Source organism: Mesorhizobium sp. WSM4820 (genome assembly GCF_055811075.1).
The window spans coordinates 57,343-282,906 of record NZ_JBVVQN010000002.1 but is presented as its reverse complement, the minus strand read 5'-3'; the positions used below and the strand labels follow the sequence as shown (position 1 = coordinate 282,906).

At 63.0% G+C, this 225,564-nt stretch carries 214 protein-coding genes, 1 tRNA gene, 4 pseudogenes and 1 riboswitch (2 of these 220 cut by a window edge); of the genes and pseudogenes, 98 read left to right on the top strand and 121 right to left on the bottom strand.

From position 1 onward, the window contains the following. Positions 1-845, top strand: the 3' portion of a protein-coding gene (locus AC0L2R_RS04735) for an ABC transporter permease (protein ID WP_077374661.1). Its footprint begins 151 nt before the window's first position; the window shows 845 of its 996 coding nt (coding positions 152-996); its start codon lies off the left edge, out of view; its stop codon occupies positions 843-845. Between the two features lie 89 nt (positions 846-934). Here AC0L2R_RS04735 and phnN read toward each other — a convergent pair whose 3' ends face one another. The 9 genes from phnN to AC0L2R_RS04690 form a co-directional block, all read right to left on the bottom strand. Continuing rightward, positions 935-1,627 carry a phosphonate metabolism protein/1,5-bisphosphokinase (PRPP-forming) PhnN gene (gene phnN / locus AC0L2R_RS04730; protein WP_473507888.1) on the bottom strand — a complete coding sequence of 231 codons (693 nt, stop codon included), beginning with the start codon at positions 1,625-1,627 and terminating at the stop codon, positions 935-937. Beyond that, a complete protein-coding gene (locus AC0L2R_RS04725) occupies positions 1,624-2,763 on the bottom strand; it encodes an alpha-D-ribose 1-methylphosphonate 5-triphosphate diphosphatase (protein WP_287220439.1) in 1,140 nt (379 codons plus the stop codon). The genes phnN and AC0L2R_RS04725 overlap by 4 nt, the downstream gene beginning before the upstream one ends. A gap of 90 nt (positions 2,764-2,853) precedes the next feature. Beyond that, positions 2,854-3,561, bottom strand: coding sequence for a DUF1045 domain-containing protein (locus tag AC0L2R_RS04720; RefSeq protein ID WP_473507887.1), 708 nt, complete (start codon positions 3,559-3,561; stop codon positions 2,854-2,856). A 151-nt stretch (positions 3,562-3,712) separates the two neighbouring features. Further along, positions 3,713-4,525, bottom strand: a complete 813-nt coding sequence (iolB, locus tag AC0L2R_RS04715) for a 5-deoxy-glucuronate isomerase (RefSeq protein WP_473507886.1) — start codon at positions 4,523-4,525, stop codon at positions 3,713-3,715. A 6-nt stretch (positions 4,526-4,531) separates the two neighbouring features. Beyond that, positions 4,532-4,750, bottom strand: a complete 219-nt coding sequence (locus AC0L2R_RS04710; protein WP_473507885.1) for a DUF3329 domain-containing protein — start codon at positions 4,748-4,750, stop codon at positions 4,532-4,534. A gap of 48 nt (positions 4,751-4,798) precedes the next feature. Next, positions 4,799-5,716 (bottom strand): myo-inosose-2 dehydratase, encoded by a 918-nt coding sequence (gene iolE / locus AC0L2R_RS04705; protein ID WP_473507884.1) that lies wholly within the window; start codon positions 5,714-5,716, stop codon positions 4,799-4,801. A 68-nt stretch (positions 5,717-5,784) separates the two neighbouring features. Continuing rightward, positions 5,785-7,635, bottom strand: coding sequence for a 3D-(3,5/4)-trihydroxycyclohexane-1,2-dione acylhydrolase (decyclizing) (iolD, locus tag AC0L2R_RS04700; protein ID WP_473507883.1), 1,851 nt, complete (start codon positions 7,633-7,635; stop codon positions 5,785-5,787). Positions 7,636-7,670: 35 nt separating this feature from the next. Then, positions 7,671-9,605, bottom strand: a complete 1,935-nt coding sequence (locus tag AC0L2R_RS04695; protein WP_473507882.1) for a bifunctional 5-dehydro-2-deoxygluconokinase/5-dehydro-2-deoxyphosphogluconate aldolase — start codon at positions 9,603-9,605, stop codon at positions 7,671-7,673. A gap of 130 nt (positions 9,606-9,735) precedes the next feature. Then, positions 9,736-10,581 (bottom strand): MurR/RpiR family transcriptional regulator, encoded by an 846-nt coding sequence (locus tag AC0L2R_RS04690; RefSeq protein WP_473507881.1) that lies wholly within the window; start codon positions 10,579-10,581, stop codon positions 9,736-9,738. Between the two features lie 154 nt (positions 10,582-10,735). Between AC0L2R_RS04690 and AC0L2R_RS04685 the strand changes: the two genes are divergently transcribed. Further along, the gene (locus AC0L2R_RS04685; RefSeq protein WP_473507880.1) at positions 10,736-11,845 is read left to right on the top strand and encodes a Gfo/Idh/MocA family protein; all 1,110 of its coding nucleotides are present in this window, start codon (positions 10,736-10,738) and stop codon (positions 11,843-11,845) included. 174 nt (positions 11,846-12,019) lie between these two features. On the opposite strand, the gene AC0L2R_RS04680 is transcribed toward AC0L2R_RS04685, so the two are convergent. From AC0L2R_RS04680 to AC0L2R_RS04640, 9 genes are all read right to left on the bottom strand, one after another. Next, a complete protein-coding gene (locus AC0L2R_RS04680) occupies positions 12,020-13,111 on the bottom strand; it encodes a 3-deoxy-7-phosphoheptulonate synthase (protein WP_473507879.1) in 1,092 nt (363 codons plus the stop codon). A gap of 299 nt (positions 13,112-13,410) precedes the next feature. After that, on the bottom strand, positions 13,411-13,833 hold the full coding sequence (locus AC0L2R_RS04675; RefSeq protein ID WP_473507878.1) for a PIN domain-containing protein: 423 nt from the start codon (positions 13,831-13,833) through the stop codon (positions 13,411-13,413). After that, positions 13,830-14,114 carry a type II toxin-antitoxin system prevent-host-death family antitoxin gene (locus AC0L2R_RS04670; RefSeq protein WP_473507877.1) on the bottom strand — a complete coding sequence of 95 codons (285 nt, stop codon included), beginning with the start codon at positions 14,112-14,114 and terminating at the stop codon, positions 13,830-13,832. The genes AC0L2R_RS04675 and AC0L2R_RS04670 overlap by 4 nt, the downstream gene beginning before the upstream one ends. Before the next feature lie 99 nt (positions 14,115-14,213). Further along, complete coding sequence (locus AC0L2R_RS04665; protein WP_473507876.1) at positions 14,214-15,008, bottom strand: SDR family oxidoreductase; 795 nt, start codon at positions 15,006-15,008, stop codon at positions 14,214-14,216. 23 nt (positions 15,009-15,031) lie between these two features. Next, the gene (iolG, locus tag AC0L2R_RS04660) at positions 15,032-16,033 is read right to left on the bottom strand and encodes an inositol 2-dehydrogenase (RefSeq protein WP_473507875.1); all 1,002 of its coding nucleotides are present in this window, start codon (positions 16,031-16,033) and stop codon (positions 15,032-15,034) included. A 125-nt stretch (positions 16,034-16,158) separates the two neighbouring features. Continuing rightward, on the bottom strand, positions 16,159-16,926 hold the full coding sequence (locus tag AC0L2R_RS04655; protein ID WP_287071025.1) for an ATP-binding cassette domain-containing protein: 768 nt from the start codon (positions 16,924-16,926) through the stop codon (positions 16,159-16,161). Positions 16,927-16,928: 2 nt separating this feature from the next. Continuing rightward, complete coding sequence (locus AC0L2R_RS04650; protein WP_128168852.1) at positions 16,929-18,005, bottom strand: ABC transporter permease; 1,077 nt, start codon at positions 18,003-18,005, stop codon at positions 16,929-16,931. 153 nt (positions 18,006-18,158) lie between these two features. Further along, on the bottom strand, positions 18,159-19,100 hold the full coding sequence (locus tag AC0L2R_RS04645) for a sugar ABC transporter substrate-binding protein (protein ID WP_077374705.1): 942 nt from the start codon (positions 19,098-19,100) through the stop codon (positions 18,159-18,161). Between the two features lie 370 nt (positions 19,101-19,470). Further along, positions 19,471-20,502, bottom strand: coding sequence for a LacI family DNA-binding transcriptional regulator (locus tag AC0L2R_RS04640; protein WP_473507874.1), 1,032 nt, complete (start codon positions 20,500-20,502; stop codon positions 19,471-19,473). Between the two features lie 165 nt (positions 20,503-20,667). On the opposite strand from AC0L2R_RS04640, the gene AC0L2R_RS04635 reads away from it, so the two are divergent. The 3 genes from AC0L2R_RS04635 to AC0L2R_RS04625 are packed head-to-tail and all read left to right on the top strand — an operon-like array spanning position 20,668 to position 23,382. Then, positions 20,668-21,777 (top strand): fatty acid desaturase family protein, encoded by a 1,110-nt coding sequence (locus tag AC0L2R_RS04635; RefSeq protein WP_287298818.1) that lies wholly within the window; start codon positions 20,668-20,670, stop codon positions 21,775-21,777. Positions 21,778-21,832: 55 nt separating this feature from the next. Continuing rightward, positions 21,833-22,147: a MocE family 2Fe-2S type ferredoxin gene (locus tag AC0L2R_RS04630; protein ID WP_023796929.1), complete on the top strand. Its 315-nt coding sequence runs from the start codon at positions 21,833-21,835 to the stop codon at positions 22,145-22,147. A 5-nt stretch (positions 22,148-22,152) separates the two neighbouring features. Continuing rightward, positions 22,153-23,382, top strand: coding sequence for an NAD(P)/FAD-dependent oxidoreductase (locus tag AC0L2R_RS04625; RefSeq protein ID WP_473507873.1), 1,230 nt, complete (start codon positions 22,153-22,155; stop codon positions 23,380-23,382). A 256-nt stretch (positions 23,383-23,638) separates the two neighbouring features. On the opposite strand, the gene AC0L2R_RS04620 is transcribed toward AC0L2R_RS04625, so the two are convergent. From AC0L2R_RS04620 to hslV, 5 genes are all read right to left on the bottom strand, one after another. Further along, on the bottom strand, positions 23,639-24,598 hold the full coding sequence (locus AC0L2R_RS04620) for a DUF1402 family protein (protein WP_473507872.1): 960 nt from the start codon (positions 24,596-24,598) through the stop codon (positions 23,639-23,641). 245 nt (positions 24,599-24,843) lie between these two features. Further along, positions 24,844-26,157 (bottom strand): ATP-dependent protease ATPase subunit HslU, encoded by a 1,314-nt coding sequence (hslU, locus tag AC0L2R_RS04615; RefSeq protein WP_023796926.1) that lies wholly within the window; start codon positions 26,155-26,157, stop codon positions 24,844-24,846. 4 nt (positions 26,158-26,161) lie between these two features. Next, entirely contained in the window at positions 26,162-26,761 is a 600-nt protein-coding gene (locus tag AC0L2R_RS04610; RefSeq protein WP_023796925.1) for a DUF2585 domain-containing protein, read from the bottom strand. A 40-nt stretch (positions 26,762-26,801) separates the two neighbouring features. Beyond that, on the bottom strand, positions 26,802-27,332 hold the full coding sequence (locus AC0L2R_RS04605; RefSeq protein WP_473508069.1) for a GNAT family N-acetyltransferase: 531 nt from the start codon (positions 27,330-27,332) through the stop codon (positions 26,802-26,804). Between the two features lie 73 nt (positions 27,333-27,405). Beyond that, positions 27,406-27,957: an ATP-dependent protease subunit HslV gene (gene hslV, locus AC0L2R_RS04600; RefSeq protein ID WP_023796923.1), complete on the bottom strand. Its 552-nt coding sequence runs from the start codon at positions 27,955-27,957 to the stop codon at positions 27,406-27,408. Between the two features lie 238 nt (positions 27,958-28,195). Between hslV and hisB the strand changes: the two genes are divergently transcribed. The 9 genes from hisB to coaA all read left to right on the top strand — a co-directional run bounded on the left by hisB (position 28,196) and on the right by coaA (position 34,000). Beyond that, a complete protein-coding gene (gene hisB / locus AC0L2R_RS04595; RefSeq protein ID WP_091592962.1) occupies positions 28,196-28,795 on the top strand; it encodes an imidazoleglycerol-phosphate dehydratase HisB in 600 nt (199 codons plus the stop codon). 3 nt (positions 28,796-28,798) lie between these two features. Continuing rightward, entirely contained in the window at positions 28,799-29,275 is a 477-nt protein-coding gene (locus AC0L2R_RS04590) for a DUF2628 domain-containing protein (RefSeq protein WP_473507871.1), read from the top strand. Position 29,276: 1 nt separating this feature from the next. Continuing rightward, positions 29,277-29,927: an imidazole glycerol phosphate synthase subunit HisH gene (hisH, locus tag AC0L2R_RS04585; protein WP_128168855.1), complete on the top strand. Its 651-nt coding sequence runs from the start codon at positions 29,277-29,279 to the stop codon at positions 29,925-29,927. Between the two features lie 3 nt (positions 29,928-29,930). Further along, the gene (locus AC0L2R_RS04580; RefSeq protein ID WP_023796919.1) at positions 29,931-30,221 is read left to right on the top strand and encodes a DUF1330 domain-containing protein; all 291 of its coding nucleotides are present in this window, start codon (positions 29,931-29,933) and stop codon (positions 30,219-30,221) included. A 3-nt stretch (positions 30,222-30,224) separates the two neighbouring features. Next, positions 30,225-30,974 carry a 1-(5-phosphoribosyl)-5-[(5-phosphoribosylamino)methylideneamino]imidazole-4-carboxamide isomerase gene (hisA, locus tag AC0L2R_RS04575; protein ID WP_473507870.1) on the top strand — a complete coding sequence of 250 codons (750 nt, stop codon included), beginning with the start codon at positions 30,225-30,227 and terminating at the stop codon, positions 30,972-30,974. Next, positions 30,971-31,807: an arginase family protein gene (locus tag AC0L2R_RS04570; protein ID WP_473492736.1), complete on the top strand. Its 837-nt coding sequence runs from the start codon at positions 30,971-30,973 to the stop codon at positions 31,805-31,807. The genes hisA and AC0L2R_RS04570 overlap by 4 nt, the downstream gene beginning before the upstream one ends. Continuing rightward, positions 31,804-32,598 carry an imidazole glycerol phosphate synthase subunit HisF gene (hisF, locus tag AC0L2R_RS04565; RefSeq protein WP_473508068.1) on the top strand — a complete coding sequence of 265 codons (795 nt, stop codon included), beginning with the start codon at positions 31,804-31,806 and terminating at the stop codon, positions 32,596-32,598. Before AC0L2R_RS04570 ends, hisF begins: the two co-directional genes overlap by 4 nt. A 91-nt stretch (positions 32,599-32,689) precedes the next feature. Beyond that, positions 32,690-33,016: a phosphoribosyl-ATP diphosphatase gene (locus AC0L2R_RS04560; RefSeq protein ID WP_023796915.1), complete on the top strand. Its 327-nt coding sequence runs from the start codon at positions 32,690-32,692 to the stop codon at positions 33,014-33,016. Between the two features lie 24 nt (positions 33,017-33,040). After that, entirely contained in the window at positions 33,041-34,000 is a 960-nt protein-coding gene (coaA, locus tag AC0L2R_RS04555; RefSeq protein ID WP_128244588.1) for a type I pantothenate kinase, read from the top strand. 127 nt (positions 34,001-34,127) lie between these two features. Here the strand turns inward: coaA and AC0L2R_RS04550 are convergent, their stop codons facing one another. From AC0L2R_RS04550 to AC0L2R_RS04535, 4 genes are all read right to left on the bottom strand, one after another. Further along, on the bottom strand, positions 34,128-34,745 hold the full coding sequence (locus AC0L2R_RS04550; protein ID WP_473507869.1) for an alpha-ketoglutarate-dependent dioxygenase AlkB: 618 nt from the start codon (positions 34,743-34,745) through the stop codon (positions 34,128-34,130). A 112-nt stretch (positions 34,746-34,857) separates the two neighbouring features. After that, positions 34,858-35,337: a peptidoglycan-binding protein LysM gene (lysM, locus tag AC0L2R_RS04545; protein ID WP_473507868.1), complete on the bottom strand. Its 480-nt coding sequence runs from the start codon at positions 35,335-35,337 to the stop codon at positions 34,858-34,860. A 180-nt stretch (positions 35,338-35,517) separates the two neighbouring features. After that, entirely contained in the window at positions 35,518-35,955 is a 438-nt protein-coding gene (gene arfB, locus AC0L2R_RS04540; RefSeq protein WP_023796911.1) for an alternative ribosome rescue aminoacyl-tRNA hydrolase ArfB, read from the bottom strand. A gap of 139 nt (positions 35,956-36,094) precedes the next feature. Further along, the gene (locus tag AC0L2R_RS04535) at positions 36,095-37,705 is read right to left on the bottom strand and encodes a phosphoenolpyruvate carboxykinase (RefSeq protein ID WP_473507867.1); all 1,611 of its coding nucleotides are present in this window, start codon (positions 37,703-37,705) and stop codon (positions 36,095-36,097) included. Positions 37,706-38,048: 343 nt separating this feature from the next. On the opposite strand from AC0L2R_RS04535, the gene AC0L2R_RS04530 reads away from it, so the two are divergent. The 13 genes from AC0L2R_RS04530 (at position 38,049) to AC0L2R_RS04470 (ending at position 56,368) form a co-directional block, all read left to right on the top strand. Further along, complete coding sequence (locus tag AC0L2R_RS04530) at positions 38,049-38,750, top strand: response regulator transcription factor (RefSeq protein ID WP_023796909.1); 702 nt, start codon at positions 38,049-38,051, stop codon at positions 38,748-38,750. A gap of 140 nt (positions 38,751-38,890) precedes the next feature. Continuing rightward, positions 38,891-40,672: a stimulus-sensing domain-containing protein gene (locus tag AC0L2R_RS04525; RefSeq protein ID WP_473507866.1), complete on the top strand. Its 1,782-nt coding sequence runs from the start codon at positions 38,891-38,893 to the stop codon at positions 40,670-40,672. Positions 40,673-40,887: 215 nt separating this feature from the next. Further along, a complete protein-coding gene (locus tag AC0L2R_RS04520) occupies positions 40,888-41,349 on the top strand; it encodes an HPr kinase/phosphorylase (protein ID WP_473507865.1) in 462 nt (153 codons plus the stop codon). 162 nt (positions 41,350-41,511) lie between these two features. Next, on the top strand, positions 41,512-41,913 hold the full coding sequence (locus tag AC0L2R_RS04515; RefSeq protein WP_027152037.1) for a PTS sugar transporter subunit IIA: 402 nt from the start codon (positions 41,512-41,514) through the stop codon (positions 41,911-41,913). Next, complete coding sequence (locus AC0L2R_RS04510; protein WP_023796904.1) at positions 41,910-42,206, top strand: HPr family phosphocarrier protein; 297 nt, start codon at positions 41,910-41,912, stop codon at positions 42,204-42,206. Before AC0L2R_RS04515 ends, AC0L2R_RS04510 begins: the two co-directional genes overlap by 4 nt. Positions 42,207-42,395: 189 nt before the next feature. Beyond that, on the top strand, positions 42,396-43,796 hold the full coding sequence (gene ahcY / locus AC0L2R_RS04505; RefSeq protein WP_128168861.1) for an adenosylhomocysteinase: 1,401 nt from the start codon (positions 42,396-42,398) through the stop codon (positions 43,794-43,796). Positions 43,797-43,983: 187 nt separating this feature from the next. Continuing rightward, a complete protein-coding gene (locus AC0L2R_RS04500; protein ID WP_473507864.1) occupies positions 43,984-46,563 on the top strand; it encodes a sensor histidine kinase in 2,580 nt (859 codons plus the stop codon). An 8-nt stretch (positions 46,564-46,571) separates the two neighbouring features. Then, positions 46,572-48,083: a tRNA (adenosine(37)-N6)-threonylcarbamoyltransferase complex ATPase subunit type 1 TsaE gene (gene tsaE / locus AC0L2R_RS04495; protein WP_473507863.1), complete on the top strand. Its 1,512-nt coding sequence runs from the start codon at positions 46,572-46,574 to the stop codon at positions 48,081-48,083. Further along, on the top strand, positions 48,080-48,850 hold the full coding sequence (locus AC0L2R_RS04490; RefSeq protein ID WP_473507862.1) for a nucleotidyltransferase family protein: 771 nt from the start codon (positions 48,080-48,082) through the stop codon (positions 48,848-48,850). The genes tsaE and AC0L2R_RS04490 overlap by 4 nt, the downstream gene beginning before the upstream one ends. Then, the gene (addB, locus tag AC0L2R_RS04485) at positions 48,847-51,966 is read left to right on the top strand and encodes a double-strand break repair protein AddB (RefSeq protein WP_473507861.1); all 3,120 of its coding nucleotides are present in this window, start codon (positions 48,847-48,849) and stop codon (positions 51,964-51,966) included. Before AC0L2R_RS04490 ends, addB begins: the two co-directional genes overlap by 4 nt. After that, a complete protein-coding gene (gene addA / locus AC0L2R_RS04480; RefSeq protein ID WP_473507860.1) occupies positions 51,963-55,472 on the top strand; it encodes a double-strand break repair helicase AddA in 3,510 nt (1,169 codons plus the stop codon). Before addB ends, addA begins: the two co-directional genes overlap by 4 nt. A gap of 74 nt (positions 55,473-55,546) precedes the next feature. Continuing rightward, positions 55,547-55,870 carry a thioredoxin gene (trxA, locus tag AC0L2R_RS04475; protein WP_091592579.1) on the top strand — a complete coding sequence of 108 codons (324 nt, stop codon included), beginning with the start codon at positions 55,547-55,549 and terminating at the stop codon, positions 55,868-55,870. Positions 55,871-56,086: 216 nt separating this feature from the next. Beyond that, positions 56,087-56,368 (top strand): cupin domain-containing protein, encoded by a 282-nt coding sequence (locus AC0L2R_RS04470; RefSeq protein ID WP_023796896.1) that lies wholly within the window; start codon positions 56,087-56,089, stop codon positions 56,366-56,368. Positions 56,369-56,406: 38 nt separating this feature from the next. Here AC0L2R_RS04470 and AC0L2R_RS04465 read toward each other — a convergent pair whose 3' ends face one another. The 6 genes from AC0L2R_RS04465 to AC0L2R_RS04440 form a co-directional block, all read right to left on the bottom strand. Next, the gene (locus AC0L2R_RS04465; RefSeq protein WP_128182661.1) at positions 56,407-56,826 is read right to left on the bottom strand and encodes a VOC family protein; all 420 of its coding nucleotides are present in this window, start codon (positions 56,824-56,826) and stop codon (positions 56,407-56,409) included. A gap of 59 nt (positions 56,827-56,885) precedes the next feature. Next, the gene (locus AC0L2R_RS04460) at positions 56,886-58,211 is read right to left on the bottom strand and encodes a bifunctional folylpolyglutamate synthase/dihydrofolate synthase (protein WP_473507859.1); all 1,326 of its coding nucleotides are present in this window, start codon (positions 58,209-58,211) and stop codon (positions 56,886-56,888) included. 231 nt (positions 58,212-58,442) lie between these two features. Continuing rightward, the gene (gene accD / locus AC0L2R_RS04455) at positions 58,443-59,369 is read right to left on the bottom strand and encodes an acetyl-CoA carboxylase, carboxyltransferase subunit beta (protein ID WP_473507858.1); all 927 of its coding nucleotides are present in this window, start codon (positions 59,367-59,369) and stop codon (positions 58,443-58,445) included. A gap of 95 nt (positions 59,370-59,464) precedes the next feature. Next, a complete protein-coding gene (trpA, locus tag AC0L2R_RS04450; RefSeq protein ID WP_287220514.1) occupies positions 59,465-60,304 on the bottom strand; it encodes a tryptophan synthase subunit alpha in 840 nt (279 codons plus the stop codon). Between the two features lie 2 nt (positions 60,305-60,306). Next, positions 60,307-61,557, bottom strand: coding sequence for a tryptophan synthase subunit beta (gene trpB / locus AC0L2R_RS04445; RefSeq protein WP_473507857.1), 1,251 nt, complete (start codon positions 61,555-61,557; stop codon positions 60,307-60,309). Between the two features lie 33 nt (positions 61,558-61,590). Further along, on the bottom strand, positions 61,591-62,250 hold the full coding sequence (locus AC0L2R_RS04440) for a phosphoribosylanthranilate isomerase (RefSeq protein ID WP_473508067.1): 660 nt from the start codon (positions 62,248-62,250) through the stop codon (positions 61,591-61,593). Positions 62,251-62,390: 140 nt separating this feature from the next. On the opposite strand from AC0L2R_RS04440, the gene AC0L2R_RS04435 reads away from it, so the two are divergent. Further along, the gene (locus AC0L2R_RS04435; RefSeq protein ID WP_023796889.1) at positions 62,391-62,609 is read left to right on the top strand and encodes a hypothetical protein; all 219 of its coding nucleotides are present in this window, start codon (positions 62,391-62,393) and stop codon (positions 62,607-62,609) included. 9 nt (positions 62,610-62,618) lie between these two features. Here AC0L2R_RS04435 and AC0L2R_RS04430 read toward each other — a convergent pair whose 3' ends face one another. The 4 genes from AC0L2R_RS04430 to AC0L2R_RS04415 all read right to left on the bottom strand — a co-directional run bounded on the left by AC0L2R_RS04430 (position 62,619) and on the right by AC0L2R_RS04415 (position 65,992). Beyond that, complete coding sequence (locus tag AC0L2R_RS04430; RefSeq protein WP_027152023.1) at positions 62,619-63,377, bottom strand: M48 family metallopeptidase; 759 nt, start codon at positions 63,375-63,377, stop codon at positions 62,619-62,621. A gap of 104 nt (positions 63,378-63,481) precedes the next feature. After that, positions 63,482-63,952, bottom strand: coding sequence for a DUF2852 domain-containing protein (locus AC0L2R_RS04425; RefSeq protein ID WP_023796888.1), 471 nt, complete (start codon positions 63,950-63,952; stop codon positions 63,482-63,484). Between the two features lie 117 nt (positions 63,953-64,069). Beyond that, on the bottom strand, positions 64,070-65,212 hold the full coding sequence (locus AC0L2R_RS04420) for a benzoate/H(+) symporter BenE family transporter (protein WP_473507856.1): 1,143 nt from the start codon (positions 65,210-65,212) through the stop codon (positions 64,070-64,072). Positions 65,213-65,215: 3 nt separating this feature from the next. Beyond that, complete coding sequence (locus tag AC0L2R_RS04415) at positions 65,216-65,992, bottom strand: alpha/beta hydrolase (RefSeq protein ID WP_473507855.1); 777 nt, start codon at positions 65,990-65,992, stop codon at positions 65,216-65,218. 211 nt (positions 65,993-66,203) lie between these two features. On the opposite strand from AC0L2R_RS04415, the gene infC reads away from it, so the two are divergent. The 8 genes from infC (at position 66,204) to pheT (ending at position 73,056) form a co-directional block, all read left to right on the top strand. Further along, the gene (gene infC / locus AC0L2R_RS04410; protein WP_077374810.1) at positions 66,204-66,740 is read left to right on the top strand and encodes a translation initiation factor IF-3; all 537 of its coding nucleotides are present in this window, start codon (positions 66,204-66,206) and stop codon (positions 66,738-66,740) included. A 140-nt stretch (positions 66,741-66,880) separates the two neighbouring features. Continuing rightward, positions 66,881-67,525 (top strand): methyltransferase family protein, encoded by a 645-nt coding sequence (locus AC0L2R_RS04405; RefSeq protein ID WP_091592968.1) that lies wholly within the window; start codon positions 66,881-66,883, stop codon positions 67,523-67,525. A 51-nt stretch (positions 67,526-67,576) separates the two neighbouring features. Continuing rightward, positions 67,577-68,233: a methyltransferase family protein gene (locus AC0L2R_RS04400; RefSeq protein WP_128244572.1), complete on the top strand. Its 657-nt coding sequence runs from the start codon at positions 67,577-67,579 to the stop codon at positions 68,231-68,233. A 175-nt stretch (positions 68,234-68,408) separates the two neighbouring features. Next, positions 68,409-68,612 (top strand): 50S ribosomal protein L35, encoded by a 204-nt coding sequence (gene rpmI / locus AC0L2R_RS04395; protein ID WP_006201248.1) that lies wholly within the window; start codon positions 68,409-68,411, stop codon positions 68,610-68,612. Between the two features lie 37 nt (positions 68,613-68,649). Continuing rightward, the gene (gene rplT, locus AC0L2R_RS04390; RefSeq protein ID WP_023796882.1) at positions 68,650-69,051 is read left to right on the top strand and encodes a 50S ribosomal protein L20; all 402 of its coding nucleotides are present in this window, start codon (positions 68,650-68,652) and stop codon (positions 69,049-69,051) included. A 95-nt stretch (positions 69,052-69,146) separates the two neighbouring features. Then, positions 69,147-70,232: a phenylalanine--tRNA ligase subunit alpha gene (gene pheS, locus AC0L2R_RS04385; protein ID WP_473507854.1), complete on the top strand. Its 1,086-nt coding sequence runs from the start codon at positions 69,147-69,149 to the stop codon at positions 70,230-70,232. Further along, complete coding sequence (locus tag AC0L2R_RS04380) at positions 70,229-70,651, top strand: GFA family protein (RefSeq protein ID WP_027152017.1); 423 nt, start codon at positions 70,229-70,231, stop codon at positions 70,649-70,651. The genes pheS and AC0L2R_RS04380 overlap by 4 nt, the downstream gene beginning before the upstream one ends. Next, on the top strand, positions 70,648-73,056 hold the full coding sequence (pheT, locus tag AC0L2R_RS04375; protein ID WP_473507853.1) for a phenylalanine--tRNA ligase subunit beta: 2,409 nt from the start codon (positions 70,648-70,650) through the stop codon (positions 73,054-73,056). Before AC0L2R_RS04380 ends, pheT begins: the two co-directional genes overlap by 4 nt. 255 nt (positions 73,057-73,311) lie before the next feature. Here the strand turns inward: pheT and AC0L2R_RS04370 are convergent, their stop codons facing one another. Continuing rightward, entirely contained in the window at positions 73,312-74,307 is a 996-nt protein-coding gene (locus AC0L2R_RS04370) for an aldo/keto reductase (RefSeq protein WP_473507852.1), read from the bottom strand. A 96-nt stretch (positions 74,308-74,403) separates the two neighbouring features. On the opposite strand from AC0L2R_RS04370, the gene AC0L2R_RS04365 reads away from it, so the two are divergent. The 3 genes from AC0L2R_RS04365 (at position 74,404) to AC0L2R_RS04355 (ending at position 78,212) form a co-directional block, all read left to right on the top strand. Beyond that, complete coding sequence (locus tag AC0L2R_RS04365) at positions 74,404-75,324, top strand: LysR family transcriptional regulator (RefSeq protein WP_473507851.1); 921 nt, start codon at positions 74,404-74,406, stop codon at positions 75,322-75,324. Positions 75,325-75,530: 206 nt separating this feature from the next. Next, the gene (locus AC0L2R_RS04360) at positions 75,531-76,517 is read left to right on the top strand and encodes a Gfo/Idh/MocA family protein (RefSeq protein ID WP_473507850.1); all 987 of its coding nucleotides are present in this window, start codon (positions 75,531-75,533) and stop codon (positions 76,515-76,517) included. Positions 76,518-76,553: 36 nt separating this feature from the next. Further along, entirely contained in the window at positions 76,554-78,212 is a 1,659-nt protein-coding gene (locus AC0L2R_RS04355) for an FAD-binding dehydrogenase (RefSeq protein ID WP_473507849.1), read from the top strand. Between the two features lie 5 nt (positions 78,213-78,217). On the opposite strand, the gene AC0L2R_RS04350 is transcribed toward AC0L2R_RS04355, so the two are convergent. The 7 genes from AC0L2R_RS04350 to bcoG form a co-directional block, all read right to left on the bottom strand. Continuing rightward, on the bottom strand, positions 78,218-79,159 hold the full coding sequence (locus AC0L2R_RS04350; protein ID WP_473507848.1) for an alpha/beta hydrolase: 942 nt from the start codon (positions 79,157-79,159) through the stop codon (positions 78,218-78,220). Positions 79,160-79,375: 216 nt separating this feature from the next. Further along, a complete protein-coding gene (locus tag AC0L2R_RS04345; RefSeq protein WP_473507847.1) occupies positions 79,376-80,158 on the bottom strand; it encodes a carnitinyl-CoA dehydratase in 783 nt (260 codons plus the stop codon). 1 nt (position 80,159) lies between these two features. Beyond that, entirely contained in the window at positions 80,160-82,229 is a 2,070-nt protein-coding gene (locus AC0L2R_RS04340; RefSeq protein WP_473507846.1) for an acetate--CoA ligase family protein, read from the bottom strand. 3 nt (positions 82,230-82,232) lie between these two features. Continuing rightward, a complete protein-coding gene (locus AC0L2R_RS04335; protein ID WP_473507845.1) occupies positions 82,233-83,396 on the bottom strand; it encodes an acyl-CoA dehydrogenase family protein in 1,164 nt (387 codons plus the stop codon). Between the two features lie 4 nt (positions 83,397-83,400). Further along, positions 83,401-84,474, bottom strand: coding sequence for a carnitine 3-dehydrogenase (locus tag AC0L2R_RS04330; RefSeq protein WP_473507844.1), 1,074 nt, complete (start codon positions 84,472-84,474; stop codon positions 83,401-83,403). Next, the gene (locus tag AC0L2R_RS04325) at positions 84,471-85,100 is read right to left on the bottom strand and encodes an HD domain-containing protein (RefSeq protein ID WP_473507843.1); all 630 of its coding nucleotides are present in this window, start codon (positions 85,098-85,100) and stop codon (positions 84,471-84,473) included. Before AC0L2R_RS04325 ends, AC0L2R_RS04330 begins: the two co-directional genes overlap by 4 nt. A 28-nt stretch (positions 85,101-85,128) precedes the next feature. Beyond that, on the bottom strand, positions 85,129-86,040 hold the full coding sequence (gene bcoG, locus AC0L2R_RS04320; protein ID WP_473507842.1) for a 3-dehydrocarnitine:acetyl-CoA trimethylamine transferase BcoG: 912 nt from the start codon (positions 86,038-86,040) through the stop codon (positions 85,129-85,131). A gap of 111 nt (positions 86,041-86,151) precedes the next feature. On the opposite strand from bcoG, the gene AC0L2R_RS04315 reads away from it, so the two are divergent. Next, positions 86,152-87,132, top strand: coding sequence for a GlxA family transcriptional regulator (locus AC0L2R_RS04315; protein WP_091592622.1), 981 nt, complete (start codon positions 86,152-86,154; stop codon positions 87,130-87,132). Positions 87,133-87,138: 6 nt separating this feature from the next. On the opposite strand, the gene AC0L2R_RS04310 is transcribed toward AC0L2R_RS04315, so the two are convergent. After that, the gene (locus AC0L2R_RS04310) at positions 87,139-87,345 is read right to left on the bottom strand and encodes a hypothetical protein (RefSeq protein ID WP_023796867.1); all 207 of its coding nucleotides are present in this window, start codon (positions 87,343-87,345) and stop codon (positions 87,139-87,141) included. 185 nt (positions 87,346-87,530) lie between these two features. Beyond that, entirely contained in the window at positions 87,531-88,856 is a 1,326-nt protein-coding gene (gene xylA, locus AC0L2R_RS04305) for a xylose isomerase (RefSeq protein WP_473507841.1), read from the bottom strand. 113 nt (positions 88,857-88,969) lie between these two features. Between xylA and AC0L2R_RS04300 the strand changes: the two genes are divergently transcribed. Beyond that, the gene (locus AC0L2R_RS04300; protein ID WP_023796865.1) at positions 88,970-89,332 is read left to right on the top strand and encodes a nuclear transport factor 2 family protein; all 363 of its coding nucleotides are present in this window, start codon (positions 88,970-88,972) and stop codon (positions 89,330-89,332) included. Positions 89,333-89,361: 29 nt separating this feature from the next. Here AC0L2R_RS04300 and xylB read toward each other — a convergent pair whose 3' ends face one another. From xylB to AC0L2R_RS04285, 3 genes are all read right to left on the bottom strand, one after another. Next, a complete protein-coding gene (gene xylB / locus AC0L2R_RS04295) occupies positions 89,362-90,816 on the bottom strand; it encodes a xylulokinase (RefSeq protein WP_473507840.1) in 1,455 nt (484 codons plus the stop codon). An 81-nt stretch (positions 90,817-90,897) separates the two neighbouring features. After that, positions 90,898-92,220, bottom strand: a complete 1,323-nt coding sequence (locus AC0L2R_RS04290) for a tetratricopeptide repeat protein (RefSeq protein ID WP_473507839.1) — start codon at positions 92,218-92,220, stop codon at positions 90,898-90,900. Positions 92,221-92,229: 9 nt separating this feature from the next. Continuing rightward, on the bottom strand, positions 92,230-92,853 hold the full coding sequence (locus AC0L2R_RS04285; protein ID WP_077375225.1) for a LysE family translocator: 624 nt from the start codon (positions 92,851-92,853) through the stop codon (positions 92,230-92,232). Positions 92,854-93,041: 188 nt separating this feature from the next. Between AC0L2R_RS04285 and AC0L2R_RS04280 the strand changes: the two genes are divergently transcribed. The 5 genes from AC0L2R_RS04280 to AC0L2R_RS04260 all read left to right on the top strand — a co-directional run bounded on the left by AC0L2R_RS04280 (position 93,042) and on the right by AC0L2R_RS04260 (position 97,267). After that, the gene (locus AC0L2R_RS04280) at positions 93,042-93,809 is read left to right on the top strand and encodes a L,D-transpeptidase (RefSeq protein WP_473507838.1); all 768 of its coding nucleotides are present in this window, start codon (positions 93,042-93,044) and stop codon (positions 93,807-93,809) included. Between the two features lie 119 nt (positions 93,810-93,928). After that, a complete protein-coding gene (locus AC0L2R_RS04275) occupies positions 93,929-95,095 on the top strand; it encodes a diphosphate--fructose-6-phosphate 1-phosphotransferase (RefSeq protein ID WP_473507837.1) in 1,167 nt (388 codons plus the stop codon). 13 nt (positions 95,096-95,108) lie between these two features. Then, positions 95,109-95,828: an MBL fold metallo-hydrolase gene (locus AC0L2R_RS04270; RefSeq protein WP_473507836.1), complete on the top strand. Its 720-nt coding sequence runs from the start codon at positions 95,109-95,111 to the stop codon at positions 95,826-95,828. 84 nt (positions 95,829-95,912) lie between these two features. After that, positions 95,913-96,524 (top strand): molybdopterin-dependent oxidoreductase, encoded by a 612-nt coding sequence (locus tag AC0L2R_RS04265; protein WP_473507835.1) that lies wholly within the window; start codon positions 95,913-95,915, stop codon positions 96,522-96,524. Next, positions 96,521-97,267, top strand: a complete 747-nt coding sequence (locus AC0L2R_RS04260; RefSeq protein ID WP_473507834.1) for an FAD-binding oxidoreductase — start codon at positions 96,521-96,523, stop codon at positions 97,265-97,267. The genes AC0L2R_RS04265 and AC0L2R_RS04260 overlap by 4 nt, the downstream gene beginning before the upstream one ends. A 113-nt stretch (positions 97,268-97,380) precedes the next feature. Here the strand turns inward: AC0L2R_RS04260 and AC0L2R_RS04255 are convergent, their stop codons facing one another. Continuing rightward, on the bottom strand, positions 97,381-98,496 hold the full coding sequence (locus tag AC0L2R_RS04255) for an FAD-binding oxidoreductase (RefSeq protein WP_473508066.1): 1,116 nt from the start codon (positions 98,494-98,496) through the stop codon (positions 97,381-97,383). Between the two features lie 23 nt (positions 98,497-98,519). After that, entirely contained in the window at positions 98,520-99,767 is a 1,248-nt protein-coding gene (locus tag AC0L2R_RS04250; RefSeq protein ID WP_473507833.1) for an aromatic ring-hydroxylating oxygenase subunit alpha, read from the bottom strand. A gap of 113 nt (positions 99,768-99,880) precedes the next feature. After that, positions 99,881-100,083, bottom strand: a riboswitch (cobalamin riboswitch). 507 nt (positions 100,084-100,590) lie between these two features. Between AC0L2R_RS04250 and AC0L2R_RS04245 the strand changes: the two genes are divergently transcribed. The 3 genes from AC0L2R_RS04245 to AC0L2R_RS04235 all read left to right on the top strand — a co-directional run bounded on the left by AC0L2R_RS04245 (position 100,591) and on the right by AC0L2R_RS04235 (position 101,400). Continuing rightward, positions 100,591-100,797 (top strand): DUF680 domain-containing protein, encoded by a 207-nt coding sequence (locus AC0L2R_RS04245; RefSeq protein ID WP_473507832.1) that lies wholly within the window; start codon positions 100,591-100,593, stop codon positions 100,795-100,797. Positions 100,798-100,864: 67 nt separating this feature from the next. After that, the gene (locus tag AC0L2R_RS04240) at positions 100,865-101,089 is read left to right on the top strand and encodes a DUF680 domain-containing protein (RefSeq protein WP_473507831.1); all 225 of its coding nucleotides are present in this window, start codon (positions 100,865-100,867) and stop codon (positions 101,087-101,089) included. Positions 101,090-101,163: 74 nt separating this feature from the next. After that, entirely contained in the window at positions 101,164-101,400 is a 237-nt protein-coding gene (locus tag AC0L2R_RS04235) for a DUF680 domain-containing protein (RefSeq protein ID WP_023796852.1), read from the top strand. Between the two features lie 190 nt (positions 101,401-101,590). On the opposite strand, the gene AC0L2R_RS04230 is transcribed toward AC0L2R_RS04235, so the two are convergent. The 5 genes from AC0L2R_RS04230 to AC0L2R_RS04210 form a co-directional block, all read right to left on the bottom strand. Next, positions 101,591-102,703: an ABC transporter ATP-binding protein gene (locus AC0L2R_RS04230; protein ID WP_023796851.1), complete on the bottom strand. Its 1,113-nt coding sequence runs from the start codon at positions 102,701-102,703 to the stop codon at positions 101,591-101,593. Between the two features lie 25 nt (positions 102,704-102,728). Next, positions 102,729-104,393, bottom strand: coding sequence for a beta-galactosidase BglA (bglA, locus tag AC0L2R_RS04225; RefSeq protein ID WP_473507830.1), 1,665 nt, complete (start codon positions 104,391-104,393; stop codon positions 102,729-102,731). 4 nt (positions 104,394-104,397) lie between these two features. Next, entirely contained in the window at positions 104,398-105,552 is a 1,155-nt protein-coding gene (locus AC0L2R_RS04220; protein ID WP_473507829.1) for a carbohydrate ABC transporter permease, read from the bottom strand. A gap of 1 nt (position 105,553) precedes the next feature. Then, positions 105,554-106,567 (bottom strand): carbohydrate ABC transporter permease, encoded by a 1,014-nt coding sequence (locus tag AC0L2R_RS04215; RefSeq protein ID WP_023796848.1) that lies wholly within the window; start codon positions 106,565-106,567, stop codon positions 105,554-105,556. Between the two features lie 230 nt (positions 106,568-106,797). Continuing rightward, the gene (locus AC0L2R_RS04210; RefSeq protein WP_091592647.1) at positions 106,798-108,153 is read right to left on the bottom strand and encodes an ABC transporter substrate-binding protein; all 1,356 of its coding nucleotides are present in this window, start codon (positions 108,151-108,153) and stop codon (positions 106,798-106,800) included. A 361-nt stretch (positions 108,154-108,514) separates the two neighbouring features. Here AC0L2R_RS04210 and AC0L2R_RS04205 point away from each other — a divergent pair, with 361 nt between their 5' ends. The 3 genes from AC0L2R_RS04205 to AC0L2R_RS04195 all read left to right on the top strand — a co-directional run bounded on the left by AC0L2R_RS04205 (position 108,515) and on the right by AC0L2R_RS04195 (position 111,087). Next, on the top strand, positions 108,515-109,537 hold the full coding sequence (locus tag AC0L2R_RS04205) for a substrate-binding domain-containing protein (protein ID WP_473507828.1): 1,023 nt from the start codon (positions 108,515-108,517) through the stop codon (positions 109,535-109,537). Positions 109,538-109,888: 351 nt separating this feature from the next. Further along, positions 109,889-110,311, top strand: coding sequence for a GFA family protein (locus AC0L2R_RS04200; RefSeq protein ID WP_031254029.1), 423 nt, complete (start codon positions 109,889-109,891; stop codon positions 110,309-110,311). 311 nt (positions 110,312-110,622) lie between these two features. Continuing rightward, positions 110,623-111,087 (top strand): imm11 family protein, encoded by a 465-nt coding sequence (locus AC0L2R_RS04195; RefSeq protein ID WP_473507827.1) that lies wholly within the window; start codon positions 110,623-110,625, stop codon positions 111,085-111,087. A gap of 161 nt (positions 111,088-111,248) precedes the next feature. Here AC0L2R_RS04195 and AC0L2R_RS04190 read toward each other — a convergent pair whose 3' ends face one another. From AC0L2R_RS04190 to puuE, 13 genes are all read right to left on the bottom strand, one after another. Next, a complete protein-coding gene (locus AC0L2R_RS04190) occupies positions 111,249-112,736 on the bottom strand; it encodes a S8 family serine peptidase (protein WP_473507826.1) in 1,488 nt (495 codons plus the stop codon). Then, positions 112,726-113,391 carry a hypothetical protein gene (locus AC0L2R_RS04185; RefSeq protein WP_023796841.1) on the bottom strand — a complete coding sequence of 222 codons (666 nt, stop codon included), beginning with the start codon at positions 113,389-113,391 and terminating at the stop codon, positions 112,726-112,728. The genes AC0L2R_RS04190 and AC0L2R_RS04185 overlap by 11 nt, the downstream gene beginning before the upstream one ends. After that, positions 113,388-113,954: a sigma-70 family RNA polymerase sigma factor gene (locus tag AC0L2R_RS04180; protein WP_473507825.1), complete on the bottom strand. Its 567-nt coding sequence runs from the start codon at positions 113,952-113,954 to the stop codon at positions 113,388-113,390. Before AC0L2R_RS04180 ends, AC0L2R_RS04185 begins: the two co-directional genes overlap by 4 nt. Before the next feature lie 326 nt (positions 113,955-114,280). Next, the gene (locus AC0L2R_RS04175; protein WP_473507824.1) at positions 114,281-115,120 is read right to left on the bottom strand and encodes an alkaline phosphatase family protein; all 840 of its coding nucleotides are present in this window, start codon (positions 115,118-115,120) and stop codon (positions 114,281-114,283) included. Between the two features lie 8 nt (positions 115,121-115,128). Beyond that, positions 115,129-116,781: an ABC transporter ATP-binding protein gene (locus AC0L2R_RS04170; RefSeq protein ID WP_473507823.1), complete on the bottom strand. Its 1,653-nt coding sequence runs from the start codon at positions 116,779-116,781 to the stop codon at positions 115,129-115,131. Next, positions 116,781-117,605 (bottom strand): ABC transporter permease, encoded by an 825-nt coding sequence (locus tag AC0L2R_RS04165; RefSeq protein WP_128244537.1) that lies wholly within the window; start codon positions 117,603-117,605, stop codon positions 116,781-116,783. The genes AC0L2R_RS04170 and AC0L2R_RS04165 overlap by 1 nt, the downstream gene beginning before the upstream one ends. Positions 117,606-117,616: 11 nt before the next feature. Then, entirely contained in the window at positions 117,617-118,576 is a 960-nt protein-coding gene (locus tag AC0L2R_RS04160; RefSeq protein ID WP_023796836.1) for an ABC transporter permease, read from the bottom strand. A gap of 16 nt (positions 118,577-118,592) precedes the next feature. Continuing rightward, complete coding sequence (locus tag AC0L2R_RS04155) at positions 118,593-120,182, bottom strand: ABC transporter substrate-binding protein (protein WP_473507822.1); 1,590 nt, start codon at positions 120,180-120,182, stop codon at positions 118,593-118,595. Positions 120,183-120,338: 156 nt separating this feature from the next. Continuing rightward, entirely contained in the window at positions 120,339-122,324 is a 1,986-nt protein-coding gene (locus AC0L2R_RS04150) for a CocE/NonD family hydrolase (protein ID WP_473507821.1), read from the bottom strand. 84 nt (positions 122,325-122,408) lie between these two features. Beyond that, the gene (locus AC0L2R_RS04145) at positions 122,409-123,002 is read right to left on the bottom strand and encodes a nucleoside deaminase (protein WP_473507820.1); all 594 of its coding nucleotides are present in this window, start codon (positions 123,000-123,002) and stop codon (positions 122,409-122,411) included. Continuing rightward, positions 123,002-123,505: an ureidoglycolate lyase gene (locus tag AC0L2R_RS04140; RefSeq protein ID WP_023796832.1), complete on the bottom strand. Its 504-nt coding sequence runs from the start codon at positions 123,503-123,505 to the stop codon at positions 123,002-123,004. Before AC0L2R_RS04140 ends, AC0L2R_RS04145 begins: the two co-directional genes overlap by 1 nt. After that, a complete protein-coding gene (locus tag AC0L2R_RS04135) occupies positions 123,502-124,365 on the bottom strand; it encodes a bifunctional allantoicase/(S)-ureidoglycine aminohydrolase (RefSeq protein ID WP_473507819.1) in 864 nt (287 codons plus the stop codon). Before AC0L2R_RS04135 ends, AC0L2R_RS04140 begins: the two co-directional genes overlap by 4 nt. 29 nt (positions 124,366-124,394) lie before the next feature. After that, positions 124,395-125,828 carry an allantoinase PuuE gene (puuE, locus tag AC0L2R_RS04130; protein ID WP_473507818.1) on the bottom strand — a complete coding sequence of 478 codons (1,434 nt, stop codon included), beginning with the start codon at positions 125,826-125,828 and terminating at the stop codon, positions 124,395-124,397. Positions 125,829-126,021: 193 nt separating this feature from the next. Between puuE and uraH the strand changes: the two genes are divergently transcribed. The 4 genes from uraH (at position 126,022) to xdhC (ending at position 131,296) form a co-directional block, all read left to right on the top strand. Continuing rightward, positions 126,022-126,396: a hydroxyisourate hydrolase gene (gene uraH / locus AC0L2R_RS04125; RefSeq protein WP_091592675.1), complete on the top strand. Its 375-nt coding sequence runs from the start codon at positions 126,022-126,024 to the stop codon at positions 126,394-126,396. A gap of 3 nt (positions 126,397-126,399) precedes the next feature. Further along, positions 126,400-127,881 carry a xanthine dehydrogenase small subunit gene (gene xdhA / locus AC0L2R_RS04120; protein WP_473507817.1) on the top strand — a complete coding sequence of 494 codons (1,482 nt, stop codon included), beginning with the start codon at positions 126,400-126,402 and terminating at the stop codon, positions 127,879-127,881. Then, entirely contained in the window at positions 127,881-130,229 is a 2,349-nt protein-coding gene (gene xdhB / locus AC0L2R_RS04115) for a xanthine dehydrogenase molybdopterin binding subunit (protein ID WP_473507816.1), read from the top strand. Before xdhA ends, xdhB begins: the two co-directional genes overlap by 1 nt. Positions 130,230-130,306: 77 nt before the next feature. After that, on the top strand, positions 130,307-131,296 hold the full coding sequence (xdhC, locus tag AC0L2R_RS04110) for a xanthine dehydrogenase accessory protein XdhC (RefSeq protein WP_473507815.1): 990 nt from the start codon (positions 130,307-130,309) through the stop codon (positions 131,294-131,296). A gap of 21 nt (positions 131,297-131,317) precedes the next feature. On the opposite strand, the gene AC0L2R_RS04105 is transcribed toward xdhC, so the two are convergent. Further along, a complete protein-coding gene (locus AC0L2R_RS04105; RefSeq protein ID WP_473507814.1) occupies positions 131,318-132,238 on the bottom strand; it encodes a LysR family transcriptional regulator in 921 nt (306 codons plus the stop codon). Positions 132,239-132,579: 341 nt separating this feature from the next. Here AC0L2R_RS04105 and AC0L2R_RS04100 point away from each other — a divergent pair, with 341 nt between their 5' ends. From AC0L2R_RS04100 to AC0L2R_RS04085, 4 genes are all read left to right on the top strand, one after another. Further along, entirely contained in the window at positions 132,580-133,797 is a 1,218-nt protein-coding gene (locus AC0L2R_RS04100) for a urate hydroxylase PuuD (RefSeq protein WP_473507813.1), read from the top strand. A gap of 2 nt (positions 133,798-133,799) precedes the next feature. Continuing rightward, entirely contained in the window at positions 133,800-135,113 is a 1,314-nt protein-coding gene (gene guaD / locus AC0L2R_RS04095; protein ID WP_473507812.1) for a guanine deaminase, read from the top strand. 74 nt (positions 135,114-135,187) lie between these two features. Continuing rightward, positions 135,188-135,691 (top strand): heme-degrading domain-containing protein, encoded by a 504-nt coding sequence (locus tag AC0L2R_RS04090; protein WP_473507811.1) that lies wholly within the window; start codon positions 135,188-135,190, stop codon positions 135,689-135,691. Beyond that, a complete protein-coding gene (locus AC0L2R_RS04085) occupies positions 135,688-136,953 on the top strand; it encodes a glycerate kinase type-2 family protein (RefSeq protein ID WP_473507810.1) in 1,266 nt (421 codons plus the stop codon). Before AC0L2R_RS04090 ends, AC0L2R_RS04085 begins: the two co-directional genes overlap by 4 nt. Positions 136,954-136,956: 3 nt before the next feature. Here AC0L2R_RS04085 and AC0L2R_RS04080 read toward each other — a convergent pair whose 3' ends face one another. From AC0L2R_RS04080 to AC0L2R_RS04060, 5 genes are all read right to left on the bottom strand, one after another. After that, entirely contained in the window at positions 136,957-137,679 is a 723-nt protein-coding gene (locus tag AC0L2R_RS04080) for a UdgX family uracil-DNA binding protein (protein WP_473508065.1), read from the bottom strand. 86 nt (positions 137,680-137,765) lie between these two features. Beyond that, a complete protein-coding gene (locus tag AC0L2R_RS04075; RefSeq protein ID WP_473507809.1) occupies positions 137,766-139,187 on the bottom strand; it encodes a glutamine synthetase family protein in 1,422 nt (473 codons plus the stop codon). Positions 139,188-139,200: 13 nt separating this feature from the next. Continuing rightward, positions 139,201-140,583, bottom strand: coding sequence for an aspartate aminotransferase family protein (locus tag AC0L2R_RS04070; protein WP_473507808.1), 1,383 nt, complete (start codon positions 140,581-140,583; stop codon positions 139,201-139,203). A gap of 150 nt (positions 140,584-140,733) precedes the next feature. Next, the gene (locus tag AC0L2R_RS04065; protein WP_473476429.1) at positions 140,734-141,708 is read right to left on the bottom strand and encodes a WD40 repeat domain-containing protein; all 975 of its coding nucleotides are present in this window, start codon (positions 141,706-141,708) and stop codon (positions 140,734-140,736) included. Between the two features lie 153 nt (positions 141,709-141,861). After that, positions 141,862-142,905, bottom strand: a complete 1,044-nt coding sequence (locus AC0L2R_RS04060; protein ID WP_473476426.1) for a CobW family GTP-binding protein — start codon at positions 142,903-142,905, stop codon at positions 141,862-141,864. 197 nt (positions 142,906-143,102) lie between these two features. Here AC0L2R_RS04060 and AC0L2R_RS04055 point away from each other — a divergent pair, with 197 nt between their 5' ends. Both AC0L2R_RS04055 and AC0L2R_RS04050 read left to right on the top strand, forming a co-directional pair. Further along, positions 143,103-143,834 carry an intradiol ring-cleavage dioxygenase gene (locus tag AC0L2R_RS04055; RefSeq protein WP_473507807.1) on the top strand — a complete coding sequence of 244 codons (732 nt, stop codon included), beginning with the start codon at positions 143,103-143,105 and terminating at the stop codon, positions 143,832-143,834. A 218-nt stretch (positions 143,835-144,052) separates the two neighbouring features. After that, on the top strand, positions 144,053-144,523 hold the full coding sequence (locus tag AC0L2R_RS04050; RefSeq protein ID WP_023796815.1) for a MarR family winged helix-turn-helix transcriptional regulator: 471 nt from the start codon (positions 144,053-144,055) through the stop codon (positions 144,521-144,523). Between the two features lie 16 nt (positions 144,524-144,539). On the opposite strand, the gene AC0L2R_RS04045 is transcribed toward AC0L2R_RS04050, so the two are convergent. Continuing rightward, entirely contained in the window at positions 144,540-145,418 is an 879-nt protein-coding gene (locus tag AC0L2R_RS04045) for an AraC family transcriptional regulator (RefSeq protein WP_473507806.1), read from the bottom strand. A 35-nt stretch (positions 145,419-145,453) separates the two neighbouring features. Between AC0L2R_RS04045 and AC0L2R_RS04040 the strand changes: the two genes are divergently transcribed. The 5 genes and pseudogenes from AC0L2R_RS04040 to AC0L2R_RS04020 all read left to right on the top strand — a co-directional run bounded on the left by AC0L2R_RS04040 (position 145,454) and on the right by AC0L2R_RS04020 (position 148,623). Then, the gene (locus tag AC0L2R_RS04040; RefSeq protein ID WP_473507805.1) at positions 145,454-145,861 is read left to right on the top strand and encodes a DUF2000 family protein; all 408 of its coding nucleotides are present in this window, start codon (positions 145,454-145,456) and stop codon (positions 145,859-145,861) included. A 50-nt stretch (positions 145,862-145,911) separates the two neighbouring features. Next, a pseudogene (locus AC0L2R_RS04035) lies at positions 145,912-146,019 on the top strand (EamA/RhaT family transporter); the annotation flags it as partial. Between the two features lie 123 nt (positions 146,020-146,142). Continuing rightward, positions 146,143-147,165 (top strand): LacI family DNA-binding transcriptional regulator, encoded by a 1,023-nt coding sequence (locus AC0L2R_RS04030; protein ID WP_077375012.1) that lies wholly within the window; start codon positions 146,143-146,145, stop codon positions 147,163-147,165. Next, positions 147,162-148,145 carry a 2-hydroxyacid dehydrogenase gene (locus tag AC0L2R_RS04025; RefSeq protein WP_473507804.1) on the top strand — a complete coding sequence of 328 codons (984 nt, stop codon included), beginning with the start codon at positions 147,162-147,164 and terminating at the stop codon, positions 148,143-148,145. The genes AC0L2R_RS04030 and AC0L2R_RS04025 overlap by 4 nt, the downstream gene beginning before the upstream one ends. Positions 148,146-148,227: 82 nt before the next feature. Further along, positions 148,228-148,623 carry a hypothetical protein gene (locus AC0L2R_RS04020; RefSeq protein ID WP_473507803.1) on the top strand — a complete coding sequence of 132 codons (396 nt, stop codon included), beginning with the start codon at positions 148,228-148,230 and terminating at the stop codon, positions 148,621-148,623. A gap of 17 nt (positions 148,624-148,640) precedes the next feature. On the opposite strand, the gene AC0L2R_RS04015 is transcribed toward AC0L2R_RS04020, so the two are convergent. Then, positions 148,641-149,414 carry a gamma-glutamyl-gamma-aminobutyrate hydrolase family protein gene (locus tag AC0L2R_RS04015; protein WP_473507802.1) on the bottom strand — a complete coding sequence of 258 codons (774 nt, stop codon included), beginning with the start codon at positions 149,412-149,414 and terminating at the stop codon, positions 148,641-148,643. 288 nt (positions 149,415-149,702) lie between these two features. On the opposite strand from AC0L2R_RS04015, the gene AC0L2R_RS04010 reads away from it, so the two are divergent. Further along, positions 149,703-150,812, top strand: a complete 1,110-nt coding sequence (locus tag AC0L2R_RS04010) for a TRAP transporter substrate-binding protein (protein WP_473507801.1) — start codon at positions 149,703-149,705, stop codon at positions 150,810-150,812. A gap of 60 nt (positions 150,813-150,872) precedes the next feature. Here the strand turns inward: AC0L2R_RS04010 and AC0L2R_RS04005 are convergent, their stop codons facing one another. From AC0L2R_RS04005 to AC0L2R_RS03990, 4 genes are all read right to left on the bottom strand, one after another. Further along, complete coding sequence (locus tag AC0L2R_RS04005; protein ID WP_473507800.1) at positions 150,873-151,895, bottom strand: zinc-dependent alcohol dehydrogenase family protein; 1,023 nt, start codon at positions 151,893-151,895, stop codon at positions 150,873-150,875. Between the two features lie 19 nt (positions 151,896-151,914). After that, the gene (locus AC0L2R_RS04000; RefSeq protein WP_473508064.1) at positions 151,915-153,684 is read right to left on the bottom strand and encodes a TRAP transporter large permease; all 1,770 of its coding nucleotides are present in this window, start codon (positions 153,682-153,684) and stop codon (positions 151,915-151,917) included. Beyond that, the gene (locus tag AC0L2R_RS03995; RefSeq protein WP_287239047.1) at positions 153,684-154,268 is read right to left on the bottom strand and encodes a TRAP transporter small permease subunit; all 585 of its coding nucleotides are present in this window, start codon (positions 154,266-154,268) and stop codon (positions 153,684-153,686) included. Before AC0L2R_RS03995 ends, AC0L2R_RS04000 begins: the two co-directional genes overlap by 1 nt. Before the next feature lie 273 nt (positions 154,269-154,541). Then, positions 154,542-155,447 carry a branched-chain amino acid ABC transporter permease gene (locus AC0L2R_RS03990; protein ID WP_473507799.1) on the bottom strand — a complete coding sequence of 302 codons (906 nt, stop codon included), beginning with the start codon at positions 155,445-155,447 and terminating at the stop codon, positions 154,542-154,544. 100 nt (positions 155,448-155,547) lie between these two features. Here AC0L2R_RS03990 and AC0L2R_RS03985 point away from each other — a divergent pair, with 100 nt between their 5' ends. From AC0L2R_RS03985 to AC0L2R_RS03940, 10 genes are all read left to right on the top strand, one after another. Continuing rightward, positions 155,548-156,156, top strand: a complete 609-nt coding sequence (locus AC0L2R_RS03985) for a CGNR zinc finger domain-containing protein (protein ID WP_473507798.1) — start codon at positions 155,548-155,550, stop codon at positions 156,154-156,156. Further along, on the top strand, positions 156,149-156,688 hold the full coding sequence (locus AC0L2R_RS03980; RefSeq protein WP_473507797.1) for a hypothetical protein: 540 nt from the start codon (positions 156,149-156,151) through the stop codon (positions 156,686-156,688). The genes AC0L2R_RS03985 and AC0L2R_RS03980 overlap by 8 nt, the downstream gene beginning before the upstream one ends. 236 nt (positions 156,689-156,924) lie before the next feature. Further along, a complete protein-coding gene (locus tag AC0L2R_RS03975) occupies positions 156,925-160,404 on the top strand; it encodes an indolepyruvate ferredoxin oxidoreductase family protein (RefSeq protein WP_473507796.1) in 3,480 nt (1,159 codons plus the stop codon). Between the two features lie 110 nt (positions 160,405-160,514). Continuing rightward, positions 160,515-162,824: a putative bifunctional diguanylate cyclase/phosphodiesterase gene (locus AC0L2R_RS03970; protein ID WP_473508063.1), complete on the top strand. Its 2,310-nt coding sequence runs from the start codon at positions 160,515-160,517 to the stop codon at positions 162,822-162,824. A 154-nt stretch (positions 162,825-162,978) separates the two neighbouring features. Continuing rightward, positions 162,979-163,749, top strand: coding sequence for an N-acyl amino acid synthase FeeM domain-containing protein (locus AC0L2R_RS03965; protein ID WP_473507795.1), 771 nt, complete (start codon positions 162,979-162,981; stop codon positions 163,747-163,749). 128 nt (positions 163,750-163,877) lie between these two features. Further along, a complete protein-coding gene (locus AC0L2R_RS03960) occupies positions 163,878-164,027 on the top strand; it encodes a DUF3096 domain-containing protein (RefSeq protein WP_023796799.1) in 150 nt (49 codons plus the stop codon). 200 nt (positions 164,028-164,227) lie between these two features. After that, positions 164,228-164,452: an aa3-type cytochrome c oxidase subunit IV gene (locus AC0L2R_RS03955; RefSeq protein WP_091592720.1), complete on the top strand. Its 225-nt coding sequence runs from the start codon at positions 164,228-164,230 to the stop codon at positions 164,450-164,452. Between the two features lie 86 nt (positions 164,453-164,538). Beyond that, positions 164,539-165,810 carry a Re/Si-specific NAD(P)(+) transhydrogenase subunit alpha gene (locus AC0L2R_RS03950; RefSeq protein ID WP_473507794.1) on the top strand — a complete coding sequence of 424 codons (1,272 nt, stop codon included), beginning with the start codon at positions 164,539-164,541 and terminating at the stop codon, positions 165,808-165,810. Then, positions 165,810-166,235, top strand: coding sequence for an NAD(P) transhydrogenase subunit alpha part 2 (locus tag AC0L2R_RS03945; protein WP_029347614.1), 426 nt, complete (start codon positions 165,810-165,812; stop codon positions 166,233-166,235). Before AC0L2R_RS03950 ends, AC0L2R_RS03945 begins: the two co-directional genes overlap by 1 nt. 6 nt (positions 166,236-166,241) lie before the next feature. Beyond that, positions 166,242-167,639, top strand: a complete 1,398-nt coding sequence (locus tag AC0L2R_RS03940) for an NAD(P)(+) transhydrogenase (Re/Si-specific) subunit beta (protein WP_473507793.1) — start codon at positions 166,242-166,244, stop codon at positions 167,637-167,639. A gap of 83 nt (positions 167,640-167,722) precedes the next feature. Here AC0L2R_RS03940 and AC0L2R_RS03935 read toward each other — a convergent pair whose 3' ends face one another. Both AC0L2R_RS03935 and AC0L2R_RS03930 read right to left on the bottom strand, forming a co-directional pair. Continuing rightward, positions 167,723-168,142, bottom strand: a complete 420-nt coding sequence (locus AC0L2R_RS03935; protein WP_473507792.1) for a DUF1284 domain-containing protein — start codon at positions 168,140-168,142, stop codon at positions 167,723-167,725. Continuing rightward, positions 168,139-168,717 (bottom strand): biotin transporter BioY, encoded by a 579-nt coding sequence (locus AC0L2R_RS03930; RefSeq protein ID WP_473507791.1) that lies wholly within the window; start codon positions 168,715-168,717, stop codon positions 168,139-168,141. The genes AC0L2R_RS03935 and AC0L2R_RS03930 overlap by 4 nt, the downstream gene beginning before the upstream one ends. A 350-nt stretch (positions 168,718-169,067) precedes the next feature. Between AC0L2R_RS03930 and AC0L2R_RS03925 the strand changes: the two genes are divergently transcribed. Continuing rightward, positions 169,068-170,627, top strand: a complete 1,560-nt coding sequence (locus AC0L2R_RS03925; protein WP_473507790.1) for a hypothetical protein — start codon at positions 169,068-169,070, stop codon at positions 170,625-170,627. A gap of 20 nt (positions 170,628-170,647) precedes the next feature. Continuing rightward, a complete protein-coding gene (locus tag AC0L2R_RS03920) occupies positions 170,648-172,303 on the top strand; it encodes a DUF4166 domain-containing protein (protein WP_473507789.1) in 1,656 nt (551 codons plus the stop codon). A gap of 312 nt (positions 172,304-172,615) precedes the next feature. Here AC0L2R_RS03920 and AC0L2R_RS03915 read toward each other — a convergent pair whose 3' ends face one another. Then, positions 172,616-173,533, bottom strand: coding sequence for a hypothetical protein (locus AC0L2R_RS03915; RefSeq protein ID WP_287329539.1), 918 nt, complete (start codon positions 173,531-173,533; stop codon positions 172,616-172,618). Between the two features lie 245 nt (positions 173,534-173,778). Beyond that, positions 173,779-176,250, bottom strand: coding sequence for a DNA topoisomerase (ATP-hydrolyzing) subunit B (gene gyrB / locus AC0L2R_RS03910; protein ID WP_091592734.1), 2,472 nt, complete (start codon positions 176,248-176,250; stop codon positions 173,779-173,781). A 346-nt stretch (positions 176,251-176,596) separates the two neighbouring features. Between gyrB and AC0L2R_RS03905 the strand changes: the two genes are divergently transcribed. Further along, positions 176,597-177,967 (top strand): cytochrome P450, encoded by a 1,371-nt coding sequence (locus AC0L2R_RS03905; RefSeq protein ID WP_128172918.1) that lies wholly within the window; start codon positions 176,597-176,599, stop codon positions 177,965-177,967. Positions 177,968-177,980: 13 nt separating this feature from the next. Here AC0L2R_RS03905 and AC0L2R_RS03900 read toward each other — a convergent pair whose 3' ends face one another. The 7 genes and pseudogenes from AC0L2R_RS03900 to AC0L2R_RS03870 form a co-directional block, all read right to left on the bottom strand. Next, positions 177,981-178,955, bottom strand: coding sequence for a complex I NDUFA9 subunit family protein (locus AC0L2R_RS03900; protein ID WP_473507788.1), 975 nt, complete (start codon positions 178,953-178,955; stop codon positions 177,981-177,983). A gap of 117 nt (positions 178,956-179,072) precedes the next feature. Then, positions 179,073-179,525 carry a DoxX family protein gene (locus tag AC0L2R_RS03895; RefSeq protein WP_023796785.1) on the bottom strand — a complete coding sequence of 151 codons (453 nt, stop codon included), beginning with the start codon at positions 179,523-179,525 and terminating at the stop codon, positions 179,073-179,075. 233 nt (positions 179,526-179,758) lie between these two features. Further along, positions 179,759-180,760, bottom strand: coding sequence for an Ldh family oxidoreductase (locus tag AC0L2R_RS03890; RefSeq protein WP_473495400.1), 1,002 nt, complete (start codon positions 180,758-180,760; stop codon positions 179,759-179,761). Between the two features lie 165 nt (positions 180,761-180,925). After that, positions 180,926-181,735, bottom strand: coding sequence for an ABC transporter permease (locus AC0L2R_RS03885; RefSeq protein ID WP_473507787.1), 810 nt, complete (start codon positions 181,733-181,735; stop codon positions 180,926-180,928). Next, positions 181,735-182,401, bottom strand: a pseudogene (locus tag AC0L2R_RS03880) (ABC transporter permease). Before AC0L2R_RS03880 ends, AC0L2R_RS03885 begins: the two are co-directional and overlap by 1 nt. A 216-nt stretch (positions 182,402-182,617) precedes the next feature. Beyond that, on the bottom strand, positions 182,618-183,412 hold the full coding sequence (locus AC0L2R_RS03875; RefSeq protein WP_128168366.1) for a transporter substrate-binding domain-containing protein: 795 nt from the start codon (positions 183,410-183,412) through the stop codon (positions 182,618-182,620). A gap of 48 nt (positions 183,413-183,460) precedes the next feature. Continuing rightward, entirely contained in the window at positions 183,461-184,273 is an 813-nt protein-coding gene (locus tag AC0L2R_RS03870) for an ABC transporter ATP-binding protein (RefSeq protein ID WP_473508062.1), read from the bottom strand. A gap of 218 nt (positions 184,274-184,491) precedes the next feature. Between AC0L2R_RS03870 and AC0L2R_RS03865 the strand changes: the two genes are divergently transcribed. From AC0L2R_RS03865 to AC0L2R_RS03855, 3 genes are all read left to right on the top strand, one after another. After that, positions 184,492-185,340: a dimethylarginine dimethylaminohydrolase family protein gene (locus AC0L2R_RS03865; protein WP_473508061.1), complete on the top strand. Its 849-nt coding sequence runs from the start codon at positions 184,492-184,494 to the stop codon at positions 185,338-185,340. Further along, positions 185,337-186,917 carry a 5-guanidino-2-oxopentanoate decarboxylase gene (locus AC0L2R_RS03860; protein WP_473507786.1) on the top strand — a complete coding sequence of 527 codons (1,581 nt, stop codon included), beginning with the start codon at positions 185,337-185,339 and terminating at the stop codon, positions 186,915-186,917. The genes AC0L2R_RS03865 and AC0L2R_RS03860 overlap by 4 nt, the downstream gene beginning before the upstream one ends. A gap of 164 nt (positions 186,918-187,081) precedes the next feature. After that, positions 187,082-187,789: an SDR family NAD(P)-dependent oxidoreductase gene (locus AC0L2R_RS03855; RefSeq protein ID WP_027151506.1), complete on the top strand. Its 708-nt coding sequence runs from the start codon at positions 187,082-187,084 to the stop codon at positions 187,787-187,789. 149 nt (positions 187,790-187,938) lie between these two features. Here AC0L2R_RS03855 and rpsA read toward each other — a convergent pair whose 3' ends face one another. From rpsA to aroA, 4 genes are all read right to left on the bottom strand, one after another. After that, entirely contained in the window at positions 187,939-189,636 is a 1,698-nt protein-coding gene (rpsA, locus tag AC0L2R_RS03850) for a 30S ribosomal protein S1 (RefSeq protein WP_027151507.1), read from the bottom strand. A gap of 204 nt (positions 189,637-189,840) precedes the next feature. Then, positions 189,841-190,506 carry a (d)CMP kinase gene (gene cmk, locus AC0L2R_RS03845; RefSeq protein WP_473507785.1) on the bottom strand — a complete coding sequence of 222 codons (666 nt, stop codon included), beginning with the start codon at positions 190,504-190,506 and terminating at the stop codon, positions 189,841-189,843. 56 nt (positions 190,507-190,562) lie between these two features. Further along, the gene (locus AC0L2R_RS03840) at positions 190,563-190,922 is read right to left on the bottom strand and encodes a hypothetical protein (RefSeq protein ID WP_473507784.1); all 360 of its coding nucleotides are present in this window, start codon (positions 190,920-190,922) and stop codon (positions 190,563-190,565) included. 9 nt (positions 190,923-190,931) lie between these two features. Continuing rightward, positions 190,932-192,290: a 3-phosphoshikimate 1-carboxyvinyltransferase gene (aroA, locus tag AC0L2R_RS03835; RefSeq protein ID WP_473507783.1), complete on the bottom strand. Its 1,359-nt coding sequence runs from the start codon at positions 192,288-192,290 to the stop codon at positions 190,932-190,934. 196 nt (positions 192,291-192,486) lie between these two features. Between aroA and AC0L2R_RS03830 the strand changes: the two genes are divergently transcribed. Further along, complete coding sequence (locus AC0L2R_RS03830; protein WP_027151510.1) at positions 192,487-192,873, top strand: TIGR02300 family protein; 387 nt, start codon at positions 192,487-192,489, stop codon at positions 192,871-192,873. Between the two features lie 169 nt (positions 192,874-193,042). Beyond that, positions 193,043-193,118: transfer RNA gene (locus AC0L2R_RS03825), tRNA-Ala, on the top strand. A 1,110-nt stretch (positions 193,119-194,228) separates the two neighbouring features. Here AC0L2R_RS03825 and AC0L2R_RS03820 read toward each other — a convergent pair. The 12 genes from AC0L2R_RS03820 to AC0L2R_RS03765 all read right to left on the bottom strand — a co-directional run bounded on the left by AC0L2R_RS03820 (position 194,229) and on the right by AC0L2R_RS03765 (position 203,543). Then, complete coding sequence (locus tag AC0L2R_RS03820; RefSeq protein ID WP_287220681.1) at positions 194,229-194,675, bottom strand: potassium channel family protein; 447 nt, start codon at positions 194,673-194,675, stop codon at positions 194,229-194,231. Positions 194,676-195,596: 921 nt separating this feature from the next. Next, positions 195,597-196,019: a hypothetical protein gene (locus tag AC0L2R_RS03815; protein WP_091598150.1), complete on the bottom strand. Its 423-nt coding sequence runs from the start codon at positions 196,017-196,019 to the stop codon at positions 195,597-195,599. 210 nt (positions 196,020-196,229) lie between these two features. Then, the gene (locus AC0L2R_RS03810) at positions 196,230-196,544 is read right to left on the bottom strand and encodes a hypothetical protein (protein WP_473507353.1); all 315 of its coding nucleotides are present in this window, start codon (positions 196,542-196,544) and stop codon (positions 196,230-196,232) included. 81 nt (positions 196,545-196,625) lie between these two features. Further along, positions 196,626-196,976 carry an ATP-dependent DNA ligase gene (locus AC0L2R_RS03805; protein WP_473507782.1) on the bottom strand — a complete coding sequence of 117 codons (351 nt, stop codon included), beginning with the start codon at positions 196,974-196,976 and terminating at the stop codon, positions 196,626-196,628. Between the two features lie 1,480 nt (positions 196,977-198,456). Beyond that, positions 198,457-198,636 carry a hypothetical protein gene (locus tag AC0L2R_RS03800; protein ID WP_473507781.1) on the bottom strand — a complete coding sequence of 60 codons (180 nt, stop codon included), beginning with the start codon at positions 198,634-198,636 and terminating at the stop codon, positions 198,457-198,459. 298 nt (positions 198,637-198,934) lie between these two features. Further along, positions 198,935-199,348 carry a hypothetical protein gene (locus tag AC0L2R_RS03795; protein WP_473507780.1) on the bottom strand — a complete coding sequence of 138 codons (414 nt, stop codon included), beginning with the start codon at positions 199,346-199,348 and terminating at the stop codon, positions 198,935-198,937. A gap of 442 nt (positions 199,349-199,790) precedes the next feature. Next, positions 199,791-200,003: a hypothetical protein gene (locus AC0L2R_RS03790; RefSeq protein ID WP_473507779.1), complete on the bottom strand. Its 213-nt coding sequence runs from the start codon at positions 200,001-200,003 to the stop codon at positions 199,791-199,793. A 634-nt stretch (positions 200,004-200,637) separates the two neighbouring features. Next, positions 200,638-201,147 (bottom strand): hypothetical protein, encoded by a 510-nt coding sequence (locus AC0L2R_RS03785; protein WP_473507778.1) that lies wholly within the window; start codon positions 201,145-201,147, stop codon positions 200,638-200,640. Continuing rightward, the gene (locus AC0L2R_RS03780) at positions 201,128-201,592 is read right to left on the bottom strand and encodes a hypothetical protein (RefSeq protein ID WP_473507777.1); all 465 of its coding nucleotides are present in this window, start codon (positions 201,590-201,592) and stop codon (positions 201,128-201,130) included. Before AC0L2R_RS03780 ends, AC0L2R_RS03785 begins: the two co-directional genes overlap by 20 nt. Positions 201,593-201,986: 394 nt before the next feature. Further along, the gene (locus AC0L2R_RS03775; protein ID WP_473507776.1) at positions 201,987-202,460 is read right to left on the bottom strand and encodes a hypothetical protein; all 474 of its coding nucleotides are present in this window, start codon (positions 202,458-202,460) and stop codon (positions 201,987-201,989) included. Positions 202,461-202,910: 450 nt separating this feature from the next. Further along, positions 202,911-203,132 carry a KTSC domain-containing protein gene (locus tag AC0L2R_RS03770; RefSeq protein ID WP_287055059.1) on the bottom strand — a complete coding sequence of 74 codons (222 nt, stop codon included), beginning with the start codon at positions 203,130-203,132 and terminating at the stop codon, positions 202,911-202,913. A gap of 195 nt (positions 203,133-203,327) precedes the next feature. Next, a complete protein-coding gene (locus tag AC0L2R_RS03765; RefSeq protein WP_473508084.1) occupies positions 203,328-203,543 on the bottom strand; it encodes a hypothetical protein in 216 nt (71 codons plus the stop codon). Between AC0L2R_RS03765 and AC0L2R_RS03760 the strand changes: the two genes are divergently transcribed. Beyond that, complete coding sequence (locus AC0L2R_RS03760) at positions 203,517-203,873, top strand: DNA-3-methyladenine glycosylase (protein WP_473508060.1); 357 nt, start codon at positions 203,517-203,519, stop codon at positions 203,871-203,873. The two genes, AC0L2R_RS03765 and AC0L2R_RS03760, sit on opposite strands and share 27 nt — an antisense overlap. Here the strand turns inward: AC0L2R_RS03760 and AC0L2R_RS03755 are convergent. Next, positions 203,790-204,035 carry a hypothetical protein gene (locus AC0L2R_RS03755; RefSeq protein ID WP_473508083.1) on the bottom strand — a complete coding sequence of 82 codons (246 nt, stop codon included), beginning with the start codon at positions 204,033-204,035 and terminating at the stop codon, positions 203,790-203,792. The two genes, AC0L2R_RS03760 and AC0L2R_RS03755, sit on opposite strands and share 84 nt — an antisense overlap. Positions 204,036-204,159: 124 nt before the next feature. Here AC0L2R_RS03755 and AC0L2R_RS03750 point away from each other — a divergent pair, with 124 nt between their 5' ends. Then, a complete protein-coding gene (locus AC0L2R_RS03750) occupies positions 204,160-204,474 on the top strand; it encodes a hypothetical protein (RefSeq protein ID WP_473507775.1) in 315 nt (104 codons plus the stop codon). 122 nt (positions 204,475-204,596) lie between these two features. On the opposite strand, the gene AC0L2R_RS03745 is transcribed toward AC0L2R_RS03750, so the two are convergent. From AC0L2R_RS03745 to AC0L2R_RS03695, 11 genes are all read right to left on the bottom strand, one after another. Beyond that, positions 204,597-205,157 (bottom strand): DUF1003 domain-containing protein, encoded by a 561-nt coding sequence (locus AC0L2R_RS03745; protein ID WP_473490667.1) that lies wholly within the window; start codon positions 205,155-205,157, stop codon positions 204,597-204,599. Positions 205,158-205,658: 501 nt separating this feature from the next. After that, positions 205,659-206,384, bottom strand: a complete 726-nt coding sequence (locus tag AC0L2R_RS03740) for an SGNH/GDSL hydrolase family protein (protein ID WP_473507774.1) — start codon at positions 206,382-206,384, stop codon at positions 205,659-205,661. Between the two features lie 81 nt (positions 206,385-206,465). Next, on the bottom strand, positions 206,466-207,209 hold the full coding sequence (locus AC0L2R_RS03735) for a hypothetical protein (protein ID WP_473507773.1): 744 nt from the start codon (positions 207,207-207,209) through the stop codon (positions 206,466-206,468). After that, entirely contained in the window at positions 207,209-208,126 is a 918-nt protein-coding gene (locus AC0L2R_RS03730; protein WP_473507772.1) for a hypothetical protein, read from the bottom strand. Before AC0L2R_RS03730 ends, AC0L2R_RS03735 begins: the two co-directional genes overlap by 1 nt. Continuing rightward, positions 208,123-208,518: a phage holin family protein gene (locus AC0L2R_RS03725; RefSeq protein WP_473507771.1), complete on the bottom strand. Its 396-nt coding sequence runs from the start codon at positions 208,516-208,518 to the stop codon at positions 208,123-208,125. Before AC0L2R_RS03725 ends, AC0L2R_RS03730 begins: the two co-directional genes overlap by 4 nt. Continuing rightward, a complete protein-coding gene (locus tag AC0L2R_RS03720; protein ID WP_473507770.1) occupies positions 208,508-209,050 on the bottom strand; it encodes a hypothetical protein in 543 nt (180 codons plus the stop codon). The genes AC0L2R_RS03725 and AC0L2R_RS03720 overlap by 11 nt, the downstream gene beginning before the upstream one ends. 874 nt (positions 209,051-209,924) lie before the next feature. Next, positions 209,925-210,410, bottom strand: coding sequence for a hypothetical protein (locus tag AC0L2R_RS03715; protein ID WP_473507769.1), 486 nt, complete (start codon positions 210,408-210,410; stop codon positions 209,925-209,927). A 300-nt stretch (positions 210,411-210,710) separates the two neighbouring features. Next, positions 210,711-210,986, bottom strand: a complete 276-nt coding sequence (locus tag AC0L2R_RS03710) for a hypothetical protein (RefSeq protein WP_473507768.1) — start codon at positions 210,984-210,986, stop codon at positions 210,711-210,713. 419 nt (positions 210,987-211,405) lie between these two features. Further along, the gene (locus AC0L2R_RS03705) at positions 211,406-211,705 is read right to left on the bottom strand and encodes a DUF1236 domain-containing protein (protein WP_473490661.1); all 300 of its coding nucleotides are present in this window, start codon (positions 211,703-211,705) and stop codon (positions 211,406-211,408) included. Positions 211,706-212,171: 466 nt separating this feature from the next. Then, entirely contained in the window at positions 212,172-212,456 is a 285-nt protein-coding gene (locus AC0L2R_RS03700) for a DUF982 domain-containing protein (protein ID WP_287217585.1), read from the bottom strand. 690 nt (positions 212,457-213,146) lie between these two features. Then, positions 213,147-213,314, bottom strand: a complete 168-nt coding sequence (locus tag AC0L2R_RS03695) for a hypothetical protein (RefSeq protein WP_287055084.1) — start codon at positions 213,312-213,314, stop codon at positions 213,147-213,149. 997 nt (positions 213,315-214,311) lie between these two features. Between AC0L2R_RS03695 and AC0L2R_RS03690 the strand changes: the two genes are divergently transcribed. The 10 genes and pseudogenes from AC0L2R_RS03690 to AC0L2R_RS03645 all read left to right on the top strand — a co-directional run. Further along, a complete protein-coding gene (locus tag AC0L2R_RS03690) occupies positions 214,312-214,911 on the top strand; it encodes an ANTAR domain-containing response regulator (RefSeq protein ID WP_023796771.1) in 600 nt (199 codons plus the stop codon). A gap of 2 nt (positions 214,912-214,913) precedes the next feature. Continuing rightward, positions 214,914-216,152, top strand: a complete 1,239-nt coding sequence (locus tag AC0L2R_RS03685; RefSeq protein WP_473507767.1) for a CmpA/NrtA family ABC transporter substrate-binding protein — start codon at positions 214,914-214,916, stop codon at positions 216,150-216,152. A gap of 359 nt (positions 216,153-216,511) precedes the next feature. Further along, complete coding sequence (locus tag AC0L2R_RS03680) at positions 216,512-217,828, top strand: CmpA/NrtA family ABC transporter substrate-binding protein (protein WP_287226764.1); 1,317 nt, start codon at positions 216,512-216,514, stop codon at positions 217,826-217,828. 60 nt (positions 217,829-217,888) lie between these two features. Next, entirely contained in the window at positions 217,889-218,785 is an 897-nt protein-coding gene (ntrB, locus tag AC0L2R_RS03675; RefSeq protein WP_128172929.1) for a nitrate ABC transporter permease, read from the top strand. Positions 218,786-218,796: 11 nt separating this feature from the next. After that, positions 218,797-219,585, top strand: a pseudogene (locus tag AC0L2R_RS03670) (ABC transporter ATP-binding protein); the annotation flags it as partial. A gap of 406 nt (positions 219,586-219,991) precedes the next feature. Further along, complete coding sequence (locus AC0L2R_RS03665) at positions 219,992-220,183, top strand: hypothetical protein (protein ID WP_236392143.1); 192 nt, start codon at positions 219,992-219,994, stop codon at positions 220,181-220,183. Positions 220,184-220,298: 115 nt separating this feature from the next. Next, the gene (locus tag AC0L2R_RS03660; protein ID WP_473508059.1) at positions 220,299-221,540 is read left to right on the top strand and encodes an MFS transporter; all 1,242 of its coding nucleotides are present in this window, start codon (positions 220,299-220,301) and stop codon (positions 221,538-221,540) included. Positions 221,541-221,559: 19 nt separating this feature from the next. Continuing rightward, entirely contained in the window at positions 221,560-224,010 is a 2,451-nt protein-coding gene (gene nirB / locus AC0L2R_RS03655; RefSeq protein WP_473507766.1) for a nitrite reductase large subunit NirB, read from the top strand. Further along, the gene (gene nirD, locus AC0L2R_RS03650; protein ID WP_208602492.1) at positions 224,010-224,345 is read left to right on the top strand and encodes a nitrite reductase small subunit NirD; all 336 of its coding nucleotides are present in this window, start codon (positions 224,010-224,012) and stop codon (positions 224,343-224,345) included. Before nirB ends, nirD begins: the two co-directional genes overlap by 1 nt. A 3-nt stretch (positions 224,346-224,348) precedes the next feature. Then, positions 224,349-225,564: pseudogene (locus tag AC0L2R_RS03645) on the top strand (nitrate reductase) (it continues 1,375 nt past the right edge of the window).

Sequence of the window (225,564 nt, the reverse complement as noted above, 5' to 3'; positions counted from 1 at the left end):
TCGTCATCATCACCGGCGGCATCGAATTGTCGGTCGGCTCGGTGGTCGCGCTGCTCGGCGTCCTGTTTGTCGATTTCATTGCCACGCGCGGCATGGCATGGCCGGTCGCGCTCCCGCTGATCCTCGTGCTCGGCGGCATCATCGGGCTGGCACATGGCTGGCTGATCACGCGGCTCAAATTGCAGCCTTTCGTGGTGACGCTGTGCGGCCTGTTGATCTATCGCGGCGTGGCGCGGTTCTACACAGCCGACGGCACGGCGGGCTTTGCCTTCGGGCAGAATTTCCCGGAGCTCGAATTCCTGACCGCCGGACGATCCTATGGCGTGCCGAACAGCTTCATCGCGCTGATCGTCATCGCCATCGTGATGTGGGTGGTGCTGCACCGTTCGGTGTTCGGCCGCTACCTCTACGCCATCGGCAAGAACGAGGAGGCGGCGAAATATTCGGGCATCCGCACCGGCCGCGTCGTCATGGCGGCCTATGTCATCTGCGGTGTGCTGACGGCGCTGTCGGCGATCTATTTCGCGATGTACACGCGCTCGATCTCGCCGGCCAGCCACGGCCAGTTCTACGAACTCTACGCCATTGCCGCAGCCGTGCTCGGCGGCTTCTCGCTGCGTGGCGGCGAAGGCTCGCTGATCGGCGTGATCCTGGGCACGGTTCTGCTGCAGGAACTGCAAAACCTCGTCAACCTGCTCGGCATCCCGTCCTCGCTCAATTTCGCGGTGATGGGCGGCGTGATCTTGATCGGCGTGCTGGTCGACCAGCAATGGGGCGTGTACCGGGAGCGGCGGCTGATGCTGGAGGCAACCCGCAAGGGCGCGGCCGGCGCGGCAGCGGAGTAGCGGCTCCGCCTCTCCCTTCTCCCCTTGTGGGAGAAGGTGGCCGAGCGAAGCTCGGTCGGATGAGGGGTGTTCCAGGGAACGCCGACGTCTCACTCCGTCCAACACCCCTCTTCCGTCTCGGCGCTGCGCGCCGATCCACCTTCTCCCACACGGGGAGAAGGTAAGGTGCGGTCGGAGAACGCCATCGCCTTGCGCAGCACGTCGACAAAACGCTCGCCGGCCGCCTCGCGCGGGCCGCTATTGTCGATCGAGGTCACGCCTGGCCCGGACAACGCCACATTGGCGCTGCGCGCCAGCCGCGCCAGCACTTCGCCGCGCGACTCGCGGCCGCGCATCGCCAGTCGTTCGGCCAGGATCTGCGGCGGTGCGGTGATCTCGACGACAGCCAGATTGGCATAGCGATCGCGCAGCGCCGGGATGATGGCGCGGGAGACATTGGCGATGGCGACGCGGCCATTGGCCACCGACCGGTCGACTTCAGCCGGGATGCCGTAGCGCAAGCCATGCGCCTCCCAGGCGATGGCGAAGGCGCCATCCGCTTCCGCCTCGACGAAGGCCGCATCGGCCAGCGTGTCGTGATCCTCGCTTGCCGTGTCGCTCGGCCGGGTGATGACCCGGCGCACGAACTCCAGCCGGGCCTCGTCGGCAAACAGCGACCGGGCATAGCCGATCACCGTGTCCTTGCCGGCGCCGCTCGGCCCGACGACGGCGACGAACACGCCGTCGCGGATCGGAAACGCCGCGGCGGACAATTCACGCTCGATCGACGCCGACGCCATCACGCGACCCGACGTCCCTGCCGCCAGACCGTGCGGACAACCGGGACATGGTCGTCGAGACGGACGCGAACCAGATCGGCGCGCCGGCCCTGCTCGATAACACCACGGTCGGCAAGGCCGACTGCCTCGGCCGGGTTCTTCGAGACCATCGCCACCGCCTGCGGCAGGGAGATGCCGTCGACAACGTCGCCGAGGAAAAACGCCGACTGGATCAGGCTGAAGGGGATGTAGTCGGACGACAATATGTCGAGCAAGCCTTCGCCGGCGAGTGTCCGGGCCGAAACATTGCCCGAATGCGAGGCGCCGCGCATGACGTTCGGGGCACCCATCAGCACCCCGAGCCCGGCCGCCTTCGAAGCTTTTGCGGCCTCTTTGGTGGTCGGGAATTCGGCGACGCGGACGCCTTGTTCGATCGCCTCGTCGACATGGCCGGTCGTGGCGTCGTCATGGCTGGCCAGCACGATGCCGCGCTGATGGCAGGCGGCAGCGATGAAGGCGCGGTTCGCCCCCGAATTCGTCGCCGACTCCGCCATCCGCTTCTCACAAAATTGCTGGAATTCGCGGTCCGTCAGCTTCAGCTTGCGCTGGTAGTAATAGGCATAGGTTTCCAAATCGACGAACTGGCGCTGTCCCGGCGCATGGTCCATCAGCGACGCCAGCTTGATCCTGTCGTCGCCGTCGAAATGCGCGAAGGCTGCGAGGCAGTCCGGCGCCGAAACCTCGCAGCGCAGATGGATGAAATGGTCGGCCCGCAGCCGGTCCTGCTGGACGCTGTCCTCGATCGCATCGGCCAGCTTGCGCATGTCGGCCGAATTCATGTCGGCATCGTCGTCCATGCCGACGCGCAAGGCATCGAGTACGGTGGTGATGCCGGCGGTCGCCACCTGCGCGTCGTGGGCGAGAACGGCGGCGATCGGGTTCCAGCGCACCTTCGGCCGCGGCGCGTAGTGACCCTCCAGGTGGTCGGTATGAAGCTCGACCAGCCCGGGAATGATGAAATCGCCGGCCATGTCCTCGCCGTTCCGGCCGGCGCCGGCATCGATCCCGGCGATCAAGCCGTCGCGCAGCACGATCGAGCCTTCGACGATCTCGTCGGCAAGCACGATGCGGGCATTGTTGAGAACGGTCTCGACGGTCATTTCAGGCAGTCCTTGGAGCATTTGCAGCCAATTGAATCAGCCGATTGGGATGAGTTGGCGTCGCACAAAAGCGGTTGAACAAATTGTATTTCAGGCGGTTTTTCTCGCCGGGCGGCGCCCGAGCGCGTGATGGGAGAGCACCATGAACGGGGCGCCAGGTTCGGTTTCGACAAACAGGGTCAGCGCGTCCACCGGCACCGGCCGCTGCAGGACTCCCGCAAACAGGCTGTCGATTGCTGCGCGAAGACGAGGGCTTTCCTGTGACGAGGCCCGGCCGGACAGCGTCATATGAAAACGGAAGGTCTCGAAGACATAGGGGTAACCCCACTGGCAGAGATTGCGGAATTCAGCCGGCTTCAGCGAGTCAGGGCTGCGCCGTTCGATCTCAGCCTCGCTCAGCGGTGCGCGAAAACGGTCGAAGTCGCGCACGACGTCGTCGGCGAAGCGGTTGAGCGCCGGCAGCGGACCTTCCGGCACCAGCGCGAAGAAGCCGTCGATCTGGCTGACGTCCAGCCGTGGGATCGTCACCACCGGCGTCGTTTCGGCGAAATCGTCCAGTGCCGCGCGAAGCGCGGCTTCCGTTTCGTTCGAAGCCAGCCGGAAGGGCGCCTTCAGCGTCGCATGAAAGCCGTAGCGGCGCGCCGAAGCGGTATGGAAGGCGACTTCCGCCGCCGACAGTTCGCCCACGGCCTCGACCGGCCTCGTGGCAGCGCCGAATGGGTCACGGCCGAGCCAATTGGCGGCGATCCGCGCCAGCGGTTCGTCCTGCCGGGGGGTGAAATAGATAGCGTAGCGCATCGAAAGTCCTCGTCAACTCCCGCTGCCATAGGCGATTTGCATGACGAAATGACGAAGCTGATGATCGCTCCTGATAACAAACTTGTTCAGGCGGGTCATTAGCCGACGATTTTTTCGCCTTGGGCCAGTTGCGACCCGGACGGGCAGCGCCTCAGGCCTTCATCAGCCATTCGTGCTCGGGCGCGTTGTGGAATTTCCACGTCCGCTTCGGCCCGGCCATGACGTTGAGGTAGTAGAGATCGTAACCATGGCAGGCGGCGCAAGGGTGATAACCCTTGGGCACCAGCACGACATCGCCATCCTCTATCGCCATCGCCTCGTCGAGCGAACGAGCCCCGTTCCGGTCGGCATCGGTGTAGACGCGCTGGAAGGCAAAGCCCTGCGGCGGATTGAGGCGGTGGTAATAGGTCTCCTCGAGATAGGACTCGGCCGGTAGATTGTCCTGGTCATGCTTGTGCGGCGGATAGCTCGACGTATGGCCGCCGGGCGTGATGACCTCGACCACCAGCAATGAATCGGCCGGCTTGCCTTCCGGCAGGATGTTGGTGACATAGCGCGTGTTGGTGCCCTTGCCGCGAACCTCCTGGCCGAGATCCTTCGGCGCAATGACGCGAACCGGCAGGCCGCCGCCAAGCCCTGGCGCCGAGCAGACCGCGAGTTCGAGACCGGTGTCGGCAGTCACCGACCAGTCAGAGCCCTGCGGCACATAGACCGACCACGGCTTGCCTTCGAAGGGCGACATGCGTTCGCCGAGCAGGCCGAGATCGTTGCCGCCGGCCTTGGCTTTGCCCTTGCCGGTGACGAACACCAGGCAGACTTCACGGTCCGCGGTTTGTCCGGAGACGGTCTCGCCGGGCCGCAATCGATGCAGATCGAAACCGACATAGGTCCAGCCGGCGTTTTGCGGCGTCACATGGGCGACGCGGCCATGGCCCCTATCGGCTTTAACGAGCAGTTTCGACATCCGGGCTCATTCCTTTGGTTCGGTGTCGGCCGAATCCTTGCCGCCGTCGGCCGGCTTGTAGAGATAGAAGAACTGCCAGACGGCATAGCCGCCGAAGCCGAGCGCGATCGTGCCCCAGAACGGCGCGCCGGTGGCAAACTCGACCACGGCCCAGCCCAGGCAGACGGCGACGATGGCAACGCGCCGCCACAGCGGCCGGAAGAACGGATGCTCGGAGTCCTTCATCGGATCAGCTCCCGCATCGGATCACCCCGTTGCCGGGAATAGACTCGGTCAAGCATTGGGGAAGCCCTGCGTTTCAACCGTGTAGCCGGCGTCCGTCATCACCCGCATCAATTCCTTGTAGCCGACTTGCGCCATCTTGAGCGGCGGATTCTTCTTGGGATCCTGCTCGGCCTCGACCACGAACCAGCCTTCATAGCCGTAGTTCGCCAGCCTTTCCACAATGGCACCAAAATCCAGCGACCCGTCGCCCGGCACCGTGAAGGCGCCAAGCGCCACGGCATCGAGGAAGGATTGCTTCTGGCGATCGAGCTTTTCGATCACCTCCATGCGAACGTCCTTGACATGGACATGATTGATGCGCCGGTGATGGTTGTCGATGGCGCGCAGCACGTCACCGCCGGCAAAGGCCAGATGGCCGGCGTCGAGCAGCAGTGGAATGCCTTCTCCCGAATGGCGCATGAACGCGTCGAGCTCCGGCTCGGTCTCGACGACCGCCGCCATATGATGGTGGTAGGAGAGCGGCATGCCTTGATCGGCGCACCATTCGCCGAACTGCGTGAGGCGCCTCGCATAGGCCTTCATCTCGTCGTCCGAAAGCCTCGGCTTGGTGGCGAGCGGCTTTGAGCGGTCACCCTGGATGGAGCGGCCAACCTCGCCATAGACGATGCAGGGCGCGTCCACCGCCTTGAACAGATCGATCATCGGCTGGATGCGATCCTTGTTCCTGGCCATGTCTTCGTCGACCAGCGTACCGGAGAACCAGCCGCCGCAGAGCGTCACGTCGGCCTTCTTCAGGATCGGCAGCATGATTTTCGGATCACTGGGAAAACGGCGGCCCATTTCCATGCCGGTGAAGCCCGCCGAGCGCGATTGCGCCAAGCACTCCTCCAGCGACACGTCATCGCTGAGTTCCGCAAGATCGTCGTTCCACCATGCAATGGGGGACATGCCCAGTTTGGCTTTCAAGTCGTCACTCCAATGTCAGTTCGGGTCCTCCCCACAAGGGGGGAGGTAGGGGCTTGGCAGCGCCGACATCAATCACCAACACTCTGCATCCGCCGCTTTTCTTCATAGGCTTTGCGTGCGGCGTTGACCTGCGGCCGCGAAGAAACTTCCGGCACGGCGACATCCCACCAATGGCCGCCGACATCGGTCGACACCAGTGGGTCGGTGTCGATGACCAGTACCGTCGTCTTGCTATTGTTTTTCGCTTTTGCCAGCGCCGTTTCCAACCCGGCGATCGACGAAACTTTCTCGGCGATGGCGCCGAGGCTTGCCGCATGCGCCGCGAAGTCGATGTCGGGCATAATCTCGTGGCGGGCGTCCTTCAGCAGATTGTTGAAGTTGGCGCCGCCGGTTGCCATCTGCAGCCGGTTGATGCAGCCGTAGCCCCTGTTGTCGAGCAGCACGATGGTCAGCTTGAGGCCGAGCATGACCGACGTTGCGATCTCTGAATTGAGCATCAGATAGGAGCCGTCGCCGATCATGACGACGACCTCTTGGTCGGGCTTGGCCATCTTGACGCCGAGCCCGCCAGCGATCTCGTAGCCCATGGTCGAGAAGCCGTATTCGGCGTGGTAGGAGCCGGGCGCGCCCGCCTGCCAGAGCTTGTGCAATTCGCCGGGCAGGCCGCCGGCGGCATGAAGCAATATCACGTCGGAGCCCATGGCGCGCTGCACGGCGCCGATCACCTGCGCATCCGACGGGTAGGCGGCATTGGTCGAGGCCGTCACCTTGCCGGATTCGGCCTGCCATTCTTTCTTCCCCCCGGCCGCATTGTCGGTCCAGGCAGCCGGCGCCTGCCAGCCATTCAGCGCCGCGCCGAGCTCGGCCAGCCCTTCCGCCGCATCGGCTACCAGCGGCAACGCCTGGTGCTTGCCCGCGTCGAAAGGCTGGACGTTCAGCCCGATGATGGTCTTGCCGGAATTCTTGAACAGCGCCCACGAGCCGGTGGTGAAATCCTGCAGCCTGGTGCCGACGGCGAGCACGACATCGGCTTCTTCGGCCAGCCTATTGGCCGCCAAAGTGCCGGTGACGCCGACCGCCGCCATGTTGAGCGGATGATCGTCCGGCAGCGAGGATTTGCCGCCCTGCGTCTCGCAGACCGGGATGCCGGCGCCTTGCACCAGCTTCGCCAATTCGCCGGAAGCCTGCGAATAGAGCACGCCGCCGCCGGCAATCACCAAGGGCTTTGTTGCCGCCTTCAGCGCCGCCACGGCGGCCGCCAATTCCCCACGGTCCGGACGCAGCCGGCGCTGATGCCAGACCCGTTCGGCAAAGAAGCTCTCGGGGTAATCAAAGGCCTCGGCCTGCACGTCCTGGCAGAGCGCCAAGGTCACCGGTCCGCATTCGGCCGGATCGGTCAGCACCTGCATCGCACGGTTGAGCGCCGGGATGATCTGCTCGGGCCGGGTGATGCGATCGAAATAGCGCGACACCGGCCGGAAGCAGTCATTGACCGTCGCCGTTCCGTCGGAGAAATCCTCTGCCTGCTGCAGCACGGGATCGGGGATACGATTGGCGAAGACGTCGCCGGGGAGAAACAGGACGGGCAACCGGTTTACATGCGCAAGTGCCGCCGCCGTCACCATGTTGAGCGCGCCGGGGCCGATCGAACTGGTCGCCGCCATGAACCGGCGGCGGAAATTGGCCTTGGCATAGGCAATCGCCGCATGCGCCATGGCCTGTTCGTTGTGGGCGCGAAAAGTCGGCAATTCGTCGCGCACCTGATAAAGCGCCTCGCCGATGCCGGCGACATTGCCGTGGCCGAAGATCGCCCAGACGCCGCCGAAGATCGGCATTTTCCTGCCGTCGATCTCGGTCATCTGGCAGCCGAGAAAGCGGGTCAGCGCCTGCGCCATCGTCAGGCGGATTGTCTTGGTCATGTTGTTTTCCTCCGCAGTCCTTGTGCCGCGCCTTCTTACGCTGCTTTGCGGCCGCGCGCGGCAAGCCATGCCTCGGTCAGCCCCTCGAAGCGCGACGCCATGTCGGCCACCGCCTCCTCGTCCGACATCTTGCCGGCAAGCCATTGTTCGGCCGCGTTGATGAAGATGGTGCGACCGACGGCGAAGCCCTTGACGATGGGCGCCTTGGCGGTGGCGGCAAAGGCCGCTTCCAGCTCGTCCTGCGGCGCTTCGAGGCCGAGCAGCACAACCCCGCGGCACCACGGATCGTTCTTCAGGATCACCGCTTCGATCTTCGCCCAGGCCCCGGCTGAGGCCTGCGGTTCAAGCTTCCACCAGTCGGGCTTGATATCAAGCGAATAGAGTTCCTCCAGCGCCCGCGGGATCGTCGTGTCGTCGAGCTCGCCGTGCTTGCCGGCGATGATTTCGATGAGAAGTTCTCTGCCTACTTTCCGCGCGGCCCCGAACAGGCTTTTGAGCTTCTGCTGCTGCTCGGTCTTCAGCGCCTCCGGGTCGTCGGGGTGGTAGAAGCACAGGCACTTGATGCAATGGTCGACCGGCCACTCAATCAGTTGCGAGCCGATATCCTGCGAGAATTCGAAACGAAGCGGCCGCGATCCGGGCAATTCGACTGGCCGGCCAAGCCAGGCGAAAGGGCGGCGGGCGAATTCGAACATCGCCTCGCGGCCGTATTTTTCGTCGAGCAGCATGCCATAGCCGGCGCGGCCGGCGGCAACCTTTGCCGCCGCCTTGACCGTCAGCACCTTGAAATCATGGATGCGCGACGGGTCGGCGCCTGCCTTCGCGGCGACATCGTCAAGCTGGATGCGGTGATCGCAGGCCAGCGCCATCAGCGAGGGTATGTCGCGTCGGCGCGTCGTCGCCCAATGGATATGGTTGATCGCCTCGTCCTTGCGCAGCGCCAGGTGCCTGCTGCCGTTCTTCAGGAAGAACTGCAATTCCTCGAAGGTCGGGTATTCCGGTGCACAGAGCAGCCGCGAAACGGCGAAGGCGCCGCAGGCGTTGGCCCAGGTCGCTGCCGTCTCCAGGCTTTCGCCGCCGAGCCAGCCGCGCAAAAAACCCGACATAAAGGCATCGCCGGCGCCGAGCACATTGTAGACCTCGATCGGAAAACCCTTGCCAACGATCCCGTCCTCGAGGTCGTCGCTGATCGGCCCGTCATAGACGATGCAGCCCATGGCGCCGCGCTTCAAGACGATCGTGGCCTTGGACAGCGAGCGGATCGTCTTCAACGCGCTCAGGCACTCATCGGCACCGGAGGCGATCATGATCTCTTCTTCGGTGCCGACGATCAGGTCGCAGTCGGGCAGCACTGTCTTCAGCTGGGCGGAGACCCGGTCGGATTTCACATAGCGCTCGAAGCCTTCGGCATGGCCGGCAAGGCCCCACAGATTAGGGCGGTAGTCGATGTCGAACACCACTTTGCCGCCCGTGGCCTTGATGGCACGGATCGCCTTGCGTTGCGCGGCGTCGCTGTTGGGCCGCGAAAAATGCGTGCCGGTGACGACGATCGCGCGTGCCGAAGCGATGAACGTCTCATCGATGTCGTCTTCCGAAAGCGCCATGTCGGCGCAGTCGGTGCGATAGAAGATCATCGGCGACACGCCCTCGTCCTCGACAGACAGCAGCACCAGCGCGGTCAGCCGGTCCGGATCGGTCCTGAGGCCGTCAACCGAAACCCCTTCGCGCGTCAACTGCTCGCGGATGAAGCGGCCCATCTGCTCGTCGCCGACGCGGGTGAGCAGCGCCGAGCGCAGGCCGAGCCTCGCCGTGCCGACCGAGATGTTGGCCGGACAGCCGCCGACCGACTTGGCAAAGGAGGTGATGTCCTCCAGGCGCGAGCCGATCTGCTGGCCATAAAGATCGACCGAGGCGCGGCCGATGGTGATGACGTCGAGCGGCGCATGTTTCGCGTCCACGGCTTCGCTCATTCGAACCTCCCATCAGCCTTGTTGTCTTGGGTAACACGCGCGAGCGGCAGCGTGGCGCCGGCAATATGAAATAATAATTCCAATCGATAGTCAATATGGAACGCGCGTTCCTTTGCTGAAAAGTAGCCTGTCAGGCCCTGCGCTTCCCGCCGGAGTCGCGCCGCTTTTCGCCAACCGCAACGGTCAGCGCCATGGCCAGCGCCATCGTCGCCGACAGCGAGCGGAAGCCGGCGAAATCGGCCTCGGCGACCTCGAACCAGACTTTGGCGAACTGGGCGAGCGGGGAAAAGGAACTGTCGGTGATCGCTACGATCGGAACGCCTTGCTCCGAGATGAGGCGCGCCTCCTCGATTGCCGCCGGGGCATAGGGCGAGAAACTGATGGCGATGACGGCATCCCTGGGCGAAGCAAAGCTGATCATCTCGGCGTTGAGGCCGGCGGCTGATTCGATCAGCTGGTTGCGGATCTTGAGCTTGCCCAGCGCATAGGCGATGTAGGAGGCGACCGGATAGGAGCGGCGCTTGGCCAGCACATAAATCGTCTCCGCGTTCGCCAGCAAGGCGATGGCAGCTTCGAAATGGTCTTCGTTCAACCTGCCTGAAATATCGTTGAGCGAGGTACTCGCCGCGGCGACGAAGCCGTTGAAAATCGCCCGGTGACCGGCGCCTTCCTCGGCCTTGGCGCGCAATGCCGCGAGCCTTTCATCATAGGACGAATTGCGCTCGCGCAGGCGCTCGCGAAACACCAGTTGCAGGCTGGTGAAGCCGTCGAAGCCGAGCTGCTGGGCGAAGCGGATCAAGGTCGAAGGCTGGACGCCGGCGGAGGCGGCGATGCTGGCGGCGGTGCCGAAGGCAATATCGTCGGGATTGTCGAGCGCATAGGCGGCGATCTGCGCGATGCGCTTGGGCAGGCTCTGGCGCCGTTCCAGGATCGTCGTACGCAGCGTCTCGAAATCGCGGGGCACCCGTTCGTCCATCGTCGCTCCGCCCAGGTCCATCAGTCGATGCCGTGTGATGCCCCATCATAGCGAGCCTGTGCAAGAAGGCCATAAAAAATGAGCCATGCGTTCCATTTCTGGAAAAAATGGACTAATTCATCCACGCAACCTTTCTGGCAGTGGAGACAAGGAAATGGTCGGAGTCGGTCTTATCGGCACGGGGTTCATGGGCAAGTGCCATTCCATCGCCTGGAACGCGGTCGGCACCATCTTTCCCGACGTGGCCAAGCCAAGGCTGGTCCATCTCGGCGAGGTCGATGACGACCTTGCCAAGCGCCGGGCAACTGAGTTCGGCTTCGCCAAGGGCTCCGGCGACTGGCGCGCCGTCGTCGATGACCCGGACGTCGATATCGTCTCGCTGACCACGCCGAACCAGTTCCACCCGGAGATGGCCATCGCCGTCCTCGAAGCCGGCAAGCATCTGTGGTGCGAAAAACCGATGGCGCCGAGTTTTTCCGAGGCGCAAGCCATGGCGGCCGCGGCCAAAAAGTCCGGCAAGGTGGCCGCGCTCGGCTACAACTACATCCAGAATCCGGTCATCCGCCATATCGGTGCGCTGCTCGACGAAAAGATCATCGGTGAAATCAATCATCTGCGCATCGAGATGGACGAGGATTTCATGGCCGACCCGGAGGCGCTGTTCTTCTGGAAGCACGAGGCGGCGTCCGGTTACGGCGCGCTCGACGATTTCGCCGTGCATCCGTTGTCGCTGGTCTCGGTGCTGTTCGGCCGCGTCGCCCGCGTCATGTGCGACATGGCAAAACCCTATGCCGATCGCCGCGTCGCATCAGGCGGGCGTCGCGCGGTCGAGACCTACGACATCGCCAGCGTGCTGATGCATCTCGAAAACGGCATTGCCGGCACACTGCTGGTCAACCGTTCGGCTTGGGGCCGCAAGGGCCGGATCGCCATTCAGATCTTCGGCTCGAAGGGCTCGATCCTGTACGACCAGGAGCGGATGAACGAGTTCCAGCTTTACGTGACAGCCGACCGCCCGACCGAGCAAGGCTATCGCACCATCCTGGTGGCGCCGCACCACAAGCCCTACGACGCCTTCCTGCCGGCGCCCGGCCACGGCCTCGGTTTCAACGACCTCAAGATCATCGAATGCCGCGAGCTTTTGACGCGGCTGGCCGGCAAGCCGGCGCGGATCATCGATTTCGACGAAGGCCTCGAGATCGAGCGCACGGTGCATGCCATGGCGCGCTCGTTCGAGGAGCAGCGCTGGGTGGATGTGAGGTAACGACCCGCAATCCGAGCCTCGACGCCACCCATGCCAGAGCAAGGGAGAGCTTGTGTTGGAGAGCGCCAACTGTCGATATTGACGCAGCCCCTCATTGCCCATGAGGGGCGGCGCCGGCCTTTCAAAGCCAAGCAGCAAGGTAGCAACCGCCCGCAACATTCCGTGCCAACCGCCTCAGGCGGCTCCCGGACGGCTGGCGATCAGGGCGCGTCGCGCTGACCGGCGCCGCTCGACGGCGTCGGCAAGGCCGTGCAGCACCGTCTCGGTGGTTGTCCAGTCGATGCAGCCGTCGGTGATGCTCTGGCCATAGACGAGCGGCTTGCCAGGCATGACCTCCTGCCGGCCGGCGACGAGGTTGCTCTCGATCATGACGCCGATGATGCGTTCGTCGCCTGCCGCGACCTGGCCCGCCACGTCAGCCGCTACCTTCGGCTGATTCTCTGGCTTCTTGTTGCTGTTGGCGTGGCTGACATCGATCATCAGCCGGGGCGCGACACCGATCCGGGCGAGTTCCGCACTGGCGGCGGCGACGCTTGCCGCGTCATAATTGGGCTGAATGCCGCCGCGCAGGATGACGTGGCAGTCCTGGTTGCCGGTCGTCGTCGCGATGGCGCTGCGCCCGCCCTTCGTCACCGCCATGAAATGGTGCGGCTGGGCGGCGGACTTCACCGCCTCGGCGGCGATCCGCAAATTGCCGTCGGTGCCGTTCTTGAAGCCGACCGGGCAGGACAAGCCGGATGCGAGTTCGCGATGGATCTGGCTCTCTGTCGTGCGCGCACCGATCGCGCCCCAGGCGACGAGGTCGGCAATGTATTGCGGCGTGGCCATGTCGAGGAATTCGGTCGCCGCCGGCAGGCCGAGATTGTTGACGGCGGAGAGCACGTTGCGCGCCATCCGCAGGCCCTTGTCGATGTCGAAGCTGCCGTCCAGGTCGGGATCGTTGATCAGGCCCTTCCAGCCGACCGTCGTGCGCGGTTTCTCGAAATAGACGCGCATCACGATCTCCAGCCGGTCCGACAGGCTCTCGCGCAGCGATGCCAGGCGGCTGGCATAGTCCACGGCAGCGGCCGGATCGTGGATCGAACAGGGGCCGACGACGACGACCAGCCGATCGTCAGCGCCGGTCAGCACGGCGTGGATAGCGTTGCGTGACGCGGCAACGGTGCGCGTCGCCGTCAGCGTGCGCGGTATCTCCCGCATCACGTCGTCCGGCGTACTCAGCTCTCGGATTTCCTTGACCCGAAGATCATCTGTGGTGGTCAACACGGCTTTCTGCTCCTGGTTGGGAGACCTGCCGGCTGAAACAAAAAAGCCGCCAGGTCTGGCGGCTGTTCGGATGTTGTTGCTGCAATCTTCAGATCGAGCGCAATCCTCCCGCCGCCAGCGAGCTGCCATAGCTAAAGTACCAGAACGAGGCGGTCAGGTGGATCATGCCAGCCCTATAGCCGAAGCCAAGGTGCTTGTCACGCGTCCAGGCGAGATTGGGGAACAGGTCTTCTCCGTCCTGAAGCGCACCCCCTCCTTGCTTCGGGTCGCCTAAGGCCCAACACACTGCGCCAAGCGGTTCATGCAGTCCAGGGATTGAAGAGTTCGATTTCAAAGCCTTCGAAATCGTTGGTATTGCGCGTTGCCAAGGTGAGCTCCTGCGCGATCGCGGTGGCGGCAATCAGGCCGTCCATCGACGACAGACCGCGACCGCGGCGCTTCGCAAGGCCCATCAGGTCTCCCCAGGCCAGCGCAACCGGTTCGTCCACAGGAAGAACCCGCTGTTCGAAACGCTGCGGCAGGTCTTGAGCGAGCCATTGGGCCAATGCCTCGCGTTTCCGGCCCTCATCCATGAGGGCGACGCCGCGTCGGATATCGGCGATCGACACGACGCTGATGAATGAGCGGTCCTCATCAAGTCCGTCCAGCCAGTCCAGAACGCGTGCGTTCGGCGCCGGCCTTGTCACCTCGGACAGGACATTCGTATCGAGCAGTAGCCTCACAGCGGCAGATCACGCGGTTCGTCGCGCTGACGCTCAAGGTTGAGATCGGTGCCGCGCAGCGGCGACTCCAGCAGGAACTCAGCAAGCGTACCCTTGCGTACGGTCTTTCGCTGCCATTCCTCGACCGAGACCACAACCACGCTTGGTTTGCCGTTTCTGGTGATCGTCTGCGGCGAAGACTGCGCACGCTCGATAACCTCCGAGAGCCGGGCTTTTGCCCCAGCGACTGTCCAGTTGCTATCCTCTTTGGGCTCAGACAGAATTTCGACCTCCGTGACCATTCTGACCATCGTGACTATATGGGAATGGTGATACGGCGGCAACAGGGAAGGAGAGCGGTTTTCAGAGCCCGGGTGCCTTGGTGAGTTTGGTCGAACCGATCATTCCGGCGAAGACCCTGCAATGGTTTGGTCGTAGTCGACCAGCGAGCCGGTCATGACGCCGGACTGCGGGCCGATCATATAGCTGATCAGCCGGGCAAGCTGCGCCGGCTTCACCAACTGGCCCATCGGCTGCGCGGCCTCGGCCTTTTCCAGCCAGTCGTCCGGCGCGTCGTGCCATTTCTTCTGCACGATCGCCTCGCCCTCGGTATCCATCCAGCCCGGCAGCACGGCGTTGCAGCGGATGCGATTGCTGCGGTAGGCATTGGCGACATTCTTGGTCAGCGTCGCCAGTGCGCCCTTGCTCGACGAGTAGGGCGCCAGGAACGACTGGCCGCAATGCGCCGACATCGAAAGCACGTTGACGATCGAGCCAGGCGCCTTGCGGTCGAGCAGATGCGCCACCACACCCTGCATCAGGAAGAAGGGGCCGCGCACATTGGTCTGGAAGATCTGGTCAAAAAGATCCTCGGAGGTCTCGACCAGTGAGCCGCGGGCCGAGGTGGCGGCGGCGTTGACCAGCGCATTGACGGTGCCGAAATGAGCGATCGCCGTTTCCACGACCCGCTTGCAGTCGGCCACCACTGAGACGTCGGCGCTGATGAAGATGGCGTCGACGCCGTCTTTCGCAAGTGCGGCGACCGCCTTGTCGCCCTTCTCCCTGGAACGGCCGACCAACGCCAGGGCGCGGCAGCCCTCGTCGGCCAGCACCTCGGCGACGGCGAAGCCGATGCCTTGCGCGCCGCCGGTGACGATGGCGCGTGTTTCTGAATTGCGACCGGCGGAACCGTTCATCGCCTTGCTCCTGTGCTTGATGGTCAGACTGTCTTGTCGAGGCGGACGGTCTTGCCTTCCCTCGCCGATTTCAGCGCCGCGTCCGCCAGCCGCAGCGCGACCAGCCCGTCCGCACCGCTTGGCGCCGCCTTGTTGCCTGACGTCGCCGCCGCGATGAAGGCGGCGATCTCGTTGGCATAGGCGTCGAGGTAGCGGGTCATGAAGAAGTCGTGCAGCGGCGGGCGCGTATAGCCCTTTTCATTGGCCAGCTCGATCGACACCGGCCGCTGGTTCTCGGCCGCAACCATGCCTTTCGAGCCATGCACCTCGATACGCTGGTCGTAGCCGTAAGTGGCGCGTCGCGAATTGGAGATGATGCACTGCTTGCCGGAGGCGGTTTCGAGGATGACGCTGACGCTGTCGAAGTCGCCGGCCTCGCCGATCTTCTTGTCGACCAGCACCGAGGCGTGGGCGCTGACCGCCACCGGCTCCTCGCCGAGCAGGAAGCGCGCCATATCGAAATCATGGATGGTCATGTCGCGGAAGATGCCGCCCGAGCGGCCGATATAGTCGAGCGGCGGCGGGCCGGGATCGCGCGAGGTGATGGTCACCATCTCGACCGTGCCGATGGCGCCGTCGTCGATCGCCTTGCGCACGGCGGCGAAATGCGGATCGAAGCGGCGGTTGAAGCCGACCATCAAAGTGGCGCCGGCCTTGTCGACCACGGCCAGGCATTCTTCCACTCGGTCGGCGTCGAGGTCGATCGGCTTCTCGCAGAAGATCGCCTTGCCGGCCTTGGCGAACCGCTCGATCAGATCGGCATGGGTGTCGGTCGGCGTGCAGATGATGACCGCATCGATATCCCCGGCTTTTTCGATGGCCTCGATGCTGCGCACTTCGGCGCCATAGGCCGACGCCAGATCGGTCGCCGCCTTCTCGAATGCATCGGAAACTGCGACCAGCCTGGCCTGTGGATTGGAACCCACGGCGCGGGCGTGGACCTTGCCGATGCGGCCGGCGCCGAGAAGAGCGAAGCGGAGAGACATGGAAATTTCCTTTGTGATGGTTCGAAATGGAAGTGCGTCTTTACTGCACCGTTCAGGGCAAGGCGCAGTAGATTTTCTTATTGCAGCTGATCGGCGACGGGCCGATGACCCGCCGCGCATCCGCCTTAAGCCGCAAGTTCCGCCTCCCCGGTCTTGGAGCCGGTAATGTAGGAGACGATGTCATTGCCGTCGGTGTCCTGCTTGCGCAGGTTGGCGACGATGCGGCCGCGCCGGAAGACAACGATGCGGTCGCAAAGGTCGAACACCTGTCGCATGTTGTGGCTGATCAGGATCAGCGGCTCGCCATTGGCCTTCAGCGTGCGGATGATGTTTTCGACCTGCATCGTCTCCTGCACACCAAGCGCTGCCGTCGGCTCATCCATGATGATGAGCTTGGACGCGAAAGTCGCGGTTCTGGCGATTGCCACGCACTGGCGCTGGCCGCCCGACATGTGGCGGATGGTATTGGAAAGATTGGGAATCTTCACCGCCGTGCGGATCAGCGCTGCCTCGGTCGCCTTGCGCATGAACTTGCGATCGAGGATCGAGAAAGGCCCGAGATTGAACAGCACCTTTTCGCGGCCGAGAAACAGGTTCGACGGCACGTCGAGATCGTCGGCAAGCGCCAGGTTCTGGAACACGGTCTCGATGCCCGCCTCGCGCGCCGCGATCGGTCCGGCGAAGTTGACTTCCTTGCCGTCGAACCAGATCTTGCCGCTGGTGCGCTGCTCGACGGCGGTGATCTGGCGCACGAAGGTCGATTTGCCGGCGCCATTGTCACCCATGATGGCGACATGCTCGCCCTTGCGCAGTTCGAAATTGGCGCTTTCGAGCGCATGCACGCCGCCATAGTATTTGGTCAGGTTTTCGGTCTTCAGGACGATGTCTGACATGGTCAAGCCCTCATTGCCCGCAGGCGCTGGCGCCACTGGTCGAGAACGACTGCGCCGATGATAATCACGCCCTTGACCATCTCCTGGTAGTAGGCGTCGAGGCGCAGGAAGGTGAAGCCGGAGATGATGACGCCGAAGATCAGCGCACCGATCACCGTGCCGATGATCGAGCCGCGCCCGCCCGACAGCGAGACGCCGCCGATGACCGCCATGGCGATCGCGTCCAGTTCGTACATCACGCCCATGCCGGCCTGAGCAGTGAGGTTCTTGGAGCTCAGCACCACGGCGGCCAGCGCGGCGAGGATGCCGGCAATGACGAAGACGAGGATCTTGTGGTTCTTGACATTTATGCCGGACATGCGCGCGGCGTCCTCGTTGGAGCCGATGGCATAACAGTGCTTGCCGTATCTGGTGTATGACAGGATCAGCTGGAACAAAATCGCCAGCGATATGAAGATGATGACCGGCATCAGCCCCTTGCCGATGGCGGCGAAACTCTCGGTGGGAAACGAGATCGGCTGCCCCTTGGACCACCATTTGGCGACGCCGCGCGCGGTGACCATCATGCCGAGCGTGGCGATGAACGGCGGAATGCGGGTGTAGGCGACCAGCGTGCCGTTGATCAGGCCCGCCAGCAGGCCGCAGCCGATCGCGACAAGCACCGGCACGATCACCGGCAGGTCGGTCCAGCCCTGCTCGATGAACATCGCCTTGGGGTTCGGGTTGCCGTTGACCGTCGCCACCTGGGCGAAGCTCATGGCGATCATCGCCGTGGCGCCGACGATCGAACCAGAGGAGAGGTCGATGCCGCCGGAAATGATCACCTGCGTCACGCCGATGGCGATGATGCCGACGATCGACACCTGCAGGATGATGATCTGCAGGCGCGCCTCGTTGAAGATCGTATCGACATTGGCGCGGGTGTTGAACAGGAAGCTGTCGCCAAGAAAGACGCGGCCTATCAGCTCGAAGGCGCCGACCAGGATGATGAGCGCCAGGAAAACGTTGAATTCGGCAGGCCATGTCCGCTTTTTCGCATCATAGCTCAGTCCGCCGACGCCATGGGTTGTCTGTGTCAACTCTTGCTTCCTCCATCAGCCGTAGTCGCCCTCCCGCGGCCTGTTTCGGCGACGAGGGGAAAGAGGAGCGGCGTTTTTTGTTTTTCCAACATCGGATTCTCAAAACGGTCCGATGCTCTGCCGCCGCTCCCTATCGAAAAACGGTCCTCTGCCTCAGTTCTTCTGCAGGAACTTGTCGATGTTTGCCGGCGTGACCAGCTGGAAGGGGATATAGACCTTCTGCTCGACCGCCTCGCCCTTGGAAAGCTTGAGCGCCGCGTCCAGCGCCCCGGCGCCTTGGCCGGCCGCGTCCTGGAACACGGTGACGTCGAGATCGCCCGCCTGCATCGCGGCAAGCGCGTCCTGGGTGGCGTCCACGCCGCCGACGACAACCGACTTCATGTCGATGTTGGCAGCTTTCATGGCCTGGATGGCGCCGATGGCGCTCTCGTCATTGTTGGCGATCACGCCATCGAACGGCGCGCCGGTCGACAGCCAGTTGGTCATCAGGTTCTGTGCTTCCTCGCGTTTCCAGTTCGACGTCTGCTTGTCGATGATCTTGATGAAGCTGCATTCGGGAGTGGCGATCACATCGTCAATGTCCTTGGTGCGCTGCACCGCGGCCTGGTTCGACAGTTCGCCCATGATCACGTAGACATTGGCCTCGGTCTTGCCGGCTTCTTTGAACAGGCGGCAGACTTCCTGGGTCTCGAGAGTGCCTGACTCAACCTCGTTCGAGGCAACGAAAGCCTGGTTGTCCGGCAGCGTGTCGACATTGACCGGCTCGCGGTTGACATAGACCAGCGGAACGTTGGCCGCAGCGGCGGCATCCGACATTGCCTGGGTGGCCGAGGTGTCGACTGGATTGACGACAATCGCGTCGACGCCCGAGGCGACGAAGTTCTTGATCTGGTCGAGTTGCTTGGCGACGTCGTTCTGCGCGTCCTCGACCTGCAGTTCGACGCCTTCCATGCCTTTGGCCTGCTCGATCATGCCGTTGCGCAGCACGGTGAGAAAATTGTCGTCGAACAGCGCCATCGACACGCCGATTTTGGCAGCGAGGGCGGACGAGCTCATCAGCGCCAGGAATGCGGCGCCCAACAGCAGCTTTTTCATTCTATTTCTCCTCCACAGAATTGGTGTCCGGCTGCACCGATCTACCCGGAATCCCCGATCTCCCCGGGAATCTCTCCCGATTGCTTCTCCGTTTCCGATGGCGATTTCCGCGTTGGCTGGGGAGGCCAAGCCCTCCGTTGAAACGCATGTCCGGAACGAAAGAACCAAAATACCTAGTGGGTGAAATATTTATTCCATTCTTCGGGCGGGCGTCAAGGAGAATCCGAAAGCGGCTGCCGGATTTTTCGGACAACGCGGCTGAGGGCCGGCAAACCTTCTGCAAGAATCCATCAGGCTGATGGTTCACATCACTGCCGACGCCCCGATCTAAACAGGATGTCTTGGCTGAGCCCAGATGTTCTGCCCGAGCCTAGATGTTTTCCGGCAGATAGATGTCGAAGGGCAGGAAGGTCTGGCCCGGCGCATTGGCGGCGCCTGCCTCGATGGCATGCACCATCAGCCCGACAAGTTCGCGGCATAGTGCTGCCAGCGGCGTCGAAATCACCATGGTCAGGATGTTGTCGGCGAGCGCCGCGCGCGATTCGGCGTTGATCTCGTTGCAGACGACCACTGGCATGTTTGCCGGCTTGGCCGCCCGTAGCGCGGAAACCGCGCCTTCCATGCCGCCGCCAGCGACATAGCAGCCGGCCAGATCCGGGTACCGCGCCAGAAGATCGATCATTGCATCATGGGTCACCTGGTTGGCTTCCAGGTTGACCAGCGTCTCCATCACGGTGAATTCCGGCGCATGCTCGCGGAAAAACGATCTGAAGCCGATCTCGCGCAGCTCATGGCCATGGAAGCGATGGCTGCCGACGAAAAGGGCGACCTTGCCGGGCTTCCTCGCCGCTCTGGCGATCATCCAGGCCGCGGTACGACCGACCTTGCGGTTGTCGAGGCCGACATAGCCCTCGCGGATGCCGGCTGCAAAGTCGGATAGCAGGGAGAAGACGGGTTGCCCCCTCGCCTTCAGGGTCTCGACGGCCGCCGTCAGCGTTGGATGGTCCGGACCGACAAGGGCGACTGCCCTGGATTTCGCCGCCAGCTTGCGCATCTGCGCGGCGATCTCGTCCGGGGCCAGCGAACTGGCGAAATCGATGGTTGCGACGCCGCGGAAGCGCTGCGACTGCGAAACAGCCAGTTCGATCTCCCGGGCGAAATCGCTGTAGAAAACATCATTGCCCCTCAGCAGCAGAAAGCCGAGCCGGTATTCCGGCAGTTCCTGGCGCATCCGCTGCTTGATCAGCCCGGCGGCGTGGTAGCCGATGCTGGTGGCGGCCTCATAGACGCGGCGCGCGGTTTCCTCGCGCACCGGCAGGCGATTGTTCAGCACCCGATCGACAGTGGCGACGCTGACCCCCGAAATACGCGCCAGATCGGTGATGGTCGGCCGTTTTGCCATACGCTTCCTGCCTGATTGCCTGTCATAGGCTATACATCATTCTGATGGGAAATGATAGAAACTATCTTCATGATGTTGAGCCTATCACGGCTTGGCGTTATTTTAGGGCATAAGCACCTGTGGCAGAGGCACCCGTTTCGACGGATGCCGACGGAGGCAGCCTCAATGGAAGCGACACTATCCGCAATGCCGTCCCGGCGAGACTACAGCCTGCTCGGCCGCGACGCGAAACGCGCCGTCGAGACCGGGCTGGCGGCGGCCGAATGGTATCATACCGACGTGCCCCGCAAGCAGATGAAGGAGCTGATGCAGCGCTCCGATGGGCCGGCGATCCGCGACACCATCATCTGGCTCTCCGCCCTGGTCCTGAGCGGCGCCGGCGGCGCCTGGTTCTGGGGCACATGGTGGTGCGTGCCGTTCTTCTTCGTCTATGGCGTGCTCTACGGCTCTTCCACCGATTCACGCTGGCACGAATGCGGCCACGGCACCGCCTTCAGGACGCAGTGGATGAATGATGCGGTCTATCAGATCGCCTGCTTCATGATCATGCGCAACCCGGTGACCTGGCGCTGGAGCCATACGCGGCATCACACTGACACGATCATCGTCGGCCGCGATCCGGAGATCGCGGTAATGCGCCCGCCGGACCTGTTGCGCGTCGTGCTCAATTTCTTCGGCATTGTCGATGCCTGGCATGCCATGAGCGACATGGTGCGCAATGCGGCCGGCATCATCAGCCCGGCGGAAAAGACCTTCATTCCCGAGCAGGAGCAGCCAAAGGCGATCCGCATTGCCCGCATCTGGACCGCGATCTATGCGGCGACAATCGCGCTGGCACTTTATAGCGGCTCGTTCCTGCCCTTGATGCTGGTCGGTCTGCCCAGGCTTTACGGCGCCTGGCATCACGTCATGACCGGCCTGCTGCAGCATGGCGGCCTCGCCGAAAATGTCATCGACCACCGCCTCAACAGCCGCACGGTCCACATGAACCCGATCAGCCGCTTCATCTACTGGAACATGAACTACCATGTCGAGCACCACATGTTCCCGATGGTGCCCTATCACGCGCTGCCGAGGCTGCATGAGCTAATCAAGCACGACCTGCCGGCGCCGACGCCATCGATCCTGGCGGGCTATCGCGAGATGGTGCCTGCCTTCCTGCGCCAGCTGCGCAATGAAGACTATTTTCTCAAGCGCGAACTGCCGCCGACTGCCAAGCCTTATCGCGAGGAATTCCACAACGATAACGACGCCGTCGCGGCAGCAGCCGAATGATTTGCGCGCCTGTGCCGGGGCATGTTGACCAAGAAAAATTCTGCCGGGAGGACCAATGAGCGACTGGGTCGAGGCCTGTGGTGCCGATGACATCGACGAAGAGGACGTGATGCGGTTCGACCATGACGGCCGCACCTTCGCCATTTATCGCAGTCCCGACGACGAATATTTCGCGACGGACGGCCTTTGCACGCATGAGAAGGTGCATCTGGCCGACGGGCTGGTGATGGACGACATCATCGAATGCCCGAAGCACAATGGCCGCTTCAACTACAAGACTGGTGCAGCCAGGGGCGCGCCGGTCTGCGTCAATCTCAGGACCTATCCGGTCAAACTCGACGCCGGCAAAATCCTCATTCAGATCGGGTGACGGTGATGGCGAAAGGAATGCTCATCATCGGCGCCGGCGAATGCGGCGGGCGGGCTGCCCTGGCGCTGCGCGATCTCGGGTATGATGGCCCGGTGACGCTGGTCGGCGACGAGCCGCATCTGCCCTATGAGCGGCCGCCGCTGTCGAAGGACGCGATGGCCGGCGATGCGCCGGTGATCAAGGCGATCGCCAGCGACAAAATCCTGGCCGAGAGATCGATAAGGCACATCCATTCGGTTCAGGCGGTGGCGATCGACCGCGCTGCGCATGGTGTGCGCCTGTCGGACGGCTCGGCGCTGCTATACGACAAGCTGCTGCTGGCGACCGGTTCCCTGCCGCGCAGACTGCCAATGCCGGGCCTCGGGCCGCGTTGTGCCTATCTCCGGACCTTCAACGACGCGCTGGCAATTCGAGCCCATCTCCGCGCCGGAAACCGCATCGCCATCATTGGCGGCGGCTTCATCGGTCTTGAGCTCGCCGCCGCAGCACGCAGACTGGGCGCAGTTGTCACCGTCATCGAGGCGCAGCCGCGCATCCTGATGCGCGGCGTGCCGGCCGAGATCGCCAAGATCGTCCACGAGGCGCATGAAGCTGAAGGCGTCAAAATCCTGTGCGGCGACGCAATCGCCGCGATTGCCGATGACGGCGCCGAGGTGAGCATCGCGCTTGCCGGCGGGCAGGACATCGTCGCCGACCTGGCGGTGATCGGCATCGGCGCTGTGCCGGTGACCGGACTTGCCGCAGAAGCGGGCCTAACGATCGACAACGGCATAGCCGTCAATGCCGAGCTTCGCACCAGCGATCCGGATATCTTTGCCGCCGGCGATTGCTGCTCGTTTCCGCTTGCCGTCTATGGCGGCCGGCGCGTGCGGCTGGAGGCCTGGCGCAACGCGCAGGAGCAGGGCGCGCTGGCGGCCAGCAACATGCTTGGCGCCGGTGAGGCCCACTCGGCTGTGCCATGGTTCTGGTCGGATCAGTACGGCCTGACCTTGCAGATATCTGGGCTGTCGGACGAGGGCAGCAAGGTCGTGCGCCGCGACCTCGACGACGGCGCCTTCATCCTGTTTCACCTGGCGCAAGACGGCAGGCTGGTCGCAGCGAGCGGCATCGGTCCGGGCAATTCTGTCGCCCGCGACATCAGGCTGGCCGAGATGCTGATCGCAAAAAGGGCGAAGCCGGCGCCTGAGGCGCTCGGTTCGCAAATGATCAAGCTGAAGTCGCTGCTGGCGGCGTGAGCCTGGTGCGTGCCGATTGTCGAAAGCCGGCGCCGCCCCTCATTGCCCTGCCGGGCATTTCTCCCCGTAAACGGGGAGAAAGAAGCTGGCCGCAACCCTGGCGTTCTTTTTGCAACCCTGGGCGATTGGGGAAATCCTTTGCGAAGGCGTCCTTCTCCCCGTCGCTATACGGGGAGAAGTGCCCGGCAGGGCGATGAGGGGCAGCGCAAACGGCGAAGAGGCGACTTCGAGCTCAAAGTCCAGATATCAACACCCACTAAAACAGCGCGTTGAGCTCCGGCAGTTTGTCGTTGACCAGCCAGCCATAGTAATTTTCCTCGGGCAGCTTCTCCGGTTCGCCCGCGGCGCGGCGCCTGTCGTTTTCGGCCTTCAGCGCATGCGCACGCTGTTCCGGATTGCCGACATTGTAGAGGGTCGATGTGATGCCGGGATTGCCCGATATGTCGAAGCCGGCAATGCTCTGATAGGCATCGATCGATTTCCGGATCGTCGCCGCGACATAGTCCAAGGTCAGGTCCGGATCCATGATGGTCTTGTAGACCGCGTTCGGATCGCCGACGTCGAGCTTCGGCAGGCCGGACACCTGGTGCACGAGATCGCTCATCTGCAAGGCGGTCAGCGGATTGAGCTGGCCCAGGCCAAAGGTCTGGCCGGCATAATAGGGCTGGAAGAAAGTCGCGCCGAAGCGGTCGTCGGGGAAGCTTGTCCCCCCGACAGTCTTGCCGCGAAAGGAAAGGTTCCACACCTGCTCGCGGCATTCCCAGAGCTCGTAACTATCCGATTTGCCGACGCAGTCCTGGAATTGCGGCCGTTGCACGAAATCGGTGATGTCCTCGCCTTCATAGGCGAAGGACAGCTTGCTCGACAGATAGGAGATCGCCTTGACGTAGTAGGTCTGCAGCCGGTCGTAGGCGTCGACATTGTAGGTGTGCTCGCCGACGATGGCGCCGACGATATGCATAGGATCGATGCCATAGGTCGCTGCTGCCTGCTCGATCTTGCCGCGAAGACCGGCGTCGTGCTGCAGCAGCGCATAGACCTTGCGGTATTTCGACTGGAAGGTGGTGTTGGTGGCCTGGGTGCGCCGGCTTGAGGCGCCCGGTATGTTGGGCTGCTCGACATGACTGTTGCCCGGCGGCACCATCGTCGCCGCTTCGGCGGCGAACATGGCTGTCGCCAGCGTCAGCCCGAGAGTGACGAGGATCGTTTTTTTCATGCGCCGCCGCCTGCAACAACGCATGACCCTCGGAACCGATTCTCGGGGGTCATGCGCAGAACCAACTGTACAGCGTCCTTTGCGCATCCAAAAAGCTGCGCGGCGCTGGTGTTGCCGGCAAACTAGGTAAAGCTGCAACGGGAGTCGAGAGCCCCGTCGCCCGGCAAGACAAAAGCTGGCCAGATGCTTCCATTTGGCCACACGTGCCGGCTCCGCCGGTCCGACTCTTGCGGATGGATTGCCTGCTACAGGATGAATCGCGACAGATCCGTGTTTCTCGACAGATCGCCGACATGCTTCTCCACATAGGCGGCGTCGACTGTCACCGACGTGCCGTGGCGGTCCGGCGCGTCATATGAGATCTCGTCCAGCACCCGCTCCATCACCGTCTGCAGTCGCCTGGCGCCGATGTTCTCGACGCTGGCGTTGAGATCGACGGCGATGCCGGCCAGTGAATCGATGGCGTCGTCGGTGAAGACGAGATCGACGCCCTCGGTCTTCATCAGCGCGATGTACTGCTTGATCAGGCTGGCCTCGGTCTCGGTCAGGATGCGGACGAAATCGTCCTTCTCCAGCGCACGCAGCTCGACGCGGATCGGCAGACGGCCCTGCAGTTCGGGCAGCAGATCGGATGGCTTGGCAACGTGGAACGCGCCCGATGCGATGAACAGGATGTGATCCGTCTTCACCGGTCCGTATTTGGTCGCGACCGTGGTGCCTTCGACAAGCGGCAGCAGGTCGCGCTGCACGCCTTCGCGGGAAACACCGGCGCCCATGCCGCCTTCGCGTGAGGCGATCTTGTCGATCTCATCGAGGAAGACGATGCCGTCGTTTTCGGTCGATTCGAGCGCCCTGCGCACCACCTCGTCCTGGTCGAGCAGCTTGTCGGACTCGTCGCCGACCAGCACCGCGTAGGATTCCTTCACCGTCGTCTTGCGGGTCTTGGTCTTCTGGCCGCCCATCGCTTTCGACAGCATGTCGTTGATGTTCAACACGCCGATATTGGCGCCCGGCATGCCGGGGATCTCGAAGCCGGGCATGCCGCCGGTGCCGGTATCGCTCACTTCGATCTCGATCTCCTTGTCGTCGAGCTCGCCGTCGCGCAGCTTTTTGCGGAAACTGTCGCGCGTCGCCGGGCTCGCCGTCTTGCCGACGAGCGCCTCCAGCACGCGTTCCTCGGCATTGATATGGGCCCGCGCCTTGACGTCCTCGCGCATCTTCTCGCGCACCAGGCCGATGGCGATCTCGACCAGGTCGCGGATGATCTGCTCGACGTCGCGGCCGACATAGCCGACCTCGGTGAACTTGGTCGCCTCGACCTTGACGAACGGCGCACCGGCAAGGCGCGCCAGGCGGCGCGAGATCTCGGTCTTGCCGACGCCGGTTGGGCCGATCATCAGGATGTTCTTCGGCATCACCTCTTCACGCATCTGGCCTTCGAGCTGCTGGCGGCGCCAGCGGTTGCGCAAGGCGATGGCCACGGCGCGCTTGGCGTCCTTCTGGCCGATGATGAAGCGATCGAGTTCCGAAACGATTTCGCGGGGCGAGAATGTGGTCATATCGCTAAATTCCACTTTGCCACTGCCGGATGGACTCGAACGGATGCAGCAGCATGATCACGTTGAGTGTCAGATTGTCCCTGATGATGTAGCCGACACCGAATTCGAAGATGAGAGCGAGCGTCACGATCACCCATATAGGAAGCCTGCGCGCCATCACAAATCCCAGCACCATCGCCAGCGTGTCCGCCACCGAATTGATGATGCTGTCGCCGTAATAGTCGAGCGAGATCGTGCCGGCGCGGTAGCGCTCGATGATCAACGGGCTGTTCTCGAGAAGCTCCCAGCCGCCCTCGATGACGACGGCAAAAGCCAGCCTGAGCCCGATCGGCGAGCGCGGGAACAGAGCCCACGCCAGCGCGTAGAACAGGAAGCCGTGGATGAGGTGCGAGAATGTGTACCAGTCGGAAATATGCTGGGAATTCTCCGAGCTCTGCACGATGCCGTGCCACAGCTTGACATAGCCGCATTCGCAGATCGGCGTTCGGCCCATGCCGTAAAGGGCTCCAGCCTGGAATATAATCAGGCCGAGGACGAGCAGAAGTCCCATCCGCCAGCTGTCTTCATAGGCCGAGACGGTCTTGTCGGCGCCGCTTGTACTCATGCTGTTACTGCCCCTCTTCGGCGCCTTATTCGGCGTCACCCTATTCGATATTGCCCGCTTGGGCGTCGCCCTCTTCGGTGTCAATTGCCATCAGCACGGCGTCGCCATATTCCGATTGCCTGCGATCGATAGCTCTGAACCCGGCCTTTTGATAGGCACGGATCGCTCGTCCGTTGGATGGATCCGGGTCGATGATGACACGCGGTGCCCCTTCCTCGAACAGCTGTTCCACGAACTGCCGGACAATTGCCGAGCCGTGGCCGCGTCCGACAAGCTCGGGCCTGCCGATCGACAGATCGATGCCGAGCGTGCCGAAAGGCTGGTCGCTGTAGGGGTGGCCGTCCTCCAGATGCGGATCGTAGCTCTGCATGTAGCCGATCGGCTCGCCGTCGAGCTCGATGATCAGCGGCTCGACGGAAATGCTGTCGATGTGCTCGCGGATCTGGGCGATCTCCGTCTCGGGATCGTCCCACCACTCCGCGACATGCGGCTCGGCCAGCCAGGCCGCGATCATCGGCAGGTCCGCCTCGGTCACCGGTCGAAAATCATATCTATTTTCTCGTTTGGCCATGATCTCATGCGAACCGAAGGTCAGCGAAGCAAAAACCGGTTTCCACTCTTCGGGATCATGGCCAGCGGCCGGCTCAGCCGGCATCGAGGATTTCGATGACAAAATTGTTGTTGGTGTAGACGCAAATGTCGGATGCGATCTGCATCGCCTTGCGGGCGATTTCTTCGGCATCCTTGTCGGTGTCCATCAGCGCGCGCGCCGCGGCCAGCGCATAATTGCCGCCCGAGCCGATCGCCATGACGCCATGTTCGGGTTCGAGCACGTCGCCGGTGCCGGTCAGCGCCAGCGAGACCGACTTGTCGGCAACCAGCATCATCGCTTCCAGCCGGCGCAGATAGCGGTCGGTGCGCCAGTCCTTGGCGAGTTCGACGCAGGCCCGCGTCAATTGCTCCGGATATTGTTCGAGCTTGGCCTCCAGCCGCTCCAGAAGCGTGAAGGCGTCAGCGGTGGCGCCGGCGAAACCGGCAATGACATTGCCGCTTTTGCCGATTCGGCGCACCTTCTTGGCGTTGCCTTTCATGATCGTCTGGCCAAGGCTGACCTGGCCATCACCGGCGATCACCACCTTGCCGCCCCTGCGCACGGTCAGGATCGTCGTGGCGTGCATGGTCAGTTCGTTCGACATCTCTGCTCCGATCAGCACCGGTCCCGACAAGGCGATTGGCGCATAACGAGTGACTTGATCGACCCTATGTATGCATAGGTCCGACGATTGCCAACCGGTCATCGGCCAGGCTCGATACTGCTTGGCACGGCAACTGGCAATCACCGGATCATGCTGCTAGAAGGCTCTCGTTTTCAAGCATGTGGACGCTTTCAAGCATGTGGACGCTTGAACGCCGGAACTCTGGACAAGGATGAGCATGCCGCCCCGTTCCGCCAACGCAAGCCGCAAGACCAGGGAAACCGACATCTCCGTATCGGTCCAGGTCGACGGCTCGGGAAAATCCGATATTTCGACGGGCGTCGGCTTCTTCGACCACATGCTGGACCAGCTGTCGCGCCATTCGCTGATCGACATGACGGTCAAGGCCAAGGGCGACCTCCACATAGACGACCACCACACGGTCGAGGACACTGGCATCGCGCTCGGTCAGGCGCTGGCCAAGGCACTAGGCGAGCGGCGCGGCATCATGCGCTATGCCTCGATCGATCTCGCCATGGACGAGACGCTGACGCGCGCGGCAATCGACGTTTCCGGTCGGCCTTTCCTTGTCTGGAACGTTGTGTTCTCGTCGCCGAAGATCGGCACGTTCGACACCGAACTGGTGCGCGAATTCTTCCAGGCCCTGGCGCAAAATGCCGGCATCACGCTGCATGTCACCAACCACTACGGCGCCAACAATCACCACATCGCCGAGACCTGCTTCAAGGCGGTGGCGCGTGCGCTGCGTTTCGCGCTTGAAAGCGACCCGCGCCAGCCTGACGCGGTTCCTTCCACCAAGGGATCTCTGAAGGGATAGGCCATGGCCGTCTATGTCGTGATGGAACCGCCGGGCCGCGGCGAAAAGCCTGACACAACGGCCTTTGTCCGTGATGGATTTTCCTGGCTCGGCTTCCTCGTGCCGCCGCTGTGGCTGCTCTGGCACCGGTTGTGGATCGAGGCAGCACTGGCGTTTGTCGGTATGGCTCTGCTTTCGATGCTTGCCGAAGGGCTGAGCCTTGGGCTGGCCGGCCCGCTGCTGTCGCTGCTGGTGTCGCTCTATGTCGGGCTGGAAGGGCAGGCGTTGCGGATCGCCGCGCTGCGCCGTCGTGGCTGGCACGAATGGGGCGTCGTCGAGGCCGACAGGCTCGACGATGCCGATACGCGCTATGTGCTGGAAGCCGAAGCGCGTGCGGATGAGTCAGCGCCAGTGCCGCGCATCGTTCCGGACGCTGCCCATGCCCGGCCGGCACACACAGGCTTGGTGCTCGGACTGACGCACACGCCGGGAAGACCCTGACATGCGGGTCGCGATCATCGATTATGGCTCGGGCAACCTGCGCTCTGCCACCAAGGCCTTCGAGCGCGCCGCGCACGAGGCCGGCATCGCCGCCGCCATCGACCTGACCGCCGATGCCGAGCGTGTCAGAACCGCCGACCGCATCGTCCTGCCCGGCGTCGGCGCCTATGCCGATTGCGCGGCCGGGCTGCGCGCCGTGGCCGGCATGTGGGAAGCGGTCGAGGAGGTCGCGATCGTCAAGCGGCGGCCGTTCCTCGGCATCTGCGTCGGCATGCAGCTGATGTCGGAGCGGGGCCTGGAAAAGACTGTCACAAAAGGCTTTGGCTGGATCGCCGGCGACGTCAAGGAGATCACCCCGGCCGATCCTGCGCTAAAAATCCCGCAGATCGGCTGGAACACGATCGAGCTCACGCGCAAGCATCCGCTGTTTTCCGGTATTCCGACAGGCAGCAAGGGGCTGCACGCCTATTTCGTTCATTCCTACCATCTCGACGCGCAGAAGCCGGACGAGGTGCTGGCGATCGCCGACTATGGTGGTCCGGTTACAGCTGCTGTTATCAGCGACAATCTCGCCGGCACGCAGTTTCATCCCGAAAAGAGCCAGGCGCTTGGCCTGGCGCTGATCACCAATTTCCTGCGCTGGAGGCCCTAAGAAATGAGCAAGAAAGGCTACTGGATGGCGATGGTCGATGTCCGCGATCCCGAGGGCTACAAGCAGTATATCGAGGCGAACGCGGCGGCTTTTGCGAAATATGGCGCGAAGTTTCCCGTGCGGGCGGGGCGTTATGCGAACCCGGAAGGGCCGACAGGCAACCGCCACGTCCTGGTCGAGTTCGAGTCCTACGACAAGGCGATAGAATGCTACGAATCGCCTGAATACCGGGAGGCATTGAAGTACAGGCTTGCCGCCTCGACCGGTCACTTCGTCATTGTTGAAGGCGCCTGAACGGTGATCCTGTTCCCGGCCATCGACCTCAAGGACGGCAAGTGCGTGCGCCTGAAGCACGGCGATATGGCGACCGCGACGATTTACAATGACGACCCGGCCGCGCAGGCCAGGGCTTTCGAGCAACAAGGCTTTGAATGGCTGCATGTCGTCGACCTCAACGGCGCCTTCAAGGGCCAGAGCGTCAACGGCGCGGCGGTCGGCGCCATTCTCAAGGCAACGAAGAACCCGGTGCAGCTCGGCGGCGGCATCCGCACCCTGGCGCAGGTCGAGGACTGGCTCGATCGCGGCCTGGCCCGCATCATTCTCGGCACGGTGGCGGTGCGCGATCCGGATCTGGTCAGGCAGGCCTGCAAGGCATTCCCGGGCAAGATCGCCGTCGGCATCGACGCCAAAGGCGGCAAGGTGGCGGTCGAGGGCTGGGCCGAGGCCTCTAGTCTCGGCGTCATCGAACTGGCGAAGAAGTTCGAGGGCGCCGGCGTTGCCGCCATCGTCTACACCGACATCGACCGCGACGGTGTGCTGACCGGCATCAACTGGGACGCCACCATCGATCTTGCCGACGCCGTGTCCATCCCGGTCATCGCCTCCGGCGGGCTGGCCTCGATCGCCGACATCGTGCGCATGACGATGCCCGATGCGCAAAAGCTCGAAGGCGCCATCTCAGGGCGTGCACTTTATGACGGACGTATCGACCCGGCCGAGGCATTGGCGATCCTGGCGGCCGGACCGGAGAAGGCGAGGGCGCGATGAAACTCTCGATCATCCTCGCACCCTATGACAGCGGCCTTTACCATGCCGGCTTTGGCCAGGGCCCCGACGCCATCATTGCCGGCGGCCTTGTCGACGAACTTGCCCTGCGCGGCCATGATGTCATCGTCGAGGACATCGGCGAGGTCGGCGATGCCCAGAGACGCGAAATCGCGACAGGTTTCGCGGTTTGTCGGGCAGTCGCCACCAAGGTCGACATGGCGCGCGACGATGAGCGTTTTCCCATCGTGCTCGCCGGAAATTGCCTGACCGCCGCCGGTGCGGTGGCTGGCGACGCCGCTGATTCGATCATCTGGATCGATCAGCATGGCGATCTCAACACGCCCGAGACGTCCGCCTACGGCTTTCTCGACGGCATGGCGCTGGCGACGACGCTGGGGCTCTGCTGGCGGCCGATGACGTCAGCGATTCCCGGCTTCCAGGCGATCGACCCGTCGCGGTGCATGCTGGTCGACGCGCGCGACCTCGATCCAGATGAAAGGCGGCTTCTCGAGACGTTGCCGATCATTCGCGCCCAGTGGACCGATGCACTCGACAATGTCGGAAAGCTCAAGGCGGCCGGCGCGGCCCAAGTGCATTTGCATCTTGATCTGGATGTTCACGATCCGGATGTGCTGCAAGTGAACCGCTATGCGCTGCCGGGAGGTCCAAATCCGGAGCAGCTGCGGCAACTGGTTTGCGGGCTGGCCAAGTCGATCCCAATCGTCGGCATCACCCTGTCCGCCTATGATCCTGCCTTTGACGCCAAAGGCGAGGTTCCGCCTGTCGTTGGGCAATTGCTTGGCGATTTTCTTGCCGCGCATGCGAGGATCTGATGCTGAAAGCCCGCGTCATCCCCTGTCTCGACGTCAAGAACGGCCGCGTCGTCAAAGGCGTCAATTTCGTCGACCTGATCGATGCCGGCGATCCGGTCGAAGCGGCCAAGGCCTATGATGCCGCCGGCGCCGACGAGCTCTGCTTCCTCGACATCACCGCCTCGTCCGAAAATCGCGAGACCATCTTCGACATCGTCGCCCGCACCGCCGAGCAATGCTTCATGCCGCTGACCGTCGGCGGCGGCGTGCGCCAGGTCGGCGACATAAGAAAGCTGCTTTTGGCCGGTGCCGACAAAGTGTCGATCAACACGGCGGCAGTGAGGAATCCCGATTTCATCGCCGAGGCGGCCGACAAGTTCGGCAACCAGTGCATCGTCGTCGCCATCGATGCCAAGATAGTGTCAGGCGAAGGCGAGGCCGACCGCTGGGAGATTTTCACCCATGGCGGCCGCGAGAAGACCGGCATCGACGCGGTCGAATTCGCTCAGCAGATGGTCGATCGCGGCGCCGGCGAGATCCTGCTGACGTCGATGGACCGCGACGGCACCAAGGCCGGCTACGACATCGCGCTCACCCGCGCGGTCGCCGACGCCGTGCGTGCGCCGGTCATCGCCTCCGGCGGCGTCGGCACGCTCGATCACTTGGTCGAGGGCATTCGCGACGGCCATGCCGGCGCGGTGCTGGCGGCATCGATTTTCCATTTCGGTACGTACAGCATTGCTGAAGCCAAGTCGCACATGGCCCGCGCCGGCCTGCCGATGCGACTGGACTCGTCAGGGGATCGGCTCTAAAGCATGATCCCGAACCGAAGGTCCGCGCCAGCCAAAAAGGGGGAACCGGTTTCGGAAAAGATCATGCTTAAACAAGCAGATAGATGGCGCCATGGCTGAGTTTTCGCTCTCCGATCTGGAGACAATCATCAGGGAACGCGCGCATTCCGGCGATCCGGATTCGTGGACGGCAAAGCTGTTCGCGCGCGGCATCGACAAGGCGGCGCAGAAGCTCGGCGAAGAGGCGGTCGAAACGGTGATCGCGGCCGTTGGCGGTGACAGGCAAGCCCTCGTTTCGGAAAGCGCCGATCTCATCTATCATTGGCTCGTCGTTCTGGGTGTCGCCGGCGTTCCGCTTGCCGATGTCCTGACCGAACTCGAGCGCCGCACCGGTCGCTCGGGCATCGCCGAAAAGGCGTCTCGGCAGGACCGGGGCTGATCGCTGCGGAGGGCAGGAAACTCGATGGACCAGCTCGCCCCCACCGAGAAATATTCGCCCTTCCGTTTTTTCTCGGCGGAAGAATGGTCGCAGTTCCGCGCCGACACGCCGATGACGCTCGGCGAGGACGAGATCCGTCGCCTGCGTTCGCTCAACGACCCGGTCGACCTCGAAGAGGTCAAGCGCATCTATCTTTCGCTATCTCGGCTGTTGTCGGCCCATGTCGAGGCCAGCCAACTGCTGTTCAGGCAGCGCCAGGCCTTCTTCAACGCGGGGGATGTCGTCAAGACGCCCTTCATCATCGGCATTGCCGGCTCCGTCGCGGTCGGCAAATCGACCACGGCGCGCGTTCTCAAGGAATTGCTGGCGCGCTGGCCGTCGAGCCCCAAGGTCGATCTGATCACCACCGACGGCTTCCTGCTTCCCAACGAAATCCTGCGCCGCAACAATTTGATGGAGCGCAAGGGCTTTCCCGACAGCTACGATGTCGGCGCCCTGCTGCGTTTCCTGTCGGGCATCAAATCGGGGCAGCGCAATGTCCGCGCGCCAGTCTATTCGCACCTGACCTACGACGTCGTTCCCGGCGCGTTCCAGACCATCGACCGGCCGGACATATTGATCTTCGAAGGCATCAACGTCCTCCAGCCGGGCAAGCTGCCAAAGGACGGCAAGATCGTGCCTTTCCTGTCGGATTTCTTCGACTTCGCCATCTATATCGATGCCGAAGAGGAGCTGATCCATCAATGGTACATCGCCCGCTTCATGCGGCTGCGCGAGACCGCCTTCCGCGATCCGGACTCCTTCTTCCACCGCTATTCGCAACTTTCGCAAGCAGCGGCCCGCGCCATCGCCGAAGGCCTGTGGGCCAACATCAACCTGAAGAATCTGCGCGAGAACATTCTGCCGACGCGAGCCCGCGCCGATCTCATCCTGCGCAAGGGCGCCAATCATCTGGTCGAGGAAGTGGCGCTCAGGAAGCTGTAACGAAGCGGTTAACGGCGCTTTAGGCAGTGCCCGCTATCGTTCGATTGCAAATTCCAGAGCATTTGTCGGGAGCAGCCGGTGATCAATATGCCTGCATTGCGCCGGCCACCGCTTTTGCGCGACAGCATTAGCCAGGATAGGTCACCCGCCGCAGCGTCAGATTGATCCGCCCGCCGTTCCTGAGCAGTGCCGAGGTCGACGCATAGATACGGTCGACGCCGTGGAAACACAGGCGGCCTTCGCCGCCAAGCACGACGACGTCGCCGCTTTTCAGCCTGAACGATTTGGTGCCGCCTTCGCGCGTGCTCTGGCCGACCCTGAACAGGCAATCGTCGCCCAGTGAAACGGAGACGACCGGCGCGGAGAAATCGATCTCGTCGCGGTCCTGATGAAGGCCCATCTTCGCGTCGGGCGAATAGAAATTGACCAGGCAGGCCTCCGGCGGATGGGGATAGGCAGACACCTCGCGCCACAGCTCCAGCAGCACGTCCGGGATCGGCGGCCAGGGCGTTCCGGTTACCGGGTGCGTCGGCTGGTAGCGATAGCCGTGCTGCTTGTCGGTGATCCAGCCGAGCGAACCGCAATTGGTCATACGCACGCTCATCTCCTTGCCGGTGCGCGGCATCGCCGGCACGAACAGCGGCGCTTCCTGCACGACCTGCCTCACATCCTCGACGAGCGCTTCCTGCACGGCGCGGGACAGATAGAGGGGCATGTGGCGGACGCCTTTGGGCAGAACGAGCATGGTCGTTTGATCCGTTGGTCTGCAAACGACCAGAATGCCACCATCACACGAAAACGGCGACCCGAAAGCCGCCGCCATTGTCGATTGCTGTTGCCGATCTGGCCCGATCTGGTCAGGCCTGGTCGAGATCCGGGATGCGCAGGACCTGCCCTGGATAGATCTTGTCCGGGTCGGTCAGCATCGGCTTGTTGGCCTCGAAAATGACCGTGTTCTTCGTACCCTTGCCCTTGCCATAGCTCTTTTCGGCGATCTTCCAGAGATTGTCGCCTTTCTTGACCGTGTAGAAGGTCGGTTGCTTGGCCGGGGCTGCAGGCGTGCCGGCCTCGGGCGCGGCGACCTGCAATTCATCCGCCTGCACCTTGGACACGCCGAGCGTGTTGCCGACGGCGATGATGGCTTTTTCGAAGATCGACTGGTCCTTGACCACGCCTTTCAGCACAGCCGTGTCGCCCTTGACGTCGACTTCCACATTGTCGGTGCCGAGCGCGTGCGAATCGAGTTCCTTCTTCAGCGTATCGGCGGTTGGCTCCGGCTCATCGTCGCCGAAGCCGAGCTTCTTGCCGACGCCCTTGACGAAATCAAACATGCCCATCTGCGGTCTCCTTGCTGTGGCGAATACCGAACTTGCCACCTGCAACCTCGAATTGGAAGCGGTCTCGACTGCGATCGACGTCGCGCCTGCCGCATCGGCCCAGAACTCGGAATCGATTTTTCGAAAAGCACCATGCGTGGCTGCCCGAGCGCGCACCTTGTGCGTCCGGGTGGACGCGCGTCAATCGTCGTCCACCCGACCGCGCAGCTTCTTGATCGTGCCGCGCCCAGCCTTGGTCTTCAGCCGCCTTTCGACCGCGCCTTTCGACGGCCTCGTCTTCTTGCGCGGCGGCGGCGGCGGTTCGGCGGCCTTGGCAACCAGTTCCGCAAGCCGCGCCCGGGCGTCCGCCCGGTTCTGCTCTTGCGTGCGGAACCGTCCGGCCTCGATGACGATGACGCCGTCCTTGGTGGCGCGCTGGCCGGCCAGCCTTATGGTTCGCTCGCGGACGCGCTCCGACAGGCCAGGCGCATTCGCCGCATCGAAGCGCAATTGCACCGCCGTCGCCACCTTGTTGACGTTCTGGCCGCCGGGGCCGGACGAGCGGATAAAGTCCTCGTGCAGGTCATCCGGATGGATCACCGCATCGTCGGCAATGATGATCTTGTCGTCGGCGTTCATGCCGCAGTCATGGCGCGGCGAACGAAAAAAGAAAAGGCCCCCCGGGTCGGGCCTTCCCGATCCCGGCCCGGGCGTTCCCGATCCCCAGGTGGGGCCCTTGCCTGATCCCGGTCGCGGGTCGGGCATCCAGATGCGGCGACTATTCCGCGGCTTCGCGCATGCGCGGCGCGGCGCCGAGCACGATGGCGTCGACATGCGGTTCGAATTTTTCGAAATTGACGGCGAACATGCCGACCAGCCTCGCCGCCTGCAGGTCATAGGCTGAGGTATCGGCCCATGTCGATCTTGGATCGAGAATGGCACGGTCGACGCCCGCGACCGCCACCGGCACCTCGAAACCAAAATTGGCGTCGGTCCGGTAATCGGCCCCTTTCAGCGAGCCGTCGAGCGCCGCGGCGAGCAGCGCCCGCGTTGCCTTGATCGGCATCCGCTTGCCGGTGCCGTAGGCGCCGCCGGTCCAGCCGGTGTTGACCAGCCAGCAATCGACACTGTGATGGGCGATCAGCTCGCGAAGCAGATTGCCGTATTCCGACGGATGGCGCGGCATGAACGGTGCGCCGAAACAGGTCGAAAACGTCGCTTCGGGTTCGGTGACGCCCTTTTCGGTCCCGGCCACCTTGGCGGTGTAGCCGGAGAGGAAATGATACATCGCCTGCGCCGGGGTCAGCCGGGCGATCGGCGGCATCACGCCGAATGCGTCGGCGGTCAGCATGATGATGTTTTTCGGGTGACCGGCGCGGCCCGTCTTGCTGGCGTTGGGGATGAAGTGGAGCGGATAGGCGCAGCGCGTGTTTTCAGTGAGATTGCCGTCGTTGAAATCCGGCACGCGGCCCGCGTCGAGCACCACATTCTCCAGCACCGTGCCGAAGCGTTGGGTGGTGGCGAAGATCTCCGGCTCGGCTACGGCCGAGAGCTTTATCGTCTTGGCATAGCAGCCGCCTTCGAAGTTGAAGATGCCATGCGGACCCCAGCCGTGCTCGTCGTCGCCGACCAGCGTGCGCGACGGATCGGCCGACAGCGTCGTCTTGCCGGTTCCCGAGAGGCCGAAGAAGATCGCCGCGTCTCCGCCGGCGCCTTCATTGGCCGAGCAATGCATCGGCATCACGCCCTTCGCCGGCAACAGATAGTTGAGCACGGTGAACACCGATTTTTTCATTTCGCCGGCATAGGAGGTGCCGCCGATCAGCACGATCATGCGCGTCAGATCGACGGCGATCACCGTTCCGGTTCGGGTGCCGTGGCGGACGGGATCGGCACGGAACGACGGCAGGTCGATGATCGTCAACTCGGGCACAAAATTCTCGAGCTCGGCGGCTTCCGGGCGAATGAGCAGATTGCGGATGAACAAGGAGTGCCAGGCAAGCTCCGTGACGACCCGGGTCGTCAGCTTCAAGCCCTCATCGGCGCCGCCGACCAGGTCCTGCACATAAAGATCCTTGTCCGCCGCGTGGGCGCGAAAATCGGCGAGCAGCGTGTCGAACTGGGCCGGCGAGATCGCCTTGTTGTTGTCCCACCAGACATGCGGCCCGGTGGTCTCGTCGCGGACGACGAATTTGTCCTTGGGCGAGCGGCCGGTGTGCTGCCCGGTCTCGGCGACCAGCGCGCCATGCGCGGTAAGCCGGGCCTCGCCGCGGCGGATCGCTTCCTCGTAAAGGACGGCCTCGCCGAAATTATAGCGCACCGCGCCGGTGGTTTTCAGGCCGATCCGGTCGATCGCCCATGCGGGATTGCGTTTGCCGGCTTCCGACATGAGGGGTTCCTTCTTCGATTGCAGCATCCTGGCCGGCGAACTTCCGGAGCCCCCAACGATGGAGACTGTAACGGTCAGAACCAGAAAAGCCAAATGATATCAAATATTTAATCGATTTAAATAATTTGAAAGTTGTTTAAATCGTTTATATGTGCGAAAAATCAGGCGGGTGCCCAAAGGATTGGCGGTCTGTATCGGTCCAATCCATGTTGAGGTGAGATTGTGGCCGCCGGCATGCCGCTCGTGACAGCGGACGAAGCCTGTGCCACATTTTGTACCTAATTTGTCCTGCAAAGCCCCTTCTCGACCAAAGAAGGGACAGCTCATGAGGGAGCCACTTGAAATGGCAACAATCGCGCTTGTCGACGACGACCGCAACATTCTGACTTCGGTGTCGATCGCCCTCGAATCGGAGGGGTATCGCGTCGAAACCTATACGGATGGGGCGTCGGCGCTGGAAGGTCTGGCGGCGCGCCCGCCGAATCTCGCCATCCTCGACATCAAGATGCCGCGCATGGACGGCATGGAGCTTCTGCGCCGGATGCGCCAGAAATCCGACCTGCCGGTGATCTTCCTGACCTCCAAGGACGACGAGATCGATGAGCTTTTCGGCCTCAAGATGGGCGCCGACGACTTTATCCGCAAACCCTTCTCGCAGCGTCTTCTGGTCGAGCGGGTTCGCGCCGTGCTGCGCCGTGCCAGCGCCCGCGAGGCGTCGGCCAAGACGCCCAACCAGCAGGCCCGCTCGCTTGAGCGTGGCCAGCTTGTCATGGATCAGGAGCGCCACACTTGTACCTGGAAAGGCGAGCCGGTGACGCTTACCGTCACCGAATTCCTGATCCTGCATTCTCTGGCCCAACGCCCCGGTGTGGTAAAAAGCCGTGATGCGCTGATGGATTCGGCCTATGATGAGCAGGTCTATGTCGATGACCGCACCATCGACAGTCACATCAAGCGGCTTCGCAAGAAGTTCAAGGCCGTCGATGATGACTTCGAGATGATCGAAACCCTTTACGGAGTCGGATATCGGTTTCGCGAAGCGTAATAGGCAATAGGCAGTAGGGAATAGTCGGTAGTCAGTTTTGAATGGTGCGAACGGCCACTTAGCATCGCCGCGACCTCAGCCAACCATTTCTCTATTCCCTACTGCCTACTCACTAATTACTAAGCGGGGGCTGCTATTCGATGGCAGTGGACGTAGAGCGAGTGAGACGGACGAGCGCCCGGCGCCCGTCGCGGATTCTGCCCGCATTCCTGTCGAGGATCACGGTGCCGATGCGCCGCTTCCTCGGCCACCATATCTTTTCCAGCCTGACGCGGCGCATTCTCTTCCTCAACCTCGCCGGCCTGGCCGTCCTGGTCACCGGCATTCTCTACCTCAACACGTTTCGCGACGGGCTCATCGATGCCCGCGTCGAGAGCCTGATGACCCAGGGCGAGATCATCGCCGGCGCGATCGCGGCATCGGCGACGGTCGAGACCGATTCGATCAGCATCGATCCGGAAAAGCTGCTTGAACTGCAGGCCGGCGAAAGCCTGGGCCCCGGCTCCGATCAGCTCGACAATCTGGACTTTCCGATCAATCCTGAGCGCGTCGCGCCGGTGCTCAGGCGCTTGATTTCGCCGACGCGGACGCGCGCCCGGATCTATGACCGCGACGCCAATCTTCTGCTCGATTCGCGCCACCTCTATTCGCGCGGCCAGATCCTTCGCTACGATCTGCCGCCGACCGACAAGGAAGAGCCCGATCTTCTCGAGCGAATCCAGAAATTCGTCTTCGACTTCTTCCGCAACACCGCGCTGCCGGTCTACCATGAGCAGCCGGGCGGCAACGGCGCTGCATTTCCGGAGGTGGTCAAGGCGCTTACCGGCAGCCCGTCGACCATCGTCCGGATCTCCGAACAGGGCGAGCAGATTGTTTCGGTCGCCGTGCCGATCCAGCGCTTCCGCGCCGTCCTCGGCGTGCTGATGCTGTCGACGGAAGGCGGCGACATCGACAAGATCGTAGCGGCCGAGCGCAAGGCGATCCTGCGCGTCTTCGGCATTGCCGCCCTTGTCACCGCCATCCTGTCGATGCTGCTTGCTTCGACCATCGCCAACCCGCTGCGCCGGCTGTCGGCGGCGGCGGTCAGGGTGCGGCGCGGCGTCAAGAATCGCGAGGAAATCCCGGACTTCTCCGATCGGCAGGACGAGATCGGCAATCTGTCGATCGCCGTGCGCGACATGACCAATGCGCTCTACGCCCGCATCGAGGCGATCGAAAGTTTCGCGGCCGACGTCTCGCACGAATTGAAGAACCCGCTGACCTCGCTGCGCAGCGCGGTAGAGACCCTGCCTCTGGCCAAGAACGAGGCGTCGCGCGCCCGGCTGATGGAGATCATCCAGCACGACGTCCGGCGGCTGGACCGTCTCATCACCGACATTTCCGATGCCTCCCGTCTTGACGCCGAGCTCGCGCGCGAAGACGCAGGAACCGTGGATCTCAAGAAATTCATCACCGATCTGGTCGACGTTTCGCGCACGGCCACGCGCAACAAGAAGACGGTCGACATCGAGTTCAAGGTCGCCAAACTGCCGCAGGGCGTCAAAGGCTATTTCGTCGCCGGCCATGACCTGAGGATCGGCCAGGTCATCACCAACCTGATCGAGAATGCCCGCTCCTTTGTTCCTGAGGAGCGCGGCCACATCACCATATCGTTGGCGCGCGCCGGCAAGGTCAACATCATCACCGTCGACGACAATGGTCCCGGTATAAGGGCCGACAACATCGACCGCATCTTCGAGCGCTTCTACACCGACCGGCCGGCCGGCGAGGCGTTCGGCCAGAACTCGGGTCTTGGCCTGTCGATCAGCAGGCAGATCGTCGAAGCCCATGGCGGCACGCTGACCGCCGAGAACATCCCGGGCACCAAACCCGGCGAGATCAAGGGCGCGCGTTTCGTCGTGACACTGCCGGCGGAAGGCTGACGCATGATCCCGAAAAGTGGGAACCGGTTTTCGGACAAGATCATGCGTGAACCAAAAAGCATGATCCCGAAAAGTGGGAACCGGTTTTGGGACAAGATCATGCGTGAACCAAAAAGCATGATCCCGAAAAGTGGGAACCGGTTTTCGGACAAGATCATGCGTGAACCAAAAAGCATGATCCCGAAAAGTGGCGACCGGTTTCCGGACAGGAACTCATGCGTGAGCCGACTGTGAAGGCTGAGAACATTCACGGCACGGCGATCCTGATCGGCGAGCGTGGTGTCCTCATCACGGGACCGTCCGGGTCGGGCAAGACGACGCTGGCGTTCGCCCTCATCGATCATTGCCGCCAACGTGGATTGTTTTCGCGGCTGATCGGTGACGACAGGCTACTCGCGGCCGATCACGCGGGGCGGCTGGTCTGCCGGGTGCCCGCTCCCATCGCCGGCCTCGCCGAGGTGCCCGGATTCGGCCCGCGGCCATTGTCGTTCGAGCCCGGCGGCGTCATCGACCTTTGCGTCCGGCTGGTCCCGGCAAGCGAAATGGACCGCTTCCAGGAAGATGCCAGCGAGTTCATCGCGGGCTGTCCGGTGCCGCGTATTGATCTCGCCGAACGCAATGTTCCGGCGGCCCTGCCGGCCGTGATGGCGCGGCTGCCAATTGCGCCTTTCGTATGATGCGATTTCGAATTGTTGCTGCAATGCGTCAAAATGGCCTGCGCCTGTGCAATTTTGGGCTTGTCAACGCGCCTCGCGTCGACAAGATAGCGCTCCCGCCGCCTGAAAAGGCCGGCGAGCATGAAACGCCTGTGAAGCGGCGATGACGGGAGCCACCAAAGAATGATCGGACTCGTGCTTGTAACGCACGGTCAACTGGCCGCCGAATTCCGCCATGCCGTGGAACATGTCGTCGGGCCACAAGACAGTTTCGAGACCGTCGCGATCGGCGCCGATGACGATATGGAGCAGCGCCGCAGCGACATCATCGATGCCGTTGCCCGTGTCGACACGGGAGCGGGCGTCATCGTCTTGACAGACATGTTCGGCGGCACGCCGTCCAATCTTGCAATTTCGGTGATGGAATCCGGTCGCACCGAGGTCATTGCCGGCATGAACCTGCCGATGCTGATCAAGCTGTCCAGCATTCGCAAGGGCGACAATATGAGCGCAGCGCTGGACGAGGCGCAGGCGGCCGGCCGCAAATACATCAATGTCGCCAGCCAGCTTCTGAGCAGCAAATGAGCGCGCTGTCGGCCAACAAGGGTGACATCGTCCGGGAATTTCCAATCGTCAACCAGCGTGGCCTGCATGCCCGCGCCTCGGCAAAATTCGTTCAGGTTGCCAGCGGCTTCGACGCCTCCGTCCAGGTCGAGAAGGACGGCGTCACGGTTGGTGGCACCTCGATCATGGGCCTCATGATGCTGGCGGCAAGCCCTGGCTATTCGATCCGCGTCACCGCCAGCGGCCCGGAGGCCGAGCAGGTGATCGACGCGCTGGAGCAACTGGTCGCCTCCCGCTTCGGCGAAGAGTCCTGACGCCTGGAGCGCGTCGCGGCTGAACCCGATTTCGCGCCGGCGCCTCTGAGGACATGCACGGATAAAGATTTCTTTATATCCCATTGTCGTCCGACCGACGATCTGCTAGTCAGGCCGGCAACTCGCGCCCTTCGACACGCCTTCCGGCGCGGGCGCATCCCGAAGACAATTCTTGATCGGAGCACTGCCATGACGGGTAGCAATGACTATGTGGTCGCCGACATCTCGCTTGCCGGCTGGGGCCGCAAGGAGATCGAGATCGCCGAAACCGAAATGCCGGGCCTGATGGCCTGCCGCGAAGAATTTGGCAAGGCGCAGCCGCTCAAGGGCGCGCGCATCACCGGCTCGCTGCACATGACCATCCAGACGGCGGTGCTGATCGAAACGCTGAAGGCGCTCGGCGCCGAGATCCGCTGGGCCTCCTGCAACATCTTTTCGACCCAGGACCATGCGGCCGCGGCCATCGCCGAGGCCGGCATTCCGGTCTTCGCGGTCAAGGGCGAGTCGCTCGAGGACTACTGGGTCTACACCGACAAGATATTCCAGTGGGCCGATGGCGGCACCTCCAACATGATCCTCGATGATGGCGGCGATGCCACCATGTACATCCTGATCGGCGCGCGCGCCGAAGCCGGCGAGGATGTGCTCTCCAATCCAGGCAGCGAGGAGGAAGAAATCCTGTTTGCCCAGATCAAGAAGCGGATGGCGGCATCGCCCGGCTTCTTCGCCAAGCAGAAGGAGGCGATCCGCGGCGTCACCGAAGAGACCACGACCGGCGTCAACCGGCTCTATCAGTTGCAGAAGAAGGGCCTGCTGCCGTTCCCGGCGATCAACGTCAACGACAGCGTGACCAAGTCGAAATTCGACAATAAATATGGCTGCAAGGAATCGCTGGTCGACGGCATTCGCCGCGGCACCGACACGATGATGGCCGGCAAGGTTGCGGTCGTCTGCGGCTATGGCGACGTCGGCAAGGGCTCTTCGGCGTCGCTCAAGGGCGCCGGCGCCCGCGTCAAGGTCACCGAGGTCGATCCGATCTGCGCATTGCAGGCGGCAATGGATGGCTTCGAAGTCGTCACCCTCGAAGATGCCGCCCCGACCGCCGACATCATCATCACCACCACCGGCAACAAGGATGTCGTCACCATCGACCATATGCGGGCGATGAAGGACATGGTGATCGTCGGCAATATCGGCCACTTCGACAACGAGATCCAGGTGGCGTCGCTGCGCAATCTGAAGTGGACCAACATCAAGCCGCAGGTCGACATGATCACCTTCCCGGACGGCAAGCGGATGATCCTTTTGTCGGAAGGCCGCCTGCTCAATCTCGGCAACGCCACCGGCCACCCGAGCTTCGTCATGTCGGCGTCCTTCACCAACCAGGTGCTGGCCCAGATCGAGCTGTACAGCAAGCCCGGCCAGTATCAGAACCAGGTCTATGTCCTGCCGAAGCATCTCGATGAAAAGGTCGCGCGCCTGCATCTCGACAAGCTCGGCGCCCGGCTTACCGAACTGTCCGGCGAACAGGCCGCCTATATCGGCGTGACCCCGCAGGGACCGTTCAAGCCGGAACACTACCGCTATTAACCACAGCGGAAATTACCACTAGATATTGAGGCCGGGCGATTGACTTTCGCCCGGCTTTATTTTTGCGCCGATTGATTCTTCACGCCGATTCGCGCAAGCGCTATGGTGCTGATTCGCGGGCCCAGGGACGAGGGCCGAAGCCCGCATCAGGGCGGTCTTGCATTCAGGCGGCGAAGAGGACCAGGACATGCCGGGGGATTACCCGCCTTGCGCGGGACAGGCCGTTTCCGGCGGCCACAACGATATGGTGACCACGGGTTCCGCTGCCAGAGGCGGAAGCCTCTTATGGCGCGCTGGCGCCCGCGTCGGAAAATTGCTTGCTTCTTCCGCGCTCGCCGGCCCGCTGCTTGGCCTTTCGGCACACGCTGGACCGGCTGCTGCATCCCACGCGGCTGCGCCCAAAGCCGGGCTGTCGGTCAGCACGGTCGAGGTCATGCAACTCGCCATGTTTGTCGGCGTCATGGGCGCGGCGCTTGTCTCGGCCATTTTCCTGATCCGCGAACGGGCGCGCACCTCGGCCCAGAATGGCGAACTCAGAGCCCGCCTGGCCGACGTCAACGCTGCGCTGCAGCGCTCCGAGGCGCTGCTCAACCTGCGCGGCCAGCGTGTCGTCGTATGGGCATCGGAAAACAAAAAGCCCGAGCTCGTCGGGACATTGCCGGTTGAAAGCGGGGCTCCGGAAGACCGTGCCGCCTTCCTCGCCTTTGGCCGTTGGCTGATGCCGCGCTCGGCGGCGGCGCTCGAGAATGCCGTGGCGGGACTGCGGGAAAAGGCGAAGCCGTTCGATCTCGTCATCGAATCGCAGGCCGGGGCGCCGCTCGAAGTGCACGGCCGCAAGAGCGCAGCACACGTGCTCGTCCGCTTCGTCTCGCTTTCTGAAACGCAGCGAAGCGAGGCTAGGCTAAGAATTGAGAACCAGCGCCTTGCCGCCGACTATGACACCATGCTCGGTCTTTTCAACGCACTCAGCATGCCAGCCTGGCTGCGCTCGGCGGACGGGCGGCTGAAATGGGTCAACCGCGCCTATGCCAGGGCCGTCGAGGCGGAAAACGCCGAAGCTGCGGTTCGCGACGCGAAGGAGTTCCTGGGCGGCCAGGCGCGCGATGCAATCGCTGCGCAGCACAAGTCGCATCCCGTCTTCGAGCAGGCGCTTTCCACCGTAATCGAAGGCGACCGCCGCATGTTCGCCGTGACCGACTTCGCCGGCGCGGACGGCTCGGCGGGCCTCGCCTGCGACACCAGCGCCATCGAAACGATCCGTAGCGAATATGAGCGGACCGTGCGCAGCCATGCCGACACGCTCGACCAGCTCAACACCGCCGTGGCGATTTTCGATACCGATGAAAAACTGCGGTTTTTCAACCAGGCGTTTCAGAAACTATGGGGTCTCGACGCCGGCTTCCTGCACAGCGCTCCGGACAACGCCTTGTTGCTCGACCGGCTGCGCAGCGAAGGCAAGATCGCCGAGCAGCCCGAATGGCGGCGCTGGAAGGAAAGCCTGCTTGGCGCCTATCGCGCGGTCGAGTCGCAGGAACATTGGTGGCATTTGCCGGACGGCAAGACCATCCGCGTCGTCGCCAATCCGCAGCCCAAAGGTGGCGTCACCTGGGTGTTCGAGAACCTGACCGAGAAGATGGACCTTGAAAGCCGCTACCAGACCGCGGTGCGGGTCCAGGGCGAAACGCTCGACAATCTTGCCGAAGGCGTAGCCGTGTTCGGCCCCGACGGCAGGCTCAGATTTTCGAACCCTGCATTCGCAGCACTTTGGGGGCTCGACGCCGACGCCGCCAAGCCCAACGTTCACGTCTCCACGATCCGCGATCTGTGCGACCGGCGCGCCGCCGACAGCCCTTGGCGCGGCTTCGTTGCCGCCGTCACCGGTTTCGACGACGAGCGCCGCGACCGCCACGGCCAGACCGAGCTGAACAACGGCACCGTCCTGCGCTACGCGATGATCCCGCTGCCCAACGGGCAGGTGATGATGACCTTCGTCGACGTCACCGACAGCGTCAATGTCGAGCGGGCGCTGAAGGACAAGAACGAGGCGCTGGAAAAATCCGACCAGCTCAAGAACGAGTTTGTGCAGCACGTCTCCTACGAGCTGCGCTCGCCGCTGACCAACATCATCGGTTTCACCGAGCTGCTTTCGCTGCCCTCGACCGGGCCATTGAACCAGAAGCAGCGCGAATATGTCGAGCATGTCAGCTCGTCTTCCTCGGTCCTGCTCACCATCGTCAACGACATCCTCGACCTGGCGACCGTGGATGCCGGCATCATGGAACTCGATATCTCCGAAGTTCACGTCGACCGGACCATCGCTGCCGCTGCCGAGCTTGTGGCCGACCGGCTGGAGGAGCATGCGATCAGGCTCAAGATCGATGCGGCCACTGCGCCAAAGACGTTCCACGGCGACGAAATCCGCGTTCGCCAGATCCTCTACAACCTGCTGAGCAATGCCGCGAACTACGCTCCTGAGGCGAGCACCATCACGCTCGCCTGCCGCTCGCTTGCCGAAGGCGTGGAATTCTCCGTTCACGACGATGGTCCCGGCATGCCGCCGGAACTGCTCGATTCGGTGTTCCGCCGTTTCGAACCGCGCACCAATAGCGGCCGCCGGCGCGGCCCTGGCCTCGGCCTGTCGATCGTCAAGAGCTTTGTCGAGCTGCATGGCGGCAGTGTCCGCATCGAAACCGGCAAGGACATGGGCACCACCGTCATTTGTGCCTTTCCCGACACGCCGTCCGGCATCCGCGCGGCGGCCGAGTAGCGCGCTCGATGGCAGGCGTGGTGCTAGAGCGTTTTCTGGCCGACGAGGCTGCGACCGCAAGGCTGGGCGAGGATCTGGCCATGTCACTGCGCCCCGGCGACGTGCTGGCTCTCAGAGGCGATCTCGGCGCCGGCAAGTCGAGTTTGGCCCGGGCGCTGATCAGGGCAATGACCGACGATGCCGGTCTCGACGTGCCGAGCCCGACCTTCACGCTCGTCCAGAGCTATGAGGCGCGCGTCCCCGTCCATCATTTCGACCTCTATCGCCTGTCCGCGGCGTCCGAACTGGACGAACTGGGCTTCGACGAGGCGCTGGCGCAAGGCGCTGCCCTGGTCGAATGGCCGGAGCGGGCAGAGGCCTATTTGCCAAAGACTTCGGTGCTGATCGAACTCGTCCATCAGGACGACGGGCGCCTGGCGAGATTGTCGGGACAAGGCGCTGCCTTCGAGCGCGCGGCGCGCTCGCTGGCCATGCGCAATTTTCTCGAAACAGCCGGCTGGGGTGAAGCGCAGAGACGCTATTTTATCGGCGACGCCTCGGCCCGCTCTTATGAGGTCGTCTCGCTGGCCGGCCTGCCGCCGCGCGTGTTGATGAACTCGCCGCGGCTGGTGCTCGGGCCGCCGGTCCGCGACGGCAAGCCCTATGCGGTGATCGCCCACACCGCGCAATCCGTCGCCGCCTTCGTCGCCATCGATCGGGCATTGCGGGCCGGCGGCGTCAGCGCCCCGGAAATCCACGCGCAGGACCTGGACCAGGGCTTTCTTCTCATGGAGCATCTCGGCTCGGAAGGGTTTCTCGGCCAGCACGGTCAGCCGCTGGCGGAGCGCTATGCGGCGGCGGCCGAACTGCTTGCCATGATGCACGGCAAGACGTGGCCCGATCGCATCGAGGCCGCGCCCGCCGTCTTTCACGATGTCCCGCCTTTCGACCGCGACGCCATGATGATCGAAGCCGAATTGCTGCTCGACTGGTATGTGCCGGCAATCACTGGCGGCCCGGCAAGCGATGCCTTGCGCGCCGGCTATGCCAAGCAATGGAACGCGGCCCTCGACCGGCTAGAGGGGCGCGAATACACGCTCATGCTGCGCGACTTTCATTCGCCGAACATCATCTGGCGCGGCGAGCGTAGCGGTCACGATCGCCTTGGCATCGTCGATGTCCAGGACGCGCTGATCGGCCCCTCCGCCTATGATCTCGCCTCTCTCGCCATGGATGCCCGGGTTACGATCTCGCCTGAGATCGAGCGGCGGACGCTCGATGCCTATATCGCCGCTCGCCACAAGGCTGGCGTTTTTAACGAAGACGAATTCGTCGAGACCTATGCGATCATGGCAGCGCAGCGCAATTCGAAGATCCTCGGCATTTTCGTCCGGCTCGAAAAGCGCGACGGCAAGCCCTATTATCTGAAACACCTGCCGCGCATTCGCGATTATCTTCGGCGGGCGCTGGCGCATCCGGCACTTGCCGGCCTGCGGGATTTCTACACCGCCCACGGGCTGCTGGAGGAGCGGCCGCCGTGACGACACGCCCCAAAACCGCAATGGTGCTTGCCGCCGGGCTGGGAAAGCGCATGCGGCCAATCACCGACACAATGCCGAAACCGCTGGTCAGGATATCAGGCAAGACGTTGCTTGACTGGAGCCTGGACGGCCTGGCTCGCGCCGGCGTCGACAAGGCCATCGTCAACGTCCATTACTTTCCCGAGCAGATCGTCGCCCACGTCGCCGCGCGCCGCGCGCCGCGCGTCGTTATTTCCGAGGAAAGCCAAAGACTGCTCGATTCCGCCGGCGGTATCGTCCATGCTTTGCCGGAACTGGGAGGGGCTCCCTTTTACATCGTCAACGCCGACACCTTCTGGATCGACAGCGGCGTGCCCAACCTTGCCCGCCTCGCCCTTGCATGGGACGCGGCGAAAATGGATATTCTGCTGATGCTCGCGGATTCCCAGTCGGCAACCGGACACAGCGGCGGCACCGATTTCCTGATGGCGCCGGACGGCGCCTTGCGGCGTTCGAAAGGCGACCCGACAGGCCTGATCTATGCCGGCGCGGCGATCGTCCATCCCAGGCTTTTCAAGGATGCGCCGGCCGGCCCACACTCGCTCAACGCCTATTTCGATGCGGCCATCGCAGGCGGCCGCCTGTACGGCATGGTGATGCACGGCCATTGGATCACCGTTGGCACGCCCGACGCCATTCCGCTTGCCGAAGCGGTCGTTGCCACCGCTCTTGCTGAGTCGCCCGGCACTCTTACCGAGTTGACCAGCGCTCTCACCAAGTTGAAATGAGCGGCTCCCGCCGCGTTTCCTCGATCCCGCCCGGAGCGCCGTTTCTGCCGACGCTGGCCGAGGCCTTGCTGTCAGGGCGGCTTGTTCCCGGTTTCCGCTTCGACGGCGATCCGCTGGCGCTGGCCGACGCCACCATCTACGTGCCGACGCGCCGCGCCGCGCGGGCGCTGCGCGGCGTCTTCGTCGACTGTCTGGGTGGCCGCTCGGCGATCCTGCCGGTCATCCGCCCGCTCGGCGAGTTTGACGAGGACGAGGCCGCGTTCGAGGCCGACGCATCGGCCGCCATCGACCTCGCGCCGCCGATCGCCGCGATCGAGCGCCTGCTGCTGCTGGCGCCGCTGGTGCGCGCCTGGAAACGCCGCCTGCCGGCGCATGTCGCGGCACTTTTCGACGAGGAGATCGTTGTGCCGGCGTCGGCCGCCGATGCCATCTGGCTGGCGCGCGACCTGGCCCGGCTGATGGACGAGATCGAGACGGAAGGCACGGACTGGACCAGGCTCGCCGATCTGGTGACCGGCAACCTCGCCGGCTGGTGGCAAGTGACGCTCGACTTCCTGAGCATCGTCACCGAAAACTGGCCGAATCTCCTCGAAGAACGCAATCGCTCCAACCCGGCTGCGCATCGCAATGCGCTGATAAGGCTGGAAGCAGCGCGGCTGAAGCGCAATCCGCCGACCGGGCCGGTGATCGCCGCCGGCTCCACCGGGTCCATTCCCGCCACCGCTGAATTGCTTGCGGTGATCGCCGGCCTGCCCAGCGGCGCGGTCGTGCTGCCCGGCCTCGACCTGATGCTGGATGAGCCGTCATTCCAGGCAATTGCGGTGCCCGGCGCGCGGCCGGCCTTGCTTGGCCACCCGCAATACGGCCTGGCAAAACTGATCGGCAAGATCGGCGTGCTGCGCGGCGATGTCGAGGAGATCGCCGTTGCCGAAAGGCCGCTCGCGCTGCGCGCCGCACTTGTCGGCGAGGCGCTGCGGCCGGCGGAGACCACCGAACTGTGGGTCGAGACGCGCGCCCGCTTTACTTCAGGCGATATCACCGAGGCCTTCGCCGACGTGACGCTGCTCGAAGCCGCCGGCGAGCGCGACGAAGCGGTGGCGATCGCCGTCGCGCTGAAACGCGCCGTCGAACAGCCCGGCCAGCGCGCCGCGCTCGTCACCGGCGACCGCGCCCTGGCGCGGCGCGTCTCGGTCGAGCTGTTGCGGTTTCGTGTCGTCGCCGACGATTCGGGCGGCACACCGCTCATCAACACGCCAGCCGCCAGCCTGCTCAGACTGGCGCTTCAGGCGGCGTTCCGCCCCGGCGATCCCGTGGCCCTGCTGTCGCTGCTCAAGCACCCGCTGCTTGGCCTCGGTCTGGAACGCACAAGTGTCCGTCACGCGGCGGAGATCGTCGAACTGGTGGCGCTGCGCGGCGGCACCGGCCGCCCCGACGCCGCCTCGCTGCCGGAGCTCTTCGAGGCCCGCCTCACCGGCCTGGGCAGCACCCGGCCACCGTTCTGGTTTTCCCGCCTGACCGTGCGAAACATCGAAGGCGCCCGCGAACTGCTCGTCCGCCTTGCTGCTGCGCTGGCGCCGCTGATTGCCTTTCGCAGTCAAGCCGAAGCCGACCTTGCCGAATTGACCCGGGCCAGCGTCGTCACGCTCGAAGGTCTCGGCCGCGCCGCGGATGGCAGTCTGAGCGAACTCTATGCCGGCGACGCCGGCGAAAAGCTCACCGAGCTCTTGCGCGGGCTGGTCGCTGCCTCGGCGTCGTTCTCCTTCGGAGCCGACGAATGGCCCGATGTGATGGAGGCGCTGATCGCACCCGAGACGGTCAAGCCGGCACAAGGCACCGACAGGAACATCGCCATCTGGGGTGCGCTGGAAGCCCGGTTGCAGAACGTCGACACGCTGGTCGTCGGCGGGCTCAACGAAGGCGTGTGGCCGCGCAAGCCGGAAAGCGACCGCTTCATGTCCCGGCTGATGAAGACCGGCATCGACCTCGAGCCGCCCGAACGGCGCATCGGCCTGGCCGCCCATGATTTCCAGATGGCGATGGGGGCGAAGAAAGTGGTGCTGGCGCGCTCCGCCCGCTCCGGCGACGCACCGGCGGTGCCGTCGCGCTGGCTGCAGCGCCTGCTGACCTTCATAGGCAAGGACCATGCGGCGGTGCTTCGCCGGCGTGGTAATGAATTCCTGTCCTGGGCCCGTGCGCTCGATGCCGGCGAACGAAGAGACTTCGCGCCGCGGCCGCAGCCGAAGCCACCGCTGGATGTGCGGCCGCAACATTTCTCGGTCACCGAGATCGAAACGCTGCGCCGCGACCCTTACGGGATCTATGCCAGGAGGATCCTCCGCCTGATGCCGCTCGATCCGGTCATCCGCGACCCGGGCGCTGCCGAACGCGGCACGCTGTTTCACGCCATCCTGCATCTTTTTTCGCGGACCGTGGCCGATCCGCTTGTGCCGGAGGCGCTGGACGGTCTCATTGCCGCCGGCCGCGCATGCTTTGCCGAGGCGGCCCTTCCTCCCGATGTCGAGGCGGTGTGGTGGCCGCGCTTCGAAAAGCTCGCCGCCGGCATCATCGAATGGGAGCGCGGCCGCGCCTTCGCCGTGACAATGCGGCATGCCGAGGAGCACGCCGAGAAAACAGGCGTCGGCCAGTCCGGCGTGACGCTGTCCGGCTATGCCGATCGTGTCGATCTCCTGGCCGGCGGCATGGCCGACGTCCTGGATTACAAGACCGGCTCTTCGCCGTCGAAGGCGCAGGCCCATACGCTGCTTTCGCCGCAACTGGCGCTCGAGGGCGCGCTGCTCAGGCGAGGCGCCTTCAAGGGGCTAGGCGCGCGCGAGCCGTCGCAGCTGGCCTTCATCAGGCTGAAGCCGAACGGCGAGGTGTTCGAGGAATCCATCCTCGAATACAACCGCAAGCCGCGAACCGCCGCAGACCTCGCCGAGGAGGCCTGGGCGCGGCTCGAAAAACTGCTGATCCACTATGCCAACCCGGCGACCGGATACCTGTCGCGGGCGTTGCCGTTCCGCGAGGGCGAGACCGACGGCGACTACGACCATCTCGCCCGCGTGCTCGAATGGTCTGCCGGGGGCGACGCCGACGACGAGGGAGGGGAGGCATGAAGAAGGCCTATCCCATCCCGACCGATACCGCCGTCAGCCAGGCAAGCGCCTCAGATCCGCAAAATTCCGCCTGGGTGTCGGCCAACGCCGGATCGGGCAAGACCCATGTGCTGGCCCAGCGTGTCATCCGTCTTCTGCTGCGTGGCACCGATCCGTCGAAGATCCTGTGCCTGACCTACACCCGCGCCGCCGCCGCCAACATGTCGAACAGGGTGTTTTCGACATTGTCGGAATGGACGGCGCTTGGCGACGCAGAACTGGCGACAAGGATAGAGGCGCTGGACGGTCGCCAGCCCAATCGCGAAGCCATGCGCCGCGCCCGCCGCCTGTTCGCCGAGGCGCTGGAGACGCCCGGCGGGCTGAAGATCCAGACCATCCACGCCTTCTGCGAATCGGTGCTGCACCAGTTCCCGCTGGAAGCCAACATACCGGCCCATTTCGAAATGCTCGATCCGCAGATGGAGGCGTCGCTCTTCGCCGCCGCCCGCCGCGACATGATCTCGGGCACGGCGGCCGGCGATGCGGAACTGGCCGACGCTTTCGCCACCATTCTGGAACGCGGCGGCGAACATGGGCTTGACGCCTTGCTGGCCGAGATCGTTCGCAAGCGCGAAGGTCTGCGCGCCTTCATCAGCGCGGCTGGCGGCGGTGGTTTTCAGGCGCTGTTCGACGAGTTCAGGTTTCGCGCCGGCCAGACCGCCGATGGCCTGGCGGCGTCCGTCTGGCCGCTGCCGGGCTTCCTGCCGGACTATTTCATCACCTTCGCCCGTGCTGCGGAAGCCGCCGATGCCCGCACCGTACTCAACAACCTTCTGCCCTATGCGCGCCTTGCCTTCGCCGAGGATGATCCGGTTCGCCGGCTGCATCTGCTGGCAAAAGCCTTCCTGCGAGGCGATGGCGAGCCTTATGAGCCGGCAATGTTCAAGAAGGCGTTGCTCGACCGGTTGCCGGATCTTGCCGAGCGCTATCTGTCAGCGGTCGATGCCATTCTCGAAATCTCCGACCGATTGGCCTTGTTCAGGATGCTGGAGGGCACACGTGCCGCGCTGACCATCGCCGACTGGCTGATCGCCCGCTACGAGCACTTGAAGCGCGCCCGCGGCTTCCTCGATTTCAACGACCTCATCACCCGGACGGTCAATCTCCTGGCGCGGCCCGACGCCGGCCCCTGGGTGCAATACAAGCTCGACCAGGGCATCGACCATATCCTGCTCGACGAGGCGCAGGACACCAGTCCCGACCAGTGGGAGGTGGTGAAGCGACTGGCCGAGGAATTCTTTGCCGGGCTCGGCGCACGCGACAATGTTCACCGCACGGTGTTCGCCGTCGGCGACGAAAAACAGTCGATCTATTCCTTTCAAGGAGCGGCGCCCGACTCCTTCGCCGACTCAAGGCTGCTGTTTTCCGCAAAAGTGCGCGACGCCAAAGCCGCCTTCGCCGATCTCAAGCTGACCTGGTCGTTCCGCTCGACCGAAGACGTGCTTGCGGCGGTGGACCGTGTCTTTGCCGACCCGCTCGTGCGGCGCGGCATCAGCCACGATCCCGACCCGCTGACCCACAAGGCGATCCGCAGCGATGCGCCGGGCTATGTCGAGGTCTGGCCGTCGATCGGCGCCGACGTCGTCGACGAACCCGACGACTGGACGCAAGCCGTCGACCACGCCCATGCACCGGCGGTGCGTGTTGCCGAAAACGTCGCGACAACCATTGCCGGCTGGATCGGCGCCGGCGAGGTCATCGAAGGCCGCGGCAAGAAGCTTCGACCCGGCGACGTGCTGGTGCTGGTGCGCAAGCGCGATCGTTTTGTCCATGCGCTGACGCGCGCGCTGAAGCGACGCGACATCCCGGTCGCCGGCGCCGACCGCCTGAGCCTGCCCGGCCACATCGCGGTCAAGGACCTGATCGCGCTCGGTCACTTTCTCGTCCAGCCCGAAGACGATCTGTCGCTCGCCGCCGTGCTGCGCAGCCCGATTTTCGACGTTTCGGAAGAGATGCTTTTCGCGCTCGCCGGCGTCCGTCCGTCCGGCCTCTCGCTGATCGCATCGCTCAGGCAGCAGGCAGGCGAAAGCGCTGCCTTGGCCGCAATCGCTGCCCAACTCGACACATGGTCTGATGAAGCCGCATTCAGGCCAGTGTTCGAATTCTATGCCGGGGCTCTCGCCCGCGACGGCTTGCGCAAGAAAATGATCGCGCGGCTCGGGCCGGAGGCCGGCGACATCCTCGACGAATTCCTGAGCTTCTGCCTGGCCGAGGAGCGGACCGGCCTGCCGGGACTGGAATCCTTCCTGGCGACGCTGGAAAATGCCGGCCCCGAGATCAAGCGCGAAATGGACCAGACCCGCGACGAGGTTCGGGTCATGACCGTTCATGCCGCCAAGGGCCTTGAGGCGCCTGTCGTGTTCCTGGTCGATGGTGGCTCGGCGCCGTTCAGCGATCAGCATCTGCCGCGACTGATGCCGTTCGATGGCTCGGGCCAACACTGGGACGGCAAGGGCTATCTCTGGCGTTCGGCCGGCGATGTCGCCAATGGCTTTTCGCGGGCCGCTTCGGTTCGCGCGCGCGAACTGGCCGACGACGAATATCGCCGGCTGCTCTATGTCGGCATGACCCGCGCCGAGGACCGGCTGATCGTCTGCGGCTATCACGGCAAGCGGGCGCCGAATACCGGCACCTGGCACTCCATCGTCAGCCGCGCGCTGGTCGGCGCGCCCGAAAGCATCGAGCGGCAGCACCCCGCCACTGGCGAGACCGTGCATCGCTTTCACCTGACAAAATTGCCGCCGGTCGCGCAAGTGGCCGCCGAAGCGGCGCGGCAGGCGCAACAGTTCGAGCCGCTGCCGAAGAGCCTGTTCCAGCCCTTGCCGCCCTTCGAGGAACTGCCGCGGCCGCTGTCGCCGTCCGGCGCCTCGGCGCTGATCGACGAGGCCAGGCAAGCCGTAATCGACACCGGCTCGCCGGTGCTGGACACCGAGGCAGAACCTGGCTTTGCGGTCATGCGGGGGCTGGCGCTGCACAAATTGCTGCAGATGCTGCCCGGCATTGCCGAGACCGAACGCCGCGATGCCGCGGAGCGCTACCTCAAGCGCGCTGGCGCGCAATGGCCTGAAACCGAGCGCGACAAGGCCTTGGCTTCGGTGGCGACGATCCTTGCCGACAGCCGCTTCGATCAGCTGTTTGCGCCGAATTCACGCGCTGAGGTCGCGGTCATGGGCAGCCTGGAGGTCAAGGGCAAGCTGCGCTCGATCTCCGGCAAGATCGATCGGCTGGCGGTGACATCAGGCAAGGTGTCGATCGTCGACTACAAGACCAACCGGCCGGCGCCTGCAGCGCTGGCGGACATTCCACCGGCCTATGTCCTGCAGCTCGCGCTCTATCGCTCGCTGCTCCAGCCGCTTTATCCCGGGCATAAGGTCTCGGCGGCGCTGCTGTTCACTGAGGCGCCACGTTTGATCGAGCTGCCGCCGGCGGTGATGGACGACGCTCTTGCCCGACTCACGGGAGCGTGACACAACAGCTGCTTGAAGAAGGGCGCGATCACCACCACATTTGGTGCGACAATAACTCTCGAAAGGATTTTCGCATGGCCACCGTCAAGGTCGACAAGAGCAATTTCCAGACCGATGTGCTTGACGCCAAGGAACCGGTCGTCGTCGATTTCTGGGCGGAATGGTGCGGCCCGTGCAAGATGATCGCGCCGGCGCTGGAAGACATCGCCATCGAACTCGGCGGCAAGGTCAAGATCGCCAAGCTCAACATCGACGAGAATCCCGAGCTGGCCGCGCAGTTCGGCGTGCGCTCGATTCCGACGCTGATGATCTTCAAGGGCGGCGAAATGGCCGACATGAAGGTCGGCGCCGCGCCGAAGACGGCGCTGTCGCACTGGATCAACGGCAATCTCGCCTGATCCGGCGGAAATCCGCAGACAAGCCCGGCCCCTCGCGCCGGGCTTTTTGCTGCGTCATCTAATGTGCCGCGCCTCCCCCTGGACGCGCGAAGGACGCTGCTGCACTTGATCTGACCGAAGATCGGATCGGGATTTTCTGGGTCATGCGGCTGGTCCGCCGTGGCACTCGCCACTCGCCGGCCCACGTTCTTGTCTGGCTTAAAGCAGGAGAACGACATGACCGGATCCGCCAAGGCCACCGTCTTCATCGACAATGAGCGCGTCATCGTCACCGAATACCGCTTCGCGCCGGGCGACAATACCGGCTGGCACCGCCATGGCCATGATTATGTCGTCGTGCCGCTGATGGACGGCAAGCTCAAGCTCCTGACCAAGGACGGCGAATCCTTCGCCGAAATGAAGAAGGGAGCGCCCTATTTCCGCAAGGAGGGCGTGGAGCATGACGTCATCAATGCCAATGAGGGCGAGTATGCCTTCATCGAGATTGAGCTGAAGTAGTCCCCACCGAGGCCACCTCCGCCATAGGCGTGAGGCGATCACCAATCCGCGATGCGATCGCCTCCGACGAACTGCGCACTTTTCTCTGTGTATTCAAACAGTTCTATCTTCACGTTGTTAGGATCGCGAATCCAAGCCTGGTAGGTATCATCGCATGCGTGTTTCTTTGACGTGACTTCAACGCCTTTCGCTCTTACGTGGGCGATCGCGGCGTCAAGGTTTTCCACTTCAAGGCAGAAGTGGTTGATCTGGTTCAAGTCGCTATAGCTGGCCCCGTCTTTCTGGAACACCTCGACGTGGCTGCGGCTGCCGCAATTGAGGTAGAAACCGAAAATCTTGCCGTCGCGCAGGAAGTTGAACTGGGTGTCCATGCCGAGGACGTCCCGATAGAAGCTTCGCGTCACTTCGAGATCATCTGCGAAGATGCAAACGTGAGCGAGCTGTTTTACCTTGATCATGACTGGCTCCTCGCGATGATCTGACAAAGTCAGGTCATAGTGGCCTGATGAACGGCCGCTCAAACCGGCGGCGTGCCGTTTTCGGCCAGCACCGCGCCGGCCAGATAGAGCGAGCCGCTGATCAGGATGCGCGGTGGCGGTCCGTCCCATGTGTCGCGCAGCAGCATCAGCGCATTGGCGACGGAGCTCACCGGTTCGGCCGACAGGCCGGCTTCGACGGCGCGGATCGCCAGTTCGTCATTCGGCACACTGGCCTCGCTGAGGCTCACCGGCACCGTGTAGACATGCCGCACCAGGCCCTTGAAGGCGCGGAAATAGCCGCTCTGGTCCTTGGTGTTGATCATGCCGCAAATCAAGAACAGCGGCCGCGGGTTTTTTTCCTCCTGCTCGGCCAATGCCTCCGCAACGGCCACGCCGGCGCCGGGATTGTGGCCGCCGTCGAGCCAGATGTCGGCGCCCTTTGGCGCCAGTTCCGTCAGCTTGCCTTGCGGCAATTTCTGCATCCGCCCCGGCCAGGTGACATTGGCCATCGCCTTGTCGGCGACGCGATGGCTGATCTCGAAACCTGCCGACTTGACCGCCGCAATCGCCGCCGCCGCATTGGCGAACTGGTGGCGCCCTGGCAGGCGCGGTGGCGACAGGTCCATCAGCCCGTCTTCGTCCTGATAGACCATCCGGCCGTTTTCCTCGAAGGCGAGGAAATCCTGGCCATAGACGAAGGCGGGACAGTCGAGCCGCTCGGCGGTTTCGATAAGCACCTGAAGCGCCGTTTCGCTTTCCTGCGCGCCAATGACCACCGGGCAACCGCTCTTGATGATGCCGGCCTTTTCGGCTGCGATCAGTTCGACACGGTCGCCGAGAAAGGATTCGTGGTCGAGTGAGACCGGCATGATCACCGACACCGCCGGCTCGGTGATGACATTGGTGGCATCAAAGCGGCCGCCAAGGCCGACCTCGATGATGACGGCATCTGCCGGATGTTCGGAAAACAGCAGGAAGGTGACGGCGGTGAGGATCTCGAAGACGGTGATCTTCTGGCCTTCATTGGCCTTGGCGACGCGGGCGATGGCATCGGCGAAGACCTCGTCCTCGACCAGCCTGCCGCCGCCATCGGCGGCCAGCCGATAGCGCTCATGCCAGTTCACCAGATGTGGCGATGTGTGGACATGGACGCGGTGGCCGGCCGCTTCGAGCAGCGCCCGCGAAAACGCGGCGCAGGAGCCCTTGCCGTTGGTGCCGGCGATGTGGATGACCGGCGGCAGATGGTCCTGCGGATTGCCAAGCCGCTCCAGCAGCCGCGAAATGCGGTCGAGCGAAAGATCGAAGCCCTTCGGATGAAGCGACATCAGGCTTTCGATTTCGCGGTCGGCGGCAAGCGTGCTCATGGGAGAATCCTAATGCATGTCGCGCAAAAGTGCGCAGCGGTTTTGCGACAACGACATGCGTAAAAACAAGAACCTAAAGCGCGTTGCATGAATCCGTTCAAATACTACGCGCTTTAGGTGCATGACCCCGAAAAATCGAAATCGATTTTCGGAAAGGAATCATGCGTGAAATCAAGATGCTACAGCGCCACAGATGGCGCGCAATCGCGGTTCGCGACGACGGATGTCGCGTCAGGCTTGCGGGCGTGCTTCCGCCGGGACCGCCACCGGCGGCAGGATTTCAGGTTCCAGCGGCTTTTCTTCTTCCGGCAGCTTGAGCAGCATTTTCAGGAGCCGTGCGACCGTCTGGCGCATCTCCAGCCGCGACACCACCATGTCGACCATTCCGTGCTCCATCAGATACTCGGAGCGCTGGAAGCCGTCGGGCAGCTTTTCCCTGATCGTCTGCTCGATGACGCGCGGCCCGGCAAAGCCGATCAGCGCGCCGGGCTCGGCGATGTGCACGTCGCCCAGCATGGCGTAGGAGGCAGTGACGCCGCCGGTAGTCGGGTTGGTCAGAACGACGATATAGGGAAGACCGGCTTCCTTCAGCCGATCGACGCCGATCGTGGTTCTCGGCAATTGCATGAGCGACAGGATGCCCTCCTGCATGCGGGCGCCGCCGGAGGCCGCGAACAGTATCAGCGGCCGCTTGCGTTGCACTGCGACCTCGAAGCCACGAACGATGGCGTCGCCGGCGGCCATGCCGAGCGAGCCGCCCATGAAGGCGAAGTCCTGCACGGTCACCACCACCGGCAGGCCTTCGACGGTGCCCAGCGCATTGATGATCGCGTCCTCCAGCCCGGTCTTGGCCTTGGCGTCCTTCAGCCGGTCGGTGTAGCGCTTCTCGTCACGGAATTTCAGCGGATCCTGCACCACCTTGGGGTTTTCGAGCATCTCGTACTTGCCGTCGTCCATGAAGAATCTCAGCCGCTCCCTGGCCGAGATCTTCATGTGATGGCCGGAGGACGGGATGACGAACTGGTTCTGCTCCAGATCCTTGTGGAAGACCATCTCGCCGGTCTCCGGATCCTTGATCCAGAGGTTTTCAGGCATGTCGGTGCGCCGGCCGAGCATCGAATTGATCTTCGGTCGAACGTAGTTGGTGATCCAGTTCATCGCTTCGGCTCCTGTCCTGACGAAGAGTTAGACCATGATCCCGAAAAGTGGAAACCGGTTTTCGGTGGAGATCATGGTCAACCAGAAGATCAAGACTATTCGGCGGCAGCAAGGCGGGCCGCGCGCACGCCTTGCGAAAGCCCGCTGACCAGCGTGGCGACCGCCTCTGCCGGGTCGGCGGTCTTTTCGCCCTTCGGCCCCAGAACATTGGCGACCGCATTGACGATCGCAGTGCCGACGACGACGCCGTCGGCCGACGCTCCGATGATGCGCGCCTGCTCGGCGGTCTTGACGCCGAAGCCGACGCAGACCGGCAGGTCGGTATGGCCCTTGATGCGCCCGACCGCCGCCGCCACCTTGCCGGTGTCGGCAAGTGCTGAGCCGGTGATGCCGGTCATCGACACGTAATAGACGAAGCCAGAGGTGTTCTGCAGCACCTTGGGCAGGCGCTTGTCGTCGGTGGTCGGCGTCGCCAGCCGGATGAAATTGATGCCGGCCTTCAGCGCCGGAATGCACAGCTCCTCATCCATTTCCGGCGGCAGGTCGACGACGATCAGCCCGTCTATGCCGCTGGCCAGCGCATCCCCGAGGAAGCGGTCGACGCCGTGGATGTAGATCGGATTGTAGTAGCCCATCAAAACGATCGGCGTTTCATTGTCGGTGGCACGGAATTCCGAAGCCATCTTCAGCGTCTTGACCAGCGTCTGCCCGCCTTTCAGCGCGCGCAGGCCGGCCGCCTGGATCGCCGGGCCGTCGGCCATCGGATCGGAAAACGGCATGCCGAGCTCGATGATGTCGCTGCCGGCGCCGGGCAATGCCTTCATGATCGACAGCGAGGTGTCGTAGTCGGGGTCGCCACCCATGAAATAGGTGACGAGTGCCGGGCGCCCTTCGGCCTTCAGCTTGGCCATACGGCGGTCGATGCGGGTGGTCATGATCAGATCTCCATGCCCAGCATATTGGCCACCGTATGCACGTCCTTGTCGCCGCGGCCGGACAGGTTGACGATGACGATCTGGTCTTTGTCCATGGCGGGCACGATCTTCACCGCCTGCGCGATGGCATGGGCGGATTCGAGCGCCGGAATGATGCCTTCGACGCGTGTCGTCAACTGGAACGCCTCCAGCGCCTCGTCGTCGAGAACAGGCACATAGTCGACGCGGCCACTGTCGCGCAGCCAGGAATGCTCCGGCCCGACGCCGGGATAGTCGAGGCCGGCCGAAATCGAATGCCCGTCCATGATCTGCCCGTCGGCGTTCTGCAGGAGATAGGTGCGGTTGCCGTGCAGCACGCCGGGCGCGCCGGCGTTCATTGAGGCGCAATGCTCGATGCCGTCGAGGCCGCGGCCACCGGCCTCGATGCCGATGATCTTTACGCTGCGGTCGTCGAGGAACGGGTGAAAAAGGCCGATGGCGTTGGAGCCGCCGCCGACGGCGGCGATGATGGTGTCCGGCAGCCGGCCTTCCTGCTCGAGGATCTGGGCGCGCGCCTCGATGCCGATCACCGACTGGAAGTCGCGCACCAGCTCCGGATAGGGGTGCGGGCCGGCGGCGGTGCCGATCAGGTAGTAGGTGTCCTCGACATTGGTCACCCAATCTCGAAGAGCTTCGTTCATGGCGTCCTTCAACGTGCCGTGGCCAGCGCTCACCGGCCGCACCTCGGCGCCGAGCAGCTTCATGCGGAAGACGTTCGGGCTTTGCCGGGCGACGTCGGTGGCGCCCATGTAGACGACGCACGGAAAGCCGAAACGCGCCGCCACGGTGGCCGACGCCACGCCGTGCTGGCCAGCGCCGGTCTCGGCGATGATGCGCTTCTTGCCCATGCGCTTTGCCAGCAGGATCTGGCCGAGGCAGTTGTTGATCTTGTGCGAGCCGGTGTGGTTCAGATCCTCGCGCTTGAAATAGACCTTTGCGCCGCCCCCGAGGCCCTTAGCCGCGGAAACCTCGCGAAGATGCCTGGTCAGGCCTTCGGCGAAATAAAGCTTCGACGGCCGCCCGGCATAGTGGGTCGAAAGGTCAGTCAGTTCGGCCTTGAAATCCGCATCGTCCTTGACCTCGTTCCAGTGCCGCTCGAGGTCGAGGATCAGCGGCATCAATGTTTCGGCAACGAAACGACCGCCGAAGATGCCGAACATGCCCTGCTCGTCGGGTCCGGTGCGGAAGGAATTGGGTATCGCCGGCTTGTTCATCGCCGATCTCCTAGCTTGTGGTTTGAAGCACGGTCAGGCGGCGCGGCTGTCGCGTGCTGCCCTGACGGCCCGGAAAAACTGTTCGATCAGCGCCGGATCCTTGACGCCCGGCGCGCTTTCCACGCCCGAGGAAATGTCTAGTCCGGGCGGGTTGGCAAGCCGAAAGGCATCGCCGATATTGGCGGCGTTGAGCCCACCGGAAAGCATGTAATCGACGCCTGCGTCAAGGCCGGCCAGGACGCGCCAGTCGAAGGCAACGCCGTTGCCGCCCGGCAGTTGCGAACCCTTCGGCGGCTTGGCGTCGAACAGGAAACGGTCGGCAACGCCGACGAAAGGTCTTGTCCGCTCCAGGTCGGCAGCCTCGCTGACCGGCAGCGCCTTCATCACCGGCAGGCCATAGCGGGCCTTGATCTCGGCCACCCGCTCCGGCGTTTCCGAGCCATGCAGCTGCAGCATGTCGGGCTGCATTTTTTCGACGATTTCATCCAGAAACGCATCGCCGGCGTCGACTGTCACGGCAACCGCCCTGGCCTTGCCAATTGCCGCTTCGCGCAAGCGGCCGGCTTCCGCCGGCTCGACATAGCGCGGGCTTTTGGCAAAGAAAATAAAGCCGACATGGCTGGCGCCGCCGGCCAATGCCGCGGCCAATGCCTTGTCGGTCTTCAGTCCGCATATCTTGATGTCGAGCGCCATGACGCGGGGATTGGCACGAAACGGCAAAAGAGTCGAGAAAAAGCGCATGTTTGCCACCGGCGCGGAACGCGCTACCTTCCTAAGACAAGAGAGCGGAACGGGCTACTTACTTCAGATAACACAGGCGGGAGCAAACAAGCATGGCAGACGATACCGTCGCCCAACTCAGGCAAAAAGTCGCCCAGGCTCGCGAGGTCATCGCCCATCTGATGGACAAGGCCGCCTTCAACGGCGCCGAGGCACACCGCGCGCTCGACTATTTCGGCAGCAACGCCTTCAAGAAGGACTTCCTGCCATGGCCGCGCCATACCGACGAGGGGCTGCGCCCAGAGGAGTTGAACGCGGCGAATGATGATTGACCGGGCGATCTATTCGAACATGATCGCTTGCAGCGCGCCACCATTGCGCTTGAGCCAGTCCTTGCAGCGCTCGGTGTCGGGGCAGAGCTGCTCGCACAATTTCCAGAATTTCGGGCCGTGGTTCATCTCCTTGAGATGCGCCACCTCATGCGCGACGAGGTAGTTTATGACCGGTCGCGGCGCCATCATGATGCGCCAGGAGAACGACAGGTTGCCGTCCGACGTGCATGACCCCCAGCGGCTCGACGTGTCCTTGAAGCGGATTGCCTTGGCGCGCTTGCCGATCGTCCCGGTGTGCCTGACCACCAACCGCTCGATCTCGCGCTTGGCCTCGCGCTTGAGGAAATCGGCGATGCGGCGCGGCAGGTGCACGCGCTCGCCATGCACGATCATCAGCGGACCGCGTTCGTCGCACGACAGCGTGACGGTACCGCGTTTCGAGGGCTCATGAACGATGCGATGCGGCACGCCGCGCACCGGTATTTTGATACCGGGCCGCACCTGCGGCCGGTTGGGCACCTTGGCCAGCCGCTGCTCCAGCCAGTCCTGATGGCGGTCAAGGAATTTTTCCACCTCGCCTCGCCGCAGGCCCGGTGGCACGGTGATGCGCAGGCCCCGGCCACCGGAATCGATGCGCAGCGTCAATCGCCGCGCCCGGTCGCTCTCGACGATCTTGAGGGGCAGCGTGCGGCCGGCAACACAATGCTCCCGCTCCACGACGGGGGCGGGCCTGGGTTTGGTCAGGTTGCGGAAGAAGCCGAATGACATGGCCGGGACGATACGTGATTCGAGGAAAACGAATAGAACAAAAAAGAAACGGCGCCGCTGACGCGACGCCGTTTTTGATTATTATTTATGTCGAGGCAAGTGCCTTACTCGTCAAGCAGGCCTGGCGTGGATTTGCCACCGCCGGTTGTGGGCCCGCCGGTTGTGGGCGACGTCGACTTGTTGCGGTTCGCCATGAAGCGGTCGAACTCTTCCTGGTCCTTGGCGCGACGCAATTCCCTGGCGTATTCGTCGAACTCGCTCAGCATCTCGTCGAGCTTGCGGCGCTCTTCATTGAGCCGCTCGAGTTCTTTTTCGCGCCAGTCGTCGAAAGCGACGTTGCCGGTACGGGCAGAGCCGTGGCCCCAGCGCGCCGCTTTGTCGGAACCGCGGCGGCAGCCGGCGAAGATGCCGTCGGTCGCGCGGTTGACGTCGCGCTTGAAGCCGTCAAGCCGGTCGCCCCAGATGATGTAGGCGAGCATGGCGAGGCCGAGCGGCCAGAACACCATAAAACCGATCACCATCAGAGCGATGGTCGCCGGCGTCCAGGCCGGACGGATCAATGCAGATGTGTTCATTTTCTCCCAATCCTTCAGTTGGAGACAGCCAATCCCGGCTGCGTGGAATCGAAATGGGATGAGAAAAACGGCGATTCAAGACAGTGTCGGCCAAAACCGGACAAGCGTTTGAAATGATTATCGCTTTTTGAGCGTTTCAAGGAAAAGGACGACCAGGCCCGCAATCAGGCCCCAGAACGCCGCACCGACGCCGAACAGCGTCAGTCCCGAGGCGGTGACGGCAAAGGTGACGGTAGCGGCCATGCGTTCGCCGTCTTCCTTCAAGGCGATCGACAGCGCGTTGGCGAGCGGCGCCATCAGCGCCAGTCCGGCGACAAGCACGATCAGGCTCTGCGGCAGCACGGCAAAGATCGCCACCAGCGAGGCGCCGAAAATGGCGAAGACGAGGTAGGCAAGCGCGTAGAAGGGACCGGTCTTCCAGCGCTCGCCCGGATCGGGATGCACGTCGGGGCCGGTGCAGATCGCCGCCGAAATCGCCGCCAGGTTGGTGGTCGAGGCCCCGAATGGTGCCGACAGCAGCGAAAGCAGGCCGGTGACGCCGATCAGCGGGCCGGGTTCCGGGTGGTAGCCCGCCGCCCTCAGCACGGCTAGGCCGGACAGGTTCTGCGAGGCCATGGTGACGAGATAAAGCGGCAGCGCCAGGCCGATGATCGCCGTGACGGTGAACTGCGGCGCAATCAGCGTCAATGTCGAAAGTTCCGGGGTCGGCAGACCACCGACCCGGCCGGTCAGGAACGCGGCAGCGCCGCCGCCGATCAGCACCGCCAGCACCGAGAGCGCCGGATTGAACAGGCGGATGACAAAGAAGGCGGCGATCAGCGGCAGGATCAGCCACGGGTCGACGGGAATCGCCTTCACCGCATTGATGGCGAAGGTGACGACGATGCCGGCGAGCATCCCCGACGAGACCGAGGCCGGTATCCTGGCGATCAGCTTGGTCAAGGGCCTGAACAGGCCGGTGGCAATCAGCAAAATCCCGGTGACGATGAAGGCGCCGACGGCCTCGTTGATCGAAAAGCCGCTCGATGCCGCGATCAGCGCCACCCCCGGCGTCGACCATGCGGCGATGACCGGCATCCTGGTGCGCCACGACAGCCACAGGCTCTCGATCGCCATCGCGAGGCAGATCGCCGTCACCCAGCTCGCGGTTTCGACTTGCGTCGCGCCGACTGCCTTGGCGGCGGCGATGACGATGGCCAACGTGCCGCCGAAGCCGACAATCGCTGCAACGAAGGCGGATACCGGAATGGAAATGCGCATGTCCTAGCCTGCCTGCCGCACGATGGCATTGACCGCCCGCACCAGCATGTCGAGATCCTGAGGCCGCGACAGGCGGTGGTCGCCGTCGGGGATCAGCGACAGCGTGACGTCGTCGGCCGGCAGCAGGCCGACCAGTTTCAGCGCATGGCTCGGCGGCACGTCGGCATCGGCCAGCCCTTGCAATATGTGAACGGGGCAGTGGGTGTCGATCGGCCCGGTCAGCACCCGGTTGTTGCGGCCGTCCTCGATCAGCGCTCGGGTGTAGATGTAAGGCTCGGCCGAATAGTCCGACGGCTCCTCGAAAAAACCTTTTTTGGCAAGATCGCGCTTCTGCGCTTTGGTCAGCGCCGGCTCGACCAACTCGGCGGTGAAATCCGGCGCCGGCGCTAGAAGCACCAGACCGGCGATGCGGTTCTCGCCTGGTGTGTGCAATTCCTGGCGCAATTCCTGGACCATGCGCAGCGCGATCCATGCGCCCATCGAGGAGCCGACCAGGATTTGCCTGCCTTGCGTGAAATGATTGAAGATGGCGAGACTTTGCGAAAGCCAGTTCGAGACGGTGCCGTCGGCAAAGGCGCCGCCCGATTCGCCGTGACCGGAATAGTCGTGACGCAGGAAAGCCCGGCCTTGCCCGCTCGCCCATTCCGCCAGCTTCTCGGCCTTGGTGCCCAGCATGTCCGACTTGTAGCCGCCGAGCCAGACAATGCCTGGCTCGGCACCGGCAGCGCGCCTGACAGCGATGCTGGTTCCGTCGACGTCGAGAAAAACCGGTGCGGTCATGGCTCACTCCTCACGCAGGTCTTTTGACACAGCGGACGGTTCAACGAAAAGTGCTCGGCAACTTTCTTCGTTTGGTGCAGGCAGAAGTCAGGGAACAGGTGATTTCCTGTGAGCGCTGTGCTATTGACTCCGGCCGCGCGCTCACCACATTGGCGCGTTCGCAATTCTGAATTGAAAACCCCGAACGAAACGGCTCAAGGAGACCACGACCATTCGCAGACCTTTCAAAGCAACGGCGCCCACCAAGGAGGGCCCGCGCTCCAACCGTGACATCCGGGTTCCCCGGGTCCAGCTTATCGACGCCGAAGGCCACAACCATGGCGATGTCTCCATCAACGACGCATTGCTGCTCGCCGAAGAGGCTGGGCTCGATCTGGTCGAGATATCGCCCAACGCAGTGCCGCCCGTCGTAAAAATTCTCGATCTCGGCAAGCTGAAATACGCCAACCAGAAGAAGGCGGCCGAGGCGCGCAAGAACCAGAAGGTCATCGAGATCAAAGAGATCAAGATGCGCCCGAACATCGACAGCCATGACTACGAGACCAAGATGAAAGCGGTCCGGCGGTTTTTCGAGGAGGGTGACAAGGTCAAGCTGACATTGCGCTTTCGCGGCCGCGAGATGGCGCATATGGAACTCGGCATGCAGCTTTTGAACAAAGTTCGCGAGGAAGTTGCACCGATCGCCAAGGTCGAAGCTGAACCGAAGCTCGAAGGCCGCCAGATGATGATGGTGCTGGCGCCCCGCTAAAGCGATTCCGCTAACGCGGTCCCCGTCAAAGCAAAGGCCGCTTCGGCGGCCTTTTGTTTGTTTTGTCGTCGCCATGATTTCTCCGCAAGTTGCATCGACAAGGAGTCCGGTTGCCGGTCCTCGCGGCGAAAGGATTGTCCATGGCCGCTGCGGCACGTTCTCCGATTGAAAGATCGTTCGACGAAATGGGCCGCTATCAGCGGCGCCGGCGCGTCCTGCTGGCGCTGCTGATCGGTGCTTTTTGCGCTTTGCTGATCTTCGGCGGCTCCACCCACGATGAACTGGGCCACGAACGCATAGAGGGGCAGTACGGCATCGCCCTGATACTGATCGGGATCGGCGGCCGGCTCTGGTCGATCCTCTATATCGGCGGCCGCAAGTCGGCCGAACTGGTTGCTACCGGCCCCTATTCGGTGATGCGCAACCCGCTGTATTTTTTCTCCACCATAGGGGCCGCCGGCATCGGCGCCCAGACCGGCAGCGTGATCGTCTCGGTGGCGTCGGCGGTTTTGTGCGCGGCCGCATTCTACATCGTCACGCTGCGCGAGGAACGGCATTTGACGACCGTGCTCGGGGCGCCGTACAAGGACTACATCGCACGGGTGCCGCGGTTTTTTCCCAATCCCCGGCTTTATCGCGATCAGGCCGAGGTCACCTTCACACCGCGCATTTTTAATCACACGCTGCGCGACGGCTTGATGTTCGTGGCTTCCGTACCGTTTTTCGAACTCATCGAGTCCGGACAGGAAAGAGGCGTAATTCCCGTCCTCTTCTGGCTGTATTGAGCTGCGGATGCCGCGATCGCGGGCAAGTTCCTCGACGATTGGATTCCCGACATGCTCAATGAAGTTAAATCGGCGCAGGCAGAACAAGCGCAGGCCAGGCGTGCGCTGGGCAGGTATCAGCACGCGCGCAGGATGGTGCTTGCCGCCCTCGTGGTCGTCATGTTCGCAGCGCTGCTGTTTGGCCAGTCTGCTTTTCCTCCCGAAAGCGTGCCGCACGAAACGATCGAAATGGTCGGCGTCCTGCTGATCTTTCTTGGCATTGTCGGGCGCTTGTGGTCGACGCTCTATATCGGCGGACGCAAATCCTCCGAGGTGGTTACCGGCGGACCCTATTCGATCACCCGCAATCCGCTCTATGTCTTCTCCTCGATAGCTGCCGCCGGCGTCGGCGCGCAGATGGGCTCGATCACTGCGGCGATCGGCTTCGCGGTGATTTGCGCCGCCGCCTTTCATGTCGTCATCCTGCGCGAAGAGACGTTCCTGAAGGAGGCCTTCGGAACGCCATTCCAGGCCTATATGGCGCGAGTGCCGCGCTTTTTCCCGAAGCTTTCGCTGTATCAGGAAGGCGACACCGGCGGCTTCAAGCCGCGCCTGCTGCGGACGACGCTGCTGGACGGACTGGTGTTCCTCGTTGCCATGCCGTTTTTCGAATCGATCGACGCCGCCCAGCAATCGGGCATACTGCCGGTGCTGTTCCGTTTCCCATAGGCCCATTGTGTGTCGGCACAGGGTGTTGCACGCCGGCCCGCTTTGACGTATAGCACCGCCGTTCCCAAAAACCGCCCGGCAGGGCATGCCGTGGCGGTTTCATTTGCTTTTCGGGCTTTGGTCGGCCTGAAGCGAACAAAAAGCGCGATGATGCGCACATAAACGGAGTAGCAAAATGCCCAAGATGAAGACCAAGTCAGCCGCCAAGAAGCGGTTCAAGATCACAGGTACGGGAAAAGTCCTGTCGGCTGCGGCCGGCAAGCGTCACGGCATGATCAAGCGTTCCAACAAGTTCATTCGAAATGCCCGCGGCACGATGGTTCTGGCTGAACCGGATGGCAAGAAGGTCATCAAGAATTTTCTGCCGAACGGCCTCTAAGGCATTCGGTCTGGACAAGTTTTAAGGAGATCATGACATGGCACGCGTAAAAAGAGGCGTCACCTCGCACGCCAAACACAAAAAGGTCCTGAAAGCCGCCAAGGGTTTCTACGGCCGCCGCAAGAACACCATTCGCATCGCCAAGCAGGCGGTGGAAAAGTCGCTGCAGTATGCCTACCGCGACCGCAAGAACCGCAAGCGTTCGTTCCGCGCTCTGTGGATCCAGCGCATCAATGCCGCGACCCACGAGCATGGCCTGACCTATGGCCGGTTCATCGACGGTCTCAACAAGGCCGGCATCGAGATCGATCGCAAGGTCCTGTCGGACATGGCCATCCACGAGCCGCAGGCATTTGCCGCCCTTGTGGCCAAGGCCAAGGTCGCGCTCGAGTACCTCAAGAACACCACGCCGAACGCTTTTGAAAGCGCTGTAGCCTAACCAGCGCCTTCCCAAGCACATCGACACTTGATTTGGGAAACCCGCGCTGGCAGGGCTGGCGCGGGTTTTTCTTTGCCTTCAATCGAGTCTGAAACATGAGTGACATGGAAACTCTCGAAAATTCCCTGATGAGCGACATTGCGTCGGCCGCCGACGAGCAGGCGATCGAAGCCGTGCGTGTTTCAGCGCTCGGCAAGAAGGGCTCGGTCTCCGAAATGCTGAAGACGCTCGGCTCGATGAGCGCAGAAGAGCGCCAGATAAAAGGCCCGGCGATCAACGGTCTCAAGAACCGCATCACCGACGCGCTTACCGCGCGCCGCGCCGAACTCAAGGACGCAGCGATCGCGGCACGGCTCGCGGCGGAAAAGGTCGACGTCACGCTGCCGGTGCGGCAATCGCCGGCCGAGCGCGGCCGCATCCATCCGATCAGCCAGGTCAGCGACGAGATTGCCGCGATCTTCGGCGACCTCGGCTTTGCCATCGCCGAAGGTCCCGATATCGAGACCGATTACTACAATTTCACCGCGCTGAACTTCCCGGAAGGCCATCCGGCGCGCGAGATGCATGACACCTTCTTTTTCCAGCCGGACGAGAAGGGCGAGCGCAAGCTTTTGCGCACCCACACCTCGCCGGTGCAGATCCGCACCATGGAGATGCAGAAGCCGCCGATCCGAATCGTCATTCCCGGAAAAACCTACCGCCAGGATTCCGATGCCACGCACTCGCCGATGTTTCATCAGGTCGAAGGGCTGGTGATCGACAAATCAGCCAACGTCGCCAACATGAAATGGGTGCTGGAGGAGTTCTGCAAGGCCTTCTTCGAGGTACGCCAGGTCAAGATGCGCTTCCGGCCGAGCTTCTTCCCGTTCACCGAACCCAGCATGGAGGTCGACATCCAGTGCGACCGTTCGCGGCCGGGCGAGGTGCGCTTCGGCGAAGGCTCCGACTGGATGGAGATCCTCGGTTGCGGCATGGTCCACCCCAATGTGCTGAGATATGGCGGGCTCGATCCCGACGAATATCAGGGCTTTGCCTGGGGCATGGGCATCGATCGCATCGCCATGCTGAAATACGGCATGCCGGACCTGCGCGCCTTCTTCGACGCCGATGTGCGCTGGCTGTCGCATTACGGCTTCCGGCCGCTCGACATGCCGACGCTGTTCGCAGGCTTGAGCACATGACAGCGGCCCACACCGGCGGCTGCCGCTGCGGCGCCGTGCGGTTCGAGGCTTCGGCCGAACCGCACCATGTCAGCTATTGCCATTGCGGCGATTGCCGGCGGGCCAGCGGCGCGCCGGTATCGGCCTTCGTCGGCTTCATCACCGAGCAGGTCGCCTTCACGGGCAAGGCGCTGAAGATGTTCGAGAACGGGCCGGTGACGCGCTCCTTTTGCGGCATCTGCGGCTCGCCGATCGCCTATGTCGATGAGCGGCTGGCCGACCACATCTATTTCATGCTCGGCGCCATGGACATGCCGGCCTATTTCAAGCCGACGCACCACGCCCATGTGCGCGAGCAGCTTCCCTTCGTGCACATGCCGGATGACTTGCCGAGACATCTGAAGACCAGCGTGCCCAGACCAGACGGAACACAGTCATGAAATTCACCCTCTCCTGGCTCAAGGACCACCTCGAGACCGACGCCTCGCTCAACGAGATCGTCGAGCGGCTGACCTCGATCGGTCTCGAAGTCGAGCATGTCGACGACAGATCGAGCCTAAAACCCTTCGTCATCGCCAAGGTGCTGGCGGCGGTGCAGCACCCCGATGCCGATCGGTTGCGCGTGCTGACGGTCGATACCGGCGACGGCAAGGCACCCGTGCAGGTTGTGTGCGGAGCGCCGAACGCCCGCGCGGGCCTGATCGGCGCCTTTGCAGCACCCGGCACCTATATTCCGGGCATCGACATGACGCTGACGGTCGGCAAGATCAGGGGCGTCGAAAGCCATGGCATGATGTGCTCCGAGCGCGAGCTCGAGCTTTCTGAAGAGCATGACGGCATCATCGATCTGCCGGCCGATGCGCCGGTCGGCACCAGCTTCGCCGCCTACGCCCATCTCGACGATCCGGTCATAGAGATCAATTTGACGCCGAACCGTCCGGATGCGACCAGCGTCTACGGCATTGCCCGCGATCTGGCGGCGAGCGGTCTCGGCCGCCTCGTCGGCGGTGCGATCATGCCGCATGCCGGCAGTGGCATGTGCCCGGTGAAGGTGACGATCGAAGCTCCTGAACTCTGCCCCGGCTTCGCCCTGAGATTGGTGAAAGGCGTGAACAACGGACCGTCGCCGAAATGGCTGCAGCAGCGGCTGATCGCCATTGGGCTGAGGCCGATCAGCGCGCTGGTCGACATCACCAATTTCGTCACCTTCGACCGCGGCCGGCCCCTGCATGTGTTCGACGCGAACAAGGTCGCCGGCAACCTTACCGTGCGCCGGGCGCGCGACGGCGAAAAGGTGCTGGCGCTTGACGGCCGCGAATACACGCTGACGCCTGACATGTGCGTGATAGCAGACCGGGACGGCGTCGAATCGATCGCCGGCATCATGGGCGGCGAGCATTCGGGCTGCGACGAGAACACCACCGACGTGCTGATCGAATCGGCGCTTTGGGATCCGATCACCACGGCTCGCACCGGCAGGACGCTCGGCATCATCAGCGATGCGCGCTACCGCTTCGAGCGCGGCGTCGATCCTGAATTCATGGTGCCCGGCGTGGAGTTGGCGACCAAGCTGGTGCTGGATTTCTGCGGCGGCACGCCGACCGAAACCGAAGTCGTCGGCTATGCCGGTCACGCGCCGAAGATCGTTTCCTTCCCGCTGTCGGAAGTGAGGCGGCTGACCGGCACAGAGGTGCCCATGGAGGAGAGCCTCGCCATTCTTTCGCGCCTCGGCTTCAAGCCGGAAGGCGCGGGCGATGTCGTCGATGTGGCGGTGCCGTCCTGGCGGCCGGATGTCGACGGCAAGGCCGATCTGGTCGAGGAGGTCATGCGCATCCATGGCGTCGACAACATCGCGCCGCAGCCGCTCGGCGCGCATGGTGCCGTCAACGCCAAGATCCTGACTGTCCTGCAGGTCCGCACCCGCGCCGCCAAGCGGGCGCTGGCGGTGCGCGGCATGATGGAGGCGGTCACCTGGTCGTTCATTCCGGCAAAACATGCCGAACTGTTCGGCGGCGGCCATAACGCACTGAAGCTCGCCAACCCGATCGCTGCCGACATGTCCGATATGCGGCCGTCGCTGCTGCCGGGCCTGATCGCCGCCGCGCAGCGCAATGCCGACAGGGGCATCGGCGATGTCGCGCTGTTCGAAGTGTCCGGCACCTATGAGGGCGATGCGGCCGACCAGCAGCGGCGCGTCGCGGCCGGCGTGCGACGCGGCACGGCCAAGCTCGAAGGCTCCGGCCGCCACTGGGCCGGCAATGCCGGTCCGGTCGGCGTGTTCGACGCCAAGGCCGACGCGATCGCAGCACTTGAAGCCTGCGGCGCGCCGGTCGAGCGGCTGCAGATCGAGGCCGGCGGCCCGGCCTGGTATCATCCCGGCCGCTCCGGCACGATCAAGCTCGGGCCGAAGGTCATTTTGGGCACGTTCGGCGAGTTCCACCCGAAGACGCTGGAGGAACTCGACGTCTCCGGGCCGCTCTGCGGCTTCGAGGTTTTCATCGATGCCGTGCCCGAGCCGAAGGCCAAGCCGACGCGGACAAAACCGAGACTGGAACTGTCCGCCTTCCAGGCGGTCAAGCGCGATTTCGCCTTCGTCGTCGACAAGGCGGTCGAAGCCGGCACGCTGACCCGCGCAGCCCTTGCTGCCGACAGGAAGCTGATCACCAATGTCTCGGTCTTCGACGTTTTCGAAGGGGCGTCACTCGGCGCCGCCAAGAAATCGATCGCCATCGAAGTGTCGATCCAGCCGGTCGAAAGGACGCTGACCGACGAGGATTTTGAGGCGCTGGCCAAGCGCATCGTCGAGAATGTGCACAAGCAGACCGGTGGCGTGCTGCGGGCCTAAGTTGCAAACCAAGAAGGGGCACCGCGCCATCTTGCCTTCTCCCCTTGTGGGAGAAGGTGGATTGGCGGGTAGCGCCAAGACGGAAGAGGGGTGTTGGACGGAGTGCGGCTTTTGCCAGCTGGAACACCCCTCATCCGTCGCCTTCGGCGACACCTTCTCCCACAAGGGGAGAAGGCAGAGCCGCGCGAGACCTCACGCTGGCGCTTCGCCCCCCGGAATGGGCAAACCAAGCCTGAAGGGATTTCATAGCCGCTGTTATCCATTGACCAGCGCCAGCATTTCTTCGGTGTAGCGCTTGCCGACGACCTTCTCCGGCGACAGGGCCTCGCCAATGGCCGCCACTTCCGCCTGGCTCAGCGCAATCTGTGCTGCTGCCGCATTCTGCTCGAGATGGCGGATTTTTCGCGCACCGGGGATCGGCACGATGAAATCGCCCTGATGCAGCACCCAGGCGAGCGCCAGCTGCGCTGGCGTCACGCCCTTGCCCGCCGCCATTGTCTCCAGCGTCGCGACAACAGCTGCATTGGCCGCCATGGCGTCGGCCTGGAAGCGCGGCAGTCCACGCCGCCAGTCATCGGCACCGAGCACCTCTGGCTTGGCGATCGTTCCGGTCAGCAGGCCGCGGCCGAGCGGGCTGTAGGGGACAAAGCCGATGCCGAGCTCGCGGCAGACGGCAAACACCTCTTCCTCCGGATCGCGGCTCCACAGCGAATATTCGCTTTGCACGGCTGATATCGGATGCACCGCATGCGCCCGGCGGATGGTCGCCGCGCTCGCCTCCGACAGGCCGAGGGCGCGCACCTTGCCCTCGCGCACCAGCTCGGCCATGGCGCCGACCGTATCCTCGATCGGCACATTGGGATCGACGCGATGCTGGTAGTACAGGTCGATCACCTCGACGCCCAGCCGCTTCAGCGACGCTTCGGCCACCGCCTTGACGTGTTCGGGGCGGCTGTCGACACCCGCCATGCGCTCGACGCCGTTACCTTGTTCGAGAATCTTGAAGCCGAATTTCGTCGCGATCGTCACCTGGTCACGCACCGGCTTCAGCGCCTTGCCGAGCAGGATCTCATTCTCGTACGGGCCATAGACCTCGGCCGTGTCGAAGAAATTGACGCCGATATCGACGGCGCGGCGCAGCGTGGCGATCGCGTCCACCTCCGGCTGGCCGCCATAGCCGAAGCTCATCCCCATGCAGCCGAGACCGACCGGATAGACATAAAGTTCATTTCCAAGCTTGCGGGTTTGCATCACGCGTCTCCTTGTTGTGATGCGGCAGAGATAGCGCCTTGCACCGCGTTCGATAATCGGCTCTTACTCGCACGGGCTGTTCTAAAAGAGAGATCAATGAACCGAACGCATCTCTCCCAACTTGCGGTGCTGGCTACCGTCGCCCAGTGCGGCAGCTTTCGCGGCGCGGCCAAGGAGCTCGGCATTGCGCCCTCGGCAGTCAGCCATGCGGTTTCCAGCCTGGAGGCGCGTCTTGGCGTGCGGCTCCTGGCGCGCAGCACGCGCAGCGTCGCCCCGACCGAGGAAGGCGCACAGCTGCTCGAGCGGCTGAGGCCGGCGCTGTCGGAAATCGATCTGGCGCTGGAATCGGCGGTCGAGGCGCGCGACCGGCCGGCTGGCAATCTCCGGCTGACCGTGCCACGCACCGCCGCCCACCTGGCGCTGACGCCGCGGCTCGGTGCCTTTGCATCGGCCTATCCCGACATCGTGCTGGAGATCGTCATCGAAGACCGCTTCACTGATGTGGTCGAAGGCGGCTTCGACGCCGGCGTCCGGCTCGGCGAGAGCCTGCAGCGCGACATGATCGCTGTGCGCATCGGTCCAAACCTTCGCGGCGCCGTCGTCGGCGCGCCATCCTATTTCGCAACCATGCCCAGGCCGCGCCATCCACACGATCTCGTCGGTCACCGTTGCATCCGCTTCCGTTTCTCCAGCGGCATTCTCTACCGCTGGGAATTCGAGAAGGACGGCGAGGAGATCGAGCTGGCGGTGCAAGGGCCGCTGATCCTCGACGAGGACCATCTGATCGCCAATGCGGCGGCCGACGGCGCTGGGCTTGCCTTCCTGTTCGAGGACTATGTCCGCGAGGCGTTGGCCACCGGCCGGCTCATTCGCGTGCTGGAAGACTGGTGCCCGCCCTTCGACGGTTTCTTCGCCTACTACCCGAGCCGCCGCCAGATGCGGCCGGCGCTGCGAGCCTTTGTCGATTTCTTCAAGATAGAAAGCCGGCTTGTGGGAGCGTCGTCGACTTCGACATGACACATACAGGTAGAAGGGGATAGCCTTTGCAGGACCTGGTTTCCTCGCCCCCCTTTGCGGAGACGAGGAACCCAAGCTCTGCGGAGGGCAGCGCCGGCATCCGAACAAGCCGCAGACGATCGCCTTGCTCGCTGCCATGCTTCGCATTGGCTTTTTTGCCGATTTCAGGCAAACCTCCACGTCTGCAATTGTGAGGGAGAAGCCTGATGTTCCGATGGGGTGTTTTGTCGACGGCCAAGATCGGCCGCGAGCATCTTTTGCCTGCAATGGTCGAGGCGGAGAACGGCGTGCTGTCGGCGATCGCCAGCCGCGACCTGTCGAAAGCCCGTGCCCTGGCCGATCGGTTCGGCGCCCCCCATGCCTTCGGCTCCTATGACGAGCTGCTCGCATCCAGGGATGTCGACGGCGTCTACATCCCGCTGCCGACCGCCCAGCATGTCGAATGGACCGCCAAGGCGATCGAGGCCGGCAAGCATGTTCTGGTCGAAAAGCCGCTGGCGCTCGACGCCAGGGACATTCCGCCGCTGATCAAGCTGCGCGACGCCAAAAACGTGCTGGTCTGCGAAGCCTTCATGGTCGTCTACCACCCGCAATGGGTCAAGGTGCGCGAGCTGATCGCCAGCGGCGCCATCGGCCGGCTGCGCCATGTCCAGGGCGCGTTCTCCTACTACAATGTCGATCCCAAGAACATGCGCAACCAGCTCGACCTCGGTGGCGGCGCGCTGCCCGACATCGGCGTCTACCCGACGGTGTCGACGCGCTTTTCGACGGGTAAGGAGCCGCTGCGCGTCCAGGCGACGATCGAGCGCGACAAGACATTCAGCACCGACATCTACTCCTCGATCCGCGCCGATTTCGGCGACTTCGAATTGTCGTTCTATCTGTCGACGCAGATGGCGGCGCGGCAGGTGATGGTGTTCCACGGCGAGAAAGGCTTCATCGAGGTGCTTTCGCCGTTCAACGCCGGCATCTACGACCACCATCGCATCGAGCTGCACAACCAGAACCACAGCGAGGCGCAAGTGTTCCGCTTCCCCGGCATGCAGCAATACCGGCTGGAGGTCGAGGCCTTCGCGCGGGCGGCACAGGGCGGCACCGACCGCGTCTTCACGCTGGAAGAGTCCGTGCTCAACCAGAAGGTCATCGACGCCATCTTCCGCGCCGGCGAGAAGGAGGGCTGGGAGACGGTCTGACAATCGTCAGCCGGGGAGGAGAGCCGGAGGGAGAAAGTGGCTGACGATGCGGATGTGATCATTGTCGGCGCCGGCCTTGCCGGGCTCGTCGCGGCGGCCGAGCTGGCCGAAGCCGGCAAGAAGACCATCGTTGTCGACCAGGAGCCTGAACAGTCGCTCGGCGGCCAGGCGTTCTGGTCGCTTGGCGGCATCTTCCTCGTCGATTCGCCCGAGCAGCGGCGCATGCGCATCCGCGATTCGCATGATCTGGCGCTCGAGGACTGGCTTGGCACCGCCGCCTTCGACCGTGCGGAAGACTTCTGGCCGCGCCGCTGGGCCGAGGCCTATGTCGGCTTCGCCGCCGGCGAGAAGCGCTCCTGGCTGACGCAGCGCGGCATGAAGTTCTTCCCAATCGTCGGCTGGGCCGAGCGCGGCGGCGGCAACGCCGTCGGCCACGGCAATTCGGTGCCGCGCTTTCACGTCACCTGGGGCACCGGGCCGGGCGTGCTCGACCCGTTCGTACGGCGCGTGCGCGAGGCCGAGAATAGCGGGCTGATCCGCTTCAAATTCCGCCACCGGGTCAACGAACTGACGCGGACAGGCGCCGTCGTGAATGGCGTGCGCGGCGACATGCTTGAGCCGAGCGATGTCGAGCGCGGCCGCAGGAGTTCGCGCGACATCGCCGGCGACTTCGAGCTCAAGGCGCAAGCGGTCATCGTCGCCTCCGGCGGCATCGGCGGCAATCCCGAGCTTGTCCGCAAAAACTGGCCGCAGCGGCTCGGCAAGCCGCCCAGACGCATGATCTCTGGCGTTCCCGATCATGTCGACGGCCGCATGCTGGCGATCACCGAACAGGCCGGCGGCAGCATCATCAACCGCGACCGCATGTGGCACTATGTCGAAGGCATCAGGAACTGGGCGCCGCTCTGGACCGACCATGCAATCCGCATCCTGCCCGGCCCGTCGTCGCTGTGGCTCGACGCCCGCGGCAAGCGCCTGTCGGTGCCGCTCTATCCCGGCTTCGACACGCTGGGCACGCTCAGCCACATCATGAGCACCGGCTTCGATTATTCCTGGTTCATCCTGACCAAAAAGATCATCCAGAAGGAGTTCGCGCTGTCGGGCTCCGAGCAGAACCCCGACCTCACCGGAAAAAGCTGGCGCCAGGTGCTTGGCCGCGCCACATCGGGCGTTCCCGGTCCGGTAAAGGCGTTCATGGAGAAGGGCGAGGATTTCATCGTCGAGCCTGGTTTGCCGGCGCTGGTCGCCCGCATGAACGCGCTTGTCGGCGGCGAGCCGCTGCTCGAACTGGCGCAGGTCGAGCACGAAATCCGCGCCCGTGACCGGCAGCTCGACAATCCGTTCTCCAAGGATATGCAGATCACCGCCTTGCGCGGCGCCCGAGCCTATCTCGGCGACCGGCTGATCCGCACGGCCAAGCCGCACAAGATGCTCGACCCTGCCAATGGGCCGCTGATCGCGGTCAGGCTCAACATCCTGACCCGCAAGACGCTGGGCGGCTTGCAGACCGATCTCGACAGCCGTGTCCTGGGTACCGATGGCCAGCCGGTCGAGGGATTGTACGCGGTCGGCGAAGCCGCCGGTTTCGGCGGCGGCGGCATGCATGGCTATGCGGCGCTGGAAGGGACGTTTCTTGGCGGCTGCATTTTTTCAGGCCGCGGCGCCGGCCGGGCGGCGTCGCGGGCAGTGGGGTAGGACCCTCACCAGATCCATTCGCCGCGTCCCAGAGCCGATACCGCGTCAACGATCCGGGTAAAGCTCGAGCGCGCACGACCGACCGTGTGCCGGCCTCTGAGATAGCCATGCACCAGCCCCGGCTCTTCGAACCAGTAGGCGTGACCCTCCTCCGCGACGAGGCGGTCGCGATAGGCCTCGCCGTCTGACGACAGCGGGTCGCATTGGGCGGTGATCAGCACAGTCGGCGGCAGATTGGCAAAATCGGCATCGGCCAGCGGCGACAGCGTGAGATCGCCGGTGCGGTCTTCGCCGCCGGTCCTGGTATTCGTGTAGAAATCGAGGTCGCGGACCGTCAGCATCGGCGCCTCGGCATGGGTCACGTAAGAGCCTTGCGAGCGGTCGCCGCCAAGGCCGGGATAGATCAGAACCTGGCCGATCGGCCTTCGTGCATGGCCGCGCGTCGCATGGCTGACCGCGGCGGCAAGATTGCCGCCGGCGCTGTCGCCGCAAAGCAGGATCGGGCGCTTGTAGGTCGTCGCCGCCCATTCGAAGGCGCTGATGGCATCGTCGAAGCCGGCCGGATGCAGATGTTCCGGCGCCAGCCGGTAATCGACCGAAACCAGCTCATAGCCGGTGCGGCTGCAAAGCTCGGCGCAGAGGTCGTCATGGCTGTCGAGCCCGCCGAGGATATAACCGCCGCCATGGAAATAAAGCACCATCGCCGCCGCTTCCGGCGCGGGTGTGCGGTAGATGCGGATCGGGATGGGATGCGAAGGCGTGGCAATGGCGGTGGTCTCCGCCGTAACGTTGTCTGGGTGGCCGGCAGAGAATTCACGGCACATGCGGTCGTAGATGTCGCGCTGCTGATCGATGGTGTAGTCGATCGCATCAGGCGGAAAATAGGAATTGGTCCGCTCGATGAAGGCCCAGGTCTCGGCGTTGATGAGCTTTTTGTAGTCGGTCATGGACGCTGAACGCGATCTGACGACAGCGCCTGGGCACCCCCCTCTGCCCTGCCGGGCATCTCCCCCTCAAGGGGGGAGATCGGATGTCGCTTCGGTTTTCGCCAATCTCCAACGTTGCAAGATGGGCTGCAAGGCCGAAGCTGCCAATCTCCCCCCTTGAGGGGGAGATGGCCGGCAGGCCAGAAGGGGGTGGGCGCCGTCATTTCAACAATACCTTCACTTCCCCTTCCACACCGGGTCGCGCTTTTCGGCAAAGGCGCGAAAACCCTCGAGATTGTCCTCCGAGCCGTACAGTGCGTCAACCGTCGCCAATTGGCGGCGCGTCACCCGGTTCATCGCGTCCTGGAAGGTGAGTGCTTCGGCGACCCGCGCCGTCTCCTTGATCGCGGCAAAGACCAGCGGCGGACCGCCGGCCAGCAGTCGTGCGATCTCCCAGACGCGATCCTCGAGCTTCTCCTTGGGCAGAACCTCGTTGACCAGACCCCAGCGATGCGCTTCGGCGGCATCCATCCAGCGGCCGGTGAACAAAAGGTCCATGGCGACATGATAGGGAATGCGCTTCGGCAGCTTGATCGTCGCTGCATCGGCCAGCGTGCCGGCGCGAATTTCCGGCAGCGCAAAGGAGGAGTGATCCGACGCGTAGATGAGGTCGCAGGACAGCGCCAGCTCGAAGCCGCCGCCGACCGCCATGCCGTTGACGCAGGCGATGACCGGCTTGTTGAGATCGCGCAGCTCCTGCAGCCCGCCGAACCCGCCGACGCCATAGTCGCCGTCGACAGCATCGCCGCCGGCCGCGGCTTTCAGGTCCCAGCCGGCGCAGAAGAACTTGTCGCCGGCGGTCTTGACAATGGCGACCCGCAGATCCGGATCGTCACGGAACGCCTTGAAGGTCTCGCCCATCAGCCGCGAGGTGTTGAGGTCGATAGCGTTGGCCTTGGGCCGATCGAGCATGACTTCGAGGATCGTGCCCTCGCGGCGGGTGGTGATGACGTCAGACATTCTAGTTTTCTCCAAGCACCAGCAGCGCGTCGGCGATCCAGGCGCCTTTGCCTTGCGCGCAGACAATCAGCGGGTTGATGTCGAGCTCCTCGATCTCGCCGGCATTTTTCTGCACGAAGGCGGCGATGCCTGATATCGCCTCGATGGCCGCCGCGAGATCGGCCTTGGGCCGGCCGCGATAGCCTTCGAGCAGCGGGAACAATTTGAGCCCGCGCAATGCCGCCTCGATGTCGTCGCGGGTCGCCGGCAGCATCAGCGTGACGCTGTCGCGCAGCAGCTCGACCAGCACGCCGCCGGTGCCCAGCGTCATCACCGCGCCGAACATCGGGTCACGGGTGAACCCGACGAGAAGTTCGGCGACGCCGTCGCGCACCATGCGCTCGACATAGAGGCCGGTGCCGAGCGCATCGAGATCATGGGCGGCCGTGCTGACGGATTCGGCGTCCCTGAGGTTGAGCCGAACCGCGCCAAGCTCGGATTTGTGGGTGACGCCCAAAGCCTTCAGCGCAACCGGAAAACCGAGCGCCATCGAGGAGATGACCGCCTCGACCGCATTGCCGGCGCGTTCACCGCTCGGCACGGGGAGCCCGGCCTCGATCAGCCGCGCTTTCGCCTCGGCCTCATCAGGCGTGACATGGTCGCCGGCCGGCGCCCCGGAAGCGGAGGTGTCGATCGGCTGCGCCTGCGGCGCGCGCCAGGCCCAGCCGATGAAGGCGGCCGCCTGGGCGGCGTCCATGGCTTCGGAAATGCCGAACAACGGCACCATGCCGCGTCCCATCAGCCCGGCGGTGTATTCCTCGGGCAGGTTCTCCGGCAGCGAGGAGACGATCGCGCCCTGCGCCTTGTTGGTCTTCAGCGCCGATTCGAAGGCGCGCAGCGTCGTCCACCAGTCGGTGTCGGAGCAGCGGTCGGGGCGCGGGAAATCGAGCACCAGCATGTTGAGGTCGAAGCCGCCCGACACCATGGCGGTGAAGGTGGCGGTCATCGCCGGCTCGTTGTTCCAGATGAAGGTGTGGTAGTCGAGCGGGTTGGCCACCGCAACCAGCGGCCCGAGCGTCGATTTGACGTGGGCGCGGTGGGTGTCGGTCAGCGCCGGGAAATTGACCCAGCGGCCTTCGGCGCTGTCGGCCATGACAGACGCTTCGCCGCCCGAACAGCTCATCGACGACAGCCGGTAGCCGGGCAGGGGGCCGGTGACGTGCAGCAGCTTGAGCGCCTCGATGAAGGCAGGGATGGAATCGACGCGGGCGATGCCGAGCCGCTTCAGGAAGGCGCCCGAGGCAGCGTCCGAGCCGGCCAGCGACGCGGTATGCGACACCGTTGCTTGCCGCGCCTGCTCGGAGCGGCCAACCTTCATGGCGATGATCGGTTTCTTCAGCTCTCGCGCCCGCGCGGCCAGCCTTTCGAAGCCGGCTACCGAATCGAACGCCTCGATATGCAGGCCGAGCGAAGTGACCCGATCGTCCTCGATCAGGCCGAGCGCCATTTCCGAAAGGCCGGTCTGTGCCTGGTTGCCGGCGGTCATCAGAAAGGCGATCGGCAGGCCGCGCTTCTGCATCGTCATGTTGATGGCGATGTTCGACGACTGGGTGATGATGGCGACGCCGCTGCCGCCCTCGGCCAGCCTGATGCCGCCATGCTGGTCGGGCCATAAAAGCGCGCCGTCGGCATAATTGATCAGGCCGTAGCAGTTCGGCCCGATGATCGGCATCTGGCCCGCCGCAGCGACCAGTTCCGCCTGCAATCGCTCGCCATGCTCGTCATAAGCCTCGGTCTCGAGAAAGCCGGCGGCAAAGCAGACGGCGCCGCCGGCACCGCGCTCGGCCAGCGCCTTGACCACCTCGATGGTCGAATGCCGGTTGACGCCGACAAAGGCGGCGTCCGGGGCGCCGGGCAGGTCGGCCACCGAACGGTAGGCCTTGCGGCCGGCGACTTCATCCTTGGTCGGGTGCACCGGCCAGATCTCGCCGGCAAAGCCCATCTTGATCGACTGCGCGACGACGGCGGCGGCCTGCGCGCCGCCGAACACGGCGATCGTTCGCGGGCGCAAGAGGCGCTCAAGTTTGTGCATTTATCAGCCCCCGAACGGGCGCAGCAGCGCCCGTGAAATGATGTGGCGCTGGATTTCCGACGTGCCTTCCCAGATGCGCTCGACGCGGGCGTCGCGCCAGATGCGCTCCAGCGGCAGATCATCCATCAGCCCCATGCCGCCATGGATCTGGATCGCCTCGTCGGCGACGAAGGCAAGCATTTCGGTGGCCTTCAGCTTGGCCATGGCCATGTCCTGATCGGTGACGGTGCCCTGATCGTACTTCCAGCCGGCTTCGAACACCATCAGGTCGGCCGCTTTCAGTTCGGTCGCCATATCGGCAAGCTTGAATGAAACGCCCTGGAACTTGCCGATCTGCTGACCGAACTGCTGGCGCTGCGCGGCGTATTCGATCGCATGGCCAAGCGCCCGCTCGGCCCGGCCGAGACAGGTGGCGCCGACCTGCAGGCGGGTTGCGCCAAGCCATGAATTGGCGACGTCGAAACCCTTGTGGACCTCGCCCAGAACCTGGGCTCCGGGCAGCCGGCAATCGTCGAATTCGAGGATGGCGTTGGTGTAACCGCGATGCGAGACGTTGCGGTAGCCGTCACGCACCGTAAAACCCTTGGTGCCCTTGTCGACGAAGAAGGCGGTGATCTTCTTGCGTTTTCCACGCGGCGTCTCCTCTTCGCCCGAAGCCATAAAGACGATGGCGAAATCGGCAAGATCGGCATGGCTGATGAAGTGTTTGGTGCCGTTCAGCACCCAGTCGTCACCATCCTGCACGGCGGTCGCCTTCATGCCGCGCAGATCGGAGCCGGCGCCCGGCTCGGTCATCGCCAGGCAATCCCATTTCTCGCCGCGAATGCAGGGATAGAGATACTTTTCGCGCTGCTCCAGCGTGCCGGCCAAGAGGATGTTGGATGGCCGCGCCACGCAGGTCCAGTGCAGTGCGTAATTGGCGCGGCCGAGCTCCTTCTCGTAAAGCAGCCAGGTCACCGTATCGAGGCCGGCGCCACCGACCTCCGCAGGCATGTTGGCGGCATAGAGCCCGGCTTCGATCGCCTTGGCCTTGATCTCATCGATCAGCTCGCGGCGCAGCATGCCGGTGCGCTCCACCTCGCGCTCATGCGGGTAAAGCTCGTTCTCGACGAAGGCGCGCGTCGTCTCGACGATCAGTTTCTGTTCCTCGGAGAGGCCAAAATCCATGGTCTCAGCCTTTCTTCTTTTTCTTCGGCTTTTCGGCCTTGGCCTTCTCGGCCGCCTTGGAAGCGGTGGGCTTCTTCGCCGCAAGCTTGGCGAGCTGCTTGGTATAGTCCTTGTGCAAGGCGCCGGCGCCCCAGCCCCTGCCTTTGTTCTGCTTCGACAGCGCATCCATGATGGCGACCAGATTGTCGTCGCGGATCTTTTCGAGCTCGCGGATCGACAGGCCATCCGCCTGATCGTCCGACTGCGTGGCGATCAGGTCGACCAGTTCGTCGTTGAACTCCGGCACATCCATCAGCTTGGTCCACGGCCATTTCAGGCACGGCCCGAACTGCGCCATGAAATGGCGCATGCCGGCCTCGCCGCCGGCGACGCGGTAGACCTGGAACATGCCCATCTGCGCCCAGCGCAGGCCGAAGCCATAGCGCATGATGTCGTCGAGTTCCTCGACCGTGCAGATGCCGTCCTTGATCAGCCACAGCGCCTCGCGCCATGCCGCCTCCAGCAGGCGGTCACCGACGAACGCCTCGATCTCCTTGCGGATCACCACCGGTTTCATGCCGATCGAGGCGTACATCTCCTTGGCGACCTCGATCGCCTCGGGAAAGGTCTGCTCGCCGCCGACAATCTCGACCAGCGGAAGCAAATAGACCGGGTTGAACGGATGGCCGACGACCAGCCGCTCCGGATGCTTCTTCATCGCCACCTGCATGTCGGTCGGCTTGATACCGGAAGTCGAGGAGCCGATGATGGCATTGGCCGGCGCATAGAGGTCGATCTCTGCCAGCACGCGGTGTTTCAGGTCGAGCCGTTCCGGCACGCTTTCCTGGATGAAATCGGCATCGGCGACGGCGTCGGCAATGGTCTTGGCAAAGGTCAATTTGCCTTCTTTTGGCAGGCCGTCGGGCAGCATCTGCTTGTAGGCGCGGCGCGCGCCTTTCATCACTTCGCCGACCTTGCGCGCGGCTTCGGGGTCGGGATCGAAAATCGACACGTCGATACCGTTCAAGAGCAGCCGCGCCACCCAGCCGGCGCCGATGACGCCGCCGCCGATTGCAGCTGCCTTGGTGATGATGCTCATGCGGAGGCTCCGGTTCTTGTCCTGGCTTTTTCCAGGTCGATGAGAGGCACGCGCTCGCCGGCGCGGATCACGGTGGGGTCATAGGCCCTGCGCGCAAACACCTCGAGCACTAAGGGCCGGAAGAAGTCGATCGGCAACGTCTCGTAATCGGGGTCGAAGCTCGACTGGTCCCAGCGTTCACAGAACTGGTCGCAATCGTCGAAATAAAGGTGGCCGGCGAAACGGTCGCGCGCATGCGGATTGCCGGCGAGATGGTGGGCGTAATAGAGGCGCTGGAAGTCGCCGTGCTTTTCCACAACCCAGGTGCACTGCTCGCGCACGAAAGGCTTTAGGACCGAAGCTGCATATTCGTCGTGATTGTACGGTGCGTAGACGTCGCCGATGTCGTGCAGCAGGGCGCAGACGATCCAGTCGGTGTCGGCGCCGTCGCGCCATGCGCGCGTCGCCGCCTGCAGCGAATGGCCGAGCCGGGTGATCTTGTAGCCGGACAGGCCTTCGTCGAGTTGGACAAGCGCGTCAAGCAGCCGTTCGCCGGTCTTCGCCGCATAGTCGATCTCGTGCTCGGTGAGGAACGCGTAATCGTCGCGGTCGCCATCCTTCATTGCGGTGAATTTCACGGTCTTCATCGGGGGCTCCTCCCTACCGATTGCTTGTTCAAAGCGGCGCGCGCTTTGTCAAATTGAGCTTTTTGCGCACTTCATCGGGGCCGATGACCCTTGCGCCCATGTTCGACACGATGCTGACCGCCCGCTCGACCAGCTGCGCATTGGTTGCCAGCACGCCCTTGTCGAGCCAGAGATTGTCCTCGAGCCCGACGCGGACATTGCCGCCGGCCAGCACCGCGGCGGCGGTATAGGCCATCTGGTTGCGGCCGATGGAGAACGCCGACCAGGTCCAACCTGACGGCACATTGTTGACCATCGCCATAAAAGTGTTGAGATCGTCCGGCGCGCCCCATGGCACGCCCATGCACAATTGCACGAGAGCATCCGGGTCCAGCACCTTTTCCTCGACCAGTTGCTTGGCAAACCACAGATGGCCGGTGTCGAAGGCCTCGATCTCCGGCTTGACGCCAAGCGCCGTCATCATGCCGCCCATGGCGCGCAGCATGCCTGGCGTGTTGGTCATGACATAGTCGGCCTCGGCGAAATTCATGGTGCCGCAGTCGAGCGTGCATATCTCCGGCAGGCACTGGCGCACATGTTCCACGCGGTTGGTGGCGCCGCCCATATCGGTGGCTTTCTCGTTCAGCGGCAGCGGGTTTTCCGGCGAGCCGAACACCATGTCGCCGCCCATGCCGGCGGTCAGGTTCAGCACCACGTCGACGTCTGCCGCACGGATGCGCTCGGTCACTTCGCGATAAAGCTGCACGTCACGGCGCGGCCTGCCGGTTTCGGGGTCGCGCACATGGCAGTGGACGATCGCCGCACCCGCCTTTGCCGCGTCGATGGCCGAATCGGCGATCTGCTTGGGCGAGCGCGGCACATGCGGGCTGCGGTCTTGCGAGCTGCCGGACCCGGTTATGGCACAGGTAATGAAGACCTCACGGTTCATCGCAAGCGGCATCGACTTTTCTCCCAATCAGCACAGATGGTCCCGATCAAACATGGGCCCAATCGAACAGATGGCAACAATGCCTGACTTGCCGGAAACTGTTTTGCATTTTACGAAGTGCGTATGATGAAAAACGAAAAGTCGTCGATCTTTCGCGCCGAACGGTTGCCGCTCAAGGTGACGCTGCTGGTGTTTTCCGGGTCGTCGATCATGTGTGTGGCCTCGGCCGTCGATCCGCTGCGCGCCGCCAACCGTATTGCCGGCGAGACGCTGTTCGATTTCAGGCTGGTATCGGTGACCGGCGAAGCGCCGGTCACCACATGCGGCCTGCCGGTTGCGGTCAGCGGCCGCTTCGATGCGGCGGATACGACGGATGTGCTTGTCGTCGTCGCCGGTTTCGGCACGCAGAACTATGCCACGTCGGCCCTGCTTGCCGGCCTGCGCCGAGCGGGGCGCGCCGCACGCGCCTGCGGCGGCGTCGAAGCCGGTACCTGGCTGGTCGCCCGCGCCGGTCTGCTGGAAGGGCGCAGCGCCACCACCCATTGGGAGGACATGGAGGACTTCTCCTCGGCCTTTCCCGAGGTCGACGTTCGCCCCGACCGCTATGTCATCGACGGGCCGGTCTTCACCTCCGGTGGCGCTTCGCCGACCTTCGACCTGATGCTGCATCTGATCCGCACGCGGCTCGGCATGGCGGTCGCGCTCGATGTGGCAAGCGTCTTCATCTACGACCAGGCACGCGCCGCGACCGACGCGCAGCCTTTGGTCTCGCTCGGCCGCCTCGACGGCTACGATCCGCGGCTTGCGCAAGCCATCCGGCTGATGGAAACCCACGTCGACCAGCCCTTGACCATCGCCGCGGTGGCAAAGCGTGCCGGGGTGACGGCACGTACGCTGGAAAGCATCTTTCGCAAGTCGATCGGCGAGACGCCGGGCGCCTATTATCTCAGGCTGCGGCTGGGTGCAGCGCGCCGGCTGGTGGTCGACACGCGCGTGGCCATGGCCGATATTGCCGGGCGAACGGGGTTCTCGTCCGCCGCGGCATTTTCCAGGGCGTTCTCAAGGGCTTTCGGCGAAGCGCCGGTCAGGCTGCGCAGGAGATAGTCGGGATCAGGCAGCGTCCTGGCGGTCGCTTTTGCCGTCGATCTGCGAGCGCATCTGTCTCGCAAGGTGGGTCTCGAAGCGGCTGGCGACCGCGCGGTCCCATTCGTTTGCACCGCGCGCGCCATCCTTCGGATGCGGCAGCGCCATCAGCCGGTCGATGATCGATCCCTCGCCAGATGAGAGCAGGGCGTCGATTTCGCGTTCGTGCTGCATATCGTTTCGCCTCCTTCTTTCTGTTCCCGCCACGAACCACATATACGAGATTCGTGACGGCTGTTTGAAGGCAAGAGCGAGGCGATTGAGGGGCGGTGCGAGGCAAAACCTTGTCGTCGGTTCCGCCCTCGCGCAAAGCTGTTCCGGGCCGGCGGGTCGGTCAACAGACCCGCCGGTGCGGCACCTCAGACGTACCGGTTGACGATATTCTCGAGCAGTTCCTGGCGGCCGGATCTCGGCTGCGGCTCGATCTTCTTCTTGACGACGCGCTCGGTGATCTCCTCCAGCGTCCGCTTGCCGGCAAGCATCGCCTTGGCCTCGGCCGAATTCCAGCCGGCATAGCGCTCGGCCAACGGTCCCGACAGCGCCTTGTCCTCCACCATTTTAGCAGCGGCCTTGAGGCCGCGTGCACAGCAATCCATGCCGCCGATATGGCCAATCAGCAGATCCTGCGGATCGAGCGACTGTCGCCGAAGCTTGGCGTCGAAATTGGTGCCGCCGGTCTTGAAGCCACCGGCCTGCAGGACCTGATAATAGGCCAATGCCATCTCCGGCACGTTGTTGGGGAACTGGTCGGTGTCCCAGCCCGACTGGTAGTCGTTGCGGTTCATGTCGATCGAGCCGAAGATGCCGAGCGCATTGGCCAGCGCCAGTTCATGCTCGAAGGAATGGCCGGCCAGGATCGCATGGCCCTGCTCGATGTTGAGCTTGACCTCCTTCTCCAGCCCGAAGCGCTTCAGGAAGCCGTAGACCGTGGCGACATCATAGTCGTACTGGTGCTTTGTCGGCTCCTGCGGCTTCGGCTCGATCAGGATGGTGCCCTTGAAGCCGATCCGGTGCTTGTAGTCAACGACCAGGTTGAGGAAGCGGCCGGCCTGTTCCTGTTCGCGGGCAAGGTCGGTGTTGAGCAGCGTCTCATAGCCTTCCCTGCCACCCCACAGCACATAATTCTCGCCCTTCAGCCGCTTGGTGACGTCGATGCAGTGTTTGACCGTCGCTGCCGCATAGGCAAAGACGTCCGGGTCGGGATTGGTGGCGGCTCCCGCCATGAAGCGGCGATTGGAGAACAGGTTGGCCGTGCCCCAAAGCAGCTTGACCCCGGTCTTCTTCATCTTCGCCGCAAAATAGTCTGATATCTCGTCGAGCCGCGCGGCACTTTCAGAAAAATCTTTTCCCTCCGGCCGCACATCGGCATCGTGGAAGCAGAAATAGGGAACACCCAGCAGCGAAAACATGTCGAAGGCGACATCGGCCTTGAGCTTGGCCAGTTCCATCGTGTCGGTGCCACCGGCCTCGGCGAACCACGGCCGCTCGAAGGTCTGGCCGCCGAACGGATCGCCGCCTGGCCAGGCGAAGGAATGCCAGTAGGCGACGGCAAAGCGCAAATGGTCTTCCAGCCGCTTGCCGGCGACAATTTCATCGGGATTGTAGAACCGGTAGGCCAGCGGATTGGTCGAATCCGGCCCCTCGTATTTGATCTTCTGGATGTCGCCGAAAAAGCCGCTGGTCATGTCTGTCTGTCCTCTCGCAGGGTTCGGGCCTGATTACCTCAGGCGTAATTGGTTTCGCGCTGGCGCTGGATGAAAAGGGTCATGTCAAAGCCAATCAACCACGGAGACAGACCATGACCGACCTCAACACGATCGCCGAAAACTACATCGCCGCCTGGAACGAGAGCGATGCCGCGCGCCGGCAAGCCTTGCTCAAGGCGGCCTTCACCGATGACGTCAGCTACCGCGATCCGATCATGCAGGGAGACGGCCACAATGGCCTCGCCGCACTGATCGATGGTGTCCAAAAACGATTTGCCGGCTTCCGGTTCTCGCTGAAGGGCAAGCCGGACGGGTTTGGCGACACGATCCGCTTCTCGTGGAATCTCGGGCCGGAAGGCACCGATTCCGTCATCGAAGGCACCGACATCGGCGTCATCGAGAATGGCCGCCTGAAAAGCGTCACCGGCTTTCTCGACAAGGTCCCGGCACAGTGACTCGGGCCGCGGCGGGGGTGGGAAACCACTCACGCCGTGGCCGCCTTGATAGCCGGGTAAAGCAAGCGGTAGCGCTGATAGGCATCCGCATAGGCGTTGCTTAGCGCGGCGACCGGTTCGATTGTGGCATTGGTGGCCGGCGCCGTGCACACTCTGAGCGGATCGGCGCCCGTCGCCGCGATCAGGCCAAGCCTCGCTGCACCGAAGGCGGCGCCGAAATCGCCGTCGGCGGGAATGTCGACGGGCAGGCCGAGCGCGGTGGCGATTGCCTTTAGCCAGTAGTGCGAGCGCGAGCCGCCGCCGATCGCCGTCACCCGCGTCAGCGTCGTGCCCGCCTTGGCCAGGGCTTCGAGACTGTCGCGGAAGGCGAAAGCCACGCCCTCCAGCACGGCCTGGGTCAACACGGCGCGGCTCGATTCATGCGCAAGCCCGGTAAACGAGCCGCGAATGGCCGAATCATTGTGCGGGGTGCGCTCGCCCGAGAGATAGGGCAGGAAGGACACGCCGGTCGGCGCCTTCAGCGTATCGCCGAGCTCGGCGGTCAGCTCGCCGGCGCCTTTGCCTGAAATCTCGGACAGCCAGTTGAGCGAATCGGTTGCCGACAGGATGACGCCCATCTGGTGCCAGGTGTCGGGCAGCGCGTGGCAGAATGTGTGCACCGCGCTTTCCGGGTTGGGCAGATAGGACGCATTGGCGGCAAACAGCACGCCTGACGTGCCAAGCGAGACAAAGGCCTGGCCGGCGGCGACCGTGCCCATGCCGCAAGCCGACGCCGCATTGTCGCCGGCGCCACCAGCGATCGGGATGCCCGCCCGCATCCCCCATTTCGAGGCCAGTTCGCTGCGCAACGCGCCAGCCTTCTCAGTGCCTTCGACCAGTGACGGCATCTGCTTCTCATCGAGCGACGTGGCGGAAAGCAAGTCGGATGACCAGCCTCGCTTGCCGACATCGAGCCAGGACGTGCCGGCCGAGTCCGACATCTCCGAAATATGCTCGCCGGTGAGCCAGAGCCGCAGAAAATCCTTCGGCAGCAAGACCTTTGCCAGTTTGGCGAAAATATCCGGCTCATTGTTTCTCACCCAGACCAGCTTTGGCGCGGTGAAACCGGGAAAGACGATGTTGCCGGTCAGCTTGCGAAAGCGCGGGTCGGCGTCGAGCTTGGCGGCCTCGGCATGGCTGCGCGTGTCGTTCCACAGGATGCAGGGGCGCAGCACCTGGTCGCCGGCATCGAGCAATGTAGCGCCATGCATCTGGCCGGAGAGGCCGATGCCCTTCACGGCGGCGAGCTGTTCTGGATGAGAAACCTTGAGCTCGGCGATCGCTTCCTCGCAGGCGCGGATCCACTCGGCGGGGTTCTGCTCCGACCAGCCGGGGTGCGGCCGCGACACGTCGAGTGACGCGTGGCCGGAGCCGATGATGCTCTGCCCGGCATCGATCAACAGCGCCTTGACGCCCGACGTGCCCAGATCGAGGCCGAGATACATGGTGTCCTCCCATTGCCATTAATTTTTTCGGATCTCGAAAAAATCTGACTTGGCATTTTTTAAGACAAGATCCGCCTCCGGTCAATTCTCCGACAAATCGGCAGCGCGCCGCGAAAGCAGCGCCGACAGCGGGCTGGCGGGCCGCGCCAGCGCGCGTTCCGCGGCAAGTGCCCTTGCCAACGCACGGTCGCCCGACCGCATCGCCGCCTCGATCAGCGTCAGGTCGATGACGTCGCGCTGCGCATGACTGCCGCCGAAGCGGTGGGCGATCGCCCGGATGGGTCGGATCAGGCGGACCGTCTCGGCAAAATTGCCGTCGCCGAACGCCTTGATGGCGAGCGTCAGGGGATGGCCGACATCCCGGGTAAAGGCGGCATTGTCGTCGTTGGCGTGCATGGCCTCGTGCTGCGCCTCGAGCAAGTTGCGAGCCGGCGTCTCTTGGCCGGCGCCGACGAGGGCCATCATTGCGTGGGCATCGTTGAAGGCATAGTTGCCGGCGCTGGCCTTCGCCCAGTTGGCGGCGAGCGCCGCCCAGCGGCCGCCGACATCGACGCCGCCGAGATGCAGCCGCCACAGGATCGCCGAGGCGTCGACCATGTTGAGCGCCAGCGTCGAGCGCTCGCCGTAGATCGGGCCGTCATGGAGCGCCAACACCTCGTCGGTCTCGCCGAGATCATAGTGGAACAGCGCCAGATGCCACCAATTATGCACTTTCAGGAAGCTTTCACGCGTCCACGCGTCGGGGTTGGCGCGCATCCAAGCGATGCCGTCCCTTTGCCGGCTCTGCATTTCCATGACATGGGCGACGGCGTGCTGCGCCCAGCCGTCGCGCGGCTCGATGTCGACTGCCATGCGGCCAAGCTTTTCGGCGCGCGCATAGTCGCCCATTTCCTCCAGTCCGAACGCCTGCATGCCGAGTACGGCGTGGTAGCCCGGCATGCCGCTCTGCCACGACGGCAGCGCGCGGCCGATGCGGTCGCGCAGCATGCGGGCATTGCCGGTGAAGAAATCGATCTGGTGCCCGGTCTGCAGCGCCAGCGCATCGAGTGGAAACTCGATGGCGATATCCTCGAGCAGACGGGCGGCTTCATGCCAGTGTCCTGCGGCAAGATGGCCAAGTGCTGCGACATGCGCCTGCTCGCGCGGCGTGGCGGCAAGCGGCAGTGCCGCCTCGTGGCATGTCTTGGCCACGGCTGTCGCCTCGCGCTCGGTGGCGAGGCCGAAGAGATAGCCCTTGAACACATACGCCATGACGAAGCCGGGATCCTCGGCGATGGCGCGATCGACCGAGCCGACCGGATCGCCGATGAAGCATTGCAGTTCGCGGACAGCCTGGCTGTAGGACGAGAACCCGGCCTCCGTCGCGCCCGAAAACGTCAGCCCGAATGCGTCCCTGACTGCCACGTCATGTCCTCAATTGCCCGAGCGCATCGCCACTGTGGCGATGCCGGCGCCGACCAGCAGCGTGCCGCCAGTGCGGTTGAAGATGCGGATCGCCTTCGGGTTGCGAACGACGTTGCGTGCCCTTGCGGCGATCAGCGCGTAACCGAAGGCATTGGCGAAGGCGAGCGCCAGGAAAGTCGTCTCGAAGATCAGCATCTGCGTCCAGAAATCGGCATGCCGGTCGAGGAACTGCGGCAGGAAGGCGACGAAGAAGGTGATGCTTTTCGGATTGAGCGCGGTGACCAGCCAGGCATGCGCCATCATCTTGGCCGAGGACACCGCGTCCAGGCGCGGCTCGGCCTTGAGCGTGCCGCCGGCGCGAAACAGCTTTATGCCGAGATAGATCAGATAGCCGGCGCCGACCACCTTCAGCACCGTGAACACGGTGGCCGACGCCGCCAGCAGCGCGCCGATACCAAGCATCGACAGCGTCATCGCGGTAAAATCGCCAAACGCCACGCCGACCGCCATCGGCAGCGCGGTGCGCCAGCCCTGGCCGAGCGCATAGGATACGACCAGAAGGATGGTCGGGCCGGGAATGACAAGAAGGATCGTCGAGGCGGCGGCAAAGGCGGCCCAGTTTTCGAAGGACATGTTCGTCTCCTTGAGCTCAAAGAAGAGGATAAATCCTTGGGCTCACAAAGATGTAAAGGGGCAAAAATCGAAAATGCCCCTGGTTAACATCAGGCGACGGTTCTTCACGCTTTTTCAACCATGATTGGTGAAAATGCACTCTATCCGGCCGGACCGTGTTTCCCGCCGACAGCGTAGGGTTTGGGTAGATGCGTGAGTTGCCGCAAGGTCTGACGCCGCCGCACGATGGCGACGAAATCGAAATTTCCGAAATCCAGCTTTCCCGCCGCGCAGTGTTGTCCGGCGCCGGTGCGCTGGCGCTGCTTGGCGTCGCCGGCTGCAGCCAGACGCTCGACCTGTCGGCGCTGCAACTCGACGCCGTCACCACCGGCGCGATCACCCCTGTCCGCCCGAGCATCAGCGTCGACAGGAACATCACCAGCCCTGGTGTGATGTATGCCTCCGTCACCGACGGCGGCTTCACGCTGCCGGAAGTGCCCTACCTCAAGGTCAAGCCGGAGTTCCGCCGCCAGATCGTCGTCGACCCGACCGGCGAGCAGCCCGGCACCATCGTCGTCCATTCGCAGGAGCGGCTGCTCTACCTGGTGCAGCCCGGCGGTGACGCGATCCGTTACGGCGTCGGCATCGGCAAGGAAGGCTTTCGCTGGTCCGGCCGCGCCAACATCCAGTACGGCAAAGAATGGCCGACCTGGAGACCGCCGGCCGAGATGATCGCCCGCAAGCCGGAACTGGTGAAATGGCAGGCCGGGCAGCCCGGCGGCCTCGACAACCCGCTCGGCGCGCGTGCGCTGTACATCTACCAGAACGGCCAGGACACCGGCTACCGCATCCACGGGTCGCCCGAATGGTGGAGCATCGGCCAGGCGATGTCGTCGGGCTGCGTTCGCCTGATCAACCAGGATATCATCGACCTCTACAGCCGCGTCTCCAGGAAGAACCCGGTCGTCGTCGTCTGACCCTCCCGGTCATCGTCTGAACTCGAGGCGGCTGACGCGGCCGCTCGACTCTCCCGTTGCGCGATCTCGCAAGACAGGCGAATGTGCCCTGCAAAGTCACTGCTCGGGAGACGTGAAGCATGTCCGGAACTTTTGTCATCGCGCAAGGCGGCGGCCCGACCGCCGTCATCAACCAGACGGTGGTGGGCGCCACACTCGAGATCCGCAAGCGGCATCCCGGCGCCAAGGTGTTGGGCTCCATCCATGGCGTGCGCGGCATCCGCGACGGCAACTATGTCGATCTTTCGGCTATCCCTGAGGACCGGTTGCGGTTGATTGCTGCGACGCCGAGCGCCGCGCTTGGCTCGACCCGCGACAAGCCGGACGAGGCCTATTGCGAGATCATCCTCAACGGCCTGAACAAGGCGGGCGCCGATGCCTTCATCTATATCGGCGGCAACGACACGTCCGGCACGCAGCAGATCCTGACCGACGCCGCCGGTGGCAAGATGGCTTTCGTCCATGCGCCGAAAACCATCGACAACGATCTCGAGGAGAACGACCACACGCCGGGCTTCATTTCGGCAGCCGAGTTCGTCGCCGGCGCCTTTCTCTCGGTCGACCTCGATTTCCGTGCTCTGCCGGGCATCTATCTCGGTATCGTCATGGGCCGGCACGCCGGTTTCCTCACCGCCGCCGCCGCCGCATGGCAGCTTGATCCCGACAGCGGCCCGCACCTCGTTTATGTGCCGGAGCGTCCGTTCTCGGCTTCAGCCTTTATCGACGACGTGCGCGCCACGCTCGATCGCCACAAGCGCTGCATCGTCGCAGTCTCCGAAGGCGTCAGCACAGCCGACGGCAAGGCGCTGGTCGAAAGTCTTGTCCCGCCGGACAAACTGGAGCGCGATGCGCATGGCAACGTCAAGCTGTCGGGCAGCGACCTGCCGGCCGCCCTCGAGCGCGCGCTGGCCGAAGGATTGCCGGGCAAGCGGGCACGCGTCGATGCGCTCGGCTACATGCCGCGCGGCTATGTCGGGGCCATCAACGCCGTCGATGCGCAGGAAGCCTTTGATGCCGGCGTCTTTGCGGTCGCCGTCGCCGAGCAGGGCGGCGGCTCGGTGGCGCTGCAATATGACGGCAAGAAAACCGTGCTGAACAAGGTGCCGCTGAAAAACGTCGCCGGCAAGACCCGTCACATGCCCGACGATTTCATGCTGCCTGAGGTCAATCAGCTCTCCGATGCAGGAATGGCCTATCTGAAGCGACTGGTTCCCGAAAAATACAAGGTTGGAAAACCGTTCGTCTGATGCCGGCCCTCTGATGGATGATTGGTTCAGCAAGACGAAGGTCGACGCCGTTACAACCATGCTGACCGAGCCGTTCGTGCATGATTTCGTGCGCGCCACCATCTGGCATCTGCGCGGCCGCGACGTCGACCTGCTTGTCGACACCGGCATGGGGATTTGCCCGCTGGCGCCGGAGATCGACACGCCTGATGGCAAGCCGCTGCTCGTCGTCGCCACCCATATCCACCTCGACCATGTCGGCTCGCTGCACGAATTCCCGCTGCGAGCCGGGCCGAGGATGAGTGCTGCGCAATTCGACAGCATGGATGACGCCGTCACCTACGCCCACATGTTTCATGATCTCGACGGCGCCGTCTCGAAGCTGCCGGCACCGGCCTGGAGAGCGGCCGAATACAGAATCCAGCCGGCGCCGCTGACGCGGACGCTTGACGAGGGCGATCTGGTCGACCTTGGCGACCGGCAATTCCGGGTGCTGCATCTGCCCGGCCATTCGCCGGATTCGATCGCGCTGTTCGATGAGGCCGACGGCCTGTTCTTCGCCGGCGACGCCATCTACGACGCCTTGCTGATCGACGACCTGCCGGATTCCGACCGATCAGCCTATCGCCGAACCATGCAGCGGCTGCTCGATCTGCCTGTCAGCATCGGCCATGGCGGCCATGGACCAAGCTTCGACGCCAAACGGATGCGCGAGATCGCCACCGGTTATCTCAGGCGAACAGACGGCGCATAAGCCAAGAATCTGGTTGCCCGCCAGAGTATCTTTGACAACATTGGCGAAGGCCGACAGGCGGCCTGATGCAAACGGATTGTCTCGATGGTCACCCGCGGCTTCTCTTCAGGACGAAAGCCCCCGACGGATGCGGATGCGCGTATCCCGCCGGGGCAGTATCTCGAGCAAGGGTTTCCGGTGCTGTCGGCCGGGCCGACGCCGCCTGTGCGCACCGAGGACTGGTCGTTCACGCTCAAGCACGGACCGCGGCCGATCAAGACGTGGAACTGGACAGAGTTCAACGCGCTGCCTTTGACCAAGATGACGCGCGACATCCATTGTGTCACCGCGTGGACCAAGTTCGACACGGCGTGGCAGGGTGTGATGGTCGACGATATTCTGGCGGATGCCGGCATCGAGCCACCGACCGCCTTCACGCTGGCGCTGTCCTTCGACGGCTATACAACCAACGTGCCGACGCAGGATCTCACTGCCGGCAAGGCAATGGTGGCGCTGCTTTACGAAGGCAAGCCGATCACGCCGGACCATGGCGGCCCGGCGCGGCTGCTGGTTCCGCATCTCTATTTCTGGAAGTCGGCCAAATGGCTGAACGGCCTGCAGTTCACCGAGCGCGACGAGCCCGGCTTCTGGGAGCTGCGCGGCTATCACATCTATGGCGACCCGTGGCGCGAGCAGCGCTATACGGGCGATCCATGAGCGACGCGCCGGCGGCGCAGTCGCCCTGGCAGACGGTGACCATCGCCCGCATCGAAAAGCGCACGCCGCGCGTCACCAGCTTTTTCCTCCAGCCGTCGCGGCCCTTCGCCTATCGTGCCGGGCAGCATGTCGATGTCAGGCTGACGGCGCCGGACGGCTATCAGGCGCGCCGCTCCTACTCAATCGCCTCGGCGCCGGAAGCCGGCGAGACGATCGAACTGGCGATCGAAAGGCTCGATGATGGCGAGGTCTCACCCTTCTTCCACGATATCGCGGCGGTCGGCGACGAGGTCGAGTTGCGCGGCCCGCTCGGCGGCCACTTCGTCTGGTCCGACAGCGACGGCGGCCCGCTTCTGCTGGTCGGCGGCGGGTCCGGCGTGGTACCGCTGATGGCGATGATCCGCCATCGCGGCGCGCGCAGATCGGCGGTGCCCGTGGCATTGGTATTTTCCGCACGGGTCTGGGACGAGGTGATCTTTCGCGACGAGCTGATCGACGTCCACGATCGCCGGGACGGCTTCGATCTGGTGTTGGCGCTGACCCGCGAGGCCGCCCCGCGCCCGTCAGACTATTCGCGGCGGGTCGATGCCGCGATGATGGAGCAATCGATGCTGCGGCTGCCCGCGCCGCCAAGGTTCGCCTTTGTCTGCGGCTCGAATGCGTTCGTGTCGGCCGCCGCCCAGGCGCTGATCGATGCCGGCGTTCCGGCAAGCCTCATCCGCACCGAGCGCTACGGGGTTTAATGCATGTCACGCAAAAGTGTGCAGCGGTTTTGCGATGACGACATGCATAAAAACAATAACTTAAAGCGCGTCGCATGAATCCATTCAGCCGCGACGCGCTTTAAGCTCCCCGGTCAGGCGTCGATCTCGAGCGCCGTCAGCGGCTTCGAACAGCAGGCAAGGATGAAGCCGTCGTCGATCTCGTGATCGAGGATGCCGCCATTGTGGCTCATCTCGACTGTGCCCGAGACCTTTTTCACCTTGCAGGTTCCGCACAGGCCGAACTCGCAGGCTGCGGGAATTCGTACGCCCGAAGCGCGCGCCGTCTGCAGCACGGTCTGGCCGGCAACGCATTCGGCATCGATATCCGAAAGCGAAAAGCGGATCGGTGTTGCGGCCTCGGCAGGTACCTCGACCCCACTCTCTGCCGGTCCACCTTCCGCCGGCGAACCGAACGGGGCCGGTATTTCCTCCACCGCCGGGGCCGCAAAGCTCTCCTGATGGTAGTTGGCCATGTCGAAGCCGGCCGCCTCCAGCATCTGCCGCACGGCGCGCATGAACGGGTCGGGGCCGCAGCAGAAAATTTCGCGCTCGCGAAAATCGGGGGCCAGCAGCGGCAGCCGTATCGCGTCGATCCGGCCCATATGGCCGAACCAGCCCTCACGGCTGGACCGCTCCTCGATCATGAAGCCGAGCGTCAGGCCCGGCATGCGGCTGCCGAGCAGCTCGAGCTCCTTGCGGAAGATGATCTCCTCGGGCTTTCGCGCGCAGTTGACGAAGCCGACATCTGTCCATGGCGCGCAGTCGTTCAGCCAGCGCAGCATCGACATCATCGGCGTCACGCCTGAGCCGGCCGAAATGAACAGATACTTGGCCGCTGGATGGCTGTGCAGCGAAAAGTCGCCCGCCGGCCCATAGGCCTTCACGTGAACGCCGGGCTTCAGATTGTCGAACATCCAGCGGGTGCCGAGGCTGCCGGCCTGCGCTTTCACCGTCACCGCGATCGAGAACGGCCTCGACGGCGAGGACGACAGCGTATAGGTCCGCATCATCGGGCCCTCGGTGGTCGGCAGTTCCAGCGTCACGAACTGCCCCGGTCTGTAGCGGAACCAGGTCTGGTTGTCAGAGCGGAAGGTGAAGGTCTTCACGTCAGGCGCCTCGTCGCTGACGCCGATGACTTCCAGCACCTGGAGCCGGTCGTTCCAGGGCGCCATCTCGTCGAGATGGCGGTAGAGGCCAAGGTCCGTCATCGCATTCATGCCCTTGACCTCGTTCAGGCGACGCTGCGCAGCGCCGGCCGCCCGGCCTCGGCAAGGCGCGGCCCGATGAAGGAGGCGTACCATTCGACGAACTGGATGACGCCGCCCTCATGCAGTTCCGAATAGGGGCCGGGCTCATAGGCCGGCGACAGGATGCCGAAGGCGTTTTCCTCGACAATGCGACGGTCCTGGTCGTTGGTCTCGGTCCAGACATGGGTGAGTTCGGCGAGGTCGTAATCGACGCCTTCGACCGCGTCCTTGTGGACAAGCCATTTGGTGGTGACGGCCGTTTCCGTGGCACTGATCGGCAGCACGCGGAAGGTGACGGCATGATCGCCGAGGATATGGTTCCAACTCGTCGGATAGTGATAGAGCAGCAGCGAGCCGATACGGTCGGTCGAAACGCTGTCGGAAAGGTTCTTCTTCACCGCGCGTCTTCCCGTCATCGTGTAGCTGACGGCGTCGTGCAGCAGCGGCGCGCGGGTGGCGCGATACTGCCCGGCCGGATCGATGCGGAACTTGCTCGGCAAGCCCGCCGCCTCGCATTTCGCCCAGTGCGCGAGCATCTCTGGATCGCTGTCGGCGCCCTGCACGCCGGTCACGGTCGGCGCTTCCGGGAATGTCTTGCAGAGTTCCGGATGGTTGCCGGCGCAATGGTAGCACTCGCGGTTGTTCTCCCAGACGAGCTTCCAGTTGCCCTTCTCGACGATGGTCGATTCGAAGGCGATTTTTGCCTCGCGCAGCCGGTGCGGCAGGAGGTAAGGCTCGATCATGGCGCGCATCGGCGCGAAATCGGCCGGCTCGTTGGCCAGGCAGATAAAGATGTAGCCGCCAACGCTTTCGCAAGCCACCGGCTTCAGGCTGAACTGGCTCTTGTCGAAGCCGTCTGCCATCTGGCGAGCAAACAACAGCCGGCCGTCCAGCTCGTAGGTCCACTGGTGATAGGGGCAGACCAGCTTCGCCGCAGTGCCCTTGTCGGCATTGCAGACACGGCTGCCGCGATGCCGGCAGGAATTGTGGAAGGCATTGATCTTGCCTTGCTGGTCGCGGACCAGCACGACCGGATAGTCGCCGATCTGGGCGGTGATATAGCTGCCAGCTTTCGGCAACTCGCAATCGTGGCCGATGAACAGCCAGTCGCGATACCAGATCAGCTCCATGTCGAGCTTGAAGAAATCTGGATCGGTGTAGAAGGGCTGCTCGAGCGAATAGCCTTGCCTGCGGCCGTGCAAGAGCCTCAGCATGTCGTTGCGCGCGTCCATGTCCTGTCCTCGTGTAAGGACTGAACTGGTGGTGATGGAGGGAGGACCGTTTGCACGCCGGCGACAGGGCCGGACGTGCATCATCCACCTCTTGACCGCCCACCGCGATCAGTCGAGTCTGAAAATCTCGGGCTGGTTTCCGGGCTCTGGAGTGTCCTTGCGGACTCGTCGCGACACCTTCCCAGGCTTGTGGCCCAGTGGTCTCCCGTTGCGACTTGAACTCCACCACCGTTGCGGGGGCAGCGCCGGGTTCTGACCGGCTTCCCAATTCTCCGCTTCGTCGTCACCAAGCGGCACCTGAGATGGCGTGATCTAATCATGCCGGCCGGCTGACTGCCGGCATGAAAGCGACATCGTATCCATGCGGCGCGACACCGCCGGCGAAACCTGCAGGTTTATATCTGCAGGGCTGAAGCCCCACTTTGTCGGCGGCCACTGTCGGCTGCCGTGACATAGAATCCGACCCGCGGCGGAGATCAGGAAGGTTAACAGTTTACAAAAGTGACTATTAGCCGCTTCTAAAATCGAACCGAACGGTTCGTTTCTGTTGACAATGCGTGCAACACGCTGTGAACGCAAATTCGCCAATCCGTCAAATCATGAATTGCTAATTTTGAATAAGATATTGAAAACAAACCGTAAAACCATAGTGCTAGATGCCTCTGGTACAATTTCAAGGTGTAGATTCTTGGTCCACACGGAACAACTTCGTGATTGGAATCCGCCAAATGGCCTTCCCACATCGGGGCTGTCCGAACGACGCGCGCATCCTCCCAAGACACGCCGCTAGACGGACTGAAGACCAAGATACTGGAGTACTAAAATGAAAAAGATCGCTCTTGCTGCCGTCGCCGCTCTGGCCATCACCGGCAGCGCCTTTGCCGGCAGCGACCATTATGGGTCCAACGCCGCCAACCAGCCGGCCGTCGCGGTCGACAGCTCGTATACGGCCTCTGTCCAGACGCCGGCTCACGCTGAAAAGCAGGCCGTTGGCCAGGGCGCCGACCGCAACCTTTTCGGCAACAATTAACAGCTGGTCCCAAACAGCAAAGTGGCGGTCCGCCGCTCGGGATCTGAGGAACTCAGGAGTATTTGAAATGAAGAAGCTCATTCTTGCCACCGCCGCCATTATGGCCATCTCCGGCAGTGCTTTTGCCGGCAGCGACAACTTTGGATCGAACGGCGCCAACCAGCCGGCCGCTGCGGTCGACAGCAACTCGTACACGGCTTCGATTCGGAATTCGGCGTCGGCGCAGAATCCGGTTCCGGCTGACGAGAAACCCGTCAACGGCAGCGACCGTAAGCTGTTCGGCAACAACTAACAGTTCGTTCCAACAGCGGCGGCGGCATTTGCCCGCCGGGCTGGCGGAACCAAGAAAATCCAGGAGTTTTGAAAATGAAGAAGATCGTTCTTACCGCCGCCGCGCTTTTGATTGCTGCGGGCGGCGCTTTTGCCGGTAGCGACAACTTTGGCAGAACCGACATCAACAAGCAGGCGACCATCAACGTCGACAACACGCAGACTTCTTCGGTACGCAATACCGGTTCGCCGGTCTACAAGCTGCTCAACTCGTCGGGCGACGTACAGAAGTCCGCCCCGCAGGGCAGCGACCGGAACCTGTTCGGCCGCTAGCGCATCGGCCCGAAAATCGGTTCCGATTTTCGGAAAGCACGATGCGCAGGGTTAAAGTGTCGGAGCGTACCTTTGTGCGTCCACTTGGACGCACGTCGCTCTAACAGCGACCGGAACGGACAAGAGTGGCGGCTTTGCCCGCCGCTCTCGTTTTTGGGTCACCAAACATCCATCAGTTCGGCTGCTGCTCTCAGGCTGCCTTTGCTTCCGCTTTGTGGAGCGTGAATGAATGTCCGTCGGCATCGAAAATATGCAGGTCGCCGGCATCGGCATTCAAGCGCAGCGCAGCGCCGCGCTTGACCCCGACATTGCCTGGCAGCTTGGTGACCAGCGGCAGGTCGGCGCGGCCGATGTCGACATAGACGAGTTGGACCTCGCCGAGTTGCTCGACATAATCCACCGTTCCCTCGAAAAGATAATCCGCACCGGTGGCGATCGTCAGATCTTCCGGCCGCACGCCGAAGCTCACCGAAGCGCCCTTCACCGACGCCGGCGTGGCGATCGGCACCGTCGCCTTGCGCCCGCCGACATGACTGACGATGGTCGGGTCGCCTGATTTGTCGATCGTCGCCGGCAGGATGTTCATGGCCGGCGAGCCGATGAACTGGGCGACGAACAGATTGCCGGGTCTCTTGTAGAGCTCCATCGGCGTGCCGACCTGCTCGATATGGCCCTCCTTGAGCACCACGATGCGGTCGGCCAGCGTCATCGCCTCGACCTGGTCGTGGGTGACGTAGATCATCGTTGTAGCAGGCATCGATTCCTTGAGCTTGGCGATCTCGATGCGGGTGGCGACGCGCAGCGCCGCGTCGAGGTTCGACAGCGGCTCGTCGAACAGGAAGACCTTGGGGTTGCGCACGATGGCGCGGCCGATGGCGACGCGCTGGCGCTGGCCGCCCGACATCGCCTTGGGCAGGCGGTCGAGATATTTGGTCAGCTGCAGGATTTCCGCCGCCTGGCGCACCCGCTTGTCGATCTCGGCCTTGCTCTCCTTGCCGATCTTCATCGAGAACGCCATGTTGTCGTAAACAGTCATGTGCGGATAGAGCGCATAGGACTGGAACACCATGGCGATGCCGCGCTTCGACGGCGGCACGTCGTTCACCACCTCGCCGTCGATCTTGAGCTCGCCGGAGGTGATTTCCTCAAGCCCGGCGATCGACCGCAGCAAGGTCGACTTGCCACAGCCCGAAGGGCCGACGAAGACGATGAACTCGCCCGACTTTATGTCGAGGTCGATGCCATGGAGAATGTTGAGATTGCCGTATGATTTCTTCACTTGCCTTAGCGTGACATCGGCCATGGGTTCCCTCCAGTGAATTGCAAATTCAGTCGACACGCCCGAACCAGGCGCCGTAGCCGTCGAGGCGGATAAAGCCGGCGTCAGTCTGTCCCGAAAACCCGTGCCCCGGCAAGGGCTGCAGCGAGCGTCCGCCGAGATTGACTTCGGCCGGTCGGCTGCCGAGATTGAAGGCGCAGACGATCTGCTCATTGCCCTCGCGGCGCGTGAAGGCGACCGTATTGCCCTGGCTTTCGATGAACTCGATCTCGCCCTTGGCCAGCGCCGGATACAGGCGGCGGAAAGCGAGAAAGCGCCGGTAGTGTTCGAGCAGCGAGTTGTCGTCGCCCTGCTGCACATCGACCGCCTGCGAAAGGTGCTTGGCAGGCACGGGCAGCCAGGGCTTTGCCGTGGAGAAGCCGCCATTGCCGTCGGCGCCATTCCAGACCATCGGCGTGCGGCAGCCGTCGCGGCCCTTGAATTCCGGCCAGAACCGGATGCCGTAGGGGTCCTGCAGATCCTCGAATTGCAATTCCGCTTCGCCAAGACCGAGTTCCTCGCCCTGGTAGATGCAGACCGAGCCACGCAGCGACATCAGCAGCGCCGAGATCACCTTGAGATAAGCGGTCTGGTCGGCCTCGCTGGCCGCCCAGCGCGAGGCAGTGCGCATCACGTCGTGGTTGGAGAAGGCCCAACACGACCAGCCGTCGCTGGCGACCTCGCCAAAGGCTTCCAGCACCGAACGCACTTTTGCCGCGCTGATCTTTTCGGGCGCCAGGAAGTCGAATGAATAGCACATGTGCACGCGCTTGCTGCCGGCGGTATAGGCCGCCACCACCTCCAGTCCGCGCTGCGAATCGCCGACTTCGCCAACCGCCGCCGTCGCCGGATATTCGTCGAGCAGGGCGCGGAAGCGTTCGAGGAAGCCAAGGTTTTCGGGGCGGCTCTTGTCGTAGAGATGGTCCTGGTAGTTGTAGGGGTTGACGGAAGGAGCGGTCTGGTCGTTGCGCTGTTCGGGCGGCAGCGGCGGATTGTCCTCGAGGCCCTGGCTGTGGAAGTAGAAATTGATGGTGTCGAGGCGGAAACCGTCGACGCCGCGCTCCAGCCAGAAGCGGGTGACATCGAGCAGCGCGTCCTGGACTGCGCGGCTGTGGAAGTTGAGATCGGGCTGCTCGGCCAGGAAATTATGCAGGTAATATTGCTGGCGGCTGGTGTCCCACTGCCAGGCCGAACCGCCGAAGATCGACAGCCAGTTGTTGGGTGGCGTGCCGTCGGGCCTGGCGTCGGCCCAGACATACCAGTCGGCCTTCGGGTTGGTGCGGCTCGAGCGGCTTTCCTTGAACCATGGATGGATGTCGGCGGTATGCGACAGCACCTCGTCGATCATCACCTTGAGCCCGAGCCTGTGCGCCTCGGCGGTCAGGGCGTCGAAATCGGCCAACGTGCCGAACATCGGATCGACGTCGCAATAGTCGGACACGTCGTAGCCGAAATCCTTCATCGGCGACTTGAAGAACGGCGAGATCCAGATGGCATCGACGCCGAGCGCCGCGATATAGGGCAGCCTGCCGATGATGCCCCTGAGGTCGCCGATGCCGTCGCCGTTCGAGTCCTGAAAACTGCGCGGATAGATCTGGTAGATCACCGCACCTCGCCACCAGTCGCGGTCGACGGCGAGGTCGGGGCTCAACGTCGCTTTCACAGCGGATTGCATGATCTCAACCTCCCTTCACCGAGCCGGCGAGCAGCCCGCGGACGAAATAGCGCTGCAGCGAGAAGAACACGATCAGCGGCACGACAATGGTGATGAAGGCCGATGTCGTCAGGATCTCCCAGTCGCCGCCGCGCGAGCCAAGCAGCGCGTTGAGCTTGGCGGTCAGCACGATCTGGTCGCCCTCGGTGCCGAGGAAAACCATCGCGACCAGCAGATCGTTCCACACCCACAGGAACTGAAAGATGGCGAAGGAGGCCAGCACCGGGAACGACAGCGGCAGCACGATCTTGACGAAGATCTCGAAATCGCTGGCGCCGTCGATGCGCGCCGATTCCATGATTTCGCGCGGCAGGCCGGCAATGTAGCTTCTCAAGAGATAGATGGCGAAGGGCAGGCCGAAGCCGGTATGCGCCAGCCAGATGCCGAGATAGGTTTTCGACGGCACGCCGAAGAAGCTGCCGACGCCGTTGTAAAGTTTCAGCAGCGGGATCAGCGACATCTGCAGCGGCACGACCAGGAGCCCGATGATCACCGCGATGAGCAACGCCCGGCCGGGAAAGCGCATCCAGGCCAGCGCATAGGCCGCGAACGCCGCGATCAGGATCGGGATGACCGTCGCCGGAATGGTGACGGTCAGCGAATTCATGAAGGAGCGGCCGATGCCCTCCGAAAACAGCACCGTATTGTAATTGTCGGTGGTGAATTTCGGTGGCGCCGACGAGGCGTAGTAGACGCGCTGGCCACGCTCGCCCTCGAACGGCTTGGTCGAGGTCATGACGAAACTGCCGTCGGGGTTGAGCTGCAAGGTCTCGCCGTCGCCGAGATCGGCTGTCGTGCCGGCGGGATATTGCGTCGGCGCCGACGACTTGACGCCAAAGGCGCTGATGTCGCGGGCCGGATCATAGCCGAAGATGTTGCCCTCGAGGACGAACTTGCCGTCCTTCTCGACTTGCGCCGAGGCGGGTGGCAGCCGCCCCGCTTCCGTCTGCGTGGAACTGGCGAACGAGTTCCACCAGCCCGAGGCGATGATCTGGTCCTTGTCGCGCAGCGACGAGACAAGAATGCCGAGCGTCGGGATCGTCCAGATCGCGACGAAGAGGAAGACCGCGATATGGACGCCGAAACGGCTGGCAAAGGACTTTCCGGTCGAGACGGCCATCTCAATGTCCTCCCGTCTCTTTGTTGGCCTGGCGGATGTTCCAGATCATGATCGGAATGACCGCGATCATGATGATGATGGCGATGGTGGCGCCACGGCCGAAATCGCCGCCGCCGCGGAACATCCAGTCGAACATCAGATTGGCCAGCACCTGGCTGTTCCATTGGCCGTTGGTCATCGTCAGCACGATGTCGAAAACCTTCAGCACCAGGATGGTGATGGTGGTCCAGACGACGGCGATCGTTCCCCAGATCTGCGGCACCATGATCTTCCAGAAGATCTGGAACGGATTGGCGCCGTCGATGACGGCCGCCTCCAGCGTCTCCTCGGGAATGCCCCGCAAGGCAGAGGACAGGATGACCATGGCAAAGCCGGTCTGGATCCAGATCAGGATGATCATCAGGAAGAAATTGTTCCAGAACGGCAGCGATATCCAGACCTGCGGCTGGCCGCCGAAATATTGGATGATGGCGTTGAGCAGGCCGATCTGCGTCTGGCCAGCACCACGATACTCGTAGATGAACTTCCAGATGACGCTGGCGCCGACGAACGAGATGGCCAGCGGCAGGAAGATGAGGCTCTTGGCGATGGTGCCCCACCAGATCTTGTCGGTGAGGACGGCGATGATCAGCCCGAGGAAGGTGCAGGCGGCAGGCACGACCGCCAGCCAGATGATGTTGTTGAGGATGGAGGTGCGGAATTCGCGGTCGCCGAACGCCCATTCATAATTGGCGAAGCCGACGAAATTGGCGCCACCGCGATCGAGGAACGACAGCCTCAGCGTCTCCACGACCGGGTAGATCAGGTAGATGGTGAGGATGATCATGGCCGGGCCGACGAACAGCCACGGCCGGATCATCCCCTGCCGGCGCAGATTGTCGATGGCCGCCGCACCTGCAACGCCGCGTGACGGGAAGATGATGTCCACCAGTTTGTTGGCGCCCCAGAAATAGGCGACGCAGCCGCCGACGCCGACGACGATGACGAATATGGCCGAGAAAATCTGAGCCGCCACGGGTCCCTCCCTCTGCGCATGATCCGCCAGTCGGGAATGACTTTGGCGATGCGATCACAGGCCGATTCAGTTATTTGGAACGCGACCGGATGCAAGGCAGGGTTTTGCACTTGCTGGTCGCGCGTCATGCCGGAATGTGCTCATAAAAATTGCTGCTGTGCGGGCCGCCGTTCGGAACCGGGCCATCGAGGCCCGGATCCATGCAGGATCGGACGTCCAGCCGGGACCGCCTACTTGATCGCGTCCCAGCTCTTCTGGATATCGGTGGCGACATCCTGGGCGGACTTGCCGCCGACGAGATCGATCATGCCGGTCCAGAAGGCGCCGGCGCCGATCTTGCCCGGCATCAGGTCGGACCCGTCGAAGCGGAAGGTCGAGGCTTCGGCGAGGATTTCGCCCTGCTTCTTCAGCGCGTCGCTGGCATAGGCGTCCTTGTTGACCGACTTGAACGGCGTCACAAAGCCGCCCTGGGCCATCCAGATCTCATGGGCGAGCGGCATCTTCAGGAATTCGATGAACGCGCGGGCACTCTTGCTATCCTTGGTGATCATGGCCAGCGTGCCGGCGCCGAGCACCGGGGTACCGAGGTCGGGCTTGGCAGCGTAAGCTGGAAAGTAGAAGAAGTCGGCGTCCTGGCCGATCTCGGTGCCTTCCGGGAAGAAGGTCGGGATGAACGACGCCTGGTGGTGCAGATAGCATTTCGGCGGCACCGAGAACAGGCCTTTCGGGCTATCGCGAAAATCGGTCGCCGCCACCGCCTTGGCGCCGCCGTCGACCATCTTGTCGTCGGTCGCGATCTTGCCGAAAATGTCGATGGCGTTGACCACCGCGGGGTCGTTGAACGGAATCTCGTTCTTCACCCACTTGTCGTAGGTCTCGGGCGTCTGGGTGCGCAGCATGATGTCCTCGACCCAGTCGGTCGCCGGCCAGCCGGTGGCGCCGCCAGAACCGAGCCCGATGCACCATGGCGTGCCGCCGTCGGCGATGATCTGCTTTTCGAGCTCGGCGAGCTCTTCCTGCGTCTTCGGCACCTCGTAGTCGGCTTCCTCGAAATTGTCCGGCGAGTACCAGACCAGCGATTTCACGTCGGCTTTGTAGGGAAAGGCGAAAAAGCCCGGCTTGCCATCTTTGTCCTTGAAGGTGCCGAGATCGACCCATGACTGGCCGGCGCCGTAATTGTCCTTGATCCAGTTGGCGGTGTCGTCGCCGAGCGGCGTCAGCAGGCCCTTGGACGCCAGGTCCTGGATCAGGCCCGGCTGGGGCAGCACGGCGATGTTGGGCGGGCTGCCGGCCTGCGTGTCGATGACGATCTGCTGTTCGTAATTTTCCGACGAGGAGTATTTGACCTCGGCGCCGGTGGCTTCCGAGAAATAGTCGAGAACGGTGCGGATGAGGCCCTCGTCCTCGCCGCGCCATGGCCCGAAGATCGACAGCGTCTCGCCCTTGAGGTCGACTTTCTTGAGCTCTTCGTAATTCGCCCAGTTGAAGCGGGGGTCTTCGCCCGGCTTGAACTTCAGTTCGGCTTGCGCCGGTGCGCCCAGGGCGAGCGCGACAAAGGCGGCGCTCAGCAGAAGCATTTTCCTCATTGGTATTCCCTCCCAGTGGTGACAGACACCGGACGGAACCTCCATTCCGTCCGCCGACGCAGCAGGACTGTGACTCACTCGGAAGGGAACCGCAACCTTTCGAAGAGTCTTCCAAAGCGCTTTGGTCTTTGCAATCACGCCACTGAATTAATCAGAAGTCAAGAGGTTGGTAAACTAATCGATTTAATTTCACGGCCGCAAGAGCAAACAAAGTGCGTTGCAGCACCATTTTGGGCGCTGCAACAGCAAATTTTGCTTCAAACCGGTTAGAAAGGGTGCTTATGATCTTCGCATCGGAAGCGCTTGCCGCCGTGGCGCGAGCGACCCATAGTTAAAGCGCTTTGAGGCTTGGAGGCCTCCGGTGAACCTCAAACAGCTTTCCCACATGCTGGCGCTTTCGCAGACCACGGTAAGCCGCGCGCTGAACGGCTACCCGGAAGTCAACGAGGAAACGCGCCGGCGGGTGATCGACGCCGCCAAGCGCCACGGCTATCGCCCCAACCCGAGCGCGCGTCGGCTGGCTACCGGCAAGACCGGGATGATCGGTTATGTCTTGCCGACCGGGGCGGCCGTCGACATCGACCCGCATTTCGTCGAATTCCTCTCCGGTCTCGGCGACTACGCCCGTTCGCACGAACTCGACCTGGTGCTGTCCCCCGCCGATGCCGACGATCAGGAGACGACCTATCGGCGCATCGTCGCCAACCGGCAGGTCGACGCCGTCTACATCTCCTCGCCGAGGCCGGCCGACCGGCGGGTGGCGCTGGTCAGCACGCTCGGCATCCCCTTTATCGTCCATGGCCGCAGTGAAGGGCTCGATTTCGATTACCCTTTCACCGACATCGACAATGAGGGCGCCTTCCACGAGGCGGCACGGTTGCTCGTCCAGCTCGGTCACCGGCGGCTGGCGCTGATCAACGGCGACGGCCGCGAGACCTTCGCCATTCACCGCGAGCGTGGTGCGCGCCGAGCGCTGGCGGCAAGCGGTCTGGCGCTTGGCGAAGGCGATGTCTGTTCCCTCGCCATGACCGAGGAGAACGGCTACCGCGCCGCCAGACGGTTGCTCGAGCGCAGCGATGCGCCGACCGCGATCGCCTGCTCCAGCCTGATCATGGCGCTCGGCGTCGTGCGCGCGGTGCGCGATCTCGGCCTGACCATTCCGGGCGACCTGTCGCTGATCGCCCACGACGACGTCTTCCCCTGGCTGAAGCCGGAGAATTTTTCGGTGCCGTTGTCGACGACGCGTTCGTCGATCCGCCTGGCCGGCGCTCGTATCGCCGAGCGGCTGGCGGCGCGGATTTCCGGATCGGAGGAGGGCGCCCGCGGCGAAGTCTGGCCGGTCGACCTGGTCATCAGGGGATCGGTCGCCGGCGCACCTGGCTAAGGATCACTCGATCGACTGAGTTCGACCCTTTGGGACCTGCGCGGTCTTGCGGGAGTATGACAAGGTCGCTCGCGAATGCGCGCGACGGCGTCGATCTTCCCGCTATCTGCCTCGCCTGGTCGAACTGGAACTGATCGACCGCGATCGCCGTGTAGTCGAGAGACGCATCAGAAAGGCCCGGGAAATGCGCTGCGGTTGACAGCTTCCGTGAGCCGCATCATTGTTGGCGTTGCGCATCCCGATCCTCGATAGGGTCACGTCCTACGCGTTGCCTGTCTGCAACAGCGGTTCGAACTGCGCCTCACCCCTACACCGCAAAGTTGTTTCACCGAGAAAGACGGAGGATTCTTCGTGGCCGATGCCCAATGCGTATGCGGCGCACTCAGACTTATGATGCGAGAGCCAACAAAATTGGTTGCCGCGTGTCATTGTTTAGCTTGCCAACGGCGAACCGGTACATCATTCAGCGTCAACGCGTTCTATGCGACTGATACCGTCGCGATTTCGGGAGCTGCAAGGGAGTTCATTCGCGTTGCCGATAGCGGCCGCAATGTACGCATGTATTTTTGCCCGACCTGTGGTTCGACAGTCTATTGGAAGCCTGATGCTCTGCCTACGATGATCGGCGTAGCCGTTGGCGCATTGGCCGATCCAAACTTCCCGGCCCCAACCGTGTCGATCTTCGAGCGATATCAACATCATTGGGTAACTCTTGCGGAAGAGGTCGAGCGCTTCCAGGCAAGTCTGATACAAGAGTACTCGCCTGATATCTGACGCCCGCGGCGAAGCCTGGCCGGTCGATCTGGTGGTCAGGGGATCGGTCGCCGGCGCACCGGCCTAGTGGTCAAACTCAATCACTCTGAGCGACCGAGTTCGACCCGGTTGCGGACCTTCCGACGATTACCAGCAGTTGCTAACCTTGCTTGCCAGCAATTACTAACTATTCCGAAATCGCCGGCGCCGACCAGGGCGCGGACTTCGGACGTCGCGGCGATCCAGTCGATGGCGATCGCCGGAAGGTGTTCCCGGCCGGGTTAGAATTCCATCCGGTCACGAATTCGGCGAGGCTGGAAGATGAAACGTGGGTGGACAAATCGGCCACCTACCAGGGCGTCCCGATCGATCCCACCCACCTGCCCACGAAGATAAAGGTGGGAGGGGGGAAGATCATGCCGGCGGACTTGATGATGCACAACTCCTTCTTCGTCAGTGGCAAATTCCGTGAGGTGGTCGAGAAACTGGAGCCCGTCCTGCATCAATTCGTTCCAGTCGAGCTGCTGTGGAAGGACGGCAGCCATGCCGCCCCCTATTTCTGGTTTTACCCATGCAACCGCATCGACGGCATGGATAGAGAGCAACCGACGCATGAGTTCCGCGAAAAGTCGGGACTCTGGATGAACAGACCCGGTGGTTCCTATGTCGTCAATCTGCAGCGGGTCGGCGGGCGCAACGTCTGGATCGACCCGCGCATGAGCGGGTTTGATCTTCCTTTCGTGTCAGAAACCTTCAAGCTGGCAATGTCAGAGGCCGGTGTCAGAGGCATCGGCTAACACGCGATGGAGACGACATAGCGCAAGGCCGCACTCCACCCATCTCGGTCATTTGCGGCAACCGGCTGATTGAGTTTTGACCCCAATATCTGTTGCCGAAAATCATGCAGCGGCTTCCGGAGAACGGCATACACAAAAGCAGAAGCGTTTAAGCTTTGGACCTATTCTTTCGCCGCCTCGGCCGCCTCTGCGGCCTCGATATCCAGCAGACCATAGCCGAAATCATTGTCTCGTCCCTTGGGGCCGAGATCCCTTGCCGTGGCGGCCAGCGCTTTCTCGACCCAGTCGGCGGAACGGTCGGGTGCGGTATGCAGCAGATTGGCGATCGCGCCGGTGACGATCGCTGCGGCAAACGAGGTGCCGGTGACGACATCCGAACCGGCACCGCTCGGCGCCACCATCTCGACGCCGGGAGCGGAGAGGAAGACGTAGGCGCCGCGATTGGCCTGCTGCATCAGCCCGTCCTTGGCATCGGTGGCGGTCACCGCGATGACGCCGTCGAAGGCGGCCGGATAGCCGTAGGGCGCCTTCGGTCCGTTGTTGCCGGCGGCGGCGACCAGCACGATGCCCAAGGCGCGAGCATTGCGGCAGGCGACGCCGAGCAGGTCGTTCTTCGGGCCGACGAAGCTCATATTGATGATGCGGACGTCCTGCTCCGCCGCCCAGTCGAGCGCCGCAAGGATGACGTCCATCGTCGATTTGCCGCCCTCGAAGGCGCGGGCGTGGTAGATCCTGGCGCCCGGCGCCATGCCTTTGAGCGCGCCGACGCCGGCGATCAGGCCGTCGATCGAGGTGCCGTGATCGCGCGCCTCGATCGGCACGTCGGGCATGGCGTCGAACTGATCGGCGATGACGCCGCTTAGAGCCGGGTTGGTGTCGTCGATGGCGGTGTCGACGACGGCAATCCGCACGTTCTCGCCGCTCGCCCCTTTCGCATCGAGCGCAATGCGCTCGAAGGCATAGTTGACGATGGTGGCTGCCTGCTGCAGCGAGTAGATATGGTTGGGCTCGCGCCGCAAAGTACGGCCGTCGGCGGCAAGCTGCGCCAGCACGACGCCGAGCGGGCGGCCATCGGGAATGCCGAAGCGCACCAGCGTGGAGCCGAGCAACTGAGACTGGCGCTGCGAGCGCACCTCGAGGCGAAAGGAGGCGGCGATCTGCTGGACGGCATCGCCCTCCACCGTCACCAGCACCTCGTCCGGCACGAAATCACCGACGACGGCGCGCGGCGGCTCGGCCGCGACGAGATCGCTGGGCGAAACGATCGGGCCGCCCGCCGCAGCGGCTTGTATCGCTGTCGCACCGGCAGGCGGGACCGGCGGCGGCAACGCACCGCTGGCCGGATCGCGGCGCGGATCGGGCGTCGGCAGCGGCGCTTGGCCGCCGCCGATCGGATTGGGGAACAGGTCGACGATCAGCGCGGGAAGAAGCACCGCATTTGTCGCGGCAGGACCTGCGCCGGGCCTTTCGCCGCTGCCATCCTTTGTGTCGCGCTTGATGCAGTCGGCCGCCGTCGCCCCTCGGTTGAGGCAGTCGATTTCAGTCTGCGTAAGGTTCGGATCATTGGTCTGCGCCAAGGCCGGCACAGCGCCGATTATCATCGCCGCCACGAGCAGCGCCGCAAATCGGATGACCGCCCTAGCCGCCATCGACCGGTTTCCTTCCCTCGACCACAGCCTCCGCGAAAGGCTGGGCGGCAATCAGGCCGAGCACTTTTTCATAGTCGGCTGCGGTCGCGGCCGGGATGCCAAGACGGAAGACACCTTCGGCGGTTGGGCCGGCGGCAATCTTCAGCTGGTGCTCGCCAAGAAAAGCGACAATGTCGGCCATCTTCGCATCCGGCTTGAACGTGACCAGCGCGAACGGCATTTTCGCAAGATCGCCTTGCTGGCCGGCAATTTCGAAATCGCTGTCGATGCCGCCAGGCTGCTCAAACGACTGCACCACAACAAGCGCCAGCAGAGCCGCGGCCGCAGCCCAGGCGACGCCGGCGGGAACTGCCGTGAAGCGGCCCCACGCTTGCGCCAGCCAGGACGCCGCCGGCGCGCGGGCTGGACCGGCCTCGGCGTCGAGCGCCCGGGCGAAGCGGCTGAGCGCATCGGCCGGCGGACGGATCGCTTCATTGGATGCAGCGGTGCCGGAGAATTCGGCTTCGGCCTCGCCGAGTGCGGCAAGCGCTGCCGGGTCGGTCGCCAGCCATTCCTCGACGGCTTCGAGCTCCGCACCTTCAAGCGAGCCGTTCAGATAGAACGGCAGCAGCGTTTCCATTTCATCGCGACGCGACATCTTTTCAGCGGCGCTCATGGCCACCCCCTGTCGTAACCGGCGGCCTTGAGGGCCTCGCCGAGTTTCTTGCGGGCGTAGAACATCCTGGTCTTGACGGTGGCGACCGGGATGCCGAGCACCTCGCCGATCTCGGTCACCGACTGTCCGTGGTAATAGGCAAGGTCGATCACCGTTCGGTGTTCTTCCGGCAAGGCATCGATGAAGCGCCGCAACGCGGCGCCCTTGTCTTCCTTCATGGTGACGACTTCCGGCGTATCGGCGCCGTCGGCGATCTGGGCGGCGTCATCGTCGTCGATCCAGTCTTCCTTTTTCTTGCGCAACGACGACAGCGCCTTGAAGCGGGCGATGCCGAGCAGCCATGTCGAGACTTCCGAGCGCCCCTCGAAGCCGGGCGCCTGGCGCCAGAGTTCGAGAAACACCTCGTTGGCGATATCGTCGGCCATCATTTCCGATCCCGTCTGGCGCACCACGAAACGGTAGACCCGCGCGTGGTGGCGCATGAACAGGAGCCGCACGGCGGCGCGGTCGCCCTTCGCGACCCGGCCGACAAGCGCACGATCGGTTTCCGTCGCTGCCGTCATGGCCGATCGAGCCGCCTGGCTCCTGTCTGCTCTGTCGCTGATCGGCCCAAAAAGGTTCACCGCTTTCCGCCCAGAATTCCCTGAAAGCTAGCCGAAGAGCGGCAGTGTTGCCAGAGGGAGGTTCTTCCCTTCTCCCCCTGTGGGAGAAGGTGGCCGAGCGAAGCTCGGTCGGATGAGGGGTGCTGGACGGATCGCTACACCGAAGAAATAAGCGCTTCAAATCCCTCAATATTTTCACGCCGAGTTTCTTCCAACACCCCTCATCCGTCTTGCCGCTTCGCGACAATCCACCTTCTCCCACAAGGGGGAGAAGGGAAGACGCGCGCTCAGTCGAGGAACGGCCTGGCCTTCATTGTCGCGGGCACCGGGACGCCAAGGCGCGCAAGCACCGTCGGCGCAAGCTGCAGCTGGTCTAGCAGCGTGTCGGCCTCCGGCCCGTTGCCCTGTCCGAAATAATACAGAGCAAAATCCTGCATCTCGTCGTCATGGCCGCCATGATGGCCGCGATCGGTCTGGCCGTGATCGGCGGTCACGATGACCTCGTAGCCGGCTTTCCGCCAGCGCGGCAGGAAGGCGGCGAGCATGCCGTCCATCGCATAGACGGCATGGTCCATCTCATGGCAGTCATGGCCGAAGCGGTGGCCCATCGAGTCCAGCGTGCAGGTGTGCAGGATGCCGTAGTCGATGCCGTGGCGTCTGGTCAGCATGGTCAGCGTCGCGAACAGGTCGACGTCGCTCGGCGTCATCTGGTTGCGGGCATTGTAGCCGGTCATGGTGTGGAACCGGCCATGGGTGATCGGCCCGCCCGGCTCGTCGAACTCCATGTCCTCGACCAGATCGAACGGATAGGCCCGGAAGAATTCGGACCAGTAGGAATGGGTGACCGCACCTGTCTTGCCGCCGGCCCTGCTGACCTCGGAGAAGATATCCGGCTGCTCGACGCGGAAGCGGTTCTCGTTGGTCAAGATGCCATGCACCTGCGGCGCTACGCCGGTGTGGATCGAGGCATAGCAGCAGGCAGAGGTCGACGGCAGCACGGAACGCATCTTCCAGACGCGCGCTTCGCCCGATTGCACCCAGCCTTCGAGGTTGCCCATCAGCCGGCGCCAGTTGCGGTAAGGCACGCCGTCGAGGATGATCAGCAGAAGTTTTGTCTTCAGCGCCACCGGTGTGTCTAATTGCCCGCGCTGGCCATGCGCCGTCCCTTGATCGCCTTTTCCAGCCAGCCGATCTCCATTTCGGGGACTGAGGACAAGAGAAGGTCGGTATAGGCATCGAACGGCGGCGCCAGCACCTGGCTCTTGGCGCCATAGCGCACCACCTCGCCGCGATACATCACCGCGATCGAATCGGCGATCGACTTCACCGTCGCGAGGTCGTGGGTGATGAACAAATAGGCGACGTTTTCCTCCTTCTGCAGCTCGAGCAGCAGCTTCAGGATGCCGTTGGCGACCAGCGGGTCGAGCGCCGAGGTCACCTCGTCGCAGATGATCAGCTTCGGCTTGGCGGCAAGCGAACGGGCGATGCAGACACGCTGCTTCTGGCCGCCGGAAAGCTCGGCCGGGTAGCGGTCGATGAAACCCTTGCCCATCTCGATCTTGTCGAGCAGCTCGGCGACGCGCTTGTCGCGCTCGCGGCCGCGCAAACCAAAATAGAATTCGAGCGGCCGGCCGATGATGGTGCCGACGGTCTGGCGCGGGTTCATCGCCACGTCGGCCATCTGGTAGATCATCTGCAACTGGCGCAGATCCTCCTTGGGCCGATCGGCAAGCCGGTTGGCGAGCGGCCGCCCGTCGAAGGTGACGGTGCCTTGTTCGGGCGGCAGAAGGCCGGTGATGGCGCGCGCCAGCGTCGACTTGCCCGAGCCGGACTCGCCGACCACCGCCAGCGTCTGGCCAGGATAGATGTGAACCGAGACGTTCTTCAGCACCTTGATATGGCTGCGGCCATAGGCGGCGGTGATGTTCTTGACCGACAGGAACGGCGTCGTGCCGGGCCTTTGCTCCTGGTGCTCGATCTCGTGCACTGACACCAGCGCATTGGTGTATTCCTGGCGCGGCTCCTTGATGATCTGGCGGGTGCCGCCCCATTCGACCAGCCGGCCATGGCGCAGCACCATGATCTCGTCCGAGACCTGGGCGACCACGGCAAGGTCATGAGTGATGTACAGCGCCGCGACATGCGTGTCGCGGATGGCGTCCTTGATCGCCGCCAGCACGTCGATCTGCGTCGTCACGTCGAGCGCCGTGGTCGGCTCGTCGAAGACGATCAGGTCGGGCTCGGAGCACAGCGCCATCGCAGTCATCACGCGCTGCAGCTGGCCGCCTGACACCTGGTGCGGAAACCGTTCGCCGATGCTTTCGGGGTTCGGCAGGCTGAGCTTCTTGAACAGCGCGATGGCGCGCTTTTCGGCCGCGGCCCGTGTCGCCGTGCCATGCAGCAGCGTCGCCTCGACGACCTGGTCCATCAGCCTGTGCGCCGGGTTGAAGGCGGCGGCAGCCGATTGCGCGACATAGCAGACCTCGCGGCCGCGCAGCTTGCGAAAGCCCTCCTTGCCGCCTTTGAGGATGTCGCGGCCATTGAGGATGACTTCGCCGCCGGTGATCCGCACGCCGCCGCGGCCATAGCCCATCGACGCCAGGCCGATGGTCGACTTGCCGGCGCCGGACTCGCCGATCAGGCCGAGCACCTTGCCCTTCTCGAGCGTCAGCGAGACGTCGTGGACCAGCACGATGTTCTTCGGTGCCTCGCCCGGCGGGAACACGGTGGCCTCGATGCGCAGATTGCGGACATCGAGCAGCACGGACTTTGCTCGCTGGTCAGCCATTACCCGCGTCCTCCCTTCAGGCTCGTCGTGCGGTTGAGCACCCAGTCGGCGACAAGGTTGACGGAAATCGCCAGCATGGCGATCGCCGCCGCAGGGATGAGCGCCGCCGCGATGCCAAAGACGATGCCGTCCTTGTTTTCCTTGACCATGCCGCCCCAGTCGGCGCTAGGCGGCTGCACGCCGAGGCCGAGGAAGGACAGCGTCGACAGGAACAGCACGGCATAGATGAAGCGCAGGCCGAGTTCCGAAACCAGCGGCGACAACGCATTGGGCAGGATCTCGCGGAAGATGATCCACACGCTGCCTTCGCCGCGCAGCTTGGCCGCCTCGACGAAATCCATGACGTTGATGTCGACGGCGACCGCCCGCGACAGGCGGTAGACGCGGGTCGAGTCGAGGATGCCCATGACAAGGATCAGCGTCACCAGATTGGTTGGCAGCACGGAGAGCACGACGAGGCCCATGATCAGCGTCGGGATAGACATCAGGAGATCGACAAGGCGCGACATAAGCGTGTCGAACCAGCCGCCGAAAACCGCCGCCGAGAAGCCAAGGATGGCGCCGAGCGAGAAGGACAGCGCGGTGGCCAGCACCGCGATGAACAGCGTGACGCGGGCGCCGTAGATCATGCGCGAAAGAAGGTCGCGGCCGAGATTGTCGGTGCCCAGCAAATGTGTCGCCGACATCGGTGCCCAGACGTCGCCGACGATCTCGCCATTGCCGTAAGGCGCGATCCAGGGCGCGAAGATCGCCGCCAGCACGAACAATGCCGTCAGCACCAGGCCGATCAGCGCAGGGATGGGGATGCGTTTTATGTCGAGCACAGCGCCGCCCCTCACTTCGGATGTCTGAGACGCGGATTGGCGACGATCGCCGCTATGTCCGCAATGATGTTCAGGCTGATATAAACCGCGGCGAAGATCAGGCCGACCGCCTGCACCACCGGTACGTCACGCTTGGTGACGTGGTCGACGAGATACTGCCCCATGCCCGGATAGACGAAGATCACTTCGACAACGACGACGCCGACGATCAGATAGGCGAGGTTGAGCATGACGACGTTGATGATCGGCGCAATCGCATTGGGGAAGGCATGCCTGCGAATGACGGCGAATGCCGAAAGACCCTTGAGCTCCGCCGTCTCGACATAAGCCGATTGCATGACATTGAGGATCGCGGCGCGCGTCATGCGCATCATGTGGGCGAGCACCACCAGCGTCAGTGCCGCCGCCGGCAGCATGATCGCCTGCATGCGCTCGCCGAACGGCATCCCGTCATAGACCGTCGAGATGCCGGGGAAGATCTGGTATTTCACGGCAAAGAAATAGACGAGCACATAGCCGATGAAGAATTCGGGAAACGAGGTCGAGGCAAGCGCCAGTCCGGAGATCAGCTTGTCGACCCAGCCATTGCGGTAACGCACCGCAATCAGGCCGAGGATGATCGCCAGCGGCACGGCAACGACCGCCGCCCAGAAGGCGAGGAACAGCGTGTTCCACAACCGCCCCTTGATCGACGTCGCAATATCCTGCCCGCTGGACATGGCGGTGCCGAGATCACCGGTCACGACGCCGCCGAGCCAGCGGAAATAGCGGATAAAGGCCGGATCGTTGAGGCCGAGCTGCTCGCGCAGATTGGCAAGCGACTCCGGTGTCGCCGACTGTCCGAGGATGGCTTGCGCGACGTCGCCGGGCAGGATCTGGGTGCCGGCGAAGATCAGGACCGATACGGCCAAGAGCAGGAGGATGCCCAGCGCAATGCGCTGGGCCACCAGTTTCACGATGGGTGAGGACATATCCGCAAGGCCGGGCTCAGGCTTCGAGCCAGCACTTTGCCAGAGCGTACCCGTTCATCAGCTCCTGATGCGGATCGTCGACCCAGCCGGCGACCTTGGCGCCCGTCGCGTCGATGAACTGATTGAACATCGGCAGGATCAGGCCACCTTCGTCGCGGACGAGCATCGCCATGTCGCGATACATCGCCTTGCGCTTGGCTTCGTCGAGCTCGGCACGCGCCGCCAGCACCATCTTGTCGAACTCGGGACGCTTGAAACGCGTGTCGTTCCAGTCGGCCGTCGACAGGTACGCAGTCGAGTACATCTGGTCCTGCGTCGAGCGTCCGCCCCAGTAGGAGGCGCAGAAGGGCTGCTTGTTCCATACTTCCGACCAGTAGCCGTCGCCCGGCTCGCGCTTGATCTCCAGCGTGATGCCGGCCTTGGCCGCGCTTTGCTGGAACAGCTGCGCGGCATCGACGGCGCCGGGGAAGGCGACGTCCGATGTCCTGAGCAGGACGGCGCCGTCATGGCCCGACTTCTTGAAATGAAACTTCGCCTTGTCGGGATCGTATTTGCGCTGCTCGATGTCCTCGGAAAACAGCGGATAGGCCGAGTTGATCGGGAAGTCGTTGCCGAGCGAGCCATAGCCTCTGAGGATCTTGTCGAGCATCTCCTCGCGGTCGATCGCCAGCTTCAGCGCCATGCGCAAATCGTTGTTGTCGAACGGCGCCGTGTTGCAATGCATGATGAAGACGTAGTGGCCAGGACCCGCATGGTTGCGGATGGTGACGCCGGGCAGCCGCTTGATCAGGTCGACGATCTTCGGCTCGACGCGGTTGATCATGTTGACCTGGCCGCCCTGCAAGGCCGAAGTGCGCGCCGTGGCGTCGTTGATGACGATGATCTCGATCTGGTCGGCATGGCCCATCTTGTCGGCCTGCCAGTAATTGGCGAACCGCTCGCCGCCATGGCGCACGCCGGGCTCGTTGGTGGTGATCTTGTAGGGTCCGGCCGAGATGCCGGCGTCGGCCTTGTCCTTGCCGCCATTGGGCTGGATGATCAAATGGTAATCGCTAAGCAGATAGGGCAGGTCGGCATTGGCTTCCTCCAGCGTCAGCACGACTTCCTTGCCGCTGGCCTTGATGCTCTCGATGCCTTTCATGTAGCCGAGCGCGCCCGACTTCGACTTCTCGTCCGAATGGCGTTCGAGTGTGGCGGCGACGTCCTCGGCGGTTACCGTCTTGCCGTTATGGAATTCGACGCCGTCGCGAATCTTCAGCGTCCAGACCTTGGCGTCGTCAGACGAGCCGATCTCCTCGGCGATGCGGTTCTCGAGCGTGCCTTCCGGGGAAAGCTCGACGATCAGTTCGCCCCACATCTTGCCGAAGGCGAACGGCACCTGCGTCATGAACAGGGCCGGATCGAGGCTGTTGGTGGACTCGCCGCCGACCAAGCCGGCCTTCAGCGTGCCCCCCTTGACCGGACCCGCGGCGCGCGCCGCACTCGAAAGCAGCGAGTTGGCGAAGGTCGCGGTGACGCCGAGCGCTGCTGCCCGGCCGAGAAAATCACGACGGCTCAGTTTGCCGGACGCGACGCGCCGGCTGAGAAATTCCAGTTCGTTTGACATGTTGAGTTCCTCACTCTGTTGGTTCGACCTTGTGGTCGTTCTTTATCATTTCTTGTGAGGAGAATAATGACCGCAAGGGAACGCCGTAAGCAAGACCGAATGCGACATGCCGTGGCGTAAATCGTACGTCGCAATTGGACCAACCCGCGTAAGCGCTCAAAGCAGCGCGCGCGGGATTTTCTCTTCGAAATTGCGCTCGAAAACCAGTTCCTCGCCTTCATAGGCTTCGATTCTGGCGCTAACCATGAAGCTTTGCGCGTCGGACCGCATTTCGGCTGACGTTTCGGTGCGCACCGACCATCCATTTCGCGACAGCGTCTGCGTCCAGTGCGTCTTGCCCGACGCTGACAGCGGATTGTCAGGATGGATCGCCCATGTCTCGCGGGCGACGCTGCCATTGGCGAGGCCATGCTCCAGGTCGCGCACCTCGCCGAAATCGTCGACAATGGAAAGCGTGACGATTCCGGTCTTCTCGTCGCGATCAACATGACGCTCGGAATTGGCGGCACGGACCGTTTCGGTTGCCCAGGGCACGGCTGCCTCGGACGTAGGGAACGTGACTTCGTCGCCTTGCGCCGGCGGACGCAGCGGCAGCTTCAGCGTAGCCGCCGACAGGTCGAGCCGAACCGGTTCCGGCGATGGCCAGATCATCGGCCAGTAGGCGTTCGAAACGGCAATACGCAGGCGATGGCCTGATGGCACGCGATAGGCGCATTGGTCGAGCACCACCCGCGCCAAAACGGTCTCTTCCGGCACCAGCGCCTCGGGGAATTCATGCGAGTTGCGGTGCGTCAGGTTGAGCACGCCGTAGGAGATCAATTCGGATGCGCCGTCAGGATGCACGTCGCACAGCCGCACCGCGATGTTCGCCTGCGGTCGATCCGAGGCGACCTGGATCAAAACCTCCGGCGCGCCGACAATGTCGATCGCCTCGCCGAGCGGGGGCTGGTCGAAACACACCGACAGCGCATCGTCGGGGCGCTGGTCGCCGGGCAGTTCCGGCCCGAAGGTGAAGGGGAAATATTCGCCGCCGGCGAGGCCGCAGCTTTGTGGCGAAGCCACGATTGCAGGCCTGGCGCCTTCCGGGATCAGTTCGATCGCCTCAGCCTTGATGTTGGGCGATGGCCAGTCTGCTTCGGCAACCCAGCGGCCGGGCCGCTCGGGATGCCAACGCGCGGGGCGCACGCTGTCCATCACATAGGCGCGGTAGGCCGGGTCGGCCTCGACGCCGGTGTCGATGCCTTTCAACCAGCGGTCCCACCAGCGCAAGGCCTCCTGCAGGAAGCCGATCGCTGGTTTCGGTGCGGCGTAATGCGGGTACTTGTGGATCCACGGGCCGACGATGCCCTTGACCGGCGCCTCGATATTGGCCGCGAGGTAGGAAATCGTATTGCGATAGCCGTCATGCCAGCCGCCGATCGACAGCACGGCGGCTTGGATGGCGGAATAGTCCTCGCAGATCGAACCGCGCTTCCAATAGGCGTCGCGGTGCTGGTGTCTCAGCCACAGCGGCGCCAGGAAGGGCTGGTTCTCCAGCCGGGTCAGCCATAGGTCGCGCCATCTGTTGTCGCCGGCCAGCAGCGGGTCCGGTGGCCGCGACGAATAGGACAGCATGGTCGAGGCCCAGCCGAAATTCTCGATCAGCAGGCAGCCGCCCTTGTAGTGGATGTCGTCGGCATAGCGGTCGACGGTCGAGCACAGGCTGATGACTGCCTTCAACGCCGGCGGCTGCTTGGCTGCAACCTGCAGGCAGTTGAAGCCGCCCCAGGAGATGCCCATCATGCCGACATTGCCGTTGCACCAGGGCTGGGCGGCCGCCCAGGCGATCACATCGCAGGCGTCCTGCAATTCCTGCTCGGAATATTCGCCGTCCATCAGCCCTTCGGAATCGCCATTGCCGCGCATGTCGACGCGGATCGATGCATAGCCATAGCCGGCGAAATAGGGATGCGTCAGCTGATCGCGAAAGATCGTGCCGTCGCGCTTGCGGTAGGGCAGGTGCTCGAGGATCGCCGGCACCGGATCGTCGGCGGCATCGGCCGGCATCCACACCCGCGCCGACAGCCGGCAGCCATCCGGCATGACGATGCCCATGTCCGGAAACTCGACGACCTTGCGGGGAAATTCAGTGACGGTTTTCATGCGGGCGACTCCAGGACGGCCAAATGATGGAGCCCGTGGGACGTCGTCGTGGGCCAGCCAACGAATTCGGCTGGTCAATCCGCGTCAACTCAACGGAATGTCGTTTTCGTCCTTGCTCGCCTGGTAAGCGCTGGACAATTCGTCATAGCGTGCGGAGATTTTGCCGATCCGCGGTTCCAGTCGCAGCCGCTCGGTCTCGGGCAGCGAACACACCAGTTTTCGGATCGAAAAACTCTTCCAGTAGGCGTTCTCGGCATTGTAGCCGCCGGGGTCGAGGGTGAAGACCTCCTTCAGGATCTTCAGGTCGTGCGGGATGGCGAAGCTGTCGCGCGAATCCTCATGCGAAAACAAATAGTAGAAATTGTCGAAGCCGGTCCAGGTGATCGCCGACAGGCAGAGCGAGCAGGGTTCATGCGTGGCGAGAAAAATCGCGTCCCTGGTGTCGACGCGCTCAGCCTTGGGCATTTCGTAGAACCGCTTCAGGCAGTGAACTTCGCCATGCCAGAGCGGGTTCTCAGTCTCGTTGTTGGTCTCGGCGAGCACCAGCGAGTGGTCGTCCTTGCGCAAGATCGCCGCGCCGAAAAGCTTGTTGCCATGGGCGACACCTTCGGCCGTCTTCGGCACGATGTCATGCTCGATGACGTCGAGCAGGCGGTCGATCAGCGAGACGTCGGCCATCACTGGCTCCCATCGGGAAGATGGATCTCGTAAGCGTGCGAGAAATGGCACTCGTCGAGGTTGGCGCCGTCGCCACCGCGGTCGACGACGAGGAAATCCTGGGCCTCGCCGATCGGCGTCAGCACGCCGTGCCAGCGATTGCGCGGATAATTGACGCCCTGCCCGGGCGCGGTGAGGAAGGCATGCGGCTCGCCCGGGCCGTCGTCGCCATCATGGCAGACGACGACCAGGAACGGCCGTGGCGACAGCGGGATGAAAGCCTGGCTGCCGAACGGGTGACGCTCGACCATGGTGAGCTTCAGCGGAAAATCGTAAGGCGTGCCGCGCACCATGGAGATCAGCACGTGCCCATTCGGTCCCTGCGCTTCGGCGGTGGCGAGATCGTGATAGCGCTCGGCCTTGCCGCCATTGATCGGGTAGTGATTGCCGCCGCCCATATCGATGACGTCGCCGAACTCGGCAAAATTTTCACGGGTCAGCGGCCGCGCCACGATGCGGGTCATGGCGCGCGCCTCCCCACGCCGGCGCCACCAAGCTTGGCGTGCCGGTTGACATCCTTGTAGAGCAAATAGCGGAATTTTCCGGGGCCGCCAGCATAGCAGGCCTGCGGACAGAAGGCGCGCAGCCACATATAGTCGCCGGCCTCGACCTCGACCCAGTCCTGGTTGAGGCGGTAGACGGCCTTGCCCTCCAGCACGTAGAGACCGTGCTCCATGACATGCGTCTCGGCGAAGGGGATGACCGCACCCGGTTCGAGCGTGACGATGGTGACATGCATGTCGTGGCGCATGTCTTCAGGGTCGACGAAGCGCGTCGTCGCCCAACGGCCCTCGGTGCCGGGCATCGGCGTCGGCGCAATGTCCTGTTCGTTGGCAAAGAAGGCTTGCGGGACATCAATGCCTTCGACGGCGTCGTAAGCCTTGCGGATCCAGTGGAAGCGGACAGCAGCGCTGCTCTCGTTGCGAACGCTCCATCCGCTGGTCGGCGGCAGGAAAGCAAAGCCGCCCGGCTGCAGGACATGCTTCTCGCCAGCCAGCAAAACGCTCAGCTCGCCCTCGACCACAAACAGGGCGCCCTCGGCGCCGGCATCCGGTTCCGGCCGGTCGCTGCCGCCGCCGGGCGCGACCTCGACGATGTATTGCGAAAACGTCTCGGCAAACCCGGACAGCGGACGCGACAGCACCCAGACGCGGGTCTTGTCCCAGAACGGCAGGGCGCTGGTGACGATGTCCTGCATCACCCCCCTTGGAATAACGGCGTAGGCCTCGGTGAAGACAGCGCGGCCGGTCAGCAGCTCGCTCTGGCCGGGGTGGCCGCCCTGCGGCGCATAATAGGTTCGGTCGGCCATTTTCATCGTGTCCATCAGTTCAGAGCCTATTGCGGAAGCAAGGCCTATTGCGGAAGCATGTCCTTGAGGCGGAGCAGTGCGATGCGCTCGACCTGTTTGCAGGCGGTTTCGAATTCAACGCCGCGGCTGTTGCCGATGCGCGCCTCGAACTCCGCCAGGATTTCTTCCTTGGTCTTGCCTTTCACCGCGATGATGAAGGGGAAGTCGAAATTGGCGACGTAGGCGGCATTGAGCTTTGAGAACAGCTCGCGCTCCTTGTCGGTCAACCCCTCGAGCCCTGCGGAAGCCTGTTCCCTGGCCGATTCCGCAGTCAGCCGCTTGGTTTGCGCCAGTTTGCCGGCAAGGTCGGGATGGGCGTTGAGCACGGAGAGCCGCTCGGCCCCGCTGGCGCCGCGAAAGACACGGCACAGCGCATTGTGCAGACCGCCGGCACTGTCATGCGCCGGACCGAGCTCCAGCTCATAGGCGCGCTCGGCGATCCACGGCGAATGCTCGAATACGCCGCCGAATGCCTGGACGAAAGCCTCGAATTCCATCTTCGACGGGCGCAGCGTCGGCGGCCGGAACGGATGGTTCTCTTGCCAGTGCCTTGCAATGTCGATGCGTCGCGCCAGCCAGACCCTGTCGTGTGATTTGACGTAGTCGACGAAGCGCTTCAGCGCCGCGACCCGGCCCGGCCGGCCGACGAGGCGGCAGTGCAGGCCGATATTCATCATGCGCGGCCGTCCTGCCTTGCCCTCGGCATAGAGCGTATCGAAACTATCCCTGAGATAGGCGAAGAACTGGTCGCCCGAGTTGAAGCCCTGCGGCGTGGCGAAACGCATATCGTTGGCGTCGAGCGTATAGGGGATGATGAGCTGCGGCTTTGCCGACCCGTCCGGCCCACCATGCTCGAACCAGTACGGCAGTTCATCGTCATAGGTGTCCGACACATAGTCGAAGCCGCCCTCTTCCGCCGCCAGCCGCACGGTGTTGATCGATGTGCGGCCGGTGTACCAGCCGGTCGGCCGTGCGCCTGTCACCTCGTAATGCAGCCGGATTGCCTCGTCCATGTCGCGGCGTTCGTCTTCCGGCGCATGGTCGCGATAGTCGATCCATCTCAGCCCGTGCGAGGCAACCTCCCAGCCGGCCTCCTGCATCGCCACGACCTGGTCGGGCGAACGCGCCAGTGCTGTAGCGACGCCGTAGCAGGTGATCGGCACCTCAGCCTCGGTGAACAGGCGCAGCAATCGCCAGAAGCCGGCGCGGGCGCCATATTCGTAGATCGATTCCATGTTCCGGTGGCGCTGCCCGGGCCAAGGTGCAGCGCCGACGATCTCGGACAGGAAGGCTTCCGAAGCCTTGTCGCCGTGCAGGACGCAATTTTCGCCGCCTTCCTCGTAATTGACGACGAACTGCACCGCGACATGCGCCCTGCCGGGCCATTTTGGATCCGGCGGATTGGCGCCGTAGCCGCGCATGTCTCGTTCGTAACGCATTGTCGCTCCTGCCGGATAGTGTGATCAGGATAGTCGAAAGGATTGCTTGCGCATTCCCCCGAAAATTTTTGAAAGTGTTTTTGCAGCACTTCACTCGACCGGGACTTATGCATCGCCTTTAATGGGCGCACAATTCGCCAAACATGTTCGACTGTACCGGACATGTTCGAGTGTACCGGAATGGGAGCAGCCAGTGGCGGAAACGTCGAAAGCCGAAGGCGGACGTCTGACGACCCATGTCCTCGACACCGCGGCCGGCAGGCCGGCGGCAGGCCTGTCGATCGAGCTTTACCGCATCAACGACGACATGCGGACGCATCTGAAGACAGCGGTCACCAACGCCGACGGCCGGTGTGACGCGCCGCTGCTTGCCGACGCGGAATTCCGCACCGGCGAATACGAGCTGGTCTTCGCCGCCGGCGACTATCTGCGCCGGCAGGGGTTGAGACTGCCGGAACCGGCCTTCCTCGACAGCGTGCCGATCCGCTTCGGCATGGCCGAGCCGATGCACTATCACGTGCCGCTGCTCATATCGCCCTACGGCTATTCGACCTATCGGGGGAGCTGAGACATGACGAGGCTCAAGATACGCAATGAGATACGCTTCATCCTCAATGGCGAGGATGTTGCGCTGACTACGGTCGCGCCCGACGAGACCTTGCTCGACTGGCTGCGGCTCGAGCGCTCGCTGCGCGGCACCAAGGAAGGCTGCGCCGAGGGCGACTGCGGCGCTTGCACCGTGCTGGTCGGAAGGCTGTCAGGCGGCCGGCTCGTCTATGAAAGCGTCAATGCCTGCATCCGCTTCCTTGGCTCGCTCGATCGCACGCATGTCGTAACCGTCGAGCATCTGCGCGGCGACGGCGAAAAACTGCATCCGGTGCAGCAGGCGATGGTCGATTTCCACGGCTCGCAATGCGGCTTCTGCACGCCGGGCTTCGTCATGTCGCTTTATGCCCTGTGGATGCGGTCACCGGAGCCGTCGGATGCAGCCATCGAAAAGGCGCTTCAGGGCAATCTCTGCCGCTGCACCGGCTACGAGGCGATCATGCGGGCGGCGCGTGCCATCTCCAGCTACGGCAAGGCGGCAAAGGATCCGCTGGCAGCGGAGCGCAAGGCGATCACGAGCAAGCTCGAAGCGATGAAAGACGGTTCGCGCATCGAGATCGGCGCCGGCAAGCAGCGCCTGGTCGTCCCGGCCGATGCCGACGACCTCGCCGCCGTGCTCGACAAGGAGCCGGGCGCCACCATCGTTGCCGGTTCGACCGATGTCGGCCTGTGGGTGACCAAGCACATGCGCGAGATTGCGCCGGCGATCTTCATCGGCAATCTCGACGGGCTGTGCCGGATTTCCGAAGACAAGGGCATCATCTCGATCGGCGCTGGTGTCACCTACACCGAGGCTTTCTCAATGCTGGCGAAACGCATCCCGGCGCTAGGCCCGCTGTTCGATCGCATCGGTGGCGACCAAGTGCGCAACATGGGCACGATCGGCGGCAACATCGCCAATGGCTCGCCGATCGGCGACACGCCGCCGCCGCTGATCGCACTCGGCGCGCGGCTGACGCTGCGCCGCGGCAACAAGCGACGGACGATCTCGCTTGACGACTTCTTCATCGCCTATGGCAAGCAGGACCGACAGCCGGGCGAATTCGTCGAGGCCGTGCATGTCCCAGTGCCGGGCAGGGATACCAAATTCGCCGTCTACAAGATCACCAAGCGCCGTGACGAGGACATCACCGCCGCACTTGGCGCATTCCTGCTGGCCCTGGCCAAGGACGGCACGGTGGCGGAGGTGCGCATCGCCTATGGCGGCATGGCGGCAACGCCGAAGCGGGCTTTCGGCGTGGAAAAGGCGCTGCTCGGCAGGCCCTGGACGGAACCGACGGTCGAGACCGCCATGGCCGAGTACGCCAAAGACTTTACCCCGCTGACCGACATGCGGGCGAGCGCCGAATACCGGGCGCTGGCGGCGCGCAACCTGCTGTTGCGGTTCTTCGCCGAGACCAGCGGCAGCAAAGCACCGATCCAGATATCGCGCCACGAGGCGGCGTGATGACCAAGCACGCTCCAAACCTCAAGGCGCAGAAAATCGCTGGTGGCGTTGCCACCGACCAGCGTCATGATTCCGCGCACAAGCATGTCCGCGGCACGGCCGTCTATATCGATGACATGCCGGAATCATCCGGCATGCTGCATGGCTGCCTCGGGCTTTCGACGGCCACGCATGCCACCATCAGCAGCATGGACCTGGCGGCGGTGCGCGCAGCACCCGGCGTCGTCGACGTGCTGACGGCGAGCGACGTGCCGGGCGAAAACGACATTTCGCCGACCGGCCGCCACGACGAACCGGTGCTGGCCGACGGCAAGGTGCAGTTCTTCGGCCAACCGATCTTTTGCGTCATCGCCGAAACCCGCGAGCAGGCGCGCCGCGCCACAAGGCTGGCCAAGGTCGAATACAAGGAATTGCCTTTCGTCACCGACATCGGCGTCCTCGATCCCAGGAAGGACAAGCTGGTCACGCCGCCGCTGACCCTGAGGCGCGGCGATGCCGCGGCTGCGATCAGGGCGGCGCCGCGCCGGCTGAAAGGAAAAATGCGCATCGGCGGCCAGGACCATTTTTATCTCGAAGGCCAGATCGCCATGGCCATTCCCGGCGAGGATCAGGACGTCACCATTTATTCGTCGACCCAGCATCCGAGCGAAATCCAGCACATGGTCAGCCATGCGCTCGGCGTGCCGAGCCATGCCGTCACGGTCGAGATCCGCCGCATGGGCGGCGGCTTTGGCGGCAAGGAAACGCAAGGCAACCAGTTTGCCGCGCTCGCGGCGATTGCTGCGAAAAAACACCATCGCGCGGTGAAAATCCGGCCCGACCGTGACGACGACATGATCGCCACCGGCAAGCGCCATGACTTCCTCGTCGATTACGAGGTCGGCTTCGACGACGAGGGCAATATCCTCGGCGTCGATTTTATGTTTGCGGCGCGCTGCGGCTTCTCGGCGGACCTGTCGGGCCCGGTCACCGATCGCGCGCTGTTCCACTGCGACAACACCTATTTCTGGCCGGCGGTTCATGCGCAATCGGCGCCGCTCTACACCAACACCGTGTCGAACACCGCCTTCCGCGGCTTCGGCGGGCCGCAAGGCATGGTCGGCGCCGAGCGTGTCATCGAAGAGGTCGCCTTTGCCGTCGGCAAGGACCCGCTCGAGATTCGCAAGAAGAATTTTTATGGCACCAGCGACCGCAACGTCACGCCCTATCACCAGACGGTCGAGGACAACATCATCCACCGCATCGTCGCCGAGCTGGAGGCGAGTTGCGACTATGCGAGGCGTCGCCGCACCATTGAAGCTTTCAACGCCAACAGCCGCTTCATCAAGCGTGGATTGGCGCTGACGCCGGTCAAGTTCGGCATCTCGTTTACCGCGACGCACTACAATCAGGCCGGCGCGCTGGTGCATGTGTACACCGACGGTTCGGTGCATCTGAACCATGGCGGCACCGAGATGGGGCAGGGTCTCTACGTCAAGGTGGCGCAGGTGGTGGCGGAAGAATTCCAGATCGACCTCGACCAGGTAAAGATCACCGCGACCACGACCGGCAAGGTCCCGAACACCTCGGCGACCGCCGCATCGTCCGGTTCCGACCTCAACGGTATGGCGGCGCAGAACGCGGCCCGGCAGATCAAGGAGCGGTTGACCAACTTCGCAGCCGAAAAATACCAGGTGCCGCGCGACCAGGTGCTGTTCCTGCCCAACCGGGTGCGCATCGGCAACCAGGAGATCGCCTTCGCCGATCTCATCAGGCAGGCCTATATGGCGCGCATCCAGCTTTCGGCGGCGGGCTTCTACAAGACGCCGAGAATCCATTGGGATCGCGACAAGGGCGAGGGTCGTCCCTTCTATTATTTCGCCTATGGCGCCGCGTGCTCGGAAGTCTCGGTCGACACGCTGACCGGCGAATATGTCGTCGAGCGCACCGACATCCTGCACGAGACCGGCCGCTCGCTGAACCGCGCCATCGACCTTGGCCAGGTCGAAGGCGGCTTCATCCAGGGCATGGGATGGCTGACGACGGAGGAGCTTTGGTGGGACGAAAAGGGCCGGCTGCGCACCCATGCGCCGTCGACCTACAAGATTCCGCTCGCCTCGGACCGACCGAAGATCTTCAATGTGACGCTGGCCGATTGGCCGGAAGCGAGCGAGCCGACGGTGCACCGCTCCAAGGCGGTCGGCGAGCCGCCGCTGCCGCTCGGCATCTCGGTGCTGCATGCGCTGTCGGATGCGGTGGCAAGCGTTGCCGACCACCGGATCTGCCCGCGCCTCGACCCACCGGCGACGCCGGAGCGGGTGCTGATGGCGATCGAACGGCTGAAGAGGGAAGCCAAGGCTGGTGCTTGAACTCGGTCCCGGGGTTCGTACAAGGCGTGCAATCCGGGCCGAAAAACCCTATGTTTCCCGATAGGGAAAGCAAAAACATGACCTCGAAAGTGCAAACCCTGAAAGCATTTCTTGGCGGCGCCGGCCGTGTCGCCCTGGTCGAGGTGGCCGGGACCAAAGGCTCGACGCCCCGCGAGAAGGGCGCCTTCATGCTCGTCTCGGGCGCGGCGATTTTTGGCACGATCGGCGGCGGCCAGCTCGAATTCATCGCGATCGATAAGGCACGGCAGCTGCTTTTCTCCCCCCTTGAGGGGGAGATGGCCGCGGAGCGGCCAGAGGGGGTCGTCTCAGGAGGCACCGCCAGAGCGTCGAGCACTGGCGCGGCGACCCCACCCGACGGCTTCGGCGCCACCCTCCCCCCAAGGGGGAGGGATACGCGCACGACGCTCGATGTCCCGCTCGGGCCCGAGATCGGCCAGTGCTGCGGCGGCAGGGTCGAGGTGCTGATCCGGCTGGTCGACACGGCGTTGGCGCAAGAGCTGGTCGCGGCGGCGGACGCCGAGCAGGCGGAGATGCCGCATGTCTACATCTTCGGCGGCGGCCATGTCGGCCAGGCGCTGGCCTCGGCGGTGGCCTTGCTGCCGGTCCGTGTCGTCGTTGTCGAGACGCGGGCCGAGGCGCTGGAGGGCATGCCGGACACGGTCGAAACCAGCCTGACGCCAATGCCCGAGGCGATGGTGCGCAAGGCTCCGGCTGGCGCCGCGTTCGTCGTCCTCACCCACGACCACGCGCTGGATTTCCTGATCGTCGCCGAGGCACTGAAACGCCGGGATGCCGCCTATGTCGGCATGATCGGCTCGAAGACCAAGAAGGCGACATTCAGGAACTGGTTCCTGAAGGCGGCGGACGGCAGCGAGGCGCAATTTGCCGGCCTCGTCTCGCCGATCGGCGGCGATGCGGTCAAGGACAAGCGTCCGCAAGTCATTGCGGCCTTGGCGGCGGCCGAGATCATGACGGCACTGGCCGCCCATGCTGGCGCGCGAGCCGCGCCGCACCCCGTCTCTCGTGGCAAGGCAATGGCCGGCTGACGGCCAGAATTCGAGCAACGCTCATTTTCCGGCCAGAATTTCCTTGATCAGCCGTTGGCAGCGCTCGGCCATGAAATCGAGCAGCAGCCGCACCTTCGGGTCCTGCAGCTTCTTGTGCGGGTAGACGGCGGCGAACTGCACCGGCGTCGGTGGCGTGTCGGGCAGGATCACCTTCAGACGCCGGTCGCGGATGAACGGCTCGACCTCGAAGCGCGGCTTGTTGATGATGCCGCGGCCCGACAGCGCCCAGCCGGTCAGCACGTCGCCATCGTCGGTGTCATAGGGTCCGTGCACCTCGAATTTCCGCGGACCGTCGGCCGTCTGCAGCGTCCACACATATTCGCGCGCGCCGGCGTAGCGCAGCATCAGGCAGTCGTGTTTGTTGGCGATCAGTTCCTGCGGCTCGGTCGGTTCGCCGCGCGTCTCCAGATACTTCGGCGCCGCCACCAGCACCCGCTCGCACTCCATGATGCCGCGCATTCTCAGGCTGGAATCCTCGATGATACCCAGTCTGAACGCGACGTCGATGCCTTCCTTCATGATGTCGACATTGTGGTCCGAAAGCCTCAGCCGAACCTCGATGTCAGGATATTTGTCGTGGAAATCGGGGATTCCCGACGCCACCAGCCGCCGGCCGAGGCCAAGCGGCGCTGTCACCTTGATGGTGCCACGCGGCTGGCCGGACAAAGCGCTGACGGCGGCTTCCGCCTCGGTGACCGCCTCAAGCACCTGCTTGGCGCCGGAGTAGAACACCGTGCCGTGCTCGGTCGGCATCAATTGCCGCGTCGTGCGATTGAACAGCCTGACACCGAGATGTTTTTCGAGCTCCTTGATGCGGTTGGAGGCGACCGCTGGCGAAATGCGCATGTCGCGCCCCGCCGCCGACAGATTGCCGAGCTCGACGACGCGAACGAAGACGGAGATGTTTTCGAGATAGGCCATGCGGCTTTGGGCTCTCATGCGGCTGCGCAGGGATAACCCTAGTGCATGACCCCGAAAAATCGGAATCGATTTTCGGAAAGGATCATGCACCAGATAAAGTTCTACAGCGTCCTTTGCGCGTCCAAGGGACGCGCGGCGCTAGTGCATGACCCCGAAAAATCGGAATCGATTTTCGGAAAGGATCATGCACCAGATAAAGTTCTACAGCGTCTTTTGCGCGTCCAAGGGACGCGCGGCGCTGTAGTATTTTCCATTTTTTTTTGAAAGTCATCGTGCCGCTCGGCCCTTTCCGTTTGCGCTCCAGTCCGTAAAGTCACCCAATCGGCAGGGACGACTTTTCAATGATCGATTTTGCGATTTTCTGGGACTGGCTGAGTTTCGCCGTGCGCTGGCTGCATGTCGTCACCAGCATAGCCTGGATCGGCTCGTCTTTCTATTTCGTCGCGCTCGATCTCGGCTTGCGCCAGCGTCCGGGTATGCCTGTCGGCGCCTTCGGCGAAGAATGGCAGGTGCATGGCGGCGGCTTCTACCACATCCAGAAATATCTCGTGGCGCCGACCGAAATGCCTGAGCACCTGACCTGGTTCAAATGGGAATCCTACGCTACCTGGCTGTCGGGCTTTGCCATGCTGTGCGTCGTCTACTATGCCGGCGCGGACCTCTTCCTGATCGATCCCAACGTGCTTGCCATGTCGGTGCCTACAGGCATCTTGCTGTCGCTGGCGACGATCGGCGTCGGCTGGGTGGTCTACGATCTCTTATGCCGTTCGCCGCTTGGCAGGAGCGACACCGGCCTGATGCTGGTGCTCTATGGCGTGCTGGTGTTCATCGCCTGGGGTCTTACCCATCTGTTCACCGGCCGCGCCGCTTTCCTGCATCTTGGCGCCATCACCGCGACGATCATGTCGGCCAATGTCTTCATGGTCATCATTCCGAACCAGAAGATCGTCGTCGCCGACCTGATCGCCGGCAGGAAGCCAGATCCGAAATACGGCAAGATCGCCAAGCAGCGCTCGCTGCACAACAATTACCTGACGCTGCCCGTTCTCTTCCTGATGCTGTCGAACCACTACCCGCTGGCGTTTGCTACCCAGTTCAACTGGGTGATCGCCTCGTTGGTTTTCATCATCGGCGTGCTGATCCGGCACTATTTCAACACCATGCATGCGCGCAAGGGCAACCCGACCTGGATCTGGCTGGCGGCCGCCGTCCTGTTCGTCGTCATCATCTGGCTGTCGACCGCGCCGAAAGTGCTGACCGGCGAAGTCAAGGCGTCCTCGACGGCACAGGTCTATATCGCCTCGGCGCATTTTCCCGCAGTGCGCGATACGGTGCTTGGCCGTTGCTCGATGTGCCATGCGCAGGAGCCGTCCTACGAGGGCATCTATCACGCGCCGAAAGGTGTGATGCTCGACACGGACGCCGGTATCGCCGGGCAGGCCCGCGAGATCTACCTGCAGGCCGGCCGCAGCCACGCGATGCCGCCCGCCAACGTCACCCATATCACCGACAAGGAGCGGGCGCTGCTGGTGGCATGGTTCGAGGAGGCGGGGAAATAGGCATGACCAGCACGCTCCTGCGCGGCCGCACGCTGTCCTTCCTGCGCTGGCCTGAGACCGTCGAAGACCATTCCGCCTGGCGCTACGAGGACGACGGCGGCCTGCTGCTTCGCAACGGCAGGATCGTTGCCGCGGGCGCCTATGCCGACGTCGAGAAAAAGGCTGATGAAGGCGCAAAAAAGATCGACCACCGCCCGCATTTGCTGCTGCCTGGTTTCATCGACGCGCATGCGCATTTTCCGCAGATGCAGGTTATCGCCTCCTACGGCGCCGAGCTGCTCGACTGGCTGAACACTTACACCTTTCCCGCGGAAACCAAATTCCAGAACGCCCAGCACGGCCGCCGCATCGCCAGGCTGTTCCTCGACGAGATGGTGCGCCACGGCACGACGACAGTCGCCGCCTATTGCTCGGTCCACAGGGAATCGGCCGAAGCGTTCTTCGCCGACTCGCATGACCGCAACATGCTCAACATCGCCGGCAAGGTGATGATGGATCGCAACGCGCCGGAGGGCGTGCTCGACACGCCGCAATCGGCCTATGACGACAGCAAGGCGCTGATTAAGGAGTGGCATGGCAAGGGGCGCCAGCACTATGCCATCACGCCGCGCTTCGCCATCACCTCCTCGCCCGAACAGTTGGAAATGGCGGGCGCGCTCTGCCGCGAATATCCTGATCTGCACATGCAGACGCATCTGTCGGAAAACCACGCCGAGATCGCCTTTACGCTGCAACTCTATCCGCAGGCACGCGACTATACCGATGTTTACGAGCGCTATGGGCTGCTCGGGCGCAAAAGCCTGTTCGGCCACTGCATCCATCTTTCGGAACGCGAGGCGGATGCGCTTTCGGACACGGGCTCGGTCGCCGTGTTCTGTCCGACCTCGAACCTGTTCCTCGGCTCGGGCCTGTTCGATTATCAGCGTTACCGCCGCCGCGAAAAACCACTCCGCATTGCCACCGCCACCGATATCGGCGGCGGCACCAATTACTCGATGCTGCGCACCATGGATGAGGGCTACAAGGTGATCGCGCTGAACGGCGAGAAGCTCAATCCGTTCCAGTCGTTCTGGCAGCTCACCCGCGGCAATGCCGAGGCGCTGTCGATCGTGGAAAGGATCGGCACGCTCGACCAAGGCAGCGATGCCGACATCGTCGTCCTCGATGCCCGCGCCACGCCGGCCATGCGGCTGCGGATGGAGACGGCGGACACGTTGGCGGAGGAGCTGTTTCTGCTGCAGACGCTGGGCGACGACCGCGCCGTGCGCGAGGTCTACGTCGCCGGGCGGGCGATGAAGACCGATATGGCGGTTTAGCTATCCCACACGTCCCGCTTGACCCAGCGGCAGCCATCGGTCAAAGGGTGCCGCGACGTTGATAGGGGAACGACATGGCCGTTGCAGACGATATCGCTCTGATCCAGAAACAGGAAGCCGAGCTTGTCTTCTCGGTCTTCGATGAAGCTATCGCCTTCAAGATCGGCTCGACGATCCGCGACCGGGCACTGGCCCAGAGCTTGCCGATCATCGTCGACATCAGGACCTTCGACCGGCCGCTGTTTTACGCGGCAATGCCGGGCTCGAACGCCTCCAATCCGGATTGGGCGCGGCGCAAGATCAACGTGGTGCAGCGGTTCCTGAAAAGCACCTACCGCATGGTGCTGGAGCAGCAGCGTCCCGACCGCAGCTTCAAGCCGGGCGAGGGGCTCGACATATCGGACTATGTGCTGGCCGGTGGTGGCTTTCCCATAACGGTCAAAGGTGCCGGCGTCATCGGTGTGATCGCGGTCTCGGGCCTGCCGGAGCGTGAGGATCACGGCGTCGTCGTCGATGCGCTGTGCAGCCACCTCGGCGTCGACGGGCGCGAGCTGGCACTGCCGCCGGAAGCAAAATGACCGCGCTCGATCCCAAATCCTTCCTCGCCGCCATCTTCAATGCCGCCGTTGCCGCCGCTGATCCGCAGAGGACGATCAGGGATCATCTGCCGGCAATGCCGAAGGGGCGCACCATCGTCATTGGTGCAGGAAAAGGCTCGGCGCAGATGGCGGCGGCTTTCGAAAAAGTGTGGGACGGGCCGATCGAAGGGCTGGTCGTCACCCGCTACGGCTATGGCGCGGCATGCCAGTGCATCGAGATCATCGAGGCGGCGCATCCGGTGCCGGATGCCGCAGGGCTCGAAGCGTCGCGCCGGCTGCTCGAAAAGGTGCAGGGGCTGACCGCGGACGATCTGGTCGTGGCGCTCATCTCCGGCGGTGGCTCGGCGCTGCTGCCGGCGCCCGCCGAAGGTTTGACGCTGGCCGACGAGATCGCCGTCAACGAGGCGCTGCTCGCCTGCGGCGCGCCGATCGCCGCCATGAACACCATCCGCAAGCATGTTTCCACCATCAAGGGCGGCAGGCTGGCGGCAGCTGCCTATCCGGCAAAGCTGGTGTCGCTGGTCGTCTCCGACATTCCCGGCGACAATCCGGCGCTGGTCGCTTCCGGCCCGACCGTTCCCGATTCCGGCAACCGCCAAGAGGCGCTGGCATCGATCGCCGGCTATGGCATGGAACTGCCGGCTGCCGTGATGGCGCATATCAATTCGCCGGCCGCCGATGCGCCGCGCGTCGATGATCCGCGTTTTTCGCGCAACGAAGTGCATCTGATCGCCTCGGCCGGCGTCTCGCTGGAAGCGGCTGCGGCCGAAGCCAGGCGCCATGGCATCGAGGCGGCCATCCTCTCCGATTCCATCGAGGGCGAAGCGCGCGAAGTTGGGGGTGTCCATGCGGCAATCGCCCGTGAAGTCGCGACGCGCAACCGGCCTTTCCCGAAGCCCGTGCTGATTCTATCAGGCGGCGAGACGACGGTGACGGTGCGGGCGAAGGGCAAGGGCGGTCGTAACACCGAGTTTCTGCTTGCCTTCGCCATCGGCATCAGCGGCATGGAGGGCGCCCATGCACTGGCCGCTGACACCGATGGCATCGACGGTTCGCAGGACAATGCCGGCGCCTTTGCCGACGGCTCGACGGTGTCGCGGATGCGGGCGGCAGGCGTCGATGCCAAGGCGATGCTTGCCGGCAACAATGCCTGGACGGCATTCAACGCCGTCGGCGATCTCTTCGTGCCCGGCCCGACCGGAACGAACGTCAATGATTTGAGGGCAATCCTGATCAGATAGGGGTCAGGCGGCCATCAGCTTTTTCACTGCCTTCATGTCCTGCAGGAACCGCTCGCGTTCGGCCTGCTTGTCCGCCGGCTCGCGAATACGCAGGATGAAGGACGGGTGGATGGTGACGAACACAGGCAAGCCATCGTCCCGCTCCACGACCGCGCCGCGCATCTTCATGATTGGCACGACCTTGCCGAGCAGCGACTGCGCCGCCGTTGCGCCGAGCGCCACCGCCAGATTGGGCTTGATCAGATCGAGCTCCCTGTCGAGCCACCAGCGGCAGGCCTGCACCTCGCCGGCATTCGGCTTCGAGTGGATGCGCCGCTTGCCGCGCGGCTCGAACTTGAAATGCTTGACCGCATTGGTGACATAGACTTTCAGCCGGTCGACGCCGGCATCGTCCAGGATGGCGTCGAAGACTTTTCCCGCCGGACCGACGAAAGGTTTGCCGGCCAGATCCTCCTGGTCGCCTGGCTGTTCACCGACGAAAACCACCTTGGCCTTGTCAGGCCCTTCGCCGAACACGGTCTGCGTTGCGTTGCGCCACAGCGGGCAGCGGCGACAGGCCTTCGCCACTTCGCTGAGTTCGGGAATGGTGCTTGCGCCATCGTCTTCTGCCGTCTCAGGCAATTCAGGCTTGGGCCAGCGTCTTGCCTGCACCTTGGCGTGGTTTGGAGAATTTGTCTGCATCCTGGCGATCATGGCTGATGCGGCCTTGCCCGCTGCTGCGATCAGATGCGGAATGAGCGAAGCCCCAGAAAGGTTCCTTCAAATAGCCGGGACCCGGCTTTCGCTGGGCGAATGACCGGCGATGCGATGCCTCACACCTCGTGCAGATAGAGATGATAATCCAGTTCGCTGACCGTGCGCGCTACCCGCAGATATTCGGATTGCTTGATCGCCACGAATGTTCGGTGCAGGTCTTCCCCCAGCGCCGCTTTGAGGAATGTCGAGGCCCTTGCCGCCTCGATCGCGGCGCGCCAGTCCACCGGCATGGTGGTGCGCGTGATTGCTGATTCGTAGCCATTGCCGGTGGTTTCGGGGCCTGGATCGAGGCCCTCATCGAGACCCTTGACGATGCCGGCCAGCACGGTTGCCGCCACCAGATAGGGGTTGGCGTCGACGCCCGACGGCCGGTGCTCGATGCGCCGGTTTTTCGCGTCGCCAGCCGGCACGCGCAATGCCACCGAGCGGTTGTTGACGCCCCAGGTCGGCGCCACCGGCGCATAGGATTGCGAAACGAAACGCCGCCATGAATTGGCGTGCGGTGCAAACACCAGCATCGATTCGGCCATGGTCTGGATGAGGCCGCCCAGTCCGCGCAGCAGCGGCAAGGACCAGGTCTCGCCGCTGGCTTCGGCAAAGACGTTGTCGCCGGCCTTGTCCTGCAGCGAGACATGGAAATGCATGCCGGAGCCGGCGTATTTCTCGATCGGCTTGGCCATGAAGCAGGCAGTGACGCCGTGGCGGCGCGCCTGCGCCCGCACCAGCCGTTTCAGCATGACGAGGTCGTCGGCGGCCCGCATCACGTCCTTGCGATAGTTAAGCGTCAGTTCGTACTGGCCGGGCGCATATTCGGAAATGACCGTCTCGGCCGGGATGCCTTGCACCCTGGCCGCGGCATAGATATCGGAAAACAGCGGCTCCATGCCGTGCAGATGGTCGACGGAATAGACCTCTGTCTTGGCCGAGCGGCGGCCGTCGAGCACCGCGTGCGCCGGCTGCACCTTGCCGTCGGCGTCGCGCTCGTTGGCAAGCAGGAAGAATTCGAGCTCGAAGGCGCCGGCCGGATGCAGGCCCTTGGCCGCCAGTATCTCCACCTGCCGGCCCAGCGCCAGGCGCGGGTCGGAGGACATCGGCTGGCCATCGAGATGGTACATCGCCATCAGCACCTGGCCGCGCGGCGGCTGTGTGCCGAACAGCGGCACCAGCGTGCCGGGGATCGGCCATGCCCGCAGGTCGCCGTCGCCCGTCGTCCAGATCAGTCCGGTCTCGTGCACGTCCTCGCCGGTGATGTCGAGGCCGAGGATCGAGATCGGCATATGCCTGCCGCCCTCGAAGATGCTCATCAACTCGTGCCGGCGCACGATCTTGCCACGCCCGACGCCATTGGCATCGGTCAGCACGATGTCGAACGCTTCGATCTCGGGATGGGCGTCGAGAAAGGTTTGCGCCTCGGCGGGCGTCGAGCCCGAAGGGGAGGCGATGATGGCGTTCAAAGTTTGCTTCTGCGCTTCTCTCATGTGCAAGCTTGTCTCATGCCGCGAGCCTTGCCGCAACCGCGCCAAAGGCCGTGATCAGGCGGTTCACCTGGGCAGCGCTGGTCGCCGGCGAGATCAGCATCATGTTGTGGAACGGCGCGATCAGCACGCCGCGATTGACCAGCGCAACATGCACAGCCGCTTCGAGCGCCGGTGCGTGCGCTGCTTCCGCCTCGCCGCCATTCCTCAGCGGGCCGGGTGCGCAGATGAACTCGACGCGGGCGCCGACTCGGGCAACATGCCAAGGCAGGCGGTAACGGTCGATGACGGCGGTCAGCCCGGCGTCGAGCTGCCGCGCCAGATGGTCCATATGGCTATAGTTCTCGTCGGTCATCACCTCTTCGAGCGTGGCGCGCATCGCCGCGAACTGCAGCGGATTGGCCGAGAGCGTCGTGCCCATGCCGGAATAGCCTGGTTCCTTGGTTCTGACATAGTCGGCGTAGCGGGTGGCGACGTCTTCGCTCATCCCCCACACACTGGCCGGCACACCGCCGGCGATCGACTTGCCGAGCACGAACAAGTCCGGCTCCAGGCCGTGTTTCCTGGTGTAGCCGCCGGGACCGGTCGAGATCGTGTGCGTCTCGTCGATCAGCAGCAGGCTGCCGGCAGCGCGGGTGAGACGCCGCAGCGCCTCGTGGAAGCCGGGGTCGGGCAGCACCATGCAGGAATTGGTCAGCACCGGCTCGGTGACGACACAGGCGATTTGCTGGTCCCGGAGTGCTGTCTCAAGCGCCGACAAATCGTTGAACTCGACGACATCGGTCGCCCGGGTCAGGTCGCGGAATTCGCCGGCCAGTCCCGGTCGGTTGGCCGGTTTGCCGTCGACCAGCCGCACCATCGTCTCATCGACCGAGCCGTGATAGCAGCCGTTGAAGACCAGGATCTTTTCCCGGCCGGTGATGGCGCGGGCGACGCGCAGCGCGAAGCGGTTGGCATCGGTCGCCGTTGTCGCGATCTGCCAGAACGGCAGGCCGAAGCGCTGTTGCAGCAACGGGCCGATAGCGACCGCATCTTCTGAAGGCAGCATGTAGGTCAGGCCGCGCCCGGCCTGCCTACGGATGGCGAGGGCGACCGGCGGCGGCGAGTGGCCGAACATCGAGCCGGTGTCGCCGAGGCAGAAATCGTCGAGCCGATTGCCGTCGATGTCAGTGATAGTGGCGCCTCTGGCGCTGTCGACCAGTAGCGGGAACGGCGTCGGCCAGTCGTTCATCCAGTGCATCGGCACGCCGCCGAAGAAGCCCGGCAGGCCGTTGCCGACCTTGGCTGCCGATTTCGGCCTTGCCTTGCGGAAGGCTTCTGCTTCGGTCTCACGCAGATCGGCGATGCGGGCAGGGCCGATGCCACTGATGGCCGTCTTTGAATGGTCGATTGTATGCATGAATGCCCTCAAATAGGGGGAGTAGGGGAGTAGGGCAGTAGGGCAGTAGGGCAGTAGGGCAGTAGGGCAGTAGGGCAGTAGGGGAATAGCTGCCTTACTCCCTTACTCCCTTACTCCCTTACTCCCCTACTGCCCTACTCCCCTACGGCCCTAGGCCGAAATATCGATGACGCCGCAGTCGCCGGCGGCGCTGCCGAAGGCGACGCGGCGTTCTTGCTTGTCCCACATCATCGAGGTAATGGCGCCCTTGCCCGGTCGGCGCAGAAGCACCTCCTTGGCGTCGGCGAAACGCACCGCCATCACCATGCCGTCGTCATAGCCGACGGCGACGACATCCTGGCTTGGATGGCATGCGACCGAGGTCACCATGGCGTTGCCGCGCGTGCCGAGTTCCAGCGGCGCCTTGCCCATCGGCCCGTCCTTGCCCGAAAACGGCCAGACGATCGCCGCCGGGGCCCCGGAACTGGCCAGCCATTTTCCCTTGGGCGCCCACGACAGGCTTTTGACTTTGCCGGGATAGCCGCTCATCCGCATGTGCTTGCCGTCGGCGAGCTTCCAGCCATGCAGCGCGTTCTCCTGCATGGTGGTGACGAGGAAGGCGCCATCCGGCGAGAAGGTGATGCCGGTATGGGCGCCGGCCCATTCCAGCTCGACCGGCTTGCCGTTCGCCGCCGGGAAATGCAGCGTCGCGCCATTGTAGCGGGCGACGCCGAAGCGCATGCCCTTGGGCGAGAACGCCAGCCCCTCGACCGAACGCGGATGCAAGAATTCCTTGGTCTTGCCGTCGGCGAAACGCACGATCGCGATCTTGCCCGAGGCATAGGCGACAGCGCCTTGTGGTCCGGCGGCGACGCTGGTGATCCATTTCTTCCCGGCGTTGGCCAATTCTGTCGCATTGCCGCCGGCGGTAACGGAAAAAATCTTGCCGTCCTCGCCGCCGGTGATCAGCCGGTCGTTGGCCGCATCGTGGAAGGCGGCGAGCAGCCCGTCATTGGCCTGCGCCGTCTTGTGGCCATGGTCCAGCCGATGGATCGTGCCGTCGGCCAGCGCGAAATGCGGCACGTCGCCAAGAAAGACGGCGGCGATGCAATGTCCCTGGAGATCAAGCGGGGCGACTGTCGGCATGGGAGATTCCATTCGAGATTTCGGCTGGTGCTGGACGGAGTGCCGTCGTTGCCAAGCTGGAACACCCTCATCCGACCGAGCTTCGCTCGGCCACCTTCTCCCACAAGGGGAGAAGGAAAGAACGTGCAGCGCTAGCGTTATAGAGCCTGAAAATCAAGCTGCCTGGCAGGCATCAAAACTCTTCTTCAGCCGCTCGGCGTCGAGTTCGCGGCCGATGAAGACCAGCCGGCTCTCGTGCTTCTCGCCGTCCTTCCAGGCGCGCTGGTGGTCGCCCTCGATGATCATGTGCACGCCCTGGATGACGTAGCGCTCGTCATCGCCTTTAAGCGCGATAATCCCTTTCAGGCGCAGGATGTTCGGGCCTTCCATCTGGGTGATCTTCTCGATCCAGGGGAAGAATTTTTTCGGGTCCATCTCGCCGCCCCGCAACGACACCGACTGCACCGTCACGTCGTGGATATCGGACGGGTGCGCGTGATCATGGTGGTCATGCCCGTCATGATCGTGATGATCATGGTCATGATGGTCGTGGTCGTCACGCGCCTCGAGGAAGTGCGGATCGTTCTCCAGCGCTCGGGAAAGGTCGAAGGCGCCGCGGTCGAGCACCTCGGACAGCGCCACGCCGGCGCGCGTGGCGCGGTGGATCCGGGCCGCCGGGTTGATCGCGCGGATCGTCGCCTCGACCTTGCTCAGTTCCTCCGGCGTGACGAGATCGGTCTTGTTGAGCACGACGACATCGGCAAAGGCGATCTGATCCTCGGCTTCGCGGGAATCCTTCAACCGCAACGGCAGGTGCTTGGCGTCGACCAGCGCCACCACCGCGTCGAGCCTGGTCTTGGAGCGCACGTCGTCGTCCATGAAGAAGGTCTGTGCCACCGGCACCGGATCGGCGAGTCCGGTGGTCTCGATCACGATGGCGTCGAAGCGGCCTGGCCGGCGCATCAGGCCCTCGACGACGCGGATCAGGTCGCCGCGCACCGTGCAGCAGACGCAACCATTGTTCATCTCGTAGATTTCCTCGTCGGATTCCACGATCAGCTCGTTATCGATGCCGATCTCACCGAACTCATTGACGATGACGGCGTAGCGCTTGCCGTGGTTTTCCGAAAGGATGCGGTTTAGCAGCGTCGTCTTGCCGGCGCCAAGATAGCCGGTGAGAACGGTTACGGGGATTTGTGTCGTCTGTGCATCGCTCATGATGGGCCTCGAAAAGGATTGTTGGCCCCATATAGGATGCACGCCGTGCTTTTGCACGTGGCAACCGATGGGCCAAACAGGTCGACAACATTGCCGGACTTTCCCGACATTGCCGGGTTATCATTGGCGTTGGCTGGTTTCGCTGCCTAGATAAGACCAAGGCAGCTTGCTCGAAAGAAAACCAAAAGAGGCGCCGGATGTCCGATAAACCGTCCTCCTTGCCATTGAGCCGGCGCCAAGCGCTTGGCCTCATTGCCGTTAGCGCGGGCGGCGGTGTTTTTCTGCCGGCCATCGCGCTGGCGCAGCAGGCCTCGCCTTATGCCGGGCTTGCCCTGTTCGATAGCGGCGCCGGCGTCTGCGCGATCACACCGGAAGCGACCGAGGGCCCGTTCTATTTCGACCCGAAGCTCGAGCGCGCCGATATCACCGAAGGCAAAGCGGGCGTTGCACTCAATCTGCGGTTGCAGGTCGTCGACGCAGGCTGCCGGCCGCTTGCCGGTGCGCGGGTCGATATCTGGCATTGCGACGCCCAAGGCCATTATTCAGGCTATCCGGGACAAGGCGACGGCCAGGATGTCGATACGTCAGGCCAGAGTTTTCTGCGCGGTTGGCAAAAGACCGATGACAGCGGCATCGTCTCGTTCGCCACCATCTATCCCGGCTGGTATCGCGGCCGCACCACCCACATCCATTTCAAAGTCTTCCCCAACGACAATTCGGTGATGACCGGCCAGCTGTTTTTCCCCGACGGCCTGAGCGAACAGATATTCACTACTGTCGCGCCCTACACCGACCGGTCCGGCAAGCGGGATACGTCGAACGCCAGGGACGGTATCGCGCGGCGCGCCGGGCCGCTTTCGCAGGCGGCGCTGCGCGAGGTGGCGGACGCCTACCAGGCCTTGATGATCGTCGCGGTGAGGGCTGATTGAGACCCGCATCGGTGCGGCGTTCCTGCCGAACGCGACCACCTGCGCTGAAAAGTCGTTTGTCATCTAACTGAAATAAACATCTGGCATTAGCCTCGGCGGACACCGCATTGCTTGCCGGCAAAGCTGTTTTGCAAAGCCGGATCTTTTTTGATCGTCCATTGCCAACCGGGCGGCTGCCTCTATGCTGTCCACACCGGTTCGGCCGAAGAGGGATAGCCATGGCCAAGGCGGACAAGACTGCGACAATGAGCCGGCTGCATTCGGCGGCGCGGCTGGCGCGTACGGCACTCGCCGCGCGGCTTTTGGCGCACGGCTTCTATGCCGGCCAGGACCAGATCATGCTGGCGCTCGACCGTGAGGACGGGCAGACGCCCGGCAATCTTGCCGGTCGCCTCGGTGTTCGCCCGCCGACCATCACCAAGACCATCAACCGGCTGCAGGCGCAAGGCTTTCTGGAAAAACGCGCTTCTTCCGCCGATGCCCGCCAGGCCCATATCTTTCTGACCGACACTGGCCGCGAAATCATTCATGCCATCGAGAAATCGGTGAAGAAGACCGAGAAGCAGGCGCTGAAGGGGCTCGATAAAAAGGACCAGAAGGCGCTGTTCAAGCTGCTCGCCCGCGTTGAGGCGAACCTCTCGAACGGAGAGATGGTTCTCGTCGATGACGAGATCGACGCCGACGAATGATCCGCGGCTGACGCCATCAGGCAGCGGCTGCTGACGATCCATGCACCAATGCCGACCAGCGGCCCGGCGTGACACCGAACGCCTTCTTGAAGTGCCTGCTGAAATGACTTTGGTCGTTGAAACCGGCCGCTATTGCGATCTGCGCCAATGACTCGCTCGCCTCGATCATGCGGCGTGCTCGTTGAAGCCGGCGCATCAAGAGAAAGCGGTGCGGACTGGTGGAGAAAGCGGCACGGAAATGCCGCGACAGGGCGTAGCGATCGAGCCCGGTGATCGCCTCCAGCTCGTCGGAACGGACGGTACGGAAAACATTTTCTTCCAGATAGTCGCGTGCCAGGCTGACAGCCCGCCACGCTGTCCTTGGCATCGGTTTCGCCGGCCGGCCTGAATGCCGTGCCAGGCTTTGCATCAATTGCGTAACGAAGTCGGCGACAAACAGATCGTCCAGCTCCTGGTCCAACGGCCCCAGCGCCGAAAGCAGCCGCGTGCGGAAAACAGGATCCGTCACCACGGCATTCCTGACGAAAGGCAGCGATGCGCCTGTCTGATCGAGGCAGTCCAGCACGATGGACGGCTCCAGATAAAGTATCCTGTAACGCAAACCGTCTTCAGTGCCGGCGCCGCCATCGTGCAATTCGTCGGGATGGAGCACGATAATCTGGCCGGGCAGGCTGTGATGCGTCGCGCCGCGATACCGGAAAGTCTGGACGCCATGCAGCGTCACGCCGATGGCGTAGGTATCGTGACGATGGAGATCGAAGGCGCTGCCGTGGAACCGGGCCTCGATACGCTCCATTCCGACGCAATCGGGCGCCGAGATGACGCAGTTCTCAGCCGCGCCAACGCACAAACGTCCAAGACCCTGAAAGGCCTCGCCATCTAGACCGTGTGACATCACTTCATTCACAAACCTCGAATGGCAAATGTCTCATGTTCGACACGAAATTTGCAATCGTGCTGCAGGATAACCTTCCCGTCTGGCAAAAGCTCAACGTAACCGCGTTCCTGACCAGCGGCATCGTCGCGCAGTATAGCGACATCATCGGCGAACCCTATCGCGACCGCGCCGGCAATATCTATAATCCGCTCTCGATCCAGCCGATCATCGTGCTTTCGGCCGAACGCTCGACGCTCAGTGCGATCCACCGGCGGGCGCTGGAGCGCGGTGTGACGACCTCGCTCTACGTCGACGAAATGTTTTCGACCGGCCACGACGCGGCGAACCGCGCCGTCTTTGCCGAATTCGCACCCGACGATGCCAAGGTCGTCGGAATCGCGTTGCGCGCCGAAAAGAAGCTTGTCGACAAGATCACCAAAGGTGCCCGCATGCATCCCTGATGCATATCGACACTGGTTCATCCTGTTGACGCTCGGTGTCCTCGGTGCTCGTCATCGTCGCCAGCGGCTTTTATATCATTCATCGTGAGCACCGGCTTCGCGTGCGCAACCGCGCTGCCCTCGACGTCGAGGTGGATGCGCTGGCAAAAAAACTTTGATTTGTTTCGGAAGGGTGGCATAAGGCCGCGTTTAAACTGTTTAGACCATGATCCCGAAAACGGGCATCCGGTTTTCGCTGGAGATCATGGATTAGCTCTGGATCGTCGGGGGAGCGCAAGGCGCTGGCACAGAAGATCAAGCTTTCGACGATCGCGGATGCGCTCGGTGTGTCCACGGCCACGGTCTCGCTGGCCCTGCGCGACAGCCCGCTGGTTGCTGGAATCACCCGCGACCGCATCAAGGAACATGCCCGCGCCATCGGCTATATCTACAATCGCCGCGCCGCCAGCTTGCGCACCTCGCGTTCGGGCATCGTCGGCGTCGTCGTCCACGACATCATGAATCCCTTTTTCGCCGAGATCCTGCGCTCGATCGAAAGCGAGCTCGACCGCAGCCGGCAGACCTTCATCCTGTCGAACCATTACGACCAGCTCGAAAAGCAGCGCACCTTCATAGACACGCTTCTGCAGCTTGGCGCCGACGGCGTCATCATGTCGCCGGCCATCGGCACGCCGCCCGAAGACATCTTCATGGCCGAGGAAAACGGCCTGCCGGCGGTGCTGATCGCACGCACCGTCGAAGGCGCTGACGTGCCGGTGTTTCGTGGCGATGACGCCTATGGCACCGGGCTAGCCACCAACCATCTGATCTCGCTCGGCCATAAACGCATCGCCATGATCGGCGGCACCGACCAGACCTCGACCGGCCGCGACCGCTACCAGGGCTATCTCAACGCCATGGAGGCGGCAGGGCTGGAGGTCAGGCCGTCCTGGCGCATCCCCGGCCCGCGCACCAAACAGGCTGGCTTCGAGGCCGCCGGGCAGTTCTTGGCGCTGAAGGACAAGCCGACCGCGGCCTGCTGCTGGAACGACCTCGTCGCCATCGGCCTGATGAACGGCATTGCACGCGCCGGACTCGTGCCGGGCATTGACATATCCGTGACCGGCTACGACGATCTCGAGGAAGCAGCGATCGCGACGCCGGCGCTGACCACCGTGTGGAATGGCCAGCGTGAAGTTGGCCGCCGCGCCGCCAGCGCGCTGCTCGACAAGCTCAATGGGCAGATGGTGCGGCCGTCGCAGGAACTGATCAAGCCGGAACTGCATGTGCGCCAGTCGACCGGCAAACCAGTGGAACGTGCATGACAAAAGCCGAACAGCAGCAAGCAGTCGCCATTCTGGTGCCGGGCCAATTCAACGACCACGCGGTGGGCCGCATCGACCGGACGTTCAGCCGCGCCTGGATCGAACGGCCGGATGCGTCGCTGGTCACCGACGAGATGCGCCGGACGGTGCGCGGCATTGCCGCCTTTGGCGGGATCAACGCAGCCCTCATCGACGCGCTGCCGAATCTCGAGATCATCGCCAATTTCGGCGTCGGCTATGATTCGGTCGATGCCCGTCACGCAGCGCAGCGCGGCGTCATGGTCACCAACACGCCGGATGTGCTGACCGAGGAGGTCGCCGATACGGCGATCGGGCTTTTGATCAACACCGTCCGCGAGCTGCCGCGCGCCGAGACCTGGCTGCGCGACGGCAGTTGGGCACGCAACGGCAACTATCCGCTAAGTCGGCTGACCTTGCGCGGCCGTCGTGTCGGTATTTTCGGCATGGGCCGCATCGGTCTCGCCATTGCGCGCCGGCTGGAGGCCTTTGGGCTGCCGATCGCCTATCACAACCGGCGCCAGGTCGAAGGTTTGCCCTACGAATACCACGGCACGCTGAAAGGCCTTGCCGAGGCGGTCGATACACTGATCTCGGTGGCGCCCGGCGGCGCCTCGACGGAAAAGGCGGTCAACGCCGAGATCCTGTCGGCGCTCGGCCCGAATGGCGTCTTCGTCAACATCGGTCGCGGCAGCACGGTCGACGAGGCAGCACTTGCCGCGGCGCTTGCCGGGCACACCATCGCCGCTGCCGGGCTCGATGTCTTCGCCGACGAGCCGAACGTGCCGCCGGCGCTGCTCGCCGCCCCCAACAGTTCACTTTTGCCGCATGTCGGCTCGGCTTCGGAACATACCCGCCGCGCCATGGCCGATCTGTGCGTCGACAATCTGATTTCCTGGTTTTCGAAAGGGAGGGCGTTGACGCCGGTGCCGGAAACGGAAAAGCTCAAGGCGCGCAGCTGAGCGGCACGCTTTCCTATTTGTTAACCACGGTTTAACGCTTTGAAATCATCTTTATCTATCGCCAAACACCCGGAGAACGCAGATGAAAGCACTTGCTGCATTGATAGCGGTGGTCGCGCTGTTCGGCAGCGTTCAGCTGTTTCACAGCGGCGCAGGCGAAGGCCGCACAGCCGATGAGTCAGCGCAGTCACCCGGCGACTACCGGCTGGTGGCCAATGGCGACGAAGCGTCCTGCGCGGTCAAGCGCGGCACTGAGGTGGCGCATGGCCTGTCGCTGTTGACGGTCACTGAGAATTGCCACCGGGTCTTGCCCGGCATCGAGCGCGCGAAATTCTGGCGCGAGCAGGATGACGGCACGGTCACCTTCAGCGCGAACGGCATCGACCCGATCGTCACTTTCGGCGTCGCCGACGGCGACGGTTATGAATCCTACGAACCAGCCCTGCCGCTGCTGTCGCTGGCGGCCAGCAGCGATTGACGTTGACGTCCGACGGACTATTCCGCGGCGGCCCGTGCGCCGGATTTCGCCGCGGCGTGCAGGCGCACCGCGTCGCCAAAGGCGCGGAATATCCTTGCTGAGACGCTGTCCGACTTGACCCAGTATTCGGGATGCCACTGGACGCCGACGGCGAACGCGCGGGCGTCGCGCACCGAAACCGCCTCGACCGTGCCGTCGCTGGCGACCGCCTCTATCTGCAGCTTCGGGCCGAGCCGGTCGATGGCCTGGCGGTGCACCGAATTGACCATGATGTCGCCTGCCCCGAACACGCCGGCGAGGCAGCTTCCGGGCTTGATCGAAATGGTCTGGCGGATGGCGAAGCGTTCGTCCTGATTGTCGCTCGCCGGTGCCCGATGATCCAGCGATCCGTCGCGCTCCTGGATTTCTGCGGCCAGCGTGCCGCCCAGCGCCACATTCATCTCCTGGATGCCGCGGCAGATGGCGAGCAGCGGCACGCCGCGCTCCACTGCCTTGCGGATCAGCGGCAGCGTCGTGGCGTCGCGGGCCGGATCGTAGGGGCCGTTGGCCTCGCTGGCATCGCCGCCATAGTGCGAGGGATGAACATTGGACTTCGAGCCAGTGATCATGACGCCGTCGACCGATGACAGGAGTTCATCGAAATCGAGCCGGTCGCCGAAGGACGGCACCAGCATCGGGAACACGCCGGCCGCCGAAAGCGCCGCCTCCAGATATTGCTGCGGAGCGGCATGCCAGGTGTAGTTGTCGAACTGGCGGACGTCGGTCGATATGGCGACTAGCGGCTGCTGCATTTTTAATCCGGGTCCATTCAGTGCAAGGATTGTTCTGCCTTTAAAATAGGCGATCCGACGGCGCTTTGCCATGACAAGTTCGGCATCTCGCATGGGCCACGGAAAGGGCGTTAGACTTAAGTTGCAGGAGGCGTGTTCGCGCCCGCGTTTTTCGCGAAAACGCCGCCGGCAAAACCGGCTCCCATGGCTGGACTCGACTTCTTGCCCGTGTATTGTTTGCCGCGAAGCCGATCCGGGGCACAGAGCATCTCCCGAACGTCGGTCTGTTGATCCAATAGGGAGGACTTCATGGATCGTCGATCATTCATCCGCAAGGCCGGTGTGACCGGTGTCGGCGCTGCGGCGGCTACGGCGGCGCTTGCCGCGCCGGCTATCGCCCAAAACAACCCGAAAGTGACATGGCGCCTGGCGTCGTCCTTCCCGAAGTCCCTCGATACGATCTATGGCGGCGCCGAGGTCTTTTCCAAGATGCTCTCAGAGGCGACCGACGGCAACTTCCAGGTGCAGGTCTTCGCTGCCGGTGAACTGGTGCCCGGCCTGCAGGTCGCGGATGCCACCACCGCCGGCACCGTCGAGGCCTGCCATACGGTGGCATATTATTATTGGGGCAAGGACCCGACCTGGGCTTTGGGTGCCGCGGTTCCGTTCTCGCTCAACGCGCGCGGCATCAATGCCTGGCACTACCACGGCGGCGGCATCGACCTGTTCAACGAGTTTCTCGCCACGCAGGGCCTTTTTGGCTTGCCCGGTGGCAATACCGGCGTGCAGATGGGCGGCTGGTTCCGCAAGGAAATCAACACCGTCGCCGACCTTTCGGGCCTCAAGATGCGCATCGGTGGCTTTGCCGGCAAAGTGGTGCAAAGGCTCGGCGTCGTGCCGCAGCAGATCGCCGGCGGCGACATCTATCCAGCGCTGGAAAAAGGCACCATCGACGCCGCCGAATGGGTCGGCCCTTATGACGATGAGAAGCTCGGCTTCTACAAGGTCGCTCCCAATTATTATTATCCTGGCTGGTGGGAAGGCGGGCCGACCGTCCATCTGATGTTCAACAAGGCGAAATACGAGGAGCTTTCGCCGGCCTACAAGGCGCTGGTGCGCACCGCCGCGCAGGCCGCCGACGCCAACATGCTGCAGAAATACGACTTTCTGAATCCGGCGGCCGTCAGGCGGCTGGTGTCAGCGGGCGCCAAATTGCGTCCGTTCAGCCCGGAAATCCTGGCAGCCTGCTTCGAAAAGGCAAACGAGGTCTATGCCGAGATGGAAGCCTCAAACGCGCCGTTCAAGAAGATATGGGACTCGATCAAGGCGTTCCGCAAGGAGCACTATCTCTGGGCGCAGGTGGCCGAGTACAATTACGATACCTTCATGATGGTCCAGCAGCGCTCCGCCAAACTCTGACGACAGTTCGGCGTCACGCGTTCTTCGGACGCGTGGCGCCGAAGCGCTTCTATTTGCTGATCAGCGCGGCACCACCAGCACCTTGACCTCGCCTGGCGCAGGCGGATTGGCGATCACCGCAGCCGCCTCCTCAAGCGTCACCTGCCGGGAGATGAGCTTGTCGATCTCGATCGCACCCGAGGCGATGAGATCGGCAGCCCGGCGATGCGTAGACGGATTGAGGAACGAGCCCAGCACCCTCAATTCCCGGAACAACAGGTCGAAAGGCTCGAATTCGGCCTTCATGCCTTGAGGCATCACGCCGACGACGACAACCGTGCCACCGGCCCTGGCGAGCCGCATCGATTGCTCGACCGTGTCCCTTACGCCGGCACATTCGAACACCACATCGACGCCACCCGGCAGGAGGCCCGACGGACCGACGACCGTGTCGATGATGTCGCAAGCGGTTGGATCGACCGTCGCTGTTGCGCCCAATTCTTCTGCAAGGGCACGCCGCGAGGCCTGACGCGTCGACAGGATGATTGTCGTCGCGCCGGCAAGCCTCGCCAGTTGCGCGGTGAGCAGGCCGATCACGCCGCCGCCAAGCACGGCGACCGAGGAGCCGGGTCGGATCTGCGCCAGGTCCACGCCATGCAGGCAGCAGCCAAGCGGCTCGCAAAACGCGCCATGCGTCGGCCTCAGGTCGTTCGGGAGGAGGAAGGCCTGCTTGTGAGGCAGCACGACATATTCGGCGAAGCCGCCATCGCGGCGGATGCCGATGGCAACCAGATTATGGCAAAGATTTACGCGACCGGCGTGGCAGTGCGGACAGCGCCCGCAGGCGATGTTGGGATCGCCGGTGACGCGATCGCCGACAGAAAAGCCGGACACGGCGGTTCCAATCGCCTCGACAATCCCGGAGAATTCATGCCCGAGCGTCACCGGCGGCGCACAGGGAAATTCGCCATGGAAAAGATGCCGGTCAGTGCCGCAGACGCCGCATGCCTCGATCCGCACCAGGAGATCGTCCGGCCCGGCCACGGGCTTGTCGACCTCCCGAAGGGCGATGCTGCCGACGCCCTCCAGCCGCACCGCTTTCATGTCTGTAGAGCCTCCGGCGTCAATTGAAACTCGGTGGTTGCGACAGATCGGGCGCTGGCGCTGCCGGCTTGGCAGCCGGCGTTTCACCGAAATTCGGCGGCTGCGACAGATCCGGTGCAGGCGCAGTCGGCGCCGTGCCGCCATCCGCAGGCGGAACGCCGAGCGGCGACAGGCTCGGCGTTTCCGGCACCTGGTAGTCGATCGTGCCCGGGTCCGCTGCCGTGCCCTTGTAGTGCATCACCATTTGCGGGAAGGCGATGGTCAAGCCGATCATGATCACCTGGATGCAAACGAAGGGCACCGCCCCCCAATAGATCTGGCCGGTGGTTACCGGCGCGATCTTTTTGCCGGTGAGGCGATCGAGATAGGGCACCCGGGCGGCGACCGAACGCAGGTAGAACAGCGCGAAGCCGAATGGCGGGTGCATGAAGCTGGTCTGCATGTTGACGCCGAGCAGCACGCCGAACCAGATCAGATCGATACCGAGCTTGTCGGCGGCCGGCGCCAAGAGCGGCACGATGATGAAGGCGAGCTCGAAGAAATCGAGGAAGAAGGCGAGCAGGAAGACGAGGATGTTGACGCCGATCAGGAAGCCGATCTCGCCGCCCGGCAGCGATGTCAGGAGGTGTTCGACCCAGATATGGCCGTTGACGCCGTAGAAAGTGAGCGAGAACACGCGCGCGCCGATCAGGATGAACAGCACGAAGGAGGATAGCCGCGTCGTCGACGCCAGCGCTTGCTTGATCACGTCCAGCGACAGCCGCCCCTTCATCGCCGCCATGATCAGCGCGCCGACAGCGCCCATGGCGCCGCCTTCGGTCGGCGTGGCGATGCCGAGGAAGATGGTGCCCAACACCAGGAAGATGAGCGCCAGTGGGGGGATCAGCACGATGATCACCTGCTGCGCCAGCCGCGACATCATGTTGATCTTCAGGCGCTGGTCGGCGATTGCCACGACATAGATGAGGATCACGCCGATGGTGGCGCCGAGGATGTCGGCGTTTTGGCCCTGCGAGGGCGTCAGATAGCGATAGGCCGCGTAGGAAACCACGACTGCCGCCAGCACCGCGACCAGCAGCGACAGGACACCGTGGCCGAGGGTGCGGGCCTCCAGCGGCAGGGCCGGCATCGAGTTCGGCCGAATGATCGACATGATCACGATATACGTCGTGTAAAGGCCGGTCAGAACCATCCCCGGGATCAGCGCACCCGCATACATGTCGCCGACCGAGCGACCGAGCTGGTCGGCCAGAACGATCAGCACCAGCGAGGGCGGAATGATCTGGGCGAGCGTGCCCGACGCGGCAATGACGCCGGACGCCACTCGGCGGTCATAGCCGTAGCGCAGCATGATCGGCAGCGAGATCAGGCCCATGGCGATGACGGAGGCAGCCACTACGCCCGTGGTTGCGGCAAGCAGCGCGCCGACGAAGATCACGGCATAGGCGAGGCCACCGCGGATCGGTCCGAACAATTGGCCGATCGTGTCGAGAAGGTCCTCGGCCATGCCCGATCGTTCGAGCACGATGCCCATGAAAGTGAAGAACGGGATGGCCAGCAGCGTGTCGTTCGACATTACCCGGCTGCCGTAGAAATTATCCGGCAGCGCGTGCAGCAGCGGCCAGGCGAGATTGATCGATCCGCCCGAATAGGGTGACAGCACAACACCGATGAAGAAGAACAGCAGGCCGTTGGCGGCGAGTGAGAAGGCGACCGGGTAGCCGATCAGCAGGAAGATGACCAGCGAGGCGAACATGATCGGCGCCATGTTCTGGGCGATGAACTCGATCACGAGCGCACCTCTTCGGCGAGCGCCTTCGCTTCGAGCTCGGCCTGTTCATGCACCGATATGAACGGTGTGGGATCGTCCATGTCGCCGCGCATGATGGCGATCTTCTTGATGATCTCCGAGATGCCCTGCAGCGCGAGCAGGAAAAAGCCGGCCAGCAGAATCGCCTTCGCCGGCCAGATGATCAGCCCGCCGGAATTGTTCGACATTTCGCCGCTGTGAAACGACAGTGACACATAGGGGACGAAATAGATCACCATCAGCGTCACGAACGGCATCAGGAAGAAGAGATGGCCGAAAAGGTCGATCCAGTGCTGCACGCGGCGCGAGAACATGCCGTAGACGATGTCGATGCGGATATGGTCGTTCTGCTTAAGCGTGTAGGCAGCGGCCAGCATGAAGGCGGCGCCGAACAAATACCACTGCAATTCCAGCCACGCGTTCGACGACATGTCGAACGTCTTTCGGATGACTGCATTGGCGGCGCTGACCAGGATTGCCAGCAGGATCAGCCACGACACCCATTTGCCGATGAACTCGTTCACACGGTCAATCGTTCTGGATAGAGTGAGAAGCCCTGCCATACATTCCTCCCTTTACGCATCGGCCCGAAAATCGATGTCGATTTTCGGAAAGCATGATGCGTGACTCAAAGTATTGGCGACGCGCCGATTCCCGCTTGTTTTCCGCCGCTTCGATGTGGCCCAACGGTATGCCGTGCGTGGCCCGGCGGGTCAACACGGGCAGACCGAGTAAAACAATCTTGTGGCATGGGGAAGGGGCGAAACAGCCGCGGAAGGGATCATGCGCAAAAATCAAAGTGGCGTCTGCGGTTGGCGCTACCCAGGTTGGCGCAGTCAGACGATCTTGCTCTGGTCTCGCCCGGCGCCGATCAGCACCAGCATGGCGACGAGCAACAGATACATCCAGGCGTCGCGCCACTCGACCGGGAAATAGCCGGCCCACAGCGATTCGGCCATGCCGAAAGCGGCAGCGCCAAGTGCTGCCCGCAACGGCGAGAGATAGCCGCCCACCGCCGTCACGAACAGGATTTTCAGCCCGTAGACCAGGCCGGAGCCGAAGCTGATGTTGCCATAGTAGAGGCCGGCGAGGATACCGGCCAGCGCCGCGCAAAGGCCGCCGGCGAGCACCGCGTGCCGAAACACCGCGCGCACGTCGACGCCGCACATGGCGGCGGCTTTGGGGTCGTCGGACACGGCGCGCCAGCGCCGGCCGAAACTCGAGCGGGCGAACGCCCAGGAGGCGAGCACAATGGTTGCCACGACGATCCCGCAGTCGAGCAATTGGATAAGCGTCAGGGTGGCATTGAAGTTGGCCCCGTTCGCAAGAATGATGGGCTGGGCCAGCATTGGCGGCAGCCACAGATCATGCGTGTCAGCGGCGATGCGGCTTGCCTCCGACAGCAGCAGCAATATGCCCAGCGTCGTCACCACGATCGCATTGGGCGTGCGGTCGGCCAGCGGCTCGAAGATGCTGCGCGACAGGACATGGCTGATCAGCCCCGCATACAGGAACGCCGCGACAATACCGAGCGCGACGGCCGCGAACAGGGTCAGCCACAGGGCCTGATAGCCGAAGGCCGCGGTGAGAATCATCGTCTGTCCGCAAAAGGCGAACAGCGCCCCATAGGCGAGGTTCGTCCGGTGCAGGATGCCGTTGGTCAGCACATAGCCGAAGGCGAGCAGGGCATAGAGCGCGCCGGAATGCAGCCCGTTCAGCACCTGCTGGAAGAAATAGAGCATGCCAATGTCCTTGGATCGCGGAGAACCGCGTCCGTGCGGAGCAGATTTGCATCGGCAATCTAACTTGTCAAACCCGGCTTATCGGTTAGAAATGGCGCCCATGACGGTTTCCTGGACCCCGCACCGCTTCACTGGCGGCCTTCTTTCGCTCGACACGGCGAACACCGTCGTGCTGCGCGGCGATCCCCGGAAAACCTTCGACCGGTTCAAAGATCCGGCGGAGATCGCCCGTTTCGCCGACGCGGCAAGCGTCTTTCGCGCCGCCGAGCTTGGCGGCAGGCGGCTCGAAGCGCCGTTCCCGGACAGGATCGCGCCGGTCGTGCTGGCGATCCGCGAGACGACCGACCGGCTGTTTCGTCGTGCGGTGTCGAAGGGCGCGGTCACTACAGGCGATCTGCCTGGCTTCCTGAAGGCCTGCGCCGACGGTCTCGCGGACGGCCGCACCGAGATCGGTGCGCCGGGACGGCCGTTCGGCGAGCCGGCGACGCCCATCGCCTTCGAGGCGGCACTGGCGGTTTCCGCACTGTCGCTGCTGCAGGCTGACACCGTCGCAAGGCTGAGGATCTGCCCCAATTGCAGCTGGTTGTTTCTCGACCGAAGCCGCAATTCCAGCCGTCGTTGGTGCGACATGGCGGTGTGCGGCAACCGCCAGAAGGCAAGTCGCCACTATCGCCGCCGAACGGCAGCCAGAGGGACCGCCAATGTCTAGGAAAATCTTGCGCCTGATCGTTGTCGGCGCCATGCTCGTGGCCGCGGCAACGCTCGGCGCCTGCCGCGATACCGGCACGGACGGCGAAGGCAGATTGTTCGAGATTTCCGGCAGGCTGGTCGTCTTCAATTATCGCCTCGCAAGGGCAACCTTTGTCGTCACGCTGAGGCCGCTGCAGCCTATGGAGGAAGGACAGGTTGCGGTCGCCAGCTTCCAGAACCCAGCAGGCGGCGAGCCACTGATCGTCGAACAGAAAATTTGGCCGAAGCTCGGCAAGGTGTCGCTGGAGAGCCCGGCGCTTTCCTGCATCGCTAGGGACAAGCCCTATGCGATATCGATCAGCATCAGGGATACCCACGGTGCAATCCTCCAGAAGATCGACACCACGCTGATGTCGACGCAGGACCAATCGGTCCTGCCCGACCGGCCGCTGGTCATCGATCAGCTCTATACGCCCAATCCAGAGCTTGCCGGCCATCCGGACGGCAAGCTGCCGGGCGCGCCCAAGCCCGACTGTTCGAAGGCCGGCTGACTCGATATCGCCGGTATCGGTCGCGGCCAGAATTTTCCTGGCGCTGAATTTTCTTGGCGCTGACGGACCAATTGGTGAGCGTTTCTTACAGAATCGGGCGTGGAACGGATCGTTTGTTGCGCTTCGCCTGGCATCTTCGATTTTGTTTGACCTGCCCGGCAAGGGGAGAAACACTGCAGCCTTCAACTCCGACGTTGGCTGCGCTCGAACTGCGGCCTCCGCAGAGGAAATGCCTGATGACGCTGCATGATGTCGCGCTCGACGACAAGTTCGACCTGCGAAAGGAGCGCATCTTCCTTTCCGGCGCGCAGGCGGTCATCCGCATGCTTTTGATGCAGCGCGAGCGCGACCGCCGGGCCGGCCTGAACACCGCTGGCTTCGTCTCCGGCTATCGCGGCTCGCCGCTCGGCGGCCTCGACATGCAGCTTTGGAAGGCCAGGAAGCAGCTCGCCCAGTCGGACATCATCTTCCAGCCCGGCCTCAACGAGGAACTCGCGGCCACCGCCTGCTGGGGATCGCAGCAGGCCGAATTGCTGGGCGAGGGCACGCATGACGGTGTCTTTTCGGTCTGGTACGGCAAGGGACCGGGCGTCGACCGCTCCGGCGACGTCTTCCGCCATGCCAATCTCGCCGGCTCGTCAAGACATGGCGGCGTGCTCGCCCTGATGGGCGACGACCACATGGCCGAATCCTCGACCAACGCGCACGCGACCGAGTTCCTGTTTGTCGACACCATGGTGCCGATCCTCAATCCGGCCGGGGTCCAGGAGATCATCGACTATGGGCTCTATGGCATTGCCATGTCGCGCTTCGCCGGCACCTGGGCGGCGATCAAATGCGTCAAGGACAACATCGAATCGACGGCTTCGGTCGATGCCGCGCTCGAACGGCTTGATATCGTCGTCCCGGACTTCGACATGCCGCCCGGCGGCCTCAACATCCGCAACGAGATCGATATGCTCGGCCAGGAGGAGCGACTGCATGAATACAAACGCGCCGCCGCTTCGGCCTTTATCCACGCCAACGGGCTGAACCGGATCGTCTATTCCGGCGGCAGTGGCCCGAAGCTTGGCATCGTCACCGTCGGCAAGAGCTATCTTGACGTTCGCCAGGCGCTGGAAGACATCGGCGTCGACGAAGCCGCCGCCAACCGCATCGGCATCAGGCTGTTCAAGGTTGGCTGCCCGTGGCCGCTCGACCTGCAGCACATCACCGACTTCGCTCGCGGCCTCGAGACCATCGTCGTCGTCGAGGAGAAACGCTCGCTGATCGAGGTGCAACTGCGCGAGAACCTTTACGGCACCGCCATGCAGCCGGTCATCGTCGGCAAGAAGGACGAGCGCGGCGACGGGCTGTTCCCGGCCAAGGGCGCGCTCGATCCCAACGACATCGCCATCGCGCTCGGCGAGAGAATCTTGCGGACGATCGGTCCGTCGGACGAGATCGCCGCGCGGGTGGCGAAACTTCGCCAGTTCCAGGCGATGCTCGCCGAGACAACAGACATCGCCTCGCGCACGCCCTTCTTCTGCTCCGGCTGCCCGCACAATTCCTCGACCAAGGTGCCCGACGGCTCGCTCGCCGCCGCTGGCATCGGCTGCCATTTCATGGCGCTGTGGATGGATCGCAACACCGTTGGTTTCACCGCCATGGGCGGTGAGGGCGCGCAATGGGTCGGTCAGGCGCCGTTCTCGAAGCGCGACCACATCTTCCAGAATCTCGGCGACGGCACCTACAACCACTCCGGCGCGCTGGCGATCCGCTTCGCGCTGTCGACCGACGCCAACATCACCTACAAGATCCTTTACAACGACGCCGTCGCCATGACCGGCGGCCAGCCGCACGAGGGTGGCCTGACCGTGGACATGATTGCCAGGCAGGTGCGGGCCGAGGGCGTCGGGCGGATCGCCATCGTCACCGACGAACCGGCCAAATATACCGGCAAGGTCGAATTCCCCGCCGGCGCCACCATCCATCACCGCGACGACCTCGACCTCGTGCAACGCGAATTGCGCGCGGTCAGAGGCACATCCGTGCTGATCTACGACCAGACCTGCGCCGCCGAAAAGCGCCGCCGCCGCAAGCGCGGCACCTTCCCCGATCCCGACAAGCGCGTCTTCATCAACGAACTGGTCTGCGAAGGCTGCGGCGATTGTGGGGTGCAGTCGAATTGTGTGTCGATCCAGCCGGTCGAGACCGAATTCGGCCGCAAGCGCAAGATCGATCAGTCGAGCTGCAACAAGGATTTCTCCTGCATCAACGGCTTCTGTCCGTCCTTCGTCACCGTGCATGGCGCCAAGATCAGGAAGGCCGAGGGTATGGCCGGCACCACCGATCCGCTCGACGGCGTGCCCGCGCCCGCGGAATTCCCGCTCGGCGACCAAGGCTGGGCGGCGATCATCAACGGCGTCGGCGGCAGCGGCGTCGTCACCATCGGCGCGGTGCTTGGCATGGCGGCTCATCTCGAAGACAAAGGCTGCGGCATGATCGACATGGCCGGCCTTGCCCAGAAGGGCGGCTCGGTGTTCACCCACGTCCGCATCGCGCGCAGCCCGGGCGATATCCATGCCATCCGCGTTTCGGCCGGCAAGGCAGACCTTGTGCTTGGCTGCGACCTCGTCGTGTCGGGCGCCCAAAAGGTGCTCGCCGCGGTGCGCGAAGGCCACACGATCTTCCTCGCCAACACCGCGGAGATCATGCCCGGCGAGTTTACCCGGTCGGCCGATTTCTCGCTGCCCGTTGAGCGGCTGAAAAAGGCGATCCGCACTGCCGCCGGCGACGACAAGGCGCATTTTTTCGATGCCACCCGCACCGCCACCGCGCTGTTCGGCAGCTCGCTCGGCGCCAACATGTTCATGCTCGGCTTCGCCTTTCAGCATGGCGGCTTGCCGCTGTCTGCCGAGGCAGTCGAAAAGGCGATCGAGCTCAACGGCCAGTCGGTGGCGATGAACGTCTCAGCCTTCCGCTGGGGCCGCCGCGCCGCCCACCAGCCGGATTTCGTGCGCGCCCTCGTCGTCCAGCCGGGCACGGCTGCACAGAACACCGCTGTCGCCGAGACGCTCGATGACGTCATCGCCCGCCGCGTCGCCTTCCTCACCGCCTATCAGAACGCCGCCTATGGCAAGCGCTATGCCGCCAAAGTGGCCGTGCTGCGCAAGGCCGAAGCCAGCGTGGCGCCCGGTTCGACTGATGTGACCGAGGCCGCCGCGAGGAACCTGTTCAAGCTGATGGCGATCAAGGACGAATACGAGGTGGCAAGGCTCTACACCGATGGCTCCTTTGCCGCTGAACTGGGCAAGCAGTTCCAGAGCTACGACAAACTCGAATTCCATCTCGCGCCGCCGATCATGGCCAGGCGCGGCAAGGACGGCAAGCCGAGGAAGTCGAGCTTCGGTCCCTGGATGATGAAGGGGTTCCGCCTGCTGGCAGCGATGAAAGGCTTGCGCGGCACGGTCTTTGATGTGTTCGGCTACAGCTCCGAAAGGCGTATGGAACGGCAGCTTCTTGCGCAGTACGAGGCCGACCTGGAGCTTGTCGCCGGCGCGCTGGCGCCAGGCAAGGTCGAGGCCGCGGCAGCGCTTGCCTCGGTGCCGGCGCTCATTCGCGGCTATGGTCACGTCAGGCAGGCCAGCGCCGAAAAGGCCGCTGGCGAGCGCTTGAGGCTGCTCGATCGCCTGGCGAAGACACCGGCTCGGCCGGAACTCCAGGCCGCCGAGTGAATGCCTTATCTGAAGAAACTCAACAGGCTTGACGCAGGCCCGAGATGGCCCCTCTAAACCTTTCTTAATGCGGTTATGACATGACTGCGGTTCGCGCGACACCGCAGGTCATGAACATAGATCGACCCGACGACATATCCGAGGACGTATACGTTGGCTTCGTTCGCTCGCTGTTTCGCGACGCGGGCATCTTGCTCGTTGGCGCCTTCACGCAAGGCGCTATGGCCTTGCTCGTGTATTGGAAAACGTCTGCGGCAATCTATCTCGCTCTCGCCATCCTGATGGTTGCCGCTAGCATCGGCCGTTATCTTGCGATCCGGAGGGTCAGTCCCGACACCATCGTCACCTACGAATCCGCGCTTGCCTGGGAACGCTACTACATTGTTGCCGGGACGATTCATGGGTCCGCGGTCGGACTTTTCGCGTTCGTATGCCTCTACGTGGTTCCGGACCTGTTTGGCGAGATTGCAGCGGTGTCGCTGGTGTTGGCAAGCACCATCACCATCGCCGGCCGCAATTTCGGCTCCCGAAAGATGGTCGCCATCCTGTCCGTGTCCGTGGTCGCGCCGATTGCGGTCGGCCTGATGCTGAAGGGCGACGTGTACAATGTCATTTTGGGCCTCTTCGTCATCCCCTTCATGTTCACCATCAACAAGATGGCGCATCTTGTGCGAAAGGTGCTATTTACAGCAATCAGCGAAGAGAAGAAGGCGAACCGCCTCGCCCAGCGCTTCAATCGGGCGCTGAACACCATGTCGCACGGGCTTGTCATGCTCGGCCCTGATGGCCGGGTGGTGGTGGCCAATGCCGAAGCCGCGCATCTGATGTCGCTCAAGTCGCCGGACGCGCTGCTCGGGCGATCGATCCACGGCCTGCTGATGCGCGGCGTTGCCGGCGGCATGTTGGCGCCGAAGGACTGCCGCTACATCGAGGCCCAGCTCACGCGCGCCCTGCGCGAGGGCCGCGACCGCAAGGTTCTCGTGTCGCTCGCGAACGGGCAGCACTATGAGTTCTCGGCGCGTGAGGGCAGCCAGGAACTGGGCGTCATCACCTTCGAGGATGTGACGGCCCGCGTCGAGGCAGAAAGCAAGATCCGCTTCATGGCGCGCTACGACAGCCTCACCGGCCTGCCCAACCGCGCCTATTTCCAGGAGTTGATCGGAGAGGCGATGGCATCCGGCGATCTCGAGCGTCTCTGCGGGCTCGCCGTGCTCGACCTCGACGACTTCAAGAACGTCAACGACACGCTTGGCCACCCGGTCGGCGACGGATTGATCTACGCCGTCGCGGAGCGACTGGCAGCGATCGCCGGACCAGGCGTCACCGTCAGCCGTTTCGGCGGCGACGAGTTCATGATCTTTTTCGATCGCGTTGAGGATGAGAGCCACCTGACCAGCCAAATCGACGGGATTTTCGATGAACTGCAGGGCGAGGTCGACGTCGCCGGCCATGGGCTGCGCATCCAGGCCAGCGGTGGCGCGGTGCTTTCGCGGGTCAGGGACACCGATGTCGACGCCATGATCGTCAAGGCGGACCTGGCGCTCTACAAGGCCAAGGAACTCGGCAAGAACACTTGGCGGTTGTTCCAGGCCTCGATGGATGCGGCATTTCGCGATCGTCAGCTGATGAAGGCGGATCTGCGCACCGCAGTGGAAAGCAAGGCGCTGCGGGTGGTCTATCAGCCGATCGTCGCGATGAGCACGATGCGGATCGCCAGTTGCGAGGCGCTGTGTCGTTGGGATCACCCCGATCTCGGATCGATCTCGCCCAGCATCTTCATTCCGCTGGCCGAAGAAATGGGCATCATTTCCGAGATCAGCACATTTGTCCTGCAGGCGGCATGTGCCGAATGCGTCAAATGGCCCGATCCGACCAGCGTCTCGGTCAACCTTTCGGCCAAGGATTTCCGCAGCAGTGGCATCGTCCAGAAAGTCCGTGATGCGCTCGCCAACTCCGGCCTCGCCGCTGGCCGCTTGGAAATCGAAGTCACCGAGACCGCGCTTCTCGACGACAAATCGCTGACGCGTCAGTATATCGAGGAGTTGAAACGGCTTGGCGTGCGCATTGCGCTAGACGACTTCGGCACGGGCTATTCGAGCTTGAGCTATCTCCACAAGCTGCCGCTCGACAAGGTCAAGATTGACCGCTCGTTCCTGATGGACGTCACCCACAACCCGAGTTCGCTCGCGCTGTTGAAGGGCGTGGTCGAACTGATCAGAGTTCTCGGTCTCAACGTGACTATCGAGGGCGTTGAGACATACGAGCAGCTCAACATTCTGACGCATTCTATCAAACCGGATATGGTCCAGGGCTTTTTGTTTGGTTCAGCGCTGACAGCGTCCGGCATCGGAACGATGGCTACCACGGTCTGGCCATTCGCCATCGATAAAAAGCCGGCGGGCAAACGTGCGCTTAGCTGATTTCCGCGCTTCATTTTCGACCAACTTGACCAGACGTGCCGCGGCGGCAAGTTAAGGTTAATATTAGGTAAACGACTTCGATTGGATTTCCATCTTTTATGCCACGACCGCACACGATAGGTTTTCAGGGAAGATGGCAGAAGGGAATTGTATTGTGGCGGTATCCGATGGGGTTGTTCATGTGGATGACCGACCGACCGACCTCAGCGGGATGTCTTCCTTCTCGCGCAATGTTTCGACCCTTCTTGAGCGCGTGGAATACAGGCGCTGCGAAAGCGGTGAAGACATGGAGGCGATTTACCGGCTTCGCTACAAGGCTTACCGGCTGAACGGCTTTCTGCCTGAATCCAGCGACCAGATGATGATGGATGCGCTCGACGACACGCCGAACTGTTATCGCTTTGGTGTCTTCGTCGACAATTCCCTTGTGTGTACGCTCCGTATTCATCATCTGACACCGAGCGAACCTTACGCGCCAGCAATGACCAGATTTGGCGACCTGCTTCATCCGCGGCTGCTTCGCGGCGAATCCTTCGTCAATCCGACGCTCTTGGCAGCCGACCCGGACTTCATATCGATGCATCGTGCCCTGCCTTACGTTACGTTGCGGCTAGCACTAATTGCCAGCGTCCACTTCCAGGTGACGGCGTGTCTCGGCGTGATCCGCAAGGAACACACGGCTTTCTACCAGCGGACTTTCGGTGCCGTGCAGGTGGGGCAACCGAGAGACTATCCTCCATTCACCGTTCCCGTGGTACTCTATGACGCGAACTACGAGATCAATTTGGAGCGGGTACTCCAGCGTTTCCCATTCTTTCGGTCGACGCCGATGGAGCAGCGCATGCTGTTTGAGACACCCAGTGCCGGTGAACTCGCGCCGCTGACCATTCTGCCGACCGCCAAATACTACCGCGAAGCCGCCTGACAATTGGCAAATTGAGAGCGCGGCTGGAGCTTTCAGGCCGCTTCGGCGTTCTGGGAGGCGCGCCGGTGGTGCGCGGACGATGTCAATCTGCATCGCTTCGGCGGAAATTCTACCGAAAGGAACCCGACATGACCATTCCCACGCTCGCGCTCACTCCGTTGATCTCGCTGATTGCCGGCGTGCTGATCCTGGTGATGCCGCGACTCCTCAACTACATCGTCGCGCTCTACCTGATCGTCGTCGGCCTGCTTGGGCTGTTTCCGCAACTCGCCGGCTGAAAATGTCGGCAGGCGCGGCGCGTTAGCTGGAAAGCAAGCGCGAGGGCGGCAGCCGCGAGCGCCTCCGAAACGACATCCTGCATCTGGCGGCTCCAATTTTCTTTTGAGGCTGTTGTCTCCAGCGATGCGGCAATAGCGCCATTGCCCTCGGCCTGGCTTTTCGCTATGTGCCTGAAAGATGTCTTCGAAGGGGTATTCCTATGGCTGATCACTCGCCGACCGGTCCTGTCGAACTAGGCGCGAAGATGGACTATGCCGAGCACGACCGCACCTATGCCGGCTTTCTCATGCTCGCCAAATACGGGTCGCTGTTTTGCGCCGCCGTGCTTCTGGCAATGGCTTTCGGCTTCTTTGCGGGCGGCTTCTTCTCGGGCTTTGTCCTGTTCGTTCTGATCCTCGCCGTCGGCGCTTTCATTCTCCGGTAAATTCTTCAAAACCCCCTTGCCCGCGACATCGCCGGAAGTTCGGTCGGCGTCCTGCGCAGACAGGTTCCAGCCGAAAGGATCATGCGGTGGGACAGACGGTTTTCATCCCTCGTGAGCTCGATGCGAACGAGCCGCGCGTTGCTGCCTCGCCCGACACGGTGAAGCGGCTGGCGGGGCTGGGGTTTGACGTCATCGTCGAAAGCGGCGCCGGCACGGCATCGCGCATTCCCGACGAGGAGTTCGCCAAGGCCGGCGCTGCGATCGGTAAGGCCGGCGATGTCGCCAAGGCCGATGTGGTGCTGAAGGTGCGCCGGCCTGATGAGGCGGAGCTGAAGGCCTATCGCCCGGGCAGTGCCGTCATCGCCATCATCGATCCCTATGGCAACGATGCTGCCGTCGATGCTCTGGCAAGGGCCGGCGTCACCGCCTTCTCGATGGAGTTCATGCCGCGCATCACGCGCGCCCAATCGATGGATGTCCTGTCCAGCCAGGCCAACCTCGCCGGCTATCAGGCGGTGATCGACGCGGCTGCCGAATATGACCGGGCGCTGCCGATGATGATGACGGCGGCGGGCACGGTGCCGGCGGCGAAAGCTTTCGTCATGGGCGTCGGCGTCGCCGGCCTGCAGGCGATCGCTACTGCGCGTCGTCTCGGTGCCGTGGTCACCGCCACCGACGTGCGTCCCGCCGCCAAGGAACAGGTCGCCTCGCTGGGGGCAAAGTTCCTGGCGGTCGAGGATGAGGAGTTCAAGGCGGCCGAGACGGCTGGCGGCTACGCCAAGGAAATGTCTAGGGAATACCAGGCCAAGCAAGCCGCGCTGACTGCCGAGCACATCGCCAAGCAGGACATTGTCATCACCACTGCGCTGATTCCGGGCCGTCCGGCGCCGAAGCTCGTTTCGGCCGCGATGGTCGCCTCGATGAAGCCGGGCTCGGTGATCGTCGACCTGGCGGTCGAGCGCGGCGGCAATGTCGAGGGCGCCGTGCCCGGGCAGGTGGTGACCACGGCCAACGGCGTGAAAATCGTCGGCCATCTCAACGTGCCGGGCCGCGTCGCTGCCTCCGCCTCGCTGCTCTATGCCAGGAACCTGTTTGCGTTCCTCGAGACGCTGGTCGACAAGACCACCAAGACGCTTGCCATCAACCGCGACGACGAATTGGCCAAGGCGACGATGCTGACCGATGGCGGCCAGGTCGTGCATCCGGCCTTCGCCGGCAAGCCGGCGGTGATGATCGCCTCGACCGAGCCTGCGAAGCCCGCCGCGGCAAAAAATCCAGCCCTGCCAAAGGAAGCTGCCGCATCCAGGAAAGCTGCCGCACCCAAATCGCCCGCTAATAAGTCGAAAGGGATCGCGTGATGGACCAGACCTTGCAGAAAGCCCTCGACCAGCTCGACCAGGCTACCGCCGCCGTCCGGCTCGCTGTGCAGGATCTGGCCACAGCTCCAGGCGGCACCGATGCGGCGGGCGACGCCGCGCACGCGCTGTCCGGCGGGGCGATCGATCCGTTCGTCTTCCGCTTCGCCATTTTCGTGCTGGCGATCTTTGTCGGCTATTACGTCGTCTGGTCGGTCACGCCGGCGCTGCACACGCCGCTGATGGCCGTCACCAACGCCATTTCCTCGGTCATCGTCGTCGGCGCGCTGCTTGCCGTCGGCATCTCGGCGTCCGGCATCGCCACCGGCTTCGGTTTCGTTGCGCTGATGCTGGTCTCGGTCAATATCTTCGGCGGCTTTCTCGTCACCCAGCGCATGCTGGCGATGTACAAGAAGAAGGACAAGTAGAGCGCCATGAACGCCAACTTCGCCTCCTTCCTCTATCTGGTCTCCGGCATCCTGTTCATCCTGGCATTGCGCGGCCTGTCGCACCCGACCACCAGCCGCCAGGGCAACATGTACGGCATGATCGGCATGGGCATCGCCATTGTCACCACGCTGGCGCTGGCGACCCCTTCGGCCGGAGGCTTCGGCCTCATCGTGCTCGGTCTTTTGATCGGCGGCTCGGTCGGCGCGGTCACTGCACGGCGCATCGCCATGACCTCGATGCCGCAGCTGGTCGCCGCCTTCCATTCGCTGGTTGGGCTTGCCGCCGTCATGGTGGCGGCTGCCGCCGTCTATGCGCCGGAAAGTTTTGACATCGGCACGGTCGCCGACATCCACGCCCAGGCGCTGATCGAGATGAGCCTCGGCGTCGCCATCGGCGCCATCACCTTCACCGGCTCGGTCATCGCTTTCCTCAAGCTCGACGGCCGCATGTCGGGCAAGCCGATCATGATCGGCGGCCGCCACTTCATCAACGCCGCCCTCGGCATCGGGCTGGTCGTGCTGATCGTGCTGCTCGTCACCACTGAGTCCAAGCTGGTGTTCTGGCTGATCGTGGCGGCATCGCTTGTCCTTGGCGTCCTGCTCATCATCCCGATCGGCGGCGCCGACATGCCGGTGGTCGTCTCGATGCTGAATTCCTATTCAGGCTGGGCGGCTGCGGCACTCGGCTTCACGCTCGGCAATCTGGCGCTGATCATCACCGGCGCGCTGGTCGGCTCGTCCGGCGCGATCCTGTCCTACATCATGTGCAAGGGCATGAACCGGTCGTTCATCTCGGTCATCCTCGGCGGCTTCGGCGGCGAGACGTCCGCCACTGCCGACGACGGCATCGAGCGCACGGTCAAGCAGGGTTCGGCCGACGATGCCGCCTATCTGATGATGAACGCGCAGAAGGTCGTCATCGTGCCTGGTTACGGCATGGCGGTCGCCCAAGCGCAGCACGCGCTGCGTGAGATGGCCGACAAGCTCAAGGCCAATGGCGTCGACGTGAAGTACGCCATTCATCCGGTCGCCGGCCGCATGCCCGGCCACATGAACGTGCTCCTGGCCGAAGCCAACGTGCCTTACGACGAAGTGTTCGAGCTCGAGGACATCAACTCCGAATTCGCGCAGGCCGACGTCGCCTATGTCATCGGCGCCAACGACGTCACCAACCCGTCCGCCCGCGACGACAAATCGTCGCCGATCTACGGCATGCCGATCCTCGATGTCGACAAGGCTCGCACCTGTCTGTTCGTCAAGCGCTCGCTCGGCTCCGGCTATGCCGGCATCGACAACACGCTGTTCTACAAGGACGGCACCATGATGCTGCTCGGCGACGCCAAGAAGATGACCGAAGAAATCGTCAAGGCCATGGATCACTGATCCGGGTTGGCGACCCCCACACATCGCTAGCTGCTCGAACCAGAAACCCGGTTCCGCCTAAGATCCCGCTGCGAGCGTCGCCTTCACCGGAGCGCCGCCGTTCTATAGTCTGAAGCGGCGATTGAACTGCAAAGGTCAAACCATTCGCACCCGCCGCAAGCACCCCGGGTGCGGCCCGAAGAGAACGCATCGCGCATACTTCGTAGCAGCGAGGGATGGATCTGAAGTTCCATGTCCTCGGCAATCGAGTACCCCAGAAGCGTGCCAACGCTGGCCGCCGCCTGACGATCGCGCTCCGTCACGCTGTCGCGAAGACAGTGCGGCTCCGCCTCTCCGAGCAGGGGCGCGCAAATATCGTCAGGCCCGGAGACGATCAGGATGTCTTCGCTTGCGGACAGCCGAGCCGCGATCGCGTCGAAATTGGCGACGAACGCAGCGCTGTAACCCTTGCCTGCGTAAGTCAGCAGGCAAAGGAGATGGTGCGGCCGCAGCCGGATGGTCATTCTTGCGCGCGTGTCATGAGCTTGAGCGTCATCGCGGCCAATGCCGACTTGAGCGCCCCGCCGATCAGGAACGGCGTGACGCCGTGGACAATTGCCTGTTCGATGCCAATGGCGATGGAAAGCCATGCTGCGCCCAGCACGAGGCAAAGCGCGTTTCCCAGGAGCATGGAGACGAACGCCAGCCAGGGGCGGTTGCCGTTCCAGCCGCGCTCCGCCAGCCATCCGGTGAGCGCGCCGACCACGGGGAAGGCAAAGAGGTATCCGGCGGTCGGGCCGACAAAGTGATGCGCACCGGCAGCGCCCCCAGATAGAACCGGCAACCCGATCGCGCCTTCGACCAACCATGCAACGATCGTGGCCGCGCCGAGTCTCCAGCCGTAGACCGCACCGATCAGGGTGACCGCAAAGGTCTGCATGGTCACGGGCACCGGAACCATAGGCACTTCGATGTAAGACGCCAGCGCCAGAAATACGGTTCCCACGACGACCGCCCCGATCTGCCAGGACAGCGACCAGTCGCGGATGCGCGGCGCGCTTGAAGCCGCGTGGCTGGCGGAGGTGGGGTTATGAGGCATATGTGTTCTCTTTCGTACTGGCTGTGAAGCAGGCGCTATGCCTGACTTGCGGGATTGAACGACGTGCTGCCCGGGAGGACGGAGTAGCGGATCAGGCGGCTGTCGGCAACGTCGGCTTGCCGATGCTTCATGGCGGCGCGACAAACGGCGCCGGAAGTCACAGTCCTAAGTTTCGCGACAAAATCGCCAGCGTTGAACTCTTCAACAAATTCCTGTCGCAAAACCCACGCGCAAAAAGTCGGCGATTTGCGACAGATATTTGCGACGCTTTTTGCACTTGCTTTGGATTCGGCACTACGATGGGCAAGTTCTGTTCCGATGGACGGGATTTGTCACCAACGGAGGCACCGGTGTCTGGCCCCCAGCCTGTCGCTTCGCCGACCAAGACCGGCTCGCCCGCGAAGGCCAACCCGCCGGCTCCCGGAAAGGCGCCGCGCAAGCTCAGCCAGGCCGTGGTCATCGTGCATGGCATGGGCGAACAGCGACCGATGGGCACGCTGAGGGAATTTGTTCAGGCTGTTTGGAGCCATGATCCCGCCCGCGCGCCGTTTTATGCCCAAGTCGCGGATCCGGCCAACCCAGGCGGCGAGAAGATCAACCAGAGCTGGATCACGCCTGACAGCCGGACGAACTCGCACGAACTTCGCCGGATCACCACCCCTTATGATGTCGATGGCCGCCGCACTGATTTCTACGAGCTTTACTGGGCCGACATCACGCAAGGCACGACGCGGGGCCGGCTTGCCGCCTGGGTGACGAATTTGCTCTGGCGCAAGCCCGCCGACATTCCGCGCGACGCCCGCGGGCTCTATGTCGTCACCCTTCTGGCCGTCATAGCAGTCCTGGGCGCGGCGTTCGTGCTCGCGACCTCGACCTTGCGAGGGCATATTTACTGGACCACGGGCATGCTCGTCACGATCCTGGCCTCGTTCGTCGTCTGGTCGGTGGACCGGTTCGGTCTTCCCTATTTCGGTGATGTGGCCGCCTATGTGCGGGCTGAAGCGGCAACGGTCGAGAAGCGCGCGCTTGTCCGCGACCGTGGCCTGACACTGTTGAGGCGCCTCATGCTGGACGACGGCTACGACCGCATCGTGCTGGTCTCGCACAGCCTGGGGTCAATCATCGCCTATGATCTGCTGCAGATATTGTGGGCCGATTTCAGGCCACGAAAGCTGGAAGCCCTCCGCGACAAGGCGAGACTGAAAGCGATCCGCGCCGTCGACAAAGCTACGCTCAAGTCAGATGGTTCTGCGTGGCCAGACAAATTGGATGATTTTGCCGGATTCCGGCGCGCCCAATGGGAGCTCTACCGCCACCTCCGCGCCGGCGACGCCGATCATCCATTGCCTTGGAAGATCAGCGATTTCGTCACGCTCGGCAGTCCGCTGACCCACAGCGAATTTCTGGTGACCTACAATCTCGCCGAATTCAGGCGCGGCATCGCTGAGCGGCTGTTCTCGGCATGTCCGCCGATCGCCGAGACGGCGGCCGGTGGAACCGTCCTCTATCAGGAAGGGCGCAGCCGTTCGGGCAAGCCGCAGCGGGCGGTGCATCATGGTGCGGTGTTTGCCGCGACGCGCTGGACCAACATCTTCGACAGGGGCAATGGCTGGCTGACCGGCGACCCGATCTCAGGGCCGATGGCGGAAAATTTCGGCCCCGGCGTGGAGAACATTCAGGTCGAGCTGCGCAGTTCGCTTGGCCGCATCTTCACCCACAGGCTCTACTGGTCGCTGAAGGCGACCGGCGTCGAGGTCGCGGCAGCCGCCGGCACCCCGCCGCGCTCGCATATCGGCGTGCTGCGTGACGCCGTCGATCTCGGCCGCAAACTGGAGCGACCCGAAGCACAAAGCGGATTGGCGCGCCGGAGCATGCCAATACCGCCGGAACATGGAGACAGACTTCTGTGAGCCAAGAGAGCGCAGCACGCATGAGAATCCTGATCCTGGGCGGATACGGCGTTTTCGGCGGGCGCCTGGCGGAGCTTCTATCCGACATAGCGGAGATTGAACTCATCATCTGCGGCCGCGACTTCTCTCGCGCCGAGGCGTTCTGCGCGCGCTACAGAGGGCAGGCCCGGGTTCGGCCGCTTGCGCTTGATCGCGCAGAAATTGTGGCCGGCCTGCGCGCGCAACGGCCCAATCTCGTCGTCGACGCCTCCGGGCCGTTCCAAGATTATGGGACCAATCGCTATCGTGTGATTTCGGCCTGCATCGACGCTGGCATCGACTATCTCGACTTTGCCGACGCCGCCGACTTTGTGTTCGGCGTGCCTCAGTTCGACGCGCAAGCAAAGGACGCAGGCATATTCATTCTATCGGGAATCAGCAGCTTTCCTGTACTGACCGCCGCCGTCCTGCGCGAGATGGCGAAGACGATGGACATCGTCTCTGTGAAAGGCGGCATCGCCCCTTCGCCCTATGCCGGAATCGGCCTCAACGTCATGCGTGCGGTGGTGAGCTATGCCGGCGCTCCGGTGAAGCTGCGACGACATGGGGTGCAATCGCATGGCATCGGTCTGGCTGAAAGCATGCGCTTCACCATCGCGATGCCGGGCCGGCTGCCGCTCCGGAACATCCGTTTCTCGCTGGTGGACGTGCCGGACTTGCAGATCATTCCGCCCGAGCATCCCTCAATGACCGATATCTGGATGGGAGCCGGGCCAGTCCCGGAAATCTTGCACCGGACACTCAACCTCCTGGCGAAGGCGCGCGCGAGGCTCAGGCTCTCGTCGCTGGAACCTTTCTCGCGTCTCTTCTACGCGGTGCTCAACCGAATGCGTTTTGGCGAGCATCGCGGCGGTATGTTCGTCAGCGCGTACGGCACCACGGATGGGCAGGACGCCGAACGGAGCTGGCATCTTTTGGCCGAAGGGGATGACGGGCCATACATTCCATCGATGGCCATCGAAGCGATCATCCGCAAATTGCTGACGGGCATTCGTCCGGAGGCCGGAGCACGGTCCGGGGTCCGCGCCCTTGAGCTTGCCGACTATGAGGCGCTGTTCCAAAGCCGGAAGATATTCACCGGGTTTCGGGGACACGAGATCGTTGCGCCCCTGTACTGCGGGATTCTCGGATCCGCTTTCTCCTCACTTGCTCCGCGACTTCAGGATCTGCATGGCAGCACCGCCACCCGCCAATGGACGGGCTTCGCCGAGGTACGACGCGGTCGCCGCCCGGCGGCCGCGTTCGTGGCGGCGCTTGTCGGCTTCCCGAAAGCTGCGCCACGGGTGCCGGTCACGGTGACCTTTTCGCCCGAGAACCGCTCTGAACACTGGATCCGTAATTTCGACGGCAAGTGGTTTTCTTCGATTCAGTCGGCCGGCACTGGGAGGGACCAGCATCTTCTGGTGGAACGGTTTGGGATCGCGTCCTTCGCGTTGGCTCTGGTGGTGGACGGCGATCGTCTGACCCTGGTTCCGAGACGATGGTCGCTGCTGGGTATTCCAATGCCCGGCTTCCTCGTTCCCAAAGGCTCGAGCTTCGAAACGGAACGGGACGGGCAATTCTGCTTTGATGTGGAAATTTCGATGCCGTTGATCGGCCTGATCGTGGCGTATCGGGGGACGCTCAGCCCAACCTGAATAGGTTGAGCCAAAGACAGGTAACGGTAACGGTGTGCCACCCGCACCTGGGCAAAAAAATCCTGGATTCGGTGTGGAGGACCAGCAGCCTGCCGCCGGCACCCCGCCGCGCTCGCATATCGACGTGCTGCGTGACGCCGTCGATCTCGGCCGCAAACTGGAGCCAAGCCAGCCGGCACCGACGACTTCTGCCGGAAGATAGGGCACGCTCGTTTGAGCGAATTCAGCGCGCAGTTCATGGCGATGACGTCGTCAAAACAACCGGTCGATGCCGGGGAAAGTCTCGGCGTCGATAGAACCCTCAAGCACCGATCAACGGTCGGTCAGGAAGACCGCCTCCTCGTCGTCGCGCTGCCTGCCCCCAAGTGCTGCCGCGGCGCTTGCGATGAAAGCGCCGACGACCAGGGACAGAGCGCCAAGCAGCGCGAAGGTGGCACCGGCTTTCCTGGCGGTATCGGCAGCCTGCTGGGCCTGGACCTTCGCCTCTTCGACCCTGGCAAGCACGGCATCGACACGGGCCCTGGCATCGGGTTCCGACAGCCCGGTGCGGGCGGCTACCAACTGCGACAGATAGGTCTTGTCGTCGGCTGACACTTCCCCTGCTGCTGCGCTCGCGATCAAAATGCGCGAGGCCTGCGCCGTCGCCGCCGCATCGCTCTCCGGGTTGGCGGCAGCAAGCCTGGCCGCATCGGCCGGGCGGAACAACGCATCGACGAAGTACGACGTTGCGTTGTCGGTCGCGGCGCCTCCGGCGTTTGCGGTAGCACCTGCCGAAGCGCCCATTGCCGCGCCCGACGCGACTGTCGAAGCGGCGTGGACGCCGGTTCCGACAGCTGCGGAAAGCGCCGAGCCGAGCACACCGGCGACAAGCAACGTTGCAAGCGCCCAGGCGAGAAAGCCGTGTGCGGTATCGCGGAAAAAGACCTCATCGGTGTGGACGCCGACCCATTTGGTGCGTAGGCGCCCGGCAAGATAACCGCCTACGGCCGACGACAGCCACTGCACGATGATCAGCCACGCAGCCGTGGAGGCCGCGAAAGTTGTGACTGAGGTGCTCAAGCCGGACCACGGCGAAACCATCGTCAGCCCGAGCCCGGAGCCGAGCAGCATCAGGATCAATGTTAGCGTCGAGGCAGCAAAGGCGCCGGCCACGATTGGCCCCCAGCTGACAGCGGTAGAAGAGGATTCCGTCGGTGCGGAAACGTCGACAGCCGTTAGGGTTGACTGCATGTCAGCCCCCTAACGTGCGAAAAGCATGATGAGAATAATGATCGGAATCGGGACTCCGAGAAGCCAGAGCAAAATGCCACGTCCCATGAGTGCCTCCTGCGGCGATTGTGATCGATTACAATGCCTTGGATGCTCTTCCGTTCCGACCGGCCCTCATGATCCTTTGTTGCGACGCAGCAGGGATCGTTGGTGGGCCTGGGCCTACCAATACCTTAAGTGTTCGAAGCTGAGCAGCTGCTTGGGCTTTAAATATCCAGGTTGGCGACCGATAGCGCGTTTTCCTGGATGAACTCGCGCCTGGGCTCGACTTCGTCGCCCATCAGCCGCGAGAACAGACTGTCCGCATCGGTGGCGTCATTGACCTTGACTTGTAAAAGCGAGCGCACATTCGGGTCGAGCGTGGTCTCCCAGAGCTGCTCGGCGTTCATTTCGCCGAGGCCCTTGTAGCGCTGCATGGTCAGGCCCTTGCGGCCGGTGGCAAACACGGCATTGAGCAGCGCCAGCGGTCCCGAGATGGTTTCGGACACATCCTTGCGGCGCAGCACCGGCGGCTCGCCATAGACTTCTGCGAGGCGCGGCGCATAGCGGTCGAGTTGGCGGGCATCGGCCGAATTGATCAGCGCCAGATCGAGATGCGCGAACTCCTTGACGCTGCGCACAGTGCGCTCGAACACATAGCCGCCGACCCCTTCATTTGAGGTCGACATGCGGCCGGTCCAGCCGCGTTCGGTGTCCTCGGCGATGATGTCGAGGCGCCGGGCGACACGCTCGGCCATGGCGTTGGCCCGGCCGAGATCGACGAAGACGTCCGGATTGAGCGCGCCGGCGATCGCCGCCTGCTCGACCACGCCCCTGTTATAGCGGGTGTGCAGTCCGTTGATGAGCTGACGCACCGCCAGCGCATCGTCGATGGCGCTGCGCAGGTCCTGCCCGGCCCGCACCTCGCCGGTGCTGAGCGCAAGCGACGCCTCTTCCAGCCCTGAGCCGATCAGGAATTCCTCGAAAGCGCTTTCGTCCTTGATGTATTGCGAGCTCTTGCCGCGGGTCACCTTGTAGAGCGGCGGCTGGGCGATGTAGAGATGCCCGCGCTCGATCAGCTCCGGCATCTGCCGGAAGAAGAAGGTCAGCAGCAAGGTGCGGATGTGGGCGCCGTCGACGTCGGCGTCGGTCATCAGGATGATCTTGTGGTAGCGCAATTTGTCTGCGTTGAACTCGTCCTTGCCGATCGAGGTGCCGAGCGCGGTGATCAGCGTGCCGATCATGTCGGAGCCGAGCATACGGTCGAACCGGGCCCGCTCGACGTTGAGGATCTTGCCGCGCAGCGGAAGAATGGCCTGGTTCTGGCGCGAACGGCCGCCCTTGGCCGAGCCGCCGGCGCTGTCGCCCTCGACGATGAAGATTTCGGACTTCGCCGGGTCGCGTTCCTGGCAGTCGGCCAGCTTGCCGGGCAGCGAAGTGACGCCGAGCGAGCTCTTGCGGGTGATGTCGCGCGCCTTGCGCGCGGCTTCGCGCGCCGCTGCCGCCTGGATGACCTTCTCGATGACCACCTTGCCCTCGGTCGGGTGCTCTTCGAGCCAGGTGCCGAGCGCCTCGTTGACGAGCCCTTCCACCACCGGACGGACTTCGGACGAGACCAGCTTGTCCTTGGTCTGCGAGGAGAATTTCGGGTCGGGAACCTTGACCGACAGCACGGCCGTCAGCCCTTCGCGGCAATCGTCGCCGATCAGCGCCACCTTCTCCTTTTTGGTGAGGCCCGTGGATTCGCCATAGCCGGTAATCTGGCGCGTCAGCGCGCCGCGGAAACCGGCAAGATGCGTGCCGCCGTCGCGCTGCGGAATGTTGTTGGTGAAGGCCAGCACGTTCTCGTGGTAGCTGTCGTTCCACCACATGGCGACTTCGACGGTGATACCGTCGCGCTCGGCCTTGATAGCAATCGGCTTGTCGATCAGCGGCTTCTTGACGCGGTCGAGATATCTGACGAACTCCTCGAGCCCGCCATCATAATGCAGTTCATGGCGCACGACGTCGGCATGGCGGGCATCGGTCAAAATGATGCGCACGCCGGAATTCAGGAAGGCGAGTTCGCGCAGCCGGTGCTCCAGCGTGCCGAAGTCGAACTCGACCATGGTGAAGGTCTCGGTCGACGGAAAGAAGGTGATCTCGCTGCCGCTGCGCCCCTCATAGGTGCCGGCAACCTTGCGCTGCTCATAGCTGCCGGTGACCCTCAGCGGTCCGTCGGCATTGCCATGCGAGAAGCTCATCTCGTAGATCTGGCCGTTGCGGCGGATTTTCAGCTTCAGCCAAGCCGACAGCGCGTTGACGACGGAGACGCCGACGCCGTGGAGGCCACCAGACACCTTGTAGGAGTTCTGGTCGAACTTGCCGCCGGCATGCAGCTGCGTCATGATCACTTCGGCCGCCGAAATGCCTTCGCCGGTGTGGATATCGGTCGGAATGCCGCGGCCGTTGTCGATGACCGTCACCGAACCGTCGGGATTGAGCGTCACCGTGACGAGGTCGGCATGGCCGGCCAGCGCCTCGTCGATAGCGTTGTCGACGACCTCATAGACCATGTGATGCAGGCCCGAGCCGTCGTCGGTATCGCCGATATACATGCCGGGCCGCTTGCGGACGGCGTCCAAGCCCTTCAAAACCTTGATGGAATCGGCGCCGTACTCGGCCTCAGCGCCGTTGGCGTTGTCGATCTGATCGCTCATGAAAACCTGTCTGATTGATGCCGCACATCCAGCGCAAAAAATCGGCTCCGAATCGCGCGTCCTTGATGGCCCAGATATAGGTGCAAAAGGCGGTTTTTCCAAGGTTTGCAAGCATTTCCGAATGGAAGAAGAGCACGCCTGGCGGGCCACGGCATCGGACCCAAAAGTGGAACCGGTTTTGGGAACAGAGCGGCCGCACAAAAGCGGGCCGACCTGTTCCCGACGATCATCTACTCTCCTGTGCCCCGGTGACATTTCCGGAGAGCGGGCGCTTCGCCCTTGCCGTTCAGCAACATGGACGCTTGGCTTGCCAGCCACTACATTGAGGTCACCAGCGGAGCACGCCATGGACAGTCAGCCCGCCCCCTTTGTCCCGCCGGCGCCGAAGCCGCGCACGTCGCCGCCTTCGACGCTGGAGATGATCCGCATCGTCTATCGCAATCCGCTCGAACTGTGGGGCGAGCCGACCTACAACCAGCCTTGGATTTCGGTGACCGGCATCGGCGGGCCGCTGGTCATCGCCAACGATCCCGGCCTCATTCGCCACGTGCTGGTCGACAATGCCAAAAACTACAAGATGGCGACGGTGCGCCAGATGATCCTGCGGCCGATCCTGCGCGACGGCCTGCTGACCGCCGAGGGTGAGGTCTGGCGGCGTTCACGCAAGGCGATGGCGCCGGTGTTTACGCCGCGCCACATCTTCGGTTTTGCCGAGCCGATGCTGAGGCGTACGCGGGAGTTCGTCACCCGCTACGAGGGCGGCGGCACGTCAGACATCGCCCACGACATGACGCTGCTTACCTTTGACATCCTGGCCGAGACGCTGTTTTCCGGTGAGATATCGGGTGAGCCGGGCAGCTTCGCCAAGGAGATCGACCGGCTGTTCGAAACCATGGGCCGCGTCGATCCGCTCGACCTGTTGCGGGCGCCAGACTGGCTGCCGCGCCTGACCCGCATCCGCGGCCGCAAAACCATGGCCTACTTCCGCAAGATCGTCACCGACACCGTCAAGATGCGCGAAGAGCGGGTCAAGCACGATCCGGACAAGGTGCCGCAGGATTTCCTCACGCTTTTGCTCAAGGCGGAGGGACCGGACGGGCTGACGCGCGCCGAGGTCGAGGACAACATCATCACCTTCATCGGCGCCGGTCACGAGACCACGGCGCGTGCGCTCGGCTGGACGCTCTATTGCCTGGCCGAAGCGCCTTGGGAGCGCGAAAAGGTCGAGCGCGAGATCGACGCCGTGCTGGCGCGCGAGCCCGACCCGACAAAGTGGCTCGACGCCATGCCGTTCACCCGCGCCGCCTTCGACGAGGCGCTCAGGCTCTATCCGCCGGCGCCGTCGATCAACCGCGAGCCGATCGAGCCCGAAACCTGGAACGGCCTCTACATACCGAGGCGTGCCGCGGTGCTGGTCATGCCCTGGGTCGTCCACCGCCATCGCAAGTTGTGGGACAGGCCCGACGCCTTCATGCCCGAACGTTTCCATCCGGGAAATCGCGAGAAGATCGACCGTTTTCAGTATTTGCCGTTCGGCGCCGGTCCTCGCGTCTGCATCGGCGCCAGCTTTGCCATGCAGGAGGCGATCATCGCTCTGGCGATCATGCTGTCGCGCTTCCGCTTTGATACCACTGCCGAAACCAAACCGTGGCCGGTGCAGAAACTGACGACGCAACCACAGGGCGGCTTGCCGATGCAGGTCACGCGCCGCCTTTGAGCCGCCTGATCGGCTATTCCGCTGTCTTGCGCTGGAACTGGCCGGCGGGCCGGTAGCGCCAGAGATAGCTCGGCAGGATGCTGCCGATCGACTGTGGCTGGATATCGAGACCGGCGAGCGTCCGGTTTTCCCTGATGGCCGCTTCCGAGACGATGTTGTCTCCGCGCAACTGCAGGACCTGATCCTTGGTCAGCAACGGATTGGGCAAAAGCCCGAGGATCGAAGCCTGCATGTTCGCCACCCACCACGGCACCGACACCAGCAACCGCTTGCGGTCGATCATGGCAAGCATTTCCTGCATGCATTGCTTGAAGGTGAGCACCTGAGGTCCGCCTAGCTCGTAGATCCGGCCACCCTGGACTTTGCCGTCGACCGAGCGCGCCACCGCTTCGGCGACATCGCCGACATAGACCGGCTGGAATTTGGTCCGCCCGCCGCCGATCAGAGGCAGGACCGGCGAATAGCGCGCCATGCTGGCGAAGCGGTTGAAGAAGCTGTCCTCGGGGCCGAAATTGATCGAGGGCCGCAAGATGACCGCATCCTCGATCGTCTCCAGGACCGCTTTTTCACCGAGCGCCTTGGTGCGCGCATACTCGGATTGCGCGTTCAGATCGGTGCCCAGCGCCGAGATATGGGTGAGCCCGGCGCCGACGGCGCGCGCCGCTTCGGCGACCGCGCGTGCGCCGAACTCGTGGACGGGCGTGAACTTCTGCCGGCCGCTCTCATGCAGGATGGCTACCAAATTGACGACATGGTCGGCGCCCTGCACGGCGCGGTCGACCGACCAGCGCACGCGAATATTGGCCTGCACCGGCTGGATCTGGCCGACATTGCCAAGCGGTTGCAGATGGCCGGCGAGATCGGGCCGGCGGCAGGCGACCCTGATGCGATAGCCACGCCGGGCCAGCGCCCGCACCACATGGCGGCCGACAAAGCCGGAGCCGCCGAACACGACGACGAGCTTTGGGGTCTGCAGGATTTCGGTCATGGCTGGCTCCGGCGCGCTTTCCAGATCTGCTGGGCTTGGCTGAAGCCGTTCATAATCCGTTTCGCGCCGAAGGCAAAGGGCGATCCTTTGTCGCCGTTTGCCGCGGTGTCGGCCGGTTCAGAACGCCCTGCCGATGCGCGCGTCGACCGATTGGCGGTTGCCGCCGCGGATGACGAAGAAGAACAGGATCGCCGCCCACAGCAGCGATTTTTCGGCACCCGAAAAGCCCTCTCCCAGGGTGACCCAGTGGAACCAGACGGTGACTAGGAGCACGAACATTCCGGCGAAGGCGGCCGGGCGGGTCAAGAGACCGATGGCGATGAAAATGCCGCCGAAGAACTCGGTGCAGGCCAGCAGCACCGACCAGAACGCGCCAGGATAGAAGCCGAGGCCTTCGACCATCTCAGCGGCGCCGAGCGGGTCGATGATCTTGCCAGAGCCGTGGATGGTGAGGAAGATGCCGGCCACGGCGCGCAGGATGGTTTCAGAGGTGGTGTTCAGCGCCGCATAGAGGCTGCCAAGGGCCGGAACGACAAGATTGGTGCTGGGATTGTGGGTGCTTGCGGCCATTAGGGTTCCTCTTTTGCTGCTCCGCGCAAACAGCCGCCACCCCAGTCAAAGTCAAATGAACAAAAGTTGACCGGGAAATGCATGTTACGGGTCAGATGCGGAGGGCCCGGAAAAACCCAGCCGACGCGAGGGTTTCCGGCTGTTTCCGAAACGTGGTTCGACGAGGCAGCCTGGGCGTAACCGGCAAGTACGCCCGCTGTCGCGCGATCAACTATCCGAAGGTGTGGACGTCTTCAGGAAGAATACCGGGCGGCGAATTCGGAGATGCGCTGCACCACGGCTTTCGGAGCCGTTATGCCCCGTGCCGCTGCCTTCTCCGCCGCTTCGGCCCGGGCACGGCCGGGGACATGCACGCCGTAGCGGCGGCGCAACCGGTCGAGTTGATCTTTCATGCGCTTCTCGAAATTTGGATCGAGCAGCTTGGGCTCGACGGCCAGCACGAAGAGGCCGGTTCCGGGACTGTCCGGTCCGTCGGTGAACCACGGCGCATCGAGCGACCAATTGGCGCCCGACAGGCCCGCCGCCAGCACTTCGACCATCAGCGCGATGTTGGCGCCACGCTGGCCGCCGAATGCAAGCATCGCGCCTTTCATGGCGGCGGCCGGATCGGTGGTCGGGTTGCCGCTCGCGTCCAGTGCCCAGCCTTCTGGAATTCTCTTGCCGTCGTCAGCCGCCTTGCGGATGTTGACAAAGGCGGTGGCGCTCGACGACTGGTCGATCACCAGCGGCGCACCGTCGGCGGCGGGCGCAGCGAAGGACATCGGGTTGGTGCAATAGACCGGCTTGACCGAGCCGGAGCCGGCAAGCACGGCCGGTCCATTGGTCGCGGCGAAGGACACCAGCCCCTGCGCGGCCAGCCGTCCTGTGAAATAGCCGAGCGCGCCGCATGTATAGGCGTTCTTCTGCGAAAAGATGGCAACGCCGAACAGGCGCGCCGCCTTGGCGAGATCGTCGATGGTGCGGTCGAAGCCGGTATGCGCCAGACCGCCGCGCGCGTCGGAGAGATAGATCGCCAAAGCCGGCCTGGTGATGACCGGCTCGGCCTTGCCATCGATGCGGCCGGCCTCCAGCGCCTCGAGATAGTCGATGAAATGCGACAGTCCGACCGTCGACAGACCTTCTGCCTCGGCCGCCACCACGGAGGCTGCAAGCGACTGCGCCGCTTCCTCATTGGCGCCGGCGCCGAGCGCCGCCATCCGGCACAGCCCTGTCGCCTGGTCGAGACTGAGTTGCATCGTAGCGGTCCTAGGGGAGTAGGGGAGTAAGGGAATAGGGGAATAGGGGAATAGGGGAATAGTGAGCAGTGAATGCGAATAGGATGGAAATGTGTATGTGAATAGTGGCTGACCCTACTCCCCTACTCCCCTACTCCCCTACTCCCCTACTCCCCTACTCCCCTATCAGCCAATCTTGTTCGGGATCCGCGCCTCGATCTTGCCGAGGGCGAAGACCAGGATGCCGGTGATCGCCATATAGATCAACGCCAGGAGCAGCAAGGGTTCATAGGTGAGGAAAGTGCTCTGCCGAACCTTTGACGAGACGGCGAATATGTCGATCACGCTGATGGTCGCCACCAGCGGCGTCGATTTCAGTTGCAGCACGGTTTCGCCGGTCAGCGTCGGCAGCGCCCGGTAGAAGGCTTGTGGCAGCCAGATCCGCCGCAGGATCTTCCAGCGGCTCATGCCGAAGGCGCGCGCCGCTTCCAACTGTCCTTTCGGCACGCCGGCGAAGGCACCCCGCATGACTTCCCCCTCGTAACCGGCGAAGGACAAGGTCAGCGCCAGGACGCCATAGGGCCATGCTTGCCTGAGATACGGCCACATCCAGGACTCGCGTACCCATGGGTACTGTGGAAACAGCGAGCCGAGCCCATAGTAGAGCAGCCAGAGCTGCAGCAGCAGTGGCGTTCCCCTGATGACGGTGCAGAAGGCCTTTGCAGGCGCCGCGAGCCAGAACGGGCCGGCAGCCTGCGCCAATCCGAGCGGCACGGCGAGCAGGAAGCCCAGTGTGCAGGTGACGGCGAGGATCCAGAGCGTACGCCAGAGGCCGACAAGCGCCATTTCGTAATATTGCGGCAGCCAGTCCCAGCGCATGAAAAAAGCGGCCGCGAGAACCAGCGCCAGTCCAGTCACAATCAGCACGATGCGGTGCGGCTGCAACCACAGCGACGTGCGGGCGGCTACGTTGACGATGGTCGTTTCGACAGCCATCAACGCGCCTCCTTGAGCGAGGGCATGCCGCGCCGAGCCCAGACCTCGATGCGGCCGATGATTAGATTGGAGACCAGCGTCAACAGAAGATAGATCACGCCCGCGGCGAGGAAGAAGGTAAGATAGGCTTTGGTTACGCCCGCTGCTTGCCGCGTCGCCAATGTCAGTTCGAAGAAGCCGACGACCGCCAGCAGGGCGGTGTCCTTGGTGGCGATCAGCCAGAGATTGGCAAGGCCCGGTATGGCGAAAGGCAGCATCGCCGGCAGCGTGATGCGTCGCAGCAGCAGGCCGGGAGACATGCCATAGGCGCGCGCGGCTTCGATCTGTCCCTGCGGGATGGCAAGGATCGCGCCGCGCATCACCTCGGTCGAATATGCGCCCTGGACGAAGCCGAGCACGGCAATGCCGGCCACCAGCCCGCTGATATCGATGCGCTGATATCCCATTGCCGTCAGCAACTGGTTGATCAAATCGGTGCCGGCATAATAGAGCAGCAGGATCAGCACTAGCTCCGGCACGGCGCGGACGATCGTCGTATAGACTCCCAGCAGATCGCGCACCACAGGCCCGCCATAGAGCTTGCCATACGCACCGCAAATGCCGATGACGAGGCCGAGACCGAACGCACCGGCAGCGATCTCGACCGAGTGGAAGCAGTCCGACCAGAAGCGTTCCGCCCCAACCGGGTGGCGTCGGCGAAAGCAGTTCGATGATGCGGGCCACAGAGGCCGGAAGAAATGCGTCGATCAGCGTCGCCCCCGAATTGCTGGCGCCAAAACCACCGGCGATGCCGTCAGCGGAAAGCTTGCATAGGTAGAGTTCGACGAAGCCACACGGCGCGCTGGCTGCGCCGCGTGGTTGTTCGCTCGGGGATGCACGCCGTCAATTCGACTGTGGGTCGGCGCCATAGATGTCGAAATCGAAGTATTTCTTCGAAATCTCGTCATATTTGCCGTTGGCGCGGATCGCCTTGATGCCGGCGTTGATCTTCTCCTTCAACTCGGTGTCCTCCTTGCGGACACCGGCGCCGACGCCGGGCCCGAGGATCGCCAGATCCGGCGCGACCGTGCCCTTGAGATCGCAGCATTGCTTGCCCTGATCCGATTTCAGGAAGGCATCGAGCGCGATGGAATCGGCCTGCACGGCATCGACACGGCCGGCCGCAAGATCCTGATTGGCTTCGTCCTGGGTCTGATATTCCTTGATTTCCGCGGCTTCGGTGAAGTGCTTCTTGACGTAGTCGGCATGCACGGTCGAAACTTGCACGCCGATGATCTTGCCCTTGAGATCTTCCGGGGTAGCGCCGAACTTCTGGTCCTTCGGTCCGATGATGGCTGTCGGGGTGTTGTAATATTTGTCGGAGAAGTCGATCGTCTTCTTGCGCTCGTCGGTGATCGACATGGAACTGGCGATGACGTCGATCTTCTTGGTCGTCAGCGCCGGGATGATTCCGTCCCAGGCGACGGGGGTGATGACGCAATCGAGTTTCTGCTCGGCGCAGACCGCGTCGATGAATTCGATCTCCCAGCCAACCCATTTGCCGGAAGCATCCGGCGAGGTGAACGGCGGATAGGGTTCGGCAGCGACGCCGATCTTGACCGGCTCGGCCTTTGCCATGCTCATCGCGGCGACGCCGAGCAGAAGTGCTGCGGCAAATGTTTTCAGAACGGTCTTCATGCCAAAAACTCCCAGTTTGTTGTTGTTCCCGTTTTCGTCCGCCTCGGCTTAACCGATGTTGCGGATGAATTGCTTCAGCCTTTCGGATTTCGGTGCGCCGAAGATCTGCTCCGGCGGCCCTTCTTCCTCGACCAGTCCGTTGTAGAGGTAGACGACATGCGTCGCGACCTCGCGGGCGAACTTCATCTCATGGGTGACCAGCACCATGGTGCGGCCTTCGCGTGCCAGGTCGCCGATCACCTTCAGCACCTCGCCGATCAGTTCCGGGTCGAGCGCCGAGGTCGGCTCGTCGAACAGCATGACGCGCGGATTGATGGCCAGCGCCCGGGCGATGGCCGCACGCTGCTGCTGGCCGCCTGACAGATAGGCCGGATAGACATCGCGCTTTTCGGCCAGGCCGACGCGGGCAAGCAGCTTTTCCGCCTCGGCGACGGCCACATCGCGCTTGACGCCCAAAACATGCACCGGAACCTCGATGACGTTCTCGATCAGCGTCATGTGGCTCCACAGATTGAAATTCTGGAAAACCATGCCGAGCTTGGAGCGGATGCGCTCGATCTGCTTGCGGTCGGCGGGAACGGTGTGGCCGTGACTGTCGGCCTTCATCCGGATCTCCTCGCCATTGACGCGAACGATCCCGCTGGTCGGGTTTTCCAGGCAATTGATGCAGCGCAGCAGGGTCGATTTTCCCGAGCCGCTGCCGCCAATGATGGCGATGACCTCGCCGTCGCGCGCCGACAGCGAAACGCCTTTCAGCACATGCAGTTCGCCGAATCGTTTATGCAGGTTCTCGACATGGATGGCTTCGGCGGCGTCGTTCTGCGCCGTGTACTTCAGGGCGGGGGCGGTGCCTTGCGCTATCACCTTTGCGGTGCCTCACGAAATGGCCGGACCCGTCGCTGCTGGAATTTTTTACCCATTACCATCACTGGACAGACTTCTCATTCTCAAGATGTACCGTTCCGCTTGCCTCCGTCAACCACGCTTTTTGGACCATTGATCACTGCTCGCTGAGTGGCTATTGGCTGGATGGGATGGTTCAGGAGCACTTGGTGGGTAAAGCATTCGGGTCGCAGTCCATGGCCGGGCCCTTGCAGCGCGTGCTGATGCGGTCCGCCGCAAGCGCTATGGCCCGCGCCAAAGCATCGGAATGGCACTATGGTGCGGGCTTCGATCCGCAAAAGGCCGCCGCCCAGCATGAGGCGCTGACGACGCTGGTTCTGGCGTCCGGCGCCGCGATCGAATGGCTGACTGACGCCGATGACGGGCTTGCCGATTCGGTCTTCACGCATGATCCTTCGTTGATGACCGACCACGGCGCCATCATCCTCGCCATGGGCAAGGCGCTGCGCCGGGCCGAGCCCGGCCTGCACGAGGCGGCCTACAAGCGCATGGGCGTACCTCTCCTCGGCCGCATCGAGCCTCCCGGACAGGTCGAGGGCGGTGATTGCGTCTGGGTGGATTCACTGACCCTGGCCGTCGGCCGCGGCGTGCGCACCAACCAGGACGGCATCCAGCAACTCGCCAACCTGCTCACCCCCAGGGGTATCCAGGTCTATGGCTACGACCTGCCGCTCTGGCATGGCGAGGACGCCTGCCTGCATCTGATGTCGGTGATCAGTCCGCTGGCCGACGATCTGGCGCTGGTCTATGCACCGCTTTTGCCGGCTGCCTTCTACCAGATGCTGCGGGCGCGAGGCATTCACCTGGTCGAAGGCGACGCCGGGGAGTTCTTCGCCTCCAACGGCCTCAGCCTCAATGTGCTGCCGACCGCGCCGCGCGAGGTGATCGCCGTTGCCGGCTTCCCGAAGACGGCGGCGGCCATGGCGGCCGCCGGCTGCAGGGTTTCAACCTTCGAGGCGGACGCACTGTGCATCGCCTGCGAGGGCGGACCGACCTGCCTCACACGTCCGGTGCTCAGGCAATGACGACAGTCGGCGAAGCGCTCATCACTTTGCTCGAAGCCCATGATGTCGATACGGTCTTCGGCATTCCGGGTGTGCATACGGTCGAACTCTATCGCGGCTTGGCGCGCTCGAAGATTCGCCACGTCACCCCGCGTCATGAACAGGGCGCCGGGTTCATGGCCGACGGCTATGCGCGCGCCGGCGGCAGGCCCGGCATCGCGTTCGTCATCACCGGACCGGGGCTGACCAACACCATCACCGCCATGGGCCAGGCCCGTGCCGATTCGGTTCCGATGCTGGTGATCTCGGGCGTCAACGCCACGCCGACACTGGGCAAGGGCCTTGGCCATCTGCACGAACTGCCCGACCAGCGCGGGATGATGGAAAAGGTCGCGCTGTTTTCGCACCGTGTCACGGACGCCGACGAACTGCCGGGCGTTCTTGCCCGCGCCTTCGCCCTGTTCTCGTCGTCGCGTCCGGGCCCCGTGCACATCGAGATCCCGACCGATATCATGGTCAAGCCGGCCGGCGGCATCGCCGCTTTGCTGACGAATGTCGCGCCGCCCGAGCCGAATCCGGCTGATATAGCAGAGGCGGCAAAACTTTGCGCGGCTGCCCGCCGCCCGCTGGTCCTTGCCGGCGGCGGCGCCAAGAGAGCCGAAGCGCCGTTACAGCGCCTTGCCGAAAGGCTGGGAGCGCCGGTTGTCCAGACGGCCAATGCCCGCGGCCTGCTGCACCGCCATCCGCTCGGCGTGCCGGCCAGCCCCAGTCTGAAGGCGGTGCGTGCATTGATGGCCGAGGCCGATCTGGTCATTGCCGCCGGCACCGAATTCGGCCCGACCGACTACGACGGATATAGCGACGGTGGCTTTGTCCTGCCGTCCAATCTGATCCGCATCGACATCGGCGCCGACCAGCTTGCCCGCCGGCCCGCCCGGATTTCGATCCATGCCGATTGCGGCGCAGCACTCGAGGCGCTGCTTGTCGAGATTGGTACGGACCAGCCGCCATCGGGCGACGGCCAGTCTCGCGCCGCTGCGACAAGGCAAGCAGCCTTTGCCGAAATGGCCCCGGCCCTCCAGGCGCAAACCCGCGCCGTCGAGATGATCCGCGATGCATTGCCGGGCTCGATCATCGTCGGCGATTCGACCCAGCCGGTCTATGCCGCCAACCTCTATTACGATCACGACCGTCCGGGCGGCTGGTTCAACGCCGCCACCGGCTTCGGCGCGCTGGGCTATGGTCCGCCGGCGGCGATCGGCGCAGCCCTTGCCGTGCCTGATGCGCCGGTCGTTTGTCTCACCGGCGACGGCGGTTTCCAGTTCACGCTGCCGGAACTGGGCGCCGCGCTCGACGCTGCGGCGCCGGTGATCTTCGTCGTCTGGAACAATCGCGGCTATCGCGAAATCGAAACCTCGATGCTCGATGTCGGCGTCGAGCCGGTCGGCGTCTCGCCGGCGCCGCCTGATTTCTGCAAGCTGGCCGAGGCCTACGGCATTGCCGCCGAGCGGCTCGCGGGCATCGGTCCTCTGGCGGACGCACTCAAGCGCGCGCGGGCGACCGGACTGCCGTATGTCATCGAGATCACCATCGATTGAGTGCTGCTGTGGCAGCGTCTGCCTGGGGATGCGATCCGCGTCGGATGGCCGACGTTCTGACGCGCACAAGCGGCGCTGCGTCATCAAGATTTCGGTTGAGTGATTGCGCGAAAGGCGCGACCTTCGGCGGCGGTGCGGCATAAGAGTGACAGGAGCGGTCGTAGATGACGGATACACTGGACGGCAGGCATGTTGTGGTGACCGGCGGCACCGGAGCGCTCGGTGGCGCGGTTGTCGGCAAACTGCTGGAGCAGGGCGCGATCTGCCATGTGCCGAACGCCCATGCCGCCGCGCCCGCGCATTTTCCCTTCCCGGCACATGAGCGCGTCAGGCTGGCGCACAATGTCGATCTCGCCGACCCCGCCAAGGTCGATGCGTTCTACGCCAGTGTTACCGACTTGTGGGCCTCCATCCACCTGGCCGGCGGCTTCACCGCCGCGCCGGTCGAGAAGATCGAGCCCGCGTCCTTTGCCGAAATGATGGACACCAACGCCCGCACCACCTTCCTGTGCTGCCGCGCGGCGATCCGCTCGATGCTGGAATCTTCCGTATCGGGCCGCATCGTCAATGTCACGGCCCGCGCCGGGCTCGACCTGCGGCGCGGTTCCGGCATGGTCGCCTATGCCGCCAGCAAGGCGGCCGTTGCGGCAATGACGGTGGCGATGGCGGAAGAACTCAAGGGCAAGGGCATCCTGGTCAACGCGGTCGCGCCCTCGACCCTCGACACGCCGGCCACCCGGGCTGACATGCCGGCCGCCGATTTCGGCAAATGGGTCAGCCTCGAAGCGGCGGCGGAAGCGATCGCCTACCTTGCTTCGCCGGCCAATCTGGCGATGAGCGGCACACTGGTGCCGCTTTACGGCAGGGCCTGATCTATCTCTTTGTTTGAGCGCGGATTTCCCAAAACCGGTTTGCCAGGTTTGAGGTTACGATGCTCTGACCATGGTCAAACAAAAACCCCGCCGGATCGCTCCGGCGGGGTTTTGTTTTACAGGCCGCGCGAGGCGCGGCGTTAGTGGACCTAGCTACCCTGCTTCTTCAGCGCGGCGCCCAGGATGTCGCCCAGCGAAGCGCCGGAGTCGGTCGAGCCGTACTGGGCAACCGCTTCCTTCTCTTCGGCGATTTCCAGCGCCTTGATCGAGACCTGCAGCTTGCGGGTCTTCTTGTCGAAGGCGATGACGCGGGCATCGACCTTCTGGCCGACCGTGAAGCGCTCGGGGCGCTGCTCGTCGCGGTCACGGCTGAGGTCGGAGCGCTTGATGAAGGTCTCGATGCCGCTGTCGACCAGCCGCACCTCCAGGCCGCCATCCTTGACGCCGGTAACCTCGCAGGTGACGACCGCGTTCTTGCGCAGTTCGCCTGAAGTCGCCGCCTCACCGGCCGTATCCTTGGCCAGCTGCTTGATGCCGAGCGAGATGCGCTCCTTGTCGATGTCGACGTCGAGCACCTGCGCCTTGACGATGTCGCCGCGATTGTACTCCTCGATCACCTGCTCGCCCGGACGGGTCCAGTCGAGGTCGGAAAGATGGACCATGCCGTCGACATCGCCTTCGAGGCCGATGAACAGGCCGAACTCGGTCTTGTTCTTGACCTCGCCCTCGACCTGGCTGCCGACCGGATGGCTGCTGGCGAAAGCCTGCCACGGGTTCTCGAGCGTCTGCTTGAGGCCGAGGGAGATGCGGCGCTTGGCCGGATCGACCTCGAGCACCACCACGTCGACTTCCTGCGTAGTCGACAGGATCTTGCCGGGATGCACGTTCTTCTTTGTCCACGACATTTCCGAAACGTGGATGAGGCCCTCGATGCCCGGCTCCAGCTCGACGAACGCGCCGTAGTCGGTGATGTTGGTGACGGTGCCCTTGATCTTCTTGCCGATCGGGAATTTCGTTCCGATCTCGGACCACGGATCGCTCTCGAGCTGCTTCATGCCGAGCGAGATGCGGTGGGTTTCCTGGTTGATGCGGATGATCTGCACCTTGACCGTCTGGCCGATGTTGAGGATTTCGGTCGGATGGTTGACGCGGCGCCATGCCATATCGGTGACATGCAACAGGCCGTCGATGCCGCCGAGGTCGACGAACGCACCATAGTCGGTGATGTTCTTGACGACGCCTTCGACCACCTGGCCCTCTTCGAGGTTCTGCACGATTTCCGAACGCTGTTCGGCGCGGCTCTCCTCGAGCACGGTGCGGCGCGACACCACGATGTTGCCGCGGCGGCGATCCATCTTGAGGATTTCGAAAGGCTGCGGATTGTGCATCAGTGGCGAGACGTCGCGGATCGGACGGATGTCGACCTGGCTGCGCGGCAGGAAGGCCACAGCGCCGTCGAGATCGACGGTGAAGCCGCCCTTGACCTGGTTGAAGATGACGCCTTCGACGCGCTCGCCCTTGGTGAACTTCTCTTCGAGACGGACCCAGCTCTCTTCGCGGCGGGCCTTCTCACGCGAAAGCATCGCTTCGCCAAGCGCGTTCTCGATGCGCTCGACATAGACCTCGACCGTGTCGCCGACCTTAAGCGTCGAATCCTTGCCCTTGACGCCGAATTCCTTCAGCGGCACGCGACCTTCGACCTTGAGGCCGACGTCGATGATTGCCATGTCCTTTTCGATCGCAGTGATCGTGCCCTTGACGACTTGGCCTTCGCCGGAATGGCCGGCGGAAAAAGATTCTTCGAGCAGGCTCGCGAAATCATCGCGAGTGGGATTTGCAACTGACATAGTTTCTCCTGGAATGCCCCGCATCTCAAGCGGGGCGGGCGCCGTGGGTTAGCGTTGCGTTGGCCTGCCGGCGTTCCGGGCCTCAAAAAAGCCCTTGGCCGCCTAAGCGGCAATTCCGGCGCATGAAGAATGCTGGCAGGCTGGTTCGTGCCCGATATGGGTATCTTTTCGCCGCCGGCAATCGGCAACGGCAGGAAACCCGGCTCAGGCTTTGTTTCTCTTGGCCAGAACGTCGTCGATGATCGCCTTGGCCGCCAGGAACGCGGCTTCTATAGCCATTTCCGACGTGTCGAGCAAGTGCGCGTCGGCGGCCGGCTTCAGCGGCGAGTCGGCGCGACCCATGTCGCGCTCGTCGCGGCGCAAGATATCGGCGAGGATATCGTCGAAATCGGCGGTGCCGCCGATGCTCTCGATCTCGGCTAGCCTGCGTTGTGCCCGCACCTCGGCGCTCGCCGTCACATAGAGTTTTATGTCGGCGTCGGGACAGACCACGGTGCCGATGTCGCGGCCGTCGAGCACGGCGCCCGGCGGCGCCTTGGCGAATGAGCGCTGCTTTTCGACCAGTATGCGCCGCACCGAAGGGATGACAGCCACTTTCGAAGCCGCTTCGCCGACCGCATGCGCCGTCAGCACCGACCGGTCGAGCTTGGCCAGGTCGACCTGCCGGGCAGCGGTCTCGGCGGCCGAGACATTGTCGAGCGGCAGGCCGAGCCGAAGCAGCGCATGCGCCACCGCGCGATAGGTGAGGCCGGTGTCGAGCAGGTTCAGCCGGTAATGGTCGGCCAGTCGGCGGGCAAGGGTGCCTTTGCCCGCGCCTGCTGGGCCGTCGATGGCGATTGTGAAGCCAGCTTTATCAGTGATTGAGCTCATACGTGCCGCTTCAAACGGAGGAAGGTCGTTAAATCAAGAACCAATCGGGTTCAACGTCAAAGTCCGGAAGACCGCCGTCCGGTCCAATATCCGGCCAAGAATCCAACGGGAATTCCTATCAGAAGCGGTACGGAAATGGGAAACGTGGCGATCGCGACGAATGTGATCCCGGCAGCCAGCTTAAAAACGAAGTTCGAAACATATGGCATGAGAGCGCCGCTAACGTCTGGAAAAAAATGCGCCGTTGTCGCCAGCAAGATGAAGAGGACGATCCAAAACGGGAAAAAAAGAAAGCCGATCAGGCTAATCGCACCTGGCTTCCTGTCGGAATATCCCAGATCGAAACCTGACTGCGCCGCCACGCGCCCGACCAATGCCGTCAAAACCAAACCGCCGACGAGCAACGTCCAAAACATTCGCAGACCTTAGCTGATCTCCGCCCCCAGGCCCTTCATAAGCCCCATGAACTCCGGAAAGCTGGTCGCGATCATCGCCTGGTCGTCGATGGTGACAGGCTTTTCCGTTGCAAGTCCCATGACGAGAAAGCTCATGGCAATGCGGTGGTCGAGATGGGTCTGGACGATGGTGCTCTTTCCGTTCGGATGTTGGCCAAGCCCCTTGCCGCCGGGTTTTCCACGCACGGCCAGTGTGGCTTCGCCCTCGGTACAGTCGACGCCATTGAGCTTCAGCCCTTCGGCGACCGCCGACAGCCGGTCCGATTCCTTCACCCGCAGCTCTTCCAGTCCCTGCATCAGCGTCTCGCCCTCGGCAAAGCTCGCCGCGACAGCAAGCACCGGATATTCATCGATCATCGTCGGCGCCCGTTCGGGCGGCACGGTGACGCCCTTCAGCTCTGAGTAGCGCACCCGCAGATCGGCGACATCCTCGCCGCCTTCATTGCGCGGCTCGAGAACGTCGATCCGGGCGCCCATTTCCTGTAGCGTCAACAAAAGACCGGTGCGGGTCGGGTTCATCAGCACGTTTTCGATTGTAATGTCCGAGCCCGGCACGATCAGCGCCGCCACCAGCGGGAATCCGGCCGATGACGGGTCGCCCGGCACAGCGATTGTCTGGCCGGTGAGCTTGCCCTGGCCCTCGATGAAGATGTGGCGCACGCCGCGCTCGTCGGTCTCGACCGACAGATTGGCGCCGAATCCCTGCAGCATCTTTTCGGTGTGGTCGCGCGTCATCACCGGCTCGATGACGGTGGTGATGCCGGGCGTGTTCAGCCCGGCGAGCAGCACCGCCGACTTCACCTGGGCCGAGGCCATCGGCACGCGGTAGGTGATCGGCGCGGCGTGTTTGGGGCCGCGCAGCGTGATCGGCATGCGGTCGCCGGGCGTCGCCTTCAGCACCTGCACGCCCATCTGGCGCAGCGGCTCGAGCACGCGGCCCATCGGCCGGCCGGACAGCGAGGCGTCGCCGATGAAGGTCGTCTCCATGTCGTAGGTGCCGACCAGGCCCATGGTGAGGCGCGAGCCGGTGCCGGCGTTGCCGAAATCGAGCGGGCCTTCCGGCTGCAGCAGCGCGCCGTTGCCAGTGCCGCGGATCACCCATTCAGCGCCGCGCTTCTCTATATGCGCGCCCATTGCCTTCATCGCGGCGCCCGTGTGCATCACGTCCTCGCCTTCCAGCAGGCCGGTGATGCGGGTTTCGCCGGAGGCGAGGCCGCCGAACATGAACGAGCGGTGCGAGATCGATTTGTCGCCGGGCACCCGTGCTGTGCCTGAAAGCGCTGGCGATTTGCGGGCGGTGGCCGGGCTCGGGGCGGCAGTATGCGACATGGGTTTTCCTTGGGTGAAAAACGCCGGTGGCCGGCCTTTTTCTTCTGGTTTGCGCGGTCTCGTATCACGGCGGAAGGAAATGGTCATCCCCTTGCACGAGGTCGCTCAGCGCGAGGATTTGTAACGCTGGCTTTAGGCTTTGACAGCGCCGTAAACTGTGGTTATGGGGACCAAACTTTCATCGACGAGGCTTGCTGTGGCAAAACCCGAACTTGGCACCAAACGCATCGACCCCGAGACGGGTCAAAAATTCTACGATCTGAACAAGGATCCGATCGTCTCGCCCTATACCGGCAAGAACTATCCCCGCTCTTATTTCGAGGAAGGCAAGATTGCCGCCCTTGAGGAGGAAGAGGAAGTTGCCGAGAAGGAAGTCGACGCCGAGGAGGAAGAGGGCGTCGAGGTCGTCTCGCTCGAAGAGGCGGACGAGGATGCGAAGCCTGACGATCTTCCCGATCTCGGCGATGACGAGGACGATGTGGACCTCGGCGACGACGACGATACCTTCCTCGCCGACGAAGAGGAAGAGGACGACGATGTCGCCGACATGATCGGCGTCGGCGATGACGACGACGAAGTCTGATCCGGCCTCTCACACAGCGCCCGCCGACTTTCGTGGGTTCTTGATAAAAAGCGGCTCTTAAAGGCTTGATATTGACGGAAGGCGGGGTTAGAAGCCGCCTGCACTAACGGCGCGGTCTCAACCCGCGCCGATCTCTTCGCCGGCAACGGCGCCGGTTGACTGCCGGAGTGGGGCCATAGCTCAGTTGGGAGAGCGCTTGAATGGCATTCAAGAGGTCGTCGGTTCGATTCCGATTGGCTCCACCAAAATTTCTATAATGATTTTAGTTGATTAGCATTCTCCCCCTCGGGGGCCTGTTGCCCTGAAATCGTTCGGGGCACCGCCGCGGCACCCCGAGGCGCTTTTTGGGGGTCGCAAAATTTGCCTAGTCTCCGTTTTCCGCCAGATTTGCCGAAAGGCGAGGGGATGGGAAATGTTCGGACTTTTTAGCGCAGGCCTAGGTCCCTCGAAGTTAGATTGGCTTGAGGCACGATACGCTTGCATGTTCCGTATGCCGACGAGCGCAGGCCGTTGTGTCGCCGTAGCGTCAACCGGCTGAAGCCCGGCGGTGCTTCCTCAGCCGAGTGATTGCCGACCTGGCGACCGTAATCACGCCGCCGCAGTCAATCCGCACGGTGAGTTTGTCTGCTCCGCGATCGATGCGGGTGACGTCCCCAACAAGAACTACTCGGTCGCCGGCCCGGGCTTTGGGTGGCGGCTCTAGCGTGTAAGGATGGTCATAGGATGGAATGCTCACTCTGGCTCGGCCGCTAGGGAGAATGGAGATGACGGTACCTGCTAGCGCAACCTCATCGCCGACCTCAAATTCGCCAGGCATGTTAAGGTGCAGCATGGTCTTCCTCCCGATGCTTTCCTATTTGATGCTTTGCTAAATTAATGCCCGGCCACCGCGTTGGTTGCCGTGCAATCCGCTTCGTACGGTTCCGCACATTTCCAAGCTGGATCGCGATGGCGACGGGACCACTTTGAGGTGCCTAGAGCGCCGTAAGCCGCACCAGAGAGGCATCGCCTATCAGCTGGCCGAAATTTTCTATGGGCGCCCTACAGGGAACACTCAAAAGGTTCAAAAGGGTCTGGGCCGCAGGCTGCTCGCTGTTTCCCTGCTGTTTATCAGCGGCAGTGGATTAACCGGGAACCCGTTATTTAAAATGGGCTAAGCCATTGGTAATGGCCTCGATTACCACGCTATAGCAACGGGCCGTTCTGATAGCGGTGCAGTGGCGAATTTTGAATACCCCTATGGGGAACATTCAGGTAAACGGTTACAGGCTCCTTGGCGCCCGAAGGGAAAAAGCACGCCGCACCTTTTCGGCGCGAACAGCTATGACGAAGGAACACGACCTCTGCAACGCGCGTCAGTCTTGCTTCCGCTTCCACAGATCCGAAGTCGATGCGTATGCGAACGATGCTGACCAAGCGATCAGGACGAGTCCGTTGAGACCCTCCAAGGCAGCAACGATTCGCATCGGCCCAGTGGCATAGACTTCGCCAAAGCCGATCGTCGTGTAACAGGTAACCGAGAAATAGAAGAAATCCGCTGCGCTTCCGGAAAACAAGCCTGCGAGACCTCCAAGGTCTGGATGGTGGTGCATCCAGGCGTAGGCGAGCGCGAAAAGACAGATCCCCACCACGTGAGCAATGATTGCTGCGACGACCAAGAGCAGCAGATCAACCCGCATCGGAAGTGAAAAACGACGCCTCATCGTTCCGGCGATATTTAGCACTTCATAGTGCATCAGAACCGTTACCAGTGCGAGACCTACAGATATGGCGAACGCGATGAGCAATTGCGGTACCTTCAAGTAGGACTCAGATGCTCAACCGCTTATCACCGCGCGAGCGGTTCGAACAGCGTCGACCTGACGCGACGCGACGCGATGCCGAACACGCGAATGGTGAGGACTCACGCGAGCACCCGGTGGTGCCATCTCCCCGGGTCCTCGGCAAAATCGTCGGAACCGAACCGCTCCCAATGGCTTTCGTAATCAGGGGCAGCATCAAAGAGGAGACTGTTATGGATCGGCAAGAAAATAGCGTTTTGGAGGCGGGCTGGCTTTTGGCGGTCCCGCTTTCTATCGGATTTGCCGTTTTGATTGCAGGCTTAGTGCTGGGCTAGTGTGCTATGGGAACCGGAACTCGATCACTCGCCCCTCGGCCTTCCATGATTGCCGGGCGTCAACGGAACCAAAGTCGCGCAATAGCTGCGGGACAGGAGCAAGGCGGACGCCACCGTCGCGCTTTTCGCCAGCCGGCCGCTCGGGCTTCTGCCTCGCTGCAAAACCAGCGCTCCCCCTTGCCGGTCGAGGTTACGGTTCGGTCATGACGGGGCGAGGGAGAAATGCGCCGCTAGGTGTCAATCCTAATTGGAGGTTCACGCAAAGAAAAAACCCGCCACCGTGAGGCAGCGGGTTATGACAGTAGTTCGAGCAGTCCGATCAACGGATCCGCCGATAGCAGCGTGGTGTCGGCAGCGTAAGTTTTGTGAATCCGGATTCGCTGCGTTTCATGAAGTCGCCTCCTGCCGGCCTATTTAACACATGGCCCGCCAGTCCGCTTTGACGACACGGCGGGTAGACGAGGAAGGCGGCAGGGTGACAATCGCCATGGTGACGGTCGACATCGACAAGGTCAGGCTGGTCGAGAAGTACAGGCCGCCGAAGCGCAAGAAGCCGCTGGGCCGCAGCTCGCGCAACGGATGGCAGGACTTCACTTCATCGCTTACTTCATGCGGGCATCAAATCGATGACCCGCATGATTGCGACCGCACTGCTCGTGTTCTGGGTGCCTTCGGTCGTATCTGCTTTGGCGCAGGTCCAAACATCGCCCTTCTTGACGGTGAACTTTTTCTCGTTCTGAACGACAGAAAGTTCTCCCTCGGTCAGGTGGCAGAGCATGTCATTCTTCATCACGTTGTCCGGCGTCTTCGCCCCGGGTTGGATTACAACATCGCGTAGCATGACCGTTTTATAAGCTGGTATGACCGAAGCCCGCTCACCAAGCGCTACAACTCTGACACCGGGGCCGACCTCCTTGCCCTCATCGGGGCCGTAAGTCTGTGCGGCGGCTGGGGTCGCCCAAGCGATCAGTGGCGTTGCGGCCACTGTAAGACCGAGTGCAAGTGTGGATCTACGATTGACGGCTTCCATTGCTTCCTCCCTGTTCAAGTTGGTCGGAAAGGTAGGCCAACAAGTCAGGATGAGCCGCTGCGGCCCAAAGTCAACTGATCTTCCGTTGGGTTTGACCCTAGGGCCGGAGCGATGGCAGAAGACGACTGATGTTCTATAGCGTTGAGGCGCCCTTTTAATCCTCATCCCAGAAATCCTGCAGCGAGGCGTGCCGAAGGTCTTCCTCGCCCCTTAATGCTTCACGCGGGCCTTGATACCCGGCTTTACCCACTGCGTTGCCGGCCGCTTTGGCATGTCCTTGGGCGGTGGCCCGGCATGTTCCTGAACCCTTTTCCAAAGCCGCTCCCGCATCTGGCGATTGACGCTGACGAAAGCACTGCCGACATATTTGCGCGTCACCGGGTCAGCCATCAGAGCAAACGCCGGCTTGCCCCTCTCGCGTTCAACTCCGAGAGTCTCAAACTCGCTTTCGGTGAAGGATTTTGTCTTCAGCCAATTGGTTGTCGGCCCGCTGCGATATTTGCTGTCTCGACGCTTCGATACCATTCCCTCCAGGCCGGCAGCGTCGATTAGATGATAGATCGCATTAGCCTCGCCGGCATTGTCTCACTGAACTGGATGCGGCTGTCAGACCCTATAAGGCCGGCAGGATTGTCGCGCACGTCGTGGGCCATTTAGGTGCAGGAGATCGAACGCGACGAAATAGAGGTCGTGCTGCCGCCGGGTGATGGCCTTTCGTAACTCGCCGAAGTCAGACAGGCCGGCATCGTTGAGCACGATAATCTCGCCGTCGATGATGGCGCTCTCGAGGTCCAACGTTCGAGCCGCCGCAGCTAAGTCTCGGTATTTGGCGGTCCAGTCTAGGCCGCGGCGGGTAAAGATCCGCACACCGTCGGCGTCGATGATGATTTGGGACCAGTAGCCGTCGAATTTGGCTTCATGCATCCAGTCGTCGCCTTGGGGCGGCTTGGCGATCAAGGTAGGCATCATCGGAGGAATGAACTCTAGCCGGCCAGCACCGGCAGTCACTCGTTTACGCACAGGTTCGAGTCTAGGCTCATCCGATTTGATGCTAGGGGAACGGACCATGACCATTTTGCTAAATTAGCAACGATGCATGAAGCGGCATACAATTTCGCCCAAGCCGGCGACCGCCCCCCGACCTGCCAGCCGGCCAGGCCCGGCGGCCGTTGCGCCCCCAAGTAGGGCTGCCGGGCTGCCCCATCAAACGCACTGTAGCGACCAACGTGAGACGAGATAGAACAAATAACGCAAATGGAGACCTAACCAGAGGAGCGCAGCAACCCCTCCTCCTTGGCAGCGGCTTCCAAGGCCTTCCTTACGTCGTCGGGTGTGCCCTCGCCTCCAAGGCAGGCCATGCACGCTTCTTGGGTCCTCGCTTGGCCCACTTCATAAGTTCCGTGGCGGCACCCTCGACGTTGTTGCAGCCATAGGTGAGTCCAGGTGGTCTGTCTCGATGTTGACCGGAGGGTGAAACCAATGGAGAGCTATGAGGGTAATTTAGGGGATGCTCATGTGTTTGGTAGAGGCGAGGGCCTAGGCACGGATGCTTGGGAGAGAGGGCCACGCGCTCGGCGACGTAGCGAACGATACGGCGGGCCTGAGAGGCGGCTGGAGCATGCGACGAGGGCGATGCGGAAGGCGCTGGCATAGGCGCTGAAGATGGCGCTCTGGGTCGGCTAGACCTTCGGGGTTCCGTGACGGTAAATGAGCAGCGGGGACCGGGTGGGGGGCTTGGGGTTAGTCCCCGCTGCTTTGAGCTGCCTTCGCGGGGTGCAGTGGCAGCACAACTAAATAGCGACTGAGCGATGACAGGACCCAGACAGCGGAGCCTTGGGCGCCCTGTCAGACTTACACCGGCTAGTGCCGGCCCCAAAGGCCACCCGGGCGGGTGTCTCAAGAGTGCGGCCGGGGACGGGCCTTCAAAGATTGCGACTTCCGTACCCCAGCCTACACTCCGGCCTGACGCGCGTGCCCACCCAACCCAGCGTCAAGCGACAGGTCATTAGTAGCCGATAAAGATCGCCCCCAAAATCGGCCGCTTGAGCTAGCTCGGATAGACAATTCGGGTGAGCAGGTTTAACGGGTCAAAAGGAGGGGTCGGAATATCCGGGCCAACAGGCTCATGCGAACTAAGTGAGAGCTTCATGGCCATAGTACCCCCTCCTCCTCGCCACCTAAGGCTTGAAGGCAAAGGGCCGATGCACGTTTCCACTTGGGTCCCTCTTGGACCAGTTGCTCGGATGCACCTCGGACATTGTTGCAGGCATAGCTGTCGCCCTCCAGTTCGGTCTTCAGAGCGGGAAGAGGAACGATGTAGGTCCGCGCGGGTTTAGAATTGCGGGCGGTCAGTTCTCCGTGGAAGCGCAGCCGCTGTGGGCCCGTCGCTTGTCCCTCAACGGCGGCGGGCTCTTCCTTGGCAGGCCATGAAGGGAGCCTACTCGTCCCGACTGGCCTTTCCGATCGCCTCAAGCAATGAAGCGAGGGTTGGCGTCAGTTCTGGTTCGACCTCCAGCCCAAGCAGCTTGTGTACGTGATGACGATTGTCTTCGGTGCCGATCAGCTCCCGAACGGCGTCGGCAAGGGTCTTATGGCCCGCTGCATCACGCTTTGCCATGTCTGCATGTCCCAACCCCGCCCAGGGCCGCAACTCGCAGGTCACGGAATGGTTGCATTAGGGGCAGGAATGTTTGGTAGAAATTTCTGAGCGGGGGATCGGATAACTGGCTCGCCAGATCACCAGGCCCCTTGATGAGGCCCACGGACTTCATGAGCTGTCATTTGAAAAAGCCCGCGCCTCTGGCGGAGAAGGAAAAGGCGCGCACGAAAGCCATTTGGCTAACAAGATATGCCGGGGGGTAGCCTTGACCGCCGCGCATGGACGTGATCGGCGTCCGGCAAGTCAGCCTGGAAACTTAAGACAGTAAGATACCGATGACGCCTCCGATAATGAATCCGGCAACACCAACAATAAATAATACGCGCTTTCGGAGCGAACTGGGTTCGTCGGGGAAGTAAAATGCCTCGAAATGGATGTTCTCGATTTCGGACGAGCGCACGAATATGTGGCCTTGGCTAAACGCTTGGGTGGACATAGGTCGCGCTTTGCCGAATGTGGTCGTCGGAACTTCTTTGTTCAGGCGCAGATAGAACTTGACTGGATCTTCCAGGACCAGATGATCGATGTTGTTCCCATCCCCAAGGCTGATCTCCTTAGGCAGTCCGGCATACATAAGGCGTTGATTGCCGTTTATTACCTTTGTCAGCACGAAACATGTCAGCAGGGGCTCTTGAATTTTGGATATAAACGGCGCGAGCGAGCCGTACATCAGGCGCCCTACAATTCTGGACCTTCGGGACAGCCACTGTACGCAATAGGCGGATAGCAAGCCGGTTGCGCTAACTCCCATAAACACAAGTGCCGAACAGATCGGGTAGTTGAAAAGGAAGTTTGTTAGTTCGAAACGCCTACTGTTAGGAGGCGGGATGGAATGGTCGAAGACGTACATATCCCCGTTAAATTCGACGATTCCAAAGGGTATTTGGTAAGTGTAAAAGAGGTTTAGGACGCCAACAGCCAGTGCAATTACGGACTAAAAAACTATAAAAACGAGGTATTGAGTACAGTAGCACGGCAATGGAGGAATAGAGCGTGCCGCCCGCGAAAAAAGGCCTCCGAACTGGAGACCCTTCGTAAACCGCGTACCGGAATATCAATCCAGGCACCAACAATATGAAAAGCGCAAGCGTCGATGCGCTAAGTGACACAGATCAACCGGCTTCCTTAGCAGCCGAGGTGCGCTCTTTGACAATCGCGCGGATGCGGTTCTTGACCTCATCTTCGCTTAAAGTCGTGTCGCCGTTACGCTTGGCGGAGGGGTCTTTCGCCGCCTCCACCAGCGCGCGATAAAGAGTGACGAACGAACCCTTGGATTCTCGCCTCAATTCATCGACGATTTTATCGCGACGACCGAACGTATTCATGTCGCGAATCTCCTATGAACGACGCATGCGACTAACAGCCTGCAAACGAAATCGTTCCGAATTGGTTATCGCTGCTTCGTATGTCAACATCATACGCGGACGCTGCAAGGACGTCAATTCGACGTTTTTCAATATATGTACGCGCGGAACGCATCGCAAAATTCATCGCCGCGATGGCGAAAATGCCCCTCCCCGAGAGAGCGGACCAAGGCTTCAACATGGGGAAAGATGTATCCGGTATTCGTCCAGAGATCTTGAACCGTGCCTCATGAGGCTCGCAGAGCTTCAACACCGCCAGAAGAATCCTTGCCGCCCACTGAAGGCGAGAGACAGGCAGGCCGCTGGCGAAAGCATCAGCGAGAACCTCACTGGCGGATTGGCGAAGTAGGTTCATGCTTATATCACCGCGGCAGCTCGCCGTGCGTCGGCAATCAACGCGGAAATCTCTTTGCGCTGCTCGATCGCTTCACAAGTGAATCGCCCGTGGCGATAAAGGCCATGCGCGGCGCCTCTGGGTGCTCCACCGCCAGCCCCGTGAAATCGGCAAACGCGATGGCCCCGCTTTGCAGGCGCCTTGCAGCCAACCCCGCTGCGCTTGCTGCGAGCCTGACAACGCGGTGCGCGGTTCATGGGGTTATCGATCATTTTCTTCGCCCACCCCGCCCCCATGGGCGACGTTGCCGACGATGGCTTGGCCCCCCTTTTCAACGTTCACGCGCTCGACAATCACGCGCTGCTCTCCCTTGCTGCGATAACGCTTCAGAGCCTCAACCTGGGCCACATAGGTACGGGCGAGGCGGTTCAATGCCCGTTCCTGCGATTCCCTCAACTCCCACGTCTTGGCTTTTCCCATGCACAGAGCGGTATTCATCGTGGCGAGGTGGATGGCAGCCATCTCGACACCAAGAGTCGCTTCGATCTGGTCCTTCGGCCGGAGCCCGCATACCATGGAAAGGGCATAATTCATTTCACCCTCACGTACCACGGAGCCGACCTGAGCAGCCTTGGCCAGTGAATCGAGAGTGCCGGCAAGGAAAGTGCCGCTATCGGCCCCTACGGCTTCGGCCAGTAGCTCATAGCCGAGTGCGGGGTCAGGGTGATCCACCGCGATCGAAGCGATGCGCTTACCACCATCGTCGCTCATCGAGACTTTTATTTGCCGGAACCGGACGCCTGTTCTCGCGGCGCTTAGCGTAGGCGGCCTGTGATGCAAGTTCCCACGCTGTCGGCTCATACGGCTTTGCAACCGGGGTTGCCGTCTTGGCTCCCTTGGGCATCGGAACGACTGTCATTAGTGCCTCGCCATAGGCGTTCAGCATATGGGCATATTGCGCGTGAGTGTTCGCCTTCTTGAGAGCTTCGACATGGTGGAGGAAGGCATCGGCAAGTTTCGCGAACGTGACGGCACCGCGTTCCTCGGCTCTATCGCGTGAGGGGTCTTGCCCTTTGACGACAGAGGCCAGGAGGTCTTTAGCCACGTCGCGGGCTTGGTCGGGCGTGACCTTGCCAACCTTGACAATCGTCACTCGCTTGTCCGGCCTGGCCTGGGCGAGGGTTGTGAAGGCAAGCGTGACCGCTGCCGAGGTCAACGCAACTCGTTCTGATCGTGTTGCGCGAATGGCTGGAAGCGAACACCTATCTGCCGGTCCGGAGGATCGATGAGGAAAGCGAAATAGACGGCAGCGCTTATGGCTTTTCGCTACTACCGACCGCGCCCAACCTCTGGTAGTTGTTCGTGTGGCGGACCCCAAACCGCCCGGCCGGCGCCTAAATCCCCAACGCTCCCGCCCAAACGGGCGCCGGCCACCCTCAGCCCCTTCGTTCGAAAGTTGGCTTTCAATCGCGATTGCGCACCCGCTGCTGGCCTTCGTAATCAGGAATGCATGTGAAGAAGCATGGCCTTGGACCGGCTGACGATCAGTCTTCGAAGCAACGGCGGCAAGCGCCATGACGGGTTTGAGATGGATGGACTGTTTACGAACCTCAGCAACCTTCCGCCTTCAGGGATCGCACCATTCGCACCACAATCGGATCATACGGGATTTTTTCATCGCTGCTGTAATTTATGACAAAGAGCGCGGCACGGTCGTTGCAAACCGCAATGGCGCGGACATATCGGATCTGTTCGTTCTTGATACCCGAGTAGCTGGCCCATCTCGGCGTGACGCGCCTATAAGTCAGTTTCCAGCCCTCCTTTTCATCCTCGACCATGCGGTGCTCGATCTCGGCGCGAAAACTGTGCTCGCCGAGCCTTGCGCCCCACACGGTAAGAACGGCATCGTTTTCGCCCCGAAATTCCGCGCCCTGGTCCGAACGCTGTGTCAGGACAAAGCCAGGGGGAACATCGAATATGAAGCCAAACTGCCTGACGCCGAAAAGCTGCCACGCTTGCGCTTGGAGATGCGTGCAGCAAAATAAAATCGAAACGAGGCTCAACAGAAAACGTACCATCGGCATCAAATTAGCGTCGCGTCATATACTGTCCAGACCGGACAAGATTGGCGACAGAGAAAAGTAGCAGAGATGCGCGCTGCGCTCAGTTGCGCGAAAATCGCTTGAGGCAGAGAACTAGCCTTGGGGAAAATTCTCAGTCGCCCCTTGCTGAGCCAATAGGAATATGGTCCTGCCGCCTGATACTGGCATCCCGTAAGCTGTTGGATCGCATTGCCGCAGACGATACGTGAGCAAGTAATCAAGCGCCTAAAATCCCGCACCCCCAAACCGCACAGCTATTCCACGCTCGACCTTTGCACATCGGCCGTCGATTCGATTGGACCAAGGACCGCGGCTGATTGGATGGCGCCAGGTGCAGCGTGCCTACTACGACTTCTTGCAGCGTGGGCGGGGGTCGTAGGAAAATCCTACGCGCGCGGCTGCGCTGCGTCCACCAATCGGCCGTTGGAATGTTCAACAGCTTGCATCGTTGCCGGCCGCAACCTGACGGTACCGGAAGCGATTGCGGATGTGCTCGTTGAAAAAGCGGCCTTTCGCAAAGGCGGCTTTGAACGCGGCGAAGGTCGCCGGCGGCACTTCCTCAAACTCGTACCGCTTGTCGCTGGCGACGAACCACACCGAGAGGATTCTGCTGTCGGGATCGTAGGCCATTTTTCGTATCGAGGTCGATGGCATGATATGGCTCGATCAAAAGCCTTCAACGATCGCAGAGCCTGTCACGTTCCTTCGTGGTATTGCTCCCGAGCAGCGCACGAAGATTTTCTCCGGGCCACCTACGCATGCGGCATCGCAAACGCGCCAGGCACGGGTCTTCTGGGTCTCTAGGCGCTGTTGAATAGCCAATGGACCCGCATACATTGGCGATCAGACCTATCCGAGTTCAGCAGGAAGCGCTGCGATGCTGATGATCGCGAGTTTGGCCTTGGTGGATTGGCCTTTTGCAGCCAGAGCGGGAACGTTCTTGTTGGCCCCACGTTTCGGCGCGGTCGTGATCTGGTGCAGGCGTTGATCACGAACCGTCAGTTCTTTGCCCGGGACGCCTGCGTTGTCGCTCGCGATATGATTGGCGCGACGCTTCTTGTGCACGGCGTGGGCGGGATCGTCGTCGAAACGGAAGCCTATCGCGCCGATGACCCAGCCTCACACAGTTTTTGTGGGCGGACTTCGCGAAACAGCGCAATGTTCGGCGCCCCAGGGAGCGCATACGTCTATCGCTCCTATGGTCTGCATTGGTGCCTGAATGCCGTCTGCCTTCCCGGCAGATCACGTGAGATCTCCGCAGAGCCGCCCCCGAAATCAGCGTCGGAGGTCTGGCTGGGGTGGAAAGCTGACTCAGCGCGGCGTGTCGGCGAAAGGCAGGGCAACCACCTGATGGTCGTCCTCGAAGACGATGTAGCCGGGCCGCTTCGTCCGTAGTTCATTGATCCTGATGCGGCCCGCCTCTTCAACGAGAGCGACAAGTGGGCGTAACCTCCGAACATGCCCGTCCGCCCTGGCCTTGACCCAAGAGATCGCCGTCTCTTGTTCACGGGAAGGTACGGGGATGATGTGATGCCGAAACCGCGTCGGTTCTGCCATGTTGGTCTCGAACCACGACAGTTGCTCCGCGAGCGCGAGTTCTTCAACGCACGACGCAGCAGCCGGGTTCTCTGCGAAGAGCATAGGCGACTTTGAACACGCCGCTATTGTGGCCGAAAGGCGGGTGCGTCGACTGCGTGACAAATCGAAGGACCGTGCCGCTCATCTCAATTCCACTTTCAATGGCGCGATGAACATCGCCTGCGTGCTCGCTACAGACGAGCATGAGTTCGAGAGCGGCGCCATCAAGGCCAACGCACCGGTCGCCGAAAGCCGCTACCGCAAGGGGACCGGTGAAGGTCGGGAGGCAGTCACTGCAGCAATTTTCTCGCTGAAGACCAGGGCGCGCTGTAAAGAGACCTCGCTTCACGAGGTGGAAGGAATACGGAACACGTCAGCGATCTTTGTCCTCACCTATGACGATATGAAGTTCCTGTAGGGCGGCGTTGCCGACATTAGCAATCTGTGATTTCTACTGTCGTTTTGACTTCGAAGTTCGCCCGAAGCCCGAAATCAAAATCAACCGAACTCGAAATCACGACACTAGGGCGTTGTGTTGATTCAGCGCTGGTCCAGCTTCTTCGCAGCCTCCAGCTGCTTCGATTCGATTTCGTCCAGCACTGCTTCTGGCGCAATGTCCCTCTTAATCTCGCCGACTTCTATATCGCTTAAGGCTGGTTTTGCATTCAACCGATCCGCTATCGAATCGACAAGTTCAGTAAGTTTTGTGAGTTCGTGCTCCGTCAGCAGGCTCACCTGAAGGTCCAGATCCGCCCGTTTGTCTGCGGCAGTTGACATCCGGTTTTGGCTGATCAGTACAAAGGTCGAGAGAAATATGGCCTCGACGGAAGCTACCATGGCCAATATCACGAATGTCGGATCAAATGGCGGAGTGATCGGTATCCAGCCCAAGTTCGAGACGATCCAGCCGCCATACACGGCCAAGTGAAGATACACGAAACGCATACTGCCCGTAAAAGAAGTAATCGCCTCAGCGATTTTCTCTTCCAAAGTTGCATCGCTGGCTTCCTTCGCCCGGCGCTCCTCAATCGCTTGGATATTGCGTTTCAGTGCTTGGCTGAGTTCAGTCGGAGGCGGCGGAGGCAACGTTGGAGAATCCATGGAACACCCGTTGGATAGCTATCGGTCCTGCCACTCTGGGCAACGTACAAATCATGGGTATTCGACTTTGTTCCCGACTAGAGCCGTCTAATCATTGGCTCTCCTCATTTACTCGGGCGATTTCGGGGTCTTAGACGCTTGGCGTCGCCATTGCTAAGGAAAGGGAGGGTGATCCGGCCGCTGAGCGTCTTTCGCTATGGTCGAGGATTGAAGCTAGTGAGTGCAATCGGCGCCTCGGTTCGTATCCTGGTGAGGCACCATGCGAATTTTGTTCTCCGAACACGAAGGCGCGTCACCAGGGCAAGAGAACCGGGTCAGAAACTGTTTTGTTCGCGCCGGTCACTTGGCTAGGACCGCTTCCCATTGACCAAATCTGATGCGATGATGGGGGAGAACAAGTCCGCGCTTGGGAGGGGCCACAAACGCCCGCTCAGCGGCTGCCTCGTCCTCCGCAACGCCGAGGAAGGCCCGATCGACCATGAATGGCAACCGCAAGCGCTGCTACCGAACAATCAGTTCGGCACGCCCGCTTCGGAATTCGTGCTTGGCAAGGAACGACACGATCGCCGCGGCAATCTTTTTGCCGCCCTGTTCCGATGGCTCGATGGCGTTCACAAAGTCGGCGTCCTCGCCGCAGACAATGCGAAGGTCGATCAGTGGAACGCCGCGCACGGCGGCTGCTCGTGTGATGCAATCGTTGAGGATCGACAGGGCCGTTACCGCAATGCGTCTCTGGTCGGGGTCGGCATACCGGACGTCGTAGATCGAGCAAATCGCGGTCGGCAGCCCTACAGCCAGAACGGCATCCAGGATCGACATATACTCCAAGCAAAACTGCTCTCTAATTTCGGCGAGCCTCAGCAGAGTGTCGGCAACGGACCGCGACGGAGCGTTCAAAATGGAGGAGACGCCGAGCGCGTCGTTCCCTCCCACGCTTACCACCAGATGAGTGGCGTCAGCTGGCAGGCGGTTCAGTTGCCGGCCCACATCCGCCATGACGCTGCCGTCAACGGCAAGCAGCTTGGCCGACCAGCCGATCGGGAGCTGACGCAAAACGTGGGCCAATAGATCTGCTCCATCGGCGACATAGGCGCTGTTGTCGAACACCGAATCGCCTAGTAGCACAACCTTGTTCATCGTCCCCACGTCCTCGGCGGAAACAGTTTGCACCGTGGAAAATGCTTGTCCCGCGGCGGCGGCCAGCAACAGGCTCCTGCGCGATATCATTACCAGACCGGCATCTCCCACGACTGTCGCTCGTGCGCGAGCCTTCAGTGGCTGCTGTTCGAGTTCGCTCCGCTTTCCGTATTAATCGTCCGCCGTCCTCTCCTCTTCCCGCCGCTGATACGCAAGAGCCATAGCGGCCGCTATGGCTACTCCTGCGGCGCCCAGCAGGAGTTTGTCTCGAGTCTCCTGATCGCTCATGACGCCCTGAACAGCCGATGATGCCCGGCCGGCTGTGGCGGCTACTCGCTGGGCCGCCTCGCCGGAGGTCTGCCGCATATCGTCGATCATGTTCGGCGTCCCGGCGCTCCAATCCCGCACTCTCTCTTTGACGGCGCCGGCCAGCTCAGTTGTTTGCTCCTTCACTGCTTCCGCCGTCTCGGCGCCCAGTTCGCCGACCTTCTCCGCCAGCTCGCCGGCTTGCTCCTTCAAGCGCTCTGTGGCGTAGGAGAAATGATCAACTTGCTCGCCCATGTCTGGTATTGAAGGTGTCCGCAACAGGCTGAATAGTCCCGCTCCGATCAAAGCAGTTGCAATCGGCGGACGGTGCAGGAGACGCCAAGCGAGACCAGCCCCAATCACCAATGCGGCGCTCGGGTTGGCTGCCGCCTTTGCCTTGAGATCATCGACGATCCCCTGCGCCGTCGACTGCGCGGTCGATCTTGCTTTTTCGACCAGCGCGTCCTTTGCCTCGAGCGCCTCTTGCTTCAGCTCGTCGGTAAACTCGGACAATGTATTTGGCGATCGCAGCGTCGACAGATGTTCGGCGAGCCTAGCCCGGGCTGCCTCCACATCATGTTCGAGCTGGCGGAGACTTGCCTCACCCATTATGAGCCTCGCTTGCCGCTAGACCGTCCGGATTTGCTCGGCCGAGAGGCATCCGATTGTGGCGATTGGTCCGATTTGGCCGATTTATCTTGCGAGCGGCCCATGCCGCCCGATTGGGGCATGCCGCGCTGAGCCGATTGAGCGCGCGATCCACCCGAACTCGCGGATGGCGCCTGCGCGGACTCGGTTGGCTGCTCGCCCGACAAGGCGCTGCCGAACGCACCAGCCACGTCGCTCGCAACCTCCTTGAGGCTATCGGCATTAAGGCCGCGCTCCTCGGCTGCCCTCCTGAGACGTTTGCCCGCCTCCTCTGTCGATTCCTTTAGCCGTTCGCCAGCCTTTTCTGCGGTGTCCGTCAGCTGCTCTGCGGCTGGGCCAAGGGTCCGGTTCTCAATGTCGGTGGTCCGGAAGGCAGCTGCAACAGCCGCCCCGGCTGCAAAACCGAGCAGCGCCAGCGTCAGTGGCTGCTCTTGCGCCACACGGTTCATCGTATCCTGGACCGTGGATTGGGCCTGCCGGGCGAATTGTTCCGATGTCTGGGAGACGTTGCGCCGCGCCTCGTCCGCATATGTCGATGCCGAGGATGCGTAGGAACTTGCGGTTGCCGCCACCTTCTCGCCGATCTCGGAAACATATTCACGTGCTGCCTCTACCGCCGCTGGGGCGCCGCCTTCTCTGGTTTCCGCCTCGTGTCCATCGGGGCGCGTGCTCGAAGACCTTGACCGAGCCTTTCGGTGGCCATTGTTTCCGCGGGATTCCTCAGCATGCCCGAAGCTACTGATGGCCGATGACCCGCCGCGGCGCATCAACAATGCGCAGCCGGCCGCAACGAGGAGAAGACCTTCCGGGTTGTTTTTGGCGGCGCCGATGAGCCATTCCGCCGTTCCGAGATTGGCCGTACGTGATTCGGGGCTCATGACAGATGCTCCTTGGTTGTCGAGATGTCCTGCTTGATCTGATGGATGGAACGGGTCGGCGTTATCTCCTTGTGTGCGTCCATGCGGCCCTTGTAATAGGCGAGCGCTCCAGCCCCGGCCGTGATGGCGGCAACAATCAGGCAGGACCAGTGCACTGCGATCCCAACGCTCGCTATCCCGAAGACAAGCGCCTGCACTGCCAAAAATGCCGCGATCAGCCCCAGCACGCCAGCAGTGGACATCCAAATACCCGCCCGAAATTTGGCAAAGAGATTTTCAGACAACTCCGCGCGCGCCAGTCGCAGTTCCTTCTGAACAAGATCGGCAAGGTCGGCAACGACGTCGGACAGTGCGCGAGGAAGCGTGGAATCCTTGAGCTGCTCATGTGCCATGGAATTCGTTCGCTCCTTGCCGGTTACGTTCGTGCATAGGTTCGTTGGAAAGCGGCGACGCCGGAGGTGCGCTCTTCAGCGTTCGAAATGTCAAAAAGCCCGCAAGGGCGGCAAGTCCGAACACCAATGCCGGCTGACGCCTTGTCAAATCGGAGGCGGCGCGAACCAGCTGATCGACCGACTGGTCCCGCAGATCGTCTGCGTACCCGTCCATTCGGTTGGCGAACGTACGGACCACACCGGCGACTAGCGGTGCGCTTTCGTCGAGGTCCTCGGCAGCGCGTTTTGTCGAGCTTGCGAGCTGACCCATCACCTCGGCACCGCTGCCGACCTTACGATCCAGCATTTCCTTTACTTGGCTGGCAACTGTTGACGCACCATCCGCGGCCGACTGCTTGACCGTATCGGCTGCCTCTTGAGCCAAATCGGATGCCTTGGAGAACGCGCCGCTCACTGTTGCCCCAACGTCCTTCTTTGCACTGTCATCTGGTGTCTTGGGCGCGGAATCCCGTTCCATGTTTTGGTTGTTCATAATTTCCTCCATTGACTGACAAAACTGCGGGAAAACCCGTTGGTTCCTTGGAACAGCTCAAACAATGTAGATAGCGGTCTGGCCGCCTGGCAGCCCCCTGTAAGGCGGCCAACTTTTTGCCGGCGCGAATCTCTCTCCACCCTCGCCCGTGGACAGATGGTCGTGCAGGCAGCGTGCTTCAAATTAAGGGGTGCCTGGACGTGCTGAAGGGGAGTAAAGCCGTCGCCTCGGGCCGGAGGGCGTTCATCTCCCGAAGGAGATGCGCATGAGGCCTACAACAGAATTCTTCGAAAACTGGCTACAGGAGAACGTCGGCAACCTTCCTGCCAAAAGCGGCGTGAGCATTGCCGCCTTGAGCTCAGCAGTTCGAGCAAGATGCCGAAGCGGCAGGCTACGGTCACGCGGTACGAGAAGACGAGATCGGCAACGTCGAGGACGCCATAGAGAAGGCGCTGGAACGGGCTAGCACTGGAGAAGAGGCGCAAGTTGCCGTCCTGGCCTGAGGAAGTGGTCTTGCGCCGGTCATGGAGGCCCTAGCAGTCAATGACGCGAAAAGCGGGCCGCAGGGCTCTGGATTCCGCTTCGCGCCCCTGCAACCGCCCCGCCTCAGCGTTCGCGCAGAGCCGCCGCACTGGGCCGGCCACGTCTAGACCGGCTCCGCCCGTCACGCCCGGGAGGCACGTTTCCCTTCGCCGAGTCGTCGCTGCACCGCCAAGGCGAACGTCGTCGCAACGAGGATCTATCACCAGCGCGGCGAGCCCCGGTTCGTCAATCAGCGTCACAGCCTTCGATGGCTCCACCCAGACACGTTACGCTCGCGCCGCTCGGGCCATTTGGACAGCTGGCGCGTTCAATGGCCACGAAATGCGCGGCGCTATGGCCCTACCTTGCCTTTTCGCATCTCCTGCGCGACTAGTCCCCCGGCAGCCAAACCCAGAGCGAGCGCTACATACGCAGCTGCGATGGATCGCTTAGAAAGCACTGTCTCCCAGCCCGGGGTCAGCCGCTTCGGCACAACGAGATAGTCCACAGCCGCAGCGATCGCCGCTACCGCGGAGGCATCGCGAAGCATCAGTAGCGGCGACCGCGGAGGATTTCTGGCGAGCCAAGCCTCGAAAGGAGCGGCCCAGAATATTGCCGAAGCATGATGGGTGCCGAAGCCGACCGCCGTGTGCGCGAGGTCGGCCTTCCTAACCGCACCAGCCTTGTCGCCGTGGAGCCAGTGGCTGGTGGCGTTGGTCGGCTGCAGCGCCGACTTTCCTTCGGTTTTGGCCAGAAGGGCGAGGAACGCCGCCGTCACAACACTTGCGACCGTGCCGGTCACGCCTGTCGAAAGTCCAGTCTTCAGCAAGCCGTTCACATTAACCTCCGTAACTCTCCCTCTTTTTAACCGCCGAACCGAAGCTCAGTTCCCGACACCTCCATTAACGGCAAGGAGCTGTATCCCAACTGAAGTGTCAATCCGCCGACGGCGCGTTCTTTTCGCATCTGTCAGGTATTGCGACCGCCCGGGTATACGGTGGTAGAAATCATTTTCTGCGCCGCCGCCCCGGAAGAGGTTTTCATTGAAATTCCGCCAAGTTTTACACTGCCATCGCACATTCATCGATGGACTGCGGCAGTTGCGGCCTTGCTGCGGGTGTTTTCGCCTCTTGCGGCTTCACTGTTTGCGGCGCCTGGAAAGCCGGCGGTGATTTAGGCGAACCTGCCGCCCCGCAGGCTCAAGAGCAGCAAGGGCCATTGATCGCCCGATATCGGCCAGCGGCGATGACGCGTCGGCTATGGCGAGCGGTAATGTCAATGCGCCCCGCGTCCAAGCCACCTGTGCCGCAAGAATCCCCTGCGCAAGGGCCGAAACTTTTTCGCTCACCGCCTTGACGGTTTCCGGCCGACCTGAAACCAGCGAACCGGTTGCCTCGGCAACCAGGATCGGCAACCGCAACCCCACAACCCAGGGCGCGAGCATCAGGTTCTGGGCAAGAGCAATCTCAGCGCGGACGCGCCTTCCTCGGTGACTGGCCAACACTCGTTACTCCTTCTGTTTGGATTTTGCGGGTCCAGATAGGCGGGCCGGCAATGACCACCAACAACATGCGCCTGTTCAGGGTTCCATAGCCCCAGTCCTTCCGTCTCGGCCCGTTCTCGTCAACGAGCTTGTCCATGCCGCCGATTAAGCGCAGTCGAAAGCAGATGGTCGCTCGTCTCAAGGGCATACGATCCCGTTCTCGACATAATGACATGACAAGCTTCAGCAAATTGATTGTTACGGCAGGCCTCGCATCGCGGCTTTGTTCCAAAAATAAAAAAGCCCGCCGCACCTTTCGGCACGGCGGGCTGTCCTCCCAGTCGCTCACGTCATTCGATGATCTTAATAATTTTGCGTGTGCCCGGGTCAACGACAACGGTCCGGTTGTCGACGACAACGGTGCGGTATTCGGTGTTGGGGACTTCATGAAGCTCGACCGTCTCGGGCAGGGTTGAGCCGATGTTGAGCTCCACTCCAGGGATTTTGACCGATGCGAGCGGCTGCTTTTTCACGTATTCCCTGATGACCGTCTCCTGTTCAGGCTCGATGACTACGTCCTGAGCGGCAGCGGCACCGATGCCTGCCAGCAGCAAAAATCCCGCGGCTGCAGTGGAAAGATGCATTCTCATAACTGTCTCCTTCGTGAGGGCTGATGCGCTGAACGAGATCGCCTTAGCGCCAGGTATCCAACCTCAGGCAGCTGCATTTGTTCCCCTTGAGGGACTTTGGTCTGACGCGCGACAGGACCTAGTCTCGCCTGTTTTGGCGTAATAGGCCGGACATAGCGCCACCCGGAACCGCCGCTGCGCATAGTCGTTGATCCCTGCAAGTTCACGGGAAGGAGCCCATGGAAAATAGTGTCCACCAAGCCCGCTGGTTACTCGCTCCGGTCTTCGCAGTTTCGATCACATTCCTGGCGATTGGAATAATCGTTAGCTAAGGCCAACCAATTTGACATCTGCGCAGCTACGTCCCTTCCTGCGCCGATAAAGGACCACCCGCCATTCCTCGATTTGGCGGGTGGTCCGTGCGGCTGAGCAAAGTCCACCCGGCGAAGGCCTCTCAGTGGTTCAAAGTCAGAGGGGCGGAGACACCTCACAGCAGGTCTTCGGCAACCCCGTCGAATTTCCTAAGGCCTATGCTTGGAGGCTGTCGCTTAAGAAGCCCCTGTTCACTTGCGGCCGCCTTGAAGGCATCGAACGCGGCTTGTTGGGTGCAGTGTCCGGCTAGGCAATCCTCGATCATTCGAATTGCTTCAAGTCGGGATGGCTTGCCCATGAATGGCCATGGTTGCTGAAGCGCCGTCTCAGCATCAGGGATCGACGCAACCAGCATCGATCTGTCATTCAGGTAAATTGTAATCGGAATAAACGCCGGCATCTGTGTCGCTCTCCAGAATTGAAGTGGCTAAACGCGAAGACATGGCGGTGGTTGCATGAATGTTCGTCAGGGCAGTGGTGCTCTTGATTCGCCGGGTCCAGGCCGCGTTGCTCGGCGCCAGGGGCTGGACGTCCGAAGAGCCCTGATAGTTTCGGTTCCTGAACGGAAAAGCCCGCGCCTCACGAGGGAGGGCGCGGGCTGATCGGAGCATCACCCGACCGGCAGCAAATCTTGAGAGGGACCAAGACCATGCTGCACGCCCCGAACTTCCGGCTTGAATCTATGTTCCAGCGAAGGGTCGAGAAAAAGCGGCGAAAGCAGGACCTTGGTTCCGTCTACCGACCCAACGGCAGTTTCGACGCTGAGACAAGTTCGTCCTCGTCAGTGATACCGGCCGAATAATTTGCAAGAATCCGGGACGCGAGAGCCTCACGTAGATGTTCGGAGTCGCCCTCCCTCTTGAGCCGGTCAAACACACGGCCCAGCGTAGCCACTTCGGATGCACTGAAGACGCCAGCTTCTTTAGCTTTTCGATAAATCGGCATACCACCTCTCGGGCTAAAACATTCTGCGCAACTAAATACGATTCAGGACATCTCGGACAACCAAAAAGCCCAGGCGCCTTTCGGCACGGCGGGCGAGACGCCTTAGTCGTTCACCGAGCGGCGATTATAATCTGAACAGACCCGCCTACCGCTTTGCAGCTAGCGACTTTGCTTCCCGGAGCAGAGATGCCCAATGGAACCCGAGGAAGGAGATAAGCTCTCGGGCCTGTTCTTCGGTGATGCCGGTCTCTTTGACCAAGCGTCGAACGACGATTTCAGGGTTGTTCGGCGCTCTATCCTGTTCGTCAGCCATAGGAGAAACTCCTTACGCTATAACTTCGCTATCTGGCGCTTGTTCCCAAGCGCGCGACTAACAAAAGCACCGAGTTAGCCGTAGAGGAATGGAAAACCGGGTAACGCCTTGTTGGAGCCATCCCGTTCTTCGGCCGCGGCCTTACGGCACGTCAATGAAAAGCCCGCGCCTCTGGCCGAGAGCGCGGGCCCGATCGGTGTGGGGCCGATCTGCAGCGGGCAGCGAAGAGCACGCCAACTGGTCACAGACAATTATTAGAATTCTCTAAAATTCTACCCTGACTAAGGACCGTTTACAATCATGGGTGGGACGATTCCCAAACCGGCGGAAAGTTTTCTCTTGGGAAAATCAAGTCTGCTTTAGGCCTGCCTATCACTGGCAGGCCTGACAACTCGCGCGGATCCCTGAAAAATTCGCCGTATTCGGCTAGTCTGAGACTGAAAACCCCGGCAACCACCGGGGTTTTCAGCACACTAACTGCTAATAATACCAGTCCCAGACCCAAACACGCCTGCGAAAACACCGTCTGCGCAGACGGCCATATCGCCAGGCACGACGACAGGCCCTTCTCCAAGCCCGCCGCCGGCGCCGCCGCCTGCGGTGCCAGCTCCGATGTCGGACCGGCTCCGCCTGAGTATCCTCATCTTCGAACGGCTCTGTCTCCAGCGCGTCGAGTTCATCGAGGATGCCACTTCTGGCGCTCGGTACGCCGGCCACCGCGTTGATTGGCCGAACTGCGCTCGCAAGGGCTGCTGCCCCAGCAACGCCAAACACTCCTGTCAAAAATAATCGCCGATCCATGGAAACCTCCAATTTCAAAGCCAGCGAGACAAGGTCGCAATTGGGAAATAGCGCGGTGGATACAAAAGCAAAGTCAGATGCGTTTAGAGAGGCTTAACGGTCGGTTCCGCGAACATGTTACGGTCCCCGAAGCGATGACTTCGTCAATTCTCGCCATGCCGCATTGCACAATCACGCTGCGTGCGCAAAATGCGGCATGATCCGGAAATCCCTCACCGTCCTGGTGATCGACGAAAACCACATCCGCGCCTCCATCATCGAGGCGGGATTGCGGGAGGCCGGGCATGAGCAGGTCACGGTCGTTCACGATGTTGCGGGAATAGCGCGGCGCATTGCCGAGATCGAACCGGACGTAATCGTCATCGATCTCGAAAATCCCAACCGCGATATGCTTGAAAACATGTTCCAGCTTTCGCGCGTGGTGAAGCGGCCGATCGCCATGTTCGTGGACCGGTCGGATCAGGCTTCAATCGAAGCTGCGGTGGAAGCGGGGGTCTCCGCCTATGTCGTCGACGGGCTGCGCCAGGAGCGTGTCAAGCCGATCCTCGACATGGCGATCAGCCGCTTCAACGCGTTCTCGCGGATGGCGCGCGAACTTGAGGAAGCCCGCAGTGAATTGGAGGACCGCAAGGTCATCGACCGCGCCAAGGGCATCCTGATGCGATCACGCGGCCTGTCGGAGGACGCGGCCTATACGCTTCTGCGCAAGACCGCCATGAACCAGAACCGCAAGATAAGCGAAATCGCGCAGAGCCTGGTGACGGCGGCAGGCCTTCTGGATCCCGGAGAGAGTTGAGCATGGCGGCCGAACACCAGATCAATGCCGGTTTCATGCCGCTCTTCGACAGCGCGGTCCTTGTCGCAGCGAGGGAGATCGGCTTTGCCGCGCGCGAAGGCGTCGACCTGACGCTTAGTCGCGAAACGTCCTGGGCCAACATCCGCGACCGCATCGCGATCGGACATTTCGACCTGGCGCATATGCTGGGGCCGATGCCGATCGCCTGCAATCTGGGGCTCACCCCACTCGCCTCCGACACGATCGTGCCGTTCTCGCTGGGGCTGGGCGGCAACTGCGTAACGGTTTCGAACACGCTCTGGGCGGGCATGGCCGCGCACGGCGCCTTGCCCGATCTCAATCCGGCGCGGGCCGGCAAGGCCTTGGGAGCGCTGATCCGTGAACGGGCAAATGCCGGTCGCGACCCCCTGCGCTTTGCGGTCGTGCATCCGCACTCCGGACACAATTACGAACTGCGCTACTGGCTCGCCGCCTGCGGCATCGACCCGTCGCGCGAAATAGAAATCGTCATCGTGCCGCCGCCCTTCATGGCCGACGCACTCGCCGCCGGCAGGATCGACGGCTACTGCGCCGGCGAACCGTGGAACAGCGCCTCGGTCGTCGCCGGCACCGGCCATGTCGCCACGGTCAAGGCCACCATCTGGAAGACCAGCCCCGAGAAAGTCGTCGGCGTGCGCAAGGCCTGGGCCGAAAAACACCCGGAAGCGCTTTCGGCGCTGCTGCGCGCGCTCCATCACGCCGCGCGCTGGTGCCAGGATCCGGCAAACCGCGGCGAACTGGCCGCCCTGATGGCGCAGCCTTCCTTCCTCGGCCTTTCGCCGGCGCTGCAGATGCCGATCCTGACCGGACATCTTGCGCTGGGCGGCGGCGCGGAACTGACCGTCGAGGACTTCTTTCTGGCTTTCGGCAAGGCGGCAAATTTTCCGTGGAAAAGCCACGCGCTGTGGTTCTACACGCAGATGGTCCGTTGGTGGCAGGTCAAGCACAGCGCTGCCCACATGGCGCTCGCGCGGGACACCTACCGGCCCGACCTCTATCGCGCAGCGCTGAAGCCGCTCGGCGTCGCACTTCCCGGCGCCAATTCTAAGGTGGAGGGCGCGCTGGCGTCTGCCACACCTGTCGGCTCCGCCGGCGCCAGTCTGGTGCTCGGCCCCGATGGTTTCTTCGATGGCCAGATATTCGATCCCGACGAGGTCGACGCCTACATTGCCGGGCAGAAATTGGCGCACGCCGAAGCCTGATCATTTTCGCGCCATTCTTGTGCATTGCACAAAAATTATGCGTGCAACGGCGCTAATGAACAATCTTTGGCTTGCTCGCCCAACGGGCCAGCGCCCCGATGATTGTGGCATGCCGTTGATCTCATTGATGTTTGTCATCCATTCCGAAACTGGCACGGTTCCTGCTTTGCAATAAGCAGACTCCTTTCGGGTCACGGAACAGGCGTCCAATGGCGGGCGCTACAGGCAAAGCTGCCGCTCAGGTCAACACGCGATCCCGGATGGACGGACGCGCGCGGCCTGGCCGGCGGCTTTTTTGTTTTGACCGAGCACGGCAATCGACGGCGCTGATCCCAAGCAGTGCCCAACGGGAGACGACGATGACGAAACGCATCAAGACTGAAGCCCCTCTCGAGGGCATGACCCGCCGCAATTTTCTGATGGCAAGTGCTGCCACGGCGGCAACCCTGGCAGCGGCACGCGCGCTGCTGCCGTCTGGCGCCTATGCGGCGCCCGCGGCACCGGAAGTCACCGGCGCCAAGCTCGGCTTCATCGCGCTGACCGATGCGGCGCCGCTGATGATCGCCAAGGAGAAGGGCCTGTTCGAGAAATTCGGCATGCCCGATGTCGAGGTGCTCAAGCAGGCCTCCTGGGGCGCGACGCGCGACAATCTGATGCTCGGCGGCGAAGCCAACGGCATCGACGGCGCCCATATCCTGACGCCGATGCCTTACCTGATGCATACCGGCAAGGTGACGCAGAACAACCAGCCGATGCCGATGGCGATCGTCGCGCGGCTGAATTACGACTGCCAGGCGATTTCCGTCGCGCAGGAATATGCCGGCACCGGCGTCGGCCTCGACGCCTCCAAGCTCAAGGACGCCTTCGCGGCCAAGAAGGCCGAAGGCAAGGAGGTGAAGGCCGCCATGACCTTCCCGGGCGGCACTCATGATCTCTGGTTGCGCTATTGGCTGGCCGCTGGCGGCATCGATCCCGACAAGGATGTCTCGACCATCGTCGTGCCGCCACCGCAGATGGTCGCCAACATGAAGGTCGGCAACATGGACGTGTTCTGCGTCGGCGAGCCATGGAACGAGCAACTCGTCCATCAGGGCGTCGGCTTTACCGCCGCCACCACGGGCGAGTTGTGGAAAGGCCATCCGGAAAAGGCGCTCGGCCTGCGCGCCGCCTTCATCGACAAGAACCCGAACGCCACCAAGGCGATCCTGATGGCCGTCATGGAAGCCCAGCAATGGTGCGAAGCCATGGAAAACAAGGACGAGATGGCGGCCATCATCGGCAAGCGGCAATGGATGAACGTGCCGACCGCCGACATCATCGGCCGCCTCAAGGGCGACATCAATTACGGCAATGACCGCGTCGCCACCGGCACCGACCTCTACATGAAGTTCTGGAAGGGCGGTGTGTCCTATCCGTTCAAGAGCCACGACAGCTGGTTCCTCGCCGAAAACATCCGCTGGGGCAAATTCGCGGCGACCACCGACATCAAGGCGCTGGTCGATCAAGTCAACCGCGAAGATCTGTGGCGCGAGGCGGCCAAGGATCTTGGCGTTGCTGCGGCCGATATCCCGGCGTCTCCATCGCGCGGCGTCGAGACCTTCTTTGACGGCAAGATTTTCGATCCGGCCAACCCGTCCGCCTATCTCGACAGCCTCAAGATCAAGGCATCGGCCTGACGTCGACGGCAAGCGCCGCCGTTGCGCCGCTTGCCAGTGCTCAAGGAGCTTTTTGCGAAAATGTCTATTCAAGCCATCGAGGACACCAAGGTGAAGGCGTTCCCCGCGCCTGCCAAGCCTGCAGAGGTCATAGCTTTCACCGCCAAGGTGAGGCGCCGCTTCGATCCCGCCGCGATCGCCGGCAAGCTGGCGAGCACGCTGGTGCCGCCGGCCGTAGTCATCATCGTCATGCTCGTCGTCTGGCAGGTCGCCTGCTCGTCGCCCAATGCCAGCTTGCCGCCACCTAGCCAGGTATGGAACGAGGCCTACGATCTGATCGCCCATCCGTTCTTCGACTATGGTCCGCAGGATATCGGGCTGGCCTGGCGGGTGCTGATCTCGCTGCAGCGGGTCGCCATCGGCTTCGGCCTGGCTGCCATCGTCGGCGTCGCGCTCGGTGCGCTGGTCGGCCAGTCGATCTGGGCGATGCGCGGCCTCGATCCTGTGTTCCAGATTCTGCGCACCGTGCCGCCGCTCGCCTGGCTGCCGCTGTCGCTGGCTGCCTTCCGCGATTCCAGCCCGTCGGCGATCTTCGTCATCTTCATCACCTCGATCTGGCCGGTGATCATCAACACTGCCGTCGGCGTCCGCAACATTCCAGAGGATTATCGAAACGTCTCCCGCATCCTCAGGCTCAACCAGCTCGAATTCTTCGTAAAGATCATGGTGCCGGCCGCGGCACCTTACATCTTCACCGGCCTGCGCATCGGCATCGGCCTGTCCTGGCTCGCCATCGTCGCCGCCGAAATGCTGACAGGCGGCGTCGGCATCGGCTTCTTCATCTGGGACGCCTGGAACTCGTCGCGGCTGCCCGACATCATCGTCGCGCTCGCCTATATCGGCGTCACCGGCTTCTGCCTCGACCGCTTGGTCGCTGCGGTCGGCGCCTTCGTCACCCGCGGCACAACGGCAAAGTGAGGAGAGGGGCGATGACGGCCTACCTGAAACTCGACCATATCGACAAATCCTTTGCCCGCGGCGGCCAGGTCAGCGAGGTGCTGAAAGACATCCGGCTGACCATCGACAAAGGCGAATTCGTCTCCATCATTGGCCATTCCGGCTGCGGCAAGTCGACCTTGCTCAACCTGATCGCCGGGCTGACCAGAGTCTCCGCCGGCGCGGTCCTGCTCGAGGACAAGGAGGTCGACAGCCCCGGACCCGAGCGCGCCGTGGTGTTCCAGAACCACAGCCTTTTGCCGTGGCTCACCGTCTACGAGAACATCAATCTGGCGGTGTCGAAGGTGTTCGGTTCGACCAGGACCAAGGCCGAGCGGCATGACTGGATCATGCGCAATCTCGACCTCGTGCAGATGGCGCATGCCAGGGACAAGCGGCCCGCCGAGATATCGGGCGGCATGAAGCAGCGCGTCGGCATCGCCCGCGCGCTGGCCATGGAGCCGAAGATCCTGCTGCTCGACGAGCCCTTCGGTGCGCTGGACGCTCTGACGCGCGCCCATCTGCAGGATGCGGTAATGGATATCCATTCGAGGCTTGGCTCGACGACGATCATGATCACGCACGATGTCGACGAGGCGGTGCTGTTGTCCGATCGCATCGTCATGATGACCAACGGTCCAGCGGCGACCATCGGCGAGGTGCTTGCGGTGCCGCTGGCCCGGCCGCGCCGGCGCATCGAGCTTTCCTCCGACCGGACCTTCCTGCGCTGCCGCGAGGCGGTGCTGAAGTTCCTCTACGAACGCCACCGCTTCGTGGAAGCGCGGAGTAAGGCCATGACCGGAAATCGCGTCATCATCCACAATTGGCAATCTGCATCGGCAATGGGCAATCTACCGCATTGCACAAATATTATGCTGCTGTGCAAGGCATTCTGACTAATCTTTGATCCGCTGCCGGGCTTGGTCAAAAATCGCGCGGCTGCGGTTCACATTGATTTCATTTGATAATCTGGAGCGCTGTCGAATTGGCACGCTTCCTGCTTTTCAGATTGTAGGTCCGAAAGGGCCAAGTGACACGGCGTCCAATGGCGGGCGCCACAGGCAAAGCTGCCGCTCAGGTCAATACGCGATCCCGGATGGACGGACGCGCAAAGACCTGACCGGCGGCTTTTTTGTTTTTACGCGATCGACGGCGCTGGTCCCAAGCGGCGCCCAACCGGAGACGACGATGACGAAACGGATCGGAACTGGCGCGTCCCTCGCGGACTTCACGCGCCGCGATTTTCTGGCCAGCAGCGCGCTGACGGCGGCACTGTTCACCGCCGCGCTCCTGCTGTTTCCCGTCGGCGCCAAGACGGAAAGCAAGGACCTGACCGTGGCGAGCCCGGTCTCGTTGCACGCACCGATGCCGCGCCGCTGATCATTCACCCACAAACATCCGCGGTGCCTCCCACGCCGCAAACCGGAGCCAGACGTTGACCGCAAATCTCCCAGCCGCGCCCAGCCAGGACAATGCTCCCCGCCAGGCGCTTGTGATGTCCACCATCGCCTTCACCGTCTGCTTCGCGGTGTGGACGATATTTTCAATCATCGGCGTGCGCATAAAGCAGGACCTTGGGCTGAACGAGACGGAGTTCGGCCTGCTGGTCGGCACGCCGATCCTCACCGGTTCGCTCGTGCGCATGGTGCTCGGTGTCTGGACCGACCGTTTTGGCGGACGGCTGGTATACACCGCGACCATGCTTGCGGCGGCGGTCGCGACCTTCCTGCTCGCTTTTGCGCAAACCTACGGACAGATGCTGGTCGCCGCGTTAGGCGTTGGGCTCGCCGGTGGTTCCTTCGCCGTCGGTGTCGCCTATGTCTCGCGCTTCTTCCCGGCCGGCAAGCAGGGCACGGCGCTTGGCATTTTCGGTGTCGGCAATGTCGGCGCCGCGGTCACCAAGTTCCTGGCACCATTCGTGCTTCTCTCCTGGGGCTGGCAGTCGGTCGCGCTGATCTGGGCGGCAGCACTCGTGGTCATGGCCGCCGTCTTCTGGTTCACCACCGACGACGATCCGGTCATCCGCGAGCGCCGCGCCGGCAAGGCAGCACCCGCGAGAAGCTTCTTGCAGGAATTCGCGCCGCTCAAGAACCTGCAGGTCTGGCGCTTCGCCTTTTATTATTTCTTCGCCTTCGGTGCATTCGTGGCGCTGTCGCTGTGGTTGCCGCGCTACCTGATCGGCGTCTACGGATTCGGCATCGCGACCGCCGGCATGATCGGCGCGGCCTATTCGATCCCGGCGAGTATCTTTCGCGCCTATGGCGGCGTGCTATCCGACCGGATCGGCGCCCGCACCGTGCTCTACTGGACCTTCGCGGTCAGTGCCGTCGCGACTCTCGTTCTGTCTCTCCCCTCGGCAGACTACGTCGTGCACGGCATCAGCGGGCCGATCGCCTTCCATTTCGAGATCGGCCCGTTCGCCTTCATAGCCGTTGCCTGCGTGCTCGGCTTCTTCATGAGCCTTGGCAAGGCCGCCGTCTACAAGCACATCCCGGTTTACTACCCGCAGAGTGTCGGCGCGGTCGGCGGCGTTGTCGGCATGATTGGCGGGCTCGGCGGCTTTATCCTGCCAATCGCCTTCGGCGCACTCAACGACCTCACCGGCGTCTGGTCGAGCTGCTTCATGCTGCTCTTCGTCATCGTCGCCACCTGCTTTGCCTGGATGCACTTCAGCATCCGGCGGATGGAGCGCGCGGCCGCCGCCGAAGCTTCAGGCCTTTCCTACGCGGCTGAATGAGACAGGAGTGGATCAGGACATGACCGAAAAACTCGTCATCATCGGCAACGGCATGGCCCCCGGGCGCATGCTGGAGCACCTGCTGGAAAAGGCGCCGGACCTCTACCAGGTCACCATCTTCAATGCCGAGCCGCGCGTGAACTACGACCGCATCATGCTGTCGCCGGTTCTGTCAGGCGAAAAGGACTATGAGGAGATCATCATCCATGGTGATGGCTGGTACATCAAGCACGGGATCACCCTCTACAAGGGCCACAAGATCGTCGCCATCGACAGGCAGGCAAAGACCGTCACCTCCGATCATGGCGTGACCGAGCCCTACGACAAGCTCGTCATCGCCACCGGCTCGGTGCCGTTTATCATCCCGGTGCCCGGCCATGATCTGCCGGGCGTCCTGACCTATCGCGATCTCGACGATGTTCGGGCGATGATGCTGGCCGCGCAGTCACGGGCCAAGGCCGTGGTCATCGGCGGCGGCCTGCTCGGGCTGGAGGCGGCAGCGGGCTTGAACGCGCAAGGCATGGACGTCACCGTGCTGCATGTCATGCCGACGCTGATGGAGCGTCAGCTCGATCCGGCCGCCGGCTATCTGCTGCAGCGCGCTGTCGAGCAACGCGGCATCAAGGTCATCACCAAGGCCAACACCCAGGCGATCACAGGCAAGGGTAAGGTCGAGCAGGTGGAACTCGCCGACGGAACCATCATCCCGGCGACGCTGGTGGTGATGGCGGTCGGCATCAGGCCGAACGCCGCTCTCGCCAAAGAGGCCGGTATTGCCGTCAATCGCGGCATCGTCGTCGACGCCGGCATGCGCAGCAACGATCCCGACATCTTCGCGCTCGGCGAATGCGCCGAGGTCAACGGCATGGTCTACGGCCTGGTCGCACCGCTCTATGAGATGGCGCGTGTCGCCGCCAGCCAGTTGGCCGGCGACGAGGCCGCCGTCTTCGTCCATTCGGACACGCCGACCAAGCTCAAGGTTACCGGCATCGAGCTGTTCTCGCTTGGCGACTTTGCCGAGGGCGAGGACCGCCAGGAGATCGTGCTGCGCGATGCCGCGGCCGGCGTCTACAAGCGCCTGGTGCTCAGGGATGACCGCATCATCGGCACCGTGCTTTACGGCGAGACGGCGGACGGCGCCTGGTTCAACGACCTCAAGAAGAAGCAGACCGACATATCGGAAATGCGCGACACGCTTATCTTCGGCCAGTCATACCAGGGAGGCGCCTCCCTGGACCCTATGGCGGCCGTTGCAGCCTTGCCGGATGATGCGGAAATCTGCGGCTGCAACGGCGTTTGCAAGGGAAAGATCACTGGCGCGATCACGGCCAAAAGCCTGACCTCGCTCGACGACGTGCGCGCTCACACCAAGGCGTCCGCCTCCTGCGGCTCCTGCACGGGGCTGGTCGAGAAGCTGATGGTACTTACCATCGGCGACAAATATAATCCGGCGGCGGTGCAGCCGATGTGCGGCTGCACCACGCTCGGCCATGATGAGGTCCGCCGGCTGATCAAGGCCAAGGGCCTGAAGACCATTCCCGCCGTCATGCAGGAACTGGAATGGACCACCTCCTGCGGCTGCGCCAAATGCCGGCCGGCGCTCAATTACTATCTCGTCTGCGACTGGCCGGACGAGTATGCCGACGACTACCAGTCGCGTTTCATCAACGAACGCGTACACGCCAACATCCAGAAGGACGGCACCTATTCGGTGGTGCCGCGCATGTGGGGTGGCGTCACCAATGCCGCCGAACTGCGCGCCATTGCCGACGTCGTTGACAAATTCGAAATTCCAATGGTCAAGGTCACCGGTGGCCAGCGCATCGACATGCTCGGCATCCGCAAGGAGGATCTGCCGGCGGTGTGGGCCGATCTCGGCCAGGCCGGCTTCGTCTCCGGCCACGCCTATGCCAAGGGACTGCGCACCGTAAAGACCTGCGTCGGTTCGGACTGGTGCCGCTTCGGCACGCAGGATTCGACGGGGTTCGGCGTCCGCATCGAGAAATTCATGTGGGGCTCGTGGACGCCGGCCAAGGTCAAGATGGCGGTGTCGGGCTGCCCGAGGAACTGCGCCGAGGCAACCTGCAAGGATGTCGGCGTGATCTGCGTCGATTCAGGCTATGAGATCCATTTCGCCGGGGCAGCCGGCCTCGACATCAAGGGAACCGAGGTGCTCGGCCTGGTCAAGACCGAGGACGAGGCGTTGGAGCATATCGTGGCGTTGACGCAGATGTATCGCGAGCAGGGCCGCTATCTCGAGCGCATCTACAAATGGGCCAAGCGCATCGGCATCGCCGAGATCAAGCGCCAGATCATGGACGATGGCGAGAAGCGCAAGGCTTATTTCGACCGCTTCGTGTTTTCGCAGAAATTCGCCCAGATCGACCCGTGGTCGGAACGCGTTTCCGGCAAGGACAAGCACGAATTCCGGCCGATGGCTTCGGTCGGCTTCGCGCAGGCGGCGGAGTGATGATGATGAATTGGATTGCTGTCGGCACGCTCTCAGACATTCCGCGCCGCGGCGCGCGCTGCGTCGCCACGCCTCAAGGCAAGATTGCTGTCTTCCGCACCGCTGACGATCAGGTCTTCGCCATCGAGGACCATTGCCCGCACAAGGGCGGGCCGCTCTCGCAGGGGATCGTCCATGGCGCGGCGGTGACCTGTCCTTTGCACAATTGGGTGATCTCGCTGGAAACCGGCAAGGCGCTTGGCGCCGACGAAGGTGCGGTGCGCACCATTCCGGTGCGGATCGAGGGCGAGCGCCTGTTCATTGCGCTGGAAGCGCTGGCCAGTCGCGCGGCTTGAATTATGAAGATCGACCAAGCGCGCGAGGTGAGGACCACCTGCCCCTATTGCGGGGTGGGCTGCGGCGTGCTGGCGAAGGTCGCCGCACGGACTGGGACGAAGCGCTCGACCTCGTCGCCTCGACCTTCTCGCGGACCATCGCCGAGCACGGTCGCGACGCGGTCGCCTTCTACGTCTCCGGTCAGTTGCTGACCGAGGACTATTATGTCGCCAACAAGCTGATGAAAGGCTTCATCGGCTCGGCCAATATCGACACCAATTCGCGCCTGTGCATGGCCTCGTCGGTTGCCGGCCACCGCCGCGCCTTCGGCTCTGACACGGTGCCGGGCAGCTACGAGGATCTGGAACTCGCCGATCTGATCGTGCTGGTCGGCTCCAATCTCGCCTGGTGCCATCCGGTGCTCTACCAGCGCATTGCCGCTGCCCGGGAAAAACGGCCCGACATGAAGGTGGTACTGGTCGACCCGCGCCGCACGATGACATCAGATATTGCCGACATGCATCTGGCGATCGCGCCGGATGGCGACGTCGCGCTGTTCACAGGGCTGCTCGCCTATCTCGGCCAGCACAACGCGCTGGACCGCACCTATATCACGGCGCACACAACCGGCTTCGGGCAAGCCCTTTTTGCCGCTTCCGCGCTCGACCTTGCCGGCATCGCCGCTGCCACGGACCTCGGCGAGGACGAGCTTGTCCGCTTCTACAGCCTGTTCGCCGCGACGGCGAATACGGTGACCGTCTACAGCCAGGGCGTGAACCAGTCGTCCTCGGGCACCGACAAGGTCAATGCCATCATCAACTGTCATCTCGCCACCGGCCGCATCGGCAAGCCCGGCGCCGGACCGTTTTCGGTGACCGGCCAGCCCAACGCCATGGGCGGTCGGGAGGTCGGCGGCCTGGCCAACATGCTGGCCGCCCATATGGAGATCGAAAACCCCGAGCACCGCGACCGCGTGCAGCGGTTCTGGAGTGCGCCGACCGTCGCCGAAAAGCCCGGCCTGAAGGCGGTCGAGATGTTTCAGGCGGTAGCCGATGGGCGCATCAAGGCGCTGTGGATCATGGCTACCAACCCGGTCGACTCGATGCCGGACGCAGATGCCGTCGAGGCGGCGATCAAGGCCTGCCCGTTTGTCGCGGTGTCGGACGTGTTGGCCAAGACCGACACGGTCCGCCACGCCCACGTCCGGCTGCCCGCCGCCGCATGGGGCGAGAAGGACGG

Excerpts from the sequence above, each read along its gene's own strand:
- nirB (WP_473507766.1), top strand. The coding sequence starts at position 221,560 with ATGACCGAAAAACTCGTCATCATCGGCAACGGCATGGCCCCCGGGCGC.
- AC0L2R_RS03935 (WP_473507792.1), bottom strand. The coding sequence starts at position 168,142 with ATGACCATCCGGCTGCGGCCGCACCATCTCCTTTGCCTGCTGACTTAC.
- ahcY (WP_128168861.1), top strand. The coding sequence starts at position 42,396 with ATGACGGGTAGCAATGACTATGTGGTCGCCGACATCTCGCTTGCCGGC.
- AC0L2R_RS03695 (WP_287055084.1), bottom strand. The coding sequence starts at position 213,314 with ATGGCTGACGAACAGGATAGAGCGCCGAACAACCCTGAAATCGTCGTT.
- AC0L2R_RS04610 (WP_023796925.1), bottom strand. The coding sequence starts at position 26,761 with ATGAGTACAAGCGGCGCCGACAAGACCGTCTCGGCCTATGAAGACAGC.
- AC0L2R_RS04075 (WP_473507809.1), bottom strand. The coding sequence starts at position 139,187 with ATGAGAGAAGCGCAGAAGCAAACTTTGAACGCCATCATCGCCTCCCCT.
- AC0L2R_RS04645 (WP_077374705.1), bottom strand. The coding sequence starts at position 19,100 with ATGAAAAAGCTGCTGTTGGGCGCCGCATTCCTGGCGCTGATGAGCTCG.
- AC0L2R_RS03980 (WP_473507797.1), top strand. The coding sequence starts at position 156,149 with ATGTCTAGGAAAATCTTGCGCCTGATCGTTGTCGGCGCCATGCTCGTG.
- AC0L2R_RS03725 (WP_473507771.1), bottom strand. The coding sequence starts at position 208,518 with ATGGCACATGAGCAGCTCAAGGATTCCACGCTTCCTCGCGCACTGTCC.
- trpB (WP_473507857.1), bottom strand. The coding sequence starts at position 61,557 with ATGAACAAGCCGGCGATACCCAATTCCTTCCGCACCGGACCCGACGAG.
- AC0L2R_RS03660 (WP_473508059.1), top strand. The coding sequence starts at position 220,299 with ATGTCCACCATCGCCTTCACCGTCTGCTTCGCGGTGTGGACGATATTT.
- AC0L2R_RS03895 (WP_023796785.1), bottom strand. The coding sequence starts at position 179,525 with ATGGCCGCAAGCACCCACAATCCCAGCACCAATCTTGTCGTTCCGGCC.
- rpsA (WP_027151507.1), bottom strand. The coding sequence starts at position 189,636 with ATGTCAGTTGCAAATCCCACTCGCGATGATTTCGCGAGCCTGCTCGAA.
- AC0L2R_RS04590 (WP_473507871.1), top strand. The coding sequence starts at position 28,799 with ATGGCCGTCTATGTCGTGATGGAACCGCCGGGCCGCGGCGAAAAGCCT.
- AC0L2R_RS04275 (WP_473507837.1), top strand. The coding sequence starts at position 93,929 with ATGTCCGGAACTTTTGTCATCGCGCAAGGCGGCGGCCCGACCGCCGTC.
- AC0L2R_RS03920 (WP_473507789.1), top strand. The coding sequence starts at position 170,648 with ATGAGAATCCTGATCCTGGGCGGATACGGCGTTTTCGGCGGGCGCCTG.
- AC0L2R_RS04500 (WP_473507864.1), top strand. The coding sequence starts at position 43,984 with ATGCCGGGGGATTACCCGCCTTGCGCGGGACAGGCCGTTTCCGGCGGC.
- AC0L2R_RS04435 (WP_023796889.1), top strand. The coding sequence starts at position 62,391 with ATGGCAGACGATACCGTCGCCCAACTCAGGCAAAAAGTCGCCCAGGCT.
- AC0L2R_RS04470 (WP_023796896.1), top strand. The coding sequence starts at position 56,087 with ATGACCGGATCCGCCAAGGCCACCGTCTTCATCGACAATGAGCGCGTC.
- AC0L2R_RS04250 (WP_473507833.1), bottom strand. The coding sequence starts at position 99,767 with ATGGACGCGCGCAACGACATGCTGAGGCTCTTGCACGGCCGCAGGCAA.
- hisH (WP_128168855.1), top strand. The coding sequence starts at position 29,277 with ATGCGGGTCGCGATCATCGATTATGGCTCGGGCAACCTGCGCTCTGCC.
- AC0L2R_RS04420 (WP_473507856.1), bottom strand. The coding sequence starts at position 65,212 with ATGCGCATTTCCATTCCGGTATCCGCCTTCGTTGCAGCGATTGTCGGC.
- AC0L2R_RS03865 (WP_473508061.1), top strand. The coding sequence starts at position 184,492 with ATGGCCGGGCCCTTGCAGCGCGTGCTGATGCGGTCCGCCGCAAGCGCT.
- AC0L2R_RS03975 (WP_473507796.1), top strand. The coding sequence starts at position 156,925 with ATGACGCTGCATGATGTCGCGCTCGACGACAAGTTCGACCTGCGAAAG.
- AC0L2R_RS04440 (WP_473508067.1), bottom strand. The coding sequence starts at position 62,250 with ATGGCGCTCGACATCAAGATATGCGGACTGAAGACCGACAAGGCATTG.
- AC0L2R_RS03890 (WP_473495400.1), bottom strand. The coding sequence starts at position 180,760 with ATGCAACTCAGTCTCGACCAGGCGACAGGGCTGTGCCGGATGGCGGCG.
- AC0L2R_RS03705 (WP_473490661.1), bottom strand. The coding sequence starts at position 211,705 with ATGAGAATGCATCTTTCCACTGCAGCCGCGGGATTTTTGCTGCTGGCA.
- guaD (WP_473507812.1), top strand. The coding sequence starts at position 133,800 with ATGACCAGCACGCTCCTGCGCGGCCGCACGCTGTCCTTCCTGCGCTGG.
- xdhB (WP_473507816.1), top strand. The coding sequence starts at position 127,881 with ATGACCAAGCACGCTCCAAACCTCAAGGCGCAGAAAATCGCTGGTGGC.
- iolB (WP_473507886.1), bottom strand. The coding sequence starts at position 4,525 with ATGTCGAAACTGCTCGTTAAAGCCGATAGGGGCCATGGCCGCGTCGCC.
- AC0L2R_RS04190 (WP_473507826.1), bottom strand. The coding sequence starts at position 112,736 with ATGGCGGCTAGGGCGGTCATCCGATTTGCGGCGCTGCTCGTGGCGGCG.
- iolG (WP_473507875.1), bottom strand. The coding sequence starts at position 16,033 with ATGTCTCTCCGCTTCGCTCTTCTCGGCGCCGGCCGCATCGGCAAGGTC.
- AC0L2R_RS04055 (WP_473507807.1), top strand. The coding sequence starts at position 143,103 with ATGTCCGATAAACCGTCCTCCTTGCCATTGAGCCGGCGCCAAGCGCTT.
- AC0L2R_RS04345 (WP_473507847.1), bottom strand. The coding sequence starts at position 80,158 with ATGTCTGACGTCATCACCACCCGCCGCGAGGGCACGATCCTCGAAGTC.
- AC0L2R_RS04415 (WP_473507855.1), bottom strand. The coding sequence starts at position 65,992 with ATGACCGCACCGGTTTTTCTCGACGTCGACGGAACCAGCATCGCTGTC.
- tsaE (WP_473507863.1), top strand. The coding sequence starts at position 46,572 with ATGGCAGGCGTGGTGCTAGAGCGTTTTCTGGCCGACGAGGCTGCGACC.
- AC0L2R_RS04170 (WP_473507823.1), bottom strand. The coding sequence starts at position 116,781 with ATGGCTGACCAGCGAGCAAAGTCCGTGCTGCTCGATGTCCGCAATCTG.
- AC0L2R_RS04605 (WP_473508069.1), bottom strand. The coding sequence starts at position 27,332 with ATGGCCAAACGAGAAAATAGATATGATTTTCGACCGGTGACCGAGGCG.
- AC0L2R_RS04280 (WP_473507838.1), top strand. The coding sequence starts at position 93,042 with ATGCGTGAGTTGCCGCAAGGTCTGACGCCGCCGCACGATGGCGACGAA.
- AC0L2R_RS04105 (WP_473507814.1), bottom strand. The coding sequence starts at position 132,238 with ATGGCCTATCTCGAAAACATCTCCGTCTTCGTTCGCGTCGTCGAGCTC.
- AC0L2R_RS04550 (WP_473507869.1), bottom strand. The coding sequence starts at position 34,745 with ATGCTCGTTCTGCCCAAAGGCGTCCGCCACATGCCCCTCTATCTGTCC.
- hslU (WP_023796926.1), bottom strand. The coding sequence starts at position 26,157 with ATGACCACATTCTCGCCCCGCGAAATCGTTTCGGAACTCGATCGCTTC.
- AC0L2R_RS03755 (WP_473508083.1), bottom strand. The coding sequence starts at position 204,035 with ATGGCAGAACCGACGCGGTTTCGGCATCACATCATCCCCGTACCTTCC.
- AC0L2R_RS03770 (WP_287055059.1), bottom strand. The coding sequence starts at position 203,132 with ATGCCATCGACCTCGATACGAAAAATGGCCTACGATCCCGACAGCAGA.
- AC0L2R_RS04725 (WP_287220439.1), bottom strand. The coding sequence starts at position 2,763 with ATGACCGTCGAGACCGTTCTCAACAATGCCCGCATCGTGCTTGCCGAC.
- AC0L2R_RS04045 (WP_473507806.1), bottom strand. The coding sequence starts at position 145,418 with ATGTCACACGGTCTAGATGGCGAGGCCTTTCAGGGTCTTGGACGTTTG.
- AC0L2R_RS04670 (WP_473507877.1), bottom strand. The coding sequence starts at position 14,114 with ATGGTCACGGAGGTCGAAATTCTGTCTGAGCCCAAAGAGGATAGCAAC.
- AC0L2R_RS03945 (WP_029347614.1), top strand. The coding sequence starts at position 165,810 with ATGGACCAGACCTTGCAGAAAGCCCTCGACCAGCTCGACCAGGCTACC.
- lysM (WP_473507868.1), bottom strand. The coding sequence starts at position 35,337 with ATGGGCATGTTTGATTTCGTCAAGGGCGTCGGCAAGAAGCTCGGCTTC.
- AC0L2R_RS04100 (WP_473507813.1), top strand. The coding sequence starts at position 132,580 with ATGATCGATTTTGCGATTTTCTGGGACTGGCTGAGTTTCGCCGTGCGC.
- AC0L2R_RS04310 (WP_023796867.1), bottom strand. The coding sequence starts at position 87,345 with ATGCAGCACGAACGCGAAATCGACGCCCTGCTCTCATCTGGCGAGGGA.
- AC0L2R_RS04655 (WP_287071025.1), bottom strand. The coding sequence starts at position 16,926 with ATGTCAGACATCGTCCTGAAGACCGAAAACCTGACCAAATACTATGGC.
- AC0L2R_RS04015 (WP_473507802.1), bottom strand. The coding sequence starts at position 149,414 with ATGCAGCAGCCGCTAGTCGCCATATCGACCGACGTCCGCCAGTTCGAC.
- AC0L2R_RS03860 (WP_473507786.1), top strand. The coding sequence starts at position 185,337 with ATGACGACAGTCGGCGAAGCGCTCATCACTTTGCTCGAAGCCCATGAT.
- AC0L2R_RS04065 (WP_473476429.1), bottom strand. The coding sequence starts at position 141,708 with ATGCCGACAGTCGCCCCGCTTGATCTCCAGGGACATTGCATCGCCGCC.
- rpmI (WP_006201248.1), top strand. The coding sequence starts at position 68,409 with ATGCCCAAGATGAAGACCAAGTCAGCCGCCAAGAAGCGGTTCAAGATC.
- AC0L2R_RS04060 (WP_473476426.1), bottom strand. The coding sequence starts at position 142,905 with ATGAGCGATGCACAGACGACACAAATCCCCGTAACCGTTCTCACCGGC.
- AC0L2R_RS03985 (WP_473507798.1), top strand. The coding sequence starts at position 155,548 with ATGACGGTTTCCTGGACCCCGCACCGCTTCACTGGCGGCCTTCTTTCG.
- rplT (WP_023796882.1), top strand. The coding sequence starts at position 68,650 with ATGGCACGCGTAAAAAGAGGCGTCACCTCGCACGCCAAACACAAAAAG.
- AC0L2R_RS04370 (WP_473507852.1), bottom strand. The coding sequence starts at position 74,307 with ATGCAAACCCGCAAGCTTGGAAATGAACTTTATGTCTATCCGGTCGGT.
- AC0L2R_RS04515 (WP_027152037.1), top strand. The coding sequence starts at position 41,512 with ATGATCGGACTCGTGCTTGTAACGCACGGTCAACTGGCCGCCGAATTC.
- AC0L2R_RS03665 (WP_236392143.1), top strand. The coding sequence starts at position 219,992 with ATGACGAAACGGATCGGAACTGGCGCGTCCCTCGCGGACTTCACGCGC.
- AC0L2R_RS03855 (WP_027151506.1), top strand. The coding sequence starts at position 187,082 with ATGACGGATACACTGGACGGCAGGCATGTTGTGGTGACCGGCGGCACC.
- puuE (WP_473507818.1), bottom strand. The coding sequence starts at position 125,828 with ATGCGTTACGAACGAGACATGCGCGGCTACGGCGCCAATCCGCCGGAT.
- bcoG (WP_473507842.1), bottom strand. The coding sequence starts at position 86,040 with ATGCCGCTTGCGATGAACCGTGAGGTCTTCATTACCTGTGCCATAACC.
- AC0L2R_RS04315 (WP_091592622.1), top strand. The coding sequence starts at position 86,152 with ATGATGAAAAACGAAAAGTCGTCGATCTTTCGCGCCGAACGGTTGCCG.
- AC0L2R_RS04520 (WP_473507865.1), top strand. The coding sequence starts at position 40,888 with ATGCGTGAGCCGACTGTGAAGGCTGAGAACATTCACGGCACGGCGATC.
- AC0L2R_RS04570 (WP_473492736.1), top strand. The coding sequence starts at position 30,971 with ATGAAACTCTCGATCATCCTCGCACCCTATGACAGCGGCCTTTACCAT.
- AC0L2R_RS03885 (WP_473507787.1), bottom strand. The coding sequence starts at position 181,735 with ATGGCTGTCGAAACGACCATCGTCAACGTAGCCGCCCGCACGTCGCTG.
- AC0L2R_RS04625 (WP_473507873.1), top strand. The coding sequence starts at position 22,153 with ATGGCGAAAGGAATGCTCATCATCGGCGCCGGCGAATGCGGCGGGCGG.
- AC0L2R_RS04140 (WP_023796832.1), bottom strand. The coding sequence starts at position 123,505 with ATGACCCGCATCGTGGCGCGGCCGCTGACCCGTGAAAATTTTGCCGAG.
- gyrB (WP_091592734.1), bottom strand. The coding sequence starts at position 176,250 with ATGAGCGATCAGATCGACAACGCCAACGGCGCTGAGGCCGAGTACGGC.
- AC0L2R_RS04255 (WP_473508066.1), bottom strand. The coding sequence starts at position 98,496 with ATGACGGACCTTGGCCTCTACCGCCATCTCGACGAGATGGCGCCCTGG.
- AC0L2R_RS03785 (WP_473507778.1), bottom strand. The coding sequence starts at position 201,147 with ATGAGCGACGATGGTGGTAAGCGCATCGCTTCGATCGCGGTGGATCAC.
- AC0L2R_RS03760 (WP_473508060.1), top strand. The coding sequence starts at position 203,517 with ATGATTGGCGCGACGCTTCTTGTGCACGGCGTGGGCGGGATCGTCGTC.
- AC0L2R_RS04535 (WP_473507867.1), bottom strand. The coding sequence starts at position 37,705 with ATGTCGGAAGCCGGCAAACGCAATCCCGCATGGGCGATCGACCGGATC.
- AC0L2R_RS03815 (WP_091598150.1), bottom strand. The coding sequence starts at position 196,019 with ATGGAAGCCGTCAATCGTAGATCCACACTTGCACTCGGTCTTACAGTG.
- AC0L2R_RS04580 (WP_023796919.1), top strand. The coding sequence starts at position 29,931 with ATGAGCAAGAAAGGCTACTGGATGGCGATGGTCGATGTCCGCGATCCC.
- AC0L2R_RS04180 (WP_473507825.1), bottom strand. The coding sequence starts at position 113,954 with ATGACGGCAGCGACGGAAACCGATCGTGCGCTTGTCGGCCGGGTCGCG.
- AC0L2R_RS03690 (WP_023796771.1), top strand. The coding sequence starts at position 214,312 with ATGATCCGGAAATCCCTCACCGTCCTGGTGATCGACGAAAACCACATC.
- AC0L2R_RS04350 (WP_473507848.1), bottom strand. The coding sequence starts at position 79,159 with ATGACCGACTACAAAAAGCTCATCAACGCCGAGACCTGGGCCTTCATC.
- AC0L2R_RS04235 (WP_023796852.1), top strand. The coding sequence starts at position 101,164 with ATGAAGAAGATCGTTCTTACCGCCGCCGCGCTTTTGATTGCTGCGGGC.
- AC0L2R_RS03800 (WP_473507781.1), bottom strand. The coding sequence starts at position 198,636 with ATGGCAAAGCGTGATGCAGCGGGCCATAAGACCCTTGCCGACGCCGTT.
- AC0L2R_RS04210 (WP_091592647.1), bottom strand. The coding sequence starts at position 108,153 with ATGAGGAAAATGCTTCTGCTGAGCGCCGCCTTTGTCGCGCTCGCCCTG.
- AC0L2R_RS03990 (WP_473507799.1), bottom strand. The coding sequence starts at position 155,447 with ATGCTCTATTTCTTCCAGCAGGTGCTGAACGGGCTGCATTCCGGCGCG.
- AC0L2R_RS03900 (WP_473507788.1), bottom strand. The coding sequence starts at position 178,955 with ATGACCGAAATCCTGCAGACCCCAAAGCTCGTCGTCGTGTTCGGCGGC.
- nirD (WP_208602492.1), top strand. The coding sequence starts at position 224,010 with ATGATGATGAATTGGATTGCTGTCGGCACGCTCTCAGACATTCCGCGC.
- ntrB (WP_128172929.1), top strand. The coding sequence starts at position 217,889 with ATGTCTATTCAAGCCATCGAGGACACCAAGGTGAAGGCGTTCCCCGCG.
- AC0L2R_RS04405 (WP_091592968.1), top strand. The coding sequence starts at position 66,881 with ATGGCCGCTGCGGCACGTTCTCCGATTGAAAGATCGTTCGACGAAATG.
- AC0L2R_RS03960 (WP_023796799.1), top strand. The coding sequence starts at position 163,878 with ATGACCATTCCCACGCTCGCGCTCACTCCGTTGATCTCGCTGATTGCC.
- bglA (WP_473507830.1), bottom strand. The coding sequence starts at position 104,393 with ATGCAATCCGCTGTGAAAGCGACGTTGAGCCCCGACCTCGCCGTCGAC.
- AC0L2R_RS04265 (WP_473507835.1), top strand. The coding sequence starts at position 95,913 with ATGGTCACCCGCGGCTTCTCTTCAGGACGAAAGCCCCCGACGGATGCG.
- AC0L2R_RS04010 (WP_473507801.1), top strand. The coding sequence starts at position 149,703 with ATGGATCGTCGATCATTCATCCGCAAGGCCGGTGTGACCGGTGTCGGC.
- AC0L2R_RS03700 (WP_287217585.1), bottom strand. The coding sequence starts at position 212,456 with ATGCCGGCGTTTATTCCGATTACAATTTACCTGAATGACAGATCGATG.
- aroA (WP_473507783.1), bottom strand. The coding sequence starts at position 192,290 with ATGTCGCATACTGCCGCCCCGAGCCCGGCCACCGCCCGCAAATCGCCA.
- AC0L2R_RS04460 (WP_473507859.1), bottom strand. The coding sequence starts at position 58,211 with ATGAGCACGCTTGCCGCCGACCGCGAAATCGAAAGCCTGATGTCGCTT.
- AC0L2R_RS03810 (WP_473507353.1), bottom strand. The coding sequence starts at position 196,544 with ATGGTATCGAAGCGTCGAGACAGCAAATATCGCAGCGGGCCGACAACC.
- hisB (WP_091592962.1), top strand. The coding sequence starts at position 28,196 with ATGCCGCCCCGTTCCGCCAACGCAAGCCGCAAGACCAGGGAAACCGAC.
- AC0L2R_RS03775 (WP_473507776.1), bottom strand. The coding sequence starts at position 202,460 with ATGCCGATGGTACGTTTTCTGTTGAGCCTCGTTTCGATTTTATTTTGC.
- AC0L2R_RS04330 (WP_473507844.1), bottom strand. The coding sequence starts at position 84,474 with ATGAGCATCATCACCAAGGCAGCTGCAATCGGCGGCGGCGTCATCGGC.
- cmk (WP_473507785.1), bottom strand. The coding sequence starts at position 190,506 with ATGAGCTCAATCACTGATAAAGCTGGCTTCACAATCGCCATCGACGGC.
- xylB (WP_473507840.1), bottom strand. The coding sequence starts at position 90,816 with ATGTATCTCGGCCTCGATCTGGGCACGTCGGGCGTCAAGGCGCTGTTG.
- AC0L2R_RS04400 (WP_128244572.1), top strand. The coding sequence starts at position 67,577 with ATGCTCAATGAAGTTAAATCGGCGCAGGCAGAACAAGCGCAGGCCAGG.
- trxA (WP_091592579.1), top strand. The coding sequence starts at position 55,547 with ATGGCCACCGTCAAGGTCGACAAGAGCAATTTCCAGACCGATGTGCTT.
- AC0L2R_RS03955 (WP_091592720.1), top strand. The coding sequence starts at position 164,228 with ATGGCTGATCACTCGCCGACCGGTCCTGTCGAACTAGGCGCGAAGATG.
- AC0L2R_RS04270 (WP_473507836.1), top strand. The coding sequence starts at position 95,109 with ATGGATGATTGGTTCAGCAAGACGAAGGTCGACGCCGTTACAACCATG.
- AC0L2R_RS03735 (WP_473507773.1), bottom strand. The coding sequence starts at position 207,209 with ATGGGTGAGGCAAGTCTCCGCCAGCTCGAACATGATGTGGAGGCAGCC.
- AC0L2R_RS04335 (WP_473507845.1), bottom strand. The coding sequence starts at position 83,396 with ATGGATTTTGGCCTCTCCGAGGAACAGAAACTGATCGTCGAGACGACG.
- AC0L2R_RS03915 (WP_287329539.1), bottom strand. The coding sequence starts at position 173,533 with ATGCAGTCAACCCTAACGGCTGTCGACGTTTCCGCACCGACGGAATCC.
- addB (WP_473507861.1), top strand. The coding sequence starts at position 48,847 with ATGAGCGGCTCCCGCCGCGTTTCCTCGATCCCGCCCGGAGCGCCGTTT.
- pheS (WP_473507854.1), top strand. The coding sequence starts at position 69,147 with ATGAGTGACATGGAAACTCTCGAAAATTCCCTGATGAGCGACATTGCG.
- AC0L2R_RS04020 (WP_473507803.1), top strand. The coding sequence starts at position 148,228 with ATGAAAGCACTTGCTGCATTGATAGCGGTGGTCGCGCTGTTCGGCAGC.
- AC0L2R_RS04525 (WP_473507866.1), top strand. The coding sequence starts at position 38,891 with ATGGCAGTGGACGTAGAGCGAGTGAGACGGACGAGCGCCCGGCGCCCG.
- AC0L2R_RS04710 (WP_473507885.1), bottom strand. The coding sequence starts at position 4,750 with ATGAAGGACTCCGAGCATCCGTTCTTCCGGCCGCTGTGGCGGCGCGTT.
- AC0L2R_RS04300 (WP_023796865.1), top strand. The coding sequence starts at position 88,970 with ATGACCGACCTCAACACGATCGCCGAAAACTACATCGCCGCCTGGAAC.
- AC0L2R_RS03745 (WP_473490667.1), bottom strand. The coding sequence starts at position 205,157 with ATGGATTCTCCAACGTTGCCTCCGCCGCCTCCGACTGAACTCAGCCAA.
- AC0L2R_RS03685 (WP_473507767.1), top strand. The coding sequence starts at position 214,914 with ATGGCGGCCGAACACCAGATCAATGCCGGTTTCATGCCGCTCTTCGAC.
- AC0L2R_RS04425 (WP_023796888.1), bottom strand. The coding sequence starts at position 63,952 with ATGAACACATCTGCATTGATCCGTCCGGCCTGGACGCCGGCGACCATC.
- xdhC (WP_473507815.1), top strand. The coding sequence starts at position 130,307 with ATGACCTCGAAAGTGCAAACCCTGAAAGCATTTCTTGGCGGCGCCGGC.
- coaA (WP_128244588.1), top strand. The coding sequence starts at position 33,041 with ATGGACCAGCTCGCCCCCACCGAGAAATATTCGCCCTTCCGTTTTTTC.
- AC0L2R_RS04025 (WP_473507804.1), top strand. The coding sequence starts at position 147,162 with ATGACAAAAGCCGAACAGCAGCAAGCAGTCGCCATTCTGGTGCCGGGC.
- pheT (WP_473507853.1), top strand. The coding sequence starts at position 70,648 with ATGAAATTCACCCTCTCCTGGCTCAAGGACCACCTCGAGACCGACGCC.
- AC0L2R_RS03940 (WP_473507793.1), top strand. The coding sequence starts at position 166,242 with ATGAACGCCAACTTCGCCTCCTTCCTCTATCTGGTCTCCGGCATCCTG.
- AC0L2R_RS04150 (WP_473507821.1), bottom strand. The coding sequence starts at position 122,324 with ATGAAAACCGTCACTGAATTTCCCCGCAAGGTCGTCGAGTTTCCGGAC.
- AC0L2R_RS04070 (WP_473507808.1), bottom strand. The coding sequence starts at position 140,583 with ATGCATACAATCGACCATTCAAAGACGGCCATCAGTGGCATCGGCCCT.
- AC0L2R_RS04635 (WP_287298818.1), top strand. The coding sequence starts at position 20,668 with ATGGAAGCGACACTATCCGCAATGCCGTCCCGGCGAGACTACAGCCTG.
- AC0L2R_RS04240 (WP_473507831.1), top strand. The coding sequence starts at position 100,865 with ATGAAGAAGCTCATTCTTGCCACCGCCGCCATTATGGCCATCTCCGGC.
- AC0L2R_RS03930 (WP_473507791.1), bottom strand. The coding sequence starts at position 168,717 with ATGCCTCATAACCCCACCTCCGCCAGCCACGCGGCTTCAAGCGCGCCG.
- AC0L2R_RS04245 (WP_473507832.1), top strand. The coding sequence starts at position 100,591 with ATGAAAAAGATCGCTCTTGCTGCCGTCGCCGCTCTGGCCATCACCGGC.
- AC0L2R_RS04135 (WP_473507819.1), bottom strand. The coding sequence starts at position 124,365 with ATGGACACGATGAAAATGGCCGACCGAACCTATTATGCGCCGCAGGGC.
- AC0L2R_RS03740 (WP_473507774.1), bottom strand. The coding sequence starts at position 206,384 with ATGATATCGCGCAGGAGCCTGTTGCTGGCCGCCGCCGCGGGACAAGCA.
- AC0L2R_RS03905 (WP_128172918.1), top strand. The coding sequence starts at position 176,597 with ATGGACAGTCAGCCCGCCCCCTTTGTCCCGCCGGCGCCGAAGCCGCGC.
- AC0L2R_RS04085 (WP_473507810.1), top strand. The coding sequence starts at position 135,688 with ATGACCGCGCTCGATCCCAAATCCTTCCTCGCCGCCATCTTCAATGCC.
- AC0L2R_RS03840 (WP_473507784.1), bottom strand. The coding sequence starts at position 190,922 with ATGTTTTGGACGTTGCTCGTCGGCGGTTTGGTTTTGACGGCATTGGTC.
- AC0L2R_RS04040 (WP_473507805.1), top strand. The coding sequence starts at position 145,454 with ATGTTCGACACGAAATTTGCAATCGTGCTGCAGGATAACCTTCCCGTC.
- AC0L2R_RS04530 (WP_023796909.1), top strand. The coding sequence starts at position 38,049 with ATGGCAACAATCGCGCTTGTCGACGACGACCGCAACATTCTGACTTCG.
- AC0L2R_RS04160 (WP_023796836.1), bottom strand. The coding sequence starts at position 118,576 with ATGTCCTCACCCATCGTGAAACTGGTGGCCCAGCGCATTGCGCTGGGC.
- AC0L2R_RS04145 (WP_473507820.1), bottom strand. The coding sequence starts at position 123,002 with ATGGCCGACGTCTCGCTGATCGACCGCCTGCTCGACGTCATCGAGCAT.
- AC0L2R_RS03720 (WP_473507770.1), bottom strand. The coding sequence starts at position 209,050 with ATGAACAACCAAAACATGGAACGGGATTCCGCGCCCAAGACACCAGAT.
- AC0L2R_RS04690 (WP_473507881.1), bottom strand. The coding sequence starts at position 10,581 with ATGGACGAACGGGTGCCCCGCGATTTCGAGACGCTGCGTACGACGATC.
- AC0L2R_RS04720 (WP_473507887.1), bottom strand. The coding sequence starts at position 3,561 with ATGCGCTACGCTATCTATTTCACCCCCCGGCAGGACGAACCGCTGGCG.
- accD (WP_473507858.1), bottom strand. The coding sequence starts at position 59,369 with ATGAACTGGATCACCAACTACGTTCGACCGAAGATCAATTCGATGCTC.
- AC0L2R_RS04380 (WP_027152017.1), top strand. The coding sequence starts at position 70,229 with ATGACAGCGGCCCACACCGGCGGCTGCCGCTGCGGCGCCGTGCGGTTC.
- hslV (WP_023796923.1), bottom strand. The coding sequence starts at position 27,957 with ATGTCGAACGAACTGACCATGCACGCCACGACGATCCTGACCGTGCGC.
- AC0L2R_RS04260 (WP_473507834.1), top strand. The coding sequence starts at position 96,521 with ATGAGCGACGCGCCGGCGGCGCAGTCGCCCTGGCAGACGGTGACCATC.
- AC0L2R_RS04620 (WP_473507872.1), bottom strand. The coding sequence starts at position 24,598 with ATGAAAAAAACGATCCTCGTCACTCTCGGGCTGACGCTGGCGACAGCC.
- AC0L2R_RS04560 (WP_023796915.1), top strand. The coding sequence starts at position 32,690 with ATGGCTGAGTTTTCGCTCTCCGATCTGGAGACAATCATCAGGGAACGC.
- AC0L2R_RS04090 (WP_473507811.1), top strand. The coding sequence starts at position 135,188 with ATGGCCGTTGCAGACGATATCGCTCTGATCCAGAAACAGGAAGCCGAG.
- addA (WP_473507860.1), top strand. The coding sequence starts at position 51,963 with ATGAAGAAGGCCTATCCCATCCCGACCGATACCGCCGTCAGCCAGGCA.
- xylA (WP_473507841.1), bottom strand. The coding sequence starts at position 88,856 with ATGACCAGCGGCTTTTTCGGCGACATCCAGAAGATCAAATACGAGGGG.
- xdhA (WP_473507817.1), top strand. The coding sequence starts at position 126,400 with ATGACGAGGCTCAAGATACGCAATGAGATACGCTTCATCCTCAATGGC.
- AC0L2R_RS03680 (WP_287226764.1), top strand. The coding sequence starts at position 216,512 with ATGACGAAACGCATCAAGACTGAAGCCCCTCTCGAGGGCATGACCCGC.
- trpA (WP_287220514.1), bottom strand. The coding sequence starts at position 60,304 with ATGACCACCCGCATCGACCGCCGTATGGCCAAGCTGAAGGCCGAAGGG.
- AC0L2R_RS04050 (WP_023796815.1), top strand. The coding sequence starts at position 144,053 with ATGGCCAAGGCGGACAAGACTGCGACAATGAGCCGGCTGCATTCGGCG.
- AC0L2R_RS04640 (WP_473507874.1), bottom strand. The coding sequence starts at position 20,502 with ATGGCAAAACGGCCGACCATCACCGATCTGGCGCGTATTTCGGGGGTC.
- AC0L2R_RS03795 (WP_473507780.1), bottom strand. The coding sequence starts at position 199,348 with ATGTACGGCTCGCTCGCGCCGTTTATATCCAAAATTCAAGAGCCCCTG.
- AC0L2R_RS04510 (WP_023796904.1), top strand. The coding sequence starts at position 41,910 with ATGAGCGCGCTGTCGGCCAACAAGGGTGACATCGTCCGGGAATTTCCA.
- AC0L2R_RS04685 (WP_473507880.1), top strand. The coding sequence starts at position 10,736 with ATGGTCGGAGTCGGTCTTATCGGCACGGGGTTCATGGGCAAGTGCCAT.
- AC0L2R_RS04325 (WP_473507843.1), bottom strand. The coding sequence starts at position 85,100 with ATGAAGACCGTGAAATTCACCGCAATGAAGGATGGCGACCGCGACGAT.
- AC0L2R_RS03875 (WP_128168366.1), bottom strand. The coding sequence starts at position 183,412 with ATGAAGACCGTTCTGAAAACATTTGCCGCAGCACTTCTGCTCGGCGTC.
- AC0L2R_RS04220 (WP_473507829.1), bottom strand. The coding sequence starts at position 105,552 with ATGGCCGTCTCGACCGGAAAGTCCTTTGCCAGCCGTTTCGGCGTCCAT.
- AC0L2R_RS04230 (WP_023796851.1), bottom strand. The coding sequence starts at position 102,703 with ATGGCCGATGTCACGCTAAGGCAAGTGAAGAAATCATACGGCAATCTC.
- AC0L2R_RS04340 (WP_473507846.1), bottom strand. The coding sequence starts at position 82,229 with ATGCACAAACTTGAGCGCCTCTTGCGCCCGCGAACGATCGCCGTGTTC.
- AC0L2R_RS04665 (WP_473507876.1), bottom strand. The coding sequence starts at position 15,008 with ATGAACGGTTCCGCCGGTCGCAATTCAGAAACACGCGCCATCGTCACC.
- AC0L2R_RS03970 (WP_473508063.1), top strand. The coding sequence starts at position 160,515 with ATGAACATAGATCGACCCGACGACATATCCGAGGACGTATACGTTGGC.
- AC0L2R_RS04465 (WP_128182661.1), bottom strand. The coding sequence starts at position 56,826 with ATGATCAAGGTAAAACAGCTCGCTCACGTTTGCATCTTCGCAGATGAT.
- AC0L2R_RS04005 (WP_473507800.1), bottom strand. The coding sequence starts at position 151,895 with ATGAAAGCGGTGCGGCTGGAGGGCGTCGGCAGCATCGCCCTTCGGGAG.
- AC0L2R_RS03790 (WP_473507779.1), bottom strand. The coding sequence starts at position 200,003 with ATGAATACGTTCGGTCGTCGCGATAAAATCGTCGATGAATTGAGGCGA.
- AC0L2R_RS04430 (WP_027152023.1), bottom strand. The coding sequence starts at position 63,377 with ATGTCATTCGGCTTCTTCCGCAACCTGACCAAACCCAGGCCCGCCCCC.
- AC0L2R_RS04185 (WP_023796841.1), bottom strand. The coding sequence starts at position 113,391 with ATGAGCGCCGCTGAAAAGATGTCGCGTCGCGATGAAATGGAAACGCTG.
- iolD (WP_473507883.1), bottom strand. The coding sequence starts at position 7,635 with ATGACCAAGACAATCCGCCTGACGATGGCGCAGGCGCTGACCCGCTTT.
- AC0L2R_RS04630 (WP_023796929.1), top strand. The coding sequence starts at position 21,833 with ATGAGCGACTGGGTCGAGGCCTGTGGTGCCGATGACATCGACGAAGAG.
- AC0L2R_RS04695 (WP_473507882.1), bottom strand. The coding sequence starts at position 9,605 with ATGAGCGAAGCCGTGGACGCGAAACATGCGCCGCTCGACGTCATCACC.
- AC0L2R_RS04155 (WP_473507822.1), bottom strand. The coding sequence starts at position 120,182 with ATGTCAAACGAACTGGAATTTCTCAGCCGGCGCGTCGCGTCCGGCAAA.
- arfB (WP_023796911.1), bottom strand. The coding sequence starts at position 35,955 with ATGAACGCCGACGACAAGATCATCATTGCCGACGATGCGGTGATCCAT.
- AC0L2R_RS03730 (WP_473507772.1), bottom strand. The coding sequence starts at position 208,126 with ATGAGCCCCGAATCACGTACGGCCAATCTCGGAACGGCGGAATGGCTC.
- AC0L2R_RS04285 (WP_077375225.1), bottom strand. The coding sequence starts at position 92,853 with ATGTCCTTCGAAAACTGGGCCGCCTTTGCCGCCGCCTCGACGATCCTT.
- AC0L2R_RS04360 (WP_473507850.1), top strand. The coding sequence starts at position 75,531 with ATGTTCCGATGGGGTGTTTTGTCGACGGCCAAGATCGGCCGCGAGCAT.
- AC0L2R_RS04365 (WP_473507851.1), top strand. The coding sequence starts at position 74,404 with ATGAACCGAACGCATCTCTCCCAACTTGCGGTGCTGGCTACCGTCGCC.
- AC0L2R_RS03995 (WP_287239047.1), bottom strand. The coding sequence starts at position 154,268 with ATGGCAGGGCTTCTCACTCTATCCAGAACGATTGACCGTGTGAACGAG.